Annotated in this window: 197 protein-coding genes, 2 tRNA genes and 1 pseudogene (2 of these 200 only partly in view); 136 read left to right on the top strand and 64 right to left on the bottom strand. The window is 46.4% G+C overall.

Going from position 1 to position 230686, the window contains the following annotated elements:
- Positions 1–736 carry the end of an ExeA family protein gene (locus tag D0C16_RS07150; protein WP_151031678.1) on the top strand. It extends 971 nt beyond the left edge of the window, so the window shows 736 of its 1707 coding nt (coding positions 972–1707); its start codon lies beyond the left edge, outside the window; its stop codon occupies positions 734–736.
- 3 nt (positions 737–739) lie between these two features.
- A complete protein-coding gene (locus D0C16_RS07145) occupies positions 740–1600 on the top strand; it encodes a general secretion pathway protein GspB (RefSeq protein ID WP_151031677.1) in 861 nt (286 codons plus the stop codon).
- A gap of 87 nt (positions 1601–1687) precedes the next feature.
- On the opposite strand, the gene bfr is transcribed toward D0C16_RS07145, so the two are convergent.
- Positions 1688–2158 carry a bacterioferritin gene (gene bfr, locus D0C16_RS07140; RefSeq protein WP_151031676.1) on the bottom strand — a complete coding sequence of 157 codons (471 nt, stop codon included), beginning with the start codon at positions 2156–2158 and terminating at the stop codon, positions 1688–1690.
- A gap of 150 nt (positions 2159–2308) precedes the next feature.
- Positions 2309–2518, bottom strand: a complete 210-nt coding sequence (locus D0C16_RS07135) for a bacterioferritin-associated ferredoxin (RefSeq protein ID WP_151031675.1) — start codon at positions 2516–2518, stop codon at positions 2309–2311.
- A 384-nt stretch (positions 2519–2902) separates the two neighbouring features.
- Between D0C16_RS07135 and D0C16_RS07130 the strand changes: the two genes are divergently transcribed.
- The 6 genes from D0C16_RS07130 (at position 2903) to D0C16_RS07105 (ending at position 10886) form a co-directional block, all read left to right on the top strand.
- Positions 2903–3505 carry a peroxiredoxin gene (locus tag D0C16_RS07130; RefSeq protein WP_151031674.1) on the top strand — a complete coding sequence of 201 codons (603 nt, stop codon included), beginning with the start codon at positions 2903–2905 and terminating at the stop codon, positions 3503–3505.
- A gap of 82 nt (positions 3506–3587) precedes the next feature.
- Positions 3588–4277, top strand: a complete 690-nt coding sequence (gene ung / locus D0C16_RS07125) for a uracil-DNA glycosylase (protein WP_151031673.1) — start codon at positions 3588–3590, stop codon at positions 4275–4277.
- Between the two features lie 413 nt (positions 4278–4690).
- The gene (locus tag D0C16_RS07120; protein WP_151031672.1) at positions 4691–7813 is read left to right on the top strand and encodes a TonB-dependent receptor; all 3123 of its coding nucleotides are present in this window, start codon (positions 4691–4693) and stop codon (positions 7811–7813) included.
- Between the two features lie 39 nt (positions 7814–7852).
- Positions 7853–8629, top strand: coding sequence for a SapC family protein (locus D0C16_RS07115; RefSeq protein WP_151031671.1), 777 nt, complete (start codon positions 7853–7855; stop codon positions 8627–8629).
- 37 nt (positions 8630–8666) lie between these two features.
- On the top strand, positions 8667–10166 hold the full coding sequence (locus tag D0C16_RS07110; RefSeq protein WP_151031670.1) for a tryptophan halogenase family protein: 1500 nt from the start codon (positions 8667–8669) through the stop codon (positions 10164–10166).
- 12 nt (positions 10167–10178) lie between these two features.
- Entirely contained in the window at positions 10179–10886 is a 708-nt protein-coding gene (locus tag D0C16_RS07105) for a DUF6445 family protein (protein WP_151031669.1), read from the top strand.
- 119 nt (positions 10887–11005) lie between these two features.
- Here the strand turns inward: D0C16_RS07105 and mgrA are convergent, their stop codons facing one another.
- The 3 genes from mgrA to D0C16_RS07090 form a co-directional block, all read right to left on the bottom strand.
- On the bottom strand, positions 11006–12019 hold the full coding sequence (mgrA, locus tag D0C16_RS07100) for an L-glyceraldehyde 3-phosphate reductase (RefSeq protein ID WP_151031668.1): 1014 nt from the start codon (positions 12017–12019) through the stop codon (positions 11006–11008).
- A gap of 174 nt (positions 12020–12193) precedes the next feature.
- Positions 12194–12607, bottom strand: coding sequence for a hypothetical protein (locus D0C16_RS07095; protein WP_151031667.1), 414 nt, complete (start codon positions 12605–12607; stop codon positions 12194–12196).
- Positions 12608–12666: 59 nt separating this feature from the next.
- Positions 12667–13077: an MAPEG family protein gene (locus tag D0C16_RS07090; RefSeq protein ID WP_151031666.1), complete on the bottom strand. Its 411-nt coding sequence runs from the start codon at positions 13075–13077 to the stop codon at positions 12667–12669.
- Positions 13078–13269: 192 nt separating this feature from the next.
- Between D0C16_RS07090 and fabV the strand changes: the two genes are divergently transcribed.
- Positions 13270–14445 (top strand): enoyl-ACP reductase FabV, encoded by a 1176-nt coding sequence (gene fabV / locus D0C16_RS07085; protein ID WP_151031665.1) that lies wholly within the window; start codon positions 13270–13272, stop codon positions 14443–14445.
- A gap of 49 nt (positions 14446–14494) precedes the next feature.
- Complete coding sequence (locus tag D0C16_RS07080) at positions 14495–15028, top strand: 5'-3'-deoxyribonucleotidase (protein WP_151031664.1); 534 nt, start codon at positions 14495–14497, stop codon at positions 15026–15028.
- Positions 15029–15111: 83 nt separating this feature from the next.
- Here the strand turns inward: D0C16_RS07080 and lepB are convergent, their stop codons facing one another.
- On the bottom strand, positions 15112–15741 hold the full coding sequence (lepB, locus tag D0C16_RS07075; protein WP_151031663.1) for a signal peptidase I: 630 nt from the start codon (positions 15739–15741) through the stop codon (positions 15112–15114).
- Between the two features lie 96 nt (positions 15742–15837).
- Here lepB and D0C16_RS07070 point away from each other — a divergent pair, with 96 nt between their 5' ends.
- From D0C16_RS07070 to lpxL, 4 genes are all read left to right on the top strand, one after another.
- Positions 15838–16722: an acyltransferase gene (locus D0C16_RS07070; RefSeq protein WP_151031662.1), complete on the top strand. Its 885-nt coding sequence runs from the start codon at positions 15838–15840 to the stop codon at positions 16720–16722.
- A gap of 140 nt (positions 16723–16862) precedes the next feature.
- Positions 16863–17087, top strand: a complete 225-nt coding sequence (locus D0C16_RS07065) for a DUF2789 domain-containing protein (RefSeq protein WP_151031661.1) — start codon at positions 16863–16865, stop codon at positions 17085–17087.
- 112 nt (positions 17088–17199) lie between these two features.
- Entirely contained in the window at positions 17200–17997 is a 798-nt protein-coding gene (locus tag D0C16_RS07060) for a YdiY family protein (protein ID WP_151031660.1), read from the top strand.
- Between the two features lie 109 nt (positions 17998–18106).
- Positions 18107–19027, top strand: coding sequence for an LpxL/LpxP family Kdo(2)-lipid IV(A) lauroyl/palmitoleoyl acyltransferase (lpxL, locus tag D0C16_RS07055; RefSeq protein WP_151031659.1), 921 nt, complete (start codon positions 18107–18109; stop codon positions 19025–19027).
- 1 nt (position 19028) lies between these two features.
- Here the strand turns inward: lpxL and D0C16_RS07050 are convergent, their stop codons facing one another.
- Genes D0C16_RS07050 through D0C16_RS07040 form a run of 3 tightly spaced genes read right to left on the bottom strand, consistent with a single transcriptional unit; the run spans position 19029 to position 21944 of the window.
- On the bottom strand, positions 19029–20252 hold the full coding sequence (locus tag D0C16_RS07050; protein ID WP_151031658.1) for a CvpA family protein: 1224 nt from the start codon (positions 20250–20252) through the stop codon (positions 19029–19031).
- 34 nt (positions 20253–20286) lie between these two features.
- On the bottom strand, positions 20287–21600 hold the full coding sequence (locus D0C16_RS07045) for a type II toxin-antitoxin system HipA family toxin (RefSeq protein WP_151031657.1): 1314 nt from the start codon (positions 21598–21600) through the stop codon (positions 20287–20289).
- Positions 21600–21944, bottom strand: a complete 345-nt coding sequence (locus D0C16_RS07040; RefSeq protein ID WP_151031656.1) for a helix-turn-helix transcriptional regulator — start codon at positions 21942–21944, stop codon at positions 21600–21602. Before D0C16_RS07040 ends, D0C16_RS07045 begins: the two co-directional genes overlap by 1 nt.
- 338 nt (positions 21945–22282) lie before the next feature.
- Here D0C16_RS07040 and D0C16_RS07035 point away from each other — a divergent pair, with 338 nt between their 5' ends.
- A complete protein-coding gene (locus D0C16_RS07035) occupies positions 22283–23725 on the top strand; it encodes a rhomboid family intramembrane serine protease (protein WP_151031655.1) in 1443 nt (480 codons plus the stop codon).
- Positions 23712–25235 carry a hypothetical protein gene (locus D0C16_RS07030; protein ID WP_151031654.1) on the top strand — a complete coding sequence of 508 codons (1524 nt, stop codon included), beginning with the start codon at positions 23712–23714 and terminating at the stop codon, positions 25233–25235. Before D0C16_RS07035 ends, D0C16_RS07030 begins: the two co-directional genes overlap by 14 nt.
- 38 nt (positions 25236–25273) lie before the next feature.
- On the opposite strand, the gene D0C16_RS07025 is transcribed toward D0C16_RS07030, so the two are convergent.
- Positions 25274–26863: a serine/threonine-protein kinase gene (locus D0C16_RS07025; protein ID WP_225319025.1), complete on the bottom strand. Its 1590-nt coding sequence runs from the start codon at positions 26861–26863 to the stop codon at positions 25274–25276.
- 112 nt (positions 26864–26975) lie between these two features.
- Here D0C16_RS07025 and pncC point away from each other — a divergent pair, with 112 nt between their 5' ends.
- Positions 26976–27458 (top strand): nicotinamide-nucleotide amidase, encoded by a 483-nt coding sequence (gene pncC / locus D0C16_RS07020; protein WP_151031652.1) that lies wholly within the window; start codon positions 26976–26978, stop codon positions 27456–27458.
- A gap of 50 nt (positions 27459–27508) precedes the next feature.
- On the opposite strand, the gene D0C16_RS07015 is transcribed toward pncC, so the two are convergent.
- On the bottom strand, positions 27509–29635 hold the full coding sequence (locus tag D0C16_RS07015) for a winged helix-turn-helix domain-containing protein (RefSeq protein WP_151031651.1): 2127 nt from the start codon (positions 29633–29635) through the stop codon (positions 27509–27511).
- A 327-nt stretch (positions 29636–29962) separates the two neighbouring features.
- Here D0C16_RS07015 and D0C16_RS07010 point away from each other — a divergent pair, with 327 nt between their 5' ends.
- From D0C16_RS07010 to rpoS, 14 genes are all read left to right on the top strand, one after another.
- On the top strand, positions 29963–30556 hold the full coding sequence (locus D0C16_RS07010; protein ID WP_151031650.1) for a hypothetical protein: 594 nt from the start codon (positions 29963–29965) through the stop codon (positions 30554–30556).
- 219 nt (positions 30557–30775) lie between these two features.
- Complete coding sequence (gene recA, locus D0C16_RS07005; protein WP_151031649.1) at positions 30776–31816, top strand: recombinase RecA; 1041 nt, start codon at positions 30776–30778, stop codon at positions 31814–31816.
- Between the two features lie 178 nt (positions 31817–31994).
- Complete coding sequence (locus tag D0C16_RS07000) at positions 31995–32579, top strand: DUF4136 domain-containing protein (RefSeq protein ID WP_151031648.1); 585 nt, start codon at positions 31995–31997, stop codon at positions 32577–32579.
- A 77-nt stretch (positions 32580–32656) separates the two neighbouring features.
- Positions 32657–33118 carry a regulatory protein RecX gene (locus D0C16_RS06995; RefSeq protein WP_151031647.1) on the top strand — a complete coding sequence of 154 codons (462 nt, stop codon included), beginning with the start codon at positions 32657–32659 and terminating at the stop codon, positions 33116–33118.
- 212 nt (positions 33119–33330) lie between these two features.
- Positions 33331–34950: a CTP synthase gene (locus tag D0C16_RS06990; RefSeq protein WP_151031646.1), complete on the top strand. Its 1620-nt coding sequence runs from the start codon at positions 33331–33333 to the stop codon at positions 34948–34950.
- A gap of 72 nt (positions 34951–35022) precedes the next feature.
- The gene (gene kdsA, locus D0C16_RS06985; RefSeq protein WP_151031645.1) at positions 35023–35874 is read left to right on the top strand and encodes a 3-deoxy-8-phosphooctulonate synthase; all 852 of its coding nucleotides are present in this window, start codon (positions 35023–35025) and stop codon (positions 35872–35874) included.
- 69 nt (positions 35875–35943) lie between these two features.
- Positions 35944–37233, top strand: a complete 1290-nt coding sequence (eno, locus tag D0C16_RS06980; RefSeq protein WP_151031644.1) for a phosphopyruvate hydratase — start codon at positions 35944–35946, stop codon at positions 37231–37233.
- A gap of 151 nt (positions 37234–37384) precedes the next feature.
- The gene (locus tag D0C16_RS06975) at positions 37385–37663 is read left to right on the top strand and encodes a septum formation initiator family protein (RefSeq protein ID WP_151031643.1); all 279 of its coding nucleotides are present in this window, start codon (positions 37385–37387) and stop codon (positions 37661–37663) included.
- Positions 37664–37711: 48 nt separating this feature from the next.
- A complete protein-coding gene (gene ispD, locus D0C16_RS06970) occupies positions 37712–38434 on the top strand; it encodes a 2-C-methyl-D-erythritol 4-phosphate cytidylyltransferase (RefSeq protein WP_151031642.1) in 723 nt (240 codons plus the stop codon).
- Between the two features lie 19 nt (positions 38435–38453).
- Positions 38454–38933: a 2-C-methyl-D-erythritol 2,4-cyclodiphosphate synthase gene (gene ispF / locus D0C16_RS06965; RefSeq protein WP_151031641.1), complete on the top strand. Its 480-nt coding sequence runs from the start codon at positions 38454–38456 to the stop codon at positions 38931–38933.
- Positions 38934–38961: 28 nt separating this feature from the next.
- Positions 38962–39936 (top strand): tRNA pseudouridine(13) synthase TruD, encoded by a 975-nt coding sequence (gene truD, locus D0C16_RS06960; protein ID WP_151031640.1) that lies wholly within the window; start codon positions 38962–38964, stop codon positions 39934–39936.
- 76 nt (positions 39937–40012) lie between these two features.
- Complete coding sequence (locus D0C16_RS06955) at positions 40013–40687, top strand: protein-L-isoaspartate(D-aspartate) O-methyltransferase (RefSeq protein ID WP_151031639.1); 675 nt, start codon at positions 40013–40015, stop codon at positions 40685–40687.
- A gap of 237 nt (positions 40688–40924) precedes the next feature.
- Positions 40925–41746: a peptidoglycan DD-metalloendopeptidase family protein gene (locus tag D0C16_RS06950; RefSeq protein WP_151031638.1), complete on the top strand. Its 822-nt coding sequence runs from the start codon at positions 40925–40927 to the stop codon at positions 41744–41746.
- 147 nt (positions 41747–41893) lie between these two features.
- Entirely contained in the window at positions 41894–42889 is a 996-nt protein-coding gene (gene rpoS, locus D0C16_RS06945) for an RNA polymerase sigma factor RpoS (protein ID WP_151031637.1), read from the top strand.
- 70 nt (positions 42890–42959) lie between these two features.
- On the opposite strand, the gene D0C16_RS06940 is transcribed toward rpoS, so the two are convergent.
- Positions 42960–43796 (bottom strand): HDOD domain-containing protein, encoded by an 837-nt coding sequence (locus tag D0C16_RS06940; protein WP_151031636.1) that lies wholly within the window; start codon positions 43794–43796, stop codon positions 42960–42962.
- 33 nt (positions 43797–43829) lie between these two features.
- Entirely contained in the window at positions 43830–44792 is a 963-nt protein-coding gene (locus tag D0C16_RS06935; protein ID WP_151031635.1) for a folate-binding protein YgfZ, read from the bottom strand.
- Positions 44793–45023: 231 nt separating this feature from the next.
- Here D0C16_RS06935 and D0C16_RS06930 point away from each other — a divergent pair, with 231 nt between their 5' ends.
- Together D0C16_RS06930 and D0C16_RS06925 are read left to right on the top strand one after the other, a co-directional pair.
- Positions 45024–45275 carry a succinate dehydrogenase assembly factor 2 gene (locus tag D0C16_RS06930; RefSeq protein WP_151034838.1) on the top strand — a complete coding sequence of 84 codons (252 nt, stop codon included), beginning with the start codon at positions 45024–45026 and terminating at the stop codon, positions 45273–45275.
- A complete protein-coding gene (locus tag D0C16_RS06925; RefSeq protein WP_151031634.1) occupies positions 45244–45741 on the top strand; it encodes a hypothetical protein in 498 nt (165 codons plus the stop codon). The genes D0C16_RS06930 and D0C16_RS06925 overlap by 32 nt, the downstream gene beginning before the upstream one ends.
- Positions 45742–45749: 8 nt before the next feature.
- Here the strand turns inward: D0C16_RS06925 and nadB are convergent, their stop codons facing one another.
- Complete coding sequence (gene nadB, locus D0C16_RS06920) at positions 45750–47375, bottom strand: L-aspartate oxidase (RefSeq protein ID WP_151031633.1); 1626 nt, start codon at positions 47373–47375, stop codon at positions 45750–45752.
- A 303-nt stretch (positions 47376–47678) separates the two neighbouring features.
- Here nadB and rpoE point away from each other — a divergent pair, with 303 nt between their 5' ends.
- The 5 genes from rpoE (at position 47679) to arfB (ending at position 51142) form a co-directional block, all read left to right on the top strand.
- Entirely contained in the window at positions 47679–48269 is a 591-nt protein-coding gene (rpoE, locus tag D0C16_RS06915) for an RNA polymerase sigma factor RpoE (protein ID WP_151031632.1), read from the top strand.
- 148 nt (positions 48270–48417) lie between these two features.
- Positions 48418–49131 carry a sigma-E factor negative regulatory protein gene (locus tag D0C16_RS06910; protein ID WP_151031631.1) on the top strand — a complete coding sequence of 238 codons (714 nt, stop codon included), beginning with the start codon at positions 48418–48420 and terminating at the stop codon, positions 49129–49131.
- Between the two features lie 89 nt (positions 49132–49220).
- Complete coding sequence (locus tag D0C16_RS06905) at positions 49221–50222, top strand: MucB/RseB C-terminal domain-containing protein (RefSeq protein ID WP_151031630.1); 1002 nt, start codon at positions 49221–49223, stop codon at positions 50220–50222.
- Between the two features lie 28 nt (positions 50223–50250).
- Complete coding sequence (locus tag D0C16_RS06900) at positions 50251–50724, top strand: SoxR reducing system RseC family protein (RefSeq protein ID WP_151031629.1); 474 nt, start codon at positions 50251–50253, stop codon at positions 50722–50724.
- Between the two features lies 1 nt (position 50725).
- Entirely contained in the window at positions 50726–51142 is a 417-nt protein-coding gene (gene arfB, locus D0C16_RS06895; protein WP_151031628.1) for an alternative ribosome rescue aminoacyl-tRNA hydrolase ArfB, read from the top strand.
- A 43-nt stretch (positions 51143–51185) separates the two neighbouring features.
- Here the strand turns inward: arfB and D0C16_RS06890 are convergent, their stop codons facing one another.
- Together D0C16_RS06890 and D0C16_RS06885 are read right to left on the bottom strand one after the other, a co-directional pair.
- On the bottom strand, positions 51186–52247 hold the full coding sequence (locus tag D0C16_RS06890) for an MJ1255/VC2487 family glycosyltransferase (protein ID WP_151031627.1): 1062 nt from the start codon (positions 52245–52247) through the stop codon (positions 51186–51188).
- 41 nt (positions 52248–52288) lie between these two features.
- Positions 52289–52825, bottom strand: coding sequence for a phosphatase PAP2 family protein (locus D0C16_RS06885; protein WP_151031626.1), 537 nt, complete (start codon positions 52823–52825; stop codon positions 52289–52291).
- A gap of 139 nt (positions 52826–52964) precedes the next feature.
- Here D0C16_RS06885 and D0C16_RS06880 point away from each other — a divergent pair, with 139 nt between their 5' ends.
- Positions 52965–53336 carry a diacylglycerol kinase gene (locus tag D0C16_RS06880; protein ID WP_151031625.1) on the top strand — a complete coding sequence of 124 codons (372 nt, stop codon included), beginning with the start codon at positions 52965–52967 and terminating at the stop codon, positions 53334–53336.
- Positions 53337–53350: 14 nt separating this feature from the next.
- Here the strand turns inward: D0C16_RS06880 and D0C16_RS06875 are convergent, their stop codons facing one another.
- A complete protein-coding gene (locus D0C16_RS06875) occupies positions 53351–53551 on the bottom strand; it encodes a hypothetical protein (protein ID WP_151031624.1) in 201 nt (66 codons plus the stop codon).
- Positions 53552–53741: 190 nt separating this feature from the next.
- On the opposite strand from D0C16_RS06875, the gene D0C16_RS06870 reads away from it, so the two are divergent.
- The 3 genes from D0C16_RS06870 (at position 53742) to D0C16_RS06860 (ending at position 55588) form a co-directional block, all read left to right on the top strand.
- On the top strand, positions 53742–54068 hold the full coding sequence (locus tag D0C16_RS06870) for a BolA family transcriptional regulator (protein ID WP_151031623.1): 327 nt from the start codon (positions 53742–53744) through the stop codon (positions 54066–54068).
- A gap of 92 nt (positions 54069–54160) precedes the next feature.
- Positions 54161–55183: a rhodanese-related sulfurtransferase gene (locus tag D0C16_RS06865; protein ID WP_151031622.1), complete on the top strand. Its 1023-nt coding sequence runs from the start codon at positions 54161–54163 to the stop codon at positions 55181–55183.
- A gap of 66 nt (positions 55184–55249) precedes the next feature.
- Positions 55250–55588 carry a hypothetical protein gene (locus D0C16_RS06860; RefSeq protein ID WP_151031621.1) on the top strand — a complete coding sequence of 113 codons (339 nt, stop codon included), beginning with the start codon at positions 55250–55252 and terminating at the stop codon, positions 55586–55588.
- A gap of 78 nt (positions 55589–55666) precedes the next feature.
- Here D0C16_RS06860 and D0C16_RS06855 read toward each other — a convergent pair whose 3' ends face one another.
- The 4 genes from D0C16_RS06855 to fnr all read right to left on the bottom strand — a co-directional run bounded on the left by D0C16_RS06855 (position 55667) and on the right by fnr (position 58248).
- A complete protein-coding gene (locus tag D0C16_RS06855) occupies positions 55667–56185 on the bottom strand; it encodes a hypothetical protein (protein WP_151031620.1) in 519 nt (172 codons plus the stop codon).
- Between the two features lie 282 nt (positions 56186–56467).
- On the bottom strand, positions 56468–56845 hold the full coding sequence (locus D0C16_RS06850; protein ID WP_151031619.1) for a SirB2 family protein: 378 nt from the start codon (positions 56843–56845) through the stop codon (positions 56468–56470).
- A 35-nt stretch (positions 56846–56880) separates the two neighbouring features.
- Positions 56881–57474, bottom strand: coding sequence for a DUF4202 domain-containing protein (locus D0C16_RS06845; protein WP_151031618.1), 594 nt, complete (start codon positions 57472–57474; stop codon positions 56881–56883).
- A gap of 15 nt (positions 57475–57489) precedes the next feature.
- Positions 57490–58248: a fumarate/nitrate reduction transcriptional regulator Fnr gene (gene fnr / locus D0C16_RS06840; RefSeq protein ID WP_151031617.1), complete on the bottom strand. Its 759-nt coding sequence runs from the start codon at positions 58246–58248 to the stop codon at positions 57490–57492.
- Between the two features lie 245 nt (positions 58249–58493).
- Here fnr and D0C16_RS06835 point away from each other — a divergent pair, with 245 nt between their 5' ends.
- From D0C16_RS06835 to D0C16_RS06720, 24 genes are all read left to right on the top strand, one after another.
- Entirely contained in the window at positions 58494–59231 is a 738-nt protein-coding gene (locus D0C16_RS06835) for a hypothetical protein (RefSeq protein ID WP_151031616.1), read from the top strand.
- Positions 59232–59642: 411 nt separating this feature from the next.
- Positions 59643–59849 carry a cold-shock protein gene (locus tag D0C16_RS06830; protein ID WP_151031615.1) on the top strand — a complete coding sequence of 69 codons (207 nt, stop codon included), beginning with the start codon at positions 59643–59645 and terminating at the stop codon, positions 59847–59849.
- A 251-nt stretch (positions 59850–60100) separates the two neighbouring features.
- On the top strand, positions 60101–61573 hold the full coding sequence (locus tag D0C16_RS06825; RefSeq protein WP_151031614.1) for an inorganic phosphate transporter: 1473 nt from the start codon (positions 60101–60103) through the stop codon (positions 61571–61573).
- Between the two features lie 242 nt (positions 61574–61815).
- Entirely contained in the window at positions 61816–62544 is a 729-nt protein-coding gene (locus tag D0C16_RS06820) for a CPBP family intramembrane glutamic endopeptidase (protein ID WP_151031613.1), read from the top strand.
- 27 nt (positions 62545–62571) lie between these two features.
- The gene (locus tag D0C16_RS06815; RefSeq protein WP_151031612.1) at positions 62572–63009 is read left to right on the top strand and encodes a DUF3592 domain-containing protein; all 438 of its coding nucleotides are present in this window, start codon (positions 62572–62574) and stop codon (positions 63007–63009) included.
- A gap of 106 nt (positions 63010–63115) precedes the next feature.
- Positions 63116–64297 (top strand): AraC family transcriptional regulator, encoded by a 1182-nt coding sequence (locus D0C16_RS06810; RefSeq protein ID WP_151031611.1) that lies wholly within the window; start codon positions 63116–63118, stop codon positions 64295–64297.
- A gap of 202 nt (positions 64298–64499) precedes the next feature.
- Positions 64500–65819 carry a glycoside hydrolase family 5 protein gene (locus D0C16_RS06805; RefSeq protein WP_225318935.1) on the top strand — a complete coding sequence of 440 codons (1320 nt, stop codon included), beginning with the start codon at positions 64500–64502 and terminating at the stop codon, positions 65817–65819.
- A 2-nt stretch (positions 65820–65821) separates the two neighbouring features.
- On the top strand, positions 65822–67420 hold the full coding sequence (locus D0C16_RS06800) for a glycoside hydrolase (protein ID WP_225318934.1): 1599 nt from the start codon (positions 65822–65824) through the stop codon (positions 67418–67420).
- Positions 67421–67578: 158 nt separating this feature from the next.
- Entirely contained in the window at positions 67579–69276 is a 1698-nt protein-coding gene (locus D0C16_RS06795) for a family 43 glycosylhydrolase (RefSeq protein ID WP_151034835.1), read from the top strand.
- A 422-nt stretch (positions 69277–69698) separates the two neighbouring features.
- Positions 69699–70001, top strand: a complete 303-nt coding sequence (locus D0C16_RS06790) for a hypothetical protein (RefSeq protein ID WP_151031610.1) — start codon at positions 69699–69701, stop codon at positions 69999–70001.
- A gap of 581 nt (positions 70002–70582) precedes the next feature.
- Positions 70583–71131: a pyridoxamine 5'-phosphate oxidase family protein gene (locus D0C16_RS06785; protein WP_151031609.1), complete on the top strand. Its 549-nt coding sequence runs from the start codon at positions 70583–70585 to the stop codon at positions 71129–71131.
- Between the two features lie 126 nt (positions 71132–71257).
- Positions 71258–71716, top strand: coding sequence for a hypothetical protein (locus D0C16_RS06780; RefSeq protein WP_151031608.1), 459 nt, complete (start codon positions 71258–71260; stop codon positions 71714–71716).
- A gap of 897 nt (positions 71717–72613) precedes the next feature.
- Positions 72614–73048 carry a hypothetical protein gene (locus D0C16_RS06775; RefSeq protein WP_225318932.1) on the top strand — a complete coding sequence of 145 codons (435 nt, stop codon included), beginning with the start codon at positions 72614–72616 and terminating at the stop codon, positions 73046–73048.
- 565 nt (positions 73049–73613) lie between these two features.
- Entirely contained in the window at positions 73614–73925 is a 312-nt protein-coding gene (locus D0C16_RS06770) for a hypothetical protein (protein WP_151031607.1), read from the top strand.
- Positions 73926–74204: 279 nt separating this feature from the next.
- Positions 74205–74582, top strand: a complete 378-nt coding sequence (locus D0C16_RS06765) for a hypothetical protein (protein WP_151031606.1) — start codon at positions 74205–74207, stop codon at positions 74580–74582.
- A 199-nt stretch (positions 74583–74781) separates the two neighbouring features.
- Positions 74782–76368 (top strand): IS1182 family transposase, encoded by a 1587-nt coding sequence (locus D0C16_RS06760; RefSeq protein WP_151031605.1) that lies wholly within the window; start codon positions 74782–74784, stop codon positions 76366–76368.
- Between the two features lie 232 nt (positions 76369–76600).
- The gene (locus D0C16_RS06755) at positions 76601–78187 is read left to right on the top strand and encodes an IS1182 family transposase (RefSeq protein ID WP_151031424.1); all 1587 of its coding nucleotides are present in this window, start codon (positions 76601–76603) and stop codon (positions 78185–78187) included.
- Between the two features lie 232 nt (positions 78188–78419).
- Positions 78420–80006, top strand: a complete 1587-nt coding sequence (locus D0C16_RS06750) for an IS1182 family transposase (RefSeq protein WP_151031604.1) — start codon at positions 78420–78422, stop codon at positions 80004–80006.
- Between the two features lie 232 nt (positions 80007–80238).
- Positions 80239–81825 carry an IS1182 family transposase gene (locus D0C16_RS06745; protein WP_151031605.1) on the top strand — a complete coding sequence of 529 codons (1587 nt, stop codon included), beginning with the start codon at positions 80239–80241 and terminating at the stop codon, positions 81823–81825.
- A gap of 232 nt (positions 81826–82057) precedes the next feature.
- A complete protein-coding gene (locus D0C16_RS06740; protein WP_151031424.1) occupies positions 82058–83644 on the top strand; it encodes an IS1182 family transposase in 1587 nt (528 codons plus the stop codon).
- A 232-nt stretch (positions 83645–83876) separates the two neighbouring features.
- Positions 83877–85463, top strand: a complete 1587-nt coding sequence (locus D0C16_RS06735; protein ID WP_151031604.1) for an IS1182 family transposase — start codon at positions 83877–83879, stop codon at positions 85461–85463.
- A gap of 232 nt (positions 85464–85695) precedes the next feature.
- A complete protein-coding gene (locus tag D0C16_RS06730; protein ID WP_151031424.1) occupies positions 85696–87282 on the top strand; it encodes an IS1182 family transposase in 1587 nt (528 codons plus the stop codon).
- Between the two features lie 1080 nt (positions 87283–88362).
- Positions 88363–89949 carry an IS1182 family transposase gene (locus D0C16_RS06725; RefSeq protein ID WP_151031603.1) on the top strand — a complete coding sequence of 529 codons (1587 nt, stop codon included), beginning with the start codon at positions 88363–88365 and terminating at the stop codon, positions 89947–89949.
- Positions 89950–90111: 162 nt separating this feature from the next.
- A complete protein-coding gene (locus tag D0C16_RS06720; protein ID WP_151031602.1) occupies positions 90112–90480 on the top strand; it encodes a YrhB domain-containing protein in 369 nt (122 codons plus the stop codon).
- 606 nt (positions 90481–91086) lie between these two features.
- Here the strand turns inward: D0C16_RS06720 and D0C16_RS06715 are convergent.
- Together D0C16_RS06715 and D0C16_RS06710 are read right to left on the bottom strand one after the other, a co-directional pair.
- Positions 91087–92109, bottom strand: a complete 1023-nt coding sequence (locus D0C16_RS06715; protein ID WP_151031601.1) for an IS110 family transposase — start codon at positions 92107–92109, stop codon at positions 91087–91089.
- 127 nt (positions 92110–92236) lie between these two features.
- The gene (locus D0C16_RS06710; RefSeq protein ID WP_151031600.1) at positions 92237–92506 is read right to left on the bottom strand and encodes a hypothetical protein; all 270 of its coding nucleotides are present in this window, start codon (positions 92504–92506) and stop codon (positions 92237–92239) included.
- A 257-nt stretch (positions 92507–92763) separates the two neighbouring features.
- Here D0C16_RS06710 and D0C16_RS06705 point away from each other — a divergent pair, with 257 nt between their 5' ends.
- From D0C16_RS06705 to D0C16_RS06685, 5 genes are all read left to right on the top strand, one after another.
- Complete coding sequence (locus D0C16_RS06705) at positions 92764–94350, top strand: IS1182 family transposase (RefSeq protein WP_151031424.1); 1587 nt, start codon at positions 92764–92766, stop codon at positions 94348–94350.
- Positions 94351–94988: 638 nt separating this feature from the next.
- Positions 94989–95366 carry a hypothetical protein gene (locus D0C16_RS06700; RefSeq protein WP_151031599.1) on the top strand — a complete coding sequence of 126 codons (378 nt, stop codon included), beginning with the start codon at positions 94989–94991 and terminating at the stop codon, positions 95364–95366.
- A gap of 108 nt (positions 95367–95474) precedes the next feature.
- Positions 95475–95693 carry a hypothetical protein gene (locus D0C16_RS06695; RefSeq protein WP_151031598.1) on the top strand — a complete coding sequence of 73 codons (219 nt, stop codon included), beginning with the start codon at positions 95475–95477 and terminating at the stop codon, positions 95691–95693.
- 148 nt (positions 95694–95841) lie between these two features.
- A complete protein-coding gene (locus D0C16_RS06690) occupies positions 95842–96414 on the top strand; it encodes an HD domain-containing protein (RefSeq protein WP_151031597.1) in 573 nt (190 codons plus the stop codon).
- Positions 96415–96417: 3 nt separating this feature from the next.
- Positions 96418–97002, top strand: a complete 585-nt coding sequence (locus D0C16_RS06685; protein WP_151031596.1) for an ACP phosphodiesterase — start codon at positions 96418–96420, stop codon at positions 97000–97002.
- 27 nt (positions 97003–97029) lie between these two features.
- Here the strand turns inward: D0C16_RS06685 and D0C16_RS06680 are convergent, their stop codons facing one another.
- Together D0C16_RS06680 and D0C16_RS06675 are read right to left on the bottom strand one after the other, a co-directional pair.
- Positions 97030–100674 carry an exodeoxyribonuclease V subunit beta gene (locus tag D0C16_RS06680; protein WP_151031595.1) on the bottom strand — a complete coding sequence of 1215 codons (3645 nt, stop codon included), beginning with the start codon at positions 100672–100674 and terminating at the stop codon, positions 97030–97032.
- Positions 100674–103391: a PD-(D/E)XK nuclease family protein gene (locus D0C16_RS06675; RefSeq protein WP_151031594.1), complete on the bottom strand. Its 2718-nt coding sequence runs from the start codon at positions 103389–103391 to the stop codon at positions 100674–100676. The genes D0C16_RS06680 and D0C16_RS06675 overlap by 1 nt, the downstream gene beginning before the upstream one ends.
- A 339-nt stretch (positions 103392–103730) precedes the next feature.
- Between D0C16_RS06675 and D0C16_RS06670 the strand changes: the two genes are divergently transcribed.
- Both D0C16_RS06670 and D0C16_RS06665 read left to right on the top strand, forming a co-directional pair.
- Positions 103731–105149 carry an MFS transporter gene (locus D0C16_RS06670; RefSeq protein ID WP_151031593.1) on the top strand — a complete coding sequence of 473 codons (1419 nt, stop codon included), beginning with the start codon at positions 103731–103733 and terminating at the stop codon, positions 105147–105149.
- 254 nt (positions 105150–105403) lie between these two features.
- Positions 105404–105916, top strand: coding sequence for an HPP family protein (locus tag D0C16_RS06665; protein ID WP_151031592.1), 513 nt, complete (start codon positions 105404–105406; stop codon positions 105914–105916).
- Between the two features lie 36 nt (positions 105917–105952).
- Here the strand turns inward: D0C16_RS06665 and murI are convergent, their stop codons facing one another.
- Positions 105953–106801 carry a glutamate racemase gene (gene murI, locus D0C16_RS06660; RefSeq protein ID WP_151031591.1) on the bottom strand — a complete coding sequence of 283 codons (849 nt, stop codon included), beginning with the start codon at positions 106799–106801 and terminating at the stop codon, positions 105953–105955.
- A 111-nt stretch (positions 106802–106912) separates the two neighbouring features.
- Here murI and rmuC point away from each other — a divergent pair, with 111 nt between their 5' ends.
- From rmuC to D0C16_RS06645, 3 genes are all read left to right on the top strand, one after another.
- Complete coding sequence (rmuC, locus tag D0C16_RS06655) at positions 106913–108442, top strand: DNA recombination protein RmuC (protein WP_151031590.1); 1530 nt, start codon at positions 106913–106915, stop codon at positions 108440–108442.
- A 96-nt stretch (positions 108443–108538) separates the two neighbouring features.
- Complete coding sequence (locus tag D0C16_RS06650) at positions 108539–109012, top strand: DUF2489 domain-containing protein (RefSeq protein ID WP_151031589.1); 474 nt, start codon at positions 108539–108541, stop codon at positions 109010–109012.
- The gene (locus D0C16_RS06645; RefSeq protein WP_225318931.1) at positions 109012–109530 is read left to right on the top strand and encodes a GNAT family N-acetyltransferase; all 519 of its coding nucleotides are present in this window, start codon (positions 109012–109014) and stop codon (positions 109528–109530) included. The genes D0C16_RS06650 and D0C16_RS06645 overlap by 1 nt, the downstream gene beginning before the upstream one ends.
- A 15-nt stretch (positions 109531–109545) precedes the next feature.
- On the opposite strand, the gene trmA is transcribed toward D0C16_RS06645, so the two are convergent.
- The 3 genes from trmA to D0C16_RS06630 are packed head-to-tail and all read right to left on the bottom strand — an operon-like array spanning position 109546 to position 112889.
- A complete protein-coding gene (gene trmA, locus D0C16_RS06640; RefSeq protein WP_151031588.1) occupies positions 109546–110628 on the bottom strand; it encodes a tRNA (uridine(54)-C5)-methyltransferase TrmA in 1083 nt (360 codons plus the stop codon).
- A gap of 57 nt (positions 110629–110685) precedes the next feature.
- Positions 110686–111420, bottom strand: a complete 735-nt coding sequence (locus D0C16_RS06635; protein ID WP_151031587.1) for a hypothetical protein — start codon at positions 111418–111420, stop codon at positions 110686–110688.
- 53 nt (positions 111421–111473) lie between these two features.
- Complete coding sequence (locus D0C16_RS06630; protein WP_151031586.1) at positions 111474–112889, bottom strand: nitrogen regulation protein NR(II); 1416 nt, start codon at positions 112887–112889, stop codon at positions 111474–111476.
- A 239-nt stretch (positions 112890–113128) separates the two neighbouring features.
- Between D0C16_RS06630 and D0C16_RS06625 the strand changes: the two genes are divergently transcribed.
- The 5 genes from D0C16_RS06625 to D0C16_RS06605 all read left to right on the top strand — a co-directional run bounded on the left by D0C16_RS06625 (position 113129) and on the right by D0C16_RS06605 (position 117542).
- Positions 113129–113204 (top strand) — tRNA-Val (locus D0C16_RS06625).
- 36 nt (positions 113205–113240) lie between these two features.
- Positions 113241–113317: transfer RNA gene (locus D0C16_RS06620), tRNA-Asp, on the top strand.
- Between the two features lie 581 nt (positions 113318–113898).
- Positions 113899–115260, top strand: coding sequence for a hypothetical protein (locus tag D0C16_RS06615; protein WP_151031585.1), 1362 nt, complete (start codon positions 113899–113901; stop codon positions 115258–115260).
- A gap of 57 nt (positions 115261–115317) precedes the next feature.
- Positions 115318–116298, top strand: a complete 981-nt coding sequence (locus D0C16_RS06610) for a 1-aminocyclopropane-1-carboxylate deaminase/D-cysteine desulfhydrase (protein WP_151031584.1) — start codon at positions 115318–115320, stop codon at positions 116296–116298.
- A gap of 107 nt (positions 116299–116405) precedes the next feature.
- On the top strand, positions 116406–117542 hold the full coding sequence (locus D0C16_RS06605) for a cyclic nucleotide-binding domain-containing protein (RefSeq protein WP_151031583.1): 1137 nt from the start codon (positions 116406–116408) through the stop codon (positions 117540–117542).
- Here the strand turns inward: D0C16_RS06605 and D0C16_RS06600 are convergent.
- A complete protein-coding gene (locus D0C16_RS06600; protein WP_191968659.1) occupies positions 117520–118521 on the bottom strand; it encodes a DUF1853 family protein in 1002 nt (333 codons plus the stop codon). The genes D0C16_RS06605 and D0C16_RS06600 overlap by 23 nt on opposite strands.
- A 109-nt stretch (positions 118522–118630) precedes the next feature.
- On the opposite strand from D0C16_RS06600, the gene D0C16_RS06595 reads away from it, so the two are divergent.
- The 7 genes from D0C16_RS06595 (at position 118631) to D0C16_RS06565 (ending at position 126706) form a co-directional block, all read left to right on the top strand.
- The gene (locus tag D0C16_RS06595; protein WP_151031581.1) at positions 118631–119530 is read left to right on the top strand and encodes an NAD(+) kinase; all 900 of its coding nucleotides are present in this window, start codon (positions 118631–118633) and stop codon (positions 119528–119530) included.
- 1 nt (position 119531) lies between these two features.
- Positions 119532–120542: a metallophosphoesterase gene (locus D0C16_RS06590; RefSeq protein WP_151031580.1), complete on the top strand. Its 1011-nt coding sequence runs from the start codon at positions 119532–119534 to the stop codon at positions 120540–120542.
- Positions 120543–120580: 38 nt separating this feature from the next.
- Positions 120581–121426: a rhomboid family intramembrane serine protease gene (locus tag D0C16_RS06585; RefSeq protein ID WP_151031579.1), complete on the top strand. Its 846-nt coding sequence runs from the start codon at positions 120581–120583 to the stop codon at positions 121424–121426.
- Positions 121427–121451: 25 nt separating this feature from the next.
- On the top strand, positions 121452–121724 hold the full coding sequence (locus D0C16_RS06580) for a YeaC family protein (protein ID WP_151031578.1): 273 nt from the start codon (positions 121452–121454) through the stop codon (positions 121722–121724).
- 33 nt (positions 121725–121757) lie between these two features.
- The gene (gene pepN, locus D0C16_RS06575) at positions 121758–124457 is read left to right on the top strand and encodes an aminopeptidase N (protein ID WP_151031577.1); all 2700 of its coding nucleotides are present in this window, start codon (positions 121758–121760) and stop codon (positions 124455–124457) included.
- A gap of 307 nt (positions 124458–124764) precedes the next feature.
- The gene (locus tag D0C16_RS06570; RefSeq protein ID WP_151031576.1) at positions 124765–125898 is read left to right on the top strand and encodes a methyl-accepting chemotaxis protein; all 1134 of its coding nucleotides are present in this window, start codon (positions 124765–124767) and stop codon (positions 125896–125898) included.
- 4 nt (positions 125899–125902) lie between these two features.
- A complete protein-coding gene (locus tag D0C16_RS06565) occupies positions 125903–126706 on the top strand; it encodes a nitrate- and nitrite sensing domain-containing protein (protein WP_151031575.1) in 804 nt (267 codons plus the stop codon).
- Between the two features lie 100 nt (positions 126707–126806).
- Here D0C16_RS06565 and D0C16_RS06560 read toward each other — a convergent pair whose 3' ends face one another.
- From D0C16_RS06560 to D0C16_RS06535, 6 genes are read right to left on the bottom strand one after another with little or no spacing between them, the layout of a single operon-like run.
- On the bottom strand, positions 126807–128558 hold the full coding sequence (locus tag D0C16_RS06560; RefSeq protein WP_151031574.1) for a BatD family protein: 1752 nt from the start codon (positions 128556–128558) through the stop codon (positions 126807–126809).
- 2 nt (positions 128559–128560) lie between these two features.
- Entirely contained in the window at positions 128561–130546 is a 1986-nt protein-coding gene (locus D0C16_RS06555) for a VWA domain-containing protein (RefSeq protein ID WP_151031573.1), read from the bottom strand.
- Positions 130546–131565, bottom strand: coding sequence for a VWA domain-containing protein (locus D0C16_RS06550; protein ID WP_151031572.1), 1020 nt, complete (start codon positions 131563–131565; stop codon positions 130546–130548). The genes D0C16_RS06555 and D0C16_RS06550 overlap by 1 nt, the downstream gene beginning before the upstream one ends.
- Positions 131558–132112: a DUF4381 domain-containing protein gene (locus D0C16_RS06545; RefSeq protein WP_151031571.1), complete on the bottom strand. Its 555-nt coding sequence runs from the start codon at positions 132110–132112 to the stop codon at positions 131558–131560. Before D0C16_RS06545 ends, D0C16_RS06550 begins: the two co-directional genes overlap by 8 nt.
- A gap of 24 nt (positions 132113–132136) precedes the next feature.
- Positions 132137–133090, bottom strand: coding sequence for a DUF58 domain-containing protein (locus D0C16_RS06540; protein ID WP_151031570.1), 954 nt, complete (start codon positions 133088–133090; stop codon positions 132137–132139).
- Positions 133091–133123: 33 nt separating this feature from the next.
- Positions 133124–134083 carry a MoxR family ATPase gene (locus tag D0C16_RS06535; protein WP_151031569.1) on the bottom strand — a complete coding sequence of 320 codons (960 nt, stop codon included), beginning with the start codon at positions 134081–134083 and terminating at the stop codon, positions 133124–133126.
- Positions 134084–134272: 189 nt separating this feature from the next.
- On the opposite strand from D0C16_RS06535, the gene D0C16_RS06530 reads away from it, so the two are divergent.
- The 4 genes from D0C16_RS06530 (at position 134273) to D0C16_RS06515 (ending at position 142736) form a co-directional block, all read left to right on the top strand.
- Positions 134273–139168: an NAD-glutamate dehydrogenase gene (locus D0C16_RS06530; RefSeq protein ID WP_151031568.1), complete on the top strand. Its 4896-nt coding sequence runs from the start codon at positions 134273–134275 to the stop codon at positions 139166–139168.
- Positions 139169–139321: 153 nt separating this feature from the next.
- Positions 139322–141334 (top strand): methyl-accepting chemotaxis protein, encoded by a 2013-nt coding sequence (locus D0C16_RS06525; protein WP_151031567.1) that lies wholly within the window; start codon positions 139322–139324, stop codon positions 141332–141334.
- Positions 141291–141596, top strand: coding sequence for a DUF2835 domain-containing protein (locus tag D0C16_RS06520; RefSeq protein ID WP_225318930.1), 306 nt, complete (start codon positions 141291–141293; stop codon positions 141594–141596). The genes D0C16_RS06525 and D0C16_RS06520 overlap by 44 nt, the downstream gene beginning before the upstream one ends.
- Positions 141597–141707: 111 nt before the next feature.
- On the top strand, positions 141708–142736 hold the full coding sequence (locus D0C16_RS06515; protein WP_151031565.1) for a quinone-dependent dihydroorotate dehydrogenase: 1029 nt from the start codon (positions 141708–141710) through the stop codon (positions 142734–142736).
- Positions 142737–142850: 114 nt separating this feature from the next.
- On the opposite strand, the gene rmf is transcribed toward D0C16_RS06515, so the two are convergent.
- Entirely contained in the window at positions 142851–143075 is a 225-nt protein-coding gene (gene rmf, locus D0C16_RS06510) for a ribosome modulation factor (protein ID WP_151031564.1), read from the bottom strand.
- Positions 143076–143348: 273 nt separating this feature from the next.
- Here rmf and rlmKL point away from each other — a divergent pair, with 273 nt between their 5' ends.
- The 4 genes from rlmKL (at position 143349) to D0C16_RS06490 (ending at position 148161) form a co-directional block, all read left to right on the top strand.
- Positions 143349–145604 (top strand): bifunctional 23S rRNA (guanine(2069)-N(7))-methyltransferase RlmK/23S rRNA (guanine(2445)-N(2))-methyltransferase RlmL, encoded by a 2256-nt coding sequence (gene rlmKL / locus D0C16_RS06505; RefSeq protein ID WP_151031563.1) that lies wholly within the window; start codon positions 143349–143351, stop codon positions 145602–145604.
- Positions 145605–145620: 16 nt separating this feature from the next.
- Positions 145621–146442 carry a hypothetical protein gene (locus D0C16_RS06500; RefSeq protein WP_151031562.1) on the top strand — a complete coding sequence of 274 codons (822 nt, stop codon included), beginning with the start codon at positions 145621–145623 and terminating at the stop codon, positions 146440–146442.
- A 56-nt stretch (positions 146443–146498) separates the two neighbouring features.
- Positions 146499–147506, top strand: a complete 1008-nt coding sequence (gene msrP / locus D0C16_RS06495; RefSeq protein WP_151031561.1) for a protein-methionine-sulfoxide reductase catalytic subunit MsrP — start codon at positions 146499–146501, stop codon at positions 147504–147506.
- Positions 147507–147570: 64 nt separating this feature from the next.
- Positions 147571–148161, top strand: a complete 591-nt coding sequence (locus D0C16_RS06490; protein ID WP_151031560.1) for a sulfite oxidase heme-binding subunit YedZ — start codon at positions 147571–147573, stop codon at positions 148159–148161.
- 6 nt (positions 148162–148167) lie between these two features.
- Here D0C16_RS06490 and D0C16_RS06485 read toward each other — a convergent pair whose 3' ends face one another.
- From D0C16_RS06485 to earP, 7 genes are all read right to left on the bottom strand, one after another.
- A complete protein-coding gene (locus tag D0C16_RS06485; RefSeq protein WP_151031559.1) occupies positions 148168–148878 on the bottom strand; it encodes a LytTR family DNA-binding domain-containing protein in 711 nt (236 codons plus the stop codon).
- 2 nt (positions 148879–148880) lie between these two features.
- Positions 148881–149987 (bottom strand): sensor histidine kinase, encoded by a 1107-nt coding sequence (locus D0C16_RS06480; RefSeq protein WP_151031558.1) that lies wholly within the window; start codon positions 149985–149987, stop codon positions 148881–148883.
- A gap of 16 nt (positions 149988–150003) precedes the next feature.
- Entirely contained in the window at positions 150004–151884 is a 1881-nt protein-coding gene (locus D0C16_RS06475; RefSeq protein ID WP_151031557.1) for a serine hydrolase, read from the bottom strand.
- Positions 151885–152019: 135 nt separating this feature from the next.
- Complete coding sequence (locus tag D0C16_RS06470; protein ID WP_151031556.1) at positions 152020–152526, bottom strand: nuclear transport factor 2 family protein; 507 nt, start codon at positions 152524–152526, stop codon at positions 152020–152022.
- A gap of 27 nt (positions 152527–152553) precedes the next feature.
- Positions 152554–153339, bottom strand: coding sequence for a hypothetical protein (locus tag D0C16_RS06465; RefSeq protein WP_151031555.1), 786 nt, complete (start codon positions 153337–153339; stop codon positions 152554–152556).
- A gap of 251 nt (positions 153340–153590) precedes the next feature.
- Entirely contained in the window at positions 153591–154151 is a 561-nt protein-coding gene (gene efp / locus D0C16_RS06460; RefSeq protein ID WP_151031554.1) for an elongation factor P, read from the bottom strand.
- 136 nt (positions 154152–154287) lie between these two features.
- Positions 154288–155430, bottom strand: coding sequence for an elongation factor P maturation arginine rhamnosyltransferase EarP (gene earP, locus D0C16_RS06455; RefSeq protein WP_151031553.1), 1143 nt, complete (start codon positions 155428–155430; stop codon positions 154288–154290).
- Between the two features lie 50 nt (positions 155431–155480).
- Between earP and D0C16_RS06450 the strand changes: the two genes are divergently transcribed.
- The 5 genes from D0C16_RS06450 to D0C16_RS06430 all read left to right on the top strand — a co-directional run bounded on the left by D0C16_RS06450 (position 155481) and on the right by D0C16_RS06430 (position 158637).
- Positions 155481–155669, top strand: a complete 189-nt coding sequence (locus D0C16_RS06450; protein WP_370458207.1) for a DUF2256 domain-containing protein — start codon at positions 155481–155483, stop codon at positions 155667–155669.
- A complete protein-coding gene (locus tag D0C16_RS06445; RefSeq protein ID WP_370458206.1) occupies positions 155588–157213 on the top strand; it encodes a cryptochrome/photolyase family protein in 1626 nt (541 codons plus the stop codon). Before D0C16_RS06450 ends, D0C16_RS06445 begins: the two co-directional genes overlap by 82 nt.
- 31 nt (positions 157214–157244) lie before the next feature.
- Positions 157245–157790 carry a DUF2058 domain-containing protein gene (locus tag D0C16_RS06440; RefSeq protein ID WP_151031550.1) on the top strand — a complete coding sequence of 182 codons (546 nt, stop codon included), beginning with the start codon at positions 157245–157247 and terminating at the stop codon, positions 157788–157790.
- A 5-nt stretch (positions 157791–157795) separates the two neighbouring features.
- On the top strand, positions 157796–158044 hold the full coding sequence (locus tag D0C16_RS06435; protein ID WP_151031549.1) for a hypothetical protein: 249 nt from the start codon (positions 157796–157798) through the stop codon (positions 158042–158044).
- A gap of 125 nt (positions 158045–158169) precedes the next feature.
- Positions 158170–158637 carry a helix-turn-helix domain-containing protein gene (locus D0C16_RS06430; RefSeq protein ID WP_151031548.1) on the top strand — a complete coding sequence of 156 codons (468 nt, stop codon included), beginning with the start codon at positions 158170–158172 and terminating at the stop codon, positions 158635–158637.
- Positions 158638–158663: 26 nt separating this feature from the next.
- On the opposite strand, the gene D0C16_RS06425 is transcribed toward D0C16_RS06430, so the two are convergent.
- Positions 158664–160493, bottom strand: a complete 1830-nt coding sequence (locus D0C16_RS06425) for an ABC transporter ATP-binding protein (RefSeq protein ID WP_151031547.1) — start codon at positions 160491–160493, stop codon at positions 158664–158666.
- 193 nt (positions 160494–160686) lie between these two features.
- On the opposite strand from D0C16_RS06425, the gene D0C16_RS06420 reads away from it, so the two are divergent.
- Positions 160687–161076 carry a hypothetical protein gene (locus D0C16_RS06420; RefSeq protein ID WP_151031546.1) on the top strand — a complete coding sequence of 130 codons (390 nt, stop codon included), beginning with the start codon at positions 160687–160689 and terminating at the stop codon, positions 161074–161076.
- A gap of 48 nt (positions 161077–161124) precedes the next feature.
- A complete protein-coding gene (locus D0C16_RS06415; RefSeq protein ID WP_151031545.1) occupies positions 161125–161646 on the top strand; it encodes a hypothetical protein in 522 nt (173 codons plus the stop codon).
- A gap of 2 nt (positions 161647–161648) precedes the next feature.
- Here the strand turns inward: D0C16_RS06415 and D0C16_RS06410 are convergent, their stop codons facing one another.
- From D0C16_RS06410 to D0C16_RS06400, 3 genes are all read right to left on the bottom strand, one after another.
- Positions 161649–161939 (bottom strand): hypothetical protein, encoded by a 291-nt coding sequence (locus tag D0C16_RS06410; RefSeq protein ID WP_151031544.1) that lies wholly within the window; start codon positions 161937–161939, stop codon positions 161649–161651.
- 80 nt (positions 161940–162019) lie between these two features.
- The gene (locus tag D0C16_RS06405) at positions 162020–163048 is read right to left on the bottom strand and encodes a hypothetical protein (RefSeq protein ID WP_151031543.1); all 1029 of its coding nucleotides are present in this window, start codon (positions 163046–163048) and stop codon (positions 162020–162022) included.
- 17 nt (positions 163049–163065) lie between these two features.
- A complete protein-coding gene (locus D0C16_RS06400; RefSeq protein WP_151031542.1) occupies positions 163066–164322 on the bottom strand; it encodes a hypothetical protein in 1257 nt (418 codons plus the stop codon).
- Positions 164323–164881: 559 nt separating this feature from the next.
- On the opposite strand from D0C16_RS06400, the gene D0C16_RS06395 reads away from it, so the two are divergent.
- The 7 genes from D0C16_RS06395 (at position 164882) to D0C16_RS06360 (ending at position 172268) form a co-directional block, all read left to right on the top strand.
- Positions 164882–165874, top strand: coding sequence for an acetylating acetaldehyde dehydrogenase (locus D0C16_RS06395; protein ID WP_151031541.1), 993 nt, complete (start codon positions 164882–164884; stop codon positions 165872–165874).
- 278 nt (positions 165875–166152) lie between these two features.
- The gene (locus tag D0C16_RS06390; RefSeq protein ID WP_151031540.1) at positions 166153–167322 is read left to right on the top strand and encodes a glycerol-3-phosphate dehydrogenase/oxidase; all 1170 of its coding nucleotides are present in this window, start codon (positions 166153–166155) and stop codon (positions 167320–167322) included.
- A 143-nt stretch (positions 167323–167465) separates the two neighbouring features.
- Complete coding sequence (locus D0C16_RS06385; protein WP_151031539.1) at positions 167466–168482, top strand: aspartate carbamoyltransferase; 1017 nt, start codon at positions 167466–167468, stop codon at positions 168480–168482.
- Positions 168483–169065: 583 nt separating this feature from the next.
- Positions 169066–169482, top strand: a complete 417-nt coding sequence (locus D0C16_RS06380; RefSeq protein WP_151031538.1) for a hypothetical protein — start codon at positions 169066–169068, stop codon at positions 169480–169482.
- Between the two features lie 84 nt (positions 169483–169566).
- Positions 169567–169893 (top strand): hypothetical protein, encoded by a 327-nt coding sequence (locus D0C16_RS06375; RefSeq protein ID WP_151031537.1) that lies wholly within the window; start codon positions 169567–169569, stop codon positions 169891–169893.
- Between the two features lie 442 nt (positions 169894–170335).
- The gene (locus D0C16_RS06365; protein ID WP_151031536.1) at positions 170336–171793 is read left to right on the top strand and encodes a serine hydrolase; all 1458 of its coding nucleotides are present in this window, start codon (positions 170336–170338) and stop codon (positions 171791–171793) included.
- 76 nt (positions 171794–171869) lie between these two features.
- Positions 171870–172268: a VOC family protein gene (locus D0C16_RS06360; RefSeq protein ID WP_151031535.1), complete on the top strand. Its 399-nt coding sequence runs from the start codon at positions 171870–171872 to the stop codon at positions 172266–172268.
- Positions 172269–172368: 100 nt separating this feature from the next.
- On the opposite strand, the gene pelA is transcribed toward D0C16_RS06360, so the two are convergent.
- Both pelA and D0C16_RS06350 read right to left on the bottom strand, forming a co-directional pair.
- Positions 172369–174390, bottom strand: coding sequence for a pectate lyase (gene pelA, locus D0C16_RS06355; RefSeq protein ID WP_151031534.1), 2022 nt, complete (start codon positions 174388–174390; stop codon positions 172369–172371).
- Between the two features lie 157 nt (positions 174391–174547).
- On the bottom strand, positions 174548–176431 hold the full coding sequence (locus D0C16_RS06350) for a pectinesterase family protein (RefSeq protein WP_151031533.1): 1884 nt from the start codon (positions 176429–176431) through the stop codon (positions 174548–174550).
- A gap of 821 nt (positions 176432–177252) precedes the next feature.
- On the opposite strand from D0C16_RS06350, the gene D0C16_RS06345 reads away from it, so the two are divergent.
- The 14 genes from D0C16_RS06345 to D0C16_RS06280 all read left to right on the top strand — a co-directional run bounded on the left by D0C16_RS06345 (position 177253) and on the right by D0C16_RS06280 (position 201057).
- A complete protein-coding gene (locus tag D0C16_RS06345; RefSeq protein ID WP_151031532.1) occupies positions 177253–179769 on the top strand; it encodes a carboxypeptidase regulatory-like domain-containing protein in 2517 nt (838 codons plus the stop codon).
- Positions 179770–179909: 140 nt separating this feature from the next.
- Positions 179910–181799 carry a LamG-like jellyroll fold domain-containing protein gene (locus D0C16_RS06340; protein ID WP_151031531.1) on the top strand — a complete coding sequence of 630 codons (1890 nt, stop codon included), beginning with the start codon at positions 179910–179912 and terminating at the stop codon, positions 181797–181799.
- A gap of 625 nt (positions 181800–182424) precedes the next feature.
- Positions 182425–184911, top strand: a complete 2487-nt coding sequence (locus D0C16_RS06335) for a cellulose-binding domain-containing protein (RefSeq protein WP_151031530.1) — start codon at positions 182425–182427, stop codon at positions 184909–184911.
- A gap of 146 nt (positions 184912–185057) precedes the next feature.
- Complete coding sequence (locus tag D0C16_RS06330; protein WP_225318929.1) at positions 185058–187391, top strand: DUF6055 domain-containing protein; 2334 nt, start codon at positions 185058–185060, stop codon at positions 187389–187391.
- A gap of 84 nt (positions 187392–187475) precedes the next feature.
- The gene (locus D0C16_RS06325) at positions 187476–189458 is read left to right on the top strand and encodes a family 43 glycosylhydrolase (RefSeq protein WP_151031529.1); all 1983 of its coding nucleotides are present in this window, start codon (positions 187476–187478) and stop codon (positions 189456–189458) included.
- Positions 189459–189817: 359 nt separating this feature from the next.
- Positions 189818–190693: a glycoside hydrolase family 73 protein gene (locus D0C16_RS06320; RefSeq protein ID WP_191968658.1), complete on the top strand. Its 876-nt coding sequence runs from the start codon at positions 189818–189820 to the stop codon at positions 190691–190693.
- Positions 190690–191280 (top strand): hypothetical protein, encoded by a 591-nt coding sequence (locus D0C16_RS06315; RefSeq protein ID WP_151031527.1) that lies wholly within the window; start codon positions 190690–190692, stop codon positions 191278–191280. Before D0C16_RS06320 ends, D0C16_RS06315 begins: the two co-directional genes overlap by 4 nt.
- A 314-nt stretch (positions 191281–191594) precedes the next feature.
- Entirely contained in the window at positions 191595–193760 is a 2166-nt protein-coding gene (locus D0C16_RS06310) for a glycosyl hydrolase (protein WP_225318928.1), read from the top strand.
- Between the two features lie 160 nt (positions 193761–193920).
- On the top strand, positions 193921–195618 hold the full coding sequence (locus D0C16_RS06305) for a cellulase family glycosylhydrolase (protein ID WP_151031525.1): 1698 nt from the start codon (positions 193921–193923) through the stop codon (positions 195616–195618).
- A 141-nt stretch (positions 195619–195759) separates the two neighbouring features.
- The gene (locus D0C16_RS06300; RefSeq protein WP_151031524.1) at positions 195760–196437 is read left to right on the top strand and encodes a hypothetical protein; all 678 of its coding nucleotides are present in this window, start codon (positions 195760–195762) and stop codon (positions 196435–196437) included.
- 169 nt (positions 196438–196606) lie between these two features.
- On the top strand, positions 196607–199591 hold the full coding sequence (locus tag D0C16_RS06295) for a hypothetical protein (RefSeq protein ID WP_151031523.1): 2985 nt from the start codon (positions 196607–196609) through the stop codon (positions 199589–199591).
- 12 nt (positions 199592–199603) lie between these two features.
- The gene (locus tag D0C16_RS06290; protein WP_151031522.1) at positions 199604–199819 is read left to right on the top strand and encodes a cold shock domain-containing protein; all 216 of its coding nucleotides are present in this window, start codon (positions 199604–199606) and stop codon (positions 199817–199819) included.
- A 135-nt stretch (positions 199820–199954) separates the two neighbouring features.
- A complete protein-coding gene (locus D0C16_RS06285; protein ID WP_151031521.1) occupies positions 199955–200371 on the top strand; it encodes a hypothetical protein in 417 nt (138 codons plus the stop codon).
- 62 nt (positions 200372–200433) lie between these two features.
- The gene (locus D0C16_RS06280) at positions 200434–201057 is read left to right on the top strand and encodes a glutathione S-transferase family protein (RefSeq protein WP_151031520.1); all 624 of its coding nucleotides are present in this window, start codon (positions 200434–200436) and stop codon (positions 201055–201057) included.
- Positions 201058–201203: 146 nt separating this feature from the next.
- Here the strand turns inward: D0C16_RS06280 and D0C16_RS06275 are convergent, their stop codons facing one another.
- The 6 genes from D0C16_RS06275 to D0C16_RS06255 form a co-directional block, all read right to left on the bottom strand.
- Positions 201204–202505, bottom strand: coding sequence for a proton-conducting transporter membrane subunit (locus D0C16_RS06275; protein WP_151031519.1), 1302 nt, complete (start codon positions 202503–202505; stop codon positions 201204–201206).
- Between the two features lie 4 nt (positions 202506–202509).
- Positions 202510–203829, bottom strand: coding sequence for a proton-conducting transporter membrane subunit (locus tag D0C16_RS06270; protein ID WP_151031518.1), 1320 nt, complete (start codon positions 203827–203829; stop codon positions 202510–202512).
- Complete coding sequence (locus D0C16_RS06265; protein WP_151031517.1) at positions 203826–206813, bottom strand: DUF2309 domain-containing protein; 2988 nt, start codon at positions 206811–206813, stop codon at positions 203826–203828. Before D0C16_RS06265 ends, D0C16_RS06270 begins: the two co-directional genes overlap by 4 nt.
- Positions 206810–207304, bottom strand: a complete 495-nt coding sequence (locus D0C16_RS24395; RefSeq protein WP_225318927.1) for a hypothetical protein — start codon at positions 207302–207304, stop codon at positions 206810–206812. Before D0C16_RS24395 ends, D0C16_RS06265 begins: the two co-directional genes overlap by 4 nt.
- 90 nt (positions 207305–207394) lie before the next feature.
- Positions 207395–208405, bottom strand: a complete 1011-nt coding sequence (locus D0C16_RS24390; RefSeq protein WP_225318926.1) for a SulP family inorganic anion transporter — start codon at positions 208403–208405, stop codon at positions 207395–207397.
- A 100-nt stretch (positions 208406–208505) separates the two neighbouring features.
- Complete coding sequence (locus tag D0C16_RS06255) at positions 208506–208835, bottom strand: hypothetical protein (RefSeq protein ID WP_151031516.1); 330 nt, start codon at positions 208833–208835, stop codon at positions 208506–208508.
- 870 nt (positions 208836–209705) lie between these two features.
- On the opposite strand from D0C16_RS06255, the gene D0C16_RS23990 reads away from it, so the two are divergent.
- From D0C16_RS23990 to D0C16_RS06205, 11 genes and pseudogenes are all read left to right on the top strand, one after another.
- On the top strand, positions 209706–209873 hold the full coding sequence (locus D0C16_RS23990; protein ID WP_191968657.1) for a hypothetical protein: 168 nt from the start codon (positions 209706–209708) through the stop codon (positions 209871–209873).
- A pseudogene (locus tag D0C16_RS06250) lies at positions 209854–211312 on the top strand (peroxidase family protein); the annotation flags it as partial. The gene D0C16_RS23990 and the pseudogene D0C16_RS06250, both read left to right, overlap by 20 nt.
- 342 nt (positions 211313–211654) lie before the next feature.
- Positions 211655–213709 carry a serine hydrolase gene (locus D0C16_RS06245; RefSeq protein ID WP_151031515.1) on the top strand — a complete coding sequence of 685 codons (2055 nt, stop codon included), beginning with the start codon at positions 211655–211657 and terminating at the stop codon, positions 213707–213709.
- Positions 213710–214076: 367 nt separating this feature from the next.
- A complete protein-coding gene (locus D0C16_RS06240) occupies positions 214077–215132 on the top strand; it encodes a peptidoglycan DD-metalloendopeptidase family protein (RefSeq protein WP_151031514.1) in 1056 nt (351 codons plus the stop codon).
- 216 nt (positions 215133–215348) lie between these two features.
- The gene (locus D0C16_RS06235) at positions 215349–215801 is read left to right on the top strand and encodes a DUF5675 family protein (RefSeq protein WP_151031513.1); all 453 of its coding nucleotides are present in this window, start codon (positions 215349–215351) and stop codon (positions 215799–215801) included.
- 122 nt (positions 215802–215923) lie between these two features.
- On the top strand, positions 215924–216784 hold the full coding sequence (locus D0C16_RS06230) for an RluA family pseudouridine synthase (protein ID WP_151031512.1): 861 nt from the start codon (positions 215924–215926) through the stop codon (positions 216782–216784).
- A gap of 177 nt (positions 216785–216961) precedes the next feature.
- Positions 216962–217339 (top strand): GntR family transcriptional regulator, encoded by a 378-nt coding sequence (locus D0C16_RS06225; RefSeq protein ID WP_225318925.1) that lies wholly within the window; start codon positions 216962–216964, stop codon positions 217337–217339.
- Positions 217340–217369: 30 nt separating this feature from the next.
- Complete coding sequence (locus tag D0C16_RS06220; RefSeq protein WP_151031511.1) at positions 217370–217852, top strand: hypothetical protein; 483 nt, start codon at positions 217370–217372, stop codon at positions 217850–217852.
- A gap of 55 nt (positions 217853–217907) precedes the next feature.
- Positions 217908–218792: an ABC transporter ATP-binding protein gene (locus D0C16_RS06215; protein WP_151031510.1), complete on the top strand. Its 885-nt coding sequence runs from the start codon at positions 217908–217910 to the stop codon at positions 218790–218792.
- Positions 218789–219469 (top strand): ABC-2 transporter permease, encoded by a 681-nt coding sequence (locus tag D0C16_RS06210; RefSeq protein WP_151031509.1) that lies wholly within the window; start codon positions 218789–218791, stop codon positions 219467–219469. The genes D0C16_RS06215 and D0C16_RS06210 overlap by 4 nt, the downstream gene beginning before the upstream one ends.
- A gap of 42 nt (positions 219470–219511) precedes the next feature.
- Positions 219512–220726, top strand: a complete 1215-nt coding sequence (locus D0C16_RS06205) for an acyltransferase family protein (RefSeq protein WP_151031508.1) — start codon at positions 219512–219514, stop codon at positions 220724–220726.
- Between the two features lie 21 nt (positions 220727–220747).
- Here the strand turns inward: D0C16_RS06205 and D0C16_RS06200 are convergent, their stop codons facing one another.
- From D0C16_RS06200 to D0C16_RS06165, 8 genes are all read right to left on the bottom strand, one after another.
- On the bottom strand, positions 220748–222880 hold the full coding sequence (locus tag D0C16_RS06200; RefSeq protein ID WP_151031507.1) for a TonB-dependent receptor: 2133 nt from the start codon (positions 222878–222880) through the stop codon (positions 220748–220750).
- A 210-nt stretch (positions 222881–223090) separates the two neighbouring features.
- On the bottom strand, positions 223091–224038 hold the full coding sequence (locus D0C16_RS06195) for a DNA-3-methyladenine glycosylase (protein ID WP_151031506.1): 948 nt from the start codon (positions 224036–224038) through the stop codon (positions 223091–223093).
- Positions 224039–224083: 45 nt separating this feature from the next.
- Positions 224084–225061, bottom strand: a complete 978-nt coding sequence (locus D0C16_RS06190; RefSeq protein ID WP_151031505.1) for a bifunctional transcriptional activator/DNA repair enzyme AdaA — start codon at positions 225059–225061, stop codon at positions 224084–224086.
- A gap of 107 nt (positions 225062–225168) precedes the next feature.
- The gene (lnt, locus tag D0C16_RS06185; protein ID WP_151031504.1) at positions 225169–226719 is read right to left on the bottom strand and encodes an apolipoprotein N-acyltransferase; all 1551 of its coding nucleotides are present in this window, start codon (positions 226717–226719) and stop codon (positions 225169–225171) included.
- A 119-nt stretch (positions 226720–226838) separates the two neighbouring features.
- Positions 226839–227696 carry an HlyC/CorC family transporter gene (locus tag D0C16_RS06180; RefSeq protein ID WP_191968656.1) on the bottom strand — a complete coding sequence of 286 codons (858 nt, stop codon included), beginning with the start codon at positions 227694–227696 and terminating at the stop codon, positions 226839–226841.
- 20 nt (positions 227697–227716) lie between these two features.
- On the bottom strand, positions 227717–228187 hold the full coding sequence (gene ybeY, locus D0C16_RS06175; RefSeq protein WP_151031503.1) for an rRNA maturation RNase YbeY: 471 nt from the start codon (positions 228185–228187) through the stop codon (positions 227717–227719).
- A gap of 1 nt (position 228188) precedes the next feature.
- The gene (locus D0C16_RS06170) at positions 228189–229235 is read right to left on the bottom strand and encodes a PhoH family protein (RefSeq protein ID WP_151031502.1); all 1047 of its coding nucleotides are present in this window, start codon (positions 229233–229235) and stop codon (positions 228189–228191) included.
- A 231-nt stretch (positions 229236–229466) separates the two neighbouring features.
- A complete protein-coding gene (locus D0C16_RS06165) occupies positions 229467–230144 on the bottom strand; it encodes a BON domain-containing protein (protein ID WP_151031501.1) in 678 nt (225 codons plus the stop codon).
- Between the two features lie 257 nt (positions 230145–230401).
- Here D0C16_RS06165 and D0C16_RS06160 point away from each other — a divergent pair, with 257 nt between their 5' ends.
- Positions 230402–230686, top strand: partial view of an AI-2E family transporter gene (locus D0C16_RS06160; protein ID WP_225318924.1) — the 5' portion only. Its footprint extends 813 nt past the window's final position; only the first 285 of its 1098 coding nucleotides appear in the window; its start codon is at positions 230402–230404; the stop codon falls past the right edge of the window.

The following is a 230686-nucleotide window of genomic DNA, read 5'->3' as shown; positions in this document are numbered from 1 at the left end:
TGCCAGTTTGGTGGCATCGGGCAGTGTGATTGATGCGCGCCGATTTGTATCCAGTGTTGCTACTTCCTCTTCGTCCGCTATTGCGGCTCCCGTAGAAAATTTGCTCACCAATGTGGCAACCCGCGACCAGGTTGCTGCTCAATTGGCGTTATTTAAGTTTGCCGGCCTGAATGCAATTGATAAACAAGCGCCTTGTACATCGCTAAATAAATCTACGTATGAATGCGCTAAAGCCAAGTTGAACTCCTGGGATGAATTAAAGGAATTAAATCGCCCCGGCGTTATGACACTCGCCACGCCGGATAAAAAATGGGTTTATGCCTTGTTGATTGGACTTAGCGAAAATCATGCTTTGTTTTTGGTCGATGGTGCAGAAAAAGTGATTCCCTGGAGCGAATTGGTAGTGCAATGGAATGGTGATTTTTTGTATGTCTGGTCTCGTCCAGCAGGGTTTGAAGGCAGTTTGCAGTTGGGGGATCGCAGTGACTTGGTAACCTGGGTTGCAGAGCAATTCGCCAAGCTGGATCAACAACCTGCGCCATTAACGCGACAGTTTTTTACGGATCGCTTGCAAAAGCGAATTGAATTATTTCAAGCCAATAATGGCATTCTTCCGGATGGCGTTTTTAATGAACAAACCCTGCGACGTTTGAATGAGGCCTTGGGGATGGATAAGCCACTGGCAGAATTGGATGAACAAAAACTTCAACAACAAATCGGGGCAAAAGGGCTGTAGTTTATGTCACTCATTTTGGATGCCTTGAATCGCGCCGATAACGAGCGCAAAAATCAGGATACTGTGCCCGGTTTAAATACCATGCACCCTGCACCAGCGATGGTGCTGGCCGATAAACCGGAAAATAAGCAGAAGTTATATATTGCGATTTCTCTTTCGGTTGTTGCATTGGTCGCCTGTGTCTATTGGTTTATTGCCAAACCCAAAACGATCCAGGTGAATAAAATGCCGACAGCGGTTGTATCGGTTGAGTCGATATCCGCAAATGGCGCCGTGAAATCTTCGCAGCAAGCAGAGACGGTAAACGTAGAAAGCAATACGCTTAGTGACCCGAAATCACCGTCACTCGCGGAAGTCAGATCTCCAGAATCAGTGATCGCACCTAAGCCGACTGCGGTGGTAGAACAGCTTTATGCTGCTCCCGAAACAAAACCCGCATCGGCAGATCCACAAGTGAATCAACTTTATGCGGCGGAAGAACCTGCGGGGTCTGAATCAATTGAGGATCCATTTGCACAGCCCGCTGTCGCTGCCCAACCCTCTTTGATTACTGACACCACCAGTATGCGTGAAGCGGCCGAAGCACCACCGGCGCGCACTTTTGCCAGCCTCACAAATGTGCAGGATTTTAATGAATTGCCGTGGAACACCAAGCAACAAATTCCAACAATTAGTTATCAGCGCCATAATTTTTTAGCGGGTGGCGTGAGTACGGTTGTTATAAATGGGCAAACCTTGGGAGTGGGAAATATTGCCGCATCGAGCCAACTGGTCGTGCAGGAAATATTTGAAGATGGTGTGGTACTTAAACGCGGAAATGTTGTTTTTAAGCTGCGAGCGCTCAACGGCTGGATCAATATGTAATTTCAGTTTATCTTAAAAAGTGAACCGCGAAAAAACAAAGGAGCCGTCGGCTCCTTTGTTTATTGTGCAATATAAAATGTAAGTGAATTAACCTTCCATTTTGGATTGCAAATAATTTTGAATGCCTACTTTATCAATCAAAGACAATTGAGTTTCCAGCCAGTCTACGTGTTCTTCTTCGGACTCAAGTATTTTTTTCAATAAGTCGCGGCTGATAAAGTCACGCACACTTTCGCAAATCAAAATTCCATCGCGCAGGTCTGGAATGGCTTTGAGTTCCAGTTTTAAATCGCACTCCAACATTTCCTTGGTGTCTTCGCCGATTTGCAACTTGCCCAAGTCTTGCAGGTTGGGTAATCCCTCCAAAAACAAAATGCGCTCGACGAGTGCATCGGCATGTTTCATTTCATCAATGGATTCATGGTACTCGTGGTCGGCCAGTTCTTTTAGGCCCCAGTCTTTATACATGCGTGAATGAAGGAAGTATTGGTTAATTGCTACCAGCTCATTTCCTAATACTTTATTTAATACGGCGATAACTTGTGGATCACCTTTCATGGCGCTCTCCTTATTAAGGGAATAAAAACAAAGGGAGAGTCTGGCTCCGGAAGCGGGAGGTGTCAAGCAAAAGCGATTTCTAAGTGTTTGATGCTCAAGGAAAAAATACTAAGAATAACAATGATTCCGATTTTTGTTTGGTGGGGCTTATCAAGCTACTGCATAGAATTGTGGCAGGCCATTAATCATTGGGGTTTCACTCATCGCCTCGTCCAGAATTTCACGAGTCATCACAGAACACTTACCACATTGGCTGGCGACACCCAGTGCTTTGCGTAGTTGACCCAGTGAGCTAGCGCCATTGTCGATAGCCGCTTTGATTTGACGGTCAGTAATACCCTTGCAAACACAAACGTACATGGCAAAAACCCGAGAAACGAGAGATAGAAATAAGTAGGTAACGTATAAAACATCACCAGATCAATTTAATGTGAATGATAATTTATGTCAATAATGAATGACATAAATTCTTGTTTGAAATGTGCTTTTATTCGTTAATATAACCTAAGTGAAGTTTAATGATAAATGCGTCAAAGGATTAGTCATAGCGGCAATTTTGTGAGAGTTATATACAAAATCAATATGACACCCTTGTCCGGCTGTGTATGATAGCGGCGCACTATTGATAAATATCGGTCAATCAATAACTGGCCATAAATTGTTCATGCAAATTGAATAAGATCATGGTCGCTTACACAGGTATTTATCCCACCGATCAACCTATCCATTATCAGGAGCATTGTTATGGGCGTATTAGTAGGTAAAAAAGCACCCGATTTTACTGCAGCAGCCGTATTGGCGAGTGGCGAGATTGTAGACGGTTACAACTTCGCGGCAGCTACCAAAGGCAAAAAAGCAGTGGTGTTCTTCTATCCGTTGGACTTCACCTTTGTATGTCCATCTGAGCTGTTGGCGTTTGATCACCGCGTAGAAGAGTTCAAAAAGCGCAACGTAGAAGTGATTGGTGTGTCTATTGACTCGCAGTTTACTCACAACGCATGGCGTAACACTCCGGTAAATGACGGTGGTATTGGCCCGGTTAAATATACCCTGGTTGCTGACATCACTCACGCAATCGCCAAGGCTTATGATGTAGAGTCTGCTGATGGTGTTGCATTCCGTGGCACCTTCATCATCGACGAAGCTGGTGTAGTTCGTTCGCAAATCGTTAATGACTTGCCTATCGGTCGCAACATCGATGAAACTATTCGTACCGTTGATGCGTTGATTTTCCACGAGCAACACGGCGAAGTATGCCCAGCTGGCTGGAAAGATGGTGATAAGGGTATGGATGCATCACCAGAAGGTGTTGCTAAATATCTGTCAGAGCACGCTGACAAACTCTAAGTTTTACTTTTAGAATTCAGTCTTGTAAAAAGCCCGGCTTGTGCCGGGTTTTTTATTGGCTGAAATAAATTTGGGAATCTCCATGTCAGACCTTACTAGAAAAATAGATCTTCACCCCAGTTGGTTAAATCATCTCGTAAGTGAGTTTGAGCAGCCTTATATGAAGCAACTTAAAGCGTTTCTTTTAACAGAAAAGCAACAGGGTAAGGTGATCTACCCAGCTTCTAAAGATATATTTAATGCATTTAATAGTACGCCCTTAGACCAAGTGAAGGTGGTAATACTTGGCCAGGATCCTTATCACGGCCCCAACCAAGCACATGGTCTTTGCTTTTCTGTGCAGCCGGGGGTGCCTGCTCCGCCTTCCCTGCAAAACATGTTTAAAGAGTTGCAACGGGATTTAGGTTTTTCTATTCCATCGCATGGGTGCCTTCAAAGTTGGGCGAATCAAGGTGTTTTGTTGCTCAATGCTACCTTAACGGTTGAACAGGCGAGGGCCGGCTCACACCAAGGTATGGGGTGGGAGACTTTCACGGATAAAGCGATCCAGCTAGTTAATGACCATACTAGCGGTGTTGTTTTTCTGTTGTGGGGGAATTTTGCCCAAAAAAAAGCGTCTTTTATTAACCCACAGAAGCACCTCGTTCTAAAGGCTCCACATCCTTCTCCATTGTCCGCGCACAGAGGGTTTATCGGTTGTGGGCATTTCTCCCACGCCAATAGCCATCTCCAGAAGATCAATAAATCACCAATTCAATGGCAACTTGCTTAAATACTTGGAAAATATAGATTTTATTGTTTTTTTGACTATAAGTCTTGTGATGTATTGGGCGTCATTCTTTACAAATTATTCATCTTTCAAATAATTGACAGCGCTGTCACATAGTAGTAGTTTTGTGCGCTATTCAAAGGGGGCGGGCGTGAGCTACGTCTCTTATTGATGAGCTTGATTAATTTATAAGTAAAAATTTTTTAGTTTTTGCTTTTACGTTTAAAAAAGTGATCTAGAGTAAAAATCACAAATAAGCGCTAGGAACTCTAAATAGGCGTTATAAAACCTAGAGAGTCAAAAAAGAATTCGCTTTCATTCCGAGGGCGAAAATGTTTGAACACCGGGCGATGGTGCAAGGTTTCAGGCATGTGTGTACCGGAAAATAATTCCTGACGATAATAAAGGAGAGCTCCATGTACAAAACTATAAGCTTCAAGAAAAAAATTCTGGCTACTGCAGTTGCTTCTGCAGCTGTAGCGGCTAGCTTCAGCGGTATGACTTACGCTCAAGAAGATGGTTCAGTAGAAGAAGTAATGGTGACTGGTATTCGCGCGTCGTTGACTCGTGCGGTGGATGTCAAGCGCAACTCACCAGGCGTTGTTGATGCGATTTCTTCAGAAGACCTCGGTAAAATGCCGGATTCAAACCTGGCTGAATCATTACAGCGTATCACCGGTATTTCGATTGATCGTACCAACGGCGAAGGCGCCAAGATCACATCACGCGGTTTCGGTCCAGCCTACAACCTGGTAACTTTGAACGGCCGTCAATTGTCATCAGCTTCAGTAATTGAAGGTGGTGATGTTGATAGCACCCGTTCATTTGATATGAGCAACATTGCTTCTGAATCAGTCAATGGTGTTCAGGTTTATAAAACCGGTAAGGCAAGCGTTCCTACCGGCGGCATTGGTGCAACGGTAAATCTGACAACCGCCAAACCATTTGATTACGATGGCTTCAAAGCTTCTATTGGTGGAAAGGCGCTGTACGACGAATCTAACGACGTTGGCGATGACGTTACACCAGAGCTGTCTGGTTTTGCCAGTTGGTCAAATGATATGTTCGGTGCGTCCTTGTCGCTGGCTCACCAAGAGCGTGACAGCGGTCGTTCGGGTTTTGCGAACAGTGGTTGGGGTGATAAGTTACAGCGCTACGCCGGCGGCGACATTTTTAACAGTGGTTATACTCCCGGTGCTGTTGTTGTTAACGAACCAACCAAGGCGACGCCTAACGTACCTGGCACAGGCGACTTGGCGACGCGCCTTCAAGAAGCGAACTTCTTTCATACGGATACAACACGTGAGCGTGATAACGCCTTGTTGACCTTGCAATTCCGTCCAACTGAAGCCCTTACCGCCACACTGGATGTTCTGAGTGTAAATACCAAAATTCAATCGCAACACTCGATTTACTCCTTATGGTTCTCTGATAGCGCATGGCCGACGAACGCTGTGCAGTGGGATGACAGCTCAATCAGTAAATCCCCGCTGTATGTGTGGCAGGCGAACCCAACTGGTTCTCCTCGCGATATCGCGTTGAAGAACTCATTACGCTCAATTGAGAATAAATTGGATGACGTAGGTTTTAACCTGGCCTATCAAGCAAGTGATGAATTGAGCTTTGCGCTCGATGTTCACAAGGCTGAATCCAGTGCAACTCCTTATGATGCCCCCGGCTCAAACGTGACCTTGGGTATTGGTGTAAACACCTTGTTGGCTCAAGGTTTGGATATGAGCGGTGATCTGCCTTTGATTGCCAGCGTTGTGCAAAACGGTGAGATCAAGAAAAGTGATGTGGGCTCCACCATTAGCCAGTTGGTTAACGCTCGCGCCTGGCAAGATGTTGAAGAAGCCAAGGTTTCCGGTAAGTACGAGTTTTCTGAGTCGGGTTCCATCAACTTTGGTCTGACCTCACTGCAAACCGAATCGATTCAAAAGCAATCCGACATTGGGAATGCCACCATGAGAGGCGGTTGGAGCGTTATGGCTCCGGGTGATATTAACCCTGATTGGTTCGAGTTAATTAACTTCAATGATTATTTTGATGGCTATAACTCTAACTTGTCAGCTGGCGCCAAAGATCTGTTCACCAAAGCGGGCAACAACGGCAGCAAAGCAACATCCAATATTACCGGTGTGCGCGTGACCAACTTCAATGCGGTGGCTGAGGCAATGTTTGCTGATTCACCGGATAAAATTCCTTACGCGGCTAACAAAACTGACAGTACAGACCGTAAGATTGTTGAAGATGTTCAGGCCGCTTACGTTGAAACTAACCTCACCGGTAACCTGGGTGGAATGGAAGTGGATGTGTCTGCCGGTCTTCGCTACGAAACTACCGATGTAGAGTCCTACTCACGTGTTTCTCCAAGAAAAATCACCTGGACTGCTGATAGGGACTTCAACAATGAGGCTATTGGTGCAGCGGGCTCGCTGCCTTACACCGTTAGCAAATACGATTACACCAATGTGCTGCCTAATTTGGACTTAACCTTCCATATTAGTGATGATCTGATTGCACGTGCATCCAGCAGTAAAACGATTTCTCGTGCAAACTACAACGATCTGCAAATGGGTGCGGCCGGTAATGCGCCAAGAGGTGGTCCGCTGTTAGCTGGTGGTTCATTTGGTACTAGCAGTGACGGTAATGTTAAGCTGAAGCCCATTGAATCTAACAATATCGACTTCTCGGTTGAGTATTACTTCAACGATACCGATTATGTGTCTATTGGTTTCTTCGACAAGCGTGTACCTAACTTCATCGGTAGAGAGGAAGTTGAAGTTACTTACGCTGGCACGCAGGATCCAAGTAATGGCCCACGTGCTTTAGCCGCGGCTGCTGCACTGAACGCTGCCGGTATTCCAGTAACTGAACGAAACTTGTTCGAGCAGGTTGCTAGGATGAACACCGCCGGTTGCATAAATACAGGGGCGGATAAAACATTGTGTGGTGCAGGAGGCGTTGCTTCGAACACCGAAGCGGGTTACTTGAAGTACAGTAACGGTGTAGATATTGAAGCTGTAGCGGGTGACCCAGGCGTTACCAATATCACCTCCATGCCTACCAACTCGAAAGACGCTGTGTTGAACGGTTGGGAATTTGCAGGCCAGCACTTCTTCGGTGATAGTGGTTTTGGTATTCAAGCGAACTACACCGTTGTTAACGGCAGCATTAGCTACGACCTCTATGCGGAACCTGGCTCTGCGACGCAATTTGCGTTAACTGGCTTGAGTGATTCGGCAAACTTGATCGGTATCTATGAAAACGACCAATGGCAAGCGCGTATCGCGTACAACTGGCGCGATAAGTTCTTGAGCAATTCGAACGTTGGTGGTGGTGAGCCTGAGTTTACTGATGACTATGGTCAGGTTGACTTCAACGTGGGTTACAAAGTGACTGAAGACTTAACCGTCTCGTTTGAAGGTACCAACGTGTTGGCTGAGGATAAGAAAGCCTATGGTCGCACACAAAACCAAGTAAGATACGTCGACATATTGGAAGCTCGTTATGCGCTGTCAGCGCGTTACAATTTCTAATCGTTAGTAGTTGATGGTAGTCATAAAAAGTGCCGCTCTATGAGCGGCACTTTTTTAGGTGGTTCCTTTTTAGTTAATAGAAGAAAAACGGGCAATAGAATGAAAGATTTTCAACCGCTAAACGCTGCACAGCATAATGCTCTTGGGTATGTGGAAAAATTCGGTGCTGACTATGGTCACCAGGTAGGTGCGATGGTGATATTGCCCAATGAGTTTGCCAAGGCTCAGCGAGAATACCCGATTCTATTTCGCAAAGACGCTGAGACGGGTCGTTTTTTACCGGTAGTTTTACTGGGATTTGAGGAGCATGAAAATCTCTTCCTTAATGAGAGTTCGGCTTGGAGTGCACGTTATATTCCACTCGCCGTGAGGCAGGGCCCGTTTCTGATTGGTCTCCAGCAACAAGAGGGGGAGCAGCGCCTGGCAATTTATGCGGATCTCAATGATTCAAGAATTCAGCAAAATGCAGGGGCCGCACTGTTTAATGCAGATGGTAGCGCTTCCGACACGCTCAATAAAATAAGAGATGTATTGTCATCGAGTCATACAGGTTCAGAGTCGCTTGAGGCGATGGTTGACGCCTTTTTAAAATACGATCTGCTTGAGCGGGTTATGCTGGAAATTGATTTATCGAGTGGCACTACCGTTAAGTTCGATGCCGGATATACCGTGCATCTTGAAAAATTAATGGCATTGGAAAGTGCTGCTGTGGTGGAGCTACACAAATCGGGTTTCTTATCGCTTGCGTACAATGTTGCTGACTCTGTAAATAACATTCAGGGTTTGATTGATATCAAAAATGCAAAAATGAAGTAAGTTAGCATGCTTCACATTGATGAATATGAGCGAAGAAATGACCGAACATACAGCAGTGAACTCTATTCGTAAAATTGTAATTGCCGGTGGCGGCACTTCCGGCTGGTTGGCAGCGGCGGCCATCGCCAAGGTGCTCGGAAAAAATCTCGACATCACCCTGATTGAATCCCCCGAAATTGGACGAATTGGTGTGGGTGAGGCAACTATTCCCACCTTGCGAGTATTTCATAAGCTCCTGGGCATTAATGACATGGAGCTGATGGCAAATGTACAAGGCACCTTTAAATTAGGAATTGAATTCAGTAACTGGGCGAATAAAGGGGATAAATATTTTCACTCGTTTGGTCTTACTGGAAAAGAGTGCTGGGCATGTCAATTCCAACATTTTTGGATGGCTGGAAAAAAATACGGTATAAACATTCCGTTTGGCGATTACTGCCCTGAGTCTAAAGCGGCAAGGTTGGAGAAATGTAGTGGCGAAAATGATGGGGTAAACTATGCCTACCATTTCGACGCCAATTTATATGCGGACTATCTAAAAGCGTTTTCTGTAAAACTCGGCGTCAAACAAATTGAAGGATTTATTGAGAGAGTCAATGTTTCGCCAGAGAATGGTTATATTGACTCGTTGTTATTGAAGGATGGGCAAACAATAGCTGGCGATTTATTTTTGGACTGCACCGGTTTCAAAGCCATGCTGATCGATGGTGCGTTAAACACACCCTATGTGCCTTACAGTCATTATCTCCCCTGTGATTCTGCCATTGCACTGCAAACGGAAAACGTGCACTCGCCACGGCCCTATACTCAATCAATAGCGCACGATTTTGGCTGGCAGTGGCGTATACCGCTGCAACACAGAGCCGGAAATGGTTTGGTCTTTTCCAGTCGGCATGTATCCGATGATGAAGCCATCAACACGCTAATGAGCAATTTGGAAGGTCGCCCGGTCACTGAGCCGCGCGTGATTAAATATAAAACAGGTCGCCGTATAAAGGCCTGGAATAAAAACTGTATTGCCGTCGGGCTTGCGTCAGGTTTCCTGGAACCGCTTGAATCTACCTCCATTCATTTAGCCATGTCTACCATTTATCGCTTACTGCGATACTTCCCACAGCATGAAATTTCCATGTCGAATGTGGATGAGTTTAATCGGCAATCGAGTGAAGAAATGGATCGTGCGCGCAATTTTGTGATATTGCATTACCACGCAACCCAACGGGAGGATACGGAATTTTGGCGTTATTGTAAGAACATGGAAATCCCTGAAATACTGGCGCGTCGAATCAAGTTATTCAAAGATACCGGCACAATCATGCTCGAAGACAAAGAGTTGTTTTTAAACGACTCCTGGGTTCAGGTCATGATGGGGCAGGGCATTATGCCCGCGGCATACCATCCGGTCGTCGACATGATGGAAGAAAAGGAGTTGAAAGGTTTTCTGGCCTTCTTGAGAGACGATGTCCATAAAAAAGTCGCAGCAATGCCTTCGCATCAAGAATTGATCAACAAATATTGTAAGGCAATGCCGGTTTAAAGAGCATATTGTATGGACTCTATTGCCTACGAGCTTTGCGAAGACGCCAACATTGAATGCTATAAAGTTGGCAATGAGCAACAAGAAGTTGTATTGGTTGATAACTACCTTAAAGGCGCGTTAGCGTTAAAAGAGCGTGCAGTGCAGATCAATGAATTTGCGGTGGCAGATTCATTTTATCCTGGTGTGCGAATGCAGGTTCCGCAAGAATACACCATGGCGCTTGTAAAAAATCTTGGCTTCTTTATGGAACAATTTTTTCATCTAGAGGTAAGGAAAATCAGGAAAGCAGTTTCCAAGTTTTCGATAATAACAACGCGCCAAAGCGAACTGGAATTATTGCAGCGAATCCCGCATTTTGATTCACCGTCACGCAAGGGGCTGGCGTTTGTGCATTATCTGCAAACGGTCCCTGGTACGGGGACATCCTTGTATCGTCATAGGCCAACGAACTATGAATATATCGATGAACAACGCCATTCCCGGTACATCGAAAAAATACAAGAGCGATACCCCACAGAAGATACCTACCCGGAAGGTTATATCCAGGGTTCTACCGATCAATTTGACGAGATAGCCGCATACGATGCAGTGTTTAACCGATTGTTGATGTACAGGGGGACGAGCCTTCACTGTGGAAAGATTGGAGATGGGTATAATTTTGATCCCAACCCGGCGACGGGTCGGCTTACGGTGACATCGTTTTTTGAATTTAACTAATATTAGTTAACTGCTTGCAAAAGTTAGATTGTTAATTTAGTTGGTCTGTATTTGTACTTAGTTAAGATAGAGTTCGGCCCATAACGGGCCGAAGCTTTTTAAATGTAGTGCGGAAAATCTTACCGCACAATCCCATCAATCTTCGCCAATTCTTCCGCACTAAAACTCAAATTATTTAATGCAGCAACGGAATCGTCGATTTGTGTCGGGCGGCTGGCGCCGATTAGGCAGGTGGTGACGGCGGGGTTGTTTAGGGTCCAGGCGATGGACATTTGGGCGAGTGATTGCCCGCGCGATTCGGCGATGGTGTTGAGGGCTTGCACCTTTTGGATTTTTTCCGGGGTGATGTCTTTGTTGTTCAGGTAAATCAATTCCGGGCGCGCGGCTCGGGAGTCAGCGGGAATTCCATTCAGGTATTTGTTGGTGAGCACACCTTGCGCCAGGGGTGAGAATACGATTGAGCCAACACCTTCATCCAGTAATACATCAGTCAAACCATTTTCAATCCAGCGATCAAACAGGTTGTAGCGTGGTTGATGAATCAACAGCGGTGTACCCAGTTCGCGCAAAATGCGCACTGCTTCTTTGGTTTGCGCGGGTTGGTAGTTGGAGATACCAACGTAAAGTGCGCGACCGGAGCGCACGATAAAATCCAGCGCTTGCATGGTTTCTTCGATAGGTGTTTCCGGGTCCATGCAGTGGTGGTAGAAAATATCGAAGTATTCCAGGCCTGTACGTTTCAAACTTTGATCGCAACTGCTGACCAGATATTTGCGCGAGCCTCCAATACCATAAGGGCCGGGCCACATGTCATAACCGGCTTTGCTGGAAATAATTAATTCATCGCGATAGCGCACAAAATCTTGCGCAAAAATATTGCCGAAGGTTTGTTCGGCAGAGCCAAAGTTAGGGCCGTAGTTATTGGCTAAATCGAAATGGGTAATACCCAAATCGAACGCGCGGCGCAGCATGGCGCGCGCGTTGGATTGTGGATCAACGGCGCCAAAGTTTTGCCAAAGGCCCAATGATAAACGGGGCAAGCGTAAACCGCTTTTGCCGCAGCGCTGGTATTTCATGTTGGTGTAGCGTTCGGGGTTGGCGACGTAAAGCGGATTGGGTTCGTGAGTAATCATTATTGATCCTATGCCGTTGGTGGTGATTTGCAATCCTGATTCGCGAGCCAAGGTCGCGAGTGTTGCATTTTTGTGAGGTGGGCATTTTAGCCGAAAGCGCGCGCAATCTAACCTGTGCGCTGTGTAAAGTTGAGTTGCCCTGCAAGCGCAGGGCAATAGCGGGTGTACGAATACTTAGTGTTTGTGATTCTTTTCTTTACCTTTACCGGAATACTTTTTGTCGTCTTTCCGGGCGTGGTCATGCTCGTGCTCATGTTCGTAGGAGTCGTACTCGGTTGAGCGGATAAAATATACAGGTCTATCGCAAGCATTATATTTTTGGCAATGCTTGCCCCAGTGTTTGGCGTGGCCGGGTGGCACATGAAGGTAGACCGGTCGCGCTTTAGCGTATCTGGAATCGGCAATAATAAGCGTAGGGCCTGGGTAGTAGGTTGCCGGGTGCGAGTCATTTCCCAATTCGACTCTGCCGTAAACCCCTGGCGCAATTTCTTTTTCCAGAATGACTTTAATACCCAAGTCATCAGCCAGCGCATGTTGGGGTATCGCTAGCGCAAGCCCCAGCATACTGGAGAGTAGAAAATACTTCATAGAGCGCTCCTCGGTGATTGGTTTAACGCAATTTTAGCGAGAGAATCTGAATACAGGCTTTACCTCCAGCCCAGTGAATGTTGTAACAACAGTAATCCCCAAATGACAAGGATGCAGAAATTCCCCGCCATAAATGCCCATAGACGATGGATAACGTTGTTGTAGGTCAGGTGAATCCATGAGTGGAGTAGGCGCGCAATTACGAATACCCAGGCGAAAACCACCATCGCGGTAGATTCCACATCCATTGCAATGGCAATTGTGCCCGCGATGTAGAAGAGTACGGGCGTTTCAAACAGATTGCTGTAATTGCGGGTGGCCAGGGCCATATCGGTCGGGATTTCGCCGTTATTCAAACGAAATTGGCTGATGCGTACCTGACCGGATTTAACGGCTTTGATACGTAGAAATAACAAACGAAAAGCGACACCGAAGGTGAGTAGTACCATGGCAAACATTGCGTACAGCATGGAATGCTCCTTCTTTAGGTAGTTATTGTCCACGTTCACTATAGCCCAGACTGCTGCGCCGGGTTACCAAATCAGGCGTTTAGGTCAGGAGGTGGTGCATTGCGGAACCAAAGCCCTATAATGGCGGCCTTTTTCAGGGGATACAGGTGTTTCCTGAATTTGTTAACACACTGATTACCATAGGATAACCTCATGATTATCAAGCCAAAAGTTCGCGGTTTTATTTGTACCAATGCGCATCCACAGGGTTGTGCTGCCAATGTTCAAGAGCAAATCGCTTTCACTAAAGCCAAAGGCCCAGTTGCCGGCGCACCGAAAAAGGTGCTGGTATTGGGTTGTTCTACCGGCTTTGGTCTGGCTTCTCGCATTACCGCGGCGTTTGGCGGCGGTGCCGACACTCTGGGCGTATGTTTCGAGAAGGAGCCGAGCGAAGCCAAAACTGCAACCGCCGGTTATTACAATACTTCTGCTTTCCATGATGCGGCAAAAGCTGCAGGTTTATACGCAGAGACTCTGAACGGGGATGCATTCTCGGACGCGTGTAAAGAAAAAGTAATTGAAACGCTGAAGAACGGTATCGGCAAGGTAGACTTGGTGATTTACAGCCTCGCATCTCCACGTCGTACCGACCCTAAAACGGGCGAGGTTTATAACTCAGTATTAAAACCTATCGGCAAGCAGTACACCTCCAAAAACCTGAATACCGATACCCTGAAAATTTCTGATGTCACTATCGAACCTGCTTCTGATGAAGAAATTGCCAACACCGTAAAAGTAATGGGTGGTGAGGATTGGGAAATGTGGATCGATGCACTTAAAGGTGCCGATCTGTTAAGTGACAACTTCCAAACTGTTGCCTACACCTACCTTGGCGATAAATTGACCTGGCCGATCTATGGCAAAGCTACCATTGGTAAAGCGAAAGAGGATCTGGATCGCGCTGCAAAAGCCCTGAGCGCGAAGCACGGTGGCAATGCTCGAGTTGCGGTGTTGAAAGCAGTAGTAACCCAAGCAAGTTCTGCGATTCCAGTAATGCCCTTATACCTGGCCATTTTGTTCAAAGTGATGAAAGCCCAGGGAACTCACGAAGGTTGCATTGAGCAGATCCAACGTTTGTTCACTGAGTGTTTATTCTCCGCTAATCCACGCTTGGATGATGGTAACCGCTACCGCGTGGACGAGCTGGAATTGGATCCGTCAGTTCAGCGTAAAGTCGAAGAAATTTGGGCGCAGGTAACGGAAGAGAATCTGTTTGAATTAACTGATTTTGAAGGTTACAAAGCGGAATTCTTACGCCTGTTCGGCTTTGGTTTAACCGGTGTTGATTACGATGCGGATACAACACCCTTGGTGCAAACCAACTTCTAAAAAAATCCCCGCCTCGTGCGGGGATTTTTTTGATTCATAAGGAGTAGTAATGCGTAAACGTATTGCAATTGATATGGACGAGACCATTTGCGACACCATGGCTCGCCACCTTGATTGGTATAACACCGAGTTTCAGCAAAACCTCGCCAAGGCGGATTTGCACGGAACCAAAATTTATCACCTGGTCCCGGAGGAGCACCGCGCTCGGGTACGCGCATACCCGGATATTCCTGCATTTTTTATCGACATCCCGATTTATCCCAACGCCGCTGAGGTTATTGCCGAGTTGCACGAGCGCTACGACATAGTGATTGCGACGGCGGCGATGGAACATCCGACATCCTTCGCTCCAAAATTTGATTGGCTGCGCAAGCACTTGCCATTTTTATCGCCGATGAATTTTATTTTTTGTGGCAAGAAGAATGTGGTACAGGCGGATTTTTTAATCGACGATAGTTCGCGTCATTTTGACGGATTCGTCGGGCAGGGGATTTTATTTTCCGCTCCGCACAATGCGTTGGAGGCTACAGATATACGTGTCAATGATTGGCTGGAAGTGCGCGACTATTTCCGGGAACAATAGTTTCTGAGCAATAGCTGCGTGACTCCCCTCTTTGGCAAAGAGGGGTTGGGGGAGATTAAAAGTGTTAATTGACAGGCATTAGGTTATTTCAACTCTTTCATAAAACGTTCGCCGCGGGGCAGAAAGTAGTTGTCATAATCCAGGGATATGACAACACCGCGCGAACGCCCGACAAATTCACTGCGCGGCACAAACCCTATCACGCGCGAATCTGCACTGTTGTCGCGGTTATCGCCGAGCATTAAATATTGCCCTTCAGGAACTGTTACCGGATCGAAATTGGCGAGTCGGGATTGTGCTTGATTGGTGCGTACCACATGCGTCTTGCCCGGCAACGACTCCAACAAATCGCCTGCCATTAGCGGTTGATAGGATAACGGCTGGCCATTGATAAGCAGGCGATTATTGTCCATCGCTACAGTGTCGCCGGGAACGCCGATCACGCGTTTCACTAAGCGCTTACCGGCCACTGTTGAATCAAATACGGCTATGTCACCGCGCACCGGGTCAGCAATTTTATAGAGCGAAATATGGGTGAAAGGAATGCGCAGGTCATAGGCCATTTTGTTGATGCTGATCCTGTCTCCTTCCACCAGGGTCGGCTTCATGGAGCCAGTAGGTACATCGCTCCAGTCAGCGATGGCACTGCGAAAACTAAACATGAGTAAAAAAAATACTAAAAGTCCACGGTGTTCGGCCCATAATTTCTGCATAGTTTGTCCCTCACGTTGATCCAATTGGCGGAATAGCGAAAAATACGCGCCATCTTTGACTCTGCGGTTGGAGTCAGGTTCACAGGATTTTTACATATGCTTGCCAGCTTGCGTGGTGTATTAGTTACAGCAATTTTCTCCGGTGTCACTATTGTGGTGACTATTCCTATTGTCTTTTTCGCCCTGTTGCGGTTGGTGCCTATTCCCGCATGGCAGCATTTGCTTAACCCCTGTCTGGATGCTTGCGCTGACTTCTGGATATGGGCCAACAATTGGCAGCAGCGATTGTTATTGCCAACGCAGCTGGATATAGAAGGGCTGGGGAATTTGAGCCGTAAAGAGTGGTATATGTTGATTGCCAACCATCAAGCCTGGGCGGATATCCCGGTGTTGATGCGTGTCTTCAGGGCTGATATTTCCGGGGTGAAATTCTTTTTCAAGCGCAGCTTGCTGTGGGTTCCCGTATTGGGGCTGGCACTCTGGGGGCTCGATTTTCCGTCTATGCGTCGCCATTCTAAAGCGGAGATAGCCCGAGACCCATCCCTTCGCGGACAAGATCTTGAGCGCACGCGCCAGGCCTGTGCACGCTTCCGCTATCACCCCGTCACCATCATTAACTTTCTTGAAGGGACCCGGTTCACGCCAGAGAAGTATCAGCAGCAAGCATCGACTTATCGTCACTTGTTGATGCCCAAAGCAGGTGGACTGGCTTTTGCGTTGAATGCAATGGATGGGCAATTGCATCAGATGTTGGATGTCACGCTTGACTATGAAGGTGGTATTCCCAGTTATTGGAACTATGCGTGCGGCAAGGTGAAACGAATCCGCATTCATGTGCGGCAATTGCCAATCCCCGCTGAATTGCTGGGGGATTATGAAGGGGATACTGAGTTCCGCGCAGAGTTTCAGCAGTGGGTGAATAATCTCTGGCAGCAAAAAGATGAACAGTTGGAAGTGTTCCGCAGGCGCTGGCAAAAGTAAAAATAGGCTAGGAAATCCGGTATTAATAACGTTATCCTAGTGTTGGAACTGTTTTGCGGTTTGGCTATTTCACGGTTTGCCGTGCATTAGTTTGGCTGTGCAGTAGTAAATGGTTTCTTAAACATCGACAGGAGGGCCGCATGTTTTACACACTGAGTGATCTTTTTGCCAAGCTAGGCCTGCCCAACTCTCCCGCCGCGATAGACGCTTTTATTGAAAAGCATCGCCCCTTACCGCAAGCCGAGCCTTTGGCGAGCGCAACCTGTTGGACTGCCGAGCAAGCGGCGTTCCTGCGTGAGGCCCGTCAGGAATATTCCGATTGGGCTGAAGTTGTCGACGAGCTTAACTGCTTGTTGCGCGACTAAAGTAATTCCCGTCTCCTGCGAAACGGCCGGCCAATAAGCCGGTCGTTTTCATTTGGCAGTCAGTATTTCTATGTTAATGTTCGGCCTCCATAGAGGTAACAGGACTTGAATTATGCAGAAATTATCCAAGATTGTGGGTTTGGGATTAGTGGTTGGTGGAGGATTTGCGGGCGGATTTGCGGGCAGCGCAGTGGCTGCCGATGAGCCTAAGCGCCCTTGGGAGGTTGAGGTTGACCTGGGGGCTATAGCGACCTCGGGCAACACCGAAACCACCAGTATTCAAGCTAAAGTGGATGCCAAGCAAAATTTAGAACAGTGGGAGAATCAATACATTCTCAGTTCACTCTTTAAAGAGGATGAGGTGGCCCAGGACGATGACACCACCAGTAAGGAGAAAACGGCAGAGAAATATTTTGGTTCAGCAAAGTTTGCCTATTTACTAGGTGTTGAGAAATCCTATCTGTTTGGCTTTGGTTCGCATACCACTGACTATTTCGGTGCTTACCGCACCTACAATACTATCGCTCTGGGTTACGGCGATTGGCTTTACTCCAGTAAAAGCCTCAATTGGTTTGTGGAGGCGGGTCCTGGTTACTTTGAGGGCAAGAAAGAGATTGAAAGTGATGATCCTTTAGTGCCGGATACCTATGTGGACGAGTCAGGTGCTATGTTGCGTGCAGCTACTGCATTGGAGTGGAAAATAACGGCAACGGCAACGTTTAAACAGACGGTAAGTGTGGAGGCTGGTTCAGATAACACACGTACTCAGACAGAGACCTCATTGGCTACTTCGATTACCGATGCCATGAAAATGAAAGTGGGGTTTGCGGTTGCCAACGATACGGATGTGGCACCGGGAAAAGAAAAAACCGATACCACTACCTTTATCAATCTGGTGTATAGCTTTTAAGCCAGAAATGTGCTGCCTCCTTATGTGTTGCGCGGGAGGCAAGCGCTAATTAGCTGCTTTGTGTTCCAACCGCTATAATTCGCCTTTCTGTTTCGAATGACTGATGCTTATGTCTGCTGCTCCCGAATTTTCCCGTGCATTGCTGGCCCCCCGTCATTGGCTCACCTGGATAGGTTTTGGCTTGTGGTTTTTAATTGCGCAATTGCCATATTCCTGGCAAATGGCCATGGCGCGGGTGCTGACGCCCTTGCTGAACCTGAATAAAAAACGCGTGAAAATGGCGCGAACCAATTTGCAATTATGTTTTCCGCAAAAGTCGGCAGAAGAAATTGAAACACTGCTGAAAAAAAATTTGGAATCCACCGCAATTGCTGTATTTGAAACCGGCATTGGTTTTTTCTGGGCGAAAACCCGTTTGCGCAAGTTGTTTACTATCAGCGGTGTTGAGTACGTGGAACAGGCCAAAGCTGAAGGGCAAGGGGCTATGTTGCTGAGTTTGCATTTCACTACGCTCGACATCGGCAGCGCCATGCTAGGAATTTATGTAAATTACGATGGGATGTACACACCACATAAAAATCCGGTATTCGATTATGTGCAAAAAGTGCGACGCGAAGCTTATGCTCCCGGGGGGATTGCATTTGCGCGCGATAACGTGCGTGCGATGGTGTCGCAGTTACGCAAAGGCCGCATGATTTGGTATGCGCCCGATCGTGACATGGGGGCGAAAATATCGGTTTTTGTCCCTTTCTTTGGTGTGCCAGCGGCGACCGTTACAGCTACAGCCCAATTCGCTCGCATGGGGCGCGCCAAAATTATTCCTTTCTCCCAATATCGCCTTGAAAACAGCAAGGGTTATCAGGTGGTGATACATCCTCCGTTTGAAAATTACCCCACGGGTGATGATTTTGCAGACACTCGCAGGGTGAATGAATATTTCGAACAAGAAATTTTAAAAGTCCCTGAGCAGTATCTCTGGGCGCAGCCGCGCTTTAAATCGCGACCTGAAGGCGAACCCAAAATTTATTGAGTTATTTAGCTTTTGGTTGTTCATCTTTTATGGGCTTGTCAGAGTAATGGACTTGCCCGTTTTCATCTGTCCAACGATAAATAGTAGTTGGTGGTTTTCCGTCGTCTTCTGCAGGAGCAGTTTGAGTATTGGTACTCGCTCTTGCATCAGTGGTATTCGTTGTATTCACATCCTGCAGTTGATATTTGGTCGTGCCATTGGCCGGTATTGTCTCATTGCTAAAAATAATCTCAGTCAGCTGATTCAATTTCGGATTCATCATCAATTGTAGTTTGTTTGGAGAGTTTAATTGTTGCTGAAATTCCGGGTCGCTGATAATGGCTATTACACGTGGGTCGTGCTTGATAGTTTGGACGCGGTTCCAGGCAGCAATCATTTTTTCGGCAGCGGCTTGTGAACCTGCTTCGCTGTCGATATCTGATTTTGCCACCAACGCTTTTATATTCGGGTTGTTCATTAATTCCTTGAATCCCGGGTCGCGCATCAGCGCTTGGGTATCGCCCGTCGTCATGATTGATTGAATTTTTTCGTCAGTCATTAATTGTTTTAATTGATCATTGTTAACCACTTGTTGGACATTGGTCAGCATGGATTGAGGGTCTTCTACAAAGGCTTTGGTGACCTGGGTAGTGGTTTTGTCATCCAGTGCTAAATCCACCGCGGTTGCGGCCGCGGTACCTATGAGCTTTTTCGCACTGGCCTCAATAAATGAATCGCGGGTTTTTTCCAAATCTGTTATGTGAGGTACGCCAACGGCTGTCGTTGAGTCTTCATTGTCAATAGTGGTCGCTGCTTCTGTGGCCGTGTTATTGCTGGCGATAGCGGTGGGCGCAGTTTTGGGGGTTATTACAACGCTCAATCCATAAACAACGAGCAGGCCAATTAACGCCCCCATTAATACACCTACGCCGGCACCACCTATTTTGGACCCCATTGCAGTAGTTTCATTTTCCGGAATAAGTTTGGCGAGTAAATTCAACAGGATGGTTACTATCAAACTAACGACCAAGAAAATACTGGCGCCTGCAATAAAATACACCAGTAAACCATCCAGGGCGGTATTGGCAATTATCCATTTGGCAAATGGTTTGGTGAAAAAAATGGCGGCGGGGTAAGCGACAATCCAACTGAGTATGTGGGTAATTGCTTGGATAAATCCTTTTTGGTAGCCGCGCCAGGTAAAAAAGGCGAGCAGCGCGAAAAACACGATGGTACTAATGTGCATAAAAATGCCTCTTTTCAATAAAATGTTGAGCCGCTTACCACTTAAGTCGCAAGTTTTGTTTTATTTGCTGTGCGAATTCGGGTCTCACTTCGGCTCGCTCTGCGTAATCGTGCCATTGATCTACGACACCCAATATCTGCTGGATAATCGCTTTGGCTTCTTTGGTGAAATTGCTAATGAGCTTAGCGATGCTGAGCAAATCGTCCATGACGAAATTGTCGCGTTTGCCGTTCACATTTAATTGATGTGAATTCACCCAAGGTGAACCTGGCTTGTAACTATAGGCGATATCAAATGCGGGAGCCAATTGCCAGGCGGTGCGGGGTCCTGGTAGCAGAAAGCCAACATTTTTACTGTGGTCGTCGTGGTTGCGCGCTATAAGGTTAAACACCATACGGCGATAAATTTCCACGGCATCGCGGCGGCTTAAACGCAATTGCCGGGCGACACTGAATAGCTGTTCGTAGCTGTACTGGCCAGGTTGTTTAAAATCGGCGTGGTCCATAGCGCAGAGCGACTGGTAATGCAATTTGTGATTGCCAATGCGATCAAAGCGCTTTGTTAAAAAGTGCGCGCGTGGTCCATCAATCAGTAACTCGCAGGGTGAGATATCGATTCCTGCATCCTTGGCCATTAAATAGTAGGCGTATTCCATGCGCCCAAACCCCTGTGGGTCGCCAAAGGTTTCGCGATGGTTGCTGTGTTCAACGACGCCATCAAACTTTAATAAATAATGTTCGAAACCATCGGGTGCATCTACTTGGCCAGACCGAATTTCAGTGCGCGATTGGTTGATTGCGACCAATGCTTTAGCGCGTGCACCACCGGCAGATGTCCCCACTTGCAGGATTGCGGTCAGGTCTTCATTGCCTGTTTGATGGAGGTTACTGTTTACGCCGGTGCGCTGATCCAAGACTTGTTGCGCCAACTGTATGAGTGATTCCAACTCCAGTTTGTCATTAGGGCGTTTAATCTGACGTAACGCGGGTGCGTATTCCAGTGCCCCCATGCCACGTTTTCCGCTGTAGAGTAAGCGCTCCAACGGGTTAAAACTTTGCGGATCGCGCCCGGTGCGCGCCAGCCATGCGTTGATGACTGCGTTGCCGAAATCATCGGGTAGGGTATCGGCAAAGCAGGCCGGCAAACCTTTGTAAGTTGCGGGATTCAATTGCGGAAATTGGAAGATGCTTTGGCCTTGCATCTGGCAAGGCATGCGCAGTGGCGCGATTTGTACGCCGGTTTCTATCCATTCCGGGGTGTACTCAAAGCTGGCGAGCCGGGTATCCGGTGACCAGGCGAGGGCGCCAACCATTTTGTCCCACAGCCAGACTTCAGCAAGGTTTTGCATTACCAATCCAACCCTTGTTCTTCAATACGACCGCCTGGGTTTCCGTCCGCCGCTTGGGGGTAAGGCCGCTGGCGTGCACGTTGCCGCTTTTTGCCCTGTAACTTCAGTTGTTCCAGTGGGCTTGGGGTAGGTTCGGGTAAAAAGCTATCCAACTGTTCCAGTGCATTCAGTGCGCGTAGCGCAGCAATCATGTTTTCGAGTTTGCCTCCGCCCGCTACTAGCTGGCGATAACTTTTGGGGGTTATGCCTATCTCTGCTGCCAGTGCTTGCTGGGTCAGGTTGTGTTGCAAACGCAGGCGCTCCAGGCGATTGCCCAGCTCGGCAGCGACTGCATTGTTGCTCATCGTGTAGTAGTCCATAAGGGTATTTTTGGAGCTATAAAATAGATATATAGGTATTTATGGGTAATTTACTACTTTTTAACTTAATTTTCAATTATGGGTAATTTATTATCTTTATTCATCAATTTTTGAATTTATGGATAATTTTTTACCTTTTGTTATTTTTAGGTCGCAAGTTAGATTATCGCTATGGGCTAGCGACGTTGATGTAAGAAAATTTGTTTAAGTGCCTGTGGTTAGGGACAAGGTGGCGGCAATTGGTTAGGCTGTAGGGCTAAGTTTCGCGATCGCGGTATTTGTAATCGCGGCTGGTTATTTTGATATGGAATCGAGAATAAAAAATGATCATTGTCCCCACAGAAAAACAGCTGGACTGGCGTCACGCACCCTTGGTGCTGTGCATGTTGGTATTTATCAATGTGATGGTGTTTTTTCTTTACCAGAGTAGTGACACTTCAAAAATCGTTGATGCAATAACCCAATACCAGACCCAGGGTTTCTTTGAGCGTGAGTGGCCGGTATTTGAAAAGTACTTGCGCGATAACAATGAACAGGAACTTGCGGACGATTACCGCGATGCAGTTGCCGATGAAGACGCGACCGCGGTGATTGGCGATTTATTAATGCGTGAAAATTTTTATCGCCATTTACAGCAGAACGCGCGAACTTATTTTAATCCGGATTTTTATGACCATTGGGCACCGCAGCGCGAGCTACTGCACAAGCGGATTCAATCAGTCAGTTTTGTCGCCCATGGATTAACAGCGGCTAATTTAACGATTCCAGCGCTTTTTACGCATCAGTTTTTGCATGGCGATCTTATGCATTTACTGGGCAATATGTTTTTTCTAATTGTTTGTGGTTTTGCAGTGGAAGCAGCGATTGGTCACTGGCGATTCCTAGTGTTTTATTTGTTGTCCGGTGCGGCGGGTGGGCTGGCTCATGCGGCGGCCGATTGGGAAAATACGGCACCGCTGGTGGGAGCCTCTGGCGCTATTTCTGGTGTTATGGCGATGTATTTAGCGGTTTTTCGCTGGAAAAAAATTGAATTTTTTTATTGGTTCTTCTTTGTTGTCGGTTATTTTCGCGCGCCAGCGCTGTTGATTCTGCCATTTTACCTTGGCAAGGAATTGCATAGTTACTATACGGATACTGGATCCAATGTGGCATTTATGGCGCATGCTGGTGGCTTTGTTGCAGGAGCTGTGGTTATTGGCTTTACCTGGTTTTTTAATCGCGCAGTATTTAATACCGAATATATTGATTCTGATCAGCAGGCCAGCCCACGCCAGCAACAATTGGCGGATGTCTACGATAATATTGAAAAATTCCGCTTCGAAAAAGCACTGTCTCTGGTTGATGTACTTATTCAGCAGCAGGGGCTGGATTTTGAGTTGGCACTGATTCGGTATAACTTGTTAAAAATTTTTCGCGGTGATTCCTTGCAACAAGCTGCCCTTGGCTTATTAACGTTGCCCCTATTGACGCCGACACAAATTAAACGACTGGATAAAGTATGGCAGGAAAACCCTGATGTTCGTTCGCAGCTGAGCGAACAGGCAGCGTTAAAATTGGGTATGCAGTTTGCCTCACTTGACAACCCGACATCTGCAGAACAGGTATTTAATGCGCTGCTGAGTATGCAGTCTAAAAATCCGGCACTTGCTGTATTTGCGTCCAAATTGGCCGCAAGTTTTCAGCATTTGCGTGAACACCAGAAAAAAGCCCACTACGAATTATTGGCTAGTCAATTAGCGCAAGGAGTGAAGCGTGAACTACTGTAAATATCATCCACTCGATGGCGCTACTTATTATTGTCGCCAGTGCAATGTTCATCTTTGCGATTGCTGTATTAATGACGATATAAATAAGCGTCACAGCGTGCATTGCTTTATTTGCGAATCGGTCTTGGAAAGCCTTGGCTCGGCCAATACTGTGGTGCCGTTTTGGCGGCGCCTGACGGAAGCATTTAAATACCCATTAAATTCTTCCTCCATGAGCTTGATTGTGATCACCTCTGTTATATCAGTGCTTGCGCTACTCATGCCGTTTTTATTTATCCTTTCCGTTGTTATGTATCTATTTGCGGCGGGGGCGATCCTTAAATACAGTTTCACCTGTCTTGAGCGTACAGCTATTGGGGAAATGAAGGCACCTGATGTGCTTGAGGCCTATCAAGGTGGAATTATTTTATTGTTTAAACTTTTGGTGATTACCGTGGTGATGGGGGTGTTTGCTGGACTTGCCGCCTATTACATAGGGATTGCGTTTGGAGGAATACTTGGTGTGGTTGCATTGGCGAGCTTCCCCGCAGTATTAATCCGGTTTGCCCAAACTGAAAGTGTGTTTGAAGCATTGAATCCGTTTGCCGCTGTTGCGCTTATGGCTGCAATCGGTTTGCCCTACGGATTGTTAATTGTATTTATGTTGATCATGATGACTTCTGTCGGTGTATTACAAGGGTGGATTGATGCAATTCTTCCGGCTGGATCATTTCTAGCTCAGTCGATGGTGTCCAGTTATTACATGGTGGTGATGTTTCACCTGATGGGATACATGCTTTTTCAATACCAGCATGAATTAGGGTACAGCGCGCGTTCTGACGAAGATGAAGATAAGCCAACGCGCAGTGATATTGAACGAATAACTGCAAAAATGGATGTTTTACTTAAGGAAGGTGATTATGAAAAATTGGTTAACCTTTATTATCAGTCATTTAAACAGTTTCCCAATGAAGCTTGCTTTTTCGATCGATTTTTTGAATTAATTGTGGCTTGTAAAAAGCCTGCATTGATGGCCGATTACGGGCTTATCTACCTGGAGTTTTTGTCACGCAAAAAGCGTTTCGATAAACTAACGTCTACCTTTAAGCAAATTTGTTTTCTACTCCCGGATTATTTACCGAACTCGCCAGCAATGAAGGTTCAGCTGGCTACATTTTTTCGGCAGCAGGGGGATTTAAAGCTGGCAGTAAAAATGTTGAATGGGATGCACAAATTACATCCCGAATTTGAGGGGTTGCCCGCGGCTTATACCTTGTTGTCAGATTGTTTGGGGGATTTACCCGGGATGCAAGTTCAGGCGGAAAAGTGCCGGCAAATGGCTGAGCAATTGGCCCGTCGTGCTGATGCAAAAAAAATGGCGTTGGAACAGCAGCGGCTAGCACAGCAAACAGCGGTAACGAATAATTCAGTTCAGCCTAAAACAGGGCGACGCGGCCCGCCAAAACTAACGTCCAGTGGCTTAACGCTGGAGTTGGTGCCATTGGACAATGTTGGTGCGGATAAAAACTAACTTGTTGCTGAGTGGGTGCTACAATTTGCTCAATAAACTCAAGCTCCAGCCATTCTCTCTAACACTTGGGTCTTTTGGTTATTGTGCATAGCGGTAAAAACGGTGGCTGCACTATCCGCACTTTTTAACCGTTTTTTAGGGTTGGTATGCAGCATTTGCAAAATAATATTGCGCAGTGCGGCGGGTAAGCGCCGCAATTGCCAGCGCTTTTTTAACCCCCACCAATCATTCACCGGCAATTTACCTGTCATCAGCTGAAATAAAATTACACCCATTGCATAAATATCAGTTGCTGTTGAACTGTCTTCATTGGTTGGGTGGTACCAATCAATATCCTCACCATAGCTGTGTACCGGAAAACCAAAATCAGCCAGCTTCAAATGGCTTTTTTCCGCAAATATAATATTGCTAGGGCGCAGGTTGCCGTGAATCAATCCGAAGGAATGGGCGCAAGCGAGGGCATTGGCCAGTTGCTGGGCCAGTGTCAGGCACTGGCCGATATTCATTGTCTGGCACAAACGCTCTTGCAAATTGCCGCCAGGTAAATATTCCATCGCAATAATAAAAACGCGCGGATTTTTCCCGGTACCGTAGACGCGTGCTATGTGGGGATGCTGGATTTGAGTCAGTTTGGCAGCGTACTGCGGCGCGTTGCCCAGATGATCCAATGATTGTTTTTTTATGACCAAAAAACGTTGGCGATTAGGGTCGTTCACCAAATAGGTTGCGCCAAAAGGATTTTCCTTGAGAATATCCAGCAACGTGTAATTGGGTGGAATATTGTCGCGGGTGGACTCACCCCCCCAACGATTGGTGTGCAGATGCTTGCCTTGCGCAATCAATAACAACTGTTGGCGAATTAGCTCCACCGATACCGGCCGCTGGGCCGGCATGACGTGAGTGCATTGTTCAATAAGCGTTGGTATTTTATTGGCGAGGGAAAATTTGCTAACCGCAGGGTCGCTCTCAAACACTTGGTAGGTGATGCGTGTTGCTTGTATTGGTGTTACACCGTAAATAAACTCATGAATTAGCACGCCGAGTGAATAAATATCGCTTAAGTGACTGGTGTGAGAAATTCCCTCGCGCTGCTCGGGTGCCATATAGGCACTGGTTCCCATGACCATTTCCTGCGTGGGTTGGTTGTTGTCTGTGTTGGCGGTGAAATAGCCGGCAATACCAAAATCCATCAGGTAGGCGCGGCCATCATAATCGACTAACACATTGGCCGGCTTGATATCGCGATGCACTATGCCGTTGCGATGCGCGTAGGCGAGGGCACTACACAATTGAATGAGAATATCGAGCTTGCGGCTAAGGGCGACATCGGTGCGCGGTAAAATGGTTTCCAACGAAACACTTTTGATATAAGACATTACAAAGTAAGGCAGCCCCTCTTCGCTGTTACCCTTATCAATCACCTGAATAATATTGGGGTGATTTAATTGCGCGACCAGACGCGATTCTTGCTCAAACTGTTGTTGAACAATCTGGTCCTGAATCAGGCTGGCATCCAGCACTTTAATGGCAACCTGGCGATCCAGTGATTTTTGTAGCGCGAGGTAGACCTTGGCCATGCCGCCTTCGCCCAGTTGGGTTTTGATGTGATACCCGGGAATCGTTTGCACGTTCAATCTCTCGCCTGTGTTATGGCTGGAGTATAGATCGCCTTCTCGCTAGTGGTTGAAGTACGAGTGGTTTTATAATCAACGACTGATTTTTATTTCACGGGCTTACCTGATGGACGATTATTTATTGCATTTAAGTCAACGCTTGGGTGAACAGCTATTGGAGCGGAACTGGCATGTTGCCACGGCAGAATCATGTACGGGTGGAGGTGTTGCTGCCGCAATTACAGCCGTTCCCGGTAGCTCTGCCTGGTTTGAATACGGGATCGTCAGTTATGCCAATGACGCTAAACAAAAGTTATTAGGTGTAAATAGCGAAACGCTGGCGCGAGAGGGAGCAGTGAGCGAAGCCGTTGTCATGGAGATGGCCCGTGGAGTTTTAGCCCTCGCGGAGGCCGATATCGCCGTCGCAATTAGTGGTGTGGCCGGGCCAAGTGGTGGCTCACCAGACAAGCCGGTAGGTACTGTGTGGTTTGCTTGGACAACGTCAAATGGTGAAATGAAAACAGAATTGCAGCATTTTTCCGGTGATCGAAACAGGGTGCAAAGACAGGCGGTGGTTTTTGCATTAGAAAAATTGGTCGAGTTAAACTGAGCAACGTCCTTGTCTCTTTTTCAACACTTGAATTGTATTGCGGCTTCGCGTTATTTCATCAATACAATATTTGCCTCTGGTAGATTGCACTCAGTTTGTAATAAGCCCTTGTTGGGGTTAAATGAACTGGTTAATACAGCGCCATTTGGTTGTGGCAAAAAAACGCTTTTCTTCGCGTCTGCATAGTTCCAATAATAAATATCCGATTCATTACAAGCCCCGCCGTTCATGTAGTAGATCCCGGTGGAATCAATATCAAGTAATTTACTGTATTCATCGATGCTTGCATTTATTTGCTCGAGTTTGTCGCTTTGATGACGCCACACCCACAGGCCATCTTCACTCACATATTGGAAGTATACGTCTCCCTCAAATTCAATGGCGGATCCTACTGCACCAAACGTAAGTTGCTTTTGTTGTGTACCCTGAATGCGCCATAAATTTCGCACCTCACCATTGTGTTTGATGAGCAGGGTTTGGTTGTTGGCCGGAAAATAGGCCAGCGGTTCTATTTTGTCGCTATCCTCTAGTATTAGACTGGTCTCGCCCGTAAGAATATTGTGGTGATGGAGCTGGTTCCCCGCATTGAAAACAATATGTGCTGCGTCGCTTGACCAAATAATGGTATCCACTTTTTGTGGTACAGGTTGTCGGGTGAGTTGATGTTCTTGCCCAGCATCTATCAGCCACAGGTTAATTTGATTGTTACGCACCGACGCGTAAGCAATTTTTCCACCATCCGCTGAAAAGCTGGCAGCGTAATTGAAATCAGTATTTTCTGTCAGCAGCGTTTTGTTGCCATCCAACCCGTTAAGCAAAATATTGGAGCGGCGTTTTTCTTCCGTGTAAAAAATTCCCTGTCCATCCGCTTTGTAATGTGGGTGAGAGAAGGTTTTGTCCTTGCTGTCGACCAAAGGAATGGCGACTTGTTTTCCATTCAAGTAAACCGCGAGTAGCTTCCGCTCTTCTTCCGCGTAAACCAATACGCCACTGCCGTCAGGAATCCAGCTGATATCACCGCCTGCTACATTCAACTGGGAGCGACTGATTGGTTTTTGTTGGGTATTTAAAAAATCAATTTGCACCCGGTTTTTTACCACACTGGCGATCGCTGTCTTTTGCTTGAGTATTGCGCTGGCGATTGGATTTGCAGCATTTTCAATCTCATCCAGTAATTTGAGTTGCTGATCTTTAATGGAGTAGCGATAGCGCCTGTTCCCCGCGTTGGGGCCTTGTTTTGCGACAATCTCGAGGGTGAATTCATCCCACCAGGTGACGCTGAAAATGCGTCCCTGCCATTGGCTGAGTTGTTGCTTTTCCAGCAATTGTTGATGGGCAATATCCAAAGTGAAAATATGAAATGAATAGAGGTAATTGGGTGGCTCGTAAAAACGCGATCCCAAGGAGGAGCCAGCGCGACGTTTTGCTTCTATGGCGACGAGGCTATTGCCTGCCGGTGACCATGCCAGGGTAAACCAGGCGCCATTACTCCCAGCTATGCGCCAGTCCTTTCCATCCGGGTTGCGAATCATGATATCGCTGTCGGATTCATCAGTGACGTTCAATGCGAGCTTTTCGCGGATATAAGCCAGGTGTTGATTGTCCGGATGCGGTGTTGCGTTTCGCTCATGACCGGTTTCATTGGTGTAGCCCAACATATCATGAAATTCAGCTTGATGATTGGAGGGCAAATAGAGGTTATTCCAATTAAATTCCCAATATCCTACTACGATAAGTACCAGGACTAGCAATGATCCAGCAACAGCTTTCCACGATGATCGATTGAGCGGCGGTGATCCAGGTGTTTGAGCGCTGGGTTCATTAGTTGATGGTTCAGTGCTAATCGGGTTGAGGAACTGCGGTTCTATCTTCAGTTGATAACCGCGTTTTGAATAATGCGCGATTAATTCCTGATCGCCCGCTAGCTCGCTCCAGGCGCTACGTAGTGCATTGATACTTTTTTGTACGGAACCGTGGGTGACAACGCGTCCTTCCCATAGATGTTCAATCAGTTCTTCATTGCTGATAACCCTGTGTTGATTGAGCGCAAGGTAATGCAGAACGGCCATTACTTTGGGCTGCAGTTTTTGGCATTTATCGTCCGCCAAAAGGGTGTTATGTGAGGGCGATACTGTCACCTCACCCAACTTAAATCTGGTTTCTTGATGTGCATTCATGATGGCCGGTGGCCTGTTGCAGTCTTCATAGTTATACCTTTTTCGGTAGGCTTTTCTTATTGGTTTACCTTAGTAGCAGCGGATGAAGCCGCTGTAACCATGAGTATAATTTTGCAAGATTCAGGGATAGAAATACAACTCAGTGGATACTTTAGTAAAAAACTAACTTATTGATTTTTAAGTGGAAAAAAATGGTAAGCAAAAGGTAAGTGCGAGGTTTTTATAAGGTCAGTGTTTTCATCGCTATTTGCAATATAGTCTACTCACACGCATCCACACAGATACCGATGAGTGTTCTATTAGTCACAAACACAAAAGGTAAAGTTTATGAAACTGTCTCTTATTAAGTTATCTTTTTCAAAGTTGCCACTACTGACATTAGCCTTTGCATTGCCACTACAAATGATGATGGCTTCCGAGGCTTCTTCGTTGGATGCAAAAGCACCACTGGTATATGTCAATCAGAATGTTGGCTTTAATGTTAAGGGGTACAAATACAAGCAATCTGAATTTCCCTGCAATATAGATAAAGTATTGGTTTCAAACTTGGTTGATCGCGCAAGTGCAAGTGGCATTCGCATGGAGCCGGTAGCTACTGCTGACAAAATTATGAATGGGGTTGTGCCGGTATTGGCAATAGATGTGGAACAACTGGTGCTGGGTGGTGAAAAGCGTCAGTTTGGTACTAAGCAGAGTTCAAATTTACCTAAGGTTCAGGTAACCGTCGCGTTGATTAAGGGAAAAGACGACATGGTCACTGCAAAACATACCTGCGCCATCATGACATTAAATGAATTTACTCCTTCAACCAATGTGATGGATTTAGGGGGAAATGGTGTTACGGTTTGCTCGGCGACGGAAAAATGCCTGAAAGACCTTAGTAAAGATGTTGTTGAGTGGATGTCGCCTATAGTTAAGTAGGTGCTCGTTTGGCAGTACTCCTTCGTTGCAAAAAAGCCACCTAAGGGTGGCTTTTTGCATTTCATCAATCAGATCATTCATTTTACTGTATAAATAATCAGGTACTGGTTGCGCGTACAGGTTTTTGGTGTATAGTGCATCCATGGCTGCAGTAAGATCTGCTCCGGCCCCATAAGAATTATTGTCATATAGATTTCATTGCATAAGTTGAGGTGTGAAATGGATGCGAATAAAGAAAAGGCGTTACAAGCGGCGCTGAGCCAGATCGAGCGTCAATTTGGTAAAGGAACTGTAATGCGTATGGGGGACAAGGAAGATCTAGTGATTCCTGCGATCTCTACTGGTTCGTTAGGGTTGGACGTTGCTTTGGGAATCGGTGGATTACCCAAGGGTCGTATTATTGAAATCTATGGTCCGGAATCATCCGGCAAAACCACGCTTACTCTGCAAGTTATTGCTGAAGCGCAGCGTCAGGGTGGTACTTGTGCATTTATTGATGCCGAGCACGCTCTTGATCCTATTTATGCCACCAAGTTGGGTGTAAATGTCGATGATCTGATCGTTTCCCAACCAGACACTGGCGAACAGGCATTGGAAGTTACCGATATGCTGGTGCGCTCTGGCGCAGTCGATGTGCTGGTGATTGATTCCGTAGCTGCCTTGACTCCCCGCGCAGAAATCGAGGGCGAGATGGGTGATCATCACGTAGGTTTGCAGGCACGCTTGATGTCCCAAGCGTTGCGCAAAATCACCGGTAATATCAAAAATGCCAATTGCCTGGTGATTTTTATTAACCAGATTCGTATGAAAATTGGCGTTATGTTCGGCAACCCGGAAACGACCACTGGTGGTAATGCGTTAAAGTTCTATGCCTCTGTACGTCTGGATATTCGTCGCGTTGGTGCTGTGAAAGAAGGTGAGGAGGTGATTGGTTCTGAAACTCGTGTAAAAGTAGTTAAGAACAAAGTGGCTCCGCCGTTTAAGCAGGCTGAATTCCAGATCCTTTATGGATCAGGTATTAACCGCATGGGTGAGGTTGTTGATTATGGCGTTAAGCTCGGCCTGATTGACAAGGCTGGTGCCTGGTATAGCTATCAAGGCAACAAGATTGGTCAGGGTAAAAACAATGTAATGAAGTTTTTACAAGAAAACCCTGCTGTGTCGCAGGAGTTGGAGCAAAAAGTTCGAGCTGAACTTTTGGCTACACCAGCGCTCTCACTAAGTGCAAGCGGTGGTGATGTAGAAGACGTAGACGCGTAGAGTTTGAGTGAAATATCAGAAGCCCCCGCTGCCCTTGGTAACGGGGGCTTTTTATTACAGAAATCTTCTTGCCAGTATTGATGCTGCTCAGTATTCTGGTTTTAGGGGCGGGCTAAAAAAGCCAGCAATAAGAATAGGATAGGGCATAAAGCTCAAATGTTTGCGAGGTCAAGATAGTATGAAGACGATTACCTGGTTGATCACACTTTGTAGCGTGCTAGCCTTTACCGGTTGTGCAACCCAACCCAATGTCGAAACGGATCATCAAGCGGATTATGATTTTTCTGCTTTAAAAACATTTAATGTGGCGGAAACCAAGCAGGATTCCAAAGAAAATATTTTAATTTCCCCGTTTACTCTCAGTCATATCCATTCTGCTTTGGAAAGTGAATTGGCCAAGCGTTATCAGAGTGCAGCTGCAGGCGCAACGCCGGATTTTATTGTGAGTTATCACGTGGTTGTGGAAGAGAAAATAGATCCGCGTAGTTACGATGATCTCTATGGTTTTGGCTTCTATGGTCGAGGCTACTATCGTTACCCGAGCCCATTTTTCCACGGCCCTGGCGCAGGTTTACGTGTTTACAATCAGGGCAGCTTGATTGTCGATATAGTTGACGCGAAAACAGAAAAGCCTATTTGGCGCGGTGTTTCAGAGAAGCGTTTAAGTCGTGGTATGGCGCCGCAACAACAGCGCGACGTATTGAGCAGGGCGGTCACCGAGGTTATGGCCTATTTTCCTCCGGTACAGGCTGCACCCAAATGAAATAGGTTTCATGCATAACGGAAAAAATGGCCGCTACTGCGGCCATTTTCTTATGAATTTAAGGAGTAGGCGGGATTATGGCTGAGCCAATCAAATTGTCTGACGTGCGCTTTGCGGCTATGAATCTGTTGGCGATACGAGAGCACTCTGCCAAAGAGCTCTTGGAGAAGTTGGGGCGAAAATTTTCCGCACCAGAGCTAATCCTACAAGTTGTTACTGATCTAAAAGGTCAGAATTTACAATCGGATGAGCGTTTTGCCGACGCATTTATCCGGATGCGCCAGCAGCAGGGTAAGGGCTGCGTTCTGATTAAAATGGAACTGCGTGAGCGCGGGGTGGATGGTTATCTGATCAGCCAGCTAATTGATGAGTCAGAACCTGCCTGGTTTGCGCTGGCGCGGGATGTTCTGATAAAGCGATTTAAACAAACGCCGGTAGATGCCCGTGAGAAGGCCAAGCAGATGCGCTTCCTGCACTCACGAGGCTTTTCAAGTCAGCATATTCAGGCGGCTTTTAACAGTGAATATGATGTGCAATAGATAGCGGTAGCGCTATACCAATCGTTGTTAGATCAATCACTTATTCTTATTTCGATGGTCTTCTCCCCCAGCTTTTCGTTGAGCCGAATGGGCGTTTCTGTTACTCTGGCGCCCCGTCCTGAACGATAAATCCCTTGGCTCGCACTGCCGGGCACTGAAACAGGCATTTATCTCCAATCCGCTCCGCATTTTCACAGTTAATCAGGTTTTACATGACGCGCTATATATTTGTAACCGGTGGTGTTGTTTCTTCATTGGGCAAAGGCATCGCCTCGGCTTCATTGGCTGCCATTCTTGAAGCTCGTGGTCTTAAAGTGACCATTATGAAGCTGGACCCGTACATCAATGTCGATCCGGGTACCATGAGCCCGTTCCAGCATGGGGAAGTGTTTGTTACCGAGGACGGTGCTGAAACTGACCTGGATTTGGGCCATTACGAGCGCTTTATCCGCACCAAGATGACTCGGCGCAATAACTTCACTACCGGCCGTGTTTATGAAACCGTGCTGCGCAAAGAGCGACGTGGTGATTACCTTGGCGGAACTGTGCAGGTGATTCCGCATATCACCGACGAAATTAAACGTCGTATTCTCGAAGGTGGTCGCGACGTGGACGTTGCGCTGGTGGAAATTGGTGGTACGGTAGGCGATATCGAATCTCAACCCTTCCTGGAAGCTGTACGCCAATTAAAAGTAGAAATGGGATCTCGCGCGTTGCTGATGCACCTGACCCTCGTCCCATATATTGCGACTGCGGGTGAGACTAAAACCAAGCCCACCCAGCACTCGGTTAAAGAGCTGCGCTCTATCGGTTTGCAGCCTGACATTTTGTTGTGCCGCTCGGAAAAAATGGTTGATGAGGACTCACGACGCAAGATTGCCCTGTTCACCAACGTAGCTGAGCGCGCCGTAGTGCCGCTACCGGATGCGGATACTATTTATTCCATTCCTCGTTTACTACAAAGTTTTGGTCTTGATCAGATTGTTGTCGAGCTTTTGGGCTTGCAATGTCGTGAGGCTGATTTGAGCGAGTGGGACAAAGTTGTTGATGGCAAACTGAACCCGGTGAATTCAGTCACTATTTCCATGGTTGGTAAATACATGGAATTATTGGATGCGTACAAATCACTGATTGAGGCGCTGACGCACGCTGGTATTCACACCAGTACCAAGGTAAATATCAATTACATCGACGCTGAGCGCGTAGAGCAAGAAGGTGTAGGTATTCTGAAGGATGCTGACGCTATCCTTGTTCCCGGTGGATTCGGTGAGCGCGGTGTAGAAGGCAAATTGATGGCGGTGCAATATGCTCGCGAAAACAAAGTTCCTTATTTGGGGATTTGTTTGGGTATGCAATCCGTTGTGATTGAATTTGCACGCAACGTGCTCGGTTTGAAAGGTGCTAACTCAACGGAGTTTGATCGTAATTCTCCACATCCCGTTATCGGTTTAATTACCGAGTGGATTACGTCTGATGGTGAAGTTGAAAAGCGAGATGAGTCGTCAGACCTGGGCGGGACTATGCGCTTGGGTGCGCAGGAGTGTCGTTTGGTCCCGGGTTCCAATGCCCGCAATGTTTACGGCGCGGATGTCATCGTTGAACGCCATCGTCATCGCTATGAAGTAAACAACAATTATGTTGATCAGCTTCAAAAGGCGGGTCTGAAAATTGGCGGTTGGTCCGCGGACGATACCTTGGTGGAAATGGTGGAAATACCTGATCACCCCTGGTTTGTTGCCTGCCAGTTCCATCCGGAGTTTACGTCTACTCCGCGCGATGGTCACAGACTCTTTACTGCGTTTGTAACAGCGGCATTAGCAAACAAAAAATAATTCTAACGGGGCGCAATTTATTGCGCCCCGAACTTTTTTGTAAATGAAAATCTGATCAAAAAAGGAACTCGTGTGTCACTACAAGTTGTAAGTATTGGTAAGGTTCAAGTTGGTAATTCATTGCCTTTTGTATTGTTTGGCGGCATGAACGTACTTGAATCGCGCGATATGGCAATGCAGGTTGCGGAAGCCTATGTAAAAGTTACTCAAAAATTGGGTATCCCCTACGTTTTTAAAGCCTCGTTTGATAAAGCCAACCGCTCGTCTATTCATTCTTATCGTGGTCCCGGAATGGATGAGGGGTTAAAGATTTTTCAGGAAATTAAACAAACCTTTGACATTCCTGTCATTACCGACGTGCATGAAATCCATCACTGCCAAGCAGTGGCGGATGTTTGCGACGTAATTCAGTTGCCGGCATTTCTCGCGCGTCAAACGGATCTGGTTGTTGCTATGGCTAAAACCAATGCCGTGATCAATATTAAAAAACCGCAATTTCTCAGCCCGGGTCAGATGAAAAACATCGTAGAAAAGTTTGCCGAGTGCGGGAATGAAAAAATTATTCTGTGCGATCGTGGCACTAACTTTGGTTATGACAACTTGGTAGTAGACATGCTTGGATTCCGGACTATGCGCGAAGTGAGTGGCGATGCTCCTGTTATTTTCGATGTAACTCATTCATTGCAATGTCGAGATCCAATGGGGGCTGCATCTAGCGGTCGCCGACATCAAGTTGCAGAGCTTGCCCGCGCAGGTATGGCCGTGGGCTTGGCTGGATTGTTTTTGGAGGCGCACCCTGATCCGAATAAAGCAAAATGCGATGGTCCTAGTGCGTTACCCCTCAATAAGCTAGAACCTTTTTTGTATCAGATGAAAGCCATCGATGAGTTAGTGAAAAACTTTCCGCACTTGGATATTCAGTAGATTTTGAACATGTACGAATCCTTGTGAATTAACTGATTTTTGTAGAAACACACTCTGGAGAAAAAACGAATGACTAAGATTGTTGACATCAAAGCTTTTGAAATCCTGGATAGCCGCGGCAATCCAACTGTATTGGCTGAAGTTATTCTGGAAGACGGTTCAGTAGGTTCTGCAGCTGCTCCTTCCGGTGCGTCTACCGGTTCACGCGAAGCTCTGGAATTGCGCGATGGCGACAAGTCACGTTACTTGGGTAAAGGCGTATTGAAAGCGGTTAACAACATTAACACCACCATCAAAAACCTGGTTGTTGGTTTGGATGCTTTGGATCAACGTGCTGTTGACAACGTTATGATCAAAGCTGACGGTACCGATTTCAAAACTGTGTTGGGTGCTAACGCCATCCTCGCGGTTTCTTTGGCCAACGCTAAAGCCGCTGCTATTTCCAAAAAAGTGCCTCTGTATGCACACATTGCTGACATTAACGGTACTCCAGGCAAATACTCTATGCCAGTGCCGATGATGAATATCATCAACGGTGGTGAGCATGCGGATAACAACGTCGACATTCAAGAATTTATGGTCCAGCCAGTAGGTGCTAAAACTTTTGCCGAAGCTCTGCGTGTGGGCGCTGAAATTTTCCACAGCCTGAAAAAAATCCTGCACGACAAAGGCCTGAACACTGCTGTAGGTGACGAAGGTGGTTTCGCTCCAAACTTGCCATCGAACGAAGACGCGCTGAAAGTTATCGCTGAAGCTGTTGAGAAAGCTGGCTACAAACTGGGCGAGAACGTAACTCTGGCGCTGGACTGTGCTTCTACCGAATTCTACAAAGATGGCAAATACGATCTGGCTGGAGAAGGCCGCGTATTCACCACTAATGAATTCTCTGATTATTTGGCTGATCTGGCCGCTAAATACCCAATCATCTCTATCGAAGATGGTAAAGATGAAAGCGATTGGGCTGGCTGGGCTGACCTGACGCAAAAAATCGGTCACAAAATCCAATTGGTGGGTGACGACCTGTTCGTAACTAACACCAAGATTTTGAAAGAAGGTATAGAGAAGAAAATTGCTAACTCTATCTTGATCAAGTTCAACCAAATCGGTTCTCTGTCTGAAACTCTTGATGCGATCAAAATGGCGCAAGATGCTGGTTACACAGCGGTGATTTCTCACCGTTCAGGCGAAACCGAAGATACTACTATTGCTGACTTGGCGGTTGCAACTGCTGCTGGTCAGATCAAGACTGGTTCTCTGTGCCGTTCAGACCGCGTATCCAAGTACAATCGTCTGCTGCGTATCGAAGCTGAATTGGGTGCTGCCGCACCTTACAAAGGCCGCGCTGAATTTAAAGCGTAATTGCAGCGACAACAAAGGCCGATTAATCGGCCTTTGTTGTTTTGATTTATGTTGTGTTAGTTGCTGTTGGTTTTTGTCTTTCATTTAAACTTTGTCGCTATTTTTGGTTTTATTCTCCGTCAAAATAAAAAGTCCGCATTGATGTAACACTATGAAATGGTTGCTGGGTGTTTTGATTATTTTATTGGCCTACTTGCAATACCGGTTATGGATTGGGGACGGTAGTCTCGCTCATGCCCATAGATTGGAAGGTGATATTCATCTGCAGCAAGCCGAAAATGATCGCATGCGAGAGCGCAATCGCATTCTTGATGTTGAAGTTGAAGAGCTGAAGTCTGGCTTGGATACTATTGAAGAGCGCGCACGCAACGATATTGGTCTCATCAAAAAAGACGAAACCTTTTTTATGTTGCTGGATGAGAAACAGTAAACCTAAAATTCCGGTGGTATAAATCGCCACGCCTATCCGAATCGTCCCATGAACTCTCCAGAACTCTCTAATACTCCTGCTTATTGGGTGATAGTCCCGGCGGCGGGTGTGGGCTCACGCATGGGAGCGGGTTGCCCCAAGCAATACCTACCTTTACTGGATAAAACTGTCCTTGAGCATACGTTGGAGCGCTTGCTTGCAATTGCTCAGGTTAAGAAGGTCTTTATATCTCTTTCAGCTGCCGATGATTTTTGGAATCAGCTTCCTTGTGGTCAAGATGCCAATATTATTCGAGTGGCCGGAGGGAGTGAGCGAGCGAATTCGGTTCTAAATGCGCTGCAAGCGTTGTCCTTGCAAGCGCGTGACAGTGATTGGGTTTTGGTTCACGATGCGGCGCGCCCATGCATTCGGGCGCAAGAAATTATGAAGCTTATCGACAGGGTAGGTGATCACCCAGTTGGTGGCATTTTAGGTGTGCCGGTAAGTGATACCTTAAAACAGGTCTCCAGTCACGTTATCGAGAAAACGATAGACCGCGCGCCGCTTTGGCAAGCGCAGACTCCGCAATTATTTAGAATAGGGTTATTGCGCGATTGTTTGCAGCGCGCATTAGCGGAAGGAAAAATGATCACCGACGAAGCCTCTGCTGTAGAGGCGTATGATTATCATCCTTTAATGGTTCAAGGTCGGAGTGATAATATTAAAATCACTCGCCAAGAAGATCTTGCAATTGCTGCTATGCTAATGCAACAGCAAGTCAATATTGGTTAATACATTTTCGGAAAGTTTTATGTCGATACGTATTGGTAATGGCTACGATGTCCACGCATTCGGTGCGGGCGATAAAATCGTTATAGGTGGCGTAATTATTCCTCATCACCATGGACTGGTCGCGCATTCCGACGGTGATGTTCTTTTACATGCACTTTGCGATGCACTCTTGGGTGCTGCAGCCCTTGGAGATATAGGCAAGCACTTTCCTGATACTGATATGCAATATCGCAATGCGGATAGTCGCTCTTTGTTGCGCATGGTTTATGCGAAAGTGAATCAACAAGGTTGGAAGCTTGTTAATGCGGATATGACAATAGTTGCGCAGGCGCCACGCATGGCGAACTATATTCCACGCATGCAAGAAACCATTGCTGCTGATTTACAATCGAATTTGAATCAAATTAATGTAAAAGCAACAACCACTGAACGTTTGGGTTTTACTGGGCGTGAAGAGGGGATTGCGTGTTACGCCGTTGTATTACTTGAAAGGATATAGTTATCGGATCTGTGCAGGTGGGTGTGTTTTGACTGAGTTTAATCTGGATTTTCCTCGCGCGTACGGCGAGCTCACCGCAACATCAATTTTTCGCGAGCAACCAGAAGATTTTCAGGTAGACGAGGATCTCGGCTTTACGCCTTCTGGTGTTGGCGAACATGTTTTTTTACATATTCTCAAGCGTGGCGAAAATACTGCGTGGGTTGCTGAAAAAATTGCGACCTTGGCTGGGGTGAATGTTAATGATGTTGGTTATTGTGGTCGTAAAGATCGGCATGCTGTAACTACACAGTGGTTTAGCGTTTATTTGCCCAAAGGCACAGAACCTGCCTGGAGTGACATTAGCTCTGATTCGATTAAGTTAATTTCCTTTGCTCGCCATCAACAAAAATTGCGCCGCGGTGATCATCAGCAAAATCATTTTGTCATTTGCTTGCGTGATGTAAACACGGATAATCGCGAGCTTCTTGAACAAAAAATTAAAAATGTGTTTTCTCTGGGGGTACCTAATTATTACGGTGAACAGCGCTTCGGTCGTAATGGAAATAATTTGCATGAGGCGCAGGCGATTTTGGTGGACGGGAAACGTTATCGTGATAAGCAGAAACGTGGTCTGATGTTGTCTGCAGCGCGGTCTTTTTTATTCAATCAGGTTTTGGCGGCGCGAGTAACTGAAGGTAATTGGATGCAATGCCTTGATGGCGAGATTGAGCAATTCCCGTCAGGGCCTCTATGGGGGCGGGGGCGCTCATTGGTAACGAATGAGTTGGCAGCGTTCGAACAGCGAATATTGGAGCCTTGGCAAACGTGGTGCAACGGTATGGAACACGCAGGTCTATCGCAGGAGCGTCGCAGGTTGCAATTGATTCCGCGCAATGGAAGTTTTTTTTGGAAAGAAAATTGTTTGTACTTGAGTTTCTCGTTGGATGCCGGGGAGTTTGCAACCTCAGTTCTGCATGAAATATCGGCGTTGAAGGTAACAACTACTACATCGCCCGAGTAAGTTTTCAGCTACTCAGCCTGTGCTATAGTGTCGGTTTTAATTTTTGCTACGCATAATCTCGAAAAGGGGGCTGGATATGACTAACTTATTGATGCAAGGCGTTGGCATGACATCGCTGCGCACCCGTGAGCGTCTTATCCAGCGTCTGCGAGATCAAGGTGTAACCAACATGAAAGTGTTGGACGTCATGCTGAATACTCCCCGTCATATTTTTCTTGATGAGGCTTTGTCTCATCGCGCCTATGAAGATACTGCGTTGCCAATAGGTCACGGGCAGACCATCTCCCAGCCTTACATAGTTGCGCGTATGACAGAAATCCTATTGGGTGCTGCCGGTAGTAAGTTATCTAAGGTTCTTGAGGTTGGTACTGGCTCTGGTTACCAAACCAGTATCTTGGCTCAATTGGTGCCACAGGTTTACAGTGTCGAGCGTATTAAGCCCCTCCAAGACAAAGCCAGAGACCGTTTTCGTCAGATTGGTTTGCGTAATATTCAGTTGCGTCATGCAGACGGTGGTTTTGGGTGGCCTGAAGCTGGCCCTTATGATGGAATCCTGAGCACTGCGGCACCGCAAGCCATTCCTGATGAGTTATTAAAGCAGTTAGCTCCGGGTGGTGTTTTGGTTATCCCTATTGGTGGAAGAGAGCAACATCTTCATTTGGTTTTGCGCGACGGCGAATCGGAAAACTTCATCACCCAAGTTCTTGAGCCTGTAAAGTTTGTTCCTTTTTTATCAGGAACTTCGCGCTAAATCCTCATCTAAAGTCTAGAATCTTCGCGTAGCGCTAAAAAGGTGCTTGCAAAAGCGAATCTTTTGGACTCAAAAAGGTGCGCAGTTTTTAAACTTTCGCCAGCTTTTACGCCTTTTAAAACTCTTTTTGTGCATTTTTTTATAAAAATATTAGATAATTTTAAAATAAATTTAAAATATTAAGTCTAAAATGGCATAAGAGAGATCAAAAAACACACACAGTAAGTGAAAGATTTTATGCCGGCACCAGCATATTATTGCAAGCTGCAAACACTCAAAGTGTTCGTTATATTGATCGCCTCATTATTGCTCTTTTCCTGCGCTAGCCATCATTCTGCGCCCGTGACAGACCGGTCGCAAAAAGCACTTTGGCGACCTAAAACGCATGTGGTTTCACCAGGCGACACTTTGTTTTCTATTGCGTGGCGTTATGGCCTTAAATATGAGGATCTCGCTAAATTCAACGGGATAAAAGCACCCTACGTAATTCGCCCCTCGCAAGTAATTCGGCTGGATCTGTTCGGCTCTGGTGGTTTAGGTAATGTAAATCGGCCTAATCAATCCTCCGGAACCGCTGATTATTTAGGTAAGAAAGAATCCCCAAAAACAAGTGATCCTAAAGATGTTCGTAAAGAAAATAAAACGAAAGCTCCACGGACTATTGGTAAAAATGCTGTCAATTTGGGTGCACCACAATGGCGCTGGCCGTCGAGGGGCACGATTTTGTCATCATTTCAGGGCAATGATGGCTTCAATAAAGGTATTGATCTTGGGGGGAAATTGGGAGAGCCTGTGCTTGCGGCCGCTGCGGGGCAGGTAGTTTATGCAGGAAGCGGGCTGCGTGGATACGGCAAATTGCTGATTATCAAGCACAATGAAACTTTCCTGAGCGCTTACGCGCACAACGAAAGGTTAAGGGTGAAAGAAGGAGATTTGGTTAAAGTAGGACAAGTAATTGCCGATATGGGTTCGAGCGGTACTGATCGGGTAATGCTTCACTTTGAAATTCGTCGTGACGGTACTCCGGTAGATCCTCTGAAATATCTGCCGCGACGTTAAAAGTGTCACTTTCATGAAGTAAACGGGTTCATGAAACGGTTTCCACATCATTTGGCATCATGATTGGAGAGTACAGCTTGGGCGAGCTGGGTGACTTAAATTAAAAGCCAGCCGGTTAAATAAAAAAATTGATTAAGGGGCTGAAAAATGACTTTACAAAACAGGGATACCACTGCATTTGATCGTGATGACGTATTCATAGTTCCTGATGCGGAATTAGACGATGCAGATCTTCTTTTGGCAGAAGAAGAGGAAATCTCCAAGCCTGCCGTGATAAGTGAACGACTGATTGATGACAAATACAACAAGACACTCGATGCTACCCAAATTTACTTGAACGAAATTGGCTTCTCGCCACTCCTTAGTGCGGAAGAAGAGGTATTCTTTGCCCGTAAAGCGCTGAAGGGTGATGAAGCTGCGCGCAAACGTATGATCGAAAGTAACCTTCGTTTGGTTGTTAAAATTTCCCGCCGTTATGTTAATCGTGGTCTGGCTTTGCTGGATTTAATTGAAGAAGGCAATCTCGGGTTGATTCGCGCAGTAGAAAAATTTGATCCAGAGCGCGGCTTCCGCTTCTCTACTTACGCGACTTGGTGGATTCGTCAAACCATCGAACGTGCAATCATGAATCAAACACGAACTATTCGCCTGCCGATTCATGTGGTAAAAGAATTAAATATTTACTTGCGCGCGGCGCGTGAGCTCTCGCAAAAACTCGACCATGAGCCTACACCTGAAGAAATAGCCAATTTGCTCGAAAAACCGGTGGCTGACGTAGAGCATATGTTGAGCCTGAACGAGCGTGTAACCTCAATTGATGCTCCTATCGGCAACTCTTCTGATCGTGCAATTGTCGATACGATTGCTGATACCCATGTTTCGGACCCCGCCACCTTACTGCAAGATAGCGACTTGACGACTAGCTTGGACCATTGGTTGGATGAGCTGACTGAAAAACAGCGCGAAGTTCTCGCTCGTCGTTTTGGCTTACGTGGATACGAAGTTAGCACCTTGGAAGAAGTCGGGCACGAGATTGGTCTGACTCGTGAGCGCGTGCGTCAAATACAAGTTGAAGCGTTAAAACGTTTACGCGACATTATGGAAAAGCAAGGCTTGGATAGTGCCGCGTTGTTTAGCGCTTAGTCGTTTTTGGCTACCCAATAAAAAAGCGGCGTGAGCCGCATTTTTATTGGGATAAATAAGGTGTTTCTAGCTACAGCAGCAGCGCCATTGCTGCTTCCATTTCCGCGCTCAAATCTTCTGAACCCGCAGCTTGAGTATCTGGATCAAGTCCCAGTCTTGCAAATGCTGTTACAGTGGACAAATCCACTTGCGCCATGGATGACTTGGTACCCGAATAACTTTGCAGCATTGCGACAGTCACGATATCTGCATAGTCCGCTTTCGGAACATGGCGAGCAAAATCCATATGTTGGCTGGGGATATGTGCAATTTCCTCGGGGAAGTTCCAGGTTTTTAAAATTAAATCCCCTAACTGCCCTTGTAATAATTCTATTACCGTGTCGAGTGTGATGCTGTCTTTAAGGAGCGCAGGGTGTTCCTCCGCATAGGTTAATATTGGCAATACTCCGATTTTATGGACTAGCCCGGCGAGAGTGGCCTGATCTGGACGGAGGCGCGTGTAATGCTTGCACAGTACGTGGCTGATACCCGCGATTTCGCTTGAGCGACTCCATACTTCGCGCATGCGCATGTCGATTAGGTCTGAGGTTGCTTGGAACATTTGTTCCATTGCCAAGCCTGTCGCGATATTACAGGTGTACTGGATGCCGAGGCGCATAAGGGCTGTGCGTAAATCTTCGATTGCTCTGCTTGCGCGAAGTAATGGGCTGTTTGCGACACGGATAATTCGAGCACTAAGCGCTGCATCATTGCCAATAACACCCGTTAGTTTGTCGATATCGGCATCTGGATCATCGGCCACTTCGCGTACTTTGAGAGCTACCTCCGGTAGAGTTGGAAGTACGAGTTGGTCCTTCTCTATGGCAGTAATAATCTCCTGGCGAACTTTTTCGGCTATTGCATTCATTGGCTATCCCGTACGGCGCGATGTCACGTTTTATCATTCAGGCTTTTCGTCTGCTGTAGGTATAGCATAGGGTAGTGCCAGTCGTTTTAATTTTTCTTCTTTCCCCGCAAGCGCTAGATCGGCAAGATTTTCGCCGCTAACTGATACAAGAAGTTCTACAGTTTGTGCGTCTCGTCTGGCAGCTGCGACAAGTTGCCCTACGGTCTGTTGGGTGGATTCAATGCAAATTGCGTCTCCGGGTTGGGGTAGGTCACCGGTCGACATTTCAAATCGGTACATATGCCGTTTTAATTTTCCGCGATAATGCAGTCGCGCGACAATTTCCTGACCGGTGTAGCAGCCTTTCCGAAAATTGATCGCATTGACCAGTTGGTAGTTAACATCCTGAGGAGTGAACGTCTCGTAAGTTTCTGGCGTGATGCTGGCTACACCCGATTTAATCTCGAGTAGTGACCAGTCGTTGAGGGTAGCCTGAGTGGCCAGGGGCGATATTTGCTGGATGACGTCATTATAGCTTTCGTTGTTAATCCAACATTCGTACCGATCAGAATCCAGCTGGATTAAAAAATTACCGGACTTTTCTACAAACCCGTCAACCTGTTGGGGTAAATCTGAGAAAAGTCGCGCCGCCAGTAGGCTTGCACCTGGGCCATATAATCCAATTAGTTGAAAATCGCTGCGTTTGTCGAGCAGTTTTGCTTTGGAAAAAACAATATATTTGCCAAGGTTCTGCATAGCTTTTTCTCGCATGCTAACCGGTATGCGTAATGCGATTGTTTCCGGAGTCATTTGCAATGCGCGAAAACTCAGCAAAATTCGCCCTTTGTGGTTGCACTGTGCTCCAATGCGGGATACTGCTTCAAGCTCGCGGATATCGCAGGTGACCTGCCCTTGCAGAAACTTCGCAGCGTCTGGGCCGGATACACATATCAGTTGGGAGTCTGCCAGTGAAACCCAAGAACTTGAGAGGTTTTGATTAATAGATGTGCTAGTCATAACAAGTGGTCACCAAAGCGATAGGCGTGTAGCAGAAAGCGAAAGATTACCGGAATAATGACGCGTTTTTAATAGCGTTAACGGTGCAGGTGGTGCATTTTGGACTTTAGGTGCCCCGGCAAATCGCGGTCAGTGTGGCGTGTTAAGTGAAAATCCTCGATATTATTCCTCGATTCGCTGGCTGCTCGTTTATAATGAGCGCCTTATTTAACGTATCAAGTGAGTCGTCAAGTGGATGTAAATCGTCTGTTCTGGGGTAGTCGTCGCGGTATGTTGGAATTGGATCTGGTTTTGATGCCGTTTCTGGAAAATGTATACCCCACGCTGGATCAAAGTGATAAGGAACGTTATTGGTTATTGCTGGAGGAGCAAGATCAGGATCTGTTTGCCTGGTTTTTGCGTCGCGAAAATCCGGCTAACCCCGAACTACAACGGATTGTGGATATTATTCGTGCAAATACTGGGCTTCAAAAAAAGAGCTGAGTCTCACCCTGTTTCTCCCGACGTAAAACCGTTGCCATCTATGGCGGTGGTTTCCGTTATGCGCTCACCCCACCTGATTTGGTTCTACTCTTTTTCCTATTTTTGTTTTGTTGCCTGTCACTTGGTTGTAATTTTCCCGCGACTTCCCGATCAACTCTGGTTATTGATTGTTATTGCTTTTGGTGTGCCAGGAGTAGGGATTTTGTACCGCCAACAATTAACAAATATGTTTATAGGAAAATTGTGGGTGGAACAGGGGATTTGGCATTTACGTAGCAATAACCTTGCTGGCAACTATGTGCTGGCAGGGGAGATATGTTGCTGGCCGATGATTGTGGTGTTGCCGTTGCGGCACCAGCAGACGGGTGCGCTCACTTATTTGACGCTAGCCAGGAATTCACTATCACCCGCAGATAACGCACGCTTACGCACCTGGCTGCGGGTCTGCTTAAGGCCTAATACTTAGTCGGTCATCTACAGTTCTCTGCTAACAATCACATCCTGGCCGGCGAAGTTGGTGGGTACCAGAATGGTGTCGCGTGCAATCGGCGACTTTTCTGGATAATCCGGCGAGTAATGCAAGCCGCGACTTTCTTTTCGTTCGTGGGCTGAGCGGATGATTAACTCCGCGACAGTGGCCAGATTGCGCAACTCAATCAGGTCACTGCTAATTTTGTAATTGCTGTAGTACTCGGCAATTTCTTTTTGCAGCAATTTAATCCGGTGGGTGGCCCGCTCCAGTCGCTTGTGGGTACGCACAATGCCCACGTAGTCCCACATAAATCGGCGCAGTTCATCCCAGTTGTGCGAAATCACGACATCTTCATCGGAATCACGTACACGAGATGCATCCCAGAGTGGTGATACATCCGGCGTTAATATTTGGGGTAAGTTGCCCAGGATATGTTCGGCGGCAGATTGAGCGTAAACAATGCACTCAAGCAATGAGTTGCTTGCCATTCGGTTCGCACCATGCAGCCCGGTAAACGAAGTTTCGCCAATCGCATAAAGGTTTTGCAGGTCGGTATGGCCGTTGTTGTCAACCACAACACCGCCACAGGTGTAGTGGGCTGCAGGAACTACTGGGATTGGCTCTTTAGTGATATCAATACCAAACTCCAGACAGCGGGCTTTTACGGTAGGGAAGTGGTCGCCAATGAATTCCGGTGATTTGTGGCTAATATCCAGATACACACAATCGCAGCCGAGCCGTTTAATTTCATGGTCAATTGCGCGGGCAACTATATCGCGTGGCGCCAGCTCCTCGCGCTCATCAAAGCGCGGCATAAAGCGCTCACCGCTTGGTAAGCGAAGATAAGCACCCTCGCCACGCAGAGCCTCGGTAATTAGAAAGTTTTTTGCGCGCGGATGGTACAGGCAAGTTGGATGGAATTGGTTGAACTCCATATTGGCAATACGGCAGCCCGCGCGCCATGCCATGGCGATACCGTCACCGCTGGCGCTGTCAGGGTTGCTACTGTAAAGATAAACCTTGCTTGCGCCACCTGTGGCGAGCACTACAACTTTAGCCTGGAAGACATGCACAGTGTCATTCAAGTGATCCAGCACATAAGCACCGGTACAGCGTAGCTTACGTGAACCCGCATCGGCCTGAGAGATCAGGTTGACCGCGACATGGTGTTCATAAATGTCGATGTTGGGTTGTTTTTCTACTTGCTCAATCAGTGTGGAGTGAACTGCTTGCCCAGTTGCATCAGCGCTGTGGATGATACGTCTATGGCTGTGTCCACCTTCTTTGGTTAGATGGTAGTCTCCGTTACTATTTTCCTTGGTGAAATTAACACCTTGGTCGATCAGCCACTGGATTGCTTCTTTGCTGCGCTCTACGGTAAAGCGTACTGCATCTTCATGGCATAGACCCGCGCCAGCAACCAGAGTGTCCGCTACGTGTGCATCTATAGAATCCTGATCATCCAGTACTGCGGCGATTCCTCCTTGGGCAAACCAGGTTGAGCCGAGGTTAATCGCATTTTTACTGAGTACGGCAACCCGGGCGTGTTGCGCTAGACTTAAGGCCAGCGTCAAGCCGGCGGCACCGGAACCTATAACAAGAACATCGTAAGCGTAGTGTTTTTTCATTCGATCCAATCCAGCCGTGCAACCAAGAGAGCGCTTATTCGTGCGGGGGTAGGCGCGCAGTATAACAAGCTCGCCCTTCTTATTACGAAGGAAACCTGCGGGCGGACTAAGCCGGAGAACTTTTTATTCAAGCTTTTGTCTATGAGCCGTGCTGCCTTGATAGGCCAAGTGTGTGACAATGCGTCTGCTGATGATAAGTAAAATTACATCGTGCGTTGAAATTGACACAAGCAAATAAGGCTGAGCAGATTGCCAGCGATAGATTGGCTTCATCGGCAGGTGAAGTACTTGGGGAGTTAGAGAATGACAGCGCAACTAGCGCCTGATGTTGATCAGCAATTGGTCGAGCGAGTTCAAAAAGGCGATAAGCGCGCATTTGATTTGCTAGTAATTAAATACCAGCACAAGGTGTTGGCCGTTATCAGCCGTTTTATCCGCGATCATGCGGAGGCGCAAGATGTTGCTCAGGAAGCGTTCATCAAAGCCTATCGTGCCTTGCCGAACTTTCGTGGAGACAGTGCGTTTTATACCTGGATTTATAGGATTGCTATCAACACGGCGAAAAATCACATAGTTGCACGCAATCGCCGCCCGCCAACCAGTGATGTGGAAATTGAGGATGCTGAGTTTTTTGATGGTAACGAGGGAATGCATGAGCTCAATACCCCTGAGCGTAACGTGCTGTGTGAGGAGCTTGAGGAAACCATTGCCCAGGCATTTCAGGATCTACCCGACGACTTGCGTACTGCAGTCACTTTACGAGAGATGGATGGCTTGAGTTACGAAGAGATTGCTGAAGTGATGGCCTGCCCGGTAGGTACTGTGCGCTCGCGTATCTTCCGTGCGCGCGAGGCAATCGATAAGCGTATTAAGCCTCTGGTTGATGATATTTAAAAACTTGCACAATTTTTGCGAAATTGGTGAACCAATTGTGCGAGTGTTAGTCATAAAGACAGCGAGATAAATTGCCAGATTGATAATGTTGCGTTTTTTTCATTAAACCCTTTACTTAATAATAGTTTTGTCAGAGGCACCAGCGAGAATGACTGAGCAAATCCAACCCCCAGTGCTTGCCGAATCCCTTTCAGCGCTTATGGATAATGAAGCGTCTGAGCTGGAGTTGCAGCGATTGCTTAAAGCGCTGGATGCCGATCCCGAAGTGAAAACTACCTGGTCTCGTTACCAAGTTGCCAGCGCAGGCCTTAAAGGTAAGTTGCCAGTTATGGCCAGCAGTGATTTTGCGGCACGTGTTAGTGCTGCGATAGATTCCGAAGAGACTTATTCTACGGTTACCCCGGCGCAACCCGCTGTTGTGACCGGAAATGTAATTGCTATGCCGATGCGTTGGTGGCAACAAGTTGGGCGCGCTGCCGTAGCAGCGTCAGTAGCGGGCGCATTGATTGTGGGGGTGCAGCAGTATCAAGCAGTGGCTCCACAGTCAGCTGAAATTGCTGCTAATACCCCTGCATCAACGCCGCTTGTTGCAGCGGAAACCAAGGGTGCCAATTTGCCATCTGGTATTAATGCTCCTGCATTGTCGGCGCGTACTGTTGCTGTTCAAAGCGGTTACGAATCTCGCCCACAAGAAAATCGCCGAGTAATGTTTGTTCCTCGTCAGGAAGCGGCGCCTGTGTATAACGAAGATATTTCTACCTATGTTAATCAGTTGATTCAGGAGCATACCGACAATGCTTCCACGAATGCGGGGCAGGGAATGTTGCCTTATACCCGTGTAATACTGATTGAAGAAGAGTAAGTTTTTCCGTCCTTTCTCACATCCGACTTGTTGGAGTCCTTGAGGGGCAGCTATGCTGTCCCTCAACTATCCGCCAGATTGAGTCCAGAATGCCAACCTCCCTCTCTTTGATTTCACGGTGTTTTCAAACACCAACGTTATTGTTAGTTACATTGCTGTGGTCCCTGCCGAGTCTTGCTCAAGACGGCTCCACACCGAGTCCGGTTCAGCAGGATTCAGCTGTCGCAACTGATGAGGTTCACGGCCTTTTACAAAAAATGGCTAGCGTTCCCCAAACCTTGAATTACCAAGGTTCTTTTACTTATCAACATAAAGATAACCCCGCATTGCAAAGTTTTAGAGTCTTGCACTGGGTAGAAGATGGTGTGGAGCATGAGCGTTTACAACATTTGAATGGCCCTGCGCGTGAATTTGTGCGTGAAGGTAAAGCATTGGGGTGTGATACTTTGGGTACCCGCTTGTTACAGGGAAAGATTAGCCAATTTGGCGCTAACCTTGCGCGACTTGATCAGTTATACAAATTTGAAATTCGTGGCCCCGAACGGGTGGCTGGGCGCGACGCGACTGCGTTGTTGGCGCTGCCTCTGGACCAGTTTCGCCACAGTGCATTGTTATCTATCGATAACGAAACCGGGTTGGTGTTGAAGTCCTGGTTAGTAGATGAATCTGCACGGCCATTGGAGCGCTATCAGTTTATTGATTTGGATCTGAGTCCGGATATGGCGACGATGAAGCAGCCGATAGCAAAGGTTCATCGTGATACCAAAGTGGTAGCCGAGTGTAATCCAGAAACACTCAAACAACCGCAGCAGTGGCAGTTGGGTTGGTTGCCGCCCGGCTTTGTATTTGTTGACCAGCGGCAAGTGCGCCAAAAAATTGATATGTTGATGTATACCGATGGTTTGACAACCTTTTCGGTATTTATTGAGCAAGCGGATGGGGCAATTCCCGAGGGTGTTGCCCAACGTGGAGCTACCTTGGCGGTAATGGACGGTTTGAATTACCAGGGCAAAAGTTATCGGGTTACGGTGGTCGGTGAAATACCCGTCGTCACCGCCCAAAAAATTGCGCAGAATATAGGGGGGATTTGATCCTCCCTTTTTTATTGCGGAGCACATCATGATTATCGAAACCGGCCGAATTGTTTCCGTTGAAGCGGACGGCGTATGGGTTGAAACCATCCAGAAGGCCGCCTGTGGCTCGTGCAAGGCCGAGAAAGGCTGTGGCCAGCGTTTGCTTAATAAGTGGGATGGTCATACGTCCTACATCTGGGTTTTATTGGAAGGACGCAATCCGGCGAATTATCAACAGGGTGATGAAATCGAAATAGGTGTGCCGGAAGAAGTAATTGCCAGGGGGGCGTTGCTGGTTTACATGGCGCCAATCACTATGTTAGTGGTAGCCACTGCTATTGCACATGTGCAGTTTGCCAGCGAAGGCATCACTACCCTGAGTGGTTTGGCAGGGTTGCTTATAGGCGCATTGTTAGTGCGTTGGCATTCCTGGCGTAATCGTTATAACCCTGACTTGCAACCGGTATTGATTGACGATAGAAAGCCTTTGCACTTTTATCGACCTGCAGAACAGCACTAGCATGCTGCGCATTAATGCTCACCTCGCGATTCCCTTGCGCGAAATTGAATTGACTGCCATGCGCGCCCAAGGCGCGGGTGGGCAGAATGTCAACAAGGTGTCTAGTGCGATACATTTGCGTTTTGATATCCCCAATTCGTCGTTAAATGATTTTTGTAAAACCCGTTTATTGGCGCTGGGTGATAACCGTATTTCCAATGAAGGTGTGCTGATTATCAAGGCTCAACGCTTTCGCACTCAGGAACAAAATCGCGAAGATGCGTTAATGCGCCTGCAAGAGATTGTGCTCGGTGCGATCAAAGTAGAAAAAGCTCGCCGTGCAACCAAGCCAACGTTTTCCTCCAAGCAACGGCGTATGGACGGAAAAAGTCAGCGCGGTGCGATCAAAGCGGCACGGCAAAAAGTTTCTTTCGATTAAATCCTTTTAAAACTGCTGATTCCGGGGTTTTATATTGCAATCGTTATTTGGCAAACAAACGATTCTCCGAATTCTCTACCTCAATGGTTTCCTGCCAAAGCTGTTGCTGTAACATGCGAATATCTTCACCGCCACCTTGCAGCAACCAGTTAACCAATGCTTTGGCGACATCAGGATAATCGCGCGCTTTCGTAGGTGCTTTTAATGGCAACCATTTCCCCAGTGTTTCCACATCAAAATGCTTGGCAACTTGTCCGTAACCTAATTTTTCCAGCGCGAGTGCGTTGGATTTTTGCTCCATTTGACCGGCGACAGGTTGCACTAATATTTTTTTGCCCAAGTGAATGGCTTCACTGGGTAACTCAAAACCGGCGCTGCAAATAACCCCTTCACAACGATGCAAGTCTGCTTGAAAGCCTTCACGCGAAAAAGGGCGCACATGAATATGTCCCTCGTCATAAGCAGCCGGAACAGGTTGGTAAACGAAGAAGTCATATTCAGGAAATTCGCGTAATTGCGGCACTATGTCATCCACCCCGGCAAAGGGAAGATAAACAAGATAGTGTTTGGGGGTGGAGTAATTCAGGTGGTTAGCCTGCTCAACCATTGGCGGCAATATGGGCTGGTTGAAGTGATGCCAATGCAAGCCAATGGGCATGGTTACCGGAGCAAAATTATGCATAAACCAGTTAGTGAATATGTTGCTGTCAGCTTTGGGGATATCGTAAAAAAAGGCATTTTGATGGGAAATGCCAATCACTTTTTTGCCTGCACGTTTAGCGGCCCAAGCTGAGACTGGTTCAAAGTCATTAATTATAAAATCATACCCTTCAACATTAACGTCACGTGTGTCCCGGTAAAGCTGGGTAAGGTTTGAGTTGAGCGCGGTTTTTAAAAAAAGTACTTTTCCACTTTGTGTTGCAAAGGTAAGTCCACGGTAGGATTGAAAATTTCCAAAGGCTTCCATATCAAAAAACTTGTCGCGCTCGCGGCCGGAAAATACCCAATCAACCTGTGCGCCAGCGTTAGCAAGTGCTTTGGCCATAATACGCGCGCGTGTTGTATGGCCGTTGCCCGTCCCCTGAACTCCGTACAATATTTTCATGCAATCAGCTCTGTAATAAAAATAAGTGGAAATAGTTGTTGTTAAATGTTGATTAATGACTGCAGGTAAATTCCCCAAAAAGCACAGGCACTTCCCAACAGGGCGCCAGCAACCAAATCGGTGGGGTAGTGCACGCCTAATAAAACCCGGCTGGCACCAACTGCGCTGGCCCAAATAAAGGCGGGTATTGCAAATAGCGGATAGAAATTCAAAATCAGACAAGCAAACAAGAAGGCTGCCGCCGTATGACCCGAAGGAAAGCTGAATTGATCGGAAGGAGTAATCCACGCTTGGTAGCTGGTAATTTTTACCGCAGGGCGATCGCGCTTAATCAGGTTTTTCAGTAACAGGTAGAGGCTTACATCAAATAAGTACGCAAGAATGCCCACCCAAAAAAATGTTTCCCCTGCGACGGGTTCTAACAAAAGCAGGGCTAGCGCAATCAAGAAATAAACGGGGCCATCGCCGGTATGTGAAATAAATCTGACGGAACGACGATACTGAAAACCTTTTGTCACATGCACCCACAAGAATGCAAGTGTGTCCAAATGGTGGACGCGCTGTAAAAATGTGTTCATGATTCACCGCCATTAAGTTAGGTTGCACAGGAATCCGGGCGAGTGGGAAAACAACATCGCTCGATCTTTTTTAACATTGGTATGTGACTATTCTGTGAACACTCAATGAATCTGAAATGACAACAGTTGGAGAAGGCGAATGGGTAAACCAGGTAAAACCGGTATTGCGCGGGTGATAGATGCGTTTGGTTATTCGATGAAGGGGTTCGCGGCAAGCTGGAAATATGAAGCTGCTTTTCGACAGGAAGTTGGTTTAGCAGTAATTCTGATTCCAACCGCCTTTTGGTTGGCACAAACCCATATTGAACTCATACTTTTAATTAGCAGTGTGTTCTGGGTATTGATGGCTGAGTTAGCCAACTCATCAGTGGAAGCGGTGGTAGATCGCACAGGTTCCGAGCGTCATGAGCTTTCCGGCCGCGCGAAAGATATAGGTTCTGCGCTGGTGTTTGTCAGTTTGACCCTGTTAGTAATTGTATGGTCAATCGTGGCATTTAATCGTTTTTGGTAAATTTTTAACCTGCGTTAATGCCTTTGATTACTGGCGTCCAGAGAGCCAAGGAAGGCTAGGTAATCGTCAGCCAGACTGCGCTCCTGATTGCGGCGCTCAGCTGATTTGCGGCGCTTGCGATGGTACAGATCCATCGGCAAGTTTTTACAAGGGTCTCGATCCAGGCGGCGATCCGCGCCTTTACGACGGTCGATAAAAAACTTGTGGTCGCTCATGATTTTGCTTGTTTGTCCTCGCCGGTGAACTGTTATGGTTATATCGCGCTGCATTAACTTGAATCTACTTTGTTCCAAGTCAACACAGTGTAGATCTTTGCCGCTAAAATGCCGCCAGTTTTTTTACATGGATGGCTGTGGCTAAATAGCCATCATCTATCCCAAGTGCCCGCTACCCGAGGTTGCTGATATGAATCCGGTTGAAAATCAAATACATACCAAACTTTCGCAAGGCTTCCAGCCAATCCATTTGGATGTGCTTAATGAAAGCTTTATGCATTCCGTGCCTCCTGGTTCTGAAACCCATTTCAAGGTGACACTGGTTTCTTCACACTTTGAAGGCAAGCGTCAGGTGCAGCGTCATCAAGCAATTTATGCCTGTTTGGCTGAGGAATTAAAGTCTGGGGTGCATGCATTGGCTTTGCATACCTTTAGTCCGGAGGAGTGGTTAGAGAACAACCAGGTGCCGCTTTCTCCCCAGTGCTTGGGCGGAAGTAAGCACGACCAACAAAATTAGTAGTGGTTGTACAAAAAACAAACGCCTATAATGCGCGCCTTGATAAACAGGGCGATTGTCCGATCTTGTGTTAACCCGGTTAAGTGATCCTTATGAGTCAAATTGTTGTTGCGGCGCTGTATAAATTCGTGAAATTACCTGATTACGAAACAATTGTTCCTCGCCTGAAAGAGTTTTGTGACTCGCTGGGGGTAAAGGGAACCCTGTTGCTGGCCGAGGAAGGTATTAATGGAACTGTTTCTGGTTCCCGTGCTGCGATTGATGGTTTGGTGGCCTTCCTTAAAGCAGATGGCCGCTTTGAGGGGCTCAGCTATAAAGAGTCTTTTTATGAGGAGCAGCCTTTCTATCGGATGAAGGTCAAACTGAAAAAAGAGATTGTAACCATGGGGGTTAGCGGCATAGATCCACAGAAGATTGTGGGGACCTACGTTAAACCACAAAATTGGAATGCATTGATTAGTGACCCCGATGTGGTAGTTATTGATACCCGAAACTCTTATGAATACGAAATAGGTACCTTTGAGCGTGCGATCGACCCGAAAACTGAAACCTTTCGTGAATTTCCTGCCTACGTGGCGGATAACCTCGATCCTGCCAAACATAAAAAGGTGGCGATGTTTTGTACGGGCGGTATTCGTTGCGAAAAATCGACTGCTTACTTGAAAGAACAGGGGTTTGAAGAGGTTTACCACTTGGAAGGTGGGATTCTTAAATATCTGGAGGAAGTGCCGGAAGAGCAAAGCTTATGGCGGGGCGAGTGTTTTGTTTTTGACAACCGTGTAGCGGTAAATCACAAACTGCAAAAGGGTATCTACGATCAGTGTCATGGCTGCCGTTTTCCCATTACCGAAGAGGATAAGCTGTCGCCCTTGTACATGGTGGGAGTTTGCTGCCCGCGCTGTTACGACAAGCTTTCAGATGATCAAAAAGTTCGTTTTGCTGAGCGACAAAAACAAATTGAGTTGGCAAAAGAACGCAATGAAACTCATATAGGTGCGCTCCCACCTGAGCGCCAGTTGCGCGCGGCACAAAAGCGTGAGCTACGCGAAGAACAGCGCCGAATTTCACTGGAAGCAGCAAATATGGCAGCCGTTTCTGCAGGAAATAGTGTTTAACTATTTTGTCACACAATTACTATATGTTTTAATGTCGCCTTCATTGATGAGATGTAAGTGGTATCTATGAATTTTGAAGATTGGACAGCAGATGTAGCCGCTGGCGCAGCAACTCATGCCAGTGGTTTTACCATTCGTATTGAGGGCAATCCAAAAGATCCTTCAGAGGTTTACCCCGGAAAGTTTCCTGAGGGGATCAGCTTTGTGGACCAGGCGCGATTGTTACGCTCGGGGTTGGAGTTCCTGGCTAAAGCAGGGGGATCAACGCCCAAGTCCTGGCAATCAAGCCCGGCTCAGGACGCCAAATCAGAAGCCATTAAAGCAAGAGAAGAGTTGGCCAAGCGTTTTGCTGATCGCCCGGATAAACCACAGCGTTCTGTGCTATCACTGAAAAAGAATTCCTAGAAAAAGAACTCCTAAGTTACTTGGGAAATGAAAAGCGGCGCCCGATGCGCCGTTTTTTTATCGCAGCCGATTAGTGATCTAGAGCAGCCCGCGTCGTTGCAGTTCCAGATAGTGACCGTCGACTAATTTAAAGAGTTCATCAAACTTTTGCCCCGCTGGTGCTGTTATCAGATCGAGCACTTCAGCATCATTTTTAGGGCGCTTCATAATTTTTTCCAATTCATCTGCGGTTGCCGTCATAGCGCCAAGAATTTTGTCGGTACTCTCTTTATCGCGAAATACCCGACCTTGCTCGGTGAGTTGCAGGTATTTATCGCACTCCAGCAACCAGTCTTTGCGCTGCAATACGAAATTTCTAATGTTTTTTGCCCCGCCTCTATGTGCAGTCGGCAATTGCTTTTCGCGATAAGTTTGTAGGCTCTTTTTACCTTGGATCAGAAAGTCATTACTGGTTTGTTGACAATACTTGGCAGTCAGGTAAGTGGCGAACTTAAGGTTATTGGCGGTTTCCGCTTTGGTCTTTTTGCAGGCTTCGTCACACGCAAGGCTGAATTGCGAAAGTGTTAACAGGGTGATGGTCAATAATATTTTTTTCATAGGGCTCGCCCGTTATTAAAGTTATGTGAAAGGTGAACAACTGGTGTGTGATATAGATCACTTTTAAAGATACGTCAAGCATTGTAAATAACCTTGAACTTGATTATAGCCATTGGTTTCTGCTTTGCAGGCAAACTGCTACCAATGGTGTCAGTACCATTTTTATACGCTTAACACAGTGACACCGGGTTCCGAGGGGCGAGGGATCTATTTGCTAGATAGTAGCGATAGTGCGGAAAAGATGGAGGGAATGCGGAGTGACATTATCACTCCGCGCGAAGGTTATCCCAAAAATCCCAACGGATTTTTAGTGATAGCAACGCTAACCATATAGGCAAATACGACCAGGGCGCTAACCCATAAGGTTTTGCTGAGGTTGCTGTTGGAAACCTTGAACGTTGCTACTCCCAAACCGATATAAACGACCAGAGCGATTATTTTTGCCAGCAACCAAGGTTGGCTGCCGGGTGACAATCCCAAGTGTACGGCTAGCACAACACCGCTCAGAAGTAGCAGGGTGCTAATAACGTGCGGTAAAATTTTCGCCCATTTTTTTGCGAGCAGGCTGGAGTTGAGAAACAACCAAATGCCGCGCAATACAAAGAAAATTAATGAGAGCGTCACAAAAGTCAGGTGCAAATGTTTTAAGGCTAGGTACACGGTGCGTTCCTTTTATAGGGATGGTTGATAAAACCTTAATCTGGGCTCAGTGCTTTGGTGACCAGCGCCAACATGGCGGAAGACAATGGCAGTTGAAGTGCGGCCTCATGGCCTTTGGTGGACATTTTGTTCCAGGTTTTGCGAATAATATCGATTAGCTTTTCTTCGTCGTGCTTGCTGGCAAAATCTTCCAGATAAAACTCGATAAAGACCAGGCACACAACGTCTTCCAATGCTTGTACTTCGTCATCGCGTTTTAAACTGCGCTTGAGGAGTAGATCTTTTACTCGCGCAATCATATTTTCGTCGTAGCCCTGTGTCGCCATAATGTCACCGGCGATGTCGCCGTGTAACTGCGCCAAATCCAAACGCCACTTTTTGTAACCACTACGATCCATAGGGTAGTCGCTACGGGGGATTTTCCATCGGCATATATGCTGACTGCGCGTTGCTAATTGCAATGCTTCTGAAGGCGCCTCGCAAAATTTATGCAGCTGGGCGCTCATGCGCTGGGCATAGATCCATTCTTTAGCAACTGAACGTCCATCCACCTGTTCAAGATTAGGGTCTTCCAGATTGGCAGCATCAAATGCCGCCAGAGTGGAGTTAAGGCGAGTTAAATCAATCATATTGAGGTCTCTGGATTAGCAATCGGTGTCGCCATTGGCGATATTGCGCAGTTGTTCCATGTTGGTGATTGCGACTTCTTTTTTATCGACATGGATAACTTCCTGCTTTTGCAGGCGAGTAAAAATACGGCTGACCGTTTCTATGGTTAAACCTAAATAGTTGCCGATATCAGTGCGCGACATCGGCAACCGAAAGGCAGTGGCTGATAATTGGCGGCGGCTGTTGCGGCTGGAAATGCTGAGCAGTAATGCAGCAATACGCTCTTCGGCGCTGCTTTTGCTCAGCAGGGTAATAATCTGCTGATCTTGGGTAATTTCACGGCTCATCAGCTGGAAAAAATGCCGCTGCAAATTGGGGATCTGTAGGCTGAGTTCTTCCATACGATTAAATGGAATTTCGCAGACTGATGCTGTTTCCAGCGCAATTACGGAGTTGGTATAGCGATTGTCGGCAATGCCATCCATACCCACGACTTCGCCCGGCAGATAAAATCCTGTGACCTGTTCTTCGCCGTTGTCACTTAGCGTCATGGCTTTTACCGCGCCAGAGCGAATGGCGTACACTGAATCAAACGGATCGTTGGCGCGATACAAATAATCACCGCGCTGCAATGGCTTGCCGCGCTGCACTATGTTGTTGAGCTTATCTATGTCATCAATATGCAAACTGATTGGTAAGCATATGGTGTTGAGTCGGCAATTGCCGCAGCTCACGCGTTTATCGTGCGGGCAGCTGGAGTCCTGGGATTTTACGATTGACTGGTTAACTGTCATAAAGTGACAACCTCACGCGAATTCGCGGGCAGGGATAAATGTTGTGTCGGATGAGATTGTTGCAGCTTTGCCGGGTAGGGTAAAGCCGAAGTTTGCCCTTATCCTGACGTATAAATAGTTATTAGTTACTCTTTCTCTGAATAGGTGAAAGCACTATAGTTTGCCGCTGGCATTTAGGCGGCAGTGTGAAGCGCAGTTTTAGCCTGATTGCGTGGAAAATAAACAGCAAAAAAGGGAGCAATAATATGCCTATAGTGGTTTTATCCTTATTAATCCAGGTTGCGCTGGTGATTCATATTCTGAAGACGGGGCGTCCTCGCACTTGGATTTGGCTGGTAATGATATTGCCTGTTGCGGGTTCTATAGCCTATTTGGTGCTGGAGTTGCTGCCAGATTTTGCCGGAACCAGATCTGGACGAAAGACCATGAGAAAGGTTCAAGAGTTGGTAAATCCAGATCGGGATTTAAATAGTGCTGCGCAAAACTACCAGGCCGCAAAAACAACAGAAAATGCTTCGCGCCTCGCTCAAGAGTTGTTGATCAAACAACAATATTCGGAAGCCGCTATTCTGTATCGGGATTGCCGAAAAGGAATTCATGAATTTGATCCGTTGTTTATGTATGGGCTAGCTCAGGCTGAGTTTGGTTTGGCTGAATACGCAAAAGTGAAAGATTTATTGGATGAATTAATCGCTAGAAATCCGGACTATAAAAACCCGGATGCGCATTTGCTCTATGCTCGAGCCTTGGAGGCATTGGGGGATGATTATGCCGCTCTGCATGAATACGAGGTTCTGGATTCATACTATCCCGGCGCTGAGGCGAGTTATCATTTCGCCAGGTTGTCAAAGAAGCTCGGCCAAATGGAAAGAGCGCTGCAGGTATTCGAGGCAATTTTGGCAAAGGCAAAAACGTCCGGAAGTCATTACAACGAGCTCCACGGAAAATGGGTCAAATTGGCGGCATTGGAGTTGCGCTCTTAGTCCTTGGAAAAATGGGCTGGAATCCAGCCCCAGGGAGATTAACCGGGGGTTCCGGTTAAGTGAAAGTGACGCTCGCCGACTGCATTTAATCGCGGTTGGCGATGTCCCGAATACTAGCGTTTTCCCCGGCAATAATGGGAGTGACAAATTGCCGCAGCGGTTTGCGCCTTATAGCCAAAAGTGGATTTTTAGGGCCCAAATTAAATCTTTACATCATGAATGGGGCGGAATATAGTGCGGTTTAGCTGGCCCTTCTGCAGCATTATTTATGGTAAGTCCTATCCGTTGTTCTAGCAGTAGATCTATTAGTACCTCGTATTGTTCTTCATAAGTAACATCTGAATTCGCCAGCCTAAGCTCCTCTTGGGGTATTCATTTTATTATTTTGTATAGAGCATCGAGGTTTTTATCATGGCTAGAAGTACTGGCACCGTTAAGTGGTTCAATGAGTCTAAAGGTTTCGGTTTCATCGCGAGCGAAGCAGGTCAAGACGTATTCGTTCACTACAGCGCTATCACTGGCTCAGGTTTCAAAACCCTGGCTGAAGGCCAAAAAGTAGAGTTTGACGTTAAGCCAGGCCAAAAAGGCCCGCAAGCCGAGAACGTTGTTGGTCTGTAATTGCTAGCCATCCGTTTCGGATGCGATTACAAAAAAGCCGCCCGAGCGATCGAGGCGGCTTTTTTATTGCCTTACGGCTGGAGGTAGATGCTGTGTTTTTTGCCTCAAATGATCGCTAAAAGGTCGATTTACTGTCACAAAAACTTCATAATGCGCGCGCCTTGCGGCGGTAAACGCCGACGCAATGGGGTGGTAAAACCACAAGGAGAGGGTGGTATTAAAATCGATCTTCTCAGTCAAGCGGATAACCTATGTTAGAAATGTTCACCGGGCTCGGTTTTTTCATGGGCGCCAGCCTCTTTTTGGCACTCGTCTTCGTTCTTGCCTATGAATTTATTAATGGCTTTCACGATACTGCCAACGCGGTAGCGACTGTCATCTATACCAAAGCAATGAATCCTCACCTCGCAGTAATTGCCTCGGGTATTTTCAACTTTCTGGGCGTGATGTTGGGTGGGCTGGGGGTAGCCTACGCGATAGTGCACCTGCTGCCGGTGGATATGCTGCTAAATATCACCTCGGTACGCGGCATGGTGTTGGTATTTTCCCTGCTGGCTGCTGCCATTGTGTGGAATCTGGGTACCTGGTATTTCGGTATTCCCGCGTCCAGTTCGCATACCCTGATTGGCTCCCTGCTGGGGGTATGTTTGGCGAATGCGCTGATTTCCGAGATTCCAATCAGCGAAGGTGTGAATGTTAAAAAAGCCATCGATATTATGCTGTCCTTGCTGATCTCCCCGCTGGTGGGTTTTAGTGTGGCGGCGCTGGTATTACTGCTGTTGAAGAAAGTATTCACTGGTCCAAAAATTCATAAAACCCCACAAGAGCGCGAGCAAATCGATGGCAAAAAACACCCGCCATTCTGGACGCGTGTGACTCTGGTGGCGTCTGCCATGGGCGTTAGTTTTGTGCACGGCTCCAACGATGGTCAAAAAGGTATTGGCTTGATTATGTTGGTGCTGATTGGTTTGGCGCCCGCGCAATTTGTGTTGAATCTTGATAGCAGCAAATATCAAGTTGAACGCACCCGCGATGCGGCAGTGCATTTGCAAACTTTCTATAAAGAGCACGAAGCCAAGGTAAGTTCAGTGGTTGATGTCAATGCATCTGCTAATGCTGTTTTGCCGGAAACCTTTAAATGTAATGCCAAAGAAAGCATGTTGGTGATTAATGCGCTGATCACTGAAATGCAGGGTATGACTCAATACCGTGATCTGGAATTGAGCGAACGCCGTAACATTCGCCGGTTGTTGTTGTGTATTGATGATGCGGCGAAAAAAGTATCTAAACTCGACGGTTTTAACAGCAAAGAGAAATCCGATTTGGATAGTCTGCGCAAAGACCTGACGGCGACTACTGAATACGCGCCTTTCTGGGTAATCATTGCGGTTGCTTTGGCGCTTGGTCTGGGCACTATGATGGGTTGGAAGCGGATTGTATTTACCGTTGGTGAGAAAATCGGCAAAAGCAGTATGACCTATTCGCAAGGCATGGCCGCACAAATTACCGCGGCAACCGCGATCGGTGTGGCGAGTGTGACCGGTATGCCAGTGTCTACCACGCACGTTCTGTCCTCGGCTGTAGCCGGCACCATGGTGGCCAACAAATCCGGCTTGCAGTTCAGTACTGTGAAAACCATATTGCTCGCTTGGGTATTTACCTTGCCAGCAACTATTTGTTTGTCTGGTGGTTTGTTTTACCTTGGTACCTTGTTTATTGGTTAACCTTTTTCCAGGTGATGTTCAAGCGCGCAGTGTGTGGTTTACATAGCGCGCTTCTCCCTCTCTCTCCAAAAAGTCCCGCTCCAACTTTCCTGTTTCCTGCGTAAAAAATATCCTTTAGCTATTGTCTGTGGCTTTGAATATAAATAGCCTTAACCGGCCCTCCGCTTATTGGTTGAATCCAGAATTTTCCAACCATCGTCACGCCGGATTTACTGGCAATTTATTCATTGATAAGGGATTTTATGTTGTATAAAAAGTTTATTTCGCCCAGTGTCTCGCTCATTATTATGGGAGCGTTAGTGATTGGCTTCAGTGCTGTACGTGCGTTAGGTGTGTTGGGGCCGTCTTCATTGCGCTGGGTGTTGCCGCTCAGTTTTTGTGTTATGGCAATATTGCCCTGGGCGCTATTGACTGCAAATGGTCGTCGCCAAATTGGATTGCAGCGGCCCGATATGGCATCGCGTTACATATTGGCAATAGTAACGGGAACTGGTGCTGCGCTTCTATGCTTTGCGCTCGGTTATTTGTTGTTTGGCAAGGCGGTGGATAATTGGTTTGTAAATATCGGCAATAGTTATAAGGCAATGATGGATACATCTGCCATGTCCTTCTGGATGCTTAGCTTGATTTTTACTATTCCGGCGATGTTGTTCAGCCCCATAGGCGAGGAAATTTTTTATCGCGGCCAACTGCAAAAAACACTGGAGCAAACTTTCAGTATCAATACCAGTACGGTTATAGAATGCACACTGTTCGCACTTATTCACCAGGTGCATCACGGTATTATCAAAACCGAAAGCGGGTTAACTTATTTGCCGCTCTCAGGCGCACTTTGGTTTGTGTTGATGTTTCTGGTGGCTTGGATGTTCGCTTGGCTAAGGGCGAGTAGTGGCAGTATCTATATCGGTATTTTGTCGCACATGGTGTTTAATATTGCGATGAACACCTGCATCTTTTTATTTTTGTGGTAATAAGTTTTGGTGTGAGGTTTTGCGTTAATGAACCCGGAAATAGAGAAAAATTACCAGCGCTTGCGCTCATTCTTTTTTGGTTTATGCATACTAGCCTCAGCGTTACTCTTGCTGACTACAGGTAAGAATATTATTAAAACGACGGCGGCAGAAAACTGGTCGGTTCATTCAGGAAAATTGAAGGGAGATGGCGTAGCAAAGCGTAAAGGTTTGTATCAGAGTAGTTGGATTACCTACAGCTATATCATCAATAACAAACAATACACAGGTACTCGAATCGGTTATGGTATAAGCGGAACTGATGAGGTTCGATTCTCTAATCAATCGGTAAAGGTTTATGTAAACCCGGAAGATTACACAGAGTCAGTATTGGTAACCGGAGTTAAAAAGTCCCACTATGTAGGCCTACTATTTTCGGCGGGTTTTATGTTGCTGGGTTTTTATCTGTGGCGCAGGACCCGGTAGGACTTGATCGCGAGAAGCGGAATCAGGCTAAAATTGTGTAAATTTAACTGCAATTATTGAGTTACCGACAAGAATAAGTATTTATCGCCAGCCCTTCAGGTTTAGCATGCAATCCTTTTATAAGAAAGTGTTAATCAGTTTTTTGTGCTTGCTCTTTGTCTCGGGGCTGTTTAGCTATTTTTGTACCCAGCATAGCCAAGTTACCGCGGTGCTACTGCCGGCGAGTAAAAGCGATTGGGTTTGGCACAGTGAGCTAAACGATGACGCTCCTCAAGGTGGTTTATCTACTGTGACTGTGGCGGATGACCGGTTTAGCCTGAATTTTACCTTGAACCTCTCACACCAGGCACGCTACCCCTACGCAGCAATGAGCCTGGCATTCGGTAAAGCGCAGGGCGTATTGGAGTCTGTGGATTTATCCCGCTTTGACAAGATCACCTTCGATGTCAAATGTGCCCCCGCCAACGTGTTAAATTTTTCCGTTGTAACCTTTGATGAACACGTTTCTGATGCCGGGGATTATTTGAGTTATCGCAGCCCGGCAACATTTTTTTCCTGCAATGAAGTCTGGGCACCCGTAGTGCTGGATTTGACTCATCTGGAAACGCCGCAGTGGTGGTATGAGATGTATAACGTGGAATTGTCACGCAAGGATTATCAATTGAACAAGGTATTCAAGATGAGCTTTGGCAGCAGCGTTCAAAGCCCATTTAATCTGGCCGCCAATATCCAGATAAGCGAAATCAAACTCAGTGGGCGCAACTGGTTCTACACCTATCTGCAGGCTGCTGGTTTGTTGTTAATCTGGAGTGCTTATGCGATCTGGTTGTTCCGCCAGCATACCCGTGCGTTGACGCAAGACCTGAAAGAGAAGCTACAACGCGATCGGCCGTTACTGGCCTACCAGCAATTATCCGTGGAGCCCCACCGCGATAAAGACAAGAGTGCAATTCTGCACTTTATGGCAACGCAGTACGCCAGTTCGGAGTTAACCCTCGATGCTATGACGGCAACCATCGGTGTGAGCCGCACCAAGATCAATGACATCCTCAAGGCAGAACTCGGCTTTACTTTTACCGGTTACCTGAACAAGTTGCGTCTGACAGAAGCAGCCCGTCTGTTGGCGGAAACAGAGGAAGCCAATATTGCCGAGATTGCCTATTCGGTAGGTTACAAAAATGTTTCCTACTTCAATAAGCTGTTCAAAGAAGAGTATAACTGCACGCCTAAAACCTTCAAAAACCTGTCCAGCCAAACTGCTGTTAACGAGCAACAAAAGCCTGATTAGTCCGGGTAATTCGGAAGTGCCCGACGTTACAACTTCAAATTAAATTAAAAAAACTTCAACTATTTGCAAATTGGAACAATTTTTAGGGCAAATATTAACTTCCCTCGGCTGATTTTTAGCAAACTCGCGCTCTATTTCCCTGCCCCGCTGCCGGAGCTTAGGCTGTTCTTTGGCGGCGGGGTTTTTAGTTTGGAGACTCACAATGAAAATAATAAACCTGCTTTTCTTATCGGGCGTACTGGCGATAACTTCTGGTTGTGGAGGCGGTGGTGGTGGTGGTGGTTCCAACGTCCCCGGTAGCGCATCCGTCCCTCCCTCAAGCAGTAGTTCAGTTTCCAGTGCACTAACTGTCACCAGCGCCACCCAATCGAGTAGCAGCACTATATCGACCAGCTCTACGGCTGCTTTCTATCCTGACTACAACAAAAACCCCTTGCCTGCAGATGCAGTAGGCATGCAAAGCAATGCAGTTCAATTGGCAGGCAAAATCAAACTGGGTTGGAATATTGGCAACACCATGGAAGCCATTGGTGGCGAGACCGCCTGGGGCAATCCGCAGGTATCTAAAGAGCTGATGCAATTGCTGAAGGCAAAAGGGTTTGATGCGGTGCGCATCCCTTTGGCCTGGGATCAATACGCTAACCAGCAAACGGCAGAAATCAGCGCGGTCTGGCTGGCGCGTGTTAAACAAGTTGTGCAGTACGCGGTTGAGAGTGACATGTATGTGCTTATTAATATCCACTGGGACGGGGGTTGGTTGGAGAACAATGTAGTTTCAGCCAAACAAGAACAGAACAACGCGAAACAAAAAGCCTTCTGGGAGCAAATCGCCACTGAGCTGCGGGATTTTGACGAACACCTGATGTTCGCCAGCGCCAACGAGCCCAACGTGGAAAGCGCGGAGCAGATGCAGGTGCTGCTCAGCTATCACCAAACTTTTGTCGATACAGTGCGCGCCACCGGCGGAAAAAATGCGTACCGCGTATTGGTCGTGCAGGGGCCTTCAACTGATATTGAGAAAACCAATAAGTTATGGCCGCAAATGCCAGTAGATACAGCTACTAATCGCCTGATGAGTGAAGTGCATTTTTACAGTCCGTACAATTTTGTGCTGATGAGTAAGGATGAGTCCTGGGGCAAGCAAGCCTACTACTGGGGTAAGGGTTTTCATTCGCCGACTGATGTTGAACACAATCCCACCTGGGGAGAAGAGGATTACATAGACACCTGGTTCAAAGCCATGAAAACTCAGTTTGTTGATAAAGGTGTGCCGGTATTATTAGGTGAATTCGGCGCAATGCGGCGCACCAATCTCACGGGGGATGCGCTGAGCTTGCATTTGGCAGGGCGCGCTTACTATCACAAGTATGTGGTGCAACAGGCATTGGTGAATGGCATGTTGCCTTTCTATTGGGATAATGGCGGGCTGGATAACTTCAGTTCAGGCATTTTTGATCGTAAACAGAATACTATTTTTGATCAGCAAACGCTGGATGCCTTATTGCAAGGAGCGGGAAAATAATTATGCAAAACCTATTTGCTAATGCTCGATCTAAAAAAAGCCACTTCATTAAAAGTGCCTGCGCATTTTTTTTGCTCATGTCATCAGCAATGTTATGCGCACAGGGGCGCGTGATCGCTGTTGATGTGTCTCAAACCAAGGGTGAGTTAAACCGATTTTTTGATTTAAGTATCGGGGCAGGGCGTGCTAATGAGGGCCTGCGCGCTGATTGGCAACAACAGTTGGCTGAAATAAAGCGCGATGCAGGTTTTCGTTACATTCGCATGCACGGCTTGCTCACTGATGATATGGGTGTATATAAAATTGATGCCCAGGGGCGTGAGCATTACAACTTTCAATATATAGATGCTCTCTACGATTATATTCTCAGCATTGGCATGAAACCTTTTGTGGAATTGGGCTTTATGCCATCGGCTCTGGCGAGTGGCGATAAAACAATTTTCTGGTGGCGCGGCAATGTTACCCCACCACACAGTTATGAAAAGTGGGAAGCACTTGTTAAAAAACTCACAGAACATTGGACGCAGCGTTACGGCGCAGAAGAAGTTGGGCGTTGGTATTTTGAGGTTTGGAATGAACCCAATCTCGACGGTTTTTGGGCAGGTAGTCAGCAAGATTATTTCAAACTCTATGCTCACAGTGCGCGGGCAATCAAGAGTGTAAATCCAAATTATAAAGTGGGTGGCCCCGCGACGGCAGGTGCGGCCTGGATTCCGGAAATGATCGCTTACTGTGCGGAACACAAGATCCCGCTGGATTTTGTGAGTACCCATTCGTACGGAGTAAATCGGGGTTTTCTGGATGAGTACGGCAATACCGGTACTGTTTTATCCAAAGATGAGTTAGCGGTTGCGCGCGATGTGTTAAAAAATCGCACCGAAATTTCTGCATCGGCAATGCCCAATCTGGAATTACATTACACCGAATGGAGCTCGTCGTATACGCCGGCAGACCCGACCCATGATTCATACCATCAGCCCGCTTACATTCTGCAAAAACTCAAGCAAGTGGGTGGGGCAGCGCAATCTATGTCTTATTGGGTATTTACCGATATTTTTGAAGAGCCGGGTCCGCGCTTTGAAGCATTCCATGGCGGTTTCGGCTTGATGAATACCCAAGGTATAAAAAAGCCGGCGTACTTTGCTTATCAATTTTTAAATAAGTTATCGGCAACGGAAATAAAAAATAACGATGCACAATCCATTGTCGCCACTGATGGTAACGGCAGTGTGCAGGTATTGTTGTGGGATTCTACCTTCACTTTACCGGAGGGTATTAATAACCAACAGTACTACATTAAAGATTTGCCGCCCGCTAATAAAGGCAAGGTAAGCATTCAGTTGCAGGGTTTGAAAAAAGGCAATTACACGCTGTTGCTTTCGCAAGTGGGTTACCAAAAAAATGATGCCTACACCGCCTACATTCGTATGGGCTCACCTGCGCAATTGACGCGCGCACAAGTCGCTGAGCTTAAATCGCTCGCTACCGGAAAACCCTTTGCGGAAAAAACCATTCGTATTTCTCGCGATGGTAAATACCAATTGGATTTACCTCTGCGTGAAAACGATGTTTATCTGGTGGAGCTATCACCCAAGCGATAATATTTTTACAATCGTGCTTGTGGATAAAATTCAAAAATCACATCCCACAAGCACGTCTATTACTGTATCAGCCAACCCATTTCTCGCATTGTCCCACGGTGTGTTGGTTCTATTTTGTAATGTATAAAAAATAGGTTTTTTGCCGCAGGTATTTGATGATGGTCGATAATTCCCGTAGAACACTGTTTAAAGCCTGTATGGCAGGCACTTTGGTCGCGCCTTTAACAAAGCTTGCCGCCGCGTCTTCTTCAGCTTGTGTCACTTCTGCGGCAACACAGGCTGCAACAGTCCCGGCAGTTCCGCGCTGGGCGCGTGGAATAGAAGGGCAGCGCCGTGCGGACCTTGGCGATGGTACTTACCTAAATCCTATTATTGCTGGCGACCATCCTGATCCGACTATTCTCAAGGATGGTGATGATTACTACATGACGTTTTCATCATTCAATTCTTACCCGGGAATTATTATCTGGCATTCGCGAGATCTGGTGAATTGGAAGCCTATCGGTCCCGCTCTGCACAACAATATTGGTACTGTGTGGGCACTGGATTTATGCAAATACGGTGATCGTTACTATATTTATATCCCCGCTGCGCCCGATGGCAAACCCTGGTCGATTTTTGTGATCTGGGCGGATGATATTAGCGGACCTTGGAGCGATCCCATCGATTTAAACATTGAAGGTTGTATAGACCCTGGTCACGCCGTTGGTGAAGATGGAAAGCGCTATTTATTCGTTAATGGCATTCGCAAAATTCGTTTAACCGATGACGGTTTGGCGACGGATGGTCAGCTTGAAAATGCCTATAGCCCCTGGCGCTATCCGGAGGATTGGGTCGTCGAAAATTTTGCGCCGGAAGGTCCGAAATTAATGCGGCGTGGTGAGTGGTTTTATTTAGTAACCGCAGTGGGCGGTACTGCGGGCCCCGTCACTGGCCACATGGTTATTGCCGCTCGCTCGCGTTCTGTTCATGGCCCTTGGGAGCATTGCCCGCACAACCCGTTAGTGCGTACTTTATCGGAAGCTGAGCCCTGGTGGTCGCGCGGTCACGCAACGCTGGTCGAGGGGCCAAGCGAGAATGGCAAGGAAGGTCATTGGTGGATGGTGTATCACGCTTACGAAAATAATTTTAGAACCCTTGGCAGGCAGGCAATCCTGGAGCCAATTGACTGGACAGATGATGGATGGTTCCGTGCAAAGGGTGGTGACCTTTCTATCCCTCTGCCAAAGCCGGTTAAGTCGGCGCCAGGTGATTCAGAAAACGCAAAAACCGATGCGGCGCTTTTTTTCGGTGCTGCGCTTTCCGATGATTTTTCGCGCAATAAATTTGGTACCCAATGGGCCTTCTACAATCCTGGCAAAGAAGATTCACAGCGTGTCCATTTTGGTAAAAAAATGCTGGACCTGACTGCAGCAGGATCATCGCCTGCAGACAGTTCTCCTATCACCTGTGGAGTGGGGGACAGGGCGTATCAAGTGGAAGTTTCCCTGAATCTGATACAGAGTGCAGAAGCAGGGCTATTACTTTTTTACAACCACAAGGCATTTGTCGGATTGGGATTTACACAAGAGTTTGTAAAAACTTTCCAATATGCTGAAGAGCATCCCTGGGCACGGGTTCCCTCCAATTCATCACAAGTCCGTGTGCGTTTAATTAATCAACGCAACGTGATTACTTATCAGTATTCCTTTGATAATGGCCAGAGCTGGAAGTTGCATCCTACTCGAATGGAAGTATCCGGTATTAATCACAATGTATTTGGCGGATTCCTCAGCTTAAAGGTCGGGATCTATTGTGCCAACAAAGGCAAAGTGCGAATCACAGATTTCCGATATCAAGCGATAGCGGAGGTCTAGGGTTTGAACGAGCTTCTGCATGTCTGTGCAGATTACGTCGTTATCACTGCTTCGCTCACCGGGCAATCTTTAAGCTGTAATCTAAGGCTCTAAAGCCGCCCATTTTTGGTTAGATATACAGTGTATCCAAATCCCCCTAACTCCCGTGCGCGTTTTTGCCCTTTACGTTGCGCAATATCCGCTTCCCATTCCAACAAAAGGCCACTATATTCAACACTTTAGGTACCAAGGCGGGCGGAAAACGCGCACGCTCTGGAAGAATAATGCGCACGCGTGTTTTACCCCCAATAAAATCTCCCACGTAGCCACCAAATTTGATCGCTTTCAATGGGTTATATAAAAGTGCTAAGAGATCGAGTTAGGAGAGATAACGCGCATGCGCGGTATACAAATGTTATGTGAAATGAGGGCGGAGTAAGAAAGTGCATACACATTTATACAAAAAGGAAGATTGGCCTTTCGATTTTAGTGACGACACTCTAGCGGTCACAACAAAGTATGTAATGAATGGAGAGCGGCCAATAGTTGAGGTTCTGCACTGGGATGACGGTGGTTGGCAATTTATGTGTAACTCCACCAATGACTCAGATGATGGAATGGTTATTTGTATGGGTTGTATATTCGAAAAATTTCCTTGGATTTCTAGGTTTAAAGAGCTGAAGTCGGGTTATCTATCTTTTTATGAAATAGAAAGTGGTGAGTGGGTAATTCAAGAAATTGAATAAATAAAACTGTCGCACATAACAAAGTGCTGCAACTCGCGCACTGCGTGCGCTGGACAGTTTGTAAGTCGCGGGTTTGTGGTTTTGCTGCGCAAAAGTAATCCACAAAACCGCGACTTACAAACTGCCGTTGAGCACGGCGTTGTAAGGTAAAAGTTTACAGTTTTTTATATCGCTCTTGGAAAGTTTGTAGACCGTAATCACGCGCGGTTATCTGAAAGTTTACCTGCCGTCCGGTCTGGCCTATGATCGGTTAGTCGTAGTTCACGTCCGTTTCACTGGCGTGCTAAATTCACTGCAGTATTAGTTGGTTGTGTGGTTGGGAAATTAATAGTCGTGCTCGGCAACAGCTCCATCAAGTCCGCGCGCTGTAAGAAATAGGTTGGTGCGGTTTTCGTAAGAGTGCGTGCGTTGTAGCATCGGCTTACGTTAAGCTTACAACAAGTCGTTTAATTCGCGCACTGCGTGCGCTGGGACAGTTTGTAAGTTGCGCGTTTAAGCGAATCGCTGCGCTAAGTATTTCACCAACGCGCAACTTACAAACCGCCCATTAACTTTGCGTTAGCTATTCCATAGGGAGAATCATGAACCAGAGTCAGGAATTATTCGGTACACCGTCTGAAAAAGCTGCAACTAAAGTTCGCCCTTATATGGTTGACTGGGTACAATCATTTATTAAAAACTCTCCGTTTATGGTTATGGCAACAAGCAACTACAATGGTGATTGTGACGCCTCACCTAAAGGTGGCCTGCCAGGGTTTGTTAAAGTAATTTCTGAAAAATTGCTGTTAATTCCAGATGTTGCAGGAAATAAATTATTCCAGTCTTATGAAAATTTTGAAACCAATTCGAAAGTTGGTCTTATTTTCTTTATTCCTGGTGTAAATTCTAGTGCAAGAGTAAATGGCTCCATTAGAATCTTAAGAAAATCTGATCCTGAATTTGAAAAGATAGCGCTAGAAGTTTACAACCCAGACGAAAAAGCTAAAATTTTGCAAGCAATTTTAGTTGATGTACATGAGTCGTATAGTCAGTGTCCTAGAGCTTTGGCTTTTTCAAAGCTATGGAGTACTGAAACTATAATAGCTAACATAGAAGATCCACCAATTGAAAATTGGGTGGCTGGTACCTAATAGCTAACAAGGCAATCAACCGGATGGGTTTTAAGTAGCATTTTTGCCATTCCGCTTCGCTGCATTTTACGGCAAAAGTGCTACTTAAAACCCACCGGTTATCGCAACGTTAAATTAGGAATGGTCATGCGAAAAATTTACGTCTTTGTCATGCTGCTATTGTTTTCGGCTAATGCTTTGAGCGAAGAGAAATATAGCTATTTTGAAAACGGCCCTTATCGCTTCGATGAAGCAAAGAGCTATTTAGTACTTATTTCGGCAGTAGATTTAAGCTCTTCTGAATTTAAAACTAACATAGAGGAAGTGTTATCTTCATTGGCATCAAAAGCTAAAACAAAGAAATTCTCAGCAAGAATTTTCGATAATAATGAGGCTTTGAACTACTACCTAAGTTCAGTGGTTAAGAAAGGCGCCATGAATAAATCAGGAGAAAATAGCTTGGAAACTCATTTGGTTGCGGTTTACACCGGTGAGTTATCTACTAATTGGGCTAAATACACATTAGACTTTTTTCCTTCCGCTTTCACTGAAAACTCAAAGGTCGGAAAGTACGTTGATACAATCGAGTTCGAACCAAAAATTTAACAAGGCATTGCACCTGACGTATTGTAAGTAGCGCTTATGCAATATCGCTGCGCGAAGTTTATCGCAACGCGCTACTTACAATCCGCAGGTGAACGCAACGTTATAGCTGTTGGTGTTACTCAAACGTGAGCTAGCGAAATTTTCTCAAGCAGTTACTTTTGATCTTCGCGGTTTATTCGAATATTGGTGGCGCTGTTCCTTGTGCATGTAAGTAAGTAGTCCGGCTAATGCTGGCAGGGTTTACGGAAGTATTGGGTTGCTTGGTGGGTGAAATTGGAGTTCGAGCCTCTCAGCTTATTTCCTGTTGCCACTAAGTCAAATCACTGTAAGAATCAGCGTAATACATTTTAACGGGTGGTCTTTCTGTTCCGGCTTTTGCATTACTTCAGTCGCTTGAAAGCCACCTATAACAAATCGTTCCAGCACCGCGCACTTCGTGCGCTCGACAGTTTGTAAGTCGCCTTTTTGTGGTTTTGCTTCGCAAAAGTATTCCACAAAAAACCAACTTACAAACTGCGGCTGAACTTGGCGTTATAGCTGTTGGAATTTTTTGAACGCGAACTAGTTGGTTTTTCTCAAGCAGTTACTTTTGAGCTTCGCGGTTCATTCGAATATTGTGGCGTCATTCCTTGTGCTTGTAAGAAAGTAGTCCGGCTAATGCTGGCAGGGTTTACGGAAATATTGGTTTGCTTGGTGGGTGAAATTGGATTTCGAACTTCTCAGCTTCTTTCCTGTTGCCACTAAGCCAAATCGCTGTAAGAATCAGCTTTTGAAATTTTAACGGGTGGGCTTCTTGTTCTGGCTTTGGCATTACTTCAGTCGCTTGAAATCCACCTATAACAAATCGTTGCAGCACCGCGCACTTCGTGCGCTCGACAGTTTGTAAGTCGCCTTTTTGTGGTTTTGCTACGCAAAAGTATTCCACAAAAAACCAACTTACAAACTGCGGCTGAACTTGGCGTTATGCAGAAAATGAAAATTGAAGAACTAGCAAATAAAATCATTGATGATTCTGAGATGCCTGATGATTACAAGGCATGTGCGAAGGCAATTGGCATTGGCGTGGAAGATGTATTTAATAAGCTATCCATCTACATGGCCTTCTCATTCTTAAATGGAGTATTTTCATATGACGATGCTGATTTCGCAATGAACGCTGTATGGTCGGCAATGTTGAACTATGTTATGGAAAAAGATATTCATCTGGTTGAACCTTGCTACTCCATATATATTGCGTTCGACGAAGGGGAATATGATCATTGTGATGGAAATGATCCGATAGAAAAGTATACTAAACCGTTACTAAAAAGAATTTTAGAACAAAATGCATAACAAAGTGCTCCAACATTGCGCACTTCGTGCGCTGGACAGTTTGTAAGTCGCGGCTTTGTGGTTTTGCTGCGCAAAAATAATCCACAAATCCACGAATTACAAACTGCCGTTGAGCACGGCGTTGTAAGGTAAAGGTTTGCAGTTTTTTATATCGCACTTGGAAAGTTTGTAGACCGTAAGCACGCGCGGTTATCTGAAAGTTTACCTGCCGTTCGGTCTGGCCTATGGTCGGTTAGTCGTAGTTCACGTCCGTTTCATTGGCGTGCTAAATTCACCGCAGTAATAGTTGGCTGTGTGGTTGGAAAATTAATAGTCGCGCTCGGCAAAAGCTCCATCAAGTCTGTGCACTGTAAGAAATAGGTTGGTGCGGTTTTCGTAAAAGTATGTGCGTTGTAGCATCGGCTTACGTTAAGCTTACAACAAGTCGTTTAATTCGCGCACTGCGTGCGCTGGGACAGTTTGTAAGTTGCGCGTTTAAGCGAATCGCTGCGCGAAGTATTTCGCCAACGCGCAACTTACAAACCGCCCATTAACTTTGCGTTATGCAATATCACAGAATAAGCTTATGTTTGAAGTTACAGAAATAGGACAAATAATAGCAACGAGAAGTCTCGTATTCATACGGGAGAGCGGCTCCTCTGAAAATGTGGTTATAAATATCGGCGCGCCATATGAAGGCGAGACTGAAGGCTGTTGTTGTCCGTACAAGATTATTTCCGAAACTAGAAATAAACTGCATGGAGCGTTTGGGATTGACACATTGCAGGCTTTAGACTTAACAATGAAAACTTTAAATTGTGAGCTTGAGTATTGGGAGCGTACATTTAAAGGAAAGTTTCATTTTTTGGGCGAAGAAGGTCACTGCTGTAAGTTCTAATATATCTAGAATATATTTGAGTTAGGTATATTTTCAATCGCTTGAATTATATAAAAAGTACTTAACTGTTAACTGAGTTAGTGAATACATTAAACTTGTAGCAATTTGAATTGCAGAACTGGTGTGTGCATAACAAAGCGTTGCAGCACCGTTCCGGCTTCGCCTCCACTGGACAGTTTGTAAGTTGCGCTTATGTGGTTTTGCTTCGCAAAAGTATTCCACAACGCACAACTTACAAACTTCCCGCTGAACTTAGCGTTAGCCAATAAAGGAGAGAATATGCTTTCTGATAGAGAGATTGAGGCCGCTAAACTTCGAACTAAATATTCATTAAATGAAGGTCCTCATCATGAACATAACGATTGCATAAGGATTGCGTATGAGTGGCTGGACGCCCAAATAAAATTAAAAGGTGCAACAAAAAAGGCATATCCTTTAAAGCACCTAATCGAGAAATGGGCTGGCCGGTATGTTTCTCGAACCGACGTTGATGTAGCTGCTGAACTACACCCAGAAATCAAGGGTACGTACCCTTATTTTAATATCAGCTCAAAGTTAACTAAGCCAAACATTAAACGTTTAGAGCCAATCGCACAGGCGTTTACACAAGACTATAAAGAGCGAGCAAAAGACTCTCCTTATTCTCGCGAAGAATAAATGGCTAACAAATCGCTCAAGCACCGCGCCTTCGGCGCTGGACAGTTTTTAAGTCGCAGTTTTGTGGTTTTGCTGCGCAAAAGTATTCCACAAAACTACAACTTAAAAACTGCCGCTTAGCTCGGCGTTGAAGCTGTAGAAAAACCCCAAAAATCGATTGTTTTTCGTTAAAATGGCGCATCCCCTCAGGAGTGCGCTTATGCCAAAGTTTATTCCTTACAATCATGATCAAAATGCGATGGTGGTGATTAATTTTCGCGACCAGTTGCAACCCGGCACCTTCGAGCACGCTATTCATTACTTGATTCATGAAAAGCTCGATCTTTCTATCTTTGATTACGCTTACAACAACAAAGATGGCGGTAGGCCTGCGTATAACCCTGCCATTTTACTCAGTGTTGTGTTGTTCGCTTACTCCAAAGGTATTACGTCCAGCCGCGAAATTGAGTGGTGCTGTACGAACAATATTATTTTTAAAGCGCTTTCTTGCGATACCGTTCCTCATTTCACTACTATCGCCAGTTTTATCAGTAGTCATCCGCAAGCGATTGAAGCGCTGTTCGAACAAATTCTGTTGGTTTGTCATGAGCAAGGATTATTGGGCAATGAGCTGTTTGCGATTGATGGTTGCAAAATGTCCTCTAACGCCTCCAAGGAATGGTCGGGAACATTTAAAGAATTGCAGCAGAAACGCGCCAAATTAAAAAAGTTGATTCGGCACCATATGCGGGAGCACCGCCGTATCGATAAAACCGAATCTGCTGATGCAGAAAAGCAAAGGCGCACCGCCCAGACAATCGAAACCTTAAGTAAAGCGCACGATAAGATTGATAAATTCCTAAAGACAGCAGCCCCACGGATGGGGCAGGCGAAACGGCCGACTGAAGTAAAAAGCAATATTACCGATAATGAATCAGCCAAGATGACGACCAGTAAAGGCACCATTCAGGGTTATAACGGTATTGCGGCGGTTGATAAAAAGCACCAGATCATTATTGATGCCCAAGCCTTTGGCGCGGGCCAGGAACACCACACCTTACAGCCTGTTATTGAAAGTATTAAGGTGCGTTACCAAAAACTGAAATTTGCGCACAATATCTATCGCAAGCAGACACTGGTTACAGCGGACACTGGCTTTGCTAATGAGGCCAATATGGAATACCTCTACACCCATAAAATTAATGCTTATATTCCAGATAATAATTTTCGCAGTCGCGACCCAAAATTTGCTGAGCAGAAAGCGAAATATGGCAAGCGCAAGCCCATCAAGAAAATAAAAACCCGTTATAAAGAAGTCATTCCGGCTAGTGAATTCCACTTTGATGCATCGACAAAAACCTGCATTTGCCCAGCAGGGGAAACCATGTGGTTAAAGCGCGAAGGGACGGATCGTTATGGCAAACATCAAAAGTTGTATTTTGAGGGAAGGCTCAGTAAGTGTCGGGTATGCCCGCTAAAGGAACAGTGCATGCAAAACCCGGATTCAGCCAATGATCGAACCGGGCATGGGCGGCAGGTGTCCTTTATTATTGATAAGGAAACCAAAAACAAATATACCGAATGGATGAAGTCTCGGGTCGATAGCGAATTTGGCAAAATGGTTTATAGTCATCGCATGTCCACGGTTGAGCCTGTGTTCGCTAATATCGGCACAAACAAAGGGCTAAAGCGCTTCAGTCTACGTGGCAAAGCCAAAGTTCAGGGGCAATGGCAGTTGTTTTGTATGATCCACAATATAGAAAAGCTCGCGAATTATGGTGATTTGACCAACGCGAAGCGAAAATAAGAACGAATATAGGCAAACAACTCGCTTTTTCAAAGCGCAACGCAATTAATGAATAAGAGCAATTGAAAATCCAAGAACAGTTAGGCAAAGTTGGCTAATTAATTATTAATCAATTAGCTGTAAGTAAATTCAGTGGTTATTGGGTTTTTCTACGGCTTCGTTGAAGCTGTAGAAAAACCCCAAAAATCGATTGTTTTTCGTTAAAATGGCGCATCCCCTCAGGAGTGCGCTTATGCCAAAGTTTATTCCTTACAATCATGATCAAAATGCGATGGTGGTGATTAATTTTCGCGACCAGTTGCAACCCGGCACCTTCGAGCACGCTATTCATTATTTGATTCATGAAAAGCTCGATCTTTCTATCTTTGATTACGCTTACAACAATAAAGATGGCGGTAGGCCTGCGTATAACCCTGCCATTTTACTCGGTGTTGTGTTGTTCGCTTACTCCAAAGGTATTACGTCCAGCCGCGAAATTGAGTGGTGTTGTACGAACAATATTATTTTTAAAGCGCTTTCTTGCGATACCGTTCCTCATTTCACCACTATCGCCAGTTTTATTAGTAGCCATCCGCAAGCGATTGAAGCGCTGTTCGAACAAATCCTATTGGTTTGTCATGAGCAAGGATTATTGGGCAATGAGCTGTTTGCGATTGATGGTTGCAAAATGTCCTCTAACGCCTCCAAGGAATGGTCGGGAACATTTAAAGAATTGCAGCAGAAACGCGCCAAATTAAAAAAGTTGATTCGGCACCATATGCGGGAGCACCGCCGTATCGATAAAACCGAATCTGCTGATGCAGAAAAGCAAAGGCGCACCGCCCAGACAATCGAAACCTTAAGTAAAGCGCACGATAAGATTGATAAATTCCTAAAGACAGCAGCCCCACGGATGGGGCAGGCGAAACGGCCGACTGAAGTAAAAAGCAATATTACCGATAATGAATCAGCCAAGATGACGACCAGTAAAGGCACCATTCAGGGTTATAACGGTATTGCGGCGGTTGATAAAAAGCACCAGATCATTATTGATGCCCAAGCCTTTGGCGCGGGCCAGGAACACCACACCTTACAGCCTGTTATTGAAAGTATTAAGGTGCGTTACCAAAAACTGAAATTTGCGCACAATATCTATCGCAAGCAGACACTGGTTACAGCGGACACTGGCTTTGCTAATGAGGCCAATATGGAATACCTCTACACCCATAAAATTAATGCTTATATTCCAGATAATAATTTTCGCAGTCGCGACCCAAAATTTGCTGAGCAGAAAGCGAAATATGGCAAGCGCAAGCCCATCAAGAAAATAAAAACCCGTTATAAAGAAGTCATTCCGGCTAGTGAATTCCACTTTGATGCATCGACAAAAACCTGCATTTGCCCAGCAGGGGAAACCATGTGGTTAAAGCGCGAAGGGACGGATCGTTATGGCAAACATCAAAAGTTGTATTTTGAGGGAAGGCTCAGTAAGTGTCGGGTATGCCCGCTAAAGGAACAGTGCATGCAAAACCCGGATTCAGCCAATGATCGAACCGGGCATGGGCGGCAGGTGTCCTTTATTATTGATAAAGAAACCAAAAACAAATATACCGAATGGATGAAGTCTCGGGTCGATAGCGAATTTGGCAAAATGGTTTATAGTCATCGCATGTCCACGGTTGAGCCTGTGTTCGCTAATATCGGCACAAACAAAGGGCTAAAGCGCTTCAGTCTACGTGGCAAAGCCAAAGTTCAGGGGCAATGGCAGTTGTTTTGTATGATCCACAATATAGAAAAGCTCGCGAATTATGGTGATTTGACCAACGCGAAGCGAAAATAAGAACGAATATAGGCAAACAACTCGCTTTTTCAAAGCGCAACGCAATTAATGAATAAGAGCAATTGAAAATCCAAGAACAGTTAGGCAAAGTTGGCTAATTAATTATTAATCAATTAGCTGTAAGTAAATTCAGTGGTTATTGGGTTTTTCTACGGCTTCGTTGAAGCTGTAGAAAAACCCCAAAAATCGATTGTTTTTCGTTAAAATGGCGCATCCCCTCAGGAGTGCGCTTATGCCAAAGTTTATTCCTTACAATCATGATCAAAATGCGATGGTGGTGATTAATTTTCGCGACCAGTTGCAACCCGGCACCTTCGAGCACGCTATTCATTACTTGATTCATGAAAAGCTCGATCTTTCTATCTTTGATTACGCTTACAACAACAAAGATGGCGGTAGGCCTGCGTATAACCCTGCCATTTTACTCAGTGTTGTGTTGTTCGCTTACTCCAAAGGTATTACGTCCAGCCGCGAAATTGAGTGGTGCTGTACGAACAATATTATTTTTAAAGCGCTTTCTTGCGATACCGTTCCTCATTTCACTACTATCGCCAGTTTTATCAGTAGTCATCCGCAAGCGATTGAAGCGCTGTTCGAACAAATTCTGTTGGTTTGTCATGAGCAAGGATTATTGGGCAATGAGCTGTTTGCGATTGATGGTTGCAAAATGTCCTCTAACGCCTCCAAGGAATGGTCGGGAACATTTAAAGAATTGCAGCAGAAACGCGCCAAATTAAAAAAGTTGATTCGGCACCATATGCGGGAGCACCGCCGTATCGATAAAACCGAATCTGCTGATGCAGAAAAGCAAAGGCGCACCGCCCAGACAATCGAAACCTTAAGTAAAGCGCACGATAAGATTGATAAATTCCTAAAGACAGCAGCCCCACGGATGGGGCAGGCGAAACGGCCGACTGAAGTAAAAAGCAATATTACCGATAATGAATCAGCCAAGATGACGACCAGCAAAGGCACCATTCAGGGTTATAACGGTATTGCGGCGGTTGATAAAAAGCACCAGATCATTATTGATGCCCAAGCCTTTGGCGCGGGCCAGGAACACCACACCTTACAGCCTGTTATTGAAAGTATTAAGGTGCGTTACCAAAAACTGAAATTTGCGCACAATATCTATCGCAAGCAGACACTGGTTACAGCGGACACTGGCTTTGCTAATGAGGCCAATATGGAATACCTCTACACCCATAAAATTAATGCTTATATTCCAGATAATAATTTTCGCAGTCGCGACCCAAAATTTGCTGAGCAGAAAGCGAAATATGGCAAGCGCAGGCCCATCAAGAAAATAAAAACCCGTTATAAAGAAGTCATTCCGGCTAGTGAATTCCACTTTGATGCATCGACAAAAACCTGCATTTGTCCAGCAGGGGAAACCATGTGGTTAAAGCGTGAAGGGACGGATCGTTATGGCAAACATCAAAAGTTGTATTTTGAAGGAAGGCTCAGTAAGTGTCGGGTATGCCCGCTAAAGGAACAGTGCATGCAAAACCCGGATTCAGCCAATGATCGAACCGGGCGTGGGCGGCAGGTGTCCTTTATTATTGATAAGGAAACCAAAAACAAATATACCGAATGGATGAAGTCTCGGGTCGATAGCGAATTTGGCAAAATGGTTTATAGTCATCGCATGTCCACGGTTGAGCCTGTGTTCGCTAATATCGGCACAAACAAAGGGCTAAAGCGCTTCAGTCTACGTGGCAAAGCCAAAGTTCAGGGGCAATGGCAGTTGTTTTGTATGATCCACAATATAGAAAAGCTCGCGAATTATGGTGATTTGACCAACGCGAAGCGAAAATAATAACGAATATAGGCAAACAACTCGCTTTTTCAAAGCGCAACGCAATTAATGAATAAGAGCAATTGAAAATCCAAGAACAGTTAGGCAAAGTTGGCTAATTAATTATTAATCAATTAGCTGTAAGTAAATTCAGTGGTTATTGGGTTTTTCTACGGCTTCGTTGAAGCTGTAGAAAAACCCCAAAAATCGATTGTTTTTCGTTAAAATGGCGCATCCCCTCAGGAGTGCGCTTATGCCAAAGTTTATTCCTTACAATCATGATCAAAATGCGATGGTGGTGATTAATTTTCGCGACCAGTTGCAACCCGGCACCTTCGAGCACGCTATTCATTACTTGATTCATGAAAAGCTCGATCTTTCTATCTTTGATTACGCTTACAACAACAAAGATGGCGGTAGGCCTGCGTATAACCCTGCCATTTTACTCAGTGTTGTGTTGTTCGCTTACTCCAAAGGTATTACGTCCAGCCGCGAAATTGAGTGGTGCTGTACGAACAATATTATTTTTAAAGCGCTTTCTTGCGATACCGTTCCTCATTTCACTACTATCGCCAGTTTTATCAGTAGTCATCCGCAAGCGATTGAAGCGCTGTTCGAACAAATTCTGTTGGTTTGTCATGAGCAAGGATTATTGGGCAATGAGCTGTTTGCGATTGATGGTTGCAAAATGTCCTCTAACGCCTCCAAGGAATGGTCGGGAACATTTAAAGAATTGCAGCAGAAACGCGCCAAATTAAAAAAGTTGATTCGGCACCATATGCGGGAGCACCGCCGTATCGATAAAACCGAATCTGCTGATGCAGAAAAGCAAAGGCGCACCGCCCAGACAATCGAAACCTTAAGTAAAGCGCACGATAAGATTGATAAATTCCTAAAGACAGCAGCCCCACGGATGGGGCAGGCGAAACGGCCGACTGAAGTAAAAAGCAATATTACCGATAATGAATCAGCCAAGATGACGACCAGTAAAGGCACCATTCAGGGTTATAACGGTATTGCGGCGGTTGATAAAAAGCACCAGATCATTATTGATGCCCAAGCCTTTGGCGCGGGCCAGGAACACCACACCTTACAGCCTGTTATTGAAAGTATTAAGGTGCGTTACCAAAAACTGAAATTTGCGCACAATATCTATCGCAAGCAGACACTGGTTACAGCGGACACTGGCTTTGCTAATGAGGCCAATATGGAATACCTCTACACCCATAAAATTAATGCTTATATTCCAGATAATAATTTTCGCAGTCGCGACCCAAAATTTGCTGAGCAGAAAGCGAAATATGGCAAGCGCAAGCCCATCAAGAAAATAAAAACCCGTTATAAAGAAGTCATTCCGGCTAGTGAATTCCACTTTGATGCATCGACAAAAACCTGCATTTGCCCAGCAGGGGAAACCATGTGGTTAAAGCGCGAAGGGACGGATCGTTATGGCAAACATCAAAAGTTGTATTTTGAGGGAAGGCTCAGTAAGTGTCGGGTATGCCCGCTAAAGGAACAGTGCATGCAAAACCCGGATTCAGCCAATGATCGAACCGGGCATGGGCGGCAGGTGTCCTTTATTATTGATAAGGAAACCAAAAACAAATATACCGAATGGATGAAGTCTCGGGTCGATAGCGAATTTGGCAAAATGGTTTATAGTCATCGCATGTCCACGGTTGAGCCTGTGTTCGCTAATATCGGCACAAACAAAGGGCTAAAGCGCTTCAGTCTACGTGGCAAAGCCAAAGTTCAGGGGCAATGGCAGTTGTTTTGTATGATCCACAATATAGAAAAGCTCGCGAATTATGGTGATTTGACCAACGCGAAGCGAAAATAAGAACGAATATAGGCAAACAACTCGCTTTTTCAAAGCGCAACGCAATTAATGAATAAGAGCAATTGAAAATCCAAGAACAGTTAGGCAAAGTTGGCTAATTAATTATTAATCAATTAGCTGTAAGTAAATTCAGTGGTTATTGGGTTTTTCTACGGCTTCGTTGAAGCTGTAGAAAAACCCCAAAAATCGATTGTTTTTCGTTAAAATGGCGCATCCCCTCAGGAGTGCGCTTATGCCAAAGTTTATTCCTTACAATCATGATCAAAATGCGATGGTGGTGATTAATTTTCGCGACCAGTTGCAACCCGGCACCTTCGAGCACGCTATTCATTATTTGATTCATGAAAAGCTCGATCTTTCTATCTTTGATTACGCTTACAACAATAAAGATGGCGGTAGGCCTGCGTATAACCCTGCCATTTTACTCGGTGTTGTGTTGTTCGCTTACTCCAAAGGTATTACGTCCAGCCGCGAAATTGAGTGGTGTTGTACGAACAATATTATTTTTAAAGCGCTTTCTTGCGATACCGTTCCTCATTTCACCACTATCGCCAGTTTTATTAGTAGCCATCCGCAAGCGATTGAAGCGCTGTTCGAACAAATCCTATTGGTTTGTCATGAGCAAGGATTATTGGGCAATGAGCTGTTTGCGATTGATGGTTGCAAAATGTCCTCTAACGCCTCCAAGGAATGGTCGGGAACATTTAAAGAATTGCAGCAGAAACGCGCCAAATTAAAAAAGTTGATTCGGCACCATATGCGGGAGCACCGCCGTATCGATAAAACCGAATCTGCTGATGCAGAAAAGCAAAGGCGCACCGCCCAGACAATCGAAACCTTAAGTAAAGCGCACGATAAGATTGATAAATTCCTAAAGACAGCAGCCCCACGGATGGGGCAGGCGAAACGGCCGACTGAAGTAAAAAGCAATATTACCGATAATGAATCAGCCAAGATGACGACCAGTAAAGGCACCATTCAGGGTTATAACGGTATTGCGGCGGTTGATAAAAAGCACCAGATCATTATTGATGCCCAAGCCTTTGGCGCGGGCCAGGAACACCACACCTTACAGCCTGTTATTGAAAGTATTAAGGTGCGTTACCAAAAACTGAAATTTGCGCACAATATCTATCGCAAGCAGACACTGGTTACAGCGGACACTGGCTTTGCTAATGAGGCCAATATGGAATACCTCTACACCCATAAAATTAATGCTTATATTCCAGATAATAATTTTCGCAGTCGCGACCCAAAATTTGCTGAGCAGAAAGCGAAATATGGCAAGCGCAAGCCCATCAAGAAAATAAAAACCCGTTATAAAGAAGTCATTCCGGCTAGTGAATTCCACTTTGATGCATCGACAAAAACCTGCATTTGCCCAGCAGGGGAAACCATGTGGTTAAAGCGCGAAGGGACGGATCGTTATGGCAAACATCAAAAGTTGTATTTTGAGGGAAGGCTCAGTAAGTGTCGGGTATGCCCGCTAAAGGAACAGTGCATGCAAAACCCGGATTCAGCCAATGATCGAACCGGGCATGGGCGGCAGGTGTCCTTTATTATTGATAAAGAAACCAAAAACAAATATACCGAATGGATGAAGTCTCGGGTCGATAGCGAATTTGGCAAAATGGTTTATAGTCATCGCATGTCCACGGTTGAGCCTGTGTTCGCTAATATCGGCACAAACAAAGGGCTAAAGCGCTTCAGTCTACGTGGCAAAGCCAAAGTTCAGGGGCAATGGCAGTTGTTTTGTATGATCCACAATATAGAAAAGCTCGCGAATTATGGTGATTTGACCAACGCGAAGCGAAAATAAGAACGAATATAGGCAAACAACTCGCTTTTTCAAAGCGCAACGCAATTAATGAATAAGAGCAATTGAAAATCCAAGAACAGTTAGGCAAAGTTGGCTAATTAATTATTAATCAATTAGCTGTAAGTAAATTCAGTGGTTATTGGGTTTTTCTACGGCTTCGTTGAAGCTGTAGAAAAACCCCAAAAATCGATTGTTTTTCGTTAAAATGGCGCATCCCCTCAGGAGTGCGCTTATGCCAAAGTTTATTCCTTACAATCATGATCAAAATGCGATGGTGGTGATTAATTTTCGCGACCAGTTGCAACCCGGCACCTTCGAGCACGCTATTCATTACTTGATTCATGAAAAGCTCGATCTTTCTATCTTTGATTACGCTTACAACAACAAAGATGGCGGTAGGCCTGCGTATAACCCTGCCATTTTACTCAGTGTTGTGTTGTTCGCTTACTCCAAAGGTATTACGTCCAGCCGCGAAATTGAGTGGTGCTGTACGAACAATATTATTTTTAAAGCGCTTTCTTGCGATACCGTTCCTCATTTCACTACTATCGCCAGTTTTATCAGTAGTCATCCGCAAGCGATTGAAGCGCTGTTCGAACAAATTCTGTTGGTTTGTCATGAGCAAGGATTATTGGGCAATGAGCTGTTTGCGATTGATGGTTGCAAAATGTCCTCTAACGCCTCCAAGGAATGGTCGGGAACATTTAAAGAATTGCAGCAGAAACGCGCCAAATTAAAAAAGTTGATTCGGCACCATATGCGGGAGCACCGCCGTATCGATAAAACCGAATCTGCTGATGCAGAAAAGCAAAGACGCACCGCCCAGACAATCGAAACCTTAAGTAAAGCGCACGATAAGATTGATAAATTCCTAAAGACAGCAGCCCCACGGATGGGGCAGGCGAAACGGCCGACTGAAGTAAAAAGCAATATTACCGATAATGAATCAGCCAAGATGACGACCAGCAAAGGCACCATTCAGGGTTATAACGGTATTGCGGCGGTTGATAAAAAGCACCAGATCATTATTGATGCCCAAGCCTTTGGCGCGGGCCAGGAACACCACACCTTACAGCCTGTTATTGAAAGTATTAAGGTGCGTTACCAAAAACTGAAATTTGCGCACAATATCTATCGCAAGCAGACACTGGTTACAGCGGACACTGGCTTTGCTAATGAGGCCAATATGGAATACCTCTACACCCATAAAATTAATGCTTATATTCCAGATAATAATTTTCGCAGTCGCGACCCAAAATTTGCTGAGCAGAAAGCGAAATATGGCAAGCGCAGGCCCATCAAGAAAATAAAAACCCGTTATAAAGAAGTCATTCCGGCTAGTGAATTCCACTTTGATGCATCGACAAAAACCTGCATTTGTCCAGCAGGGGAAACCATGTGGTTAAAGCGTGAAGGGACGGATCGTTATGGCAAACATCAAAAGTTGTATTTTGAAGGAAGGCTCAGTAAGTGTCGGGTATGCCCGCTAAAGGAACAGTGCATGCAAAACCCGGATTCAGCCAATGATCGAACCGGGCGTGGGCGGCAGGTGTCCTTTATTATTGATAAGGAAACCAAAAACAAATATACCGAATGGATGAAGTCTCGGGTCGATAGCGAATTTGGCAAAATGGTTTATAGTCATCGCATGTCCACGGTTGAGCCTGTGTTCGCTAATATCGGCACAAACAAAGGGCTAAAGCGCTTCAGTCTACGTGGCAAAGCCAAAGTTCAGGGGCAATGGCAGTTGTTTTGTATGATCCACAATATAGAAAAGCTCGCGAATTATGGTGATTTGACCAACGCGAAGCGAAAATAATAACGAATATAGGCAAACAACTCGCTTTTTCAAAGCGCAACGCAATTAATGAATAAGAGCAATTGAAAATCCAAGAACAGTTAGGCAAAGTTGGCTAATTAATTATTAATCAATTAGCTGTAAGTAAATTCAGTGGTTATTGGGTTTTTCTACGGCTTCGTTGAAGCTGTAGAAAAACCCCAAAAATCGATTGTTTTTCGTTAAAATGGCGCATCCCCTCAGGAGTGCGCTTATGCCAAAGTTTATTCCTTACAATCATGATCAAAATGCGATGGTGGTGATTAATTTTCGCGACCAGTTGCAACCCGGCACCTTCGAGCACGCTATTCATTATTTGATTCATGAAAAGCTCGATCTTTCTATCTTTGATTACGCTTACAACAATAAAGATGGCGGTAGGCCTGCGTATAACCCTGCCATTTTACTCGGTGTTGTGTTGTTCGCTTACTCCAAAGGTATTACGTCCAGCCGCGAAATTGAGTGGTGCTGTACGAACAATATTATTTTTAAAGCGCTTTCTTGCGATACCGTTCCTCATTTCACCACTATCGCCAGTTTTATTAGTAGCCATCCGCAAGCGATTGAAGCGCTGTTCGAACAAATCCTATTGGTTTGTCATGAGCAAGGATTATTGGGCAATGAGCTGTTTGCGATTGATGGTTGCAAAATGTCCTCTAACGCCTCCAAGGAATGGTCGGGAACATTTAAAGAATTGCAGCAGAAACGCGCCAAATTAAAAAAGTTGATTCGGCACCATATGCGGGAGCACCGCCGTATCGATAAAACCGAATCTGCTGATGCAGAAAAGCAAAGGCGCACCGCCCAGACAATCGAAACCTTAAGTAAAGCGCACGATAAGATTGATAAATTCCTAAAGACAGCAGCCCCACGGATGGGGCAGGCGAAACGGCCGACTGAAGTAAAAAGCAATATTACCGATAATGAATCAGCCAAGATGACGACCAGTAAAGGCACCATTCAGGGTTATAACGGTATTGCGGCGGTTGATAAAAAGCACCAGATCATTATTGATGCCCAAGCCTTTGGCGCGGGCCAGGAACACCACACCTTACAGCCTGTTATTGAAAGTATTAAGGTGCGTTACCAAAAACTGAAATTTGCGCACAATATCTATCGCAAGCAGACACTGGTTACAGCGGACACTGGCTTTGCTAATGAGGCCAATATGGAATACCTCTACACCCATAAAATTAATGCTTATATTCCAGATAATAATTTTCGCAGTCGCGACCCAAAATTTGCTGAGCAGAAAGCGAAATATGGCAAGCGCAAGCCCATCAAGAAAATAAAAACCCGTTATAAAGAAGTCATTCCGGCTAGTGAATTCCACTTTGATGCATCGACAAAAACCTGCATTTGCCCAGCAGGGGAAACCATGTGGTTAAAGCGCGAAGGGACGGATCGTTATGGCAAACATCAAAAGTTGTATTTTGAGGGAAGGCTCAGTAAGTGTCGGGTATGCCCGCTAAAGGAACAGTGCATGCAAAACCCGGATTCAGCCAATGATCGAACCGGGCATGGGCGGCAGGTGTCCTTTATTATTGATAAAGAAACCAAAAACAAATATACCGAATGGATGAAGTCTCGGGTCGATAGCGAATTTGGCAAAATGGTTTATAGTCATCGCATGTCCACGGTTGAGCCTGTGTTCGCTAATATCGGCACAAACAAAGGGCTAAAGCGCTTCAGTCTACGTGGCAAAGCCAAAGTTCAGGGGCAATGGCAGTTGTTTTGTATGATCCACAATATAGAAAAGCTCGCGAATTATGGTGATTTGACCAACGCGAAGCGAAAATAAGAACGAATATAGGCAAACAACTCGCTTTTTCAAAGCGCAACGCAATTAATGAATAAGAGCAATTGAAAATCCAAGAACAGTTAGGCAAAGTTGGCTAATTAATTATTAATCAATTAGCTGTAAGTAAATTCAGTGGTTATTGGGTTTTTCTACGGCTTCGTTATAGCTGTTGGAATTTTTTGAACGCTAACTAGTTGGTTTATCTCAAGCAGTTACTTTTGAGCTTCGCCGTTTATTCGAATATTGTGGCGTCGTTCCTTGTGCTTGTAAGAAAGTAGTCCGGTTAATGCTTGCAGGGTTTACGGAAATGTTGGTGTGCTTGGCGGGTGAAATTGGAGTTCAAGTCTCGTAGCTTATTTCCTGTTGCCACTAAGCCAAATCGCTGTAAGAATCAGCATTGGAAATTTTAACGGGTGGATTTCTTGTTCTGACTTTTGCTTTGCTTCAGTCGCTTGAAAGCCACCTATAACAAATCGTTCCAGCACCGCGCACTTCGTGCGCTCGACAGTTTGTAAGTCGCCTTTTTGTGGTTTTGCTTCGCAAAAGTATTCCACAAAAAACCAACTTACAAACTGCGGCTGAACTTGGCGTTATAGCTGCTAGACATTCAACATCGCACCAGTGGAAATTGAAGTTCAATGAGTAGTTTTAATGTGCATAAATCTCATGTTTTGGATTCGGCTCTGCCAATAGAGCAACGATATACCCACTTCCGTTCTTGCCTAAATAAAGTGGCTAATTTGAAAGGCTGTACGAGGTTTGCGCTCGTAGAAAGCATTGCTTCTAAAACAGGTGTTAATGTGGAGCGAGGCGGTTCCGAGGCTGAACTCCTGTTGGTTTTAGAGTTACTGTTAGAAATCAGGTCTGAGCTTTTAATGTAGGCTATAACAAAGCGTATCAACTCGCGCACTTCGTGCGCTGGACAGTTTGTAAGTCGCAGTTTTGTGGTTTTGCTGCGCAAAAGTAACCCACAAAACTACGACTTACAAACTGCCGTTGTACGCGGCGTTGAAGCTGTAGAAAAACCCCAAAAATCGATTGTTTTTCGTTAAAATGGCGCATCCCCTCAGGAGTGCGCTTATGCCAAAGTTTATTCCTTACAATCATGATCAAAATGCGATGGTGGTGATTAATTTTCGCGACCAGTTGCAACCCGGCACCTTCGAGCACGCTATTCATTACTTGATTCATGAAAAGCTCGATCTTTCTATCTTTGATTACGCTTACAACAACAAAGATGGCGGTAGGCCTGCGTATAACCCTGCCATTTTACTCAGTGTTGTGTTGTTCGCTTACTCCAAAGGTATTACGTCCAGCCGCGAAATTGAGTGGTGCTGTACGAACAATATTATTTTTAAAGCGCTTTCTTGCGATACCGTTCCTCATTTCACTACTATCGCCAGTTTTATCAGTAGTCATCCGCAAGCGATTGAAGCGCTGTTCGAACAAATTCTGTTGGTTTGTCATGAGCAAGGATTATTGGGCAATGAGCTGTTTGCGATTGATGGTTGCAAAATGTCCTCTAACGCCTCCAAGGAATGGTCGGGAACATTTAAAGAATTGCAGCAGAAACGCGCCAAATTAAAAAAGTTGATTCGGCACCATATGCGGGAGCACCGCCGTATCGATAAAACCGAATCTGCTGATGCAGAAAAGCAAAGGCGCACCGCCCAGACAATCGAAACCTTAAGTAAAGCGCACGATAAGATTGATAAATTCCTAAAGACAGCAGCCCCACGGATGGGGCAGGCGAAACGGCCGACTGAAGTAAAAAGCAATATTACCGATAATGAATCAGCCAAGATGACGACCAGCAAAGGCACCATTCAGGGTTATAACGGTATTGCGGCGGTTGATAAAAAGCACCAGATCATTATTGATGCCCAAGCCTTTGGCGCGGGCCAGGAACACCACACCTTACAGCCTGTTATTGAAAGTATTAAGGTGCGTTACCAAAAACTGAAATTTGCGCACAATATCTATCGCAAGCAGACACTGGTTACAGCGGACACTGGCTTTGCTAATGAGGCCAATATGGAATACCTCTACACCCATAAAATTAATGCTTATATTCCAGATAATAATTTTCGCAGTCGCGACCCAAAATTTGCTGAGCAGAAAGCGAAATATGGCAAGCGCAGGCCCATCAAGAAAATAAAAACCCGTTATAAAGAAGTCATTCCGGCTAGTGAATTCCACTTTGATGCATCGACAAAAACCTGCATTTGTCCAGCAGGGGAAACCATGTGGTTAAAGCGTGAAGGGACGGATCGTTATGGCAAACATCAAAAGTTGTATTTTGAAGGAAGGCTCAGTAAGTGTCGGGTATGCCCGCTAAAGGAACAGTGCATGCAAAACCCGGATTCAGCCAATGATCGAACCGGGCATGGGCGGCAGGTGTCCTTTATTATTGATAAGGAAACCAAAAACAAATATACCGAATGGATGAAGTCTCGGGTCGATAGCGAATTTGGCAAAATGGTTTATAGTCATCGCATGTCCACGGTTGAGCCTGTGTTCGCTAATATCGGCACAAACAAAGGGCTAAAGCGCTTCAGTCTACGTGGCAAAGCCAAAGTTCAGGGGCAATGGCAGTTGTTTTGTATGATCCACAATATAGAAAAGCTCGCGAATTATGGTGATTTGACCAACGCGAAGCGAAAATAATAACGAATATAGGCAAACAACTCGCTTTTTCAAAGCACAACGCAATCAATGAATAAGAGCAATTGAAAATCCAAGAACAGTTAGGCAAAGTTGGCTAATTAATTATTAATCAATTAGCTGTAGGTAAATTCAGTGGTTATTGGGTTTTTCTACGGCTTCGTTATGAGTATTCACGGAGCCAAAATGTTACTAAGTCTTGAAGAGTGTAAATTGAAGGTAACAGTATCGCTTGATAACCTTTATGGCGTAGCAAAAGTTGCTGTATCACATGTACGTGAATACGAATGGGGTTGGCTATTTTCTTATAATAGCATTGAGCAAATTCAAGGAAATGAAGATGCTGGGCTTATGGGTAACGCCCCAATAATTGTAAATAAACTAACTGGTGAAATGGCAGTTACAGGTACATGTGGCCCTATTAAAGATTTTATCGAAGATTATGAAGATCACATGCGTGAAACTGAAGGGTTTTCTCTCGAAGAAAAATCTGAGGCATGGCGGAAAAAACCTAAAAAGGCTCGGTGGTTTTAATACTTTTCAGTAAACTTATAACAAAGCCAGCGCAACACCCCTTCAGGGATGCATCTCGATTGCTACGTTTTTGTAGTTTTTCCCAGAAGTATTTATTAATCGGGTAAATTAACAGCACATTATTTTAAGCTTGTGCCGTTTAATTTCTCATAACAAGTCGTTGCAACGGACGGGTTTTAAATCGCGCTTTTGCGGTTCGCTACGCTCACTGTACCGCAAAATCACAATTTAAAACCCGCCGCTGAACTCGGCTACATGAACTCCCCCAAGTGTCAAGCTAAGGCTGCTTTTGACGTTCAGATATAGACTGCATGTCTACATTCGGTTTACTTGTGGCAAATAAAATTGCCTGAACCAAGATGAGTATTCGCTGGGAGCTGCCTCATTCGTTAGACGATCTTGATGATCACCGCGATAAACAGGCTTTGGCTCCCCCGGTCTGACCTGATTGTCATCTGCTACCGTCGCAGGACTCGGTGGGTTGCTATTCACTCTTCGGTGATGAATGGCACTTAACTCGTTTTTACCGTTACTGATTACTGCTTTTGCTGTCGCTTTTTCATTTCTAATCACTCTCGATAGTTTTTGATTTTCTTTGCGGTTGTTTTAATTGGCCGCTATGACTTTGTAAACTTCCTGCTTAACCATCAGCGTCCAAATAAGTCGTGCGTTTCTTGCTGCCATTGCGACTACCGCACGCAGATAGCCTCGCCGTGCAATTAATTCGCGCGCCCAGCAACTGATTTTATCTTGCTTGTCTTTCAGGTTGGCAAGCACCGAACGTGCGTCGTGCACCAAACACATTCGCAGGTAGCGATCTCCTTGTTTGGTAATGCGGCCTAACCGTACATTTCCACCGGTTGTGTGTTGCTTGGGAACCAATCCGAACCATGCTGCAAACTGGCGGGAATCTTTAAACAACGATGGATCTGGTACGCTTGCAACAACGGCGGATGCAACTTGCTCGCCTACGCCCGGGATGGTGAGCAACCGTTTTGCAACCGGATGATGATGCGCTTGCTTGTGAAGTTCGCGGTCATAAAACAGGACTTGTTCGTTGGCGATTTTGATGCGATCCCACAGATTACTAATCATTTGCCGTGCGAGCATGGGTAAACCGTTGTTGGCATCTTCCAAAATAAGTGGAATTTCCCGTTGTGCGGGATAGCGCCCCTTGGGCATGACGATGCCAAACTCGCTCAACAATCCGCGCAATTGATTAATCAGTGCTGTGCGCTCGGAAACCAAGCCCTGGCGAACCCGATGTACACAAAGTTGTGCTTGTTGCTCGGCGGTTTTGATCGGGATAAACCAAATGTTCGCACGACCAACGGCTTCACAAATGGCTTCGGCGTCGTTGTTGTCATTCTTGCCGCCTTTGCGAAAGGGGGCGATAAATTTGCTGGCGATAATGCCAACCTTGTGACCCAGTTTGGTAAATTCCCGCGCCCAATAGTGTGCGCCACTACAGGCTTCCATACCAATCAAGCAGGTCGGGCACTGTGCAATAAACGGCAGCAGTTTGGCTCGACTGAGCGTTTTGCGTAATACGACCTTGCCGTGCTGATCCATGCCGACCAGGCTAAAAGAAGTTTTCGCCAAATCAATACCGAGTGTTGTAAGATTCATGGAAATCGCTCCTCTGGTGGTTGTGACATCACCGATAATTTACGCCGGCACAGGGCTGCGTGTTAAGAGGGGGAGTTCATATCATTCGTTAGAGAATACAAGAATCAAGAAAGGAGTTTAATTTGAATCATGAATGCCCGGCCTGCAAAAAAAGCCTTAGATTCAGATTGATTCGTTCGAAGGCTATTTCTGGCACAAAAAACATGCAGAGATATTCATATTGTCCACTGTGTAAAACACCACTAATGCTTAATGAACACCCAGCGGAAAAAATAGCACGCACAATTTTATCGATTTCTGGCATTGTATTTTTTGTATTATTCTTTTCAAGGAATGAAATTGCAATGAACATAGGCCTAGTGGTTCTCTTTGTTTCTATTTTATGTGCAATTTGCATATGGCTTAGACCAAGCTATAAAAACTGGTTACGCTGGGTAATTTTTACAGAAAGCAAAAATCTCTAACAAATCGCGCCAGGTTCCCACGCGTGCGCTGGACAGTTTGTAAGTCGCAGTTTTGTGGTTTTGCTGCGCAAAAGTAACCCACAACACCACGACTTACAAACTGCCGTTGTACGCGGCGTTGAAGCTGTAGAAAAACCCCAAAAATCGATTGTTTTTCGTTAAAATGGCGCATCCCCTCAGGAGTGCGCTTATGCCAAAGTTTATTCCTTACAATCATGATCAAAATGCGATGGTGGTGATTAATTTTCGCGACCAGTTGCAACCCGGCACCTTCGAGCACGCTATTCATTATTTGATTCATGAAAAGCTCGATCTTTCTATCTTTGATTACGCTTACAACAATAAAGATGGCGGTAGGCCTGCGTATAACCCTGCCATTTTACTCGGTGTTGTGTTGTTCGCTTACTCCAAAGGTATTACGTCCAGCCGCGAAATTGAGTGGTGTTGTACGAACAATATTATTTTTAAAGCGCTTTCTTGCGATACCGTTCCTCATTTCACCACTATCGCCAGTTTTATTAGTAGCCATCCGCAAGCGATTGAAGCGCTGTTCGAACAAATCCTATTGGTTTGTCATGAGCAAGGATTATTGGGCAATGAGCTGTTTGCGATTGATGGTTGCAAAATGTCCTCTAACGCCTCCAAGGAATGGTCGGGAACATTTAAAGAATTGCAGCAGAAACGCGCCAAATTAAAAAAGTTGATTCGGCACCATATGCGGGAGCACCGCCGTATCGATAAAACCGAATCTGCTGATGCAGAAAAGCAAAGGCGCACCGCCCAGACAATCGAAACCTTAAGTAAAGCGCACGATAAGATTGATAAATTCCTAAAGACAGCAGCCCCACGGATGGGGCAGGCGAAACGGCCGACTGAAGTAAAAAGCAATATTACCGATAATGAATCAGCCAAGATGACGACCAGTAAAGGCACCATTCAGGGTTATAACGGTATTGCGGCGGTTGATAAAAAGCACCAGATCATTATTGATGCCCAAGCCTTTGGCGCGGGCCAGGAACACCACACCTTACAGCCTGTTATTGAAAGTATTAAGGTGCGTTACCAAAAACTGAAATTTGCGCACAATATCTATCGCAAGCAGACACTGGTTACAGCGGACACTGGCTTTGCTAATGAGGCCAATATGGAATACCTCTACACCCATAAAATTAATGCTTATATTCCAGATAATAATTTTCGCAGTCGCGACCCAAAATTTGCTGAGCAGAAAGCGAAATATGGCAAGCGCAAGCCCATCAAGAAAATAAAAACCCGTTATAAAGAAGTCATTCCGGCTAGTGAATTCCACTTTGATGCATCGACAAAAACCTGCATTTGCCCAGCAGGGGAAACCATGTGGTTAAAGCGCGAAGGGACGGATCGTTATGGCAAACATCAAAAGTTGTATTTTGAGGGAAGGCTCAGTAAGTGTCGGGTATGCCCGCTAAAGGAACAGTGCATGCAAAACCCGGATTCAGCCAATGATCGAACCGGGCATGGGCGGCAGGTGTCCTTTATTATTGATAAAGAAACCAAAAACAAATATACCGAATGGATGAAGTCTCGGGTCGATAGCGAATTTGGCAAAATGGTTTATAGTCATCGCATGTCCACGGTTGAGCCTGTGTTCGCTAATATCGGCACAAACAAAGGGCTAAAGCGCTTCAGTCTACGTGGCAAAGCCAAAGTTCAGGGGCAATGGCAGTTGTTTTGTATGATCCACAATATAGAAAAGCTCGCGAATTATGGTGATTTGACCAACGCGAAGCGAAAATAAGAACGAATATAGGCAAACAACTCGCTTTTTCAAAGCGCAACGCAATTAATGAATAAGAGCAATTGAAAATCCAAGAACAGTTAGGCAAAGTTGGCTAATTAATTATTAATCAATTAGCTGTAAGTAAATTCAGTGGTTATTGGGTTTTTCTACGGCTTCGTTATGAAGGCATATGAATAAGCATCTAATCATTTTGTTGTTATTGTTTTTTCTAATTTCGTGCTCTGCTAGCACTCCTGTAAATGTTGTAAATACTAAACCGAAAAATTGTACATTTATAACAACTGTTTCAGTCTCACAGTGTTCGGCGGGGTTACTAGCGCATGCTGAAACAACCGAAGACTCTTTGAATGTGTTGAAAAGTGAGGCTGTGAAATCTGGAGGAAATACAATGGAATGCTGTGCTGTAGAGAAAGAGGAAACAGTTGTTTCGGGAGTAAATTCTGAGTCAGGTCAGGTTACTTGTATAGGCGTTGTCCAACATTCAGCCAATGTGTATAAATGTAAAAAGTAGTCATAACAAAGCAATCAAACGTATGGTTTCTAATTTGCGTTTTTGCCATTCCGCTTCGCTGCATTTTATGGCAAAAGTGCAACTTAAAAACCACCGTTTATCATTCGTTAGGTATTCCCAATAAATGAAGAACATTTCAATTTCAAAGGCGGTAGGAGCGGGCACTTTATTTGTAAATGTGCCAGTGTTTATTCTTCTTATGTCTGGTATAGCTTTAGTTATGCTATTTGCAAAACTGGAAATTTTTCCAAAAGAACTTGGCTGGTTAAATTGCTTAGGCTTCGTTTTCGGTTTTTTATTTGCTTGGTTGTGGTGGTCATTTACAGTTCCCTTGTGGCGGTATTGGGCTTATCAACGTGTAGAAAGCATTTTGGAGTTGAAGGCTCAGGCAATAAAGGCGGGGCTAATTTGGCCTGACGGTAGCATTTTTGAACGTACAGAAATCAAGCCTAAAAAATTAATAGCGTTAGAGCGAGAGCTGGGTGAAAAAATAAATACCTAACAAATCGCTTAAGTAGCGCATTTAGCGAATTGCTGCGCAAAGTTTATCGCAATGCGCTACTTACAAACTGCGGTTGAATACTACGTTATGGAGAAAGGGAGGTTAAAATTGACTAAAATTATTAGAAGCACAAAAACAAAATTTATTTTAGGTTTTGCTACATGGTTTGCTATCACAATGACTGCACTAAAATGGTTTGATAGCCATGAAGTCGGCGCTACTGCTAATTTGACCATGAGTCTTGCATTTACCTTTTCCTACTGGGCGTTTTGTGGTGGGCTAGTTGGCTGTTTCCTTTGGCGTCAAGCATCGAAAAAGAAAAAATAGAAATTTCATTGTCGACACTACATGTTTTTTTCCCCATTAATTAATAAAGACCAATTTTTAGCTATTTTCTCAGTTTTTATGCGGATAGTGCACAGAGCGATGCTGTTTCTGAAGTTCGTTTCAAATCTATAAGATAAAGGATAAATGTATGTCCAATTTATGGTCTCCCGATATTTATCAAAAAGCCTGGACGTTTTCAACGCGCAAGCATGCTGGGCAAACCTACGGGGGTGCTTGTGAGGGCGAACGAATTCCTTATATCAATCATATCGCCAGTGTTGCTATGGAAGTTGCGTTTGCGGCCGCAATGACGCACGAGTTCCTCGATGCAGATTTGGCGATTCAATGCGCGTTATTGCACGATACCATTGAGGATACGGATGTAACTTACGAAGAATTGCGTGAGTTGTTTGGTGGTGCTGTGGCAGAAGGTGTTATGGCGTTGTCTAAAAATCAAAGCTTGCCCACCAAACAGTCGCAAATGGAGGATTCAATTGCGCGTATAAAGTTGCAGCCCAAGGAGGTTTGGATGGTGAAACTGGCTGACCGCATTACCAATCTTTATCACCCGCCTTTTTATTGGAATGATGAAAAGATTCTGTCTTATCAACAAGAAGCGCAGTATATTCTGGACCAATTGGGGGAGAGCAATGCTGCGTTGGCAAACAGGCTGATGCAAAAAATTGAAGAATATCCTGCGTTTTTACGAGGTATCGTTTAATCCATGAATTGGTTGGCGCACGCCTATTTATCCAAACCGAATATTGAGTTTCGAGTGGGTAATATATTGCCGGATTTGGTGTCGATTACTGAATTAAAAACGTTTTCAGGTTCCTATCAGGAAGGCATTCTTTGTCATAAGGCGATAGACGCTTTCACCGATTCTCACCCGATTGTAAAAGCTGGTATTAGCCGCTTTCCCGCAAACTATCGGCGGTTCGGCGGTATTCTAACGGATGTTTTTTATGATCATTTCCTGGCAAAACATTGGGCTAATTATTCCACGCTCAGCTTGAGCGAATTCTCCAATGGTTTTTATGCAGACCTGTTAACCGTTCAGGGTCAGATTCCTGAAGAAATATTCTATAAATTTCAACGTATTTTTACCCACAAGATTTTTGAAACCTATACGGATATTTCTGGTGTTGAAGTTGCGTTGGGGCGCATTGACCTGCGGCTGCGGCGCCCGGCAAACCTGGCGAAGGCGACGGAAGTCCTGGAAGCCGGGTATGGCCTCTATGAGGCCGACTTTTTCGAATTTTTTGGCGAATTGAAACAGTATGTAAAACTCCATACGCAAGAAAATTAAAACCCCGAGTATAGCCCGGGGTTTCAGTTATGGTGTTTCAATCAACTTGCCAACACTCACCAAATATAACGCGGTTTTAATCGGCAAAGTTTCTGTTGCGGCGATGAGTTTCTTATAACCTAGTAGTTGCCCCCTGTAGGTTTCCATTTCCCGCGCGAAAAATGCCTCCGGTGTTTCAGCGGCATCCGGTTCGCTGCTTTTGTAATCCACAATCCAGCGAGTGCCATTTTCGATAAAGGTACGGTCGATAATGGATTCTTTCACATCCTGCTGATCTCTTTGCATCAGCGATAATTCGCAAGCGCTTTGGGTATGTTCACAGTTGAGTAGCCAGCGGCCTGTGTCACTGTTCAATGTGTTAGTAATAACGGCGCTGATTTTCTGCAGGGCATTTTGCAAGTGTTCGCCGTTCCAACCCAGTTGTTGGAGCTGGATTTTCCAGAAGGCATGTTGTTGATGAATAAACACCTCAGCTTGTACACAGGTGCTTGCAGAGACTAATTTATTTTCCACTAGTGCTTGCAGGGCAGAGTGGATCACTGTGCCGGTATGGCGAGCCAGGCGCGCGCTGGTCGTTTCCAGCTCTGGTAGGTTGAGCGGGTTTTTCGGGTGCTCTGTGAGTGATTCTTCGTTGGTGCTCAAATCATATTCATGGCCGCGATATTTTTTTAACAAGGTAACTTCCCGCAATGCAGGTAATTGCCATTGCGGCGGCAAGCGCAAAATGTGTTGCAATCCAGGTTGATCGGTAATGAAAGATTCCGACTTTGCTGCGGGTGAGTAACTATTACTGCGCGTAATAATGTTGGCCTGCTCTTTAACTAATGGCCAAATTCCATGGAGCAATGAATTTTTTGCCGGCGCTTGCAGTTCTTCCTCTTTGTTGTTGATGCAAGCCAGTAAATGCAATTGCTTGATGGCACGGGTACAACCTACATATAACAGCCGAGTTGATTCAAACGCTTGTTGCTTTTCCTGCTCCCGGCGCATAAACGTGTAGAGGCTGTCCTCGTCTTTACCGGTGGGTGCAAGAGAGCCGAGCAGTAATTGTTTCTCTCCACTATGATTAATTCGCTCTTGCCAGAGCAGTAATTGCTTGTCGTCTTTACGCGCACTGCGATCCAGGCCGGGAATAATTACGGTATCAAATTCCAATCCTTTGGATTTGTGAATCGTCATGACTTGTAAACGCGCATCAGCATCCGCCTGCGGTGCGGCAAATAAACGTTCAATGGCTTGATGGAAAGCTTGCCAGTCGCGAATGCTGCCGCCTTGCTGGTGTTTGTCCAACAGCGCAAAAAAGCTCTGGATATTATCGCGATCATTTTCATCCAATAAGGTGGCTGGTCCTCCTAACGCCAGCCAGAGGCCTTCAATCCATTGCCGTAGGGGTTTGCGGTAGCGCTCCGCTAATGTTTGCAGCAGTAGCGGAACAACACGTGAAAGAATTTTTTGGCCGTCATCACTAATTCCGGAAATACTTGAATAGTGTTGGAGTTGCGGCCAGATGACGCTGAAGGCGGTTTCACTGGTGCGTGGATTTAATTCGTTAAGCGACGCCGTGGTAATACGGTGTAAATCATGGTTGTCCAGCCCGCACCAGGGCGCGCGTAAAATTGCCAGCCAGGCAATGCGATCTGCAGGATTTAACAGTGCACGCGTGAGCGACAATAAATCCATAATCGCCATACGACTTGCAAGGCGATCGATTTCAGTAGCCTGATAACTTAACCCAGCTGCATTTAACGCTGGCAATATTTTTTGTAGATGATTGCGGGTGCGCACCAATATAGCGATGCTACCGTCCGGGTTTTTGCGACGTGCTTCTTGCACCAACCCAACCACCTTTTCTGCTTCCTGCCATTGCGCAGTTTGCCTTGGGTTGGAAGAGCGGGAAACACCTTCTTCTTCCTCATCGCCATTTTTGTCTGACTGATCTTGAGACACGTAGCTGCTGATATGAAATTGCACGGCGTTACCATGTAATTCCCGATCTAATTCCGGTTTGAATGCAACGGAAGCAGAATAACTTACCGCGCCGCGGCTGATATCATCTTGAGCAGGAAATGCATTTTTGAAAATGTCATTCACCCAGTTAACGACACCGGCTTGTGAGCGAAAGTTTACCCGCAGGTCGAGTGCTTCCAGTGCGACTGAGCCTATGCCTTGTTGGCGTGCATCCAGAAATAAACCGACATTGGCATTGCGGAATCCATAACAACTTTGCATTCCGTCACCCACGATAAATAAGGTGCAACCATCGTTCGCCTGCCAGCCATTGGTTAATTTTTTAAGCAGTTCCAGCTGTGGGCTGGCGGTATCCTGAAATTCATCCACCAGAATATGGCGAATGCGATAATCCAGTTGCAGGGCGAGGTCGCTTGGGGAATCTTCTTCGCCCAGTGCAATCAGTGCGGCCTGACTAATGGCGGTGTAATCCGTTGCGCTGAGTTGTTTAAATACCAGGGTCAGTTGGGCCGCTAAAATTGGCAAGATGCTGGTGAGGCTATCTAACAATTGCCATTGGTGTTCGGCGTAGTGTGCTGCCGGCAATGCTCGTATTTCGTGGAGCAATTGTTCAGTTCCGGGCGACGTATCGGTAATTGCTGCAATCAAATCGCTGAACCGATTTTTTAATTCAGCATTTTCTTTGCCGGCAGGAAATCCTTCTGCTTTGGTTAGTCGTGCGCGATACGTGCCGCTGTTAGTTAGTAATAAATCCGCGATAGCAAGCCACTCGGAAACGGCCTGAGGTTGTGCAAGGGGAATTCCGCTAATGCCCTGTAATTCGTGGATGCGATTTTTGCGTTCGCCCTCCTGTTGCAGGTTGGTTGCTGCGGCATCGGCAATACTGCAGATTTCGCTGCTGTGCAATTGCAGTGCTTCTGCAACCAGTTCCAGATGTTCGCGAATGACTAATTGCAATACGCTTTCCAGATAGCGACGCGCGTCTTCATGACGTGCTTGCAAAAGCACTCCTAACCATTGTTCGCGTTTGGCGAGCAAGCTGGTTAATAAATTTTCGACGGAATTCAGATTGTTATCCATATGGCGCAGCAATCGCGTTAAATCCGCGCGGAACGGAGAATCCTGTTCGAGCAATGTGAACAGTTCGCGCACGGCCAATCGATAGGCTTGATCGGCGTCTTCCAGAGTATCCGGCTGTGCCCCTATACCGCTGGCGAGCGGTAATTGTTTGGTGATAGAACGGCACAGACTATCGATAGTTTGCACGCGTAAACGTTGTGGGCTTTGCAACAAATTCCATTGCAGTTCTTGGTCGCGCTCCAACACTTTTTGCGCGAGTTGCCAGGTGCGCAGTGCGTGTGGATCTTGTGGTTGCGGATTTTCTGCTGCCTGCCAGAGTGCGTGGATTATCCGGTCCTGCATTTCGCCGGCCGCTTTGCGCGTAAAGGTGATCGCGAGAATTTCTTCCGGTTGTTCGCAATGCGCGAGTAGAGTTAGTACTCGTTGGGTTAATAAGCCGGTTTTGCCTGAGCCGGCAGGTGCGGACACCGCAAAAGAATTGTGCGGGTTTAATGCATCAAAACGAACTTGCTGGTCAATCGGCTGGTGGCTCGCTGGTTCATTGGTGTTGCTTGCTGCTACATTGCCATTGGTTGTTGGAGTGAAATTAACCGGTGATCCAAAGTCGAAATTTGACTGTGACATTAGTTAGCTCCTCCATTTACCTGTAGGAAATTTTCTACGGCGTCCTGTTCCAGTAAGCGGTTGAGCGGTAATAAATCTTCAGCATATTGTGCTGCAGTTGAGTTTTTCATATCTACGCGCGCATCGCCTTGAATAAATGCTTGGGCGAGTTGTTGTAAATCCTGTGTCCAGGTATCTATTTGTTCTTGCCAACTGATTTTTCCAGTTTCAATACCCGGGTGTTGTATTTGCAATTCGCCCGTACCCAGCCATTTCATGGCCTTGGCGTTAATCTGCGCAAAGCTGATAGCGGTTACCGGGCTTTCTGACGTGACAGCGTAGAGCGGTAATTGCGGTTCGTCCATACGGTTGCCTTGCCAGCTTTTAACGCTGGGGCTACCGGATTTGTAATCGATCAGAATTAATTCGCCGCTCTGTTCAAGTTGGTCGATACGGTCAATGCGTAGTTTTAGAGGCAATCCAGCGAAATCAATTTCAACCTCCTGCTCAATCGCCACCAGGCTAAATGCCGGCCGCATTTTTTCCAGTGCGAGCCATTCCAGTATTAATTGCTGCAAGCGCTCTTGTTCAAGCTGTGCATAGATAACACCAATACTGGTGCCGCGTTTTTGTTTGACGGTATCTACCGCCGCTTGCGTGGTGTGATTTACCAGAGTAGTAAGTGCGGCATCATCCAGTGCTAATAACGTTGCTTGATTTTTTAATTCGCGCCAGATAACTGCCAGTGCATCGTGCAATAAATTGCCGCGTTCAATGGGTGTGAAACCGGCGATGGGGTCATCGATACGTGTCGCACCTAAACGCAAGCGCGCAAAGGCATTAAACGGGCAGGCGGCTTGTTCTTTAAATAAGTTGGCACCACCGCGCACCGGTTCTTCCGCAATTTGCAGTGCGGGTGCTTGTGCCGCGCGAATAGGTTGCAGCGCTTTTTGTGCGGCTATTTGTTGGTAGTTGTGTGCGCTGGCGGTTTGTTCACTTGCGATGAGTTGCTGAACCGGCGTGAGTGGCCAGCTACGTATTAAGGCACTGGGGCTGAGTTCACTGCCGTCATCGTTGTGTGCCGAACTGAAAATAACTTGTGATGCGCATTGGCGATAATGCGCCGTCAACGCCCGTGCAAATGCCAGTTCACGTTCAGCACTGGCGTGCGGCATTTTGTGGGTGCGTTGTAAATTAGTGGGCAGTAACGGATTAGGTGCGGGCACGGGTGGCCATTGGCGATGATGCAAGCCCATCACCCAGCAATGGCTGAATTGCAAACCGGCGCCTTCCAGCGCACCAAGGATTTGAACTGGCGAATGGGGCGTCTGCGCCTGAAAGGGTGTTTTACCTGCAATGGTGCGGAGCTGTTGCACAGCCGCGAGATATGAAAATTGAATCCCGGTGTTGTCCAGCTGCACAAAATTTTCCAGTAAGCTATTCCATTGACTGAGTTGTTGGTGCTCCTGGCTATCCAACCGGCGTGTACCTGGCCAACCGAGTAAATTCAAATGGCTTTGAAAAAAATCGCTCCAGTAGTGAGCACTGTGATTGCCGTAGGTTTGGCGGCGATAATTTTCCAATTGAATTAAGCGTGTGCTTAAACTGGTGTCGTTTTCAGCAATGCCAAGTTGATCCGCTATTTTTTTACAGAAGTAGCGAATATCGCTCAGGCTAATGGTAAATTTTCCCAACTTGCGCAATGAGGTAATCAAATGGGTTCGCAATACGAGTTCGTTGTCGGCATCGCTAAAGAAAGGCGACAGCAACAGATGACAAATACTTTCCAGATCCCACGTGGATTTTTGTAACTCCAATAAATCCAAGGTCGCCGCAATAATCGGTGTCGCGCCCAACGGGGTGCCGGCGGAAAAGTTAAACGGTAAGGTGTAGCGCGGTTGATCTGGTAGCAGTGCCAGTGGTTCGAAGACCTCGACAAAGATGCGTTCCACCTGATCACGGCACTGACCGAGGTTGGGCACAATTATGCCGATCATCGCCTCCGGGGTTTGCTCCAGTTGCTGCTTGCTCCAAAGCGCGGCACTGCGAATTTCCTGTTCAATGCTATTGGTTTCAGTGCGTAGCAATTGCACCGACTGGTTTTCTATTTTGATGGTATTTAACTGCTGGCAGGCGCTGTTGATTAAATCCTGGTGCAGCGGTGGAATGTCGTCAAAGCCGGTGAGGTGGATTACCGGTTCTTGCGGAATCGAAAAATGTTGACAGGCATCAACTAAAATTGCGATGGCATTTTCCAGCGTAATAAACCCCAGGCTTGCAATTTTTGCGCGAAATTCCCCCAGCCAGGTGAGCCAGCAGTAACTATTACTTGCCACATTCAATTGTGGCTCCGCATTGCGTACGTCCTCTTCGGTTAGCTGCCACAATTCAAGGTTGCGCAGAGCGCTATCTGCCGCTTGGGCCAGCGGCTCTGGCTGTAAGAGGGCGGCAGCGAGCGACGAGTGGCTGATGATTTTTTCCCACAATGCCTGGCGCTGCAGGTTATTAATAATTTGACGCGCAGCCGGCGCATAGGCGCGTCGCTGCAATTGTGCCCAGTTGAGGTCGATCCATTGGCTGAGCGAATAAATGCGGGGGCTGGCCCAAACCGGTTGCTGCTGCCGCTTTCCATAAGCGCGCAACATGTGGTTGCGCAGGCGATTGTTAGCCGTAATGATCAATTCGCCGTTGTTGATGGCTGGCAAGTAGGGGGTTATATCGAAATAGGTATCGACCATGATTTTTTCTGACGCTAGTGAGGTTGGGCAATTATGGCAGTAGAGTCGGTTAGGCAACAGTTTTTTGGTTATAAGTCAGCAGATAAGTAATTGTTGGACAACGACTTTGCAATCCTTGCGGCTTGTTTGGTGGCGGGAAACATGCTAATTTTCGCCGCATAATAAATAGCACCAAATACTTCATCTGCATCTACTTCATCAGTGCTTATGCAGATACCCCCGGCACCTAAGGTCAATACAAACAGGTGAGTGTTTCATTAGTCGGCGTGACTTTTTAGCAATCTTGCTTAACGCGGCTATGATTCCCTTTGTATTCCATAACTATAAGCATGTGACCTTATGAACCAGCAAACCGCCCTTGGCCAACAGTCCGTTGGCAACTACCGTTGGACTATTTGTGGTCTGTTGTTTTTCGCTACCACGGTTAACTATCTCGATCGCCAGGTATTAAGCCTGCTGTCTCCAGAGTTGATGCAACTCTACCATTGGAATAACAACGATTACGGCAATATCACGGCCCTTTTTACCTTTGTTTATGCGATCTCCATGATTTTTGCGGGGCGCTTTATTGATAAGTTTGGCACCAAGAACGGATACATCATCGCTATCGCTATTTGGTCTGTCGGTGCGGCAATTCATGCGTTTGCCTACGAAATGGGCGCTGGTTTTTATACCTTCCTGAGTTGGATTGGATTGGCGGATATCGACCAGGCCAGCGGTACTGTGAATGGTGTAGCTGCGATTACGGCCTATTCGGTAGCCGGTTTTATGATCGCGCGCGCCGTGCTGGCATTTGGTGAAGCGGGTAACTTTCCGGCGGCTATTAAAGCAACCGCCGAATATTTCCCCAAAAAAGAGCGCTCTTTTGCCACGGGTATTTTTAACTCGGGCGCTAACGTAGGTGCAATCCTTGCCCCTTTGACTGTACCGGTTATTGGAGTGATGTGGGGTTGGCAGTGGGCATTTATTATTGTTGGCGTCATCGGCCTCGCGTGGATTGTGTTCTGGTGGGTGTGGTACGACAAGCCGAGCGAGCAAAAGCGGCTAACTGATTCCGAGCGTGCTTACATCAACTCTGACGTTGCTGAAAGTGAAGCCGTTGAAGAGCAGGTAAAAACCTCCTGGTTTACGCTCTTGAGCTACCGTCAAACCTGGGCTTTTGCCTTCGGCAAATTTATGACCGACGGTGTTTGGTGGTTCTTCCTGTTTTGGTTGCCAATCTATTTGGGTAAACAGTACGGCATGCAAAAAACTGAAATTGCGCTGCCGATCGCGCTTATTTATACGTTAACTATGTTCGGTAGTATCGGCGGCGGTGCCTTCCCCGGCTATTTCATTAAAAAGGGGATGGATGCGTTTAATGCACGCCGTACAGCCATGTTGGTGATTGCCCTGTTTCCCTTGGTGGTGTTGCTGGCCCAACCCTTGGGGCACATTTCGGTGTGGATTCCCATTCTGCTGATTGCTGTGGGTGCGTCCGCGCACCAGGCTTGGTCAGCCAATATTTTCACCACTGTGTCTGATATGTTCCCGAAAAAAGCGGTAGGTTCAGTTGTGGGGATCGGGGGATTTGCCGGCGGTATGGGTGGCGTGTTGCTGAATAAGCTGGGCGGTGGATTGTTTGATCACTTTGAAAAAATGGGTAATACCGCGATGGGTTACAGCATTATGTTTGCGATCTGTGCAACCGCTTACCTAATCGCCTGGTTTGTTATGCGTTTGCTGGTTCCTAAATACAAACCAATTACCGATTTGTAATTTTTATTGTTTACAGTATTGTTGATAATTAATTCAATAATTCCTTGATCCTGAAAAACCGCCGTCAGCTAACTGCCGGCGGTTTTTTATTGGTCACCATAGTTGCTTCCTCGTTTTTTAAATGGCCTTTAATGCCAAAACAATCTAATTATTAGTCAGCATTTTACGAGTTATGTCTGCCCTGATTGATTTAACGGTCAATACTTATGTGGCGTTTCCCTTTCCCGCAGAAAAACTTGCATGAGGAACCTGATATGTCTGCAACTAATAATAACGCCGCAACCGCCAAGACCATTATGAGTAAAATGCTACTGAGCGCCTATGAGGGCTGGACTATTCGTCGCTTGGCCGATTTTTTTATCAAGCACGGTATTTCTGGTGCCCCGGTTATTGCTTCTGACCATGAGCTGGTAGGCGTGGTAACCGTGTCGGATATTTTTAAATTCAGCAACATGGAGGAGAGCCGCCGCCGCGAAGCGCTGCGCAACTATTATCGAGAAAGTTGTGAAATTGATCTGGATGAAACCAGTTTGCGTGAGTGGAGTGGCCGTGCTGAACAAAACTGCACCGTGCATCAAATTATGCAAAAAGAAATTATTAGTGTCCGGCAGGATGCTAGTGTGAGTGAGGTTGCTGCGGTCATGGTGCGCAATAATATTCACCGAGTGGTTGTCACCGAGCACAAAATTGCCGTGGGTGTTATTACCAGTATGGATATTTTGCGTCACCTGCAACCGGATGGGCATGAATTGCGTTTGGTTAGCTAAGCAATGTAACGGGCGGCTATGGAGCGGACCCGCGAGTTAGATTGCCAAATAATCCTGACGATAAATTCCAAAATTTTTCAACGCTGCTTCCAGTCGTTCTGCTTCAGTGGTTTGTTTGGTAAATACCGCAATATTTTCTGATGGTATTGCGGTAGTTCCCATCCTGCCTTGTAGTAGGTATTCAACTCGCCGTGCAATTGCTTCGCCAGAGTCAATCATTTGAACGCTTGCGGGCAACTCAGTAGCAAGCTCTTCTTTTAATAACGGGAAGTGGGTGCAGGCTAAAACCAGTCTGTCCATGTGGGCTGATTGCTCATGCGCAAGCAATGAATGAATAATTTGCGCGATCGCCGCTTGTTCAATACTTTCTCCGCGCAATTTTTGTTCTGCGAGCTGTACCAATTCACTGCTACCTAATGAAATGACTTCGCATCGGGGCGCGTATTCACGAATCAACTCATGGGTATAAGGGCGCGCCACAGTAGCGGGCGTGGCGAGTAAACCTATTACCCCTGTTTGTGTTTGCTGCGCCGCAGGTTTAATGGCGGGGACAACACCCACAATTGGCAAAGTCAGCTGGCTGCGTAAATGGGGCAGGGTGAGTGTACTGGCGGTATTGCAGGCGATCACCAGAATATCGACCGGGTATTGCCGCAGCAGGGTATTAATAACCTTGTCCACCCGGGCAATCAACTCGGCTTCACCCTTGGTGCCATAAGGAAAAAAGCCATTATCCGAGGCATAAACCAGTGATAGTCCAGGCAAGCGTTGCTGAATTTCACGGGCTACGCTCAAGCCTCCAACACCGGAGTCGAACACCAGAACGCGCGGCTCAAGGCTGGAATCTGTGTTGGTTTGAGTAGAGCTACTTAGGGAATCGGTCATGTGCGGGTCAATCAAATCGCCTGAAAGTGGGCAAGTATTGCTAAAATGGCTGCCGATTTTAACGGCCGGGGCCATTTATGCCTAGCGGCGTTTACATTCTGGAGTTTTCCTGTGAGTTCATCCCTTATTCTCCTTCTGGCCGCCTTGGCGGGAGTAGTCATTGGTGCGTTGCTGGTGTATTGGTTGCTGGGGCGTCGCCAGGACCAGGCGATATTGGCTAAAACCGTTGAGCTGGAGGCCGCGCAACAGCAAGTGCAGCATAGCCACGCCTTGCGTGAGGCCAGCCTGCAGCAAGAGTCTGCCCAACTCAAGCAACAATTAGTTGAACTGAAGAGCCAGTTCCAAGGCGCCCAGCAGCAGGTGCAACTGTTGCAGCAGGAGCTGGGGGAAAGTCGTCAGGAATCTGCGGGGTTGCGCGAAAAAACCCGTCACTTCGACGCTTTGCAGGAGCAATCGCAGCGCAAAGATGAGCAACTGACCCTGCTAGAAAAAAATACCACTGAGCTGCAAACTCGCCTCGAGCAAGAGCGCAAACATTTCGCCGAGCAACTGGCACTGTTGCAAAACGCCAAAGCAGATCTGGCCAAGGAGTTCGAAAATCTCGCCAATAAAATTTTTGATAACAAGCAACAACAATTCAGCAGTAATAGTAAGACGTTGTTGGATAGCACCCTGGACCCGCTGAAGCTACAGCTCAGTGAGTTTCGCAAAAAAGTGGAAGATGTTTACGAAAAAGAAAATGCCGAGCGCAATCGCTTGGCTGGTCAGGTGGTCGAGCTACAGAAGCAGGCGCAAAAAATTGGTGAGGATGCCGTTAACCTCGCGCAAGCGCTAAAAGGCAATACCAAAGCCCAAGGCAACTGGGGGGAAGTTGTGCTGGAGCGTTTGCTGGAAGAGTCCGGCTTACAGAAAGGGCGCGAATACGATACACAGGTGAATTTCACCGGTGCCGACGGTAGCCGGTTAATGCCGGATGTGATTATCCATTTGCCGGAAAGTAAAGATATAGTGATTGACGCCAAGTGCTCATTGGTCGATTACGAAAAATATTGCAGCAGTGATGATGAATCTGAACGCAAGCAATTTCTTGCGGGGCATATCAACTCGCTGCGAAGTCATATCAAGGGTTTAAGTATTAAAGATTACGAAAAAATAGATGGTATAAAAGCGCTGGATTTCGTTTTTATTTTTATCCCGATTGAGGCGGCATTTATGCTTGCGTTGCAGCATGAGCCAGCGCTGTATCGCGAAGCCTATGATCGCCACATCGTACTGGTTAGTCCAACGACCTTGCTTGCAACCTTGCGTACAGTAGAAAATATCTGGCGGTATGAGAAGCAAAATAAAAATGCCGAACGCATCGCGAAAGAAGCGGGGGCGCTGCACGACCAATTTGTACTCTTGTTGGAATCGTTGGATGCAATTGGTAATGCCATCAATAAAACCCAGGAGTCCTACGCTAAGGCGCGCGAGCGTCTGCAAACGGGGCGCGGCAACTTGGTGAAACGTGTTGATGATATTCGACGCCTGGGAGCAAAAACCAAGCGTAGTATTTCTGGTGCGTTGCTCGAGGATGCCGGGGTCGAAGCAGACACGCTGTTGTTGGAAGAAATAACGGAAGACACTGGCGAAAATAGCTGATTGATTTTTACCGATAGGTGTTAATTGATTGGCGGCAATTGATCGATGTTAGTCGATTCCGGTTGTGTGGTTATTCGTGAAATGTAGAGATGGTTTATGAATTGGTTGTGGTCTTTTCTTGCGCTAGGCGCCCTCATTATTTTGGTGTTATCAACCATTGCAGCACGTTTGGTATACAAGGTGTATCGTCAGCAAAAAGAGCGTGAGGCGAAACTCCAAGCATTGGAAGACGCCAATCAAAAAGCACAGCGTGAGCAGCGTGAATGGTTAAATAAAAGTATCCAGATTCTCGCTCAGGCATTGCACAACGATGAACTCACCTTAACCGAAGCCTGCATACGTATTACGGGTTGCCTGGATTCTCTGAATGTTCAGGTTGCCGTTAAAGAGGAGTTTTCTGCGTTGTATCAATTGCGCGAAAAAACAGCGCATATTCCTTATCTGGAAGCTTGGAAACAGTTGTCCAAAGCTGAGCAAAATCAATTTGATATTGAACGTTTGCGTCATGAATCTACGTTTAATGATTTTGTTATGGATGCCGCAAAACGCATTCAAGGCAGGACGTTTTAATGTCAGGGTTATTTTCGTGTCGCGTAATGCAGGTCAGCGACTTGGACGATGTGCTGCGTATTCAGTCGGAAGCCTATTTAGATGAAATGGTGGAGAGCGGAGCAATTATTGCGGCGCGTCTCGATAATGTTCCTGATACTTGCTGGGTGGTTGAAGGTGAACAAGGTGTATGTGGGTATTTGGTGGGGTACCTATCTCATAAAGGCGCAGTAACTCCCTGGGGTAGTGAGTTTGCACACAAACGCGATGCGGATCATTTGTATCTGCATGATCTGGCAATCAGTAAATCCGCAGCAGGTTGTGGTTTGGGACCATTGCTGGTTAACCATGCGTTACTACAGGCAAAATCCCGTCGGTTGGTTGGAGCCGCATTGGTTTCGGTGCAGGATTCCAGAGGTTTTTGGCAGAAGATGGGTTTCAATGAGTTTGTCGGCTTAACGCCAGCCCAGCAACAGCATTTGGATTCTTATACTGGGCCAGCGTTTTATATGACGCAGGGTTTTGCGATAAATCAATAGTGATATTCGAGAAAATTATTTTTTCTGCAGGATCACACCACACTCCGCGTGGTGGGTGTAAGGGAATTGATCAAACAGGGCAAACGCTTTGATCTGATGAGTTTGGGTGATGGTGCGTAAGTTATCGCGCAGCGTATCCGGATTGCAGGATATATAAATAATGTTGTCGAAGCGCTGCGTAATGCTAGTCGTGTGTGGGTCAAGTCCCGCACGGGGCGGGTCGACAAAAATACTGGAAAAGTTGTAATCCATTAAATTCACATGACGTAAGCGATTGAACTCGCGCACACCGTCCATCGCCTGCGAAAATTCCTCGCTCGACATGCGCGCGATCTGAATGTTATCAACCTGGTTACGTGCAATATTGTATTGCGCCGAATCAACAGAGGTTTTTGACACTTCGGTGGCCAAGACTTTGTTAAAGTTTTGTGCCAGAGGTAAGGTGAAGTTACCGTTACCGCAATAAAGCTCCAACAAGTCCCCGCCAAATCCTCGGCTGTTTTCTACTGCCCAGCTCAACATGGATTGACATACGCCGGCATTAGGTTGGGTAAAACTGGCTTCGACCTGCTGGTAAAAATACTCTCGCCCTAATACCTGCATGCGCTCGATCACGTGATCCCGCTCCACCAGTAACCGCTGTTTGCGGCTGCGGCCGACAATATCAATCCCCAGTTGTTGTTTCAGTGTTTTTGCTTTGACAACCCAATCTTCAGTTAAGGGTTTGTGATAAATCAGGGTAACCAGTGCTTCACCACTTTGGGTGGTAAGAAAATCCACTTGGTAAAGTTTGTGGCGGAGTAACTCATCCTCATTAATTGCTGCTAATAACGCAGGCATTAATTGGTTCATTAACGCCGAGCCAACCGGAAATTCGTGAATCGCGTAGGGATGTTTGGCCTCATCAAACATGACATAGTCGGAGAGTGCTTGCTTATGCCATACACGAAATTCTGCGCGCATGCGGTAATGCTGCTCGGTAGAGGGAAATACTTGTATTTCCGGCAAAAGGAATTCGCCAAAATCCTGTTGGATTTTGGCAAGTTTTGCGTCTAGTTGTTGTTGATATCGGGCAGGGGAAAAATCGCTATTGGTCATAAGTGGCTCATTGCATAACAAGGCGGGCCGCGTAAGTGCACAGCCCGATTGCAGCCATTATAACTTCTTCGTCTCACAATTGCCCCAATCGCAGGTCAGGACTTCCACGGAGCTATCACCGCAAAAGTTGGCGTAGGCTTCTTTTGGCCACTGGTTGACTATGCTGAGGGTAAAACCGGTAGGGCATTTTGACTCATGCTCTTTAACAAGTTTGTAGTAGGTTGGCCCGGGAGCCACTTCGGTGATGCCGGCAGCAAGGCTGGGTATATTGGCGATAGCCTGGTCCAGCGGCAAATGAGTCAGCAATTCAGGCGCATAGGGAGCAATCTTGGGGTGCTTTGCCAAGTTGTTCGAGCTTGCGTTAATTTTGCTTAAGCGAAATTCGCAGGTTTTTACCTGGTTGAACGGTGTGCGTTGGTTTAGCGATAGTTCCTTTATTGCGCGTTGTTTTGCCTCACGTGCTAATTTAATGGCGGTCGGCGCCAGGGTTTTACCTTGGTATTCAAAGGTGTTCGCTGCCTGTTGCTGACTATAAAGTTGATCGGCGGACAACAACAATTGGTTGTTGCTGTTAAGCCAATCCTGTTGTTTGCTAATTGCGTCAATTTCTATTTCACCACCCAATGACGCACAACTTGAAAACAATGTGGAGTAGTAAACAGCCTCATCCAATACGGCGGTAGCTGCTTGCGCGAGGGACTCAGGGCTTGTTGGTGGCGTTGACGGTGCTGCACAGGCTTGCAACAGTACAGAGCAAAGGGCAGAGAGAGAAAGCAAGGTATGGCGATTCATTTATTCTTATCCTGTAGGTGATCGGAGAGCGTTTGATTATTATTCCCGATAAATTAAAGCGGCAATCTGATAATAAAGTTACTTCCTTTTCCGGGGCTGGTTTTTACGTCAATCGTTCCCTGGTGGCGTTCGGTAATAATAAAATAAGAAACCGAAAGTCCTAAACCTGTGCCTGAGCCTACGTCCTTGGTGGTAAAGAAAGGCTCAAAAATATGTTGGCGTACAGTATCGGTCATGCCGGGTCCATTGTCCTGTACCTCTATCACAAGTTGATCTTTCTCGGTGTATGCGCGTACCCAGATACATGGTGCATCCACTTCATGGCTGAGCAATGCCTGTTTTGCATTGCGCAATAAATTCAATACCACTTGTTGTAATTCAGGTGCAGAAGCATTTATTGCAGGTAGTTGATCACTAAATTCGGTAATGAGTTGAATGCCCTGAATGCCGGGTGTTTTTGGTGCGTTGCTGTGATTGAGCGCGATAGTTTGTTCAAGCAGGTGTTTGATATCTATAAGACTGGTTTTGCGTTGGGAGTTGTGAGAAAACTCAAGCATATTGCGCACTATAGTTGCAGAGCGCTCGCCAGCCTCTCGAATTGAATCCAGCATGAGTGGGATGTCACGTGCTTTCAAGTAGTGATCTACCGCATCAATATTGATTCCCAGTTCGTTGGCACGTTCAGCGTTGGTACCAAAATGAATATCGGTGCGGCGAACAATGTTTTGAACGTTTTGTAAAATCACACTGAGAGGATTATTTATTTCATGAGCTATGCCAGCAGCAACCTCACCCAGAGAATACATTTTTTCATTTTGAATCATTAGGTTTTCAATGGTCACTTTCATAGTGACGTCATCAACCCGAATTACTGCTCCCTGTTCATTGCTTGATATCAGCGGATAAATAGTGATTTCGAAGTAACGCTTTTTTTCATGTTCCTGATGTTGTGTGTGTTGGATGGAATGGGGTTCTCCACCGCGAATTGAACCGCGAATCACATTGATGGTAACCGGAAACAAGGGCAGTAGATCAGTTATATTTCGACCCAGGGCTTCATTGGAAAAAATTTCAAAGGCATTTTCGGCAGCAGCATTCCAGTGCGTGACTTCTCCGTAAGCAGTTACACCAATGATGATTGATGGCATGGAGTTAATCATGCTTTGTAAGTAGAGCTTGGTTTCTCGCAATTGGCGACCAGTTTGCTCATGGCGAGCTACTTCATCTATCAACAGATCGTTAATCCGATGCAGGCTTTTGGTGCGATCCTGTATTTTGTCTTCCAGTGCTTTTTGCGATTCCTTGAGGGCTTTGCGCGCACGTTTATTGCTCAGGCGGCTGCGCTGTAAACCAATGATTAACAGGGTTTGCAATATCAGCAGGAAAATTACCAACAGTCCCATCCAGGAGCCTGGCTCGCCGGTGGGCAGGGTGGTGCTCAGTGTTTCAGTAACAGAAGTCTGGCTCATTGTGTAATGGCTGATTATTCCCGGGCTATTAAATCTAGCAGCTTGTTGCTTGGTGCTTGTAGTGCAATATATCGATTGCCTGAATTTGGCGGAAATTTTTTGGAACACTAACGAGCTTTCTGTAGGCTTTCCATTCAATGTTGGCGAAGGTTTAATCGACCTGGGAAAAGTTTAAATTTTTAGTGAAAAAATGTTTGACACTCAAGCCAGATTCGTTAGAATGCGCACCTCTCAACGAGGGGCGGTTAGCTCAGTTGGTAGAGCAATGCCCTTACAAGGCATGGGTCACAAGTTCGAGTCTTGTACCGCCCACCAAATCCCGCAAGGGACGCTCGTTTGAGAAGCATTCGCGGACCGGTAGTTCAGTCGGTTAGAATGCCGGCCTGTCACGCCGGAGGTCGCGGGTTCGAGCCCCGTCCGGTCCGCCACTATACTAAAAACCCGTACTTAGTTTTAAGTGCGGGTTTTTTATTTGTGGCGATTTTATTGGGTGGCCGGTTTTTTATAGCCTTTTTGTTACAGGTTAATAAAAAATCGGTATACATAAAATTGTCATCTGCAATTGGTAATTTAGGAATCAGGGAGTAAAGTTCCAGGGCGGTGCCAGAATCGGTCGCCGTTCAGACGGGATGAGTTCCCTCTGTATATTAACTTTAAAGGAGTAGAAACCATGCAAGACTATATCGAAGACCTGCTGGATGATCTTTACGACGACGTCGATGACGAAACTTCAGAAGACTATTCAGATATTTAACCCGGGCTTATGCAGCAATTCGCTGCAGGCTCGCGGTGCCGTCCCTTTTTACCCTCCCTTTTTCATAACTCCCGCACGCGGTTTTCCTTTTATTAATAACAATCTGTTGTCATAACTGTTTGTTTTGGTTAATTTTTCGTCGATTGGACCGCAAAATTGCGCGAAAGTCCTCGTTGCGGGTAGCCGTTCACGTTTTCAATTCGGGCTCTTTTTTATACTGGTCGCCATACTTCGCCTGTTTTGAGACGACAACCTATGTCTACCCCTTCCGCAGAACTACTCGAAGCGGTTTTTCTGTATCAGGATGAACAGATATCCCGCGAGTTACTCTATCCCGAGTTTGAAGCCATTCTGGATGGCTTCATTCCCTTTCCGGATTTTGCGAACACGACTGCAAAGGCGGTCTATCTTCAAATAGATTCAACTTTATGTGTAACCGGTCTGGTATTTTTCCTGATTTCCTTTGATGCCAGCGGCATGGTTGATCGCCGCTGGAATGTTCCTTTGCGTCAATTGATTGATGCTACCGGCACTGGCCCAGATATGGGGGCGGGTGCTATTCGTCTGGCATGCTATAGCCAGTGTCCGATTGCGTGGCACCAGAAAAACTTGTGGGACCCGCTGATGGATACGGCCAACAACAGTTTTGTGGCCATACGCAAGGCGGTGAAAAGCAATCGCTTGGGTATGGTGGTAAAGCCAGCCAAGCGGGAAAAAGCCAAGGCTACTCCTACGGTAAAACCGGTTATTGATAACTCGCGCGAGCAGGAGGCTCTCGAGCAAAAGCTGCACGATCATTACACCCAGGAATTGCGCGATAAAATGGCGATGCTGATTAAGGAGCAGCGTCTACGTATAGCGACTCTGATGAATCAGCATCAAGCTAAAGTGCACAGCGTACAGATTGAGCAGCAGGAACGCGTTTCGGCTTATCAGCAAAAACTGCATGAGTATGAGCGGGAATGCCATGATTTGAACGAGCGAAATCGCATGCTCAAGGAAAATCTGGATGCGCAGGTTAATAAAATCGAAGGGATGCGCGAATATTTTGCGCACAAATTAAAAGCAGCACAGGCCGGTGAGTCTGGTCAAATTCAGCTGTTGCAGGAAAATTTTGCGCTAGAGATGGAAGCCAAAATCAGTGCCGCAACTGGTGAATTGCGTGAAATGCTGGACATGCGCGAGGTGGAATTGTTTTATCGCCACCAGAATGAGATGGCATTGAAAGAAGAAATTGTTAATTTGAAGCGCGAGCAACAGCAGCTGCTAAAAAATAGCGGTGATCAGCTACTGGAACGTTTAACCAAAGCGGGCGTTAGTTTGGTGACCTTTTTGCCAGGCTTGGGTGAGATGGCAATTCCTTTGGATGATATAGGCGTTTATCTGGAAGATACTCAGACGTATGCCGCTGAGAAAGCCGGGGTGAGCGAGGCTATTTATTTGTCCTGGCTTGAGCATCACCAATCACCCTGTTGCAATGCGGTTGATCCACGCGGACATAGTTGTGGTCGCAGTATTACCGTAATTGAGACACCGTTTGAGTTTCATCCGGGAGAAAGTGATCGCTGCAGTCAGCACCAAACCCTTATCTATTCAAAAGTGGCTGAGCGGCGTTAAGAATTTGTGCCTCGTTAAGCTGGGGTATGTCGAGTAGCCCATAGGGTGATGTAAGCAGTGGTAATTGATTCGGACGATGATTTTTTTAAACTTGCCTGTGCAGTGCCGCTGCAAGTAGCTACGACTCCAGTGCTGAGAGGTGCCGGAGTCGAGCTGGTGGTAAGACGCGATGATTTAATTGATGCGAGTTTGTCGGGCAATAAGGCCTATAAACTGTTTTATAACCTGCGTGCGGCGCGCGACGCCGGTTTTTTGCGGGTGCTGAGTTTTGGTGGGGCCTATTCCAATCATTTACATGCGTTGGCGATGGCGGGTTTAAAATTTGGTTTTAATACTTTGGGCGTTGTACGTGGCGAGCGGCCGGCGTCGTTAAGTCCCACGCTTATGGATGCGCAAAATGCCGGAATGGAGCTGATTTTCATCAGCCGCGAATCCTATCAAAGCAAATCTTTCAGTCAGCTTTTGGATGGGTGGCGTAAGCAATTTGGGGATTTTTATTTAATCCCCGAAGGCGGTGCAGGGGTGTTGGGCGCGAGGGGTATGAGCCTGAGTGGACGCGCCTTAGAGGAACAGTTGAAGGGTGACTATACTTCTGTGTGTATTGCATGCGGCACCGGAACCAGTCTTGCTGGATTGGCGGCGGGACTTGTAGCAGCTGGTCGTCACGACAAGCTAGCCTTGGGCTTCTCGGTACTTAAGGGTGATGGTGATTTGGGTACGGGGATTGCAAAGACCTATCAGCAGTTAGGTGTTGCGCAAGATTTATTCTGTGCTCACGAGCCGCGTCCGGCGGCCAATTGGCGATTAATTTCCGGTTTTCATGGTGGGGGTTATGGCAAAAAACTTCCCCCGAATTTATTTGCGTTCTGGCGGTCATTTGAGCGGGAAACAGGGATTCTTCTCGATCCGGTTTATACCTTGAAGCTGATTTGGGGAATTCATTGTCTGGCGGAATTGGGTTATTGGTCGCGCGGTTCTCGCATAGTTGCTATTCACAGCGGTGGGTTGCAGGGAAGAAGAGGATTTACTTGCCCCTGATCGTTTTATGTGGGGCAACGAGACGCCAAGTGGAAAATTATAAGTAGTTGGTGTTGGGGTGAGGGTTGTCCGGCACCGGAATTTGTCTCCTCTTGAAGGAAATGGTTATGCAGGCTCAAAAAACTGTTCAGATCGCACCAGTTGAATTTGATTTGAATTTGACGCGCACACTTATTCCACTGAAGGAAATGAGTGAAAGTCATTTGATGGCCCTGCTTGGTGATGCCTTACTCGAAGTGGTTTGTGCTGGCCAAACCCTGTTTACCGGTGGAAGTTACGACGCGCAGCATGTGTATTTGTTGTATGGCGATGTTGCATTGGTTGATGACACCGGCACTCGCACCCTCATTAAAGGTCGTAGCTCGCTGTTCCCAATTGCCCATCAGCAGCCGCGTGCTGTAACAGCAGTGGCGGAAACGGATTGCAGCGTATTGCGTATCGATAGCGAACGACTCGATAAGTTACTGACCTGGAGCCAGGTAGCAGATTACTTGCAATTAATTATTTCGCGCGAGCGCGACTTGGATGAAGACGTCGACTGGATGATGACGGTGTTGAGATCCAATTTATTTTTCAAAGTCCCCCCGCTTAATGTCGAACAAATTTTTTCGCGTCTGACCCCACAAGTTGTCTATGCCGGCGATGTGATTATTCGCGAGGGCGAGATGGGGGAGCAGTGTTATTTCATTAAAGAAGGTGAGGCGGATGTGACGCGTCACTCTGACAATAAACGTCAACATTTGGCGACAATTGGCGTCGGACGCTGCTTTGGTGAAGATGCCTTGGTAAATGAAACGGTACGTAACGCAACAGTGATGATGCGGACCGATGGTGTGTTAATGCGGTTGGAAAAACAGGATTTTTATCGTCTGTTGAAGGAGCCAAACGTTTCAGCGCTCGGTTTTAATGAGCTTGAAGATGCCCTTGCGAAGGGTGTTGTTACTGTGGATGTGCGCAGCGAGGAGGAGTATAGCGAAGCGCATTTGCCCAAAGCGGTGAATATTCCGTTAAATATTCTGGCGATAAAATCGCGCCTGCTGAACAAAGATAATCTGTATATTTTTTATTGCGATACCGGACGCCGTAGTCGCGCGGCAGGCTATCTGCTCGCGGAGCATGGTTACAAAACCCTTGCACTGGATAACTGCAATCAGTTGTTCGGCAATCTGGGTAAATCCATGTTGCGTGACAGACGTAATTATGTGTTGCGTGCCGGTGAGGCTATGCCGGGACGGACAGATTAGTCGGCCAGTCATCCGCAACCGCAAACAAGCGCTCTGATTCGGCCCAATATTCAGCTTTTGCGGTGAGATGTTTCTTCATCGCTGCGATCAGTAGCGGGCGGTTAGCGCTTATTAATTCCCCCCTGATTTTTTCGATAAGCTGTTCATTACCGAGCAGCCGTTCGGAGCTTTCTGCCTGTGCAGGTGATAGCCAGAATTTTCGCTCGATAATCAACCAATATTGGCATTCCTGCTTTGAAAGCTGTTCTGAAAGTTGCTCGATTAGTTGACTGGCAAACCACCAATCTCCACGCGTGTGAACCTTACTGCTAAAGGCGGGCTGGCTTGGGTGTTGGGCAGGTGAAAATAAATAGCCTTGCAAACAAAGCCCGGTGTTCCAATGCGAAACTGCGGGGTAACGGGTTTCCAGTTGCTCTTTTGCTTCGAGGTTTTGGTGCAGTGGCAGTTGGTGTTGGCGCAGGTGATTGAGTTTCAGATCCAGCCGATCTTTTCCCTCTGGGCCTATCCAGTATTTCCATTCGGAGCCCTCCAGAGTATTGCGCGTGCTGCATAAGTAAAATTTCACCGCGGTCTCGATATGCCAGTATTCATTATTGCGGCGGCAGAGAAAGTCGAAGGCGCCGAGCGTTATGCCTGCGCGATCAATTTGCAGGTTGTGTTGCAATAACTCCCATTCCGGATGATTGGCAAAATAGAAATGCCACAGCGCCTCGTAATAAATTCCCAGTCGTGTGCTTTTAACCTGGGCTACGTGATCGAGTAGCGGTTGGGGTTCTTTGTCCAACGCTTCCAGCCACGGCCAGAGCGACTGGTTGTCATGCGGAAGTATTTGCGCGTTGCTGCCGGGTAGGTCTTGCATCAATGGGGCGCTGAAACAGCACCAGGCTAAGTCACGCACTGCTTGTTGTCGTAAGTCGTGCAGTTTTGCGATAGTGGCGTTATGGTGACTCGGGTTGCTACTGCTGAGGTTTGGTTGCATAGAAAGTTGCATCCCGGTGATGGTTCGCTGGCTATAATAGCCTTGAAACGCACAGTGATCTAACCTGGGCTTGCAGGATCAATACAACCGCTGACGCAGTGGATGATTTATGACTCAATTTTCAACGATAGGCCTTATTGGCCATCTCAATAACGAGCGTGCGGTTTACTCCATTAAACGGTTAATTCGTTTTCTGCAAAAGCGCGGCAGAAATTTTGTGTTGGAAGCAGAAACTGCCGCGTTGGTCTGCGACGCGAATATTGTCAAAGCTGCCCAACGCATCATGGATATGGAAGCTATGGGGCAGGTGTGTGACCTGGTGATTGTCGTGGGTGGTGATGGCAGCCTCTTGCGCGGCGCTCGTGCACTGGCTAAATACAAAGTGCCCTTGCTGGGTGTTAACCGCGGGCGCCTTGGCTTTTTAACCGACATTACTCCGGAAGATATTGAAAACAAGGTCGACGAAGTTCTGTCGGGTGATTACATTTCAGAAATGCGCTTTTTGCTGGATATGGAAGTTGTGCGCAACGGTCAGCTAATTGCGTCCGCCGACGCGTTCAACGATGTGGTCCTTCACCCAGGTCAATTCATTCATATGCTGCAATTTGAAATCAGCGTGGATGGGGTCTTCGTAACGAGTCAGCGCTCCGATGGTGTGATTGTGTCTACCCCCACTGGTTCAACCGCTTATTCGCTAAGTGGTGGTGGCCCGTTGCTGCACCCGACATTGGATGCCATCGTTGTTGTTCCCATGAATCCCCATACCTTGAGTAGTCGGCCGATAGTGGTGGCGGGTAGTAGTGAAATCACTGTCGTTGTGGGGGAACATAATCGCGCAGAACCTATGGTTACTTGCGATGGGCATTCCCATGTGGATGTTCAAACCGGCGACGAAATTCGGATCCGCAAAAAACCGCAATTGCTGCAATTACTCCATCCCAACGATTACAACTTCTATGAGCGCTGCCGCTCCAAACTGGGTTGGGGCGGCCATCTGCTAAAGGAATGATATGACCGAAACATCGCCCATAAGATCAATCCTTCAGCCCAGCATAGGTGAGGCTTATGGGTACGATTTGATCGGTGATATTCACGGTTGTGCCCATACGTTGGAACGTTTGCTCCAGCAGATGGGGTATAAGAAGCAGCGTGGCGTTTATCGTCATCCCCAGCGGCAGGTAATTTTTTTGGGCGACGTGGTAGATCGTGGCCCACGTATCCGCGAAGCATTACACCTGGTGCGCGATATGGTAGAGGCGCGCGCAGCACTCATGGTGTTAGGGAATCATGAATTTAATGCAATTACCTACACTACCCCCGCAGGGCCAGGTTCCAGGGACTATTTGCGACCCCATACCCAAGCCAATGCCCGCCAGGTTGCTGAAACCCTGGAGCAATTTGCAGAACACACGCAGGAATGGTTGGCGTTTGTGCGCTGGTTTGTCGAGTTGCCGCTGTTTCTCGAGATAGAGCACCCGAAAACTCATCAGGTATTTCGCGCGGTGCATGCCTGTTGGGATCATGCGTTGATTGATAAGCATCGCCAACAGTATGGTGATGGGCATATTGATTGGCCGTTCGTGATTAAGTCAACTCAGAAGGGCAGCCTGGAGGCAATTACCAAGCAGCGGCTTACCGGTGGTGTGGATTTGCCATTGCCTGAGGGCGAGGTAATGGTATCTGCGGATGGTTATCAGCGTCGGGCCTTTCGCACCAAATTCTGGGGTCACACTGCAGATACCTACGGACAATTGCTATTTCAGCCCGACCCATTGCCGGAGCACGTTGCCTGTGCTGCTATCAGTGCTGATCATCGTGCGCAGATGGTTTATTACGATACCTCTCAACCACCGCTCTTTATCGGACATTATTGGTTAAAGGGCACCCCACGACCTTTGGCTCCCAATCTCGCTTGCCTGGATTATAGTGCGGTTAAATTCGGGCGATTGGTGGCTTATCGCATGGACGGTGAGGCACAATTGCAACCGGATAAATTTGTATGGGTCTATGTAGATCCCTAATCTAACTGAAGTAGTAATTGCCAGGTGGTTTGTTTATTTTGAACTGGATAGCGGTTAAATATTTTTCACTCGATCAAGACCTGCAGGAATTAAGCGATTATTTGCGCGCGCGCGGCCTGCAACATCGTATTACCGAAGAGCAGGGGCAGCAATGTCTATGGGTGTTGGATGAGCGGGTGGTTCCGGCTCTGCAGGAGTTTTTAGCGCAATATTCGCAGGGTGATGTACGTTTGGAGCCAGCCACGGTTGCAGAGTCCACCCCATATTCGCCTCCTTCGCTCGTTCAGCAAGCCGCGCAAGTTCCGGTCGTGATTTTGTTAATAGTGCTCAGTGCTCTGGGGGCATTTTTAGTTGAATCGGGTAGCCAACTAGTTCACTGGTTCAGCTTTCAGGAATTTTCCACCACTCGCATTACTCCGCTGGCTGATTCGCTCGCTGCCGGAGAAGTATGGCGTTTACTAACGCCCATATTTTTACATTTTGGTATTTTTCACGTGCTATTTAACAGCTTGTGGATGTGGGATTTGGGGCGACGCCTGGAATACCTCATGGGTGCCTGGTCGTTTTTGTTATTTGTCGTGCTCACCGGGGTGGCTTCCAATGTTGCGCAATACCTTTGGAGTGGTACACCTGCATTTGGCGGTATGTCCGGGGTGGTTTATGCGTTAGTGGGATTTATTGCTGTGCGCCAGCGAATGGTGCCTCATCCCCTGGTAGCAGTTCCTTCAGCGCTTATTGGTTTTATGTTGTTTTGGTTAGTTCTGTGTATGACTGGCGTCGTGGATTATTTTATTGCCGGTTCTGTCGCCAACGCCGCGCATCTGGGTGGGCTAATTGCCGGTGCTTTGTATGCTTTGATGACTACACAATTCTTTCGTCGTTAATTTTTTTGATTTGCGGGTAAACCCAATGGATATACAACAGCTACTTTCCGGCCTCACTCCGGAAATTTACCAAAATTTAAAGCGCGCGGTAGAGTTGGGTAAATGGCCCGATGGCAATCGTCTCTCAAGTGAGCAGCGCCAGTTGTGTATGCAAGCGGTAATTGCCTACGAGCACAAAAACCTGCCGCCAGACCAACACACAGGCTACATTCCGCCGGAACCTCATACGTTTTGCGGCGATGATGATCACGACCATGATCATGCGCACACGGATAAACCCATTAAGTGGGTCGAATAATTACTACCTTTGTTAACGAATCAGGATGTTGCCATGACTGCCGTAGAACAAAATCTTCCCGCCACAGAGCAAGCGCCCAAAACCATTTATTTAAAAGATTATGCAGTACCCGATTATTTAATTAAAACCACGGATTTACGGTTTGAAATTTATGACGGTGAAACGGTTGTTAGTGCGATGTTGCAGTTGTACCGCAACCCGGCAGCGGCACAGCCTGCAACGCAATTGACCTTGCATGGCGCGAATCTGGAATTGGTGTCCATTGCATTAAATGGAAAAATTTTAGGCGAAGGCGATTATCAATTCGGTGACGAGTCCATCACGATTCTTAATACACCAGAAGAATTTACGCTCATTACTATTACCAAAATAAAGCCAGAGCAAAATACCTCGCTAGAAGGTTTGTATCGTTCGCGCACCATGTACTGCACCCAATGCGAGGCAGAAGGTTTCCGCAAGATAACCTATTATCTGGATCGCCCGGATGTGATGAGTGAATTCACTACTACTGTGGTGACCGATAAAAAATACCCGGTACTTTTATCCAACGGTAATTTGATTGATCAAGGCGAACAGGAAAACAATCGCCATTATGCCACTTGGCATGACCCCTTTAAAAAACCTGCTTACCTGTTTGCGTTAGTCGCTGGAGATCTTTCCTGCATTGAGGACACTTTTACGACCTGCTCGGGTCGAGACGTGACGCTAAAGATTTTTGTCGAGCCAAAGGACCTGGACAAGTGTGATCACGCCATGACTTCGCTGAAAAATTCCATGCGTTGGGATGAAGAAGTCTACGGGCGCGAATACGATTTGAATATCTTTATGATAGTGGCGGTGGATGATTTCAACATGGGCGCCATGGAAAACAAGGGCCTGAATATTTTCAATACATCCTGTGTGTTGGCAAAACCGGAAACCACAACCGATGCGGGGTTTCAGCGTGTTGAAGGTGTAGTGGCTCATGAATATTTTCACAACTGGAGTGGCAATCGTGTTACCTGTCGCGATTGGTTCCAGTTAAGTTTGAAAGAGGGTTTTACGGTTTATCGCGATTCGGAATTTTCTGCCGATATGGGCTCACGCACGGTAAAACGTGTAGAAGATGTAACACTATTGCGCACCGCCCAGTTCGCCGAAGATGCTGGCCCTATGGCGCATCCAATTCGCCCCGAATCCTATATCGAAATTTCCAACTTCTACACCATGACTGTTTATGAAAAAGGTGCAGAAGTTATTCGTATGCTGGCTACCTTGTTAGGCAAAGAAAATTTCCGCAAGGGTACAGATTTGTATTTTGATCGTCACGATGGTCAGGCAGTGACGACTGAGGATTTTGTCAAAGCATTGGAAGATGCTTCCGGTTTTGATCTCACCCAGTTCAAACGCTGGTATTCACAAGCGGGCACACCGCGCCTGCAAATTACCGATTCTTACGATGAAGATGCACAGGAATACTCGCTCACGATCAAACAATCCTGCCCGCCCACGCCGGAATGTGCGAATAAATTACCGTTCCATATTCCCGTTGCCGTGGGCTTGATTGGTAGTGGGGGTGATCTGCCACTCGCTTTAAAAAATGCCGAGCCGGATTTTGAAACAAGCGATAATACCTACAAAGTTTTGGAGTTAACCGAGGCAGAGCAAACCTTCGTGTTTGAGCGCGTGTTTGAAAAACCCGTGCCGAGTTTGGTGCGCGGTTTTTCGGCGCCGGTGAAATGGCATTACGATTATTCTCAGGACGATTTAGTGTTACTAATGAGCCGTGACAGCGATGGCTTTAATCGCTGGGAAGCCAGCCAACAATTGGGGCTGCACGCGATTCAAGAGGCAATGGTTGCACACCAACAGGGGCAGTCCCTTGCGAACTGGCAAGTGGAAACGGCATTGGTAGAGGCCTATCGCAACGTACTGCGAGATACCAGTCTGGATAGGGCCATGGTTGCCTATATGCTTAGCTTGCCTTCAGAGGCTTACCTCAGCGAGTTGGCAGACGTTATTGACGTAGAGGCAATTCACTGCGGTCGTGCGGCGGTGCGCAAAGCCCTTGCGCGTGCACTGCGCCCGGAGTTGGAAACTATCTATCGCGCTTACGACCATCAACAAACCTACGCGGTAACAGCCGCTGCTATAGCGGCACGCAGTTTAAAAAATGTAACCTTGGGTTATTTGATGTTGCTGGGTGATGACGCATTGATAAAGCAATGCGAGAGCCAATATCGCACTGCTAATAATATGACTGATGTGATGGCGGCCTTAACACAATTGGTAAATAGCGATGCCCCCTTGGCTCAGCAACTTGCCACCAGTTCCCTCGATGATTTTTACCAACGTTGGCAGCATGAATCGCTGGTGGTTAACCAATGGCTCAGTGTGCAAGCTATGTGCGTATTGCCGGGTACATTGCAAAAAGTAAAGGCATTGCAAACACACGCGGCATTTGATGGCAAAAATCCTAACAAGATTCGCGCTCTTATCGCCGGCTTTTGTGCCAGCAATCCGATTAATTTTCACGCGGATGCAGGAGCCGGTTATCAATTTCTTGCAGATCAAATTATCCAACTCAATACGCAAAATCCGTCTATTGCGTCGCGCCTATTAACGCCTTTGACTAAATGGAAAAAATATAATTCTCAACGTCAGTCTTTAATGAAGGCACAACTCGAACGAATAATGGCGGAACCGGATTTATCCAAGGATGTGTTTGAGGTGGTAAGCAAGAGTCTCGCTTGATTTTTGTTTATAAAATCAACGCACTAAAAACCCGGCATTACGCCGGGTTTTTTTGTTTTTGACGAAAAATTGTCGAATTTTCTGCGCAGCTTATTTTCACTAATAATTTTTCAAAAAATTGACAATTTTATTGTTTGTTTGGTGGCATGAATGTTGATTGGGATATGGTGAGAGAGTAAAAACAAATAAACGCCAATTACCTGTGCACCTTTTTGCTGCCTGGATAGTTTGGTGCTTAACAGGTTGCACCGATCTTGTGCGTGATTTTACTGGCTGAATATTTATTGAGTCAGGTGGAGGTTGTGTAATGGTGCGTTTTTTGGGGCAAGCTGTTGCCTCGGTGAAGTTATGGGTGTTGTTGACGGCGATTTTTTGCTGTCTGTTGTTGGTGACAATTGCGATTTTGCTCCAAGCGAATAGTTACTGGCTATCTATACCTCTGATATTGGTTGTACTTCTGGTGCTTGGGTTAATTGGCGGTGTGAGCAATGACATTACCGGGATTAAGCGGTATTTGGCGGCTGTCGACAAGGACGAGGTCGCTGATTGGAACCGCTTGGTAGTCGGCCCTTTACATGGATTGCACGATACATTCATCGAGGTGTTTAAAGCGAGACAAAGACGCAATGCGGAATATAAAGATGCAATGAAAGAAATGGGGCATTCGTCATTTGAGTTGGCCGCCAATGCCAAGGAGGTTTCCAAAAGCGCTGCTTATCAATCAAATGCAACCCAATCGAGCGCGGCAGCTATCACGGAAATAAGTCACAGCATTGAAGATATCAGTAGTCGTATTGTGGCAGCGCGAGATGCAGCAACCAAATCTTGTGACTTAAGCAAGCAGGGCGGCAGTGCCTTGAAAGAGGCGAGCAAGGAGGTAAATGCTGTTGCTAATCTCGCGCGTGAAACAGAAGCTCGTGTGGGTGACTTGGAGAATTTAATGAGAAATGTAACGGCTATGTCACAGGTTATCAGTGATATTGCCGGCCAAACAAATCTGCTGGCGCTAAATGCGGCGATTGAGGCAGCGCGCGCCGGCGAGCATGGGCGTGGTTTTGCGGTGGTAGCGGATGAAGTTCGTGCGCTGTCGGCACGGAGTCAGGGTTCGGCGACTGAGATTGCTACTAATATTGCCCGCGTGCAGGAGAGCATGCAGCAAGTCTTGGTTAGCATGACTAAGGTCGTGGAAAAAATGGGTAAATCAATTGAGGAGGTTGGCGTCGCGGACGAGTCTTTAACGGCAATTTTAACCACAACCGATGATGTATTTTCTTTAATTGACGAAATTGCAGTAGCCGCTGGGCAGCAGAGTATTGCCGCGCGGGAGATTTCAACACACATAGAAACTGTTGCGGACCTGGCGAATCAAAATAGTTTTCGCGCCGGGCAAGCGGCAGAAATTGCAGAGCACTTGCATAGATTGACCCACAGCTCGGAGTAACACCATGGAAACTCCTGTTTCTCTAATGATAATTTTATTGGCTTTTCCGGTGGGGTTTTTGATTTTTTTGATGGTGTCTTTACGCCGCAAGAAACGTCAGGCAACCTTGTTATTTAGTCGAGGGATTGAGTACATCAAACTGCTGCGCAGTTTATTAACCTACGTGCAGCAACACCGCGGACTCACTACTGGTTTTATTAATGGTAATCACGCGGCCAAGCCGGATATTGAAGGTTTGAATGTACGCATCAAACGCATGATGGAAGATGTAGAGACCACGGGTGACTGGATGGCGGAAAATGTCAAATGGTCAAGCTTAGTGGACCATTGGACACGACTGGGAATGGGTTATTTGCAGGGAGATGCAGATAAAAATTTTAAGCAGCACAATATTCTTATCGCAAATTTGCTTTATTTAATCGATGACGTGGCCGATGCGCACCATTTGTCGAAGCTGACAGGTGATGCAATGGATACCGATTGGCGATATCTCTTATCGATTGCCGAATACATCGGTCAAGCGCGTGCTTTGGGTACGGGTGTTGCCGCTAAAGGGGAGTGTTCCAGCGTGTTACGTATTCAGTTGAACCATCTGCGCAATAAAATTGCGTCGAGTGTTGATGCATCCTGGCCGGAGAAATCACGGGTGGAAATTCACTACTTACTCCGCTGCATTGAATCGCAATTAATTGTCGATAAACCCAGTATAGATGCGAGTGAATATTTCCGATTGGCAACCCGCTGTATTGAGCATGTGCTGGAGCAGTTTGATCGTCAAATTGACCGCTTGCAGTATTACCGGAATTAATACTTTTCCTGCAATACGCACAACTAAATCCAAGACTGATAAAAAGACGCCGGCATTTGCCGGCGTCTTTTTATCAGTCTTTAATAGAGCGTGTGCTTAATTATGGATAAAGTGGCTTTAAAGCGGCTTGGTGGGTCGCATATTTTTGCCGGTCACGACGCAAATTGGCCAGGAGCTGCAACAGCTTGTCCAGGTCCGGTGCAACATCTTGATTGCCGAAAATAGCTTCATCCAGTTTACGCAGTTCATCGCTAAGCTCTGCCAGCTGGGCGTGCTTCTCGATTGCTTGCAGGCTAGTGATATCTGCCGCTTTCCAATGGATTCTTGCCCAATCAATCACTGCTTTCCGTAAACCGGTAAGTGATTTTTCAGCAAGCTGTCGTTTTACCTGATTCCAGGCTGCCGCTTCTGTTTCAACTTGCGCGTGAGAAGTTTGTTGGCGATGACGCTGGCTGACTTCATGAACACGTTTGTATTGCCAAAACTTCATTGCAAAATACAAAGCAACGGCTAGCGATATCAGGTTGGTGACATAAAGCCACCAGGGTGTTTTATTAATAACTTGAACCTCTGGTTGTGCGCTACTTGCATCTGTATTTATTGCTACGCCGGTTGGCTCTTGGTTCGCATCCTCAGGTAGCGGGTTTGTTGTCGAATTGAGATTGTTCTGGCTCATGGCACCGCTGCCAACTTTTAATGTAACGGCATTCAAATAGGCAGTTTCCATCATTTGACTATGGTTGTTCCACCAACGCACTTCGGTTTGGGGCAAGGTGAATGTCCCTTCTTTGGTTGGCACTATGGCGATAGTTTCAATGCGTGAACCTACGACTCCATTCGGTGACTTTTGGTCGTCGTTTTGGGCTTGGTCTTTGTAGAAGGTAATACCATCAATACTATTTACTTCCAGTGGATTAATTTGCCCGGCAGTTAAGCCCTCGGCCTTAATGGTAATTGTGCGAGTGATGGGTTCTCCCACTTTGAGCGAATCGGTGCTTGCGCTCCAATGTTCTTCCAGTTCCACTTTGTTGGCTGGCATCCAGGGGGCGCCATTGGCGGAGGCAGGGGTTGGTAACACATTCACTTTTTGTTCTTCCGTGCGCAGGCGCAATACATTGCTCTGGCCGTTTCCGTAAAACCTGTCCCAAATATCGCGTGAGCCGTTATTGACGGAGACTTGATATAACATGCTGGGAATAAGTAATTCGCCGCTCTGTTGCGGGAAAATTGCGTAGCGGGTTTCCACGACCGCGCCGGGGCGATTATTAATTTTAGTCTGGTATTGTTTTTCATCTAATTGCACAACTAATGCGTCTTTTACTTGCAGTGGTTGCAAATCAACACCAGATAAGCCTACGGTGGTGTAAAGGCGTAGAGTCACAATGACTTGCTGTTGTACATAAACAGTATCAGCATTGGTTTCGATTTCCACGCTAACATCGTTTTGCCCATCTTTGGGTTTGCGGCTTTTTCCTTCCACAGTGATTTCAATCGCATCGCTCACAGCGCCATCAATTTTGAACGAGGGTATTAATAATTTGCCGATACGTTTGGGGGCCAGCGCAATTTTCCACTCGGTAGACGCTTCCATGTTGCCGTTAATAATGCTCATTTGCGTGCCGCTTTGGGTATTGAGAATGTCAAAATCTTTTTGCAGCAATTCATAATCCGGGGTTGCATTGATCTGTTCGTCGTAACGCAGCACCAGGGTAAAGGTTTCTTCCAACCCCAACGCGTCGCGGTCCACACTGGCAGTGAGGTTGCCTGCAAACACGTTTAGTCCGGTTACCATTAATAGGAAGCCGACTGCGCGACTTAACCAGTTTTTAATTGTTGAATTTGTAGGTTTCATAATTACCACCGACCCTCCGCGCCATTTTCAGGGGCGGACCATTCGCCGTTTAACATTTCCTGATTGCGTTTGTAATGTTCGTAGTTGAATTTGTTGCGTAGTAAACCACCCGGATCATCCGGAACACGCCTTAGCCATTGCTCCATTGCCTGGCGTTCTTCATCCGTCAGGCCGTCATCGGCTGGCGTCGCTGCCTGCGCGTCCTGCTGTTCTGCTGGTTGCTCTTTATCTTCTTCAGCAGGCTGCGCAGCCTGCTTTTTCTCATCGTCCTTTTGTTGTTCGTCTTTTGGCTGGTTTGCGTTTTGTTGCTGTTTGTCGGACGGTTGCTCGTTGTTTTGTTGTTCTTGTTGCTGATCCTTCTGCGCTTGGTTTTTCATGTCTTGCTTTTGTTGTTCCTTCTGCTGGTCTTGCTGTGATTGATCTTGCTCGCTTTGTTGCTGATCGTTCTGATCACTATTTTTTTGATTTTGCGAATCCTGATTCTGTTGTTTATCCTGATTTTGCTGGGATTGATCCTGTTGGTTTTTCTGATCCTGTTGTTGGTCTTGTTTGTTTTGTTGATCAGAATTCTTGTCTTGCTTTTGATCCTGGTTTTGCTGATCTTGTTTCTGTTGCTGCTGTTTTATAGCGTCTTCAACCAATTGGCGGTTATTTTTCGCATCTTCCAAGTCTGGTTGTTGTTTTAACGCCTCATCGTAAGCTTTGATCGCCTCGGGCAACTTTCCTGCCTTGGCGAGCGCATTACCACGGTTGTAATGAGCATTGGCAGTATCGAATTGGGAAAAATTTTTAGCTGCTTCAGCATAATCACCGGCGCGATACTGGGCGCTGGCTTTCCATTCAGGGTCTTCAAAATTCTGCGCAGCTTCGGTTGCCTGTTCTTGTTGCAACTGGTCATAAGCTTGCTGGTTTTTGTTTTTCCATAAATCATCCCATCCCAAGGCGTAGCTTTTCGTGGGTGACAAGCCCGCGAGTGGAATCAGTAATAGACTTAACAACACTCCGCGACGGAAACAGTAGAGTACAACGGGTAATAACAGAATTACTAACCAATGACCCCGGTCGTACCAGCTATCAAACTCGCGATCCACTTTTTGGGTTTCTTGTTTTTCGGGCGCAGGCAAATTCATTAAATAATCAATATCACTGCTGTTGTTGCTAAGGGTGCGATAGCGGCCGCGCGTCTGGTTCGCAAGCGTTTGCAATTCGCTGACATTTAATTGGGTGGTAACGATACCGCGTTTGCCATCGCGAACAAAACCACCTTTGCTGCTCGGGATTGGCGTGGGTTCTGTGCCGCCAACTCCCATCACAGATAAACGGTATTGGCCGTTCTGCTTCATGGTCTCAATAATGCTGTATTGCGCATCGGCGATGACACCGTCAGTCATTAACAGCAAATCGCCTTGGGGAATGCCAGCATCTTTTAATAGTTTTAGACCGCGCTCTACCGCCGCTTCGGTATTGCTACCTTCTGCCGGCATTACGTTCGGGTGGAGTGCGGGAATAATATTGATGATGGTTTCCACGTCGTCGGTCAGTGGTGTCACCACATGCACATCGCCGGCGTAAACCAGCAGGGCTGTTTGGCCATCTTTACGTTCGCGCAAGAAGTCGATCAGCTTCAAGCGTGCTCGCACTAATCGCGAAGGTTTTAAATCTTCACTCGTCATAGACGGTGAGAGATCGAGCATTATCACCAGCGCCTGTTGATTTTTTTCTACCGCAACCGGGCGCTTTTCCCAACTGGGGCCAGCCATAGCGAGACAGGCAATTACCCAGCTCACCAGTAATACAAGTAAATAGAAAGGGTTGATGCGCGTAGTTTGTCCGTCGAGCAAATACTTGAGTAATTCGGGCGCTACTATTTGCTGCCACTGACGAGCGCGGTGTTTTTGATACCAGAGCGTAAGGGCGAGCACGACAGCGGGCACTAATGCTAGCAGCCACCAGGGGCGTAAAAAATGAAATAAATCCAGAGTGCTCATTATCTTGCCTCCACCCCGGTTGTTGTTAACGGTGTGCTGCGCCCTTGCCAAAGGTGCAGACCGGCCATTGCCATACTCAACAGGAATGCAAATGCCAGCGGCCAATAAAATAATGTCTCTACCGGGCGAAAGGTTTCTGCTTCTATTTCAATCGGTTCCAATTGATCCAGTTCACGGTGAATGTTGTCCAATTCCTCCAAATTACGTGCACGGAAATATTTGCCGCCGGTTTTTTCGGCGATTGCAATCATGGTGGGTTCATCCAGATCGCGTGACGGATTCACTGTGCGCGAGCCAAACAGGCCGGGCACTTCCATAGACTCAGCACCAAACGCAATGGTGTAGATTTTAATATTGGCTTTTTGTGCAAGCTCGGTCGCTTTATCCGGTGCCAACACGCCGGCAGTGTTCGCTCCATCAGTGAGTAAGACCAGTACACGGCTGCTATCGGGGCGATCGCGTAAACGTTTTACGGCCAGCGCAATGGCATCACCGATAGCGGTTTCACGGCCGGCAAATCCAATTTGCGCTTCTTGCAATAATTCATTAACGGTTTGCCGATCGTAGGTTAGCGGTGCCTGCAAATAGGCTTGGGCGCCAAATAAAATTAAACCCAGTCGATCACTATTGCGACGGGTAACAAAGTCGCCAATGACTTTTTTAACGGCCATTAAGCGCGTAATACGTTGGCCGTTCAGTGCCATGTCGGTTTGTTCCATACTCCCGGAAATATCTACGGCCATTAATAAATCGCGCCCGCTGGACGGCATGCTCATAGGTTCACCTACCCATTGCGGATTAGTTGCCGCGATCACGCAACTCAACCACATCGCCCAGAGCGCAAATAATTTCGCCGGGCGTTTACCAACACTCAAGCGATTCAATTTTTCTAACTGGCTGGCATGTTGATAGAAAGGCACACGCAGTGCGGCCTCAACCCGTTTTTTAGGGGCGACAAATCTCATCGCGAGCGGCAGCGGAGCAAGCAACAATAATAACGGCCATTGCATTTCAAACATGGTTGGCCTCCGCAGTACTCGCCGTTGTTTTAGTCAGCGGCAATTTTTGATGTTGGTTGCGATGCTGCGCTAACCAATAGCCGCAAAGGTTGTACAGTGCCGTTGCATCCACCGAGGGTTTTTTTTGATAACTGGCAGTCAACAATTGTTCTCCGCAGGGTGAGTTAAATCGACGTTGCGGATGTTTTGTGTCAATAGGGCAGACGCTATCCAGCCAATCCAGCCAAGCCTGACCTTTAATGCTGGCACTGAACGAGTTGGGGTAGGCGGTTAATGCGGTGCGGCGCAACAGTACGCTCACTTCATGCAATAAGGTCGCCGCATTTTCATCGTGTTGATAGCTTGCATAAATTTTGTCTAACTGCTGTTGCGCGTGTAGGCGATAACTATTTTGTCTGGTTTTATGGCGCCAAACAAAAAAGGCGATAACTGCAATAACCAACAGGGCCAGCAGTGCCCACCAGCCTGGAGCTAACGGCCACCAGCTTACTGTATCGGGCAAATGAATATCAGCGAGTTGATCGAGTGGTGATGGAGTAGGTTGCATAAATTTAAGTGCACCGGATTCGATTTATTTTTTGCGCCCAAATGCTTTGCGTAATCCCTCTTGAATGTCATCGCTCGTGGCGTAACTCAGTAAAGGAATGCGCAAGCGCTTGCAAAGCTGGACGAGAGTATTGAGTTGTTGATCGAATTGATTTTTGAACGCCTGCTGGAACATTTTTTCATTAGTCGCCAATTGCAGCCGCTCGCGACCATTGCTAATAGTCAGGGGGCTGTTGCTAATTAGTTGTCGTTCCAGTGGGTCGTAAAGGTGAATAAGTGTGACATCCGTATGGCGGGCCAGCTCAAACAATTGTTGCTCGCACGCTGGGTTCATATCTTGAAAATCGCTGATAATAAACAGTGCGCACCCTGGCTTGGCAATACGACGTGCATCAGCGAGCATCCGGTGCAGTTCGTTTGCCGGTTGATTACCGATTGCTTGCGGTGCTATGGGCGAATTCAAGCGGTGATTGTAATCCTGCAATTGATGGAGCAGTTCTAATACCGCGTGTTTACTCCGGCGCGGGCGCACATCGCGTTGATCGTAATCACCAAACACCAATGCACCCAACCGATCGCCATTGGCGAGTGCGGCCCAACTCAACAGTGCGGCGATGTGTGCAGCGAGCACGGATTTAAAACAGCGCTGGCTGCCAAAAAATAATGATGAGCGCTGGTCCACCAGCATAAACACCGGCCGCTCGCGCTCTTCGCGAAAAATTTTGGTGTGGGCAACCTGCGTGCGTGCAGTGACTCGCCAATCAATAGAGCGAATATCATCGCCTGGTTGATAGAGGCGCACTTCTTCAAAATCCATTCCGCGTCCGCGAAAACGCGTGCGCTCACCGCCGGATAACAAACTACGTGCAGGTTGATGGGCGAAGAGTTTTAAATCCTGTGCCGCAAAACGGCAGCGCAGTAGTGCACTTAATTCAGTATAAGCGCCGCGCGGATTCAAATCTTGTTGCAATTCACTCATGGCTATTTACTCGTGACTTTAGCGTCAATCAAATTAGCTAAGAGGAACTGCCGCTAATAATTTATCAATGGCGTGATTCGGTGTTGTGCCGGTCGCTTCCGCTTCGAAACTTAAGATCAACCGGTGGCGGAGCACATCATGGGCTACGGCTTGTACGTCATCTGGGCTGACAAAATCGCGACCATTCAACCATGCATGGGCGCGCGCGCAGCGATCCAACGCAATAGTTGCGCGCGGACTTGCGCCGTACTCAATCAATTCGTCCAATTCTTCTGAATATTGGCCGGGACGGCGGGTCGCATTAATCAAATGAACAATGTAATCCTCTACGGATTCCGCCATGTGAATGGCGAGAATTTCCTTGCGGGCCGCATCAATAGTGGCCTGACTAATCACCTTGGGTTGTGTTGCACTAATCGCGGCGGCTTCATTGCGCGCGAGTTGCAGAATTTTGCGCTCTGCATCAATGCTGGGGTAATCCACAATAACATGCAGCAAGAAGCGGTCGAGTTGAGCTTCCGGTAAGGGATAAGTACCTTCTTGTTCAATCGGGTTCTGGGTTGCCATTACCATAAACAAACCGGGTAGGGGATACGTCTTGCTACCCACGCTCACTTGACGCTCGGCCATGGCTTCCAGCAGGGCGGATTGCACTTTGGCCGGCGCGCGGTTGATTTCGTCGGCCAGCACCAGGTTATGGAAAATCGGGCCGGGTTGGAATTCAAAGCGGTTTTGTTCGGGGCGATAAATGTCAGTACCTGTTACATCTGACGGCAGTAAATCCGGGGTGAACTGAATCCGGTGGAAGTTACCTTCAATGGCTTGCGACAGGGTTTTAATAGCCTTGGTTTTGGCCAGACCGGGCGCTCCTTCTACGAGCAAGTGGCCGTCGGCAAGCAGAGCGATGAGCAGACGCTGGATCAAATGCTCCTGGCCGATAATTTGGTCGTTGAGCCAGGTATTAAGCGATTGAATGTCTTGGTAGGCCTGCATGGTTCGCTGTCTTCCTCTTTTTATTGAGTGGTCGTGTTGATTGCTCAGTTGCGCTAGCCCTGTCTATGAGTTGCGCGCGCTGGATAGACTGCCCAATTTGGTGGCAGTTCCTTGTAATTTCAACTGTTTACAGGAAATTTTCGGCTAGGCTTAAAGAATACGGATTTTCCCGCACCCGGAGTTCAGGCCATGAATAGCCCCTTGGTTAGCCAGCATAAGCTCGCTGAATTTTTGGACGAATTTTACCGCTACGCCGCGCAAAAATTACCTGCGGCGGAATTGGAGTTGGTACAGGGGCTAGCGCGACGCTACTTTAATCATTATCCGCTGGATGAACTCATCGGACGGCGCTTGAGTGATGTGTTTGGCAGCGTTTACCAATGGTGGCAATTTATTCAGCAGTACGACGGCCAGGAGCCCAAGCTGCGCCTTTTTAATCCATCCCTCGCGGAAGACTCCTGGGTATGCCCGCACACGGTATTGGTGGTTCTGCAAACGGATATGCCGTTTTTAGTAGATTCGATTCGCATTGAATTAAACCGGCGCAATATTGCGATTTACGCCATAAAAAGCACGGTGTTGACGCTGGTGCGCAATGACAAGCACCAGCTAGTCGAACTGGGTAATGGCGATAAAGGTAATCAGTTAAACTCCGCGCAACCCGGATGCAAGGAGGCGCTGATAGTGATGGAAATTGGCGCTCATTCCAATCCACACGAGTTGGCGGCGATCAGTGCCAGTTTGCGCAGTATTTTGCGCGAAGTGGAATGCGTGGTGGCTGACTACCAACCTATGCGCGCTGCCGCTCTCGCGACGGAGCAAAACCTCACCCACGCTGTCCACGCACCGGCAGCCGCAGCGATTCAAGAAACTAAAGCCTTCTTGCATTGGTTAACGGAAGATAACTTTACCTTCCTTGGCTATTCCGAATATGAATTTCGTAACATCGAGGGAAAAAAAACGCTCTGCGAATTACCGGAGCAGCGTCTTGGTGTGTTTGCGTTGCGCAGCAACCCGGCGCCGCAGCTCGCAGTGGAATTGTTTAATGAGGGGATGGCGCGTTTGCATCTGGTGCCGCAGGTAATTGCGTTTTCCAAATCCTCCCGTCGCGCGCGCGTACACCGTTATGCGTATTCCGATTACGTCATCATCAAACGTTTTAATACCGATGGTGAAGTGATTGGTGAGGCGCGTTTCCTCGGGCTTTACACGTCTGGTGTTTATTTAATGGGCACCGGGGAAATTCCGTTAATCTCCACCAAGGTTGCCCATCTGTTCAGTAGAACGGGGTTGGATGAATCCAGTCACGATGGTAAAAATTTCCGCCAATTGCTGGAAACTTTTCCGCGTAACGAATTATTTCTCAGTAATAGTACTGAATTGTTTGAAACACTAATGGGCGCGGCGCGTATCAATGAGCGCTCCATGGTGCGCTTGTTTATGCGGCGTGATCCCTTCGGAAAATTCATCAATTTTATTGTCTATGTGCCGCGCGATTATTTTTCTACCAAGGTGCGTTTGCAGATTCAGCAGTTGATCGGTGATGCTATAGGCTCGCATGAATGTGAATTTACCACCTATTTTTCTGAGTCAATTCTAGCGCGGGTGTATCTCGTGTTTCGCGTTGATAGTTCTATGCCAAGCGCGATAGATGTGAATACCTTGCAAGCAGGCATAGTGAACATTACCCGCTCCTGGGAGGACTACTTACACACAGCACTATTAGAAGCGCACGGGGAAGAAATTAGCAATCAGTTATTGCGTGATTATCGCGATGCCTTTTCTTCAGCCTATCAGGAGCAATATGACGCGCGTACCGCGGTACAAGATATTCATTCCATCGCGGAGTTATCCGAGCGGCAATCGATTGCCCTGAGTGTTTATCATTCGCTCACGAATGAACCGGCCACCGTGGTGCAATTTAAAATTTTTCATCGCCAGCACACCCTCGCGCTGTCCGATGTTATTCCGGTATTGGAAAATCTGGGCTTTCGCGTGGTGAGTGAAAGTGCATTCGATATTCGTGCGCAATCCGGCACAGTTGTGTGGTTGCATGATTTTAAATTAGCGCACCAGTTTTCCAGTAGTATTGATTTACACGCGATTAAAAACCAGTTTATGAGTGCCTTTGCGGCCATCTGGAATGGCAACGCCGATAGTGATTCATTTAACGCGCTGATTACTACTGCCGGTTTGCATTGGCGACAAGTGGTTATGTTGCGCGCGTACGCTGGTTATATGCACCAAACCCTGTTCCCATTCAGTGCGAGCTACATGGCCGTTGCACTGACTAATCAAGCTGCATTAACGCATAAATTGGTGGAGTTATTTTCACTCAAGTTTGATCCGGCGTTGGTTGATGATTCCACCTCAACGCGCATTGCGACCTTGCACACCGATATTTTGCAGCGCCTGGATGCGGTAGCAAATTTAAATGATGATCGTATTATTCGCCGTTTCCTTGCGTTAATTGATAACACCTTGCGCACCAATTTTTATCAAGTTGATGAAGAAGGCCTGCCCAAGCCTTATCTTTCAATAAAATTTTCGCCGCGCCAGTTGAGCGAAATCCCTGCGCCGCGCCCCTTGTTTGAGATTTTTGTCTACTCGCCGCGTATGGAAGGCGTACATTTACGTACCAGTAAAGTCGCACGCGGAGGCCTGCGTTGGTCAGATCGTTTACAGGATTACCGCACCGAAGTGTTGGGCTTGGTTAAAGCCCAACAAGTAAAAAATGCGGTGATTGTTCCCAGTGGTGCCAAGGGTGGTTTTGTTTGTAAAAAAATGCCGGCGAACGTTGCGCGTGAACAACAGCAGGCGGAGGGGATTGCGTGTTACCAATTATTTATTCGCGGCCTGTTGGATTTAACCGATAACCTGATTGACGGTCGCATTTGTGCGCCGGAAAAAGTAGTACGCTATGACGATGATGATCCCTATTTGGTAGTAGCAGCCGATAAAGGTACAGCCAGTTTTTCAGATATTGCCAATGCGATTTCCGCTGAATACAACCATTGGTTGGGCGATGCATTTGCTTCCGGCGGCAGCCAAGGCTATGACCATAAAGGTATGGGGATTACCGCGCGCGGTGCATGGATTTCTGTGCAGCGTCACTTTCGTGAAAAAGATATCGATGTGCAAACTCAGTCGATTTCCGTGCTGGGTATTGGCGATATGGCCGGTGACGTATTCGGCAACGGTATGTTGTTATCCAGTGCGATTCAATTGGTGGCGGCGTTCAATCATCAGCATATTTTTATTGATCCAAACCCCGATACGGCGGCCAGTTTTGTCGAACGGCAGCGGTTGTTTACATTGCCTAAATCCACTTGGGACGATTATGAAAAATCCCTGATCAGTGAAGGTGGTGGGGTATTTAACCGCAGCGCAAAATCGATTGTGATTTCGCCGCAGATGCGCACCCGGTTTGCGTTGGACGCGGGCAGTTTAACGCCCACGGAATTAATCAATGAGTTATTGAAATCGCCGGTGGATTTAATCTGGAACGGTGGCATTGGCACTTATGTGAAAGCGAGCACTGAGACGCATGCTGACGTGGGCGATAAGGCGAACGATGGCCTGCGTGTTAGCGGCAATGAGTTGCGCTGCAAAGTATTTGGTGAAGGCGGCAATTTAGGAATGACCCAGCGTGGCCGTATTGAATACTGTTTAAATGGCGGCGCATGTAACACGGATTTTATTGATAACGCCGGTGGGGTTGATTGTTCGGATCATGAAGTTAATGCCAAGATATTACTCAATGAAATAGTAGCCAATGGCGATCTCACCCAAAAGCAACGCAATCAATTGTTATTGGATATGACCGACAATGTGGCCCAGTTGGTGTTGCATAATAACTTGCGTCAAACCCAGGCAATAAGCGTGGCGCAATCGGAAGCATTAAAGCGCAGCGCTGAATACCGCCGCTTTATGAATGGCTTGCAAGCATCTGGAAGATTGGATCGCAAACTCGAATTTTTGCCTAACGATGATGTGTTACTAGAGCGTCAAACCCATAATAAAGGCTTAACCAGGCCTGAGTTGGCGATTTTAATTTCTTATGCCAAGGCGGTGTTGAAAGAGGACTTAACTAATTCGGATCTGGTTGACGACGAATACATGGTTAGCTTTATAGAAACGGCCTTTCCCCACAAAATTGCACAATTATTCCCTCTCGCATTACGCAACCACCGTTTGCGGCGCGAAATTGTCGCGACGCAGATCGCCAACGATATGGTGAACACCATGGGCATCAGCTTTGCTCAGCGGTTAATGGAATCCACGGGCGCGAGTGCCGCCGATGTTGCCAAGGCTTATGTGATAGCGCGGGATATTTATTCCATGCCGGCATTCCTCGGCGCTTTGGATGACGCAGCGCGAATTCCCGGTGAACTACAGCTGCAATTAATCAACGATATGATGCGTAAAATTCGCAGGGCGACGCGCTGGTTTTTGCGCAATCGGCGCAGCTATTTGAGCCCCGCGAGCGAAGTTGAATTGTTTGCACCAGGAATGCGTCATATTAACGAAAACTTACCGCAGCTATTAACGGGTGATGCACTAACTGAGTGGGAAACTGCATCGCAAAAATTGCGTACGCTTGGGTTGCCTGATGAGTTGGTAAAGCGGGTCGCACATCCGGCCGATTTATATTCTGGCTTGAGTGTGGTGGAAGCGGCACGGCTTGCAAATCAGGATATCAATCAATTGGCGCAAATGTACTTTGCGTTAGGCAATTATTTGAGTTTGCCCTGGTTTGCGAATCAAATTTCGAATCTGCCGGTAGATAATTTCTGGCAAGCCATGGCGCGCGAAACCTACCTGGGAGATCTGGAATCGCAATTGCGCAGTCTTAGTGTTTCGCTAATTCGATTTAAGGACGATCAGCTCGCATTGGATGAACTTATTCAGCGCTGGAGCGGGCAGCACAAATTGCTGATTGTTCGCTGGAAATCCATGGTCAATGAATTACAAGCAGCTAGCGGAACTGACTTTGCGATGATCGCTGTGGCGCTACGCGATTTATTGGATCTTGCACAAGCTAGCCAACATTGTGAGGGTCTGGATTCATGTCCCATTGAGTAGTGACTTGCTGGTACACAAGTTTCGACTAGGATAATAGATAGTTCGTAGCATGGTATGCCTGTTGAATATTCAATAAACAGCGCCGCTCCAATCTATTCCATTGCCTGATTGTTTTCAATCTTGGCCTTTCTCGTAATTAAAAAGGGAGTGCTTATGTCTACTTTACTGCAACCCGCGATCAGTTTGGCCAATCGCATGTCATTCTCGGCCAAGTTGTTGTGCGTGGTGTTAATTTTTCTGCTGCCGTTCGCATGGCTGCTAATGAAGCATTTATACCAGCATAAACAATCCATCGAGGCTGCGCTTCAAGTAGAAGAAGGTGTGCAGCTTGCACTGAAAATAAAACCGATCGCGCTGGAGATAGCAAAACATCGGGGAACTATGGCGCAGTACCTGGGAGGGGCGAAAGACAAGGCAGATGCATTGCGCACCATTGAGGCTAACCTAGACCAACAATTGCAGGCGCTTAATGCTGGTATTAAAGGGTTAGATAAAGTGGTTTCCGGTTTTGCGTCTATCAGCCGTGAATGGCAATTGTTGAAGTTGGCAAGTATTGGTACTGATCCGGGCAAAAGTTTTGTGGCGCACACCAGTTTGGTGGAGGCTGTCCATCAGCAATTGGCAGAAGTCGTTGATCATTATGGTGTTGAACTGATAAACGAACGCGATCAATACTATTTGATGCAACTCGTGTTGTTTCAGGTTCCTGAGTTGCAAGAGTTGCTGGGGCAGCTGCGCGGCAAGGGCGCAGGGGCGCTGACTGACAAAACGATTACTCCGGAGGAGCGAGCTACCCTCGCAGGGTTGCGTTATGGCGTGTTAAATGTGGATGCAGGTGTTAAACAACAGGTAGAGATGCTCTATGCGGACGCAGCACTAAAGGCGCATTTTTCCGGCTCATATACTACCTTTGAGCAGGCAATGAGTAATCTGGATGCCTTGTTAAATGTCCAAGTCTTAACCCCTGAGGTTCCTACCACGGACAATACAACACTATTTTCTACAGCAACGTCCGTGATCGAAGCTATAGGAAAATTTGATACGCAAGCGAGTGACTATTTGTTGAAGAGAGTTGAGTTATCTCGAGAAAATGAAAAGTTTAATATGCTCTTGATTGTGTTCTTTTCCGTTGTGTCGATGGTGCTGGGTTGTTATATCTCAATGGGCATTTTACGGGCGCTTAATTTGAGTGTGGATCGTGTGAACAGCGCTGCCCAGCAACTTAAGCAAGGTGATTTTTCTCAAGCAATTCATGTGCAAAGCAACGATGTCATTGGTGAGGTGGCAAATAATTTGTCGAGTATGGTGCAGCAGGTATCGCAATTAATAAATGCAATCCAGGATTCAGCCAATGAAGTGAATAAACTGTCGGTTGATTTGCAAGTCGTAACGGATAAAACAAAGGTGGAGTTGGATCAGCAAAATAATCAAACCCAACAATCCGCATCAGCAGCGACCGAAATGGCTGCGACAGTTCGCGAAGTGGCACGCACTTGTGTGGATACCAGTTCGGCAACGGATGTTGCGCGGGATATAGCACGTGAAGGCCAAAAAAGAGTCAATCAAGCAATTGAAATGATTAACCGCTTGGGGAGTGATGTTACCCAAGCGAAAGATATTATTTCACAATTGCAGGGTGACGTTACTGATATCAGTGCTGTGTTGGAAGTAATTAGAAGTATTGCCGAACAAACCAATTTGCTGGCGTTAAATGCGGCGATTGAAGCCGCGCGCGCAGGCGAGCAAGGGCGAGGGTTTGCGGTGGTTGCGGATGAGGTTCGTTCGTTGGCAAAGCGTACGCAAGACTCAACCGCTGAAATTAAGACGGTAATTGAAAAACTGCAAACGCGCGCAGCAACGGCCGTGGATATTATCTTGCAGAGCTTTCACGGGTCTCAGGAATCGGTGCAAAGTGCAGCGAGTGCTGGTGAGTCCTTGCAGCAGATCGTACAAAATGTGGAAATGTTGCGCGATCTAAACACTCAAATAGCCACAGCTGCAGAAGAGCAAGCAACAGTGGCTGAACAAATGTCGCGCTCGACCCGAGAGTTGGGCGATTCTGCAGAAAATATTTTGGGTCAGGTTGAACAGACCTTGGGCTTTAGCGCTACCATGCGGCGCAGTGCGAGTCAGTTGTTGGAAAACACCTTACAGTTCAAAACTTGATTTCGTTTGGCTGCTCATATTTTGTCTAACGGGTGATTTGTTGAAAAGTATTATTGTGAACCTGGCTATCTCTGCAGAGGAGTTTCAGCGGTTATATGAGGGGAGTGTCAAAACCGTTTTCGCTCACAGTATTGATGGTCGGAGTATTCGTTTTCCGGCCAATATATTGAGGCCCTATGTTATGCACTCAGGTGTTCGTGGAACCTTCCAAATTGATTTTGATGACGAAAACCGTTTTAAGGCTATTAACCGCGTGGGGTAGGCTCGATTCCCTAATTCGAGCGTGCAGGTTTGGGGTGATTTGACTTCGCTAATCCAGTAGACTTGCGGCCTGAAAAGTTTGACCTTCACGACCTGACCGCAAGGGCCTTCCATGTATCATCATATTCGCGATTTGTTGTTCCGTCTGGATGCTGAAACTTCCCATGAATTGAGTCTGGATATGCTTGGCGCTGCTGAGCGCTTGCATCTGCTGGGCCTGTTTACCAAGCCGGTCCCGAGCAATCCGGTAAGCCTTTGGGGGTTGAACTTTGACAATCCCGTCGGCTTGGCGGCAGGGCTTGATAAAAACGGCGATTTCTTCAACGCACTTGGTGCGCTGGGTTTTGGATTCGTAGAGATAGGCACCGTCACCCCTCGCCCGCAACCGGGTAATCCGCAGCCGCGCTTGTTCCGCATCCCTGAAGCCCAGGGCATCATCAACCGTATGGGTTTTAACAATAAGGGCGTGGATCATTTGGTTGCCCAAGTAAAAAAACGCCGCTTCAAGGGTGTATTGGGTATCAACATTGGTAAGAATGCGACTACACCAGTCGAAAACGCTGTAGACGATTACTTGACATGTCTGCGTAAAGTTTATGAGCACGCAGACTACATTACTGTGAATATCTCCTCGCCGAATACGCCCGGATTGCGCAATTTGCAGTTTGGCGATTCCCTATCCCAATTGCTTGGACCGCTGAAAAAAGAGCAGGCCGTTCTGCAGCGGGCCACTGGAAAATGTGTTCCCTTGTTGGTAAAGATTGCGCCGGATATGGATGAAGGTGAAATCGCCCAAGTTGCCGGTATTCTGATTCAAGAAGGGATGGACGGCGTTATTGCTACCAACACCACCATCAGTCGTGTCGGCGTGGAAGAGTATGAGAACGGAAATGAGGCGGGTGGTTTGAGCGGTTTGCCCGTGCGCGATAAGAGCACTTGGGTCATTCGTACCTTGAACACCTGCTTGGGTGGCAAGTTACCTATTATCGGTGTGGGTGGAATTTTTGATGCTGCCAGCGCGGCGGACAAGATTCGAGCAGGTGCCAGTTTGGTACAGGTTTATAGTGGCTTTATTTATGAGGGGCCAGCCCTGATTCACGCTGCCGCTCAGGGTATTGAAAGCTATCAAAAAGGACTCTAGGTTTTCGATCTCTGGTACAAAAACGTAGATGAACAACGACGAAGCCCGCATTAGCGGGCTTATTTATTCACAAAGTGATTTACGAGAAGGAATTCTGTTGGTCTTGCTATGGTGTTAGCCGCTCATGGCAATGGGGCTAATGTTGGTGACTTTTTGAACTTGAGCCAAACGGCTGTAGCCATCCCACTGATCAGTGCGCGATTCGCGCCAGCCGTTCAGCCACTGCTGACGGGCTTCACCGGACTCATGGGGGCAAAGGCTTTTAGAACGCCCATCAATACCTGCTTGATACCCTTTCACAAATGCGCGTTCTGTTTGGTCACGTTTTTGACGTTTCATCAGTTATTGCACCTCTAGTTTGTGGATTATCGTTAAAGCGGTGTTGCGGTGTTACATGGGTTCATTGGGAACCCGAGTTCAGTTTTTCGACCTCCTTTATTCGTTGACAGGTTTTGTGAGTACACCAGATTTAGTTGGTGTCGTGAACGATTAAATTATTATGCTTGGGCTGTTCTTTATGGCATAACGGCCTAGCACACTTATTTGACAATATTATGAACATTGCCTTGGTTTAGTCAGACTTCGTTCAGAAAAGTTCATTTTGGAATACCTATGATTCATCAATATTTCGCTACTTGCCCCAAAGGCCTGGAAGGTCTGCTCAACACCGAACTTCAACAGCTGGGGGGTGAAGACATCCGCGAAACTGTTGCGGGCGTCTATTTTTCTGGCGACATATCCATGGCTTATCGCGCCTGTCTATGGTCGCGTTTGGCTAACAAAATTCTCCTTCCGTTGGCGAGTTTTGAGGCTGGAACTCAGGAAGAACTCTACGATGGTGTCCGTGAAATTCGTTGGGAAGAGCATCTCAGCCCTAGCGGTAGTCTGTTAGTGGATTTCATAGGGACCAGTGATGCCATTCGAAATACCCAATTTGGCGCCCTGAAAGTGAAAGATGCAATCGTGGATTGCCTGCGCGATTTCAGTGGCGAAAGACCGTCTGTTGCAAAACGTGATCCAGATTTATTGGTGAACGTTCGCCTTTCCAAAAACAAAGCGATTGTCAGCATCGATTTATCGGGCGAAAGCCTGCACCGGCGCGGTTATCGGGTAAAGCAGGGCAGTGCGCCCATGAAGGAGAACCTGGCCGCCGGTATTTTGATTCGTGCCGGTTGGCCGGAAATTGCGGCCCAAGGTGGTGCATTGTTGGATCCAATGTGCGGTTCTGGAACCATTTTGATCGAAGCTGCATTGATTGCTGCGGATATTGCGCCCGGTTTGTTGCGCGGAAGTTTTGGTTTTGAGCGTTGGCTCAATCATCGTAGCGATATTTGGTTGGAATTGCGTGACGAGGCCTTTGCGCGCAAAAAAGCGGGCTTGGGGAAAGAAAATCTGCCAGAGATTCGCGGTTACGATGCGGATGTGAAAGTGATTCGTGCGGCGGAAGAAAATATTGTCAGTGCCGAGCTTGATCACTGGTTACGGGTTAGCCGTAAAGAATTGAAGGACTTTGTAAGGCCAACTCATAAGGCGATGGAATTTGGTTTGGTGCTGAGTAACCCGCCCTATGGTGAGCGCTTGGGCGAAATCGAATCGCTCAAATTATTGTATGCCCATTTGGGCGAACGATTGCGCAATGAGTTTCAAGGCTGGCGCGCGGGTGTTTTTACCGGCAACCCGGATTTGGGTAAACAAATGGGTTTGCGAGCCGATAAAAAATACAAATTCTTTAATGGTACTATTCCCAGTGAGTTGTTGATGTTCAGTATCAGCAGTGAAGCCTTTGTGCAAAGTCGTGTAGAGCAGGATGCGCGCTTTAGCAAAGACGACGACGTGCGAAAAGTTGCTGAAGCCAAAGTAAAAATCGAAAACAAAAAAGAGCAAGCGGCGGCGCTGAGCAACGGGGCACAGATGTTGGTGAACCGCCTGCAAAAAAATCTTAAGCAGTTAGAAAAATGGGCGAATAAAAACGATATTAGTTGCTATCGTTTATACGATGCAGATATGCCTGAGTATTCTGCAGCTATCGACATTTATCGCGGTCAAGTCCAGCCCAATCGCGCTCCGCAGCTCTATGCGCATGTACAGGAATATGCTGCACCCAAATCAGTGGATGAAGATAAGGCGGCTGGTCGTTTCGCTGAAATCGAGCAAGCAGTACCTTTTGCGTTGGACATTCCTGATGCCCACATCAGCTACAAACAACGTCGTCGTAATAAAGGCGCTAGCCAGTATGAAAAGCTGAGCGAGCGCCCTACAGGTGATCTATTTAGTGTGCAGGAAGGTGCTGCGAAATTGCACATTAATATGTGGCAATACCTGGATACCGGTTTGTTTTTGGATCATCGCCCGGTGCGATTGATGATAGCGGATTTGGCAAAAGACAAGCGGTTTTTAAATCTGTTTTGCTACACCGCCACCGCCAGTGTTCACGCTGCTATGGCCGGCGCACGCTATACAGTGAGTGTAGATATGTCCAACACTTATCTGAATTGGGCGCGCAAAAACTTTGCATTGAATGGGGTGAGTGAATCACGCAACCGCTTGGAGCAGGCAGATTGTTTGAAATGGTTGGAGCAAAATGATCAGCAATTTGATCTGATTCTTCTGGATCCACCCAGTTTCTCCAACTCCAAGCGCATGGAAGATGTGTTGGATGTGCAGCGCGATCATGTGCAGATGATCAAACATGCGATAAGTGCCCTGGCAGAAGGCGGAACCCTGATCTTCTCCAACAACTTGCGGAGTTTTAAATTAGATCATGAAGCGCTCAGTGCCTTTACTATCGAAGATATCAGCGCGCGCACCATCGACGAGGATTTTAAACGGAATTCAAAAATTCATCAGTGCTGGTTGATAACCCATTAATAAATAGGAATAGCTTATGCACTGCCTTCGCCTTGGTTTTATTTTCCTGTTTATGGTGTCGGCGAGTGCTAGGGCTGATCAGTTTTGCTTCGCTCTAGCGGAAACCTATTACGAACAAGTTTATTGTCAGTTGCAAGCCAAAGCGCAAACTAAGAATTTACCTCCGTTCAATCAATTCAAAAAAAATAATGAGCAGGTGCAAGTATCTTTACTTAAGCGGCCTGCGGAGCGTAATGGTATTAAGTTGCCATTACCCGTCGTTCAAAAACCGCAGGCTGCTCTGGCAACCAAGCCTTTGGCGCATGCGCAAACCGGCATCAAAAAAGTCACTGTTATTGAATCGCCAGTACCTGTGCAATCGGAAAATTTTCCTCCGGAAAATAATTTCGGTTGTGAATTCCTCACCAAAAAATTGCGTTGCGCAGAGGGTGTTTTTGTATTGCGCGGTAATCAGGCTAACCAGCGATTGGCAAAAACTGCATTGTTGGCAGAGAACACCATGGCATTGCCAGCTTACAGTGGTGGTGAACTGAACCAGTATCTAACACGTACCTATCAGCAATATATTTCTAAAATGTGTGAGATAGGCCTGTGTGGCGTTACTATGACTTACAGAAAATTCGCCTACCTCTATCAGGATATCAATAGCAAAGGTTTGGACTTTTCCGAGCGCTTTGAAACCATGTTTGGGTTCCTAAAAAAAGATAAAGCCACTATGGGTGTGAGCGAGTCTAGCGCGATGCCAACCGGTCTGTCCGTCAGCGATTGCAGTCCGCTAGGTGATACCTATTACGTTTGTGAAAACCAAGGGCGGAATTTTATTTTTGTACGGCAGTAACAATTTTGATTGGAATGAGTCTATAGCTCATTCCGTTAGCGCATGCTGAGGCCATTATGTTAATCAAACGACCTTCCGATATTGCTTCATCCGAGATAACTCCAGAGGCCATTTACAATGCTCGTCGCGACTTTATGCGCGGCACCATGAGTGCAGCGGCCTTGGGTGTTGGTATGACAGCAGCGCCTGGGTTGCTAGCCGCACCCGGCCAAGTTGCAGATAAGGATTTGCCGGGGCCTGAATGGCTAAAGCAGCAAATTGCGACTGCCAAAGCCAATGAGCAAAAAATTTCTGAAAACCTGACTCCCTATGAGCATGTGACCGGTTACAACAATTTTTACGAGTATGGTTACGACAAGACTGACCCCGCTGCCAAATCCCATGTATTAAAACCCCATCCCTGGTCGGTACAAGTAGCGGGTGCGGTTGCCAAGCCCGGTAATTATTCGCTCGAAGACTTACTCAAAGGCATCACGCTAGAGGAGCGCATTTATCGCCTCCGTTGTGTGGAGGCTTGGTCCATGGTGGTGCCCTGGGTTGGCTTTCCGTTGGCGGATTTGATAAAGCGATTCGAACCCACCGGCAAAGCCAAGTACGTCTCTTTTACAACGCTCGAGCGTCCTTCGGAAATGCCGGGTCAAAAAAGTTCGTTCAGTACAATTGACTGGCCTTACCGTGAAGGATTACGCATGGACGAAGCTATGCATCCTCTGACGATTCTAGCGGTGGGCTTGTACGGAAAAGTACTGCCAAATCAAAATGGTGCCCCGCTGAGATTGGTTGTGCCTTGGAAATACGGATTTAAATACATTAAATCCATCGTAAAAATTGAATTTACTGAAAAAGAACCAAAAACCACCTGGAGCATGATCGCACCGGAGGAGTATGGGTTTTACGCCAATGTGAACCCCGAAGTCAGTCACCCGCGTTGGAGTCAGGCAGAAGAGCGGCGTTTGCCCAGTGGTTTATTGCGGCCCAATATCGTGCCCACACAAATGTTTAATGGTTATGGTGAGCAAGTTGCGAATCTTTATAAAGGGATGGATTTGCGTAAATTCTACTAAGTCTTAAGTGGCGCGTGATGCTTGCGTAATTGCCCGCGCAATTCTACCTTCCGGATAATTTATCATGCCCGTCCTATGGCGCCGAGTCCTTATTTTTTTTCTTGCGTTGCTTCCATTGGTATTTATTGTCTATAAAACCCTGGTAAATCAACTGGGTGCTGATCCGGCAAAAACCATCGTGTTATTTACCGGTGAATGGACCATCTACTTTTTATTTATTACGTTGGCGGTGACGCCGTTGCGCCGCCTAATCAATTTCAGAAAAGTTCACTTGCGTTGGCTGCAAGTGCACAGGCGTATGTTAGGGTTGTTCAGTTTGTTTTATGCCTTACTGCACGTACTTGCATTTTTGGTGTTTATTTTAGGTCTGGATTTCACCCGCTTTGGTAAAGAGCTCGTTGAGCGCCCGTATATCCTTGTGACTATTCCGGCGGTAATTTTACTAATTGCGCTAGGTGTTACATCCACGCAGGCAATGATGCGTCGCTTGGGGAAAAAATGGGGTAAATTACATAAGTCCATTTATCTCATCGCAATATTAGGATGGGTGCATGTGTTTATGCAGGTGCGATCCAGTTATTTTGAGGCGGTGTTGTTTGGTGTAATTTTAGTGTTGTTATTTGTTCCCAGGCTGTATTGGGTATCGCGTAAATAAATATACCTAAAGACTCAGTAGCTCTTTAAGGTCGCTCGCTTGGCGACGAGAAATTTCAATTTCCTTTCCATCGTTCATGGTGACCAGATAACCATCATGAACACCTTCTTCGATATTTATAATTGCGTGTAAATTTACTATGTATTGGCGGTTCGCCCGAAAGAAGAACTTTCTCGGCAGCCGCTCTTCTATTTGATTGAGCGGCTTTTTGATGAAGGCTGATTTATCATTAAAAAGTATCCGTACGTGATTTTTGCAGCTTTCAAAATATCGTATGGAGTCCAGCGTCACTAAATGACAGTGCTCGCCATCTTTCACAAAAATCTTGTGATTCATCTCCAGTAGCTGTTTTTGTTCGGATTCTGCTTTTTCGCTCGACATTAGTTTGGTGATAGCCTGTTCCAATCGCTCGTGGCTGATTGGTTTCAGCAGGTAATCGATGGTATGGAAATCAAACGATTTAATCGCGTATTCAGAGTAGGCTGTGGTGAAAATAATGCGTGGGCTGTAATCCAGCTTTTCCAGTAGCTCAAAACCGGATTCTCCGGGCATGTGTATATCCAGAAAGATAACCTCTGGATGCGATTGCTCAATGAGTTGCAATGCTGTTTCCGAATGATCTGCCTCACCAATAATGTCTAAAGCAGGATATTTTTTTAGCATGCGTACCAGCCCTTCTCGGGCGATACGGGAATCTTCAACTACCAACGCTTTCATGGTTAGGTTTCCTGCTCGCAGGGGATGGAAATAGTAACTTTAAATTCAGAATTTTGTTGCATGGCCTGGAAGCTCGCGCGTTCGCCGTAGAGTAAAAACAGGCGTTGCTTAATGTTATTTAATCCTATGCCCATCGTATGTGCTGGCTTATCTATATCGTCTGGTGCGCTATTGGTGAGGTGAAGAATCAGCGTTTGCTGATGTAGTTCTGCTTTTACCGCGACTATTCCGCCTGTACGAAGGTTATCTATCCCATGCTTTATGGCGTTCTCAATCAGCAATTGCAGCAGCATTGGTGGAATCAAATAGTGTGTTACGGTTTCTGGAATATCAAGACTAAAGCCCAATCGTTCTTCCATTTGAATCTTAATAATGTCGATGTAGCGTTCAACGATTTCCAGTTCTTGCTCAAGTCTCACTTTAGGGTGTTGGCTTGATTCAAGGGAATAGCGCAGTATGTCGGCCAGCGCAGTAAGCATTCGGTCGGCTTTGTGTTGGTCTTCATAAATTGTGAAGCGAATATTATTCAGGGCATTGAATAAAAAATGCGGGTTTAATTGATTGGAGAGGTTGGATAGCTGGGCGTCTTTCAAGCTGTTTTGTAGCCTTAAATTGAGCATTTCATTTTCGCGAATTTTACGGTTTGCCATTATGTTGTTATAGGATTGCGTCCATGCAAACAATAAAATAAAGTTAAAAATACTATTGTTTAACAGCAGTTTAAAAAAGAATTTTATGGCAGAGCTTTCGTTAGCGGTTTCCAGTGTGTTGCTTATTTCTTCTGCGGTGATAAATTGATAGGCACTTACCAGCATAAAGAAGCTAACAACGACAGAGAATAGTAGGCTAAATCCTATGGATATAATGCTAACTTTCCATTGTGGGAAAAATGAAGTGGCTCTTTTTTTGTATTCATAGCGATAATACAGAAAGCTCAATGTAAATAATGGAAACCATACAGCTTGTGCTGTTAGCTCCGCAAGGTTGTTTCGGTCATCGGAGGCGGCGATAAATCGATTGAATGCAATCACTGCCAGGCAACCCAGGCAGTGATATAGCCAAAACTCCTTCTGTTGGGGAATAAAACGAAAGACTTCAATCTTTTTCATAGGGTGACTATTTATTTCAAAGCCATGTTGGTATAGCTATTAGGCCATAGCATGCCATGATAGTACACAGCGCTATTTGGGTTGCGATCAGTATTGCAGTGTTTATTGCTAACACTTTTGTATCCCTATAAATTTTGGTGGCGAATAGGAAAAAACCGTTGTAGATAAGAGACACAGGCCAAGCGATTGATGTTAGCAAAAGACCAATTGAGAGTGTGCTTGGTTTTCCGAATTCATGCAGACTATAAGCTATTTTTCCTGAAAGGTAATAATAAGCGATAAATAATAAAATACTTAATCCTGGCAAAATAAGAGCGATTAACGACGTCTTTTGTTGTACTCGCAGTAACTTTTTTGCCGTACTTATTATTATGTACAGAAAGTAAATAATAATGCAGACAACAAGCAGGGTGATGATCATCCATTGTCCGTAGGCTCTGGCAGCTGATACTTTCTGATAGGCATTGTTTCCTGTATATCCATTTACCTCCAGTTGTGTTTTATCGCTCGGAGCGCTAATCACTGCTATCGCATCTTGGCCAGTTGCCTGGTCAATAAATGTTTGGTTGGATTTAGGGGAAAGTAAGCGTGGAGCGCCACCTAAAAAAGGTTGTTGTAGCCATTGGTTGCCTGTGTTGACTATTTTTATCATTCCAAATAGTTGTTCACCAAAGCTGGAATATGCAGATGAAGGGGCTGTTGGAGCGTAGATACCTTCAATGTCGCTTATGGGGTTTATTTGAGTGGCAATTTCAGCAGTATTTTTTACGGTTGTGAGAAGGGTGGCTGATAGATGTTGTTGCAGGTAAATACGAAGCAATTTGGATATTTGAGGGTAGGCTGTATTCATTTCATTCATCATAAATGCGTATCCAACTCCATGTTCGCGCGAATAAAATAATTCGGTGAGCGAGCCTGCAACTGTGCCTCTGTGCCCATGCAGTAAGATTGGCAGATCGACATCACTGCTAGTGTAATTCCCCAATGAATATCCTGTTTTCATGCCCTGTTGTGCACCCTTGGTTGTACCAGGGGTTTCCATCCTTTTTATCGATGCATCGCTGATATTAAGTTTATTTCTTTCTTCAGCTACAAAAAATAGTAATAAGTTAGCCATATCTTTGGGGGATGAAAGCAGTGCACCAGCAGGCCAGGTTGCATCGTACATGAATTCTGTTGGCACTCCTTGCATATAAAGTTGGACTTGGCTGTTTGGTGGAATTTCTTGCGGGAAATAGCTGGTTGAGTCCATTCCAAGGTTTGTAAAAATTTTATTTTTAACGTAATCAGAAAATGGTTGGCCACTGATTTTTTCAATTAAATAGGCAACTACTACTGGGCCAGTATTGTTGTAAGCCATATAAGTGCCTGGTGCCCAGCGAGAATGACGTGAGTGAGGGTGGAAATTTAATATTTCGAGCAGGGAGGTATTTGTATTGACCTCCAGTGTTAATTCCCTGGGGTGTGTATTGTCCCAGCCACTAGTGTGTTCCAGCAGGTGCGCTATTTTTATAGGATTAGTGTTTTCCCAAGGGTTATTGAATTTTATTTCTGGTGCCAGCTCAGCAAGCCTGTCATCAAGCGATAACTTTCCTTCCTCTATTAATTGCAGGGCCGCTAATGCAATGATCATCTTGGAAGCAGACCCTATGCGAAACAATGTGTTTTCATCGGCAGGGTTATGTTTTTCGGTATCGGCTTCACCCAGGCCTGCTACCCAGAGCGGACCCTCTTTATTAACCAGTGCTATGCCGACGGCAGGGGTATTGGTTTCTTTCCTGATTTGTTCTATTGCGCCTTTTAATTCGTCTAGTGTTTTTGGTGTTGGGTCTGTTCCTGCGTAGGAGATGGATGGCCAAATTAGCAGTGGGAATAATAGTGAGATCAATAAGCGCATAGCTAGCTCCTTGGTGTTTTAGTGTATATTCCTGCACTGTTGATATTTGGAGTAGATTGGATGCCAAGCGGCAATGGATAAAGATAAGCGGCAATTTGCCGCTTATCGTTAGGCAGGTTGGCGGAGTGTGGACCGCTATTGACGAGTTGCTGGGTCCCAGTGTTCGGCGATCTTGCCGTTTTCAATGCGAAATTGATCAAACCAGCTGGTGGTGTATTTTATGGTTGGATCTTTAGGATCTGTATGCTCCTTAACAAACGTCAGTATCACCAGGTCTCTTTCTGCGATTATCGATACTAGCGGACCTTCAATTTGCGCCGCGATAGGTTTTGGCTTTTTAAATTTAGCGAAAAACTCGACAAAGGCTTTGCGGCCGGTTGCAACGTTAGGGTTGTGCTGAATATAGTTTTCGGTGAGGTAATTGGGCGCTAAGTCCAGATGGCCTCCCTCGAATACCTCCCTCCAAAAATCATAAACCAGTTTTTTATTGGCCGCTAATTGTGGATCGTTACTGGCTAATAGCGCTGTATGGTTGCTATTCGCAGAAACAGGTTCTTGCGCGTACGTAAGCTCGGGGAAAAGTAGTAGAGCGAGCGCAGTAAGTGGCGCAAGTGTTGAAATTGATAAACGTTTTATTGACATAAAGTTCTCCTTAATCTGAGTGTGGTGCTAATTTATCAATTTCAAATTGGCGTTAATGGTTTCATTCTCATGCATGCCTGCACCGTTGCTGTTGGATGTTGAGGTGAGTTTACTGACCAGTAATCGGTCACCCTTGGTGATATAGGATTTTTCAACATCAAAGTGAAAGTCAAACCCAATCACAAGGGCAAATCTGCCCGAGCCTTTGCCGGTCGAGCGACTCGCAAGGGGAATGCCTTGTTCGTTGATCCAGATTTTTACATCCGTGTGATACTTTTTAAGGTTTTTTCGCTCATCCTCACTTAGTTTTTCCAAAGGAATTTGCAGGTGCAACAAACGGGCAGGTTGGCCCTGAAAGGTAAGCGCTTCCTCTTTAACTAATGTGGCTTTATGCAGATCATCTTCAATGTCGCGCACCGGGTTAAATAGGGTGCTGAACTCGGCATATTTAAAACGGTTCATTGCATTGGTAGTTGGTGTGGGAGATTGTGGGTTTTGTTTTTTGAGTTGCGTTTCCTTATCGATGATACTCAACAATTCACTGGGGTAGCTGATTTGCAATCCGGATTGATTTTGTTCCAATGTAAATTGCGTGTGACCTTCTTTGTTGCTTTCCTGTCGATCTTTATTTTCTTCCCCATTGCTGCTTTGCAGGCTGGCGTTTACCTGTGCGCAGAAAGGAGATGTTTGTTTAAAGTTTTTGAGCGCTTGTTGTAAATCGTTTAAACCGTCGGCATGGATAACCGGGCTGGCAAGTGCAGTGATGAGTAAACCGATTAAACTGGAAATTCGTCGAAGGGGATTGGTGCGCATGGCTGTTCCTGTAGCGGTTAGTGTGAGGTCCTGATGCTGTGGTTAGCACTCCACATAGAAACTCAAGGGCAGGAATAGTTCAGTATCGTTGATGATTTGTTGCGAATTATTGCGGATGGCGGAACGGATTAAATGCGACGAAACGAGATAAAAACAAAGAGAAATAAAAAAGAAGAGAAATGAACTAGCGAGAAGCAGAAGCAAAAATGGCGCCCGGAGGCGCCATTTTTAATTGTGTTACTAATCCGCGATTAAGCGCGAGATTTGTATTCGCCGGTGCGAGCGTCGATGATGATCTTTTGGCCGATCTCAACGAAAGCAGCAACTTGCAATTCAGTGCCGTTCTTGAGTTTAGCAGTCTTCATTACTTTACCTGAGGTATCGCCACGAACTGCTGGTTCGGTGTAAACCACTTCGCGAGTAATAGCGTTTGGTGGAGTAACAGAAATTACTTTGCCTTCGTAGAATACCGCATCACAGATATCTTCCATGCCGTCTTCGATCCATGGCAGCAGGTCACCCAGCTCTTCGCCGGTAACTTCGAATTGGTTGAACTCTGGGTCCATGAATACGTACATTGGATCAGCGTAGTAAGAGTAGGTTACTTCTTTACGATCCAATTGGATGTCTTCAAACTTGTCGTCAGCGCGGTATACGGTTTCGGTGTTGATTCCGTTGAGCAGGTTTTTCAGCTTCATCTTTACAACAGCGGCGTTACGGCCAGATTTGTTGTATTCCGCTTTTTGAATAACCCAAGGTGAGCCGTCGATCATAACAACGTTGCCAGCGCGGCAGTCTTGTGCAATTTTCATGGTAAATCCCAGTCTGCAATAGTTAAGGTGATGCGGGAGACCCAGACCCAAGCGCTGCGCGCACCGCCAGGTTTCCCGAGGGTTTGAAATCGGCGCGCTACTATACAGTTGTTTGCGGCTTTTCTGTAGTGGTTTTTTATAGCGCTGGTTTATCAGCCAAAGTTAGCAGCTGGCTTGCCAGATCTGGCTGCTGCGTTAACAGCTGATGCCAATCTTTGCAGGCCTGCTGCCACTCGGAGAAATGGGCGAGCAGCTCCGGCCAGTAATCGCGCATCGCCTTGGATTCATTCCAATGATGCCAGGTTTCGCGTATTTGACTGGCGAACTCCTGGTTTTGCCCAGCCAACAACTTGTCTAAAAAAGCATCCAGTTTCACCAGATGTGCCTGTTCTTCCTGAGGATATATATGCCAGACAAAGGGTTTACCCGCCCATTGCGCCCGTACGAACGAGTCTTCCCCTCGTACAAAGTTGATGTCACAGATCCAGAGCAATTGGTCGTACTGAAGCTGCGTTAGAAAAGGGATGACTTCCAAGCGCAGGTTGCCCTGGATAAAAGGTTTGTTCGGTGCCAGTTCGATTCCGGTGTGTAGATTGATACTGGTAAGTATCTTTCCGTGGGGCACCAGGCAGTGAATCGGTAGAGGCGAGTTAATCCAACCATCTAATAGCGAACCCACGGCGGAATTCTCATAAGCAAACAGAGAAATTAGCAGTGTGTTTTCGCGTTGGGTGATACTTAATTGCTTAAGAAATAAACGCTTATCAAAGTTATCTCGATCCGATATTAAATGTTGCTCGCGCAGTAACCCACCTGTTTTGGCGGTAAATCCGGGGAAAAAGAAGGTCTTCTTCAGACCGGTGGAGGGATGTATTGACGTCATTCCATGGCACTCCTCCACCCAGGTCTCAGCACTAAGGTATTCCAGATTGATCCACAGCGGCGCTGAGCCTGCACGTTTGTGTTTTGCCATGGCCTCCAAGTAAGCATCGGGAATATCGCAGGCAAAAGCCTCGATCACGACCTGGGCAACAGCGGTATCCGCAGGAAATGCGACTGGCCATTGACGAACTTCTACATTAGCTAGTTGCTGGTGATCCAGCGGAAGGGCATCCGGCCAGATGCGAATGAGCGCTTCCAAATCATCCACCCAGAGGCGAACCTGTTGCTGGTACTCGTTTGCTAATTGGCGGGCAAGGCGCCAGCAAACGCCAATATCGCCATAGTTATCGATAACACGGCAAAAAATATCCCAGGATTTTGGATTAAGTGAGTGCATGGTGATTTAGGCATTAATTTGGTTGCGCGAATGATACCAGTCATGGGTTTATGCGTATTTATGGATTATCTCAATCGCGATCTTCTGAAATGAAAAAAGAAAATCTTCCTCAAAAAATATGCATCTACTGTCAGCGGCCTTTTTCATGGAGAAAGAAATGGGAGAGGGATTGGGCGCAAGTGCGTTATTGCTCGAAGGCTTGTGGGAGCGCAGCCCGCACGCGCGGGGTATCCCGATGAAACCGATTCGTAATCTTTGCTTGATTTTGGGTGACCAACTCAATAGCGACAGCCTTCTGTTTGACGGGTTCGATCCGAACCAGGATCTGTTATGGATGGCCGAGGTCGCTGAGGAGAGCCAACATGTAATGTCGAATAAGCAGCGCAGCGTGATGTTTTTGTCTGCCATGCGCCACTTTGCGCAGGAGCTGCATGCCCGCCAACTTCCCTTAAATTACTACTTTCTGCAGCAGGGGTTTGGGCGGTTTGTCGATGCACTTGGCGATTGTTTGAGCCACTACACGCCGCGGCGTTTGCGGGTAGTGTTGCCCGGGGAATACCGCGTGTTGCAACAGTTGAAAGCCTTCGCGGCAGATAGAGGATTGCCCCTAGAGGTATTGCCAGATAACCACTTTATTGCCAAACCAGGCGAGTTTACCGCGTGGCAACAGGGAAAACGGCAGCTGCGCATGGAATATTGGTATCGCCAATTACGCAAACGTACCGGTATTTTGATGCATGGTGGCGTACCTGTAGGCGGGGATTGGAATTACGATCAGGAGAATCGCGCCGCCTTTGGTCCGCGCGGCCCTGGTTTCAGGGAGCCGGAGTTGATGTTTGTTGCCGATGAGATAACGCGCGAGGTTCAATCGCGGGTAGACGAAAACTTTCCAGGTCATCCGGGGAAAATACTCAGTTTCGGTTGGCCCGTGACTCGCTTACACGCCCTGCAATTATTGGAATTTTTCATTCATCATCAACTGCCGCTATTTGGAACTTATCAGGATGCGATGTGGACGCAGGAGCCCTGGTTGCATCACTCGCGCTTGTCGGCGGCGCTTAACCTGAAACTCTTATCGCCGTGGGAAGTAATCAGGGCGGCCGAGCAAGCCTATAAAGAGGGCCAGGTACCGTTAAACGCAGCGGAAGGTTTTATTCGTCAGATCCTCGGTTGGCGTGAGTATGTGCGTGGGCTTTACTGGAGTTTTATGCCGGATTGGTTGCAAATGAATGCGCTCGATGCCCAAAACAACCTGCCGGATTTTTATTGGACCGGCGCGGTGGATATGAATTGCCTCGCCCAAAGTCTTGGTCAAGTGTTGGAGCATGGCTACGGTCATCACATTCAGCGCTTGATGGTCACGGGTTTATTCGCCCTCTTGTGGCAAACCCAGCCGCGCCAAGTACATAGTTGGTATCTCGCAATGTATGTAGATGCCGTCGAGTGGGTTGAATTGCCTAATGTTTTGGGGATGAGTCAATACGCTGATGCTGGCATAATGGCGTCCAAGCCCTATATAGCAACTGGTCGATACATCGCAAAAATGAGCAACTATTGCGATCAGTGCTGTTACAAGCCGGATGATGCTGAAACCGACAAAGCCTGCCCATTTACTACCTTATATTGGGAGTTTCTTGCGCGACATCGCCAGCGCTTTGCGCATCACCCGCGTTTGGCGTTGCAGGTAAAACATCTGGATGCACAGAGCGAGGCAAAACGTAGCGCGATTACCGAGCGAGCCAAGGCGATAAGGGCAAGGTATCCCGCCAGCGGGTACCCATAATATTGAATGTTCATTAGTAACGAGAATTATCATGGCATCACTACAGGACCAGCTCCTTAAAGCGGGATTAATTGACGCGAAGAAAGCCAAGCAGGCCAACAAAGAAAAGCGTAAAGAAACCAACGTTGCGCGCCGCTCCAACGAAGAAAAAGTGGACGAAATAAAGCAATCTGCAGAGCAAGCGCGTCTGGAGAAAGCAGAGCGCGACCGGGAGTTGAATCGCCAACGGGATTTGGAATTACAGCAAAAAGCTATCGCTGCGCAAATCAAGCAGCTGATTGAAAATCATCGCCAGAAAAAGGGCGCTGGCGAGAATGATGTTGAATACAATTTCACGCACGGTAAGTTGATAAAAAAAATACGTGTGTCAAAAACTGTGCAGGAACAAATTGTGCGGGGCGTTTTGGCGGTGGTTCAACTCGGCGAGGGCTACGAACTGGTGCCGCGCATTGTTGCCGATAAAATCGCTCAGCGCGATGAAGGAGCCGTGGTGGTAGCCAACACCAAAACTACCCAGCAGGTGGAAGAAGATGATCCTTATAAGGATTATGTAATCCCCGACGATTTGATGTGGTAACGTCGGTGTGGAATCCCGTCCGCGCGGTGCTTTGCAGTAATTCACTGCGCGGGATAAAAATCATTGCACTAAGTCTTATGCTGGTAATTCTCAGTGCCTTACCGATTATGTTGATTAGCTATTTCGGCGATGCAGACGCAAATCCCGTGATCGCCAGCTGGCTATTTGCGATAGGTGCCATGCTGGGGCACGTTGGATTTTTTGTCGGAGTAGTCCTGCTAATCTGGGATGTCTATTTCGCCAAAAAGCAATAATCAGTTTGTTTTTCAATCAAAGTCTCACCAAACTGCCTGTTGTCGGGCAAATGTCGGGATGGTTTCGTCACCGGCACTGCTACTCTTTGCTCATGATTAGGGCTACAGAGGTCGGAGCATTTTTTATGATTCTTAAGGAACTACGCATTAGTCGTCATCTCTCGCAGGAGCAGTTGGCCCAGATGTCAGGCTTAAATGTAAGAACCATTCAACGGATTGAAAGTGGCCATAAGGCCAGTGTGGAATCTTTGAAATGCATCGCCGCTGTACTTGAAGTGGATATTCAAACCCTAACCCAGGAGCGCGTGATGATGGATAAAAACTCTGATGTTTGGAAAAACCTACCGTTGTGGTTGAAATGGTGGTTTTTTATAAATTACTTCACCTTTAAACCTACGCGAAAATCGACGATTCGCGGTATGGTCTTTTGTCATTTCTTTGGTTTTTTGCTCTGTGCAGTTGCGTGGATTGACCCGAAAGCGTTGCCTGGTGGATTGGTGTTATTGGTCACCGCGTACTTTTTCCATTTTTTAGCCTGGCAAGGGGATAAATACGGCGTTTGGTACGATAAGCCGGACGATAGTCCGGCCTAGGGTTTTAATGACAAAGAGGGGGAGGGTTAAAACTCCCCCAGGAATCCCCCGGACTGATGCGCCCATAAATGCGCATACACGCCGTTGAGGGTTAGCAATTCACTGTGAGTTCCTTGTTCGATAATTTGACCTTTATCCAATACGATTAAGCGATCCAGCGCTGCTATAGTGGATAAACGGTGCGCGATCGCAATAACCGTTTTGCCTTGCATCAAGGAATTTAAATTGGTTTGAATTGCCGCTTCTACTTCTGAATCCAGTGCGGAAGTCGCCTCATCCATAATCAAAATCGGTGCGTTTTTAATTAACACGCGCGCAATCGCAATTCGCTGGCGTTGTCCTCCAGATAGTTTTACTCCGCGTTCGCCCACGTGAGCGTCGTAACCTTTGCGGCCTTCGTTATCCACCAGGTTCATAATAAATTCATGCGCTTCTGCTTGTTTAGCGGCACAAATCATTTCTTCTTCAGTGGCATTTGGCTTGCCGTAGAGCAGGTTGTCGCGAATTGAGCGATGCAATAGGGACGTGTCTTGCGTGACCATACCAATTTGCGCGCGCAAGCTTTCCTGTTTTACTTCGGCAATATTTTGCTGATCGATTAATATTGAACCTGAGTCCACATCATAAAAACGCAGCAGCAAATTCACGAGTGTGGATTTTCCTGCGCCCGAGCGCCCCACCAAACCAATTTTTTCGCCTGCATTAATGTGCAGGTTGAAGTCTTGCAGCAACCCAGAGTTTTTGCCGTAGTTAAAATTAACGGCATTAAAATCAATTGCGCTCTGGGTAATTTTTATTTCAGTCGCTGCGGACTGGTCTTGCACTTCACGTGGAATCGACAAGGTATTTAAACCATCGCGTGCGGTACCCATATTTTCAAATAGCGCTGATACTTCCCACATTATCCATTGCGCCATACCGTTTAAGCGCAGTACCAGCCCAATAGCAGCAGCAATAGCACCGGTGGTAATAGCCGCGTTTGACCAGAGCCAAAGTGATGTCGCTGCAATCGAGAATATCAGAATGACACTAATGACCCACACGCTGGTGCCTAACAAAGTGGCAAGACGCATTTGTGGGTGAACTGTAGTGAGGAAATTTTCCATTCCTTTTTTTGCGTAGTCTGCTTCGCGATTAGAGTGGGAAAACAATTTCACGGTGGAGATGTTAGTGTAAGTATCTACGAGTCGGCCAGTCATATCCGAACGAGCATGAGCTTGACGGGTTGAAATTTTGGACAGGCGCGGCAGAAAAATATAAAGCAGACCGCAGTAGGCGATAAACCAAATCACCAGGGGAATCGCGAGTCGCCAATCCAGCGAAACCGCCAACACCAAAATACTGCTGAAATAGACAATGACGTACAGCAGTACATCGAGTAGCTTCATAATGGTCTCGCGCACGGCGAGTGCAGTCTGCATTACCTTGGTGGCAATGCGACCGGCAAATTCGTTTTGATAAAACTGATAGCTCTGACCCAGCAGGTAACGGTGGGCCTGCCAGCGAATACGCATGGGAAAGTTGCCTAGCAGGGTTTGGTGCATTAATAGTGAATGCATCAGTACCGAAACAGGCAATCCAACTAATAAAATGAAACCCATCCAGATTAGTTCCTGGCGGGATTCGGTCCAAAAGCTTTCCGGTGAATGCTTGTTGAGCGAGTCAACCAGATCGCCCAAAAAACCAAATAGCGATACCTCCAAGATGGCAATCAAACCGGTAAATATCGCCATTCCCACCAGATAGGCCTCTGCACCACGGCTGTAGTGGCGGCAGAAGGCGTAGAGCGTTTTGGGCGGGCTGGTGGGTTCCTGAGGAGGGAAGGGCTTAATCAGGCTTTCAAAAAAACGGAACATGGCATACTTCGCTGTATAAAATTCAGGCCAATATTGTAGCAGCTCACACCGCCGGTATCGTGTAACCAAGTGTTAATTTGCAGTGCTACACTGTCGCCCATTATCGGTGGTTAATTGCCAGTTATTGGCAGTAGATTTCGATCAGTTTTTGTTCTCCTTTTGATCAAGAAGCGTGTGCCAGGAAGAGTTTACTATGAAGAATGCGTTAACAGTATTTGGTGCCGGTTGCCTGGGTGGCTTGATAATGTGTGTAGTGATGTGGTTGTTTTGGCGCTATGGCATAACCCAAACGCTAAATGTCAATTTGCCCGGATCGGTATCGCCCCATTGGATGTATCCCCGCATAGTGTGGGGCGGATTGTGGGGGTTCCTATTTTTATTGCCGATTTTTGCCAGTAGTTTGTTTGCTCGCAGCTTTGTGATCGCCTTGGTTCCTACGTTGATTCAACTGTTTGTGTTTTATCCTTTTTATGAAGGCAAAGGTGTGGCGGGTATGTCCTTGGGGATATTGACTCCCTTTCTGGCGTTCTTCTTTTTTTGGGTATGGTCGTTAACAACGGCTATTTCCTTACGTATTTCTTGATCTGTATTTGTTTTTTTGTTGCGTATTTACACAGGTGGATGCGGGTTTATGTTTAGAATTTTTGTTATTTGGTTCAGTTTATTATTGTTGAGCAATCCTGCTGCCGCGCAATTGCTACCCAGTAATACCCATTTAAATGCGCAATCGGTGCAGCGCTGGATGCAATCCAATCGCGATATGGCGCCCATTATGCAAGTGGTTGATGGAATGAATACAACCGATGCAGAGATAAAAGCCTTCGATGCCTTGGCCCCATCAGAACAAGACAAAAAAATTGCCGCGCTCTTGCAAGCAAAACATTTACAAACCTCTGTTGATCCGGTTTTACAAAAGCATGGTTGGAAATCAGTTGGCGAATATATGCGCTTGAGCACCAGATTAGGCAATGCAATTGCAGCTTATTTTTTATTTGGCGATCTCGGAAAAGTGACTGAAGAGCAGGCGAAACAACTCGAAGAAAAAGCGGACCCGGCAGTATTGGCTGTACCGCCCAGTGATATCGAATTTATCAAACGCAATGAAAAAGCCTTGCAGCAATACATTCAGGCGTATGGGGCAGGGCGTGGATAGTGCTAGAGATCTACCCCTGCATCACCATCCTTAAAAAGGCGTGTAAACAGGCGAATAACCCAAAGAAAAAGCTCTACCGGTAATTCAATCACAAGTTCAAGTGCATCGAGCCAAGGGTTGTCGTCGTCGCGTTGACCGCGTTTTTTGCTTGGCCAGAAAAAATACGCAAGTAAAAAGGCAATTATAGCAAATGCCAGCGCTTTCCAGTCGAACGTGGGATTAAACCCATCAAAAAGAAAATACAAGCCGCACCCAAAAAGCAGGAGTGAGATAAGAGCACGTAGCAGTTCCATAAATACTCGCTGGGGAATTGGACTTATGGAGTATAGGAATTACTCGCTATCAACGCAATATTGATAGCGAGTACTGGTGATTAGCGAGAGCCACCGGTCAAGCTGAGATAAACCAGAGTCTGGTTTAGTAATTGATAGGCGACTTCACCAAACGTAATCGGGCCGGTTAGCTCGCGGGTCTTTTTACCTTCCAACTCTGAATACAAATAATTCAGAATGCAGTTACACGAGAAGGAAATATTTTCGCTCGCTGAAGCGGATAATTCTTTGTTGAAGCTTTCAATATAGTTTTCTACTGGCTGGGCAAATCTGTAGCTGATATCGCTAAATACCGGTGCGTACAAATCCACTTTCTGATTGGCTTCATCTACTTGCTGGATACTGACGTTAATCATTACCCCGGAATAATTGGCTACTAATGGCAAGCGGGTATCAATCTTGGCGTATTTTATGTAATCAGCCAAATTGGCCGCTTCACCATTAATAGTGCAGTCGCTTACTGAAAAGCCGGTAGATTTAAATTTAATTTCCGGACCATGCCCTTGATTAAACAAATTCACGATATTGATATTGGCCAATTGATGTGAGGGGAGCGGCACATGCATGGCAACGGCCTGCTGATCAAACAACATGCCGCGCGCAGGTCCAAAGCCCACTTTTGCGGCGCGACTGCCGATATCATCCAGATGCACACCTGAAATCCAACCAACGATAGGTGAAAAATACATGTTGGGGAAATCTGGTGCATTTTGCGCATAGGAAGAATGCACTTCTGACATGGCCGGCAGAATTAAAATCGTGAAGCCGTGTTCGGGAGCTTCCTGGGCAATTCGTGAAATAGAATTAATATCGTATAAGGTGATACGTGGCGCGTTGCTGGGTTGAATCCCTTCAATCGTATTAACAAACACGTGTTCCCTGTCTGCTTTTCCTCCTTCACTGGTCATAAAGTACGGAATAGTTCCGGCAATCCAGTTACCTGAAGGTAGGTCATTCAAAACGCTTTCGTCGGCGGCAATGACGAGGTATTCACCGCGATTGATTTTCTCAACAACCTGGTCGCGTGTGACCAATGCGCTGCGAATACGAATATCAGTTTCTTGTGCCATACAAGCTCTCCTGGCAATTAGTTTGAATAACCGTTGTTAATAACCATGCGCAACTCTTGTTGCATAAAACGTTGATTGTGCTTCATGAAGTCCCGTACGCGTCTTACCGCATTTAATTCGACAACAGGGTCCGGATTCATCAGGATTTGAGAGCGCAAATTGGATAGCAACAACTTATAAGCGATATGTGCACTCGGGATGAAGGTGTCGTCCTTCAGAATACGCTTCCATACATCGCTGTGCTCATCGGGAAGGCTTACCTGATGTTCCTCAGGTGCATTCATGATCTGGTTGATTTGGATTAATTCTTGTTTCAGGTTGCGGGCATTTTTGCGGAAAAATTCGCGCAGTTGATTCAATACTTCCACTCGCACGTTGTTGTCGTTTGTGTTTTGAAAGGCGTGGCGCGAGCGAACCAAAAATAAGTTGAGCGGCATATTGTTAGAGCCGAGATCAATTTTTGCGCTGATTAACTTAAGCCAGATACTATTTTTAAGCGACGGTAAAACCAGTTTGGTAACTGTGCTACGGCGCTCTTCCACGGATTGCTTCTTAGTAGAAAGCGCGCAAATTTGACTAAATTCTGCATCGAGCGAATTGGCGTGGGAGATAAAAAATTTGCGCAATTCATTGACTGAGTCCGATAGTTTGGTTTCTACCTTGGGGTCAATCATGGTGAGTTTCAGTTTGGATAGCAGGAGCTTCAGCGAAAATAGCTGAGTACGCAGGTGAAACTTGTCATAGATCATGCTTTCCCAAATCGGATCGGATTCCATCGGTAAGCAAGTTGCCATGCGATAGGACTCAGGGGTTTTTTCAATATCACCAATAATTTCTTCCACCAGTACTTGTTCAATGCGCAAAGTATTGGCGATGGCATCCGGGCTTAGGCCGCGAATATGGAAGAGTGCAACATGTTGGCGCAGTTCATGGGTGTAATTGCGATTGGCATCGCCGAGAAAACCAGGTTGTAACAAAGAGTCCTTGCTGATACCCGAGCCGCTCATACTTTGATCATAAAAGCTGGAGATGATATGGCAGGCATAGTTGCCAAGACTGGTGTGCATCCAGCGTTTGGCAAAACCTGCGTCAGAAATACGGTTGTTGTTGGTATCCGGGTTTTTCGAGAAAAAGGAAAAGCGCGATTTTTCAACCTGGTAAGACAATTCAATTTGAATAACTCGGTTCTTCTCGTCGATCGCAACGTCCTGTACTGACCATGGCGCATTAATTCCCAAAATCGCCTCAAAGTAATGCTTGGGTTGTTTAACCACTGGATGCTCCTTTGGATGTCAGTTGTTAAATAATTACCTTTTACTTCGATGAAACCTCAGATCAAAGTAGTGTTTGTATCTCATCATTGATAAACAAAAAAGATGGCAATGTTAGCTAACACAATTCCTGTTGTTTTAACATTGTTGGTTGTAGGTGCTCCTGGGTATTACAGGGTTCGCTGTTATTGCAATTCAGCGGCGCGCGATTATGGCGACTCGTGAATATTTTTAATAGCTGTGCGAAGGTGGCATTAAAAAATTTGTCGCTTAAATTATTTTTTTATTTAGTCGTCGAGCGTTCGGCAATTGGTTGATATTTATTCGCTTTGACGCATCAATAATTAATCATATTGTTCTTGTGACTCTTTACAAAAAAACCTGGATTCTAAGTTCTAGCAATAAAAAAAATGCCTGTAATTTAAATTTTCGATTATGAGATCTGGTTCGCGAAAATTAATTTCGGTTATTTTCAGCTCAAAATGACTGTGGAATCTTTGGGGTGCATTTTTCCCCACCGACGCAGAAATCGGTTAATGAGATAATTTTTAAGGATTAAATTATGCAGTTCATTAAGTCCCTGTTACGCGATACATTTTTTAGTTCGGCGCTGTTCAATTCAAAACAACAAAATCAAAAAGTACGTGTGGGCATTATTGGTACCGGAAAAATTGGTGCTGATCTTCTGGCAAAGGTTCAGCGGTCCAATTATTTGGAATGCGTATTGTTTGCTGGTCGCAATCTTGATTCTGCAGGGATGATTTATGCGGCAAAGTTGGGTGTAAAAGTGTCTGATAAAGGTATCAATGCTTTTTTGGAGTCGGGCAATCAATGCGATATCGTATTTGATGCGACTTCAGCAGCATTTCATAAAGAACACGCAAAATTATTTGAAGAGCTTGGGATTCTCGCTATTGATATGACACCCTCGCAAATTGGCGAGTGCTGTGTTCCTGCCTTGGGAATGCAAGAAGCACTGGATCATCGCAATATCAGTATGATTTCGTGCGGTGGTCAGTCTTCGATTCCAGTTGCACAGGTGTTGGCGCGCTGTATTCCCGATGTGAAAAAAATTTCCGTCTCTTCGATTGTCTCGGCCAATTCTATCGGGCCAGGCACTTTGGCTAATATCGAAGAGTATTACCACAACACTAAATCCGGATTACGCAAATACACCGGGGTTGCTGATTTTGAAGTGGCCTTGCATGTGGATGAAGTGAATTTAGAAACCCGGATGTTTACCAGTGTAACCGCCTGGTGTGATGCTGCAGATCTGGATGCGTTGCAAGGGCCGCTCAATGAAATGCTGTTGCGCATTCAGCGCTATGTTCCTGGTTATCGTTTGGAGTCCAGTCCAATGGTTATTGATGGCGGTATACGCATAGATCTGAGTGTTGAAGGTTTGGGCGATTACTTACCTAAATATGCCGGTAATCTGGATATCATCAATTGTGCCGCTATTGCTGTGGCAGAGCACTATGCCCAGGCAGTGGTGGAGGGACGTCAAGTAAAAGAGGCTCCCGTAATGCACAAAGAGTTGCAAATGGAATATTGAGCCCTACCGTCACAAGGAGGTGTTTTCTAGCGATTAAACACCTCCCGCTTCCCTTGTTCGTTTTTTTCACCCGTTCATTTCTCGTCAGTACCTATCCTCTGTTCCAATTTCCCGCTTTGTTGCGGGAGTAGGTCAAATTTGTCTGGCGATAAGCACCGATTTTTTAATAAAAGATAATGCAAAGAAAGGCGACAGCTTTGTCGAACATTTTTACATTGCTGAACTATACTCACCAAGTCTTTCAGATCTTTGCAGACTAAATTGCCGGAATAACAAGAATGAAATACGACCTGGTCGTGATTGGGGCGGGTATTCAGGGGGCTGGCGTTGCTCAAGCGGCGGCGGCGGCGGGTTATTCTGTGCTCGTAGTGGAAAAAACCGCACCTGCTGCGGGTACATCGAGTAAATCCTCCAAGCTGATCCACGGTGGTCTGCGTTATCTTGAGTCGGCCCAATTTGGTCTGGTGCATGAAAGTTTGCATGAGCGAGCGTTGTTGCTGCGCTTGGCTCCGGAGTTGGTGAAGCTAAAGCCGCTTCACATTCCTGTTTATGAGGATTCAACGCGGTCCCCGTTAACGATTCGTGCCGGCTTAAGCCTTTATGCATTCCTGGCCGGGCTTACCAAAGATTCCCTCTTCAGGCAGTTACCCAAAGCACAGTGGTCGGATTTGGCCGGGTTGCGACAGGATAATCTCAAAGCCGTATTTCGCTACTACGAGGCTCAAACCGATGATGCGGCCCTGACGCGCTCGGTATTGCAGTCCGCAGTGTTGCTCGGAGCCGATTTGATGATGCCGGCCCAATTTATTTCCGCTGAGCGCAATGGGCAGTGTTGCAAGGTTGAGATAGAAACAGGCAACAAACATGAGTCGGTTAGTTGTCGGGTGCTGGTGAACTGCGCTGGTCCTTGGGTTCAGGATGTTCTCGCTAAGGTTTCGCCGGCGCTACCGACACCGGGAATTGAACTCGTGCAAGGTAGCCATTTGTTATTGCCTCCGCTGTTGGACCAATATTTTTATCTGGAGGCACCGAGCGATAAGCGCGCCGTATTCGTATTACCCTGGGAGGGGCAGCTGCTAGTCGGAACCACGGAGAAGGTTCATCAAGGCCTGCCAGAGAAAGCGGTTTGCTCCAATGAAGAGCGGGAATATCTCCTGGCTACTTTGCGCCATTACTTTTCCGATTTGGCAATACCAGAAGGGCAGGTTGAGACCTTTGCCGGTTTGCGTGTGTTGCCTAAAAGTGAGAAGCAAGCTTTTTCTCGCCCACGGGAGGTTATGTTTGCAGTAGACGATGAGGCCCATCCGCGCGTGCTGTCGGTGATGGGGGGCAAGTTGACCACCTATCGCGCTACGGCTGAACAGGCGTTGCAGCGGTTGATGCCATCCTTACCTACCAAAGAGCGTCGTGCAGACACTGCCTTGGTATCCTTGCTCCCTGTGCATTGATAATTTGTTTCAAGGGGTTCTCGCCGCTTGGAATTTAAATCGGATTATTTTCATCAATGCCGTTGGTATGAACCCCATCTGCCGCTAAAATGGCGCCCGATTTCCTGCTACCCCAACCAGCGGCCTCCGCTAAGGATTCTCCTGTGAACTTCACCGGTGCCCATATTCTCTCCATTACCCAATTTGAACGTGCCGACATTCAGCGTATTTTCGATGTGGCCGACACTATGGAACCCTATGCCTTGCGTCGCAAAGTCACGCGTGTGCTGGAGGGTGCAATTCTCGGTAACATGTTTTTTGAGCCCAGCACGCGGACCCGCGTAAGTTTTGGGGCTGCATTTAATTTGCTGGGTGGCAATGTGCGTGAAACCACGGGTTTTGAAAGCTCTTCACTCACCAAAGGCGAATCATTATTTGATACTGCGCGTGTGCTGTCCGGTTATAGCGATGTAATTTGTATGCGCCACCCGCATGCAGGTTCGGTGGCGGAATTTGCCGAAGGTAGCCGTGTACCCGTTATCAACGGCGGTGATGGCCCCAATGAGCACCCAACACAAGCCTTGTTGGATCTTTACACCATTCGCAAAGAGTTGCGCTCCAAGGGGCGTGATCTCGATGGCTTACGTATTGCCATGATTGGTGATTTAAAGCACGGCCGTACCGTACACTCATTGTGCAAATTGTTGTGCATATTTAGCAAGGTCAGTGTCACCTTGGTATCGCCCAAAGAATTGGCAATGCCGGAATACATTGTTGAAGAGCTGCGCAAGGTTGGTCACAAGGTAACAATCACTGACGATTTGCCGGCGAGTATTGCCAATATCGATATTGCTTACTCTACGCGCATTCAAGAAGAGCGTTTTGCGAGTAAGGAAGAAGCAGATCAATACCGCGGCCGCTTCCGTTTGAATCAATCGATCTACACCCAATATTGCGAACCCAACACCGTCATTATGCATCCACTCCCGCGCGATTCCCGCGCCGATGCCAATGAACTGGACAACGACCTCAACACCAACCCCAATCTCGCAATCTTCCGTCAAACCGATAACGGTGTGTTAGTGCGCATGGCGCTATTTGCGTTAGTGTTGGATGTGGCTGATCAAGTGGAAAAATATTCCCGCGAAGTGCATTGGTATAACTCGCTACGTTCGAATTAATCCGCAATGTCTGCAAACAAAAAATCCGCTGCCTAACACCAGCGGATTTTTTTTGTGCTAGTGTTTTGCAACACAAGGCTCGCTATCAGTACCGCCTAATGCTTAAACCCCAATCCTGTTGCGGCAGGGTAGTGTTACATAGCGAACGCAGTAATAAGCTGTAATTCTCGCTGGATTTGCGATAGTTTTTAATTGGTTTAAATGGCGTCTGCGGTGAAAATAATTAACGGCAAGCGAACCACAGCCGGGTCCACCGAAGGTAAAGTGTGTGTCCGCTTCTTGGGGCGGGTCTCGCAGGCTGAGCTTGCGAATCGCATCAGTTTCTAAAAGGGGAATGTGCCCAAAGCTGGGAAGGTCAGTCAAATTAACTCGGTAACTAATTAGGATTAATTGTGCCGTATAATTCCATGATTAATTAGGAGTGATAGTTAACCCTTTGTTTAGCATGGGCTAAATCGGTTGAGAGTGCATCCATTTTTTTGGAGTTATACAGCACCACATCAAATTAGTTGGAATAACTTTCTGCGGGTTATATAGTTGGTGCAATCTAATAAACTGTTAGGCAATACAGGAATCAGATATTGTGGCGAATAATCTATTTGATGCTTATATCAAAGGGCCAAACGATATAAAGCAAGCAAAGATCCAAATTCTTATAGCGTGCGGGTTGGTTGGATTTACAATTTTAATAACCGCTGGAATGTATATTTTTTCTTTAGCGTCAGTATTAGAAGGTGAACTAGGAGAATTATTGGACGACCCAACAATTCCAATTACGCTGGCTTTAATGGCAGTGTTTGGTTACTTCACTTATAAAGAAAAAATTTGGGCTGCCGCAATCCTACTTATTAATCACCTACTGGATACATTAGTGCTTGTATCGGGAGCTTCGTTCTCCTTTGGAGCGTTAACACTTATAAAGTTGGTTATTTACATTGGTGCAATTCGAGCAATCATATATATCCATAAGCAAAGCAAACTAAAGGAGCAACAAGCCTAACAAGGTCATCAAGCATCGTTCCGCTTCGCTTCACTGGACCGCCTACGGCGGCCGCCTATAACAACGTTAGGCAAGGAAATATAAATGAGCAATGAAGAAGTCCTTAAGTATGCGGTATTCGCCTTTATTGCCATCTTTTTAATAGCCAATCTACCGGCAAAAAAGAAACCCAAAGAAAAAACGTTTGTGTGTGCTCGTTGCAAAAACGAGTCACCGCACACTGAAAGAACTATTGAAGCTTGGCGTAGAAAAAAGAGTAAGTTTTACTGCAAATCTTGCCATGCAAAATGGGTCGAGTCTCAGCCACGGCAAACGAGGTCAGCCTATGAAACAAGGAGGAGCTCAGGCTCTGGTTGTTTGGGTTTTATTGTAATATTTATTGCTATACCAATAAGCTATTTTATTTTCTAAACTGTATGCCTAACAAGCGACTGTGGTGTCAATAGTTAATTTTTAGCCATGGCACCACTCCTTATTCTCTCTCACCATCGCATTTAAAATTGTTATCAATTTGCGCATGCAGGCAGTAAGCGCAACTTTCTTGTGCTTACCTTTCTAGACCAGCTTTTGTAAAAGTTTTTCATCATTGTGTCACTAACAATCAACTTTGATAACAATTGGAACGATTAACATAAAAGTCTTCTCTCTCGCCCGGCTTCCTGTCAACAATGTTCGCAATTGACTGAAAGTTGCCGAATTGGGCGCTAAAACTGCTAAAATTCGAAAGATAAAACCCACCCCTCTCGCTTTAACAGCAAGGGGGGATGTGCTTTAAATAAAGGAGTTCATTTTCAGTTGTGCTGAGGTAATACGCTTGATGTAAGGTGAAACAAATTTTGTATGGGTGAAATGGATGATTATCATTAGGTTTATTGCTTTGCTGTGGTTTGTTGTGTTCACTTTTAATTCGGTGGCCGAAACTTCTGTCGTTGATGTTGGTGCACATCAAACCCTAAAGGACAGCTTTATCAAGCATTACAATGCAAGTGATTTTAATGCATTGTATTCAATGGCGAGTGAGCCGTATAAACAGCGCGTTGATGAGCAGGAGTTTGTGGCTTGGTTGCAGGAAAGTCGTAACCGTTGTGGTGCAATAAAAAGTAGCCAATTGACGGATGATTTAGACAGCGTCAAATATTTTGCATTAAAGGGCGAGCAACAAACGGTGCGGCTCGAACTCAGTGCGGCATCGGCTACGCAGTTTAACGATGTGAATCTTGTTGTGCTTAATCGCAACTCCGGCTCCGTGTTGGCCAGCAGTAATCCGCGGCGCAGCGCACTTGAAAAGCAGGTTGATACAGCATTGCAAAACTTGAGGCGCGATCCGCGCACGGTGGGTTTTTCAGTCGGTATCTATTACCAGAAAAAATCCTATCTGTTTCACTACGGTACGACGGAACACGACAAAGCGATTCTCCCGACAAACAATACCCGTTATGAAATCGCTTCAATTAGTAAAACCTTTACAGGTACCTTACTGGCGCAGGCGGTAGTGGAAAAGAAGCTGACGCTTGAAGATGATGTTCGCACTTATTTGGCCGGCGATTATAACAATCTGGTATTTGATGGTGAGCCGATTCGCATCAAGCATTTATTGAACCATCGCTCGGGACTGCCCTTGATTTTCCCTGATGAACCGATGATCTTTGCTGATCAAAATTACGAACAAATACCTTATCGCATTATTGCGGCGCGAACAGGCTATACCCGCGAGCGTTTTCTAACGGATTTGCGGGCATTCAAGCTGACAGCAAAACCCGGTAATCAATTCCGTTATTCCAATGTTTCGGCAGATCTGGCGGCGTTGATTCTTGAGCAGCTTTATCAAAAGCCGTTTACACAATTGCTCTCTGAAAAACTGTTTGTGCCTCTGCGTATGAAGAATAGCGAGCTTCAAGTTGTACAAGTAGAGCATCCACAGCTCGCGTTCGGCTACAACGAGAAAGCCAAGGTAATGCCGCGCAATATTGGTATCATCGGTGCAGATGGCAGTATTCGGTCTACAGCGGAAGATCTATTGCGTTATTTACGCTATCACCTTGATGAACGTGACCCGGCAGTGCGCGTGTCGCACACCGCGACTTACGGTGCTTTACCCCGGTATGCGGTCGGGCTCAATTGGCAAATGAAAACAGATTGGCGTAACACCCGCCAATTGTGGCAGAGCGGCGGCTCGTTTGGTTTTAGTTCCTATGCCACACTTATTCCTGAACAGGGTTTGGCGATTGCAATCCTAAGTAACGAGTCTGATCCGCAAGCGCAACAGCGATTGGAATCTGCAGCCCGAGAAATTTATCATCGATTGCGTTAGTCTGTGATTGTGCTCGAACCTACTAAGAAGTTGTGCAGTCCCCGATGTAAATAGCTGTTCTCAAGGTGAATGATAAATGATTCCAACCTCCGCTGTGTTGAGGATTGCTCGGCCTACAGATAATCTGAAAAAAATAACGCAAATGTACATAGATGGGTTGGGTTTTAAGTTACTGGGGAGTTTTGTAGCGCATAATGGTTTTGATGGCTCGATTATTGGGCATGAGAGGCATAGCTATCACTTGGAATTTACTCACCACCAGGGAACGTTTGTAGGTAGAGCACCAACTCAAGATAATTTGTTGGTGTTTTATTTTTCTGATCCTCACCTGTGGTCAGAATGTTGCGACAAGATGCTTGCGGCGGGTTTTGAACCGGTTAACGCCTACAATGATTACTGGGATCAGTTGGGTAAGACGTTTGAAGATATCGATGGTTATCGCGTTGTGTTGCAGAATCGGGAATGGTTGGTTTGATGAAGCGTTAAGTAGGCATAAACCTGCAAGAGATTAAACAAATACGCCCCAAGCGAGTTCGCTTGGGGCGTTTTTGTAAATCAGATTACTTCAAACAAGGTTATTGCAGATAACCTACTTTTTTGCCAAACGAAATTATGTTGCTGCCGTAATCACCACCCCAGCTGTAACCCGTGCGGCGTTCTAATGACATTTGGGTGATGTCATAGAATTTGCTGCCGTCGCGATCGCTGAAGAAGCCGCGGTTGGTGTTCAAATCGTAGAAGCGGTACCACATTTTGCTTCCGGACTTGGGCACGATTGGGTTAGTGGCGGCTTGTGAGGAGTCGTAGGTGTAATCTGCCAGATAGGTTTTCGGGCTATTAAACCAGGTGAGGCCTGCTTTTACGGCGGCTTGAATTTGCGCAGTTTGTGGTTGCGTCATCAGGAAGGCGAGCACGCCGGCGGATTCGCTACCACTTAAAGATTCAAGTTCATAAGCGCGCGCAGGTTTTGGCAAATAATCATTCGCGTCGTGTTGCGCACACCACACCGTTAACACACCATTCTGCTTCCACTGGGATTTCAAAATAAAATCCACACCCTTGGTAACGGCGGTTTTAAATTTCGCACGGTCAGTATCGCTGAATACATCGGTATCGAAAGGGGCGCGTTTGTTTGCGGCGAAATCTAACACAGTGAGCGCGCGAGCCATGGCGTTATCGTTAAAGGTGCCGTGATCTGCGTAGCCGCCTTTTAGGGGATAGAATTGCGGTAATGCGCCAGTCGAGTATTGCGAACTCACAATAAAATTCGCTGCACGACGTACTGCATCGCGATAACTGGTATTGCCACCGGTTTTGTACAACTCAGCGAGATAAACCATTTCTGTGATGGTCGCGCCGTTGTCAATGGTGCCGCTTTCGCTCCCGCCATTACCCGCACTCACAGAGTTGTAATCAATATTTTTGCCCCAGCCGCCGTTAGCAAGTTGGTACGACAAAACGATGGACGCGCGCGCGCTACTCCATTTGCTTTTTGCACCGTTCAACCAACTTACTGTAGGGTTGCCGTCAAAAGTGAGTAGGGTGCCTGTTGCGGTTGAGCTTGCTGCAGAGCTGCTAACACCGCTGGAGCTCGCGCTGGATTTCACCGAAGATGAACTGCTCGCGATAGTGCCGCAAGTGCCTGCACTTGTTTGTGCGCCGTCGATTTTCAAAGAATCAATATTCGCTAAACCGTCGGCGGTTAATGCAGACAGTTTTACGGTGTTATTTCCTTGTATCAAATCGATTTCAATGCTGGCCGTTTGCCAGGTCGTCCAGGCGCCAGTCACCGGTAATTCAACGGTGTAATTACCATTGCTGCCGCCGTTTATTAATAGCGAGCCGTTACGTGGTGCAGTACCACCATTGGCATAACGGAAATTTAACGTGTAACGGCCGCTGCTGGGTGCATTCACAGCCCATTCAATCGCGGCGCCCACAGCGTTATTCGCATTGGTATAACCATTGCCGGTGAAGCCTGTATTGGTACTTTCAGTGGCAATACCGTCAACACGACAGAAGCCTGCTTGTGCTTCTTGAATCGTGAATGAAAAAACACTTGGCGCGCTGCTGCTGGATTTTGAGGTGCTGGTTGCAGCAACCGAGCTGGAAGATTTGCTGCTCGTTGTCATGCTTGATGACGAGGAAGTGCTGGATTTTATTGAACTGGCAACGCTGCTGGCGGTTGATGACGCGGGTGTTGATGAGGTACTCGCACCACACAAAGTTCCATTCACTTTAGGTGCCCCCGCCGTACCATTCGCCTGAAAACCAAAACTCGCGGACGCTTTGGGAGCGAGTGTGCCATTCCAGCTTAAGGATGCAGCAGTGTAGGGATTTGATCCGCTCAGGGTTGCGTTCCAGGCATTGGTAATGGTCGCCGCCGATTCCTGCCAGGATACCGACCAGATATTTACGGTTGCGCTGGAATCGTTAGTGACTTTAATTTCTCCCGTAAAGCCGGAACCCCAATTGTTGGTGACAGTGTAAGTACAACCTGCCCATGCGGTTGAACTCATTGCCAGGCTTACGCCAACGGCAAGGCAAGTGCGCTGTAGCAATTTCTGAGTTTTAGAAATAGAGCGGTAGTTTTTCATAGTCTTTCCTGTAAATATTTTTATACGTTATTAAGCATTTAATTATCGAGCCATAGACGATGGCTCGATAATATTTTTCACCAATTTCAAATAAATGCGTTTCAAGTGATTACTTGCTTTCGCCGTTATTTGCTTTAACGGTTATTTGTTGCAACTGCTATTTACTGTAACTGGGTGTCCATGATCCAAAAATATTGCTAATGGTATAAGTCGCTGCTTGTGCGGCGGTAAGTTGTTTGGATTGCGGCGCGCGCGCCGAAGGATTTGCTCCTGCACCTGTCGTCAGGTACTCGGAGAAGCGTGCAGTATCCAGCGTGTTTTCGCTCATCTTCACCCAGCCGACCGCCGAAATATGTTGGCCGAGTTCCGTGCGAATGTAGGTGGCTGCGCCGTAAGGTCTCCAATTGCGACCTAAGGCAACTGAGCCTTTTGCTACGCTGGATACAGCAGTGACCTTGCCGCCGAGGAACACCAATCCGTAAGGTACCGTTTGTTCAGTGCTCGGCGCCGTTAATGCAGAACCGCCGCCCACACTGTGAATCACGTTATTTTCAAACACAGCCGTTGCTGCACCGAAAATAAAATCCACCGTGCCTTGGATGTGGCAATTGCGGTAATACTGGGTGCCGCTGTGGGTATAGAGCGTGTCTTGATTGCCGAGCAAGCGGCAATTGCGGAATTGTAAACGCTGGCCTTGCGCGAGTAAGGCAACGGCTTGTGAGCCGACACCAAATGAATTTTCGATGGTGATATTTTCCATCGAAATATCATTTGCTTTAATCGTTACGCTTGCACTGCCTGATGTTCCAATCGCCGTACCACTGGAATTTAATGTGCTGGCGCCATCGTTGTAAGTCAAAATGGTGGACGCTTCTTTACCCGTTTGTCCGCAGAAAGTCACAAAGGGTTTTGTTACCAATAATTTTTCGCGATAGGTGCCCGGCTTAATACGAATTTGGGTGGGCGTTGTGTTGGAGCTGGAAATTGTATTCAGTGCGCTGGCAACTGTTTTGTAAGTCGCTGAACCATCGGCAGCCACTTGCAAAATCGGCTGATTGGTAACGCTGTTGCAATCGGTAGTGGTGGGTGTGGTCGTAGGGCAGGCTGCCGGTGTAATGCCATTGCCGGTTACTTTGAGGTTATCAATATTCGCTAAACCATCGGCGGTCTCTGCCACCAGTTTGATACTGTTGGTTCCGGCTGTTAATGGAATATCCACACTGGCTGTTTGCCATTGAGTCCACACACTGTTGGTGGGGAAATCCAGGGTTTTAATCTGTACATCGTTCACTACGACTGTCGCGCGACGCGCGCCTGCACCACCGTTGCCAAAACGAATTTGTGCAGCATAAGTTTTTGCACTGGCGGCAGTTACACTCCAGGTAATAGATGCACCGATTGCATTTTCGCTATCGATAAATCCGGTGCCGGTATGGCCGGTGTGTTTAGTGTCGATTACGCCAGAGTTATTGCAAAATCCCACCGCGCTTTCTTCAAATACCCAGCTGCTTTCAGCTGGCGCTGACGAGGCGACGGATGAAGAACTTTTGCTGGAGCTAACCGCCACACTGCTTTTACTACTTGAACTGGTAATTGCAGCGCTAGCACTTGATTTGGAGGTTGTTGCGGTAGATGTCGCTGCTGCAGAAGATGTTGTTGTACCACACAAACTGCCACTGACTTTTGGTGCGCCTGCGGTGCCATTCGCTTGAAAACCAAAGGTTGCGGATGCGCCAGGAGCCAGGGTGGCGTTCCAGCTTAATGCGGTTGCCGTGTAGGGGTTGGATCCACTGAGAGTGGCATTCCATGCGTTAGTGACCGATGCATTGGCTTCCTGCCAGGACACTGACCAGTTATTTACCGTTGCTGCGGTGTCATTAGTAACTTTGATTTCTCCGGTAAATCCACCGCCCCAATTATTAGTGACTGTGTAGGTACAGGTTGCCAAGGCTTGCTGGTTGCTTGCCAGCAGCAGTGCCGTGGTCAGCGCGGAGTATTTAAGAATGTTGAGGTAGTTTTTGGGTGTAGTGGATGAATTCATAGAGTTCCCGCTATTTTTTGTTTATTAGACACAGGCATACCGCCTCGGCCCGGATGGGCAGGCAAAGCATGCAAATTCATACCAGATCTATGTGATCACTTCGGTACAGGTGAACTTCAGGGGTGGCTATTCCAACGCCATTGCCGAATTGTCGTGCTAATTATTATTTTGAAAACTACGTCATATATGAAACGGCAGCTTATCATATTTTTATAATAATAATATTAAATGGCGCCCAATTCTCTTGAATAGAAGTAGTTCTATAGCCTTCTTTTGGTTAAGGCTTGTGTTGGTTAGGCCTGTAGCACGCGGGGAAGGTCAAATTCCCTGCCTATAGCTTGTATCGAAATCGTTGGAATCAATTTCGTTTTGTTGCAGGGCGCCAAAAAATCGTCGGCTCTCCACTCTTGGAATCCTATTGTCGCCGAGAGGAATATGTCAGGGAAGATGTGGGAAGGGACTATGAGCTACTACCCAGCAAATTTTTGCCAAACAACCGTTTAACTCTGGATTGAGGATAATTGGCTGATGTCAGTGATATTTTTAAATTCTTGTTTGTTATCTAAGGATGGTAACCATGTTTTATTGGTTTCAAACATTGTTCTTTAAATTTAGCCAGTAAAAATAATCACATAGAAATGTGATGTTGGTACTTAGGAGTGGTTTTTTAATAAAAATTATGTCGTTTAAAAGCGTGCCCTTAACGGATTTAGATGCAGTTACTTTGTTAGTCTTGATCGCAGCGTAGGGTTCCGAATTGCGCTATTAAAATAATAATTAGACTTCCCATGAAAATCAGAAACTGAAATACACAATAACAGTTGTTCAAATTTACGATTTCTATTTATTTCTCAAAAAGGAATGTTTCAATGTATCTATCATTCTTGCGATTAGCTATTGTCTTTTTTCTCTTTTTAAGTTCAGTTGTACAGGCATTTGAAGTGCAATATATGCCGTTTGTGCGGGAATCAGTAAACCCGCAGATTCAGGCAGAAATTCGGGTGAAAAATAATGAAAATAAAGATTTTCCGCTTGCTAATCTAAAAATTGTCTATAAGTATGTTAAAGAAGGATCTTCTCCATTAGTTGGTACAGTGGATCAATCCTCGGTTGTTGGTATCAATTACAGTAGCTATCGGTCAATAAATAGTGATATTTATTTCGAGTTTACTGATCAGGAAATTGTCATTCGTTTCAAGCCTGGCGCAGGTACACTGAAAGATAAGGACTACGTTTCAGTTCAATTCCGTGTAAGCAAACAGGATTGGTCTAATCATAACCAAAGTAATGATCCTTCGTTCAATGGTGCAATCACTTCCCTCACTTCAGTGTCCACGATTTCCGTTATAGATACGAGCGCTGCTACTGCCAGTGTTAGCGGCCAAGTTAAAACCTTCAACGGTGAATATTTGAGTAATGCCACAGTAAAAATTGGCCAACTCACCAGAACTACAGATGCTCGAGGGCGTTTCTCTGTGCAGGTACCAATGGCAGCACAGTATGCGGTGAGTGTGTCCGCAAATGGTTATGCTAGTACTCATCGGATTTACAAAAGCAGCAAAAATCAGGTTTCTGTCGTTGAAAAGCTATTGCCAGTTGATACGACTGAAATAATTAATCCTGCGGTGACGAATACGGTAAGTACGCTCGATGGTGCATCGGTAACTTTTCCAGTAATGAGTGGTATTACTGAAAATTTGTCGGTGTCTATAACAAGTATCAGCGCGGCAACTCGAGAGATTGCCTCGGCACCAGGCAATTTTTCGGCTGTTGATAAAAATGGTGCTGCTGTTGAATTGATTAGTCAGGGAATGTTGGATGTTGTTGTGCGCGGAGTGACATCAGGAAATATTTACTCTCTGCAGAACAAGGGGCCGTTCACTATTCGCATTCCGGCTTCCAGACCACAAAAAGCGACATCTACCCAACCATTATGGTTCTATGATGAAACGTTGGGTAAGTGGAAAGAGGAAGGCGTGGCTACATTGACCAACGGTATTTATGTTGGCAGTGTTACCCATTTTACAACGTGGAATGTTGACGAGCCAGTTTGTTACACCAATCAAACTTGTGGTTGCATCAACGGTTTTGTTATTGATGATTCAATTAGAGTCGCGGGTAAAACCTACTATTACACTATTACTGCTGAATCAGATGGACGTACTGATGTACAAACCAATGTTGTATTGAATGGCAGTGCTGATTCATCACCCAATTTTACAATTTTGAATATTCCCAAGGTTTCAACAAAAGTCACCGTGACCAACCAAACAACTGGTTGGAGCCAAACTTACACCGATATAGTTCAGGGCCCAAGTCCAAGCGCATGTTCGAATTTTGATTTCTTAATGGTACAAACTCTGATTCCGATTACCGGATCAATAGGGGATGCCTGTACAAGCGCGTCGATATCCAATGCCACCGTGAGTCTATTCAGTGCTAGCGGGGATTTAATTCAGGAGGTAACAACTGCAGTGGATGGAACCTATCGTTTTGATGCCGCGCAAAACACTGATTACTACGTGACTGTCGCTAAATCTGGTTACAAAACTGTGAAATATGAGAGCATTAATATCGCAACTGAAACCTCTCGATCGCTGGCGAAAATTCTGTTAACACCTGATGCAACTGGTTCTGTGATCACGAGTGGAACGGTTATCAATGCGCTCACGGGTAGTATCGTAGCTACTGCTAACTTGGAGGTACGAGCCGGTCTCAATAACTATTCCGGGGCGGTAATAGCTACAGGAACCACGAACGCTACAGGAAATTTCAGTTTCACTTTGCCGGTAGGTGGATACACTGTTACTGCTACTGCTTCCAATATGGGCACAGCCTATGTTGATCTTTACGCACTCGCCTGCAAGGTTAATCAAACACAAGTTGCTCTACCACCCAAGCAAAGAGATATTAGCGTTATTCTGCGTTGGGGTTCGTCACCGGCGGACCTGGATGCTCACCTGACGGGCCCGATAGCAGGCGGTACATCCAGATATCATGTTTACTATTCACAAATAGAAGTCGTTGGTGAAGCAAAATTGGATCTTGATGACACCGATGGAATAGGGCCTGAGACCATTAATATTAAAAAGCAAATGATAAATGGTAATTACGTTTATTCAGTGCATAACTACTCCGCAGTAAATACCACTAATAGTACGGCGCTTTCCGCTTCTCAGGCGACGGTAGATATTTACGCTAATGGAATACATGTCCAGAGCTATTCTGTACCTACTGGCCAAACCGGGAACTTGTGGACAGTTTTTCAAATGGTGAATGGAATGCTTATACCGATAAATACCATCACCAACACAACCCAGCCCGCCAATATCCAATAGTAAATTATTCCTACCCGTGGAAATCTGTAGGTTCAGATTTCCACAGGTTTTTATTGCATTTTTTGGAGGGATTCGTCATGTAAAAAATTTCTATTCCTTGAAAACATTCCTTTACCACACTTATTGATAAGGATTTTTTTATGAAAAAGTTGTTTTCTTTTGTACTAATTTCATTGGTTACGCCCGCAGTTTTAGCACAATCTTGTCCTGCCGGGTTGGTCGTGGCAGATGATTCAATTGCCTCCGCACATATAGAAAACATGCTGGCGCAGGAAGAGGCGGCAGCTATTAAAGAAGAGATGGAGCAAGATGCATTGGATTTTAAAGCCATTAAATCCGATGAAGTTTTCAGGCTTGATTTTGATGCATTATCGAATGGTTTTTTTAAGGATTCGTCATCTCGGCCGATAACTGTAAATTACACTGGGACTGCGAGCCAATCGTTGGTGTCGGGTGTTGCAGGAAGCTCTATAGCAAAAACGCCGACCTCTGGAAAATTAACTGCATCACCTGTTCCTATTACATTAAATGATGCTGATGGGGCTTCCATTTCTTTATGGTTTAAAACCAATAAAACTAACTCCATGACTTTGCTGGATAATCGTACGGCAGCGACCAACGGAGTAGGGGTATCGTTAAATTACTATAATGGCGGCGTCATGTTGACAGTGGCTTGTGGTGCTAACGGAGCTAGAAATTACCAGTCAACGCCAACATCTCCGCTTACCGACAATAGTTGGCAGCATGTTGCGGTAAATATTACTAACAAGGTAACTATTTTTGTAAATGGAACCCCATCACAGGCGTTTGACATATCCTGGTGTACTGCACCGCTTGCGGGAAGTAGCACACTCAATATCGGTGAAAATAATTTTTGGGCTCACTGGGCATTTACTGGTTCGATTGACGAAGTACGAGTCAATAGCAGCGTCTATACAGAAGATCAGTTGCTGGATCAGACCAGTGTATCCAGATTGGGAGCGAGAAGTGTTCCTGGTTCAGCTATCACCGTGACGCCAGAATATTGCAACGTCGATGTTGATTACTCAATTCCTAATGCCTATGTCCACTATGACAATTATGTTATTTGCTTGAAAAAATCAGCTAACACGATACCGGGTGTTAATGATCAGGTGTGTGATATTTTGGCATTAAAAATTGAGTCAACAAACCCTAGTTCAAGCGGCTCTTCGGATCATTCGCTGGATGGATTGGAGGATGAGACTACGTACAATCTTGCCATTGCTGGCGTTGTGGATGACTGCTTTACGGATGTTAATGATATAGATTTTGATGGCAACAAAACTGAAACTATTTGCCAGTCTAAATATGAGGAAATTAATGAATTAAAAACAACATTCACTACTAAAAAAAGCAATTATTCAAACAGCATTTCTGTAGAAAATGTAACGTCCAATAAAGTGACTGTAAAATGGACCCAGGAGTGCGGTGTTCCGAATATTGGTTTATGTGTTAAAAAGAAAGGTTTTTGGCGAGATGTTGGGGAGTGCAATACTTCAAATCGAACCTATATTGATGCTACTACCTCTGATCCTAATCTAGTGTTAATTGATGGGGTTAATAGCGGAAAGTACACGTTTTGCGGCCTTAAGGCATCCACCACTTATTACGCCAAAGGTTGGTTGAGTAATCAGCGTGGTTACGAAAATCGGCTGAGCGACAGTTTGCGTTGGCCGAAATTTAAAACAAAAAGTGCAAGTTCAACGTTTAAGGTTGATGTTTCAAAGTCTAGTAATTCCATTACCTTAACCTGGAAAACTGACCAACAGTTTGATAGCTATAAAGTGTGTAGGAAGCCTTCATGGAACTTTAGTGATACCTGTGATTTTGACTATGTCATGGTTCCTGGTAATACGAGCTCCTCCGGAATTACTACCTATAGCCACACTTTTGTTGGGCTACAAAAGAATAAGAAATACAAACTGAAAATTTACGGAGAGTCTACCACGTGTGGTGGTGCCAAGCCCGTGAAGTTATGGAAGGACAAAGTAAAAACTAATAAGAGATAAGCTAAAAATTAGTAATTGCAGTTGTGGCTAGAAGAACGAGGACTTTTCTATTGAGAAATCCTCGTTTTTTTCTATGGTTAGTACGACGGTTGGGCTTATTTTAAAAATAAGCACGCTTGTTCTGACCGGCTACAATCCATGCAGTGTAATTAAGTTATGCTGGAGCGCTACTATTAACTAGAGCAAGTAGTCGGTTCTGGATAGCAAGTGAATGCCATTGCTGATGAGCGTAGGGACTTCCCTGAAAGGCGGTAATTTGCAATTTTGAAAACTACGTCATATATGAAACGGCAGCTTATCATATTTTTATCATAATAATATTAATTGGCGCCCAATTCTCTTGAATACAAGTGGCGCTGAAAACTAGTATGCACTGCGATGGTGCTGGACAGTAAAACTATAAGCTCTTTTGAACTCACTACAGATTCGGTCACTGTAACTGCGAGCGCCGTCGATTATCAGGATCTGACTTTTACATTCACACGTGCGTAAGGTTCGCGCCCCGTCTTTCTTTTACACCCTTCGCTTTTTACTGCAGTCCTTGCCAGAGGTTTCGGCGTTGAGTTGAAGCTTTTTTCGCGGGGCGTGGAACCTGTCGTCATAACTTTAATAAAAAGGTGTATTTATGCTTGGAACTATTGCCAAAGGCTCGCGCTTGGCCGGCGCTCTTGGGGTCGCGTTGCTCGCCGCAGCTTGGGGAACAGGCGCTACTGCCGCCTGTAGTTACACAGTGACCAACAATTGGGGGAGCGGTTATACCGCTGCGATTCGCATTACCAACGATACCGCTACCGCCGTTAACGGTTGGCAAGTAAGTTGGGCCTATTCTAAAAACGCAGTGACGAATAGTTGGAATGCAACCTTAAGCGGTGCATACACCGCCACCAACACCGCTTGGAATGGCAGCATTCAGCCGGGCCGTTCGGTGGAGTTTGGTGTGCAGGGGGTTACTAACGGTGGTGCGATTGAATCACCACAAATACAGGGCGTACTTTGCGCAGCGATTGCATCCAGCAGCGCCAGTATTATTTCAGCCGCTAGCTCAAGTAGCCGCATAAGTAGCGCGGCGACCAGTGTTGCGCCTATAGCGAGCAATATTGCGACGCTTGCAACCGCAACCACGTCCTATGTGTCGCCGTGGGAAACCATTCGCGCCGTCAATGACAACAGCAATCCGGCAAATTCCAACGATAAATCGGCCGGTGCTTATGGCAACTGGAATAACCCAAATTCAATCCAATGGGTGCAATACGATTGGTCGCAAAATTATTCGCTCAGCAATACGCAAATTTATTGGTTCGATGATAACGGCGGTGTGTTAACACCAACTCGCGCTTATATCGAATATTGGAATGGTAGTGCCTGGGTGAATGCGGGCAATGTGCCGCTGGCAAAAAATGCATTTAATAATGTGGCATTGAATGGAATTGTTACCAGCCGTTTGCGTGTGTCCATGTTAAACACGACGCAATCAACAGGAATTCTGGAATGGCGAGTCGCGGGAACTGCAGCGGGAGGAATGAGTTCATCACGCAGCAGCACACCGGTAATGTCCAGTTCGCGTTCAAGCAGTTCAATAGCGGTAACCTCGTCGTCGAGAAGCAGCAGTTCATCGATGCGTAGCAGCACACCCGCGAGCAGTTCATCGGTAAGAAGTAGTACGCCGGTGGTGAGCAGCAGCTCAAGCAGTTCGCCGAGCGTTGCGCAATGTAGCGCTCACGAATGGCCGAAGTATGAACCGGATTTGAATTACGATTTCCGCACCGATTTCGGCCAGGTGGACCCGAGCAAATTCAAGGTTTACAACGGTTGCCCGGCCAGCACTATTGCCGGTGTAAAAACCAAAGGTCGCTTTGCATTTATCTGGGGTAAAAATCGCAACCCCGCAATTACCGATGCCGATATTGATCGCGTACTCACTAACCTGAATGAAGATGCTGATTACATTCACAATGTGATGGGCTGGCCAGTGGATAAATTGCAGCAGGAAGGTTACTTCAGCAATATTTATCTCTACGGCTCTGGCTTGTGTACCGATAGTGCTGCAAACACGGAAAAAGGTGGATGGCAAAGCGGTATCAATGGTTATCCAATGGTGTTGTTGTCTTACTATCCCGTGGTGACACCGAGTGAGCGCGGTGGTATTACGCACGAATTTATTCACACCATCATGGCAACACGCGGCAACAAAGCAGCCTGGTTTAACGAAGGAGGAAACACCTGGTTGCAAATGAATCTGGAAGCATCACGCACTGGCAATTACGGTGTTGGATTTTTGGATGCAACCTCATTCCTCGCACCGCATATGCCCATCGAAAATTACAGCGGCTGGTTGCAAGATGGTACCTTTGGTGGCCCGAATGCCGAGGGCGTGGATCGTCGTGTGAACGGCCAGCAAATTTCTACCTGGCGCGATTACCTGGGTGGTAACCAATACAACTCCGCGTTCCCGCATTTCCTCGGTGTGCACGTTTCAAAAGGGGCAAATGCCTGGTTGTGGGCGAAAGGTGCGCACAATCATATTTTGCGTTCACTGGCCGGCGGTGTTGGCGAAGAACAAACGCAGCGCATGATTATGGAATTCCGTGCGCGTCAGGCGATGGTCGATTTCGGCCCCTGGAGCAATGCGTTTAAATCGCCCATCAATAATAATTGGGGAAGAACGATTGGTGCAGAAGAAATTCCCGGCGGTATTTTGCAAGAGCCAACTCCCCATCGCTTGACGTTCTATGCAGCAACTACACAGCAAGGTACAACGCTTATTCCTAGTACCGATACTTTGCCGGGTTGGTCTGGTGCTAACCAGATTCCGTTAAAAGTGACAGGCAATAAAGTGCGCGTGAATTTCCAACCTATCGGGCAAAACATGCGCGTGCAATTAGCCTATCGCGCGGCAGATGGCACAGCGGTTTACAGCAAACCGGTTAGCAGTGGCGAAGCTTGTCTCGATCTCACCAAAGCGCCGAAAAATGGTGTAGTGGTAGCGGTGGTGTCCAATGTGGATTACCTCTACAACGGCGAAGAAACTCGCACCCGTAAACACGATTACCGTTTGGAAATTGTGGAAGGGGTAACAGGTACTGCGCCGCTCTACGACAAACACTATCAATAATTAATTGATCTGCAGCCCAATCACACCAGTGATTGGGCTATTCCATTTCTCCAATAGTTAGTGCACTTTTTTTAAAGTCGCATTGGGGTTCTGCATTCATTTATTTGTAGTCTGGAAAAATAATCCGGATTCAGGAGAGCTTTGTTATGCGTAAATTAACAATGGCAAGTGTTATCGGTTTGGGGTTCGCAAGTGCCCTGGCAGCCACATCTGCATCGGCGGCTTGTGTTTACACAGTGAGTAATAGCTGGGGGGCAGGTTTTACTGCATCCATTCGTGTAACTAATGATACTGGTGTAGCCGTTACGGGTTGGCAAGTGAATTGGAAATATGCAAAAAATTCAGTGAGCAGTGCATGGAATGCGCAATTAAGTGGAAGTTATTCGGCCACTAACCTCGCGTGGAATGGCAACTTAAATCCTGGTCAGTCAGCAGAGTTTGGCGTTCAGGGGTTAACGAATGGTGGGGCAGTGGAGATACCTGCAATTGTTGGCGCTTTGTGTGGTTCATCAGCAACCTCGAGTGTGCCGGCCGTTTCCAGTAGCGCAAGTAGTGTTGTTAATGTAAGTAGTGCCGGGCGTAGTTCATCCAGCAGTGTTGCGCCTGTGGTAAATAATATTGCGACGCTTGCTACTGCGACAACCTCTTTTGTTTCTTCATGGGAAACCTTGCGTGCGGTTAACGACAATAGTAACCCTGCGAACTCTAATGATAAATCCGCCGGCGCTTATGGCAACTGGAATAATCCGAATTCAATCCAATGGGTGCAATACGATTGGCCACAAAATTATTCGCTCAGCAATACGCAAATTTATTGGTTTGATGATAACGGCGGTGTGCTCACGCCAACTCGCGCTTATATCGAATATTGGAATGGCAGTGCCTGGGTGAATGCGGGCAATGTGCCGCTGGTAAAAAATGCATTTAATACCTTGGCGCTCAATGGAATTGAGACCAGCCGTTTGCGTGTGTCCATGCTTAATGCAACACAATCAACCGGAATTCTGGAGTGGCGCGTTGCGGGTAGTGCAGCAGGTACCATTAGCTCTTCAAACAGTAGTAATGCTGCGAGTTACAGTTCTCGTATCAGCAGTTCAGCGGCGTTAACTTCTTCGTCGAGAAGTAGCCTTGTCAGTTCTGCTGCACAGAGTAGTTCTTCGGTTCGCACTAGTGCGTCGGTTATGAGCAGCTCATCGAGCAGTTCGCGCGCTACAGTTTCGTCTTCTTTGGCGAGCAGTTCGTCGGCTGCTGTGTTTACGCCGATTACCACTCAATACGAATACGAAGGTATTAATACCAGTAACGCGGCGTACAAAGATTCCAACCGTTTCCGTTTGTATTACGGTGCTGTAAATAAACTGGGACCTAAAGGAAATTTAGGCACCCATTCCGACGCCGATGTAACTCGTATGCTTGAGCATATGGAAAAAGTGTATGACTATTTTGTAACGAGTCGCGGGTTTAAATCGCCCGCACAATCCATTCATTCGAGCAGGCCCGGTTTCTTCAAAATTAACGTTTATTCGGTAACGGATATCGATGCCGGTGGCTTTATGGGTTACAACGGCACCGCCGGTTTAAGTTACTTGGTGATGCGCAGTAATTTGTTGAATGTCGATAGTATTTCTACCCATGAATTTGGTCATGGAATTACGTTGGCGGAAGCCATCTGGATTGATAAGGCACGCACCGGTGCCTGGTGGGAAACTACCGCAGAGTGGTTTGCAGATGCCTACATTAGTCCACTCAATAACACCACTAACTTTAACGTTGAGTCATTGCATGCGGGCTCTTATCGCACAATTGTCCATAAAGATAATTTGTACGAAGCCTGGCCGTTCCTTAATTATTTGAGCAACAATCCGGATAATTATTCCAATCTGGGGCGTGATGCAATCCGCAATCTAATTCGTGCCTATCAGGGTCAGGAAACGCCTTTGCACAGTTTGGCTCGCCTCGTTCAGCCCGTTTCAGTGCAGACATTGGTTGGTCGCTACCGTGCGCGTATTGCCTATGGCGATATTGGTCATCCGCTAGTGCAATCACGTGTGTTAAGCGCGCAACGCGATGCGAGTTTCCGCACGCGCGCCTATCGCAACCTGGAAGCCGTTGATTCCACTACTTGGCGGGTCATCGCTGCGCGTAAACCGCAATACACCGGCAGTAATATTATTCCTTTAACGGCAACGGGCTCCGGCCAAATCAGCATTCAGGTTACCAACCTGGGTAATGGTTTGAGCGATAGTAATTTTACGGCGGTGGTGGCGATTAAAGCGTCGAACAATGCTGTGCGTTATGTGGATCTACCGAGCGGTGCTGGCAACTTCCAATTGGCTGCTGGTGAAGAATCAAGTTTGGTTGTGACTAACACACCGAATAATTTGTACCTCTACAACGCCTTCGAAACGACGGATACCAGTCCTGAAGCGGTTGGCCTGAATTATCAAGTCCAAATTATCGGGGCGCGCCCGCGCGATTAAATCCGTTTCATCAATTCGCGTTAATTCACATTTATGAAATCACTGCTGCAGTGGCAGCAGTGAATTTTTGGGGAAAGATTTTTTATGAAAACCATGGTTAAAAATTATAGCCGGCTGGCATTATTCGGCTTGGTTGCTACAGTCGGTGCAACAACTGCAAACGCCGCTTGCACTTATACAATCACTAACAATTGGGGCGCAGGTTATACCGCCGCCATTCGCATAACCAATGACACTAATGCACGTGTAAATGGCTGGCAAGTGAGTTGGTCTTACGCAAAAAACACCGTGACAAATGCCTGGAATGCGCAGCTGAGTGGTAATTACACGGCGACCAATCTGGGTTGGAATGGTGGATTAAATCCTGGTCAGTCTGCAGAGTTTGGTTTCCAGGCTGTGACTAATGGTGGAACAGTAGAAACACCTGCTTTGAGTGGAAGCCTATGTGCAGCAACTGCATCGAGTGTGAATACTGTTTCCAGTCGATCTGTAGCGAGTAGTATTGTTTCACGCAGCATAGTTTCGAGTAGCATAGTTTCGAGCAATCCCGTAACCAGCAGTCGCAGCGCCAGTAGTATTATTCGCAGCAGCAGTTCAGTGAACAGTGTGGCACCCATCGCGAATAATATTGCGGCTTTGGCAACTGCCACGACTTCGTATGTTTCGCCTTGGGAAACACTGGCAGCAGTGAACGACAACAGTATTCCTGCAAATTCGAATGATAAATCGCAAGGTGCCTATGGCAACTGGAATAATCCAAATTCCATCCAATGGGTGCAATACGATTGGCCGCAAACGTATTCGCTTACCAACACACAAATCTATTGGTTTGACGACAACGGTGGTGTGCTTACGCCAACACGTGCCTACATCGAATATTGGACCGGCAGTAATTGGGTCAGCATTGGCGATGTGCCACTGGCAAAAAATGCGTTTAATAATTTGCCATTAAATTCAGTTGTCACAAATCGCCTGCGTGTTTCCATGCTAAATGCAACGGAATCTACCGGCATATTGGAGTGGCGTGTTGCAGGGGTTCCTGTTGGGCAACCACCGCAATCCTCCTCGGCAAAAAGTTCCTCCAGCAGTTCACGCAGCAGTGTGGCGAGTTCATCCGGTAATTCCTCAACCGGAAATTGCACTGGCCCATTAGCGGGAACGCGCGGCAGTAATCCAATTCTGCCAAATATTTTTACCGCTGACCCTGCATCATTTGTTCACAATTGTACTTTCTATATCACTGCGGGTCGCGATGAAGGAACCAATGGTTTCTTGTTGCGCAGCTGGTATGTGTTGTCATCCACCGATATGGTGAACTGGACGGATCATGGTGCGCCGGTAATGAGTTTAAGTACTTTCACTTGGGCTGATGCGAACGCATGGGCAGGGCAAATGATTGAACGCGGTGGAAAATTTTATTGGTATGTCCCGGTCAATAAGCGCGGTGGTGGAATGGCAATTGGTGTTGCGGTCGGCGATAGCCCACTGGGTCCGTTCCGCGATGCGATTGGTGCACCACTGGTTGACGATACCATCGAAATGAACGCCTTTAATTACACCGATGCAGGCCAAACGGTTTACACCATTGACCCCACAGTGTTTGTCGATGATAACGGCCAAGCCTATTTAACCTACGGCGGTTTCTGGCGAATGGTTACTGTTGCGCTTAATGACAATATGACTTCCATTAAAGGCAATTGGATTGAGCGCACACCGCGCGATTTCTTTGAGGCGCCTTACCTCACCAAACGCAATGGTACTTACTACATGGTTTACGCTGCAGGTGCCAACCCGGCGACAATTGATTATGCCACGTCAACCAACCCGACCGGCCCCTGGACCTATCGCGGCCGCATACTTGAAAAATTACCCGCATTAGCAGGGCAGGATGCACCAACTAGCCACCCGGCGATTACCGAATACGCAGGGCAATGGTATTTGGTGTATCACATTAGCAATGGAAAAGGTGGCGGCACTTACCGTCGCCAGGTGGCGATTGAAAAATTATTCTTCAATAGCGATGGCACAATCAAACCCATCACGCCGTCAACGGGTTTGAGCTTCTAACTGTTACATTTTTTGTTGTGCGCTTACAGGCCCGAGTGAAGTTATTCCTCGGGCTTTTTTATAGTTATTGCAAAAAAAATGTGGATGTTAATATTGTTAAAGGGCGGTAGGAAATTAACCATTCCTATGGAAAATTTAGTGACACGTTAGCTCGTTATGTTGAGGTATATGTGAATTGGTAGCGTTTTATCATGATTGTTTTGTGAGTCGGTATTGTTTTGATTTTTGGTTGCTTATATCCTCACTCATGCTTTAACGGGTTAGGATCTTTAGAGTAAATATATGGTTTTCAATAATGTCTCATAGTGGATATGGATTGCAGGGTTTAAATCAACAAGGCAGTAATGAAAGGAGGAGAGATGAACAGCGTTCGTATTATTTGTTCTGTTGGTGAAAATGGGAAAAACCAAAGGTCAGATGTTGTTGTTATTCAAAAAGCGCTGAATTTTTTTATTAAAAACAATCTTTTAACGCCACTGATTCCTCTGAAAGAAGATGGCGTTGCAGGTAAAATCACCCAATCCGCTATTCGCCGATTTCAACAAGTCTCTATGTCTATGGTTATGCCAGATGGACGTATAGACCCTTCAGGAAAAACACTTGATAAATTAAATTCAAAGATGCTTATGTCGAAGCGGCAGGCCGGGGCATTGACTGAAAGTAAAATTGATTTATTAAAGGTTTCCAGTGCCTTGCTGCCGGGGGTATCTCATCAAACAGGTAATGCTAAATTTTCTCTTTCAGTAAAAAGGGCTTTATCTGGAGATGTTAATTTTTCTGAGCTTGCTAAAGAGGATTTCGTCAAAAACGTATTTGATGCGGCAAAGAGGGAATCTCTCATTTCCGGAGTGCCAGCAGCAGTTGCTGCGGCACAAGCGATTCTCGAAACAGGGTATGGCAAGTTTGTTCCAATAGATATCAATACAAAAAAATATAGTTATAACTTATTTGGTATTAAAGGGGTCGGAACTGCAGGGCCAGTAGATATTTATACTCACGAAGTCATTAATGGCAAGAGAGTTAAGATTCTCGATAGATTTCAGGCATACAACAGTTTTTCGGAATCAATTACCGGGCGGACTAAATTTCTTAAGCAAAATATAAGATACAAGTTTCTATTCAGTACAAAGGATCCAAAAACATGGGCTGAGGGCCTGCAAAAGGCAGGTTATGCAACTGATCCTAATTACGCAAAATCTTTAATATCAATTATGGAGTCTTGGAAATTAATATGATCTTTCGTTTTTTGATTGCTGCTTTTTTTTCGGGGTTCTGTTGTTTTTGTAGCGCCGATAGCGCTGATATGGAAAGGCCTATTAGAACGTCTATTGTTTCCTTCTCTCACGCAATATCGAAGGGTGATCTTTCAAAATTTAAGAGTGTTGCTAGCCCTGATGGTATATACCTGGTTCGAAAGTTTACATCTGGAAATCTTGGTGGACGGGGCGAGGAGCTTAGTCAAAAAGTTTCTGCAGCGACTATAAATGATCAAATGGAGTTTGCACTAAAAAGTCAAACTCCCCTAAGTCTAAAAATACTCTTTCCCGGGGTGCCTGTTAAAGATTACAAGCAACTGCCAACACACAATTTTATCGCTAAGGTTGCTAACCTTCCCTTTGATCAATGGGGCAGCTTTTTGAAAAAGGCTATGACTCCATTGCCAGAGGCAGTTGAGGGTAGTCCCGTTGTTTTGAGGGTCGCTCCTGATTGTTGGGTTTATGCGGAAGCTCAGGTAATTGACGGGATCTTGGTGGGCGGATTTGCGGTCTTTAAACAATACAAACAAGGTTATGTTCTTGTCGCGATAATTGAATTGCTTTAGTCGCACCGTAATTCGAGCAAATTTTTATATTTAAAATTAGTTCTGTTTGTGAAACCAATCTCATAATGGAATTTGTGTCGTCAAAAGCATCACATTTGGCGGCCAAATAAATCCTATTATTCACATGAATCTGTAATATCTAGTCCTGCTGACTATTTGTTCGCCAAGCTTTCTCGATTCCTTCCTTTCGAAAATCCCGTATAGCGACTGCTGTATTAGTCCAAGGCAATTCCGGCCGTGGATTGCATTGTTCCGCCATTGCGCCGGTACTTTTAATAATTAATAACGAAGTAATGACAACGGAGAACATCCTGATGAACGCGACCCGGCTAAAACTGCTGGGCACTGTCGCACTGCTGAGCGCCGGCATTTTTGCCGCGCAAGGATCTGTGGCGCAGAGTGCAAGCTGTAAATACGTGGTAAGTAATAACTGGGGTGGTGGTGCTACCGCCAATATCGAAATTACCAATAACGGTACCAGTGCGATTAACGGTTGGACGGTGAACTGGGGTTATAGCAAAAACAGTTTATCGGGCAGTTGGAGCGCAACTGTGACCGGTTCCAACCCGCACTCAGCGACCAACCTGAATTGGAATGGCACTATTCAGCCTGGGCAAAAGGTGTCGTTTGGTGTGCAGGTAAACGCTAATGGTGGTGCGATTGAAACGCCCGCAGTAACGGGATCTATTTGTGGGAGTGTGGCGACATCGTCGAGCCTTCCTTCATCCAGCTCAAGACCCTCATCGAGCACCATTCCTTCATCTTCGTTGCGTTCCTCGTCTTCATCGGTTCGCTCTTCGTCGATCCTGAGTTCAAGCTCGTCGATTCGCTCGTCCAGCTCCATCTCTTCAATAGTTTCTTCTACTTGTGCAGCTGTTCAGCAGTGTAATTGGTACGGCACTTTTTATCCTGTTTGCACAGCGACAGCGAGTGGTTGGGGTTACGAAAACAACAAAAGTTGCATCGCTGTTTCCACCTGCGCGGGCCAGCCATTACCCTACGGTGCAGTTGGTGGATGCCCTGTTTCCAGCGCATCTCTGAGTTCAAGCTCAATTAGAAGTAGCGCATCAAGCTTCTTGAGTTCTTCCAGTATTCGCTCTTCATCGAGCAGTGTTGTTTCTTCAAGTGTTTCGTCCAGTGTTTCTTCGAGTAGCTCATCGATTCGCTCATCGAGCAGTGTCGGCACTTCCAGCAGTAGCCCTAACGGTGTTATTCCCAATGCGACTGCGAGCGGTTGGCCCTACTGTCGCTCAGCGGATTCAGATCCGGACGGCGATGGTTGGGGTTGGGAAAATAGTTACTCCTGTATTGTGTACGGTTCCAAAGCAGATACCTCCGGTGTTGGTAATTTTTCGTACTGCATGATTGGTTCATCCAAATTGAATTTATGTGCAACCGATAACGGCAGCTGGGGTTATCAAAGTGGAGCTGTGTGTTTATCGAAAAGTATGTGTCCGGGCATGGGTAGTGCGACGCAAGCACCGGCGCGTACCGCTCCGGTTAATGCAAATGCAAATGCAACCACCAAAAGCGTATTTACCTATTTGAAATCGATTTGGGGCAACCATGTTTTGTCTGGTCAGCAAGACCTGACCTGGCAAGATAATATCGATCAGTATCAACGCGTAATTAATGATACTGCGCGTGCGCCAGCGATTATGGGTTACGACTTCATGAACTACGGCTTGTGGGCGGGCAACCCAGGGCTCAAACAAACCGAAGAGGCGATTACCCATTGGAACCGCGGCGGCTTGGTGACGTTTGCCTGGCACTGGCGCGACCCTAATGCGGCGAGTACAGCCATCGGCGCTTTCTACACGGCGGACACCAGTTTCTCGATTCCTATCGCGAATGGTCAGTTGGATACCGCGAGCGCAAGTTACGCCAACATGGAAGCAGACATTGCATTGATTGCCGCCGAATTGCAAAAATTGGAAGACGCTGGCGTCACTGTGTTGTGGCGCCCATTGCACGAAGCATCCGGCGGTTGGTTTTGGTGGGGCCGTAATGATCGTACCGATGGAATTCCAGCAGCTTACGCGCAAGTGGTGTTGTGGCGCCATCTCTATGATCGCCTCACCAATTTCTACGGCTTGAATAATTTAATTTGGGTGTGGAATGGTCAGAGCGGTGGTTGGTATCCAGGCGATGCGTATGTGGATATCGTTAGCCACGATATTTATGACGGCAACCGCAATTATGAATCGCAAGCGTCTACGTTCAACCTTGCCAAAGCTTATTCACAACAAGTGAAGCTGGTTGCACTCAGCGAAAACAGCAATATTCCCGATCCGGACTTAATGAAGCAAGACAATGCCTGGTGGCTGTATTTTGTGGTGTGGAATGACGTTGACACCGCAGAAGGTGTTAGCAATTCCAGCAATTTCTGGACTGGCGAGTACTACAACACTAATGCTCACAAACGCCACGTCTACAACCATGAACTGGTAATCACTTTGGATGAATTGCCAGATTTTTAAGTAATATTCTTTAATTAAAAATCTGTGTAGTTGTATTCAGCCGAACACGCGAGTCTCACACGAGGTTCGCGTTTTTATCATTCAGGTGGAATAACATCTGCCTGAATTTTTTTACCCGCTGTTTAACGTTTTTATAAAATAATGACAGGAGAAAGACCTGATGAAAAACCTACAGCTAAACTTTTTATCGCTACGCTTTTTATCGTTTAACTGCTCGCAGCTAAAAAGTCCTCGCTTTAAAAAATGGAGTGCAGCCCTTGCTCTGGGAGCGAGCTTGTTTGCCGCGCAAACATCACTGGCACAAACTGCTACCTGTAAATATGTTGTGACGAATAATTGGGGCAGTGGTGCTACAGCTAACGTCGAAATTACGAACAAAGGCACTTCCGCCATCAATGGTTGGAGTGTGAATTGGGTTTACGTGAATAATCGGTTGTCTGGCAGCTGGAACGCGACTATCACTGGCTCCAATCCGTACAATGCCGCCAATTTAAGTTGGAATGGCAATATCCAGCCTGGACAGACAGTGGCATTTGGTGTGCAAGTGAATGCTAATAATGGCGCTATAGAAACGCCGGCAGTAACTGGTGCGGTTTGCGGTGGGGCGGTATCTTCCGTATCTACCAGCAAATCCAGCAGTTCTACGCTAGTGTCGTCATCTGTGCGGTCTTCGTCTTCCTCGATTCGTTCATCATCCTCGTCAAGTCGCTCTTCGGTATCCTCGACCCGTTCATCGTCTTCAATGGTTGTGTCTTCATCACTTCGTTCATCGTCCAGCAGCGTGCGATCATCAAGCTCCATTGCGGGCAGTTCAAGCAGTGCAGGTGTTTTGACGTCGGTACAACTTACCAAATTGATGGGCATTGGCTGGAATATTGGTAATTCGTTGGATGCGATCGGCGGTGAAACTGCTTGGGGAAATCCGGTAATTACCCAGCAATTAATTAACTCGGTTAAAGCTGCTGGTTTTAAAACTATTCGTTTGCCAGTGGCCTGGAGTAAATTCTCTGACGAAAGCAACTTTGTAATTCAAACCGCCTGGATGGATAGGGTAGAGCAGGTGGTGAAGTATGCGCTTAATGCAGATATGTATGTGGTGATGAATATTCATTGGGACAATGGTTGGATGCAACCCACTTATGCACAACAAAATTACGTCAACAATCGTTTAAAAATTATGTGGACGCAAATTGCCAATCGTTTCAAAAACTACGATAACCGTTTGTTGTTTGCCGGTACCAATGAAGTAATGGTGGACGGCGATTACGGCACTCCCACGGCTGAATACTACACAGTACAGAATAGTTTCAACCAAACTTTTGTAACGGCGGTGCGCGCAACGGGTGGTGGAAATGCCAATCGTTTCCTGGTAGTACAAGGCTTTAACACCAATATTGATCACACCGTGAATTTCGCGAAAATCCCAACCGATACCACCACCAATCGTTTATTGATGGAAGTTCACTATTACGATCCCTATAACTTCACCCTCAACACCAATAGCAACATCACCCAATGGGGCAAAAATGCCACTAACACCAGTGCAGTAGAAACCTGGGCAAATGAATCCTGGGTGGACTCACAATTCCAGAAAATGAAAATCAATTTTGTGGATAAAGGGGTTGGTGTAATTCTGGGTGAATACGGTGTTGTATCACGCACTAACATCGGCGATCACGAAGGCTATCGCGTTTATTGGAATGAATACATTACCCGCGCTGCCTACACCCGCGGCCTGGCGCCCATCTACTGGGATAACGGCGTAGGCGCTAATGGTGGTATGGCGCTATTTGATCGCGCCTCGGGTACACAACTGTATCCCAACCTGATTCAGGCGATTGTGAAAGGGGATGATTAAGTTGTTAAGTTAATCGACATTAAGTGATTAAAAATAGCCCCCCATTTGGGGGGTTATTTTTTTGGGGCGGAAGAATAGGCTGAATAAACTTTGTTAGAAAAAAATTATGAAATCCTGGGTTAATCTTAAAGGGTGAAATACATGAGTGACGAGAAGACAACTGATGACAATACTACTCCACCTGCTCCACCTACTCCACCTACTCCACCTGCTCCACCAAACTCGCAGGGATCTAAAGGTGAGGGAGATATCCCTGAATCAAGTTGGGTTGTTCGTGGGTTAATTCTTGCGATATTTATAACAATACTGATTATCTTTATAGGGCTATACAACTCAGAGGGTAAGTTTTTGCTTCTGTTAAGGGAGACTGATGTATCACGAGGTTTAATAACATTCCTTGTGGCAATCGTTACTGTATTAATTGCCTTAATAATTTCCGTGTGGGTGGTTGCATCGAATGCAAAAGGCGACGAATTAAAAGAACGATTCAGCTATTCAAAAGATGTGCTTGCGACATTAGTTGGAATTTTAGGAACAATTCTCGGTTTTTACTTTGGCTCAGGCGAAACGGTTGCAAATACATTGATGTTAGCAGATGTTCGCGTGGAAGGTGACAAGGCCGTTGCTCATGTGGCTGGTGGGGTTCCTCCCTACCGATATTCTATAAGTTTTGGAAATGTAGATTCAAAATCAATTAAGATTTCCCCTGATGGTTGGATTGTCGAATCTTTACCGGGGGTAGCAGATCGTGGGGAAAAAATAAAAATAGTTGTCATAGATTCTAAGGATCGTTCTGTAAGTGTTATCAAAGATTATTAGAAGTTATGATGCTCGTTCGTCCGATGTTTAAATCGGTAGATCAGTGTAGTGATTGCTTGCTTGAGGGGATAATAAAGATGTCGACTTTTATAGTTGAAAGCTCGAATTGCTTAGGTGGTTTACCACGCAGAGGTGGTCAGTTTGAAAATTTTTTATAAAGGGATAGAAAATGGAAAGATTAAAACTTGCTATATCTACATTGAGTCTAACGCTATTGTTGCATGGCTGCTCAAATCCATATGCATTGAATATCAACGAAGTAAGTTATTCCAAAACGCAAATCCCCGGCAGTATAAAAATACCTAACCCGAAAGAATATCCTAGAGCTTATCTAATAGAAGAAAGAAAAAACGAACTGCTTTTTCTTGTCCCGGAATTAGAAGCTTGCAGCAAGCTTACGACTATTACTCCCATCATTGTCAGAGATTTGGAGCAAATACGTGCGGCTTCTGTAGGGTTGGGGTTATCTTTTGATCCGGCCAAGGCATTTGATTACGATGCTAACAAGGAAATAGCGGATTTAAAAAATGACATCGCTACAACAAAATTGGAGATGACATTACAGAAGCTGCAGCGCGAAGCAGAAATCCTCAAAGACACTCTCGCTGCAAAAAAGGATCTTACAGAGACGATCAATACAGACAGTATTTCCAATAGCAGTTTGGCAAGTGTGTCATCGAATGCCCCAGCTGCTGCAGATGTAGCAGCATTACTCGGCAAAATAGATACCTTGACTGCTGCCTTAAAGACTAACACCTTATCAGCGATGTCTGCGCACACGGACAAGGTTGATCCGATAGAGCTATTTAATTACAAAAGAGCATGCAGGGATGTAGTCAAATCCGCAATCAATAAAGCAAAGCTTGACACTCTTCACGACTATGATGGTAATGCACTAGTTCGTTTTCAGTTTCAACCCACCTCATTACCTCCCAAGAAAGCCTACAATGATACCGTTGGCATTATGAGGTTAGAAGTTAAAGAGCCGGATTTTAACAACGATCAGCAGCTCGTCGGCCAAATTTACGCAAATTGGTTAAAGTATGTAAATAGCACTATTAATGACTTCAGTGAGATGAGCAAAGCAGGGGGGAATATTAGAACTAATCCGAAATTTTACCCTCTCGAAAAATACTACAATGTTATGTATGTGCAGGTTCCAAGGCCTGGGGGAAATGGGAAAATATCGCTAGGAATTTCAGAGGTGGACACTAAGAATAACCTTTACTATCGGATTGCGCTCCCTAAGTCCATTGAACCAGGGCTTATTGAATTAACAGGCGATTTTTCTAATATTATAGAGGGGCAACTCCTTGATGTAATTCATCATGCTGAATCAGTTGATTCTTTAAAAATGAGTTCACACACGGGTAGCAAGCAGTGTGATATAAAGTCTCTCTCTAATGCTTATGTAACAGATAATGGAAACCGTAAAACGCTCAGGGAGGCCGCTTTTTTGGCTGTTAAGGTGAAAGGAATTAATGATGCAATTAACCTGATTGCACAAGAAATGGCATTAAATAAATGGGCTTCTGGTGCGGGTTCTGGTCTCGAAACAGCACATGCTACCTATTCAAAACTGACAAAGCTTGCGATTGAATATTTAACTATTTTGCAAAATCAAAATCAGGATTGCAGTTTGGGGATTGAAGACAGCACCATTGCACCTCCTCCCAACTTTATTCAGGCATTAGCAAAAGAGAGTCCTCATATCTCAGTTTATGAAATATCACCTGAAAAGAAAATACAAGCTGTTTCGACCGCTGCACGGGCCTCTGATGCATTGGTTTTAGCCGCTTCTATTGCGGCCAATATGCCGGGTAAAGGAATTGGCGCAAACCTGGGTTCGTCATTTTCGCAAAGTGCGGTTGGGAAGGCGGATGCTCTGGAGATTTCGCCCATTGTTGTTGGATTTGCTGAGCCGGGGCGCACTGAAAAAGATCCCCAGGCGTTTGGATGGGTTTTAGGGCCGAGAGCAGTGTTGGATGGCAAGAATCAGGAACTGAAGTTTATTCAGCCGTTAGAGTCATATAGCCTTTTTGTGGATTTATCCGTTCCAGGGTGGTGGCCTGAAATTAAACTGAAATCATTTAGTGCCTGGGCCCCGGATTGGCAGAAGAATGCTGAAGGGAAAAGCATGAATTTAACCAGTGATAAATTTTATCAGGGTGGAGACTTGGTTGCTAAAATAACCAATACCTACAGCGACCAGGCTGGGCTTACTGATTATTTATTGAGAACCAATAACCAGCCGGTATTTAAATCGCCCAAAATAGGCAGTATTACTCCTGGCAAAATCCATAATTGCAGTTCAGAAAATAAGCCGTTGTCGTTGCAAATTCGAGGCGATAATATTTGGCGAGCCAGCAAAATTTTTATTGATGGAAAGGAGTATGATACGACAGCTATCTCCTTGTTGCCGGATATGCAGGGTGTTAGTGCAACCATTAATATTGATGATATCCCTTTGGCCAATACGGGCTATAAGTCGTATTTGCAAGTTGATGTGTCCACACCGGATGGCTTTGACACTTATCAGCTTCCGCTGATCAACTCCTGTGAGCAGCGATCCGCTGTTGTCGTTTCTTCTGTCGTACCCAAGCAAGTTACGAGCTGTGACTCGCAAGTAAATGTCATCGCATATGGAGATAATCTTACCGCCGACTCCAAGGTATTCTTTGCTGGAACAGAAATAACGCCAGTTAAAAGCTTGCCGCGAAACAAGGGCTTGCAGTTCGCAATCAACCTTAGCGCTATCCCTAAGTCCGCATTGAATCCGCTGTTAGAATTTAAGGTTGTGAATAAGTACGGCGAGGCTCCTCTAACAATGGAGTATTACAGTAAAAAAGTTGAAGAAAAATGCGTGGCATCAGATGCGGTCGCAATTTTTGATATCTACCCCCCTGTATTGAATCTGTGTAGCGATGACGCGAAGATTACATTGATTGGCCAACGCTTTTCGGATCTCGTGGCGGCAAGCATCGCCAGTGTCAAAGCAAATGACATTTCTGTAGAGAATGATTCAACTGCCGTTTTAACCTTTAAGAAAATAGACACCGCCTCTATACCAAAGTCCGCAACAACGGCCGTGTTGTCATTGCGCACAAAAACGGGGGTTTTTTCCAAAACTATTCCAGTCAATCAATGCCAATGATGGGGCGATGCTATGTATAGGGGAAAAATTAAATTTTTTGATAAACAAATCGGAAATGGCTCCATAGAATCAAATGATCCAGTTTTCAATGGGGCAGATGTTTTCTTCGCTCGCACCTCAATTCAGGTGTATTCAGGAAGTATTTATAAGGGGATGGCTGTGGAATTTGATTTTCAACAACGAAATGGCAATTTTGAGGCAACTAAAGTAGTTGTTGCAAGTAGATAGCTCATAAAGGAATAATCACCGTTTTTGGCTATAACAGCAATCATTCATGATTTAAAAATGTAAATTTATAGTTGGTTTACGAAAAGTATTTTAAAAATTAATTTGTTTTCAATTTTTAATAATTTGAGGTCTGTTATGAATTTATCATGGAGATTTACACGTTGTAATATTTCGTCGACTGATATTAAGTATTCTCAAACGATAACGGAAGATGGAAATGTATTGAGTGTAATATTTGATAATTTTATATCGGCTGGAACAGTGGTGGATATTAGTCTGCCACTTGCCTCAAGGTTTTTATCGTCAAAAACCGTATGTGTTGATATTAGAGGCGCTAGTGTGTACGAGCTGGGTGTACAAAAATTAACGATGAATTCTACAAGAAGGGCCGATGTGTGGGGTAAGCAAATCCATGGTAAGACCAGTTTTTTTATTCCGCTAAGATTAACTGCTTATCGCAATCAATTGGTGTTTAGTCTAAGTATTGAGTCTGATCATACGGGCAATCAGATTGCTATTGATACTATTGATTTTTTCAAGTCAAGGATATAGAAAAAATTAGTACGCATATCGGTCGCCTAAAAATACCCTGTAAAAATTTAAGTGCTTTAAAAATGAAACTCATCGGAATGCTCGATTCCCCCTACGTTCGTCGCGTAGCTATTACGCTTGAAGCACTCAAAATCCCGTTTGAACATGAAGCAGTTTCAGTGTTCAGCGATTTTGATAAGTTCCAGTCAATCAATCCCGTAGTAAAGGCGCCGACCTTAATCTGCGATGATGGCGAAGTCATTATGGACTCGTCGCTAATTTTGCAGTTCGCTGAGTTGATCAATTCGCGTTCTTTATGGCCGCGCGATCACGCTGAGTTGCAGCATGAGTTTCGTGCGGTAAGCCTTGCGCTGGCAGCGGCTGAAAAGTGCGTAGCGGTTTATTACGAGCGCAATTTGCGTCCGGTAGTGGCGCAATATGAACCCTGGATTGAAAGAGCAACAGGTCAGTTGTTGGCGGCGTTCTGTGGGTTAGAGGAAGTAATCAATAAGCACCCGAAAAACTTTCAATCCCTTGGTCATGCAAGTATTGCGGCCGCAGTAATTTGGCGATTTGCGTGTACAGAATTGTCGGATGTGATTCGTGCTGCGCAATTTCCGGCCTTGGTCGATTTATCAACGCGCATGGAGTCGCATCCTGAGTACTTAAAATTCCCCTCTGTTGGCCCAGGCGTGCCGAAGGTCTGATGCGCTCACTCATAGCTAATTACCAAGGTGCGCATACATTTTACTTGGATCAAGGGTTTGTGATTAGTGCGTTTCATTTTTGCACGCGATATTACACTCATTATTTTACGCGAGTTGGCCCCGTCGTTGCCCGGGGCCTGATGAGTTTAGTTTAGCGTAGCGATCAGTGAATAGGGCACCAAGGCTCCAGCAAAAAGCACAAGTATGTTCAATGTAGCAGCCCAGTTTTCGTGCGACGTTAAATCCGGTTCGTAGAGATTTTTTCGCCGCCCGGTAAACAGCATAAAGAACAAACGCATGACATTAATGCTGTTAATCGATACTGCCAACACAACAATCGTTGTTAGCCAAGGGGAGTTAGCAAAACTGTGCAAAAAAATCTCTTCTACGGCAGAAAAACCCAGTGTTAATGGAAACCCCACGCTTGCCAAGCCCATCAATAGACTAAAGGTTGCCATTTTCGGTGTGTGTGCGTAGTTGCCATTCGGGCTGGCCAGGGAAAGAGTTCCCCGGCGCGCGGCGAGGCAGTGCAATATACCCGCGAAACCAATCAGGGCGATGGCTGTGCTGTACCACATCATTAATAAATCGGATGTTAATTGTCCGTGATTAATCGCCCAGGCGAAGGTCATAAAACCCGACTGGCTTAACATTAAATAGTTTACTGAACGTTTTCCATCCTTTTGATTTAATCCTATCAGCGCTGCGCCTAAGCAGGTTATGCAAGCGCTGGCGGCCAAGAGGGTTAAACCAGTGTGACTCCAGTCAATTGATCGTGTTGTTAAAAACCCAAGAAGTCCAAGATGTAAACATCCATATAAAAATCCAAACCCAAAAGGCGCATTATTCAGAAAGTGGATGTGGGCGCTGCTAAAGGGAAATAGCCCTTGACGAATAGCCATCGCTAACACAATTAGCCCCATGCCAAATTGCTGAAACTCCGTAGCTTCAAATAAAAATACTCCAAGCAATAATATTGCTAAACCACTAAGTTGGTAGATCGAAAAAATTGCGGTTTGGCTTTTTCCTATGCGTTGATAGAAAGCAACTGCGTAAATAGTTGCCAGCGCACAACCTAATGCGGGAGCGATCCAATGGTTAATTGAAAATGAAATATTTACCAAGGCAGCAAAGTATAGAATTGCTTTAAACGTTAGTGTTGTGTGATCTTTAATTGAAGCAAATGAAACAGCGATTAATACACTCAAGCTTAGAAATAGCTCCAGCCAGGGAATATTTCCGTTAATCAGTAAATAGTTGCCGATTGGCTCGGTGCCAGCGGGATAGTTACTGTGTTGAATTATGCTCGCTGTTGCTGTAATAAAAACCAACAGCCACCCAATTCGGGTTGCTAATATTTTTGCTTTTATCGCTTCTGATTTTTTATCAATAGAAAATGCCGCGAATGCCAGGGCAGTGCCTATTACCAGATGAAGTAGGTGAATCATGCTATCAGTTACCCGCGTTTGGTGTTTTGTTAATGAGGTTCACCCATTTTTGATCAATGCGCTCGATGCAGTTGAGCAAGCGTTTCATGGGTGCGAAGATCCAACTAAATATAATTGCATCTGCATAGCCGCGGTCCAGACTGTGACGATATAACCAGCGTTGCAATGATCCGGGAATTAGCTTTTCCAGGTGTTGTGCTTTCGGTGGAATTTGTGCGCCCAAGGCTTCCTCCAAGTGTTGGTGTTCGTGAAGTGCGCTGGGCGATTTGAGAATCTGCAGGCTCCTAAGCGCGCCATGCCCGATCATGTGAATAATCGCAAGAGTGTGAAACCCGAGCGCTATTTCTATCCAGATTACGCTGACTTGGGTCAAAGAAGCGTAGGCAAGGGAGCTTTTAATATCCGTTTGTACTCTCCCGGACAAGGTGCTGTGTATTGCAGTCGTAATAGCAATGATCAGAATTACTCCTTTTAGCAACACAGACTGTTCGATGAGTGGAGCGCAACGTAACAGCAAAAATGCACCCAAATGAACCGAAATCGCCCCGTAAAAAATGGCGGAGGAAGGAGTGGGGCCTTCCATCGCTCGGGGTAGCCAGCCGGAGAATGGGAGTTGTGCCGATTTTCCGGATGCAGCAAATACTAATGCCAAACCGATGAGTAATGCGGTGTCACTGCTAGTGGGGCTGGGCAAGGTTTGCCAAAGTTCGTTAAAGCAAAAATTAAACGACGTAGGAAGATTGGCTGTGTGCAATAACATAAAGGCGATTACGAACCCTAGATCGCAGATTCGATAAGTAAAAAATGCGCGCAGGCCATGTTCGACTGGTTTCACTCGCTCAAAGAAAAACGAAATCAACATCGCTGATGCAACGCCTACTGCTTCCCAGCCGATCATCATTAAGCTGAGATTGCCTGCGATTAACGTCGTCTGCACTCCCGCGCCAAACAAATTCAAAAAGAAATAAAAACGAAAATAGCCAGGATCTTTATGGAGATAGCGGCGCGAAAAAATGGAGATGAGTAAGATTAATAAGCAATAGAAAATATCCAAAATACTTGAGTAGGTATCTGCAAGAATCGCAATAGGGCCTAATGTAGTATGGTTGGAAAATTCTGCGGAGTGTGCGACAGCGGTTTGAATTACAGGCGACAAGCTTGCAGCGAAAATTGCCATAAATAGCGAAATATTCAGAGCGAATACACCGTAAGTAAACTTGGAGTAGAAAATTTCACGTTGGCATTTCTTAAGCATCATTAGCAAGCCGAGCAGTAAGCTGCTAGTAAATGGAAGCAAAAATGCAAAAATTAATAGGTGGTTCATAGGTTGGACTCGGTTTGCATGGCGGCGAAGATTTGTGTGGGTGCCAGGAATTCCCTGGATTCACGATAATAGTGGGCGGAGTTTTGATATGCTTCGAGTTTTTCACTGGTCGGTATGTGGGGCACAAAGCCGCGTGGAGTAAACATAAAGCATTGGTCCGAATGGGGGTCCAGTGCCGCTACTTGAATCCAACGGTTCAGTATGAGAGGAACCAGGCTAGGCGTGGTGTTGAGAATTTGTTCCAGTTGTTCCGGTGTGCTCTCTACTACGACTAACAATCTGACCGGTTCGTGAATTTCCACCATTTGCCAAGGCAATCCCGTGCGTAGATCAGTCGCGTGGCCGTCCATTACGCCTACTAACCCTGAGATGTTGTGAGGCAGTTTAGTGCCGCATCCATATTTAACCGGGTCTATAAAACTAAAATAGTATTCGAGATTAATGCCGGCTCCTACAGGACCAACCGCCGTCAACAAATTTTTTAATATTTGTCCGGTGGCATCTGCCGTTGGATCGTAGGATACGAGGAATGCGCGGCGATCCAGGAACAGTCCGCGACTACGTGCCCTGCGTCCGACTATACAAATCGAATTGGTAGCATGACCGTATTCAGGTCTTGGCTCTGCCAGATCGTTTGAATGAATTTGCGCATACTCAAGCGCTTCGTTCACGGAAATGTTGTTGGGAGTCGTTTCAAAACGGCGACAGCGTTCATGGGCATCGAGCATGCTTGCTCGATCAAACGCGGATTTAACTTGCTGATACTGGTCACTTAATGTTTCAGGCAACAAATCTTCATCGTAGTAGGTGAATGAATCGTCGCAGGTATTGTGGTAAGCACCAATAAACCAGCTGGTTTCCGGTATAGCCAACCCGCGCAACGCCAGGGTTTGCCGTACCAGGGGATGGTTAGCCATAGCAGCAAACGTTCGAGCATTGGGGCCTCCACGGCCTCCTCCGGTCGCGCCACAATCGTGAGCCGCCTCGTGGGGATTGTTGAGGCTGCAGGAGCCGTGCCCCACGAAAAAAACCAGGTTACTGATATTGTGAAGAATGTTGAGCGTTTTTAGTGTCGTTTCAACAATATCGCTCATTTCCTTCACGGAGTAGCCGGTTTTTAAGGGCTCTTCATGCTCATGTTCACTTTCAATTATCAGGCGACTTTTGGGGGCGTCGCCCACGGAAGCATGAAGTAAGTGTTCAATTTTAATGTAGAGGCTAGGCGAGACACTGCGCAAAATCAACGGGACTATACTGAACCAACCAAGCAGGGCGGTGTAGATCGTGCCGCGCGTTAGGGTTCTGCTTGACACATCGCGATGATATTTCAATTGGCCTATTTTTTTTTGCTTGAACTTATAGCTTGTATGCGCGTGAGTATTTTCCGCGACTTCCTGGATAAAATGTTTCGGCGTGATGACGACCGGGCAAAGGGGCTTGGAGCGAATGTCGTGCATTCCTTGGTATTGAATTGCCGCACCAAAAAATCCGGCAAAGCCAAGGGTCTCACTATTGGGCAATATTTCTTCGATATGTCGACGAACGGACTCCTCTCGATCATCAATACAAAAAACTGCCTGTACGATTGGTTTTTTTTGCGGAGCAATAGTCGGCAGTACCGTCTTGCTGTGTATTTGTAAAGCAGTCAGTGTTTGATCCCGGTGGTGCCCCTCAAAGGCTAGATGTAACAAACGTCTGCGTAGAGTGTCATCGAGATGGTGAATGTGTTTAATCCAGGTAAGTGCCGATTCATCATTGAACAGCAATTCGGCTGATACGGGCATAGATTGCGCAGCAATAAAGGCTTCGTAAATAATTTTAGTTTTGCGATTCTGGATTTCGTCGTGGTTATCTACTTGCGCCGAATAGCGCAACTTTATTTCAGTAAAGTCAAAACGTATCGCGCAATGTTGGTGAAGCAATTGCTCTCCCACAACTACTTCCAGCAATAAACGCATGGCGAGAAAATCGTTCAAGCGCGCGTTTAGCGCTTGTACCGGCGCTCGGTCAGGCCGTTGTTCAAAATGTTGAATCATCCCCGCCCAGCCACGCAGTGCGAGCAAGGTGTGGAGCAAAAACTCAGACTCTTCGTTCGTGCTGATATTTATCTTTTTCAATGCCCAATCAATAACTTCTAACGCCGACGCCTGTTTTATCTCAGGACGCTCAAGTAATGTCCTCAGGTTTTTCAGTAGAGTATTTGGTCCACTGAAAGGCTGGCTGTAGAGTGTCTTGAAGCAATGCAGTAAACCTTGCTCGCGGTCTGGCATGGACCAGTGCGCAATTCCCTGGTCTAAATAAGCGGCTGACATTCTGATTAAAATGGGGTTTACCAGTTCATCGGTATCGCTATTCGTTAAGCCAAGAATATAGTCACGCAATCGTTTTGGTTGTGGCGGCGGTGTTACGAAGTCGATGTTTACGCTTTTGAAGGCCTTCCACAGTTTTTGTAAAAATTGCGGAATGGCTTTGCCAACGGAGGGTTCGCCGGTATGAAGGCTTGCCACGCGGGAAAGCTCTGTTGCACGTTCCGTTGACACCAGCGAGGAGAGTTTTCCCAGAAGACTTTGCTCATCAATTAAATAATCAATCGTCGCCCCTTCGGGAACCGGAATAAATTTTTGCAAGCGTTGGACGAAAAAGTCTTTGGCAGATAAGTTCAACACTGAGTCGTTGGGGTATGGAAACTCCCACAGATAATCAGTAACCGACGCATCAATATCTAATGCGGTGATGCGATTTTTCTCCAAAAACTGATGGTATTCTGATTCCTTGAGATAGGGCTCTGCGTCAAATAATTTTCCTGCTTTGACAACCGCATCCTCAAACCGTAAATGTTCAAAATGATGCAAGGTGTTGTGGTGGACAAACGCGTGTAACGGGGGTTGGCTCGGGAGATAATGGCCAAGTTCTGCAATCATTTCGCTGAGCGCCTCCAGCCGGGAATCCGGCTGGGTGTTGATTAATTTTGCTGACGCGTTCATGAGTACACCTTTTGTTTGGTGGCGTGAGGATGATCGCTTAGCGCTTTAAGGTTTTCCTGGCCAACCAAGGTAAAGGTTAATTGTGGCCATTCTTGCTCCAGCGCATCCATATTGGCGAGGAAGGTGTGATCAATGAGATGAGAATTAGTGAAATTGATAATCACGTTTTCTACAGAACCGGCATGTTTTTTCAATGCGCTACGCAGTGGAATGATCGAACTGAATATCGCTGCACCCTGAATTTCCAGGTGTAAATTGTTATGTTCTTGATGTGCTTTTACTTTTGGGGCGAACAAGGATTTAAGTGTGACGCCCCTGAGCAGGTGTAAGCAGAGTTTTAAGGCAAGGCCGGTGGCTACGCCAATCAATAAATCGGTTGCCAAAGTGACAATCAGTGTGGTGGAAAAAAGGGCAAGTTGATCAATACCAATGCTTCGAGCATGGGTGAATTGTGAAAATGACGCGAGACGTGCGCCGGTAAATACCAACATCGCCGCGAGAACCGCGAGTGGAATCAGATTAAGCAGTGCAGGAATTGACGCTACGAATAATAGTAGAAATGCCCCGTGGAAAAAATTGGACTAGCGGGACTTAGCGCCGGAATCTACGTTTGCTTTACTGCGAACAATTTCAGAAATCATCGGCAGGCCGCCAAGGAATGAACTGGCCAGGTTGCCCAGACCCACCGCGAACAAGTCTTTATTGAGGTTGGTTTTCCCTTTGTTTGGGTCCATCGAATCTACCGCCAACGCACTGAGGGTTGACTCGATGGTGCCGATCAGCGAAAACATAATGATGTACTTAATGGATACGCTTGAAAAAATTTGGGAGAAATCCGGAAAGGTAAAAATGCTCAGCAGTGAGCTCGGCAACTGCACAAGGTATTCAGGCCCTAAATGGTAAGCTTTATTTGCAAAGGTGTAATCGTGTGCGTTTTGAAAGCCAAACACCAATGAAAGTGGAATAGTTACCAGCAATACCCAAATTGGCGCGGGCAGGGCTTTCACGGCTTTCCAGGGCATTTTGGGAAGAATAAATAGAATTGCTAATGAGATAATCCCTAGAAGGAGAATATAGGGGTTTGCGTGGGGAAGGCTTTCAGGAATGTGTGAGAGCAATTCCAATGGCTCTTTGCTGGTCGGTTTTACTCCCATCATCACGTAGGATTGCTTTGAAATAATAATGACGCCGATCGCCGCTAACATTCCGTGAACTACGGATGGCGACATAATTACGCCGAGTGACGCGGCGCGCATTAACGAAAATCCGATTTGAATCATTGCTGCGACTACACCCACTGCGAGCGTGCGTTCGTAGCCGAGTTGCATATCGCCTTGCCCCAGCTCCATCACAGCGCCAATCACAATGACAATCAGGCCGGCCGCGGGGCCCTTAATGGTGAGCTTTGCCGCCCCGACAAATGTTGAAAGTATTCCTCCGATAATCGCTGTTAATATCCCCGCTGCAGGCGGAAATCCACTGGCAATTGAGATGCCCAGGCACAGCGGGAGTGCGATTAAAAATACCAGAAAGCCTGATTTTAAATCGGCCGGGGTCGGTCGGCCTAAATTTGAGGTGTAGGACGTTGCCATAAGTATCTCCCTATGGAAAATGGAAAAAATAGTAGTCTGCTTGCTAGAAATTCAACAGCAAGGAGCGGTTAGTTAGAAAATATAAAAAGAAGGCGCTGGATTACGCGATGAGGCTAAGTGGTGGTGCGCGCGATTTTTTTACGAAGAAAAAACGCTTTATTTTTAAGTAGGGTGAAATGAAAAATGGGGATGCGACTGCTAGCGCTGCAAAGAAATAAGGAGGCTGGGAGTAGCGATCTATCTTGTCATCAATGTTTTTGTCGAAACTTTCTATTTCGATAAACTCATCAGAGCCGGAATTTTGGTCGGCCGCGAATAGGTTTTTATGGGGTTCGCTTGATGGGTTGCTGGGGTATGACACAAAAAGCGCATTGCTGGCGAAAAAAATTAGCCAGAGCAGAATCAATGCCTTTTGTGCTGTTGATTGCATAGTAAATTACTTTAGGTTTACTAGACGTATTGAATGACAGTCGTTTGGATCGGCCTTGATCTCGGGAAGCAATTTGTAAATCACTAAAATTCGGCGCGATCATAAGTAGGTTGTTTTTGATAAGCAACAGGGTGATAAATATAAAGTCGCATTAATTATCATTGATTTTCGGTTGTTGAATTTAAAACTAAAAAATATGAATAGGGTCAAATTAGTGAAATTTTATGCTGTTAATATTTCGTTAAAAATTGAAATGCTATCAGGCGTAAAATCACATAAGTGTCACATATTCCTGTTAGCCGTTACTTGGCTAATCACGCATTATTCTCTTGGATTTCTAATTGATTATTAGGCTAGTTTATGGCGGTGAAATTAGTATTTTTGCTAATCGAAATTAATCCTAAAATTAAAAAAACTATTTTTTAGAAACGTAAAATTAATAAACGATTCTACTCATAGTTCACGGATGTGATGCGGATAATTGCATTAATTAAAAACAGGAATTACAGAGTTCGTCATCGTTGTGATCATTTTCGATGCTTGATGTGTAAGCATACTGATTGGTTTTTGGTCCTTTGGCTGCATGGAGGATATTCAATTGATTTCAAAACAGTTAATTAAAAATATTTACTTACCTCATAGTTAAAAATGAAAATCTTTCTCATCTGTGTTGTTTTTATAATCTCCCCGTAGATCAGGTGCCCTGTATTTCGCCTCGCGCGACGATTATCCTGATCAACTTTCTAGAACTATTCATCGGTGTATTCAGGTGCATGCTGAATGAGGTGTCACGCCTGAAGGATTTGTCATTTCAATAATCTTAAATCCAGTTTCAGCACTTCGCTTACACCCACTACAGAGGAAAAAATTATGTTGAGAAAATCCATTCCAGTGGTTTCAGCACTTGCATTGAGTATTTCAATAGCTGTGCATTCCGGGGCCGCCCCGGCAGACACTAATGTCACAACAAACAATTTCTGGTGGCCAGCCCAATTGGATTTAAGCGCTTTACGCCAACAGCAAAATTTCCTGGGCTGACTTAATGGTGCTCACCGGAAATGTGGCGCTGGAGTCGATGGGTTTTAAAACTTTCGGGTTCGCTGGTGGTCGTCAAGACGATTGGGAAGTGGAAAAGGCAGGGTTTGGGTTGGTCCAACAAGTGCGGTAAAGGCAAGGCGGGTGATACCGTAACTAGCGGCCTTGAGGGGGCATGGTCAATTAATCCAATCGCCTGGACGACTCAATACCTGGATAATTTGTTTGCTTTTGATTGGGTTCAAACCAAAAGCCCGGCCGGTGCAATTCAATGGGTTCCTAAAGATGGTCAGGCGGCCAACTTGGTTCCTGATGCGTACGATAAATCCAAACGCCATGCACCGATCATGTTTACGACTGACCTGGCGTTAAAAGAAGATCCTGAATTCCGCAAAATTTCACTGCGCTTCAAAGAAAATCCCAAAGAGTTCGAACTGGCTTTCGCAAAGGCCTGGTTTAAATTGACTCATCGAGATATGGGACCGCGCGCTCGTTACATTGGCGCCGATGCTCCTCAAGAAGATTTGATTTGGCAAGATCCACTGCCCGCATTGGATCATGAAGTGATTGATGCTGCAGATATCGCTTCGTTGAAAACTACAATTCTGGGCTCGGGTGTAAGCCTATCTGAATTGGTTCGCACTGCATGGGCATCGGCAGCCAGCTTTCGTAGTACAGATTTGCGCGGTGGAGCAAATGGTGCGCGTATTCAGTTAGCGCCGCAAAATAAATGGGCTGTCAATAATCCCAAAGAAATTGCGAAAGTCTTGAAGTCGTTAAAAAAAGTTCAGGTGGATTTTAATAAGGCGCAAACGGGCGATAAAAAAGTTTCGCTGGCAGATACGATTGTGTTGGGTGGTGTGGCAGCGATTGAGCAAGCGGCAAAGCAAGCGGGGCATGCGGTTGAAGTTCCGTTTACTCCTGGCCGAGTAGATGCAACCCAGGCGCAAACTGATGAAAAATCTTTCGCAGTATTAGAGCCAACCGCTGACGGGTTCCGCAACTACTACTCCAAGGCTAGTTACTTGTCGCCTACAGAAGCGCTGGTAGAGCGCGCGAATTATTTGTCATTGACTGTCCCTGAAATGACGGTGTTGGTAGGTGGTTTGCGTGCATTAGGTGCGAATACCGACGGTTCTAACAATGGTATTTTCACTGATAAGCCCGGTACCTTGAGTAATGATTTCTTTGTGAATTTGCTGGACATGTCCACCCAGTGGAAGAAGTCGGCAAAAACCGAAGGCATGTATGAAGGAGTGGATCGCAAAACCGGCAAGTTGAAATGGACAGCAACACCGGTAGATTTAGTGTTCGGTTCGCAAGCTGAACTGCGTGCTATCGCCGAAATTTACGCGGCCGACGATGCGGATGAAAAATTTGTACGTGACTTCGTTCGTGCCTGGAACAAAGTGATGATGCTGGATCGTTTTGATGTGAAGTAACGTTTTACATCTATTGGTATCTACCAGTATGACGCAATGGTTATGAATCATTGCGTCTTTTTTGTTGTTTTTCTTTACGGGAATAATGCCAATTTTTTTTGATTAGAATGTCATTGTGAATAGTTAACAAACTGTTAGTCAAAAAGTCACATGTTACTGGTGATTTATTTACTTCCCGGAAAATGACTTACAGTAAATTCAGCTTAAATCGGCTATTTTTTTGCGATATTGTTGCATTAAAATTTCTCCTAATCGTTTATTAACGATTGTAGTTCCCGTATGGGTTCTGGTAATGCCTCGCAAAATTTTCCTCTTAAAGATACTCAATAAAAGGAGCTTAATATGTCTGTATCATTTGTTGCCACCCATGATCGTTCGCATGCTGACTATCAACAGCAATGGGATACTTTTGTGCCTAAAGGCTATCGTCCGGTATCAATCAGTGTGTATGGAGCGCGCGAAAATCCACTTTATGCTGCGGTTTGGGTGCAAAAAGCGGGGCCTGCTTTTGCGGGCATTCATGGCGCCTCCGCCGCTGACTTTCAAAACTTCTTTAATATCTGGGCTGCTAAAGGTTTCAGTCCAACCATTCTTTCGGTAACGGGGCCTTCTAATAATCCTGTATTTGCGGCGGTGATGGAGCAATCCAATCACGGCGTTTCCCTCACTCGCTATGGATTAATCAGAGGTTCGGATAAAGATCCGGCGACGCTCGAACACTGGATTAGTAAAGCGCGGACAGAAAAGTGGATTCCGCGCTGGATTTCCAGCTATGGCGAGCCTAATAACCGTCGCTATGCCATTGTGCTAGATCCAAACCCCCTGCGTATTCTGTGGAGTATTACCGGGTTGAAGGAAGAAACTGGTGATCAATATCAAACTCGATTTAACGCTCAGTCGCAGCAGTGGGCTCGCCCTGGTTTTGTGACTGTCTCGCCAGATGGTAATTACCTGTCTGTATTCCGAGAAGACAGCATCGGGCCATGGGTGGCACGCCATGGAATGTCGAGCGCGCAATATCAGCAACAGTTTAATGAGTGGACGACGAAAGGCTTTTTTCCTGTCTGTGTGCAAGCGGGTGGCACAGGTAGTAATGCGCGGTTTGCTGCGCTATTCACTCAGCAGGCTTTACCGCATGAGCGCAAGTTTACTATGACTGGCCAGGCGGTGCCTGCAATGAGTGCTATTGATACTAAAGTGAAAGCATTTATGCAGCAAAATGGTACCCGCGCTACCGGAGTGGCAGTAACTTACCAGGGGCGTTTGGTATTTGCGCGAGGCTATACCTGGGGTGAGCCTGATTACCCATTAACCCAACCGGACTCCATGTTCCGTTTGGCGAGTTGCACCAAACCAATTACCTCCATTGCCATTCATCAACTCATTCAGCAAAAGCAGTTGTCCTTGGATACCAATGTGCAATCGATTTTGAATTTGACTGCGCCTCCAGGACGAACAATTGATAGTCAGTTTAAAAATATTACGGTACAGCATCTGTTAACTCACACGGCGGGTTGGGATAGACGTAAAGTTTACGATTTGCCGACTGTCGAAGAGGTAACCCAAGTTTATGGGCAAACTGCTTTACCAATTAGCAAGCAACAAATTGCGGCTTATATGGCGAGTCAGAAGCTGCAGTTTACGCCTGGCACTCAACAGCAATACAGCAACCTGGGTTATTTATTATTGGGGTTGATCATTGAGAAAAAATTGGGCTTGTCTTATGTTGATGCGGTGAGCCAACATATTTTTAAACCCTTGGGTTTAACTCGGCCTCATAGAACACCTGTGGCGCAAAGCGCCCAAAAACCCGGTTCAGTGCGTCAGCACGACGCTGATCTGTGGGATGACTTACGTATCCTTCCGAGTGTGGTTTCCGGTAATCCCAAAGGTGCTCGGCCATTAGTTCCACTTGGTTATGGTGGTGAAGATTATGCAACTTTTGATGCGTTTGGCGGGTGGTGTATGGCACCTGTCGACTACGCAAAAATTCTTGCGGCCTTTGCAACCAGCCTCGGTAATCCGCTATTGCAAAAAAGCACGGTAGATGCGATGTGGACTGTGCCTTCCATTTATAAAAGTGCGACCGATGTTGAAATGCCTAATTATGCAAATGGATGGGATTCATGGGCGGCATCCAATACTCTGCGAGTGTTTGAACATGGTGGTGGAATGCCGGGCGTGAGTACACGAATTCTTTATCGTAATGATGGATGGGGATTTGCTGTGTTTTGTAATGGTGGGAGTGGTACTCCGGATATTTATCCAGAGTTAGCACAGTTACCGCCGGCGAGTTGGCCGACCCATGATTTATTCGCCCAATTCGGCGTTCCCATGTTTAGTCCAATTTTACCCACGATAAAATTTGGCAAAGTATCTGTTCCGTTTAATCTTTAATGGGATTTGCTGGAAATCTTATTCGTTAACAACATTTTTTACCCCGCAAATGCTCGTTGAATCATTAGGCATTTGTGGGGTGTTTTTTTTTGATGAAAACCTAATAACCAATTAACTGTTGCAGATAGCACAGCGTTTTTGTGACAAATTCACCTCCGCCAAGTGCGTAAATTACTTCCCAGCCAATGGCGCACAAAACTCTCCGCGAATGGCGACTATTTTCTCAATTTAATCCCCGTAAAATGGCCACCATAGCGTTGCAAATACAGCGCTTACCGGATCTGGCAGTCGTGTGTTGACATGAGGTTAACCCGGTGCGTCAGTTTCAAATCACTCACTCATTTTTTGATTTAAAAGGACATTTGCCATGAACGCATTTAATACTCTCGCTCGTGTTGTACTTGTTTCTGCTTCAGCATTGGTTTCCGTTTGTTCACTAGCCTCGGATTTCCCACTGCGCGCAGACGACATCAACCTGAATTATCGCTATACCACTACGACTCACTGGTCGGGTGGTGCACAGGCCGCCGCCAAGGATATCGTGGCTCGTCGCCATACTGGCAGTGGTAAGTGGTCACAGTTGAAGACCGACGCATCTCCCACTAATTTGAACTCCAGTTACATCGTCTACGGTGCAAACATTCGGGCGATGGATTCAGGTACTGTAGTAGGTTGCTGGCGTAACGCACCGGAAAATACCCCCGGCTCCAATCATGCCAAGCTGGCTGAAGGCTATATCGGTTACGGCGGTAACCACTTGTGGGTTCTGCAGGATGATGGCAATTATGCACTCTATGCCCATGCCCAGCCTGGCTCAATCCCAACTAACCTGTGCCCACACAATGCCACTTATTTGCCAACCCCTGAGATTGGCGCAGTCTGGACCAACGCGGGGAAAGTCACTAACGGTGCGCGTATTACCAAAGGGCAGGTATTGGGTAAGGTAGGTAATAATGGCAATTCATCTGGCCCACATCTGCATGTGCATGTGCAAACTAGCGGGGGTAGTGCCGTTGATATCAATTTCGACCACGGACAGACCACGCCTTACACCAATCAAACCGCTTCTGTGAATGGCCCCTGGACGTTGTTAAATGGTAATAAGTTGCCCAACGGCGAGGTTATGGTGTGGGCACCGCACTCAGTTGGTTACTGGACTGTTAACAATATCCCTGATGAGCGTATGCAAGCCTGGTTCAACCACTTTGCCGATTCAGGTGTGATGATGGATACTTTCCCTTGTACTGATGGTGGCCAGATTTACAACACCACCTGGATTCCAGCGAGTGGTTCATGGTATGCCTACTTCGGTATGTCGTTGAGCAGCTTCAACAGCAAATCCAATACTTTAGCTAACCAGGGTTATACCCGCACTGGCTGGTGGTATTGCGGTTCAGTGTACACAGGAATCTGGCGCAAGTAATTTTTTAACAAACGTTTGATATGTTACAGAGGGCGGCCCAAGTGGTCGCCCTTTTGTTTGGGGGTAGTATTCAAGTACCCCCATTTTAGGGGGTGGTGGATTCTGAATTGACTCGATAATCTTAGGGTAGGTCAGTTCTTGTTATAAATTGACGGGTATGAAGTTTCAGATTGTTTGCCAATGCTGTATAAAAAATACATCGATAAAGGAGATACCATGAAGATAATCGTAGATAGATTTATTTCAGACAGTGAATCAACAATAAGCCATATTTCTGTGGATCAACGCTTTGTTTGTTTTGGGCTTGAAGACGAATTTAGGGCAATCAAAGTACTCAAAGAAACACGAATTCCCGCAGGCACGTATAAGGTTGCTTTACGAACCCGCGGAAAACATCATCAACAGTACATAGAGCGGTTTAAGGATATTCAACACGAAGGAATGCTCGAGGTATTAGAGGTTCCGGGGTTCACCGACATTCTGATTCATTGTGGAAATACCCATACGGACACAGAAGGCTGCCTGTTGGTTGGAACAAGCGCTCATACTGACCCTGAAAATATGTCCGTATCCAGTAGCAGCATTGCATATCGTAAACTCTATCCGTTAGTGGTTGGCGCCGCAAAAAATGGGTCACTCTCTATAACTCTTGAGGATAACGACAGATAGTTTGTTCATATTGTTATATGTAGCGAATAACGCACGCAGTAGTTTTAATTGGTTGTAATTTCGCAGGCAAACTATGACTAAGATGGTTAAACTGGGCATATTAATTGTTAGAGCGAATGGTCATGTCTGAAAAGTTACAGGTTAAGGAACCTGCGAAGTTATTGGTGTTTCTCGCTGAGCGGCTTCCTGGTTGGGCGCGCAGTAAAATTAAACAGCGTTTGCAAGGTGGTTGCGTCAGTGTGAACGGTACAGTCATCACGCAACATGATTACGCGCTCAACGTGGGTGATGTGGTTGAAGTTGGTGCTGCGGCTAAAACGACAAACAGCACACCATCGCAATTGGAAATTTTATATTCTGATCGTGACATTATTGCGATTAATAAACCGGCAGGGTTGTTATCCGTCGGTACCACCAAAGAAACTCAACAACACGCGTTGGCAATTTTACGTAACCAACTATCACGTCGCTCCCAAGCAGTAAAATTGTGGCCGGTGAATCGTATTGACCGGGACACTTCAGGCGTATTGTTATTTGCCACTTCACGTGAAATGCGTGAAGCCGTGATGGCAAAATGGGATAAAGCAGAAAAAACCTATTTGGCCATTGTGGAGGGTTGCCCGAGCCCAGCCGAAGGAACCATCGATCAGCCGTTACGTGCAGATGATGAGGAGTATCGCATGCATGTCGGCGCTCACCCGGATGCAAAGCCTGCAATTACTCACTTTACAACGGAGCGCACTAACGGCAGTCGAACACTTCTGCGTGTGCAAATTGATACTGGGCGCCAGCATCAAATACGCGCGCACTTATCCTGGCTTGGTTATCCAATCGTTGGAGATCAGCGTTACGGTACTGCGGGTGTGCGCATGGGGCTGCATTCATTATCCTTAAAAATTATTAACCCAAAAAATGGCAAGGAATTATCGTTCGGAACTCCGGCGCCGGCTGATTTTTTTGTGCTTATGAACCAGCGACGATAATGTTTGAACCGCATTTATATTTTTATCTGCTCTTCATTGCCCCGCGTTTGCGGGGCATTTTTTTGGGGGGATAAAAGTTCGTTCCTTGTCGGTAAGAGGGAGGGGCGATATACACACTTGCTAACTGTGTATATCTGTGTATACTGTTCATATCGTATATATACAGTTGGAGGTTGCGTGACTGAAGCGTTGTTTCTTTCGCAACAAGATAGTCGGCCCATGTACTTGCAAATCATGGAGCAAATCAAACAAAAAGTTCGGGTGGGTGATTGGCCCGCGGGCCACCCTTTGCCGTCGATTCGTGAATTAAGTGTGGCAACTAAAGTAAGTGTGATTACGGTTAAGCGCGCTTACACCGAGCTGGAAGCGGAAGGTGTGATTGTCACCCAGGCGGGGCGGGGGTCTTTTGTTGCTGATGTGATGGATGTGCAAAAGGCGCTGGGAGAGGCGGAGTTGGATAAATACATCGCTGGATTAATTGGCGCGGGCAGGGCACTGGGGATGAGCGATAACCAAATACTGGCGCAGGTTAAAAAAGCGCTGATAGACGATTGATCAGCAAAATTAACAGGAACAGGAGTTTGTATGCGTAACAGAATAGTGAAGTGGATTAGCGGAATCCTATTGGCAAGTTGCGGCAGTGTTGTGGCTGCCGAGGCTTTACCTAAAACGGGAACTATTAATCTGCAAGCCATTAATAAAGGTACTTCAAGCACGAAATATAACGATGAGTACACCCACGGAACCATTACCGGTGTGACCTTTAACGAGCAGCAAAAAGGCCTCATGCACATGGGTAAGTCGGCGTGTTCATTCTCTGTATTTACCCATGAGAAGGTTAATAAATCCGTTGGCTTCTGCAGCTATGAAGATAAAGAGGGCGACAAGATTTTTATTCAATATGAGGGAACGAGCGCTGCAGAAGGTGAGTGGAGTGGCGTTGATGAAATTATCGGAGGTACAGGGAAATTCAAAAATATTCGGGGCGATGGCGCATATTCCTGTGCTGGCACCGACAAGGAAGGTGAATTTCCTTGCACAGTAAAACTCGCTTATCAATTACCTTGATCCAGCGAGTTTCGATTTAGAACTGATTTGCAGACAATTTTCGCGGGAGTGAAAAATGCAAAACGCCATTGAGTTTCATAAGGTTTGCAAACGCTATTCAGATTTTTATCTGGATAACCTGAGTTTGCAATTACCGCAAGGGCAGGTGATGGGATTGGTGGGCATCAATGGTGCCGGTAAATCTACCACTATGCGTTTGCTGATGGGCTTGGTTAAGCCGGATTCGGGTAATGTCAATGTGTTGGGCTGTGCGTTACCGCAACAACAAGTGACAGTAAAAGAGCAAATTGGCTTTGCCTCGGACGATATGCGCTTGTATAAAAATGAAACTCTGCGCTGGCATATGGGGTTTATTCAATCCATTTACCCTGCGTGGGACCCGCTCTATGCTGATCATTTGCTGCGAATATTTGATTTAAACGCGGATCAAAAGACCAAGGGTTTTTCCCACGGGCAGCGTGTTAAAGCGGGTTTGCTACTGGTGTTGGCGCGGCGCCCGAAACTGGTGGTGCTGGATGAACCAACTACCGGGCTGGATCCGGTTGCCCGTGAAGAGGTGCTATCGGAATTGGCGGATATTTTGCGCGATGAAGAGCGAAGTGTGTTGTTTTCGTCGCACAACACCCAGGACGTTGAACAGCTCTCTGATTCGATTAGTTTTTTACACAAAGGAAAACTGCTGGATTCGCAAGATAAAGAAACCTATCTGGATCGCTGGCGGCGAATTTTATTTACCGGCAATCTGGATACTAACAAGTTGGTAGTGCCTGGTTTGGTAAAGGTAAAGCAAAACGGTTCGCTGTTTGAGTTGGTAGTGAATCAATTTCAGGATTCTGTTGTTGAGCGTTTGCATGAGCAGGGGGCAAGTATTTCCAGCGTGGAACCTATGTCGCTGGAGAAAATATTTGTGGCCACAGTAAGATCGGGAGTACATTCATGAACTACTCACTCAATGCACCAATAGTAAAAATATTAATCCACAAGGATTGGTATTTACTCCGTAAATTAATTGCACTCTATATGACAGGCGCGCTTCTGGCATTGAGCTTTATCAGTTTGGGTGAGTGGCAATTTGTTATGGGGACAACCTTGCTCTTTAGTATGGTTATTGGTTTGGGTAATCACCAGTTAACCAATACGATCATCAACGAGCGCAAAGAGCAGACCTTGCCGCTTATTATGAGCTTGCCGATAGCGCCAAGTGATTATGTGGTTGCGAAATTAATTGCCAATATGACCCTGTTTGTCATTCCCTGGGGTGTTGTTGTAAGCGCGACTATTGCGGTGTTTTTATTGACACCTATTCCTGATGGTATTTTGCCGATAACGATTATTGGCGCACTGTATTTTATGCTGTGCTATTGCCTTACCTGGTCTGTAGGCATGATTAGTGAATCAGAAGGTGTCGTGCTCTTTGTAATGGTATTTACCAATTGCCTGATCGGGCCCATGTTTTACATTATTTTCCGTGTTCCGGATATTGCACAGTATGTATGGTCTCCAGAGCCTCACTGGAACAGCACAGCGATTAGTATCATCGCCTGTTTATTAGCACTTATAGTTGTTGCGATACTAGCTGCTTTTTATTCGCAGGCACGCAAAGAAACTTTCCTGTAATTTTCTGGCCCAGACTTGGGTTGTATTTTCAAGGGGACGGATATGGATTCCACAGCCGAGTCACGCCTGCACGAACCATCGGGCACACCATTAGTGGCTACTCAATCCGCTGAAAAAGCGTTGCAGCAGCGGTTGCATTATCTTGATAATTTGCGTGCGCTAGCGATGATCGCCGGCGTGTTTTTTCACGCGGCTTTGGCTTATAGCCCTATGTTAAACACCTATTGGCTCTCGGCCGATAGCCAGCAGTCACCCTTGGTGGATGTAGTGGGCTTTTTTATGCATTTATTTCGCATGCCTTTGTTCTTTTTAATTGCCGGTTTCTTTGCAGCTTACCTGGTTGCTAAACGCGGAATGAAAGGGTTTATTGGTAACCGTGCAAAACGCGTTCTCTTGCCATTTGTTATTTTTATGCCCTTATGTTTGTGGGCAGTGGCCGCACCTCTGTTGGCGGCGGTGCACACTGTGGAAAATAAATCGCCGGTATTGCTGATGATTGCCAATGCCCTTGCAAACCCGGCGGACGCGCCGCCTCAGCCACCACCAACCACTATGCATTTATGGTTTTTGTATGTGCTGGTGTTTCTGTACTTCTTAACCTGGGCCTTGAGTTATCTGGATTGGAGTTGGGTTTGTAAAAAATTTAATGCCATCAAACCGCTGGTTTTTGTGGTGTTCGCTCCGTTAATGCTCTTGCCAGGGCTGTTATTGGTGTCATCGCCGCTGCCGGCGCCAGACAGCTTTTTACCACAGCTGTGGGCCTTTGGCTTTTTCGGATTATTTTTTGCTGCCGGCTATTGGATATTTCACCGTGATAATTTCCTTGAACAATTTAATGCTTACTGGGTGTACTTATTGTTGGGAAGCCTATTGCTGTACGCCATCTATTTTCACTTCATCCCTGAAAAAATTATCGTCCCCGCACCACCAACGGAGTTCACCACTCATATTGTGTTGAAACTCTGTGAGGCTTTTGTAGCGGTATGTATGACATTGGTCTGTCTGGTGCTAGGAAAGCGCTTTTTAAATACGCCGAGTCGCAGTATGCGTTTTATGGCGGACAGTTCTTACTGGATTTATATTATCCACGTCCCATTGTTATTTGCCTTGCAATACCAGTTAATGGATCAGGAGTGGAATTGGTTGAGTAAGTTTGTAGTGTCATTGGGGCTTACCCTGATCATCGGGGTGGCCAGTTATGTGTTGTTGGTGCGCTGGACGCCGATTGGTTGGATGCTGAACGGCAAGAAAAAATAGCTGATAGTATGGTTGGGAAAATTAGAAGTTGATGCGGTATTGCAGATGGAAACTGCGCCCTTGCCCGGCAAAAAAGCGATCATTGCGCTGCACCACCTGCGTGAAGTAAGTCGTGTACTGGCGATTGGTAATATTGGCGATGCCGATTGAAAAATCGCCCCAGCGAGATGTTCGCGCGAAACTTGCATCCAGCAAGTTGTAACCTGCGAAGCTTGCGGTGGTGGCACCACGAGTTTGGAAATCGCGCGATGCGTCATTCGTCCATTGAATGTGTGATGTCCATTGTTGCGGCCATTGTTGTGACCAACTCACTACGAAACGGCGTGGTGGAATATCCAGCGCGGTCAGATCGCTGTCCAAATTACCATCGCCGTTGCTATCGAATTCACCCTGAGTGTCGGCGTACAACAATTTTAATTGCGTGTTATCAAACACTTGCCAGCGACTGCTAAGCTCCCAGCCGCTGGTTTTACTGGGTCGACGATTTAATCGATAAACACCATCTACCAATTGCAACTGATTGCCGTGTTTGGTTTCCGATTGAAAATAACTAAGTTGCCCCTGCCAGCGGTTGGACGCATGGAACAAACCCCATTCGCGATTGCGTGTTAGCAGTGGTGATACGGAAAATATGTCTTCAATGTTTAATCCGGGTTTATTGATAGCGCGCAGTTCGCGCCCCGCGTCAGGCATACCAAAGCCTTCACCATCATTAAACAGCAGGTTTAATTGTGGTGTTAATTGGTAAATTGCGCCCAGGTTATAGATGGTTTCGTTAAATTCCAGTTCGCCACCGCTCACCAGGGTGTTGCCGCTGGTGGCGATGGTTTGAAAATCATTTACGCTGAGCTTGGCCAGCTCGCGCCTGATTGTTGCGTTCAGCGTGAATTTTTCGGTGAAATGATAATCGCCTTGTAAAAAAGGTGATTGATTGCGGAAATGCATTTCCGGTGACCAGATACGCTTTGTCATCAACAGTGGTTGGCTGTTTTTGTCATCGAGTAAATCCAGTCCGGCGGTTAAATCCAACAGTGTATCTGCTAGTTGTGCGGTGTAAAAACTCAATTTTGTACCGTATTTTTCTGAGTGCATCTGCGATTGGTCGTACAGATTAGGGCCTAGTTTTGCGTCCTGAAAAATGGCGGTATTGGTCGCACCAAAGGTCGCTGCAAATTCTTGCCAGAATACTTTTGCGGAAATTTCGCCGCCTAATAGTTCGCTGTTGCGATAATCAACGGCAACATTTTTGACTCGGTTCCCAGGCGGAGTGCCTTGAGTTTCGCCTGCTTTTATCGATGTAAGCTGGCCTGATAGAGTATTGCCGGGCACCACTAGAAATTTGCCGTGACTTTTTATTTCATAATCATTAACGGTGAATTCAAATTCGTGCTGGCCCTGGCGATGGCTGGCTTTAAGGAACAGATCCCGGCTGCACGTATCCTGAATATCGCCTTGAATTTGTTCCAGCCCGATTGGTTTGCCGTTGCCATCCTGAAATAAGCCTTGTTCTTCCAGTGTGCCCGCCACTAATACCGCGCTGGGGCCTAAGACGGCGTTGTGCATAAAGCCAAGCTTGTAGCCCCGGGTGTCGCTGGATGGGTGATCACTGAAATTCACCGTACTGGATAAGCGGCTGCCAGATGTATCACTGGTGTCATGGGTGATGAAATTAATAATGCCGCCGGTGGCTCCCATGCCTTGCATAGCATTAGCGCCGTAGATCACCTCGATACTCTTTACCATCTCCAAATCAATCACATGGCCATCGCGCGAGACATCGCGCAGTGGATTGCTTTGGGGTATACCGTCAATCATGATCAGCGGCGAACCTCCACGCAGGGTCTCCCCCTGAACGCTCAGCTTTTGCCGCGCCGGTGCAAAACTGGGAACCAGGTTTGCCAACACCTGGCTGGTGCTAAAACCCAATGCGAGTTGTTGGCGGATTTCCTGCTCGGTAATTACCGTGACTTTAAACGAGAGGGCTTTGGAGTCAGCGGGTGCGCGGTTGGTGGAGATATTGACCTGCAACAACTCTTCTAGCGACAGGTCATAAATATCGGCAGTTTCTATCGCCGCCAGGGCTGTGCAGGACGGAAGGCTAAAAATTCCACAGGCGATAGCCAAACTGCTTCTGCGGAAATACCCTTGTCTCATTCCTTACTATGCCCCGGTTTTTGTGCGTATTGGCTTTAAGCATAGCAGGTGATTTCAGTATAAATACTAATTTCTGAGCGCGCTCCTCGGGCGGTTGAACGATGGGTGCATTTGAGATACCACCATTTGGACTGACGACCAGTTGACCGGTGTTTCGGGGGCGGGATATTTTATTGTTCGAGAGAACAAAAATGCCGCAACTAAATATTCTTAATAGCCATCGCTTTTTTGCATTGCCCACAAATGGGCGGCAACCAGGGCTCGCCAGGGCGAAAATCTAGCGAGCCATTCTTGTGTTTGTATTTCTGAAATTTTCTCTTCACCGGAAAATTTATTCTGCTCGGTAAGTAAGCGCTGCAAATTGCGGCGTACCGCCACGTCGCCATGCAGTGAACCATCCAGCCAGCCAAAACCACGCAATAATGCGTAATGGATTGTCCAGGGGCCAATGCCGCGTACCGCAATGAGTTGCTGGTAAATATCTTCTGCGGCGAATGGTTGCCCTGCCAAGGAATCGTCCAGCCATTGTTGTACGGGTAAACTTCCCGCGTGAATAAGCTGTGCAAGATTTAATAGGGTCGTTGCTTTGCTGGTGGAAAAACTGCACGCGCGTAAATCTGTGTGGTCCAGTGTGAGAATTTGCTCCGGGCCCGGGTGGCAAATAACGCCTGATGAATGCGCGATTCCCGCACGCTGAATTAATTTTCGGCGCAGGGAAATGGCGGCCCCAAGGCTGATTTGCTGCCCGGTAATTGCCCAGCTCAGTGCTTCGAATGGTGATGCAGACTGAGGGACTCGTAAACCGGGTTGATGAGCGACTAGATTTTTTAGTTCGGTATTACTGGCTGCAAAGGCCTCAAATTCGGCGGTAGATTGGTTGAGCCCCAGCATGTGCCGTGCAAGTTGGCGCAAGCGCAACTTGGTGTTCTCTTCGTCAATTTTTTTGCGGCCAGAATCTATCTCCAGTGACACCTGCAATTGTTTGCCGGTGCCAAAGCTAAATTGCAAAGCGGCGGGCAGGGTTCCCCACATAATTCCTTTGTACAGAGTGTTGGTGTCCCATCGCTCGGCGAGCATGTGAGCGTCGCGTTGATGAAAGGATAAAAAATCCCCCCGCCGAAAATTATCGGGTAGGGTAATTTTCAGGGTCGTTTTCATAAAAAGGTTTTCCCATAAAACTATTTTTTTCTCCGTATTGCCTGGTCAATTCTTTCTGTCAGTTTCGCGCTGCAACAAAATTCTTTTTCGTTCGATACCCCAGCGATAGCCGGATAGGTTGCCGTCGCTACGCACCACCCGGTGACAGGGAATAACAATGGCAATTGAATTGGCGGCGCAGGCACCGGCAACTGCACGTATTGCTTTTGGAGAGCCAATTGCCTCGGCAATATCACTGTAGCTGCGTGTTTCTCCAACGGGAATTGCGCGCAAGGCTTGCCACACTTTCTGTTGAAATAACGTGCCGCGAATATCCAGCGGTAATTGCAAAGTCTGTTGCGGGTGTTCAATCAATTGCACTAGCTGTTGAAGTTGTTCAGCAACATCTTGCTCGCTATGACGAAATTCCGTGGTAGAAAAGCGTTTGAGTAAATCGCTGGTCAGCTCCTGTTGGGTGTCGCCCAATAAGACTGCGCAAATACCTTTTTCACTGCGGGCGACCAGGAATTTTCCTAGCGAACAATCACCGCAAGCAAAATGGATCTGTCTTGCAGATACTTTTTTCTCGCGTGTTGAGGTATCTATTTGCTGGTGATGGGCTTTGGCATATGCCTTGGGGCTAACACCGGTTAGCCCTTTAAATTGACGCTGCAAATGGTAGGCGCTGATGCCTGCGTAGTTTGCCAACTCTTCCAGTGACGGTTCATGTGTGGCTGTTTCAATATAACGACACAGGCGCGTAATGCGCTCTGTTAACGCGGCATCGGCTGAAACTGCCTGCGGGCGGCAGCGCTTGCAGGCGCGGAAGCCAGCTACTTCCGCATCAGCTGACGTATTAAAAAATCGGACATTGTCGCGTTTGGGCGCGCGCGAAGGGCAGCCAGGGCGGCAGTAAATGCCGGTGGTAATCACCGCGTAAACGAAACGTCCATCAGCGTTGGTGTCGGCCAGTTGCTGCCAACGCTGTTCATCCTGATTGTTGGTTCGCGGTGAACTATTGAGTGTTGATGTAGTGTTTGTCATGGCAGGGTTGAGTTGTGAATACCGATTAACTTTATCCCTTATCGCGCCAGGTGGCAGCCCAAATCTTGCTATCACATTCGAAATAGTTAATGCCTGACTCTATCCGCCTATTGAACCCCGGCATCTTTCGGTTTGCGCAGAATCTGCGGTGCGGCTAACGCCAGGAGTATCAGGGTACCCAATAACACCACCGGGCCGCTGGTTACAATCATAAAGGGCGTTGAGTCTTTTACCGCGTAAATGGTGCCGGTGAATGTCTGCGCTTTGAATGAATCGCTGTGGCTGAGGATGTTGCCTTTGTTATCGATAATCGCGCTGGGGCCATTGTTGGTGGAGTAAACAAGGTAACGACCGGTTTCCAATGCGCGCATTTGTGCCATCTGCATAAATTGCTTTGATTGGATGGAGTCCAGAAACCAGCCGAGGTTGTTTACGTTTAACAATACCTGGGTTTCTTTGGCGGCGTTGGCGATTAAATCCGGGTAAACAATTTCATAGCAGACTGCTGGTGTAATACGTACGCCATTGGCAATTAACCCGTGTTGTTCTTGTGGCCCCAAATGAATAAATGAGGTTGGCAAGTCAAAAAAATCGATCAGGCCGCGCAATTGATTGGGAAATGGCAAATATTCACCAAAGGGTACCAAGCGGCGCTTATGATAAAAGCCGTAGCCGTTTCCTAGACCAACAATAGAATTGTAGAATTTTTGCTTGTCTTGATCGTCATAAATGACACCCGTAAACAGTGCCGATTCATTCAGCGCCGCTTGTTTATTCATTTCTTCGAGGAAGGGAAGCGCTTCGTGAAACGTTAGCGACGTTGGGATTGCCGCCTCTGGCCAGACCACCCAATTGTTGTTCCATAAGTCCTTGCTCAGATCACGCAATTGGTTGAGCGCATTGATGGTGCTTTCTTCATCAAAACTCAATTTCGTTCCCTGATCGATATTGGGTTGCACCATGGCAACGGTTATAGGTTTGGTATCCGGTTCGGCCCAGGTAACAGTCTTTAAGCCAGCGCCGATAAGCCAGGCGGAAGCCGCGAGACTTGTTAAGAAGATTAGTGAAATATTTTTTTTCGGTTCGCGTGTGTTAGTCCATATCCACTCGGCAATAACGCCAGCAGTGAGTGCAAGTAAAAAGCTGATGCTGACGACCCCGCTGACGGGTGCCCAGCCTGCAAGCCAGGTATCCAAATGAGCGTAACCTAAAAATAACCAGGGGAAGCCGGTGAGTAACCAGGTGCGTATCCATTCGCCTAGCATCCAGCAGGCGGGGAATGCCAAGGTGAGTGCGAAACGATGGTAGTTAAACCATTTAGCGTAAGCGTAAAATGGAATGCAAAATATTAGCGCCATAAAACAGGCAAAAATAAATACCAGCAGCGCAGCAAGCAGTGGTGATGCACCGCCGAAATTGTGGATGCTGGTGTAGATCCAGTGGATGCCGGCGCCGTAAAAACCAACCCCAAAGGCAAAGCTGCGCCAGAGTATCTGTTTAAAATCCTGTTCTTTTAATAAAAGACCGAAGGCTATCAAACTGACAATCGCCAATGGCCAAATATTAAACGGTGCAAAGCTGAAGGTAATTAAGGCTCCGCTAAATATTGCGATTAATAGTGCGAATTTGTTGGGAAGGGCGAGAATTTTTTCGGACATAATATTTTCTTGTAGTTTAAAAAAATCCCGCCGGAGGGCGGGATTTTAAAATGAAAGCAGTGTTTCGAATCCGTTTCCCGTCAGGGAAGCTCAATGATTACCACTTAAAAAATCAGGTGTTAATCATTCAAAATAGTTAAGCGCAACAAATGGATCTGGCGATTGTCGGCGTAGAGCACGCGGAACTGCATATTGTCCAGTTGTACAATTTCATTGCGCTTGGGCAAGTGACCGAATTCCTGCATCAGAATGCCGCCGATAGTATCGAAATCTTCATCGCTAAATTCGGTGTTGAAAAATTCGTTAAAACTCTCAATTGAGGTTAAGGCTTTAACGATATAATCATTTTCGCTCACGCGTTTGATGAAGTCGGAAGTCTCTTCTTCCTCGTCGGTTTCATCTTCAATTTCGCCAACGATCTCTTCCAGAATATCTTCAATGGTCAGCAGGCCGGTAATACCACCGTACTCGTCCATCACCAGCGCCATGTGATAGCGGTTTTCCCGAAATTCGCGAAGTAATACATTCACACGTTTGCTTTCGGGTACTACGTTAGCCGGACGCAAAATGGTTTCGATATTAAAATTGTCGGTACCTTTTAATGCGAGTGGCAGTAGATCTTTTGCCAGCAAAATGCCGCGTACATCATCGATATTTTCACCGATAACGGGGAAGCGTGAATGACCGGATTCAATAATTTTGGGCAGATATTCTTGTGGGGAGTCTTCGATACGGATGGCAACGATGTGTGAACGCGGCACCATGATTTCCCGCGCTTGGAGTGATGACACGTCTAGCGCGCCTTCGATAATACTTAAGGCTTCTTGATCCAGAAGTTGATTGTCAGCGGCATCTTTGATGATCTCCATCAGTTCGTCGCGCGACTTTGGCTCGGCGCTAAAAGCGTGTAGAAGTTTATCCAGCCAAGAGCGTTCGTGTTTTTCGGTGGTGGTGCTACTCGGATATTCGTCCGACATGATGATAGTTCCCAAGGTCTTTATTCTTCAGCAGTGAGATTATCTTGATAGGGGGCAGGAAAACCCAGCCCGGTGATGATTTCAGTTTCCAGTGCTTCCATAACATCAGCCTCATCGTCCTCGATATGATCATAACCGAGTAGGTGCAAACTGCCGTGTATCAGCATGTGGGCCCAATGGGCCTCCAGTGTCTTGCCTTGCTCTTGCGCTTCGCGCTCAACAACCGGGGCGCAAACCACCAGATCGCCCAGCAAGGGAACTCCAACTTCTTCCGGGATATCAGCAGGGAAGGAAAGCACATTGGTTGGCTTATCCTTACCGCGATACTGCGCGTTCAATTCCTGGCTTTCCGCTTCGTCAACGATATACAGACTGACTTCTGCCTCTACCAGTTCCTGGCTTTTTAATGCAGCGCTAATCCAGCTTTCCAACGCAGCAGTCGATGGGAGCTTCTCGCTGCTGGTGTTGGTTTCTATGTCTATCTGGTACATATCAATCGGCTTTCGGTTGCTTCTGCTCGTAGGCATCGTAGGCTTCTACAATGCGCTGCACAATCGGATGGCGCACTACGTCTTTTGACGTAAAGTGGGTAAAGCTGATGCCGTTAACGTTATCCAGCACCTCGATGGCGTGGCGCAGGCCTGAGGCCATGCCGCGCGGTAAGTCGATTTGTGTCGGGTCACCGGTGATGACAGCGGTAGTGCCGAAGCCTATCCGGGTCAGGAACATTTTCATTTGTTCCCGGGTAGTGTTCTGGCTCTCGTCGAGGATAACGAACGAGTTGTTCAGGGTTCGGCCGCGCATAAAGGCGAGTGGGGCTACCTCAATAACACCGCGCTCCATAAGTTTGCCAACAGTATCGAAGCCCAACATTTCAAATAGGGCATCGTAGAGAGGGCGCAAATAGGGGTCGACTTTCTGGGCCAGATCACCCGGTAAAAAGCCCAGCTTTTCGCCGGCTTCTACCGCCGGGCGAACCAGCAATATGCGCTCGATTTCATTCTTTAACAAGGCTTCTACCGCGCAAGCTACCGCGAGGTAGGTTTTACCAGTACCGGCCGGGCCAATACCAAAGTTGATATCGTGTTTTTGTACTGCTCGCACATAGCGTTGCTGGTTTAAACCGCGCGGTTTAATTGTGCACTTCTTGGTGCGTATCAGCGTAATGCCTTCATCGGCGTCTACTTCCCTGGCGTCAGCTGGAAAGGCCTGCGCTTCGGTTTGATCAAGTTGCTGCATAAGCTGTTCTATACCTGAGGTTTGCAGAGCCAGATGAACTTCGTCCGGGGTGAGTTCTGCGTGTTCGGTCAGTTGGTAAAGGTTGCGCAAAAGTTCGGCGGCCGCGCGAGTGGTATCGGCAGGACCGATTAGCTCGAAATCTGTACCGCGGTGGCGGATTTCTATATCAAGGCGTTCTTCGATCTGGCGCAGGTGCTGGCCTAGCAGACCATTGAGATTCGCGAGTCGGCGACTGTCACCAGGCTCCAGACTCAGCTGGTGGGTAACGGTTTCCGGGGCGGAGGTGACGTGACTATTCAAAGCAGGTATAGATCTCTTTCAGCTTCAGTTAAGGTAAGACTAAACCATTAAACCCCGAGGTTAAAGTATAAATTTCAGGGACTTAGCGATAAATGGTTACAAAACTTATTGTTAAATGTGAAGTATGTTATTTAAGTTGCTGTATTTTAAGTGGTTTCATTCCCCGGAATTGAAGGGCGTGATCGCCTCCAATTCCGGGGCGCAAACCTAAGGTTGGTCCGGGCGGTGGCGTTAGGATTTGATTACCAGCTTATTGACCACGTTCTTCACGTCATCCTGCTTCGCGGCGATCGCCTGTGCGAGATCCTTTTGCGCCCCGGTATGCACTTTGCCCGACAAGGTTACTACGTCCTTATAGGTGTCGACATTAATTTCCAGGCCTTCGACATTTTTGGATGCCAGTAGCTCGGTTTTTATCGCCGCTGTTGTAGAGACATCGTCGACATATTGCGAGAGGCTACGACGATTGCTGCTAACTGATTGCGCTCCTGCAGTAGTTGGCTTTGACGTAACCTTGATATTGTTTTTCACCAAATCGATCCCCTCGATCCCCAGTGCAATATTTTCGGCGAGTTCCTTTTCAATATCTGTGTTCACTTCACCACCGAGTGTGGCGACGTTGTTGTCGACATTAATATCTATATCCAAAGCATCAAGATGTTTATTCAGTACCAATGCTGTCTCCAGCTTGCTTTCAATCCAGCCATCTTTAAATGCTGCTTTACTATCTTTCCAGGATTGTTTGCTGTCCTGCTTAAAATCGGCCCAGTATTCTGCAGCAGATTTTTTATCGGAATTGATGTTCGTCTCTGCATCGTGCGCAATGGCAGCCGAAGTGATGCTGACTGTTGTTGCAATAATAAATGCGCTTAATAGAGTTTTAAGGGAGTTGAATTGTAATGATTTCATGGTGGTTCTCCTTCCGCTAAAAATAGCGTTCATTAAGTTGGCGGCATAGTTTTCTATGCGTGCACTTGGGGTAGTGCGGAAATTGTGCCAGCTCTCAAAAAAATTAGATAAGTTGTTGAAAAGGTATTGTTTTTTTAATATATGCAAATTTTATGTGGGTTGCATTTTTGAAAATGCTACAAAGTTTAATTTCTTTTTTTTAACTGGTACGAAAATGGCTAGTAGATATTGTTGTTAAAAAAATTGAGAGAAATACGATGAATACTCACGTTCATATCAAGGATTTACGGGAGCTCAGGCAAGTGCCTGATCATTCAATTTCTATAGCGTTAAAAGTTCTTGTCGTTATAGCTGTTTTGTATACCTTATATTTTTGTGGCTCGCTGGTCCTTCCTATATTTGTCGCAGGTTTTATCGCATTATTTTCCAGTCCGCTAACCCGGCTTATTGAAAAGTCCGGCCTTCCGCGATCACTCGCAGCCGCCTTTGTCATAAGTTTACTTATTTTTTTGATGGTCTTGACTTGTGTATTTTTAGTGGAC

Origin of the sequence: Cellvibrio sp. KY-GH-1, assembly GCF_008806975.1 — a bacterium.
Taxonomy (GTDB): domain Bacteria; phylum Pseudomonadota; class Gammaproteobacteria; order Pseudomonadales; family Cellvibrionaceae; genus Cellvibrio.
Note: the sequence above shows the minus strand (reverse complement) of the source record. Positions and strands in the feature narration are given on the sequence as shown.

What these genes read in the sequence shown, in the direction of transcription:
- D0C16_RS06430 (WP_151031548.1), top strand. Translation starts at nt 158,170, where the DNA reads ATGATTCTTAAGGAACTACGCATTAGTCGTCATCTCTCGCAGGAGCAG.
- D0C16_RS07040 (WP_151031656.1), bottom strand. Translation starts at nt 21,944, where the DNA reads ATGAGCAACAATGCAGTCGCTGCCGAGCTGGGCAATCGCCTGGAGCGC.
- D0C16_RS06290 (WP_151031522.1), top strand. Translation starts at nt 199,604, where the DNA reads ATGTATAGGGGAAAAATTAAATTTTTTGATAAACAAATCGGAAATGGC.
- D0C16_RS06220 (WP_151031511.1), top strand. Translation starts at nt 217,370, where the DNA reads ATGCGTAACAGAATAGTGAAGTGGATTAGCGGAATCCTATTGGCAAGT.
- D0C16_RS06615 (WP_151031585.1), top strand. Translation starts at nt 113,899, where the DNA reads ATGTCTACCCCTTCCGCAGAACTACTCGAAGCGGTTTTTCTGTATCAG.
- lnt (WP_151031504.1), bottom strand. Translation starts at nt 226,719, where the DNA reads ATGTCCGAAAAAATTCTCGCCCTTCCCAACAAATTCGCACTATTAATC.
- D0C16_RS06270 (WP_151031518.1), bottom strand. Translation starts at nt 203,829, where the DNA reads ATGAACCACCTATTAATTTTTGCATTTTTGCTTCCATTTACTAGCAGC.
- D0C16_RS06940 (WP_151031636.1), bottom strand. Translation starts at nt 43,796, where the DNA reads ATGAATGCAATAGCCGAAAAAGTTCGCCAGGAGATTATTACTGCCATA.
- rpoS (WP_151031637.1), top strand. Translation starts at nt 41,894, where the DNA reads ATGACTTTACAAAACAGGGATACCACTGCATTTGATCGTGATGACGTA.
- D0C16_RS06535 (WP_151031569.1), bottom strand. Translation starts at nt 134,083, where the DNA reads ATGCAGGCCTACCAAGACATTCAATCGCTTAATACCTGGCTCAACGAC.
- D0C16_RS06750 (WP_151031604.1), top strand. Translation starts at nt 78,420, where the DNA reads ATGCCAAAGTTTATTCCTTACAATCATGATCAAAATGCGATGGTGGTG.
- D0C16_RS06200 (WP_151031507.1), bottom strand. Translation starts at nt 222,880, where the DNA reads ATGAGACAAGGGTATTTCCGCAGAAGCAGTTTGGCTATCGCCTGTGGA.
- D0C16_RS07000 (WP_151031648.1), top strand. Translation starts at nt 31,995, where the DNA reads ATGAAGACGATTACCTGGTTGATCACACTTTGTAGCGTGCTAGCCTTT.
- D0C16_RS06480 (WP_151031558.1), bottom strand. Translation starts at nt 149,987, where the DNA reads ATGAAAAAGATTGAAGTCTTTCGTTTTATTCCCCAACAGAAGGAGTTT.
- D0C16_RS06365 (WP_151031536.1), top strand. Translation starts at nt 170,336, where the DNA reads ATGATTATCATTAGGTTTATTGCTTTGCTGTGGTTTGTTGTGTTCACT.
- pncC (WP_151031652.1), top strand. Translation starts at nt 26,976, where the DNA reads ATGGACGATTATTTATTGCATTTAAGTCAACGCTTGGGTGAACAGCTA.
- D0C16_RS06295 (WP_151031523.1), top strand. Translation starts at nt 196,607, where the DNA reads ATGGAAAGATTAAAACTTGCTATATCTACATTGAGTCTAACGCTATTG.
- D0C16_RS06880 (WP_151031625.1), top strand. Translation starts at nt 52,965, where the DNA reads ATGGGTAAACCAGGTAAAACCGGTATTGCGCGGGTGATAGATGCGTTT.
- recA (WP_151031649.1), top strand. Translation starts at nt 30,776, where the DNA reads ATGGATGCGAATAAAGAAAAGGCGTTACAAGCGGCGCTGAGCCAGATC.
- D0C16_RS07065 (WP_151031661.1), top strand. Translation starts at nt 16,863, where the DNA reads ATGTTTTACACACTGAGTGATCTTTTTGCCAAGCTAGGCCTGCCCAAC.
- D0C16_RS07145 (WP_151031677.1), top strand. Translation starts at nt 740, where the DNA reads ATGTCACTCATTTTGGATGCCTTGAATCGCGCCGATAACGAGCGCAAA.
- D0C16_RS06955 (WP_151031639.1), top strand. Translation starts at nt 40,013, where the DNA reads ATGACTAACTTATTGATGCAAGGCGTTGGCATGACATCGCTGCGCACC.
- D0C16_RS06340 (WP_151031531.1), top strand. Translation starts at nt 179,910, where the DNA reads ATGAAAAAGTTGTTTTCTTTTGTACTAATTTCATTGGTTACGCCCGCA.
- D0C16_RS06325 (WP_151031529.1), top strand. Translation starts at nt 187,476, where the DNA reads ATGAAAACCATGGTTAAAAATTATAGCCGGCTGGCATTATTCGGCTTG.
- D0C16_RS06800 (WP_225318934.1), top strand. Translation starts at nt 65,822, where the DNA reads ATGCAAAACCTATTTGCTAATGCTCGATCTAAAAAAAGCCACTTCATT.
- D0C16_RS06815 (WP_151031612.1), top strand. Translation starts at nt 62,572, where the DNA reads ATGAACCCGGAAATAGAGAAAAATTACCAGCGCTTGCGCTCATTCTTT.
- D0C16_RS06545 (WP_151031571.1), bottom strand. Translation starts at nt 132,112, where the DNA reads ATGCAACCTACTCCATCACCACTCGATCAACTCGCTGATATTCATTTG.
- ybeY (WP_151031503.1), bottom strand. Translation starts at nt 228,187, where the DNA reads ATGTACCAGATAGACATAGAAACCAACACCAGCAGCGAGAAGCTCCCA.
- D0C16_RS06665 (WP_151031592.1), top strand. Translation starts at nt 105,404, where the DNA reads ATGTCTGCAACTAATAATAACGCCGCAACCGCCAAGACCATTATGAGT.
- D0C16_RS06675 (WP_151031594.1), bottom strand. Translation starts at nt 103,391, where the DNA reads ATGGTCGATACCTATTTCGATATAACCCCCTACTTGCCAGCCATCAAC.
- D0C16_RS06190 (WP_151031505.1), bottom strand. Translation starts at nt 225,061, where the DNA reads ATGACAAACACTACATCAACACTCAATAGTTCACCGCGAACCAACAAT.
- D0C16_RS07015 (WP_151031651.1), bottom strand. Translation starts at nt 29,635, where the DNA reads ATGAATGCACATCAAGAAACCAGATTTAAGTTGGGTGAGGTGACAGTA.
- D0C16_RS07070 (WP_151031662.1), top strand. Translation starts at nt 15,838, where the DNA reads ATGCTTGCCAGCTTGCGTGGTGTATTAGTTACAGCAATTTTCTCCGGT.
- pepN (WP_151031577.1), top strand. Translation starts at nt 121,758, where the DNA reads ATGACTGCCGTAGAACAAAATCTTCCCGCCACAGAGCAAGCGCCCAAA.
- D0C16_RS06580 (WP_151031578.1), top strand. Translation starts at nt 121,452, where the DNA reads ATGGATATACAACAGCTACTTTCCGGCCTCACTCCGGAAATTTACCAA.
- D0C16_RS06235 (WP_151031513.1), top strand. Translation starts at nt 215,349, where the DNA reads ATGAAGATAATCGTAGATAGATTTATTTCAGACAGTGAATCAACAATA.
- D0C16_RS06725 (WP_151031603.1), top strand. Translation starts at nt 88,363, where the DNA reads ATGCCAAAGTTTATTCCTTACAATCATGATCAAAATGCGATGGTGGTG.
- D0C16_RS06395 (WP_151031541.1), top strand. Translation starts at nt 164,882, where the DNA reads ATGCAGTTCATTAAGTCCCTGTTACGCGATACATTTTTTAGTTCGGCG.
- ispD (WP_151031642.1), top strand. Translation starts at nt 37,712, where the DNA reads ATGAACTCTCCAGAACTCTCTAATACTCCTGCTTATTGGGTGATAGTC.
- rpoE (WP_151031632.1), top strand. Translation starts at nt 47,679, where the DNA reads ATGACAGCGCAACTAGCGCCTGATGTTGATCAGCAATTGGTCGAGCGA.
- D0C16_RS06285 (WP_151031521.1), top strand. Translation starts at nt 199,955, where the DNA reads ATGAATTTATCATGGAGATTTACACGTTGTAATATTTCGTCGACTGAT.
- D0C16_RS06485 (WP_151031559.1), bottom strand. Translation starts at nt 148,878, where the DNA reads ATGAAAGCGTTGGTAGTTGAAGATTCCCGTATCGCCCGAGAAGGGCTG.
- D0C16_RS06905 (WP_151031630.1), top strand. Translation starts at nt 49,221, where the DNA reads ATGCCAACCTCCCTCTCTTTGATTTCACGGTGTTTTCAAACACCAACG.
- D0C16_RS06415 (WP_151031545.1), top strand. Translation starts at nt 161,125, where the DNA reads ATGTTTAGAATTTTTGTTATTTGGTTCAGTTTATTATTGTTGAGCAAT.
- D0C16_RS07115 (WP_151031671.1), top strand. Translation starts at nt 7,853, where the DNA reads ATGAGCGGCACTTTTTTAGGTGGTTCCTTTTTAGTTAATAGAAGAAAA.
- D0C16_RS06420 (WP_151031546.1), top strand. Translation starts at nt 160,687, where the DNA reads ATGAAGAATGCGTTAACAGTATTTGGTGCCGGTTGCCTGGGTGGCTTG.
- D0C16_RS06745 (WP_151031605.1), top strand. Translation starts at nt 80,239, where the DNA reads ATGCCAAAGTTTATTCCTTACAATCATGATCAAAATGCGATGGTGGTG.
- D0C16_RS06805 (WP_225318935.1), top strand. Translation starts at nt 64,500, where the DNA reads ATGAAAATAATAAACCTGCTTTTCTTATCGGGCGTACTGGCGATAACT.
- D0C16_RS06820 (WP_151031613.1), top strand. Translation starts at nt 61,816, where the DNA reads ATGTTGTATAAAAAGTTTATTTCGCCCAGTGTCTCGCTCATTATTATG.
- D0C16_RS06350 (WP_151031533.1), bottom strand. Translation starts at nt 176,431, where the DNA reads ATGAATTCATCCACTACACCCAAAAACTACCTCAACATTCTTAAATAC.
- D0C16_RS07130 (WP_151031674.1), top strand. Translation starts at nt 2,903, where the DNA reads ATGGGCGTATTAGTAGGTAAAAAAGCACCCGATTTTACTGCAGCAGCC.
- D0C16_RS06685 (WP_151031596.1), top strand. Translation starts at nt 96,418, where the DNA reads ATGAATTGGTTGGCGCACGCCTATTTATCCAAACCGAATATTGAGTTT.
- D0C16_RS06760 (WP_151031605.1), top strand. Translation starts at nt 74,782, where the DNA reads ATGCCAAAGTTTATTCCTTACAATCATGATCAAAATGCGATGGTGGTG.
- D0C16_RS06310 (WP_225318928.1), top strand. Translation starts at nt 191,595, where the DNA reads ATGAACGCGACCCGGCTAAAACTGCTGGGCACTGTCGCACTGCTGAGC.
- D0C16_RS06375 (WP_151031537.1), top strand. Translation starts at nt 169,567, where the DNA reads ATGAGCAATGAAGAAGTCCTTAAGTATGCGGTATTCGCCTTTATTGCC.
- D0C16_RS06825 (WP_151031614.1), top strand. Translation starts at nt 60,101, where the DNA reads ATGTTAGAAATGTTCACCGGGCTCGGTTTTTTCATGGGCGCCAGCCTC.
- D0C16_RS06440 (WP_151031550.1), top strand. Translation starts at nt 157,245, where the DNA reads ATGGCATCACTACAGGACCAGCTCCTTAAAGCGGGATTAATTGACGCG.
- D0C16_RS06710 (WP_151031600.1), bottom strand. Translation starts at nt 92,506, where the DNA reads ATGCAAATTGCACATAAAATAGAAACAAAGAGAACCACTAGGCCTATG.
- D0C16_RS07080 (WP_151031664.1), top strand. Translation starts at nt 14,495, where the DNA reads ATGCGTAAACGTATTGCAATTGATATGGACGAGACCATTTGCGACACC.
- D0C16_RS06780 (WP_151031608.1), top strand. Translation starts at nt 71,258, where the DNA reads ATGCGAAAAATTTACGTCTTTGTCATGCTGCTATTGTTTTCGGCTAAT.
- fabV (WP_151031665.1), top strand. Translation starts at nt 13,270, where the DNA reads ATGATTATCAAGCCAAAAGTTCGCGGTTTTATTTGTACCAATGCGCAT.
- D0C16_RS06785 (WP_151031609.1), top strand. Translation starts at nt 70,583, where the DNA reads ATGAACCAGAGTCAGGAATTATTCGGTACACCGTCTGAAAAAGCTGCA.
- D0C16_RS07050 (WP_151031658.1), bottom strand. Translation starts at nt 20,252, where the DNA reads ATGCACATTAGTACCATCGTGTTTTTCGCGCTGCTCGCCTTTTTTACC.
- D0C16_RS06450 (WP_370458207.1), top strand. Translation starts at nt 155,481, where the DNA reads ATGCGTATTTATGGATTATCTCAATCGCGATCTTCTGAAATGAAAAAA.
- D0C16_RS06770 (WP_151031607.1), top strand. Translation starts at nt 73,614, where the DNA reads ATGTTTGAAGTTACAGAAATAGGACAAATAATAGCAACGAGAAGTCTC.
- D0C16_RS06860 (WP_151031621.1), top strand. Translation starts at nt 55,250, where the DNA reads ATGAATTTTGAAGATTGGACAGCAGATGTAGCCGCTGGCGCAGCAACT.
- D0C16_RS06390 (WP_151031540.1), top strand. Translation starts at nt 166,153, where the DNA reads ATGAAATACGACCTGGTCGTGATTGGGGCGGGTATTCAGGGGGCTGGC.
- D0C16_RS07120 (WP_151031672.1), top strand. Translation starts at nt 4,691, where the DNA reads ATGTACAAAACTATAAGCTTCAAGAAAAAAATTCTGGCTACTGCAGTT.
- D0C16_RS06245 (WP_151031515.1), top strand. Translation starts at nt 211,655, where the DNA reads ATGTCTGTATCATTTGTTGCCACCCATGATCGTTCGCATGCTGACTAT.
- rlmKL (WP_151031563.1), top strand. Translation starts at nt 143,349, where the DNA reads ATGATTCATCAATATTTCGCTACTTGCCCCAAAGGCCTGGAAGGTCTG.
- pelA (WP_151031534.1), bottom strand. Translation starts at nt 174,390, where the DNA reads ATGAAAAACTACCGCTCTATTTCTAAAACTCAGAAATTGCTACAGCGC.
- D0C16_RS06690 (WP_151031597.1), top strand. Translation starts at nt 95,842, where the DNA reads ATGTCCAATTTATGGTCTCCCGATATTTATCAAAAAGCCTGGACGTTT.
- nadB (WP_151031633.1), bottom strand. Translation starts at nt 47,375, where the DNA reads ATGAAAAAACACTACGCTTACGATGTTCTTGTTATAGGTTCCGGTGCC.
- D0C16_RS06865 (WP_151031622.1), top strand. Translation starts at nt 54,161, where the DNA reads ATGAGTCAAATTGTTGTTGCGGCGCTGTATAAATTCGTGAAATTACCT.
- D0C16_RS06550 (WP_151031572.1), bottom strand. Translation starts at nt 131,565, where the DNA reads ATGTTTGAAATGCAATGGCCGTTATTATTGTTGCTTGCTCCGCTGCCG.
- D0C16_RS06445 (WP_370458206.1), top strand. Translation starts at nt 155,588, where the DNA reads ATGGGAGAGGGATTGGGCGCAAGTGCGTTATTGCTCGAAGGCTTGTGG.
- rmf (WP_151031564.1), bottom strand. Translation starts at nt 143,075, where the DNA reads ATGAAACGTCAAAAACGTGACCAAACAGAACGCGCATTTGTGAAAGGG.
- D0C16_RS06680 (WP_151031595.1), bottom strand. Translation starts at nt 100,674, where the DNA reads ATGTCACAGTCAAATTTCGACTTTGGATCACCGGTTAATTTCACTCCA.
- D0C16_RS06635 (WP_151031587.1), bottom strand. Translation starts at nt 111,420, where the DNA reads ATGAATCGCCATACCTTGCTTTCTCTCTCTGCCCTTTGCTCTGTACTG.
- murI (WP_151031591.1), bottom strand. Translation starts at nt 106,801, where the DNA reads ATGACCGATTCCCTAAGTAGCTCTACTCAAACCAACACAGATTCCAGC.
- D0C16_RS06875 (WP_151031624.1), bottom strand. Translation starts at nt 53,551, where the DNA reads ATGAGCGACCACAAGTTTTTTATCGACCGTCGTAAAGGCGCGGATCGC.
- D0C16_RS06335 (WP_151031530.1), top strand. Translation starts at nt 182,425, where the DNA reads ATGCTTGGAACTATTGCCAAAGGCTCGCGCTTGGCCGGCGCTCTTGGG.
- D0C16_RS06215 (WP_151031510.1), top strand. Translation starts at nt 217,908, where the DNA reads ATGCAAAACGCCATTGAGTTTCATAAGGTTTGCAAACGCTATTCAGAT.
- D0C16_RS06670 (WP_151031593.1), top strand. Translation starts at nt 103,731, where the DNA reads ATGAACCAGCAAACCGCCCTTGGCCAACAGTCCGTTGGCAACTACCGT.
- D0C16_RS06195 (WP_151031506.1), bottom strand. Translation starts at nt 224,038, where the DNA reads ATGAAAACGACCCTGAAAATTACCCTACCCGATAATTTTCGGCGGGGG.
- D0C16_RS06465 (WP_151031555.1), bottom strand. Translation starts at nt 153,339, where the DNA reads ATGCGCACCAATCCCCTTCGACGAATTTCCAGTTTAATCGGTTTACTC.
- D0C16_RS07095 (WP_151031667.1), bottom strand. Translation starts at nt 12,607, where the DNA reads ATGAAGTATTTTCTACTCTCCAGTATGCTGGGGCTTGCGCTAGCGATA.
- D0C16_RS06525 (WP_151031567.1), top strand. Translation starts at nt 139,322, where the DNA reads ATGTCTACTTTACTGCAACCCGCGATCAGTTTGGCCAATCGCATGTCA.
- D0C16_RS06630 (WP_151031586.1), bottom strand. Translation starts at nt 112,889, where the DNA reads ATGAGCCAGACTTCTGTTACTGAAACACTGAGCACCACCCTGCCCACC.
- D0C16_RS06555 (WP_151031573.1), bottom strand. Translation starts at nt 130,546, where the DNA reads ATGAGCACTCTGGATTTATTTCATTTTTTACGCCCCTGGTGGCTGCTA.
- msrP (WP_151031561.1), top strand. Translation starts at nt 146,499, where the DNA reads ATGTTAATCAAACGACCTTCCGATATTGCTTCATCCGAGATAACTCCA.
- D0C16_RS06835 (WP_151031616.1), top strand. Translation starts at nt 58,494, where the DNA reads ATGCCTATAGTGGTTTTATCCTTATTAATCCAGGTTGCGCTGGTGATT.
- mgrA (WP_151031668.1), bottom strand. Translation starts at nt 12,019, where the DNA reads ATGATTACTCACGAACCCAATCCGCTTTACGTCGCCAACCCCGAACGC.
- D0C16_RS06900 (WP_151031629.1), top strand. Translation starts at nt 50,251, where the DNA reads ATGATTATCGAAACCGGCCGAATTGTTTCCGTTGAAGCGGACGGCGTA.
- D0C16_RS06475 (WP_151031557.1), bottom strand. Translation starts at nt 151,884, where the DNA reads ATGCGCTTATTGATCTCACTATTATTCCCACTGCTAATTTGGCCATCC.
- ung (WP_151031673.1), top strand. Translation starts at nt 3,588, where the DNA reads ATGTCAGACCTTACTAGAAAAATAGATCTTCACCCCAGTTGGTTAAAT.
- D0C16_RS06935 (WP_151031635.1), bottom strand. Translation starts at nt 44,792, where the DNA reads ATGACTAGCACATCTATTAATCAAAACCTCTCAAGTTCTTGGGTTTCA.
- D0C16_RS06720 (WP_151031602.1), top strand. Translation starts at nt 90,112, where the DNA reads ATGAGTATTCACGGAGCCAAAATGTTACTAAGTCTTGAAGAGTGTAAA.
- D0C16_RS06490 (WP_151031560.1), top strand. Translation starts at nt 147,571, where the DNA reads ATGCCCGTCCTATGGCGCCGAGTCCTTATTTTTTTTCTTGCGTTGCTT.
- D0C16_RS06705 (WP_151031424.1), top strand. Translation starts at nt 92,764, where the DNA reads ATGCCAAAGTTTATTCCTTACAATCATGATCAAAATGCGATGGTGGTG.
- D0C16_RS06180 (WP_191968656.1), bottom strand. Translation starts at nt 227,696, where the DNA reads ATGTCGGACGAATATCCGAGTAGCACCACCACCGAAAAACACGAACGC.
- earP (WP_151031553.1), bottom strand. Translation starts at nt 155,430, where the DNA reads ATGCACTCACTTAATCCAAAATCCTGGGATATTTTTTGCCGTGTTATC.
- D0C16_RS06230 (WP_151031512.1), top strand. Translation starts at nt 215,924, where the DNA reads ATGTCTGAAAAGTTACAGGTTAAGGAACCTGCGAAGTTATTGGTGTTT.
- D0C16_RS06470 (WP_151031556.1), bottom strand. Translation starts at nt 152,526, where the DNA reads ATGTCAATAAAACGTTTATCAATTTCAACACTTGCGCCACTTACTGCG.
- D0C16_RS23990 (WP_191968657.1), top strand. Translation starts at nt 209,706, where the DNA reads ATGTTGAGAAAATCCATTCCAGTGGTTTCAGCACTTGCATTGAGTATT.
- D0C16_RS07135 (WP_151031675.1), bottom strand. Translation starts at nt 2,518, where the DNA reads ATGTACGTTTGTGTTTGCAAGGGTATTACTGACCGTCAAATCAAAGCG.
- D0C16_RS24395 (WP_225318927.1), bottom strand. Translation starts at nt 207,304, where the DNA reads ATGTTGGTATTTACCGGCGCACGTCTCGCGTCATTTTCACAATTCACC.
- D0C16_RS06240 (WP_151031514.1), top strand. Translation starts at nt 214,077, where the DNA reads ATGAACGCATTTAATACTCTCGCTCGTGTTGTACTTGTTTCTGCTTCA.
- D0C16_RS06570 (WP_151031576.1), top strand. Translation starts at nt 124,765, where the DNA reads ATGGTGCGTTTTTTGGGGCAAGCTGTTGCCTCGGTGAAGTTATGGGTG.
- D0C16_RS06735 (WP_151031604.1), top strand. Translation starts at nt 83,877, where the DNA reads ATGCCAAAGTTTATTCCTTACAATCATGATCAAAATGCGATGGTGGTG.
- D0C16_RS06300 (WP_151031524.1), top strand. Translation starts at nt 195,760, where the DNA reads ATGAGTGACGAGAAGACAACTGATGACAATACTACTCCACCTGCTCCA.
- D0C16_RS06255 (WP_151031516.1), bottom strand. Translation starts at nt 208,835, where the DNA reads ATGCAATCAACAGCACAAAAGGCATTGATTCTGCTCTGGCTAATTTTT.
- D0C16_RS06560 (WP_151031574.1), bottom strand. Translation starts at nt 128,558, where the DNA reads ATGAAACCTACAAATTCAACAATTAAAAACTGGTTAAGTCGCGCAGTC.
- D0C16_RS06990 (WP_151031646.1), top strand. Translation starts at nt 33,331, where the DNA reads ATGACGCGCTATATATTTGTAACCGGTGGTGTTGTTTCTTCATTGGGC.
- D0C16_RS06700 (WP_151031599.1), top strand. Translation starts at nt 94,989, where the DNA reads ATGAAGAACATTTCAATTTCAAAGGCGGTAGGAGCGGGCACTTTATTT.
- lepB (WP_151031663.1), bottom strand. Translation starts at nt 15,741, where the DNA reads ATGCAGAAATTATGGGCCGAACACCGTGGACTTTTAGTATTTTTTTTA.
- D0C16_RS06755 (WP_151031424.1), top strand. Translation starts at nt 76,601, where the DNA reads ATGCCAAAGTTTATTCCTTACAATCATGATCAAAATGCGATGGTGGTG.
- lpxL (WP_151031659.1), top strand. Translation starts at nt 18,107, where the DNA reads ATGTCTGCTGCTCCCGAATTTTCCCGTGCATTGCTGGCCCCCCGTCAT.
- D0C16_RS06405 (WP_151031543.1), bottom strand. Translation starts at nt 163,048, where the DNA reads ATGGCACAAGAAACTGATATTCGTATTCGCAGCGCATTGGTCACACGC.
- D0C16_RS06265 (WP_151031517.1), bottom strand. Translation starts at nt 206,813, where the DNA reads ATGAACGCGTCAGCAAAATTAATCAACACCCAGCCGGATTCCCGGCTG.
- D0C16_RS06845 (WP_151031618.1), bottom strand. Translation starts at nt 57,474, where the DNA reads ATGATTGATTTAACTCGCCTTAACTCCACTCTGGCGGCATTTGATGCT.
- D0C16_RS06595 (WP_151031581.1), top strand. Translation starts at nt 118,631, where the DNA reads ATGACTCAATTTTCAACGATAGGCCTTATTGGCCATCTCAATAACGAG.
- D0C16_RS07110 (WP_151031670.1), top strand. Translation starts at nt 8,667, where the DNA reads ATGACCGAACATACAGCAGTGAACTCTATTCGTAAAATTGTAATTGCC.
- D0C16_RS06605 (WP_151031583.1), top strand. Translation starts at nt 116,406, where the DNA reads ATGCAGGCTCAAAAAACTGTTCAGATCGCACCAGTTGAATTTGATTTG.
- D0C16_RS06315 (WP_151031527.1), top strand. Translation starts at nt 190,690, where the DNA reads ATGATCTTTCGTTTTTTGATTGCTGCTTTTTTTTCGGGGTTCTGTTGT.
- eno (WP_151031644.1), top strand. Translation starts at nt 35,944, where the DNA reads ATGACTAAGATTGTTGACATCAAAGCTTTTGAAATCCTGGATAGCCGC.
- D0C16_RS24390 (WP_225318926.1), bottom strand. Translation starts at nt 208,405, where the DNA reads ATGGCAACGTCCTACACCTCAAATTTAGGCCGACCGACCCCGGCCGAT.
- D0C16_RS07045 (WP_151031657.1), bottom strand. Translation starts at nt 21,600, where the DNA reads ATGCAAAACCTTGCTGAAGTCTGGCTGTGGGACAAAATGGTTGGCGCC.
- D0C16_RS07090 (WP_151031666.1), bottom strand. Translation starts at nt 13,077, where the DNA reads ATGCTGTACGCAATGTTTGCCATGGTACTACTCACCTTCGGTGTCGCT.
- D0C16_RS06795 (WP_151034835.1), top strand. Translation starts at nt 67,579, where the DNA reads ATGGTCGATAATTCCCGTAGAACACTGTTTAAAGCCTGTATGGCAGGC.
- efp (WP_151031554.1), bottom strand. Translation starts at nt 154,151, where the DNA reads ATGAAAATTGCACAAGACTGCCGCGCTGGCAACGTTGTTATGATCGAC.
- ispF (WP_151031641.1), top strand. Translation starts at nt 38,454, where the DNA reads ATGTCGATACGTATTGGTAATGGCTACGATGTCCACGCATTCGGTGCG.
- D0C16_RS06280 (WP_151031520.1), top strand. Translation starts at nt 200,434, where the DNA reads ATGAAACTCATCGGAATGCTCGATTCCCCCTACGTTCGTCGCGTAGCT.
- D0C16_RS06885 (WP_151031626.1), bottom strand. Translation starts at nt 52,825, where the DNA reads ATGAACACATTTTTACAGCGCGTCCACCATTTGGACACACTTGCATTC.
- D0C16_RS06305 (WP_151031525.1), top strand. Translation starts at nt 193,921, where the DNA reads ATGAAAAACCTACAGCTAAACTTTTTATCGCTACGCTTTTTATCGTTT.
- D0C16_RS06515 (WP_151031565.1), top strand. Translation starts at nt 141,708, where the DNA reads ATGTATCATCATATTCGCGATTTGTTGTTCCGTCTGGATGCTGAAACT.
- D0C16_RS06650 (WP_151031589.1), top strand. Translation starts at nt 108,539, where the DNA reads ATGAATTGGTTGTGGTCTTTTCTTGCGCTAGGCGCCCTCATTATTTTG.
- D0C16_RS06830 (WP_151031615.1), top strand. Translation starts at nt 59,643, where the DNA reads ATGGCTAGAAGTACTGGCACCGTTAAGTGGTTCAATGAGTCTAAAGGT.
- D0C16_RS07060 (WP_151031660.1), top strand. Translation starts at nt 17,200, where the DNA reads ATGCAGAAATTATCCAAGATTGTGGGTTTGGGATTAGTGGTTGGTGGA.
- D0C16_RS07010 (WP_151031650.1), top strand. Translation starts at nt 29,963, where the DNA reads ATGAAACTGTCTCTTATTAAGTTATCTTTTTCAAAGTTGCCACTACTG.
- D0C16_RS06500 (WP_151031562.1), top strand. Translation starts at nt 145,621, where the DNA reads ATGCACTGCCTTCGCCTTGGTTTTATTTTCCTGTTTATGGTGTCGGCG.
- D0C16_RS06320 (WP_191968658.1), top strand. Translation starts at nt 189,818, where the DNA reads ATGAACAGCGTTCGTATTATTTGTTCTGTTGGTGAAAATGGGAAAAAC.
- D0C16_RS06975 (WP_151031643.1), top strand. Translation starts at nt 37,385, where the DNA reads ATGAAATGGTTGCTGGGTGTTTTGATTATTTTATTGGCCTACTTGCAA.
- D0C16_RS06740 (WP_151031424.1), top strand. Translation starts at nt 82,058, where the DNA reads ATGCCAAAGTTTATTCCTTACAATCATGATCAAAATGCGATGGTGGTG.
- trmA (WP_151031588.1), bottom strand. Translation starts at nt 110,628, where the DNA reads ATGACCAATAGCGATTTTTCCCCTGCCCGATATCAACAACAACTAGAC.
- D0C16_RS06330 (WP_225318929.1), top strand. Translation starts at nt 185,058, where the DNA reads ATGCGTAAATTAACAATGGCAAGTGTTATCGGTTTGGGGTTCGCAAGT.
- D0C16_RS06275 (WP_151031519.1), bottom strand. Translation starts at nt 202,505, where the DNA reads ATGATTCACCTACTTCATCTGGTAATAGGCACTGCCCTGGCATTCGCG.
- D0C16_RS06600 (WP_191968659.1), bottom strand. Translation starts at nt 118,521, where the DNA reads ATGCAACCAAACCTCAGCAGTAGCAACCCGAGTCACCATAACGCCACT.
- D0C16_RS06950 (WP_151031638.1), top strand. Translation starts at nt 40,925, where the DNA reads ATGCCGGCACCAGCATATTATTGCAAGCTGCAAACACTCAAAGTGTTC.
- D0C16_RS06590 (WP_151031580.1), top strand. Translation starts at nt 119,532, where the DNA reads ATGACCGAAACATCGCCCATAAGATCAATCCTTCAGCCCAGCATAGGT.
- D0C16_RS06410 (WP_151031544.1), bottom strand. Translation starts at nt 161,939, where the DNA reads ATGGAACTGCTACGTGCTCTTATCTCACTCCTGCTTTTTGGGTGCGGC.
- D0C16_RS06360 (WP_151031535.1), top strand. Translation starts at nt 171,870, where the DNA reads ATGATTCCAACCTCCGCTGTGTTGAGGATTGCTCGGCCTACAGATAAT.
- D0C16_RS06565 (WP_151031575.1), top strand. Translation starts at nt 125,903, where the DNA reads ATGGAAACTCCTGTTTCTCTAATGATAATTTTATTGGCTTTTCCGGTG.
- D0C16_RS06205 (WP_151031508.1), top strand. Translation starts at nt 219,512, where the DNA reads ATGGATTCCACAGCCGAGTCACGCCTGCACGAACCATCGGGCACACCA.
- D0C16_RS07035 (WP_151031655.1), top strand. Translation starts at nt 22,283, where the DNA reads ATGATCATTGTCCCCACAGAAAAACAGCTGGACTGGCGTCACGCACCC.
- arfB (WP_151031628.1), top strand. Translation starts at nt 50,726, where the DNA reads ATGCTGCGCATTAATGCTCACCTCGCGATTCCCTTGCGCGAAATTGAA.
- D0C16_RS06425 (WP_151031547.1), bottom strand. Translation starts at nt 160,493, where the DNA reads ATGTTCCGTTTTTTTGAAAGCCTGATTAAGCCCTTCCCTCCTCAGGAA.
- D0C16_RS06870 (WP_151031623.1), top strand. Translation starts at nt 53,742, where the DNA reads ATGAATCCGGTTGAAAATCAAATACATACCAAACTTTCGCAAGGCTTC.
- D0C16_RS06645 (WP_225318931.1), top strand. Translation starts at nt 109,012, where the DNA reads ATGTCAGGGTTATTTTCGTGTCGCGTAATGCAGGTCAGCGACTTGGAC.
- D0C16_RS06855 (WP_151031620.1), bottom strand. Translation starts at nt 56,185, where the DNA reads ATGAAAAAAATATTATTGACCATCACCCTGTTAACACTTTCGCAATTC.
- D0C16_RS06730 (WP_151031424.1), top strand. Translation starts at nt 85,696, where the DNA reads ATGCCAAAGTTTATTCCTTACAATCATGATCAAAATGCGATGGTGGTG.
- D0C16_RS07105 (WP_151031669.1), top strand. Translation starts at nt 10,179, where the DNA reads ATGGACTCTATTGCCTACGAGCTTTGCGAAGACGCCAACATTGAATGC.
- D0C16_RS06715 (WP_151031601.1), bottom strand. Translation starts at nt 92,109, where the DNA reads ATGAATCTTACAACACTCGGTATTGATTTGGCGAAAACTTCTTTTAGC.
- D0C16_RS06995 (WP_151031647.1), top strand. Translation starts at nt 32,657, where the DNA reads ATGGCTGAGCCAATCAAATTGTCTGACGTGCGCTTTGCGGCTATGAAT.
- D0C16_RS06530 (WP_151031568.1), top strand. Translation starts at nt 134,273, where the DNA reads ATGAATAGCCCCTTGGTTAGCCAGCATAAGCTCGCTGAATTTTTGGAC.
- D0C16_RS06210 (WP_151031509.1), top strand. Translation starts at nt 218,789, where the DNA reads ATGAACTACTCACTCAATGCACCAATAGTAAAAATATTAATCCACAAG.
- fnr (WP_151031617.1), bottom strand. Translation starts at nt 58,248, where the DNA reads ATGACAGTTAACCAGTCAATCGTAAAATCCCAGGACTCCAGCTGCCCG.
- bfr (WP_151031676.1), bottom strand. Translation starts at nt 2,158, where the DNA reads ATGAAAGGTGATCCACAAGTTATCGCCGTATTAAATAAAGTATTAGGA.
- D0C16_RS06810 (WP_151031611.1), top strand. Translation starts at nt 63,116, where the DNA reads ATGCAATCCTTTTATAAGAAAGTGTTAATCAGTTTTTTGTGCTTGCTC.
- D0C16_RS06765 (WP_151031606.1), top strand. Translation starts at nt 74,205, where the DNA reads ATGCTTTCTGATAGAGAGATTGAGGCCGCTAAACTTCGAACTAAATAT.
- D0C16_RS06890 (WP_151031627.1), bottom strand. Translation starts at nt 52,247, where the DNA reads ATGAAAATATTGTACGGAGTTCAGGGGACGGGCAACGGCCATACAACA.
- D0C16_RS06165 (WP_151031501.1), bottom strand. Translation starts at nt 230,144, where the DNA reads ATGAAATCATTACAATTCAACTCCCTTAAAACTCTATTAAGCGCATTT.
- D0C16_RS06540 (WP_151031570.1), bottom strand. Translation starts at nt 133,090, where the DNA reads ATGAGTGAATTGCAACAAGATTTGAATCCGCGCGGCGCTTATACTGAA.
- D0C16_RS06910 (WP_151031631.1), top strand. Translation starts at nt 48,418, where the DNA reads ATGACTGAGCAAATCCAACCCCCAGTGCTTGCCGAATCCCTTTCAGCG.